Source organism: Bradyrhizobium sp. SZCCHNR1051 (assembly GCF_032489615.1).
Classification (GTDB): domain Bacteria; phylum Pseudomonadota; class Alphaproteobacteria; order Rhizobiales; family Xanthobacteraceae; genus Bradyrhizobium.
In genome coordinates this window covers 1-230,686 of sequence record NZ_JAUEYJ010000011.1, presented here as the reverse complement: position 1 = coordinate 230,686, position 230,686 = coordinate 1, and the positions used below count along the sequence as shown (strand labels likewise).

The 230,686-nt window shown below is 63.7% G+C and carries 197 protein-coding genes, 1 tRNA gene and 10 pseudogenes (1 of these 208 cut by a window edge); 118 read left to right on the top strand and 90 right to left on the bottom strand.

Annotated features, from left to right (window positions below; genetic code table 11):
* From QW868_RS15890 to QW868_RS15805, 18 genes are all read left to right on the top strand, one after another.
* A protein-coding gene (locus QW868_RS15890; RefSeq protein WP_315756977.1) for an efflux RND transporter periplasmic adaptor subunit crosses the window boundary here: on the top strand, positions 1-597 show its 3' portion. 510 nt of this gene lie to the left of the window's left edge; only the last 597 of its 1,107 coding nucleotides appear in the window; the start codon falls outside the window, past its left edge; the stop codon is at positions 595-597.
* Positions 598-866: 269 nt separating this feature from the next.
* Positions 867-4,007, top strand: a complete 3,141-nt coding sequence (locus QW868_RS15885) for an efflux RND transporter permease subunit (protein ID WP_316230900.1) — start codon at positions 867-869, stop codon at positions 4,005-4,007.
* 24 nt (positions 4,008-4,031) lie between these two features.
* Positions 4,032-4,640, top strand: a complete 609-nt coding sequence (locus QW868_RS15880; RefSeq protein WP_315785723.1) for a TetR/AcrR family transcriptional regulator — start codon at positions 4,032-4,034, stop codon at positions 4,638-4,640.
* Positions 4,641-4,763: 123 nt separating this feature from the next.
* Positions 4,764-5,387 carry a flavin reductase family protein gene (locus QW868_RS15875; RefSeq protein WP_316230899.1) on the top strand — a complete coding sequence of 208 codons (624 nt, stop codon included), beginning with the start codon at positions 4,764-4,766 and terminating at the stop codon, positions 5,385-5,387.
* Positions 5,388-5,438: 51 nt separating this feature from the next.
* Positions 5,439-5,867 carry an acyl-CoA thioesterase gene (locus QW868_RS15870; protein WP_315756980.1) on the top strand — a complete coding sequence of 143 codons (429 nt, stop codon included), beginning with the start codon at positions 5,439-5,441 and terminating at the stop codon, positions 5,865-5,867.
* 369 nt (positions 5,868-6,236) lie between these two features.
* Complete coding sequence (locus QW868_RS15865; RefSeq protein WP_315738400.1) at positions 6,237-6,479, top strand: hypothetical protein; 243 nt, start codon at positions 6,237-6,239, stop codon at positions 6,477-6,479.
* Between the two features lie 160 nt (positions 6,480-6,639).
* On the top strand, positions 6,640-6,831 hold the full coding sequence (locus QW868_RS15860) for a hypothetical protein (RefSeq protein WP_315738399.1): 192 nt from the start codon (positions 6,640-6,642) through the stop codon (positions 6,829-6,831).
* Between the two features lie 158 nt (positions 6,832-6,989).
* Positions 6,990-7,823: a DeoR/GlpR family DNA-binding transcription regulator gene (locus QW868_RS15855; RefSeq protein WP_315773407.1), complete on the top strand. Its 834-nt coding sequence runs from the start codon at positions 6,990-6,992 to the stop codon at positions 7,821-7,823.
* 153 nt (positions 7,824-7,976) lie between these two features.
* A complete protein-coding gene (gene glpD / locus QW868_RS15850; RefSeq protein WP_316230898.1) occupies positions 7,977-9,530 on the top strand; it encodes a glycerol-3-phosphate dehydrogenase in 1,554 nt (517 codons plus the stop codon).
* Positions 9,527-10,609: an ABC transporter ATP-binding protein gene (locus QW868_RS15845; protein ID WP_315738396.1), complete on the top strand. Its 1,083-nt coding sequence runs from the start codon at positions 9,527-9,529 to the stop codon at positions 10,607-10,609. The genes glpD and QW868_RS15845 overlap by 4 nt, the downstream gene beginning before the upstream one ends.
* 12 nt (positions 10,610-10,621) lie before the next feature.
* Positions 10,622-11,704, top strand: a complete 1,083-nt coding sequence (locus QW868_RS15840; protein ID WP_316230897.1) for an ABC transporter ATP-binding protein — start codon at positions 10,622-10,624, stop codon at positions 11,702-11,704.
* Between the two features lie 3 nt (positions 11,705-11,707).
* A complete protein-coding gene (locus QW868_RS15835; RefSeq protein WP_316230896.1) occupies positions 11,708-12,610 on the top strand; it encodes a sugar ABC transporter permease in 903 nt (300 codons plus the stop codon).
* Complete coding sequence (locus QW868_RS15830; RefSeq protein ID WP_315796815.1) at positions 12,610-13,416, top strand: carbohydrate ABC transporter permease; 807 nt, start codon at positions 12,610-12,612, stop codon at positions 13,414-13,416. The genes QW868_RS15835 and QW868_RS15830 overlap by 1 nt, the downstream gene beginning before the upstream one ends.
* Positions 13,417-13,603: 187 nt before the next feature.
* A complete protein-coding gene (locus QW868_RS15825; protein ID WP_315738392.1) occupies positions 13,604-13,933 on the top strand; it encodes a DUF2160 domain-containing protein in 330 nt (109 codons plus the stop codon).
* Positions 13,934-14,052: 119 nt separating this feature from the next.
* Entirely contained in the window at positions 14,053-15,795 is a 1,743-nt protein-coding gene (locus QW868_RS15820; protein WP_316230912.1) for an ABC transporter substrate-binding protein, read from the top strand.
* Between the two features lie 335 nt (positions 15,796-16,130).
* A complete protein-coding gene (gene exbB, locus QW868_RS15815; protein WP_315773416.1) occupies positions 16,131-16,907 on the top strand; it encodes a tonB-system energizer ExbB in 777 nt (258 codons plus the stop codon).
* A 3-nt stretch (positions 16,908-16,910) separates the two neighbouring features.
* Positions 16,911-17,336, top strand: a complete 426-nt coding sequence (exbD, locus tag QW868_RS15810; RefSeq protein ID WP_315738390.1) for a TonB system transport protein ExbD — start codon at positions 16,911-16,913, stop codon at positions 17,334-17,336.
* A complete protein-coding gene (locus QW868_RS15805; protein WP_316230895.1) occupies positions 17,333-18,274 on the top strand; it encodes a TonB family protein in 942 nt (313 codons plus the stop codon). Before exbD ends, QW868_RS15805 begins: the two co-directional genes overlap by 4 nt.
* Positions 18,275-18,317: 43 nt before the next feature.
* Here QW868_RS15805 and QW868_RS15800 read toward each other — a convergent pair whose 3' ends face one another.
* Together QW868_RS15800 and QW868_RS15795 are read right to left on the bottom strand one after the other, a co-directional pair.
* Positions 18,318-18,659 carry a hypothetical protein gene (locus tag QW868_RS15800; protein WP_315717331.1) on the bottom strand — a complete coding sequence of 114 codons (342 nt, stop codon included), beginning with the start codon at positions 18,657-18,659 and terminating at the stop codon, positions 18,318-18,320.
* A gap of 48 nt (positions 18,660-18,707) precedes the next feature.
* The gene (locus QW868_RS15795; protein WP_315776116.1) at positions 18,708-19,550 is read right to left on the bottom strand and encodes a hypothetical protein; all 843 of its coding nucleotides are present in this window, start codon (positions 19,548-19,550) and stop codon (positions 18,708-18,710) included.
* 956 nt (positions 19,551-20,506) lie between these two features.
* Between QW868_RS15795 and QW868_RS15790 the strand changes: the two genes are divergently transcribed.
* Positions 20,507-20,863: an EF-hand domain-containing protein gene (locus QW868_RS15790; protein ID WP_316230911.1), complete on the top strand. Its 357-nt coding sequence runs from the start codon at positions 20,507-20,509 to the stop codon at positions 20,861-20,863.
* Between the two features lie 127 nt (positions 20,864-20,990).
* Here the strand turns inward: QW868_RS15790 and QW868_RS15785 are convergent, their stop codons facing one another.
* Complete coding sequence (locus QW868_RS15785) at positions 20,991-21,626, bottom strand: response regulator transcription factor (RefSeq protein ID WP_316230894.1); 636 nt, start codon at positions 21,624-21,626, stop codon at positions 20,991-20,993.
* Between the two features lie 311 nt (positions 21,627-21,937).
* Here QW868_RS15785 and QW868_RS15780 point away from each other — a divergent pair, with 311 nt between their 5' ends.
* Complete coding sequence (locus QW868_RS15780; RefSeq protein ID WP_316230893.1) at positions 21,938-24,331, top strand: TonB-dependent receptor; 2,394 nt, start codon at positions 21,938-21,940, stop codon at positions 24,329-24,331.
* A gap of 393 nt (positions 24,332-24,724) precedes the next feature.
* Here QW868_RS15780 and QW868_RS15775 read toward each other — a convergent pair whose 3' ends face one another.
* Positions 24,725-24,877, bottom strand: coding sequence for a hypothetical protein (locus QW868_RS15775; protein WP_315773427.1), 153 nt, complete (start codon positions 24,875-24,877; stop codon positions 24,725-24,727).
* A gap of 1 nt (position 24,878) precedes the next feature.
* On the opposite strand from QW868_RS15775, the gene QW868_RS15770 reads away from it, so the two are divergent.
* Together QW868_RS15770 and QW868_RS15765 are read left to right on the top strand one after the other, a co-directional pair.
* On the top strand, positions 24,879-27,809 hold the full coding sequence (locus tag QW868_RS15770) for an autotransporter domain-containing protein (protein WP_316230892.1): 2,931 nt from the start codon (positions 24,879-24,881) through the stop codon (positions 27,807-27,809).
* 491 nt (positions 27,810-28,300) lie between these two features.
* The gene (locus QW868_RS15765) at positions 28,301-28,717 is read left to right on the top strand and encodes a hypothetical protein (RefSeq protein ID WP_316230910.1); all 417 of its coding nucleotides are present in this window, start codon (positions 28,301-28,303) and stop codon (positions 28,715-28,717) included.
* Between the two features lie 174 nt (positions 28,718-28,891).
* Here the strand turns inward: QW868_RS15765 and QW868_RS15760 are convergent, their stop codons facing one another.
* From QW868_RS15760 to pgm, 4 genes are all read right to left on the bottom strand, one after another.
* Complete coding sequence (locus QW868_RS15760) at positions 28,892-29,989, bottom strand: alkene reductase (RefSeq protein WP_315811801.1); 1,098 nt, start codon at positions 29,987-29,989, stop codon at positions 28,892-28,894.
* A 159-nt stretch (positions 29,990-30,148) separates the two neighbouring features.
* Positions 30,149-30,652, bottom strand: coding sequence for a DUF1993 domain-containing protein (locus QW868_RS15755; protein WP_315717326.1), 504 nt, complete (start codon positions 30,650-30,652; stop codon positions 30,149-30,151).
* A gap of 437 nt (positions 30,653-31,089) precedes the next feature.
* Positions 31,090-32,325: a lytic murein transglycosylase gene (locus QW868_RS15750; protein WP_316230909.1), complete on the bottom strand. Its 1,236-nt coding sequence runs from the start codon at positions 32,323-32,325 to the stop codon at positions 31,090-31,092.
* A 232-nt stretch (positions 32,326-32,557) separates the two neighbouring features.
* On the bottom strand, positions 32,558-34,198 hold the full coding sequence (gene pgm, locus QW868_RS15745) for a phosphoglucomutase (alpha-D-glucose-1,6-bisphosphate-dependent) (RefSeq protein ID WP_315796820.1): 1,641 nt from the start codon (positions 34,196-34,198) through the stop codon (positions 32,558-32,560).
* 367 nt (positions 34,199-34,565) lie between these two features.
* Between pgm and QW868_RS15740 the strand changes: the two genes are divergently transcribed.
* Positions 34,566-35,396 (top strand): hypothetical protein, encoded by an 831-nt coding sequence (locus QW868_RS15740; protein WP_316230891.1) that lies wholly within the window; start codon positions 34,566-34,568, stop codon positions 35,394-35,396.
* Between the two features lie 26 nt (positions 35,397-35,422).
* On the opposite strand, the gene QW868_RS15735 is transcribed toward QW868_RS15740, so the two are convergent.
* The 3 genes from QW868_RS15735 to QW868_RS15725 form a co-directional block, all read right to left on the bottom strand.
* Complete coding sequence (locus QW868_RS15735) at positions 35,423-35,962, bottom strand: hypothetical protein (protein WP_316230890.1); 540 nt, start codon at positions 35,960-35,962, stop codon at positions 35,423-35,425.
* 13 nt (positions 35,963-35,975) lie between these two features.
* Complete coding sequence (locus QW868_RS15730; RefSeq protein WP_315796823.1) at positions 35,976-37,151, bottom strand: zinc-dependent alcohol dehydrogenase; 1,176 nt, start codon at positions 37,149-37,151, stop codon at positions 35,976-35,978.
* Between the two features lie 103 nt (positions 37,152-37,254).
* A complete protein-coding gene (locus QW868_RS15725) occupies positions 37,255-37,650 on the bottom strand; it encodes a hypothetical protein (RefSeq protein WP_315796824.1) in 396 nt (131 codons plus the stop codon).
* Positions 37,651-37,997: 347 nt separating this feature from the next.
* On the opposite strand from QW868_RS15725, the gene QW868_RS15720 reads away from it, so the two are divergent.
* Positions 37,998-39,296, top strand: coding sequence for a TadE/TadG family type IV pilus assembly protein (locus QW868_RS15720; RefSeq protein ID WP_315738376.1), 1,299 nt, complete (start codon positions 37,998-38,000; stop codon positions 39,294-39,296).
* Between the two features lie 18 nt (positions 39,297-39,314).
* Here QW868_RS15720 and mdoH read toward each other — a convergent pair whose 3' ends face one another.
* The 3 genes from mdoH to QW868_RS15705 form a co-directional block, all read right to left on the bottom strand.
* The gene (gene mdoH, locus QW868_RS15715) at positions 39,315-41,444 is read right to left on the bottom strand and encodes a glucans biosynthesis glucosyltransferase MdoH (RefSeq protein ID WP_316230889.1); all 2,130 of its coding nucleotides are present in this window, start codon (positions 41,442-41,444) and stop codon (positions 39,315-39,317) included.
* A complete protein-coding gene (locus QW868_RS15710) occupies positions 41,432-42,928 on the bottom strand; it encodes a glucan biosynthesis protein G (protein ID WP_316230888.1) in 1,497 nt (498 codons plus the stop codon). The genes mdoH and QW868_RS15710 overlap by 13 nt, the downstream gene beginning before the upstream one ends.
* Positions 42,929-43,118: 190 nt before the next feature.
* Entirely contained in the window at positions 43,119-43,745 is a 627-nt protein-coding gene (locus tag QW868_RS15705) for a LysR family transcriptional regulator (RefSeq protein ID WP_315796827.1), read from the bottom strand.
* 153 nt (positions 43,746-43,898) lie between these two features.
* On the opposite strand from QW868_RS15705, the gene QW868_RS15700 reads away from it, so the two are divergent.
* Positions 43,899-44,585, top strand: coding sequence for an L-2-amino-thiazoline-4-carboxylic acid hydrolase (locus QW868_RS15700; RefSeq protein WP_316230887.1), 687 nt, complete (start codon positions 43,899-43,901; stop codon positions 44,583-44,585).
* A 281-nt stretch (positions 44,586-44,866) separates the two neighbouring features.
* On the opposite strand, the gene QW868_RS15695 is transcribed toward QW868_RS15700, so the two are convergent.
* A complete protein-coding gene (locus QW868_RS15695; protein ID WP_315738371.1) occupies positions 44,867-46,312 on the bottom strand; it encodes a short-chain fatty acyl-CoA regulator family protein in 1,446 nt (481 codons plus the stop codon).
* A 194-nt stretch (positions 46,313-46,506) separates the two neighbouring features.
* Between QW868_RS15695 and QW868_RS15690 the strand changes: the two genes are divergently transcribed.
* Positions 46,507-46,713, top strand: coding sequence for a hypothetical protein (locus QW868_RS15690; protein ID WP_315717315.1), 207 nt, complete (start codon positions 46,507-46,509; stop codon positions 46,711-46,713).
* Between the two features lie 238 nt (positions 46,714-46,951).
* Positions 46,952-47,500 carry a hypothetical protein gene (locus QW868_RS15685; protein ID WP_316230886.1) on the top strand — a complete coding sequence of 183 codons (549 nt, stop codon included), beginning with the start codon at positions 46,952-46,954 and terminating at the stop codon, positions 47,498-47,500.
* A 15-nt stretch (positions 47,501-47,515) separates the two neighbouring features.
* On the opposite strand, the gene QW868_RS15680 is transcribed toward QW868_RS15685, so the two are convergent.
* Positions 47,516-48,400 carry a metallophosphoesterase gene (locus QW868_RS15680; RefSeq protein WP_316230885.1) on the bottom strand — a complete coding sequence of 295 codons (885 nt, stop codon included), beginning with the start codon at positions 48,398-48,400 and terminating at the stop codon, positions 47,516-47,518.
* A 127-nt stretch (positions 48,401-48,527) separates the two neighbouring features.
* Here QW868_RS15680 and QW868_RS15675 point away from each other — a divergent pair, with 127 nt between their 5' ends.
* The 3 genes from QW868_RS15675 to QW868_RS15665 all read left to right on the top strand — a co-directional run bounded on the left by QW868_RS15675 (position 48,528) and on the right by QW868_RS15665 (position 51,281).
* The gene (locus QW868_RS15675) at positions 48,528-49,049 is read left to right on the top strand and encodes an NUDIX domain-containing protein (RefSeq protein WP_316230884.1); all 522 of its coding nucleotides are present in this window, start codon (positions 48,528-48,530) and stop codon (positions 49,047-49,049) included.
* 48 nt (positions 49,050-49,097) lie between these two features.
* Positions 49,098-50,030 carry a glycosyltransferase family 2 protein gene (locus tag QW868_RS15670; RefSeq protein ID WP_315738367.1) on the top strand — a complete coding sequence of 311 codons (933 nt, stop codon included), beginning with the start codon at positions 49,098-49,100 and terminating at the stop codon, positions 50,028-50,030.
* 78 nt (positions 50,031-50,108) lie between these two features.
* Positions 50,109-51,281, top strand: a complete 1,173-nt coding sequence (locus QW868_RS15665; RefSeq protein WP_315738366.1) for a M20 aminoacylase family protein — start codon at positions 50,109-50,111, stop codon at positions 51,279-51,281.
* Between the two features lie 16 nt (positions 51,282-51,297).
* Here the strand turns inward: QW868_RS15665 and QW868_RS15660 are convergent, their stop codons facing one another.
* The 4 genes from QW868_RS15660 to QW868_RS15645 form a co-directional block, all read right to left on the bottom strand.
* Entirely contained in the window at positions 51,298-52,359 is a 1,062-nt protein-coding gene (locus tag QW868_RS15660) for an AraC family transcriptional regulator (protein WP_315776133.1), read from the bottom strand.
* Between the two features lie 149 nt (positions 52,360-52,508).
* Complete coding sequence (gene eat, locus QW868_RS15655) at positions 52,509-53,915, bottom strand: ethanolamine permease (protein WP_315773435.1); 1,407 nt, start codon at positions 53,913-53,915, stop codon at positions 52,509-52,511.
* Positions 53,908-54,690, bottom strand: coding sequence for an ethanolamine ammonia-lyase subunit EutC (gene eutC / locus QW868_RS15650; protein WP_316230883.1), 783 nt, complete (start codon positions 54,688-54,690; stop codon positions 53,908-53,910). The genes eat and eutC overlap by 8 nt, the downstream gene beginning before the upstream one ends.
* Positions 54,687-56,087 carry an ethanolamine ammonia-lyase subunit EutB gene (locus QW868_RS15645; RefSeq protein ID WP_316230882.1) on the bottom strand — a complete coding sequence of 467 codons (1,401 nt, stop codon included), beginning with the start codon at positions 56,085-56,087 and terminating at the stop codon, positions 54,687-54,689. Before QW868_RS15645 ends, eutC begins: the two co-directional genes overlap by 4 nt.
* Positions 56,088-56,335: 248 nt before the next feature.
* Between QW868_RS15645 and QW868_RS15640 the strand changes: the two genes are divergently transcribed.
* On the top strand, positions 56,336-56,848 hold the full coding sequence (locus tag QW868_RS15640; protein WP_315757014.1) for an N-acetyltransferase: 513 nt from the start codon (positions 56,336-56,338) through the stop codon (positions 56,846-56,848).
* A 137-nt stretch (positions 56,849-56,985) separates the two neighbouring features.
* Here the strand turns inward: QW868_RS15640 and QW868_RS15635 are convergent, their stop codons facing one another.
* The 6 genes from QW868_RS15635 to QW868_RS15610 form a co-directional block, all read right to left on the bottom strand.
* Positions 56,986-59,307, bottom strand: coding sequence for a TonB-dependent receptor (locus QW868_RS15635; RefSeq protein WP_315785732.1), 2,322 nt, complete (start codon positions 59,305-59,307; stop codon positions 56,986-56,988).
* 162 nt (positions 59,308-59,469) lie between these two features.
* Positions 59,470-59,841: a DUF2946 family protein gene (locus QW868_RS15630; RefSeq protein WP_316230881.1), complete on the bottom strand. Its 372-nt coding sequence runs from the start codon at positions 59,839-59,841 to the stop codon at positions 59,470-59,472.
* Positions 59,842-60,031: 190 nt separating this feature from the next.
* Positions 60,032-62,095, bottom strand: coding sequence for a hypothetical protein (locus tag QW868_RS15625; RefSeq protein WP_315738360.1), 2,064 nt, complete (start codon positions 62,093-62,095; stop codon positions 60,032-60,034).
* Between the two features lie 142 nt (positions 62,096-62,237).
* On the bottom strand, positions 62,238-65,060 hold the full coding sequence (locus QW868_RS15620; protein WP_315776136.1) for a DUF4159 domain-containing protein: 2,823 nt from the start codon (positions 65,058-65,060) through the stop codon (positions 62,238-62,240).
* Positions 65,057-66,013, bottom strand: a complete 957-nt coding sequence (locus QW868_RS15615; protein WP_315776137.1) for a DUF58 domain-containing protein — start codon at positions 66,011-66,013, stop codon at positions 65,057-65,059. Before QW868_RS15615 ends, QW868_RS15620 begins: the two co-directional genes overlap by 4 nt.
* Positions 66,013-67,011, bottom strand: a complete 999-nt coding sequence (locus QW868_RS15610; RefSeq protein WP_315738357.1) for a MoxR family ATPase — start codon at positions 67,009-67,011, stop codon at positions 66,013-66,015. The genes QW868_RS15615 and QW868_RS15610 overlap by 1 nt, the downstream gene beginning before the upstream one ends.
* 264 nt (positions 67,012-67,275) lie before the next feature.
* On the opposite strand from QW868_RS15610, the gene QW868_RS15605 reads away from it, so the two are divergent.
* Genes QW868_RS15605 through QW868_RS15585 form a run of 5 tightly spaced genes read left to right on the top strand, consistent with a single transcriptional unit; the run spans position 67,276 to position 70,826 of the window.
* Complete coding sequence (locus tag QW868_RS15605) at positions 67,276-67,878, top strand: DUF1285 domain-containing protein (protein WP_315785698.1); 603 nt, start codon at positions 67,276-67,278, stop codon at positions 67,876-67,878.
* A gap of 8 nt (positions 67,879-67,886) precedes the next feature.
* Positions 67,887-68,546 (top strand): CoA pyrophosphatase, encoded by a 660-nt coding sequence (locus QW868_RS15600; RefSeq protein ID WP_409997670.1) that lies wholly within the window; start codon positions 67,887-67,889, stop codon positions 68,544-68,546.
* A complete protein-coding gene (locus tag QW868_RS15595) occupies positions 68,543-68,806 on the top strand; it encodes a DUF6111 family protein (RefSeq protein ID WP_315776140.1) in 264 nt (87 codons plus the stop codon). The genes QW868_RS15600 and QW868_RS15595 overlap by 4 nt, the downstream gene beginning before the upstream one ends.
* Positions 68,803-70,053, top strand: a complete 1,251-nt coding sequence (locus QW868_RS15590; RefSeq protein ID WP_316176852.1) for a CCA tRNA nucleotidyltransferase — start codon at positions 68,803-68,805, stop codon at positions 70,051-70,053. The genes QW868_RS15595 and QW868_RS15590 overlap by 4 nt, the downstream gene beginning before the upstream one ends.
* Positions 70,050-70,826, top strand: coding sequence for a TSUP family transporter (locus QW868_RS15585; RefSeq protein WP_315757023.1), 777 nt, complete (start codon positions 70,050-70,052; stop codon positions 70,824-70,826). The genes QW868_RS15590 and QW868_RS15585 overlap by 4 nt, the downstream gene beginning before the upstream one ends.
* A gap of 38 nt (positions 70,827-70,864) precedes the next feature.
* On the opposite strand, the gene QW868_RS15580 is transcribed toward QW868_RS15585, so the two are convergent.
* On the bottom strand, positions 70,865-71,764 hold the full coding sequence (locus tag QW868_RS15580; RefSeq protein ID WP_315738715.1) for a LysR family transcriptional regulator: 900 nt from the start codon (positions 71,762-71,764) through the stop codon (positions 70,865-70,867).
* Between the two features lie 103 nt (positions 71,765-71,867).
* On the opposite strand from QW868_RS15580, the gene QW868_RS15575 reads away from it, so the two are divergent.
* The 4 genes from QW868_RS15575 to QW868_RS15560 are packed head-to-tail and all read left to right on the top strand — an operon-like array spanning position 71,868 to position 75,600.
* Positions 71,868-72,947: a 4-oxalomesaconate tautomerase gene (locus QW868_RS15575; protein ID WP_315811818.1), complete on the top strand. Its 1,080-nt coding sequence runs from the start codon at positions 71,868-71,870 to the stop codon at positions 72,945-72,947.
* 52 nt (positions 72,948-72,999) lie between these two features.
* Entirely contained in the window at positions 73,000-73,998 is a 999-nt protein-coding gene (locus tag QW868_RS15570) for an ABC transporter substrate-binding protein (RefSeq protein ID WP_316230880.1), read from the top strand.
* A gap of 14 nt (positions 73,999-74,012) precedes the next feature.
* The gene (locus tag QW868_RS15565) at positions 74,013-74,843 is read left to right on the top strand and encodes an ABC transporter ATP-binding protein (protein ID WP_316230879.1); all 831 of its coding nucleotides are present in this window, start codon (positions 74,013-74,015) and stop codon (positions 74,841-74,843) included.
* Entirely contained in the window at positions 74,827-75,600 is a 774-nt protein-coding gene (locus QW868_RS15560) for an ABC transporter permease (protein WP_316230878.1), read from the top strand. The genes QW868_RS15565 and QW868_RS15560 overlap by 17 nt, the downstream gene beginning before the upstream one ends.
* Before the next feature lie 60 nt (positions 75,601-75,660).
* Here the strand turns inward: QW868_RS15560 and QW868_RS15555 are convergent, their stop codons facing one another.
* The 5 genes from QW868_RS15555 to QW868_RS15535 all read right to left on the bottom strand — a co-directional run bounded on the left by QW868_RS15555 (position 75,661) and on the right by QW868_RS15535 (position 78,897).
* Positions 75,661-76,386, bottom strand: coding sequence for an HAD family hydrolase (locus QW868_RS15555; RefSeq protein ID WP_316160523.1), 726 nt, complete (start codon positions 76,384-76,386; stop codon positions 75,661-75,663).
* A 32-nt stretch (positions 76,387-76,418) separates the two neighbouring features.
* Positions 76,419-77,306, bottom strand: coding sequence for an oxygen-dependent coproporphyrinogen oxidase (hemF, locus tag QW868_RS15550; protein WP_316230877.1), 888 nt, complete (start codon positions 77,304-77,306; stop codon positions 76,419-76,421).
* 93 nt (positions 77,307-77,399) lie between these two features.
* A complete protein-coding gene (locus QW868_RS15545) occupies positions 77,400-77,768 on the bottom strand; it encodes a 6-carboxytetrahydropterin synthase (protein ID WP_316230908.1) in 369 nt (122 codons plus the stop codon).
* A 17-nt stretch (positions 77,769-77,785) separates the two neighbouring features.
* Positions 77,786-78,415, bottom strand: coding sequence for a 7-carboxy-7-deazaguanine synthase (gene queE / locus QW868_RS15540; protein WP_315796844.1), 630 nt, complete (start codon positions 78,413-78,415; stop codon positions 77,786-77,788).
* Positions 78,412-78,897 carry a tRNA (cytidine(34)-2'-O)-methyltransferase gene (locus tag QW868_RS15535; RefSeq protein ID WP_316230876.1) on the bottom strand — a complete coding sequence of 162 codons (486 nt, stop codon included), beginning with the start codon at positions 78,895-78,897 and terminating at the stop codon, positions 78,412-78,414. The genes queE and QW868_RS15535 overlap by 4 nt, the downstream gene beginning before the upstream one ends.
* Before the next feature lie 279 nt (positions 78,898-79,176).
* Here QW868_RS15535 and petA point away from each other — a divergent pair, with 279 nt between their 5' ends.
* From petA to QW868_RS15515, 4 genes are all read left to right on the top strand, one after another.
* Entirely contained in the window at positions 79,177-79,707 is a 531-nt protein-coding gene (gene petA, locus QW868_RS15530) for a ubiquinol-cytochrome c reductase iron-sulfur subunit (RefSeq protein ID WP_315738712.1), read from the top strand.
* A 60-nt stretch (positions 79,708-79,767) separates the two neighbouring features.
* The gene (locus QW868_RS15525) at positions 79,768-81,840 is read left to right on the top strand and encodes a cytochrome c1 (protein WP_316230875.1); all 2,073 of its coding nucleotides are present in this window, start codon (positions 79,768-79,770) and stop codon (positions 81,838-81,840) included.
* Between the two features lie 185 nt (positions 81,841-82,025).
* Positions 82,026-82,325, top strand: a complete 300-nt coding sequence (locus tag QW868_RS33585; protein WP_409999176.1) for a YnfA family protein — start codon at positions 82,026-82,028, stop codon at positions 82,323-82,325.
* Positions 82,326-82,368: 43 nt separating this feature from the next.
* Positions 82,369-83,043 carry a dienelactone hydrolase family protein gene (locus QW868_RS15515; RefSeq protein WP_315717281.1) on the top strand — a complete coding sequence of 225 codons (675 nt, stop codon included), beginning with the start codon at positions 82,369-82,371 and terminating at the stop codon, positions 83,041-83,043.
* A gap of 44 nt (positions 83,044-83,087) precedes the next feature.
* On the opposite strand, the gene QW868_RS15510 is transcribed toward QW868_RS15515, so the two are convergent.
* Positions 83,088-83,306, bottom strand: coding sequence for a hypothetical protein (locus QW868_RS15510; protein WP_315738343.1), 219 nt, complete (start codon positions 83,304-83,306; stop codon positions 83,088-83,090).
* A gap of 376 nt (positions 83,307-83,682) precedes the next feature.
* On the opposite strand from QW868_RS15510, the gene QW868_RS15505 reads away from it, so the two are divergent.
* Both QW868_RS15505 and QW868_RS15500 read left to right on the top strand, forming a co-directional pair.
* Complete coding sequence (locus QW868_RS15505; RefSeq protein ID WP_316230874.1) at positions 83,683-84,735, top strand: hypothetical protein; 1,053 nt, start codon at positions 83,683-83,685, stop codon at positions 84,733-84,735.
* Between the two features lie 48 nt (positions 84,736-84,783).
* On the top strand, positions 84,784-85,599 hold the full coding sequence (locus tag QW868_RS15500) for a DUF3658 domain-containing protein (RefSeq protein WP_316230873.1): 816 nt from the start codon (positions 84,784-84,786) through the stop codon (positions 85,597-85,599).
* Positions 85,600-85,817: 218 nt separating this feature from the next.
* On the opposite strand, the gene QW868_RS15495 is transcribed toward QW868_RS15500, so the two are convergent.
* Positions 85,818-87,164, bottom strand: coding sequence for an IS4 family transposase (locus QW868_RS15495; protein WP_315798036.1), 1,347 nt, complete (start codon positions 87,162-87,164; stop codon positions 85,818-85,820).
* Positions 87,165-87,560: 396 nt separating this feature from the next.
* On the opposite strand from QW868_RS15495, the gene QW868_RS15490 reads away from it, so the two are divergent.
* Positions 87,561-89,723, top strand: a complete 2,163-nt coding sequence (locus QW868_RS15490; RefSeq protein ID WP_316230872.1) for an anthranilate synthase component I — start codon at positions 87,561-87,563, stop codon at positions 89,721-89,723.
* A 156-nt stretch (positions 89,724-89,879) separates the two neighbouring features.
* Positions 89,880-90,419, top strand: coding sequence for an adenine phosphoribosyltransferase (locus QW868_RS15485; RefSeq protein WP_315738337.1), 540 nt, complete (start codon positions 89,880-89,882; stop codon positions 90,417-90,419).
* 16 nt (positions 90,420-90,435) lie between these two features.
* Here QW868_RS15485 and QW868_RS15480 read toward each other — a convergent pair whose 3' ends face one another.
* The 9 genes from QW868_RS15480 to QW868_RS15440 form a co-directional block, all read right to left on the bottom strand.
* A complete protein-coding gene (locus tag QW868_RS15480) occupies positions 90,436-91,104 on the bottom strand; it encodes a hypothetical protein (protein WP_315738336.1) in 669 nt (222 codons plus the stop codon).
* 56 nt (positions 91,105-91,160) lie between these two features.
* Entirely contained in the window at positions 91,161-91,922 is a 762-nt protein-coding gene (locus QW868_RS15475; RefSeq protein WP_009025709.1) for a hypothetical protein, read from the bottom strand.
* Between the two features lie 263 nt (positions 91,923-92,185).
* A complete protein-coding gene (locus QW868_RS15470) occupies positions 92,186-93,382 on the bottom strand; it encodes a M48 family metallopeptidase (protein WP_316176840.1) in 1,197 nt (398 codons plus the stop codon).
* Between the two features lie 33 nt (positions 93,383-93,415).
* A complete protein-coding gene (locus QW868_RS15465) occupies positions 93,416-93,973 on the bottom strand; it encodes a LemA family protein (protein WP_315717271.1) in 558 nt (185 codons plus the stop codon).
* 189 nt (positions 93,974-94,162) lie between these two features.
* Entirely contained in the window at positions 94,163-94,591 is a 429-nt protein-coding gene (locus tag QW868_RS15460; protein ID WP_316230871.1) for a hypothetical protein, read from the bottom strand.
* A 145-nt stretch (positions 94,592-94,736) separates the two neighbouring features.
* Positions 94,737-95,723 carry a small ribosomal subunit Rsm22 family protein gene (locus tag QW868_RS15455; RefSeq protein ID WP_315786785.1) on the bottom strand — a complete coding sequence of 329 codons (987 nt, stop codon included), beginning with the start codon at positions 95,721-95,723 and terminating at the stop codon, positions 94,737-94,739.
* A 63-nt stretch (positions 95,724-95,786) separates the two neighbouring features.
* A complete protein-coding gene (locus tag QW868_RS15450; RefSeq protein WP_316230870.1) occupies positions 95,787-99,251 on the bottom strand; it encodes a chromosome segregation SMC family protein in 3,465 nt (1,154 codons plus the stop codon).
* Positions 99,252-99,494: 243 nt separating this feature from the next.
* Positions 99,495-100,151: a DsbA family protein gene (locus tag QW868_RS15445; protein ID WP_315738330.1), complete on the bottom strand. Its 657-nt coding sequence runs from the start codon at positions 100,149-100,151 to the stop codon at positions 99,495-99,497.
* Positions 100,152-100,269: 118 nt separating this feature from the next.
* Complete coding sequence (locus QW868_RS15440; protein WP_315776155.1) at positions 100,270-100,749, bottom strand: DUF721 domain-containing protein; 480 nt, start codon at positions 100,747-100,749, stop codon at positions 100,270-100,272.
* Between the two features lie 125 nt (positions 100,750-100,874).
* Here QW868_RS15440 and mutY point away from each other — a divergent pair, with 125 nt between their 5' ends.
* From mutY to QW868_RS15425, 3 genes and pseudogenes are all read left to right on the top strand, one after another.
* Positions 100,875-101,978: an A/G-specific adenine glycosylase gene (mutY, locus tag QW868_RS15435; RefSeq protein WP_316230869.1), complete on the top strand. Its 1,104-nt coding sequence runs from the start codon at positions 100,875-100,877 to the stop codon at positions 101,976-101,978.
* Positions 101,979-102,112: 134 nt separating this feature from the next.
* On the top strand, positions 102,113-103,357 hold the full coding sequence (locus QW868_RS15430) for a HEPN domain-containing protein (protein WP_316230868.1): 1,245 nt from the start codon (positions 102,113-102,115) through the stop codon (positions 103,355-103,357).
* 140 nt (positions 103,358-103,497) lie between these two features.
* Positions 103,498-103,860 (top strand): annotated as a pseudogene (locus QW868_RS15425) (NUDIX domain-containing protein); the annotation flags it as partial.
* 146 nt (positions 103,861-104,006) lie between these two features.
* Here the strand turns inward: QW868_RS15425 and QW868_RS15420 are convergent.
* Genes QW868_RS15420 through QW868_RS15410 form a run of 3 tightly spaced genes read right to left on the bottom strand, consistent with a single transcriptional unit; the run spans position 104,007 to position 105,438 of the window.
* Complete coding sequence (locus QW868_RS15420; RefSeq protein WP_316230867.1) at positions 104,007-104,558, bottom strand: hypothetical protein; 552 nt, start codon at positions 104,556-104,558, stop codon at positions 104,007-104,009.
* 27 nt (positions 104,559-104,585) lie between these two features.
* Entirely contained in the window at positions 104,586-105,233 is a 648-nt protein-coding gene (locus tag QW868_RS15415; RefSeq protein ID WP_316230866.1) for a reverse transcriptase domain-containing protein, read from the bottom strand.
* A gap of 46 nt (positions 105,234-105,279) precedes the next feature.
* Entirely contained in the window at positions 105,280-105,438 is a 159-nt protein-coding gene (locus QW868_RS15410; protein ID WP_316230865.1) for a hypothetical protein, read from the bottom strand.
* A gap of 1,115 nt (positions 105,439-106,553) precedes the next feature.
* Between QW868_RS15410 and QW868_RS15405 the strand changes: the two genes are divergently transcribed.
* The 4 genes from QW868_RS15405 to QW868_RS15390 all read left to right on the top strand — a co-directional run bounded on the left by QW868_RS15405 (position 106,554) and on the right by QW868_RS15390 (position 111,911).
* Positions 106,554-107,174: a glutathione S-transferase family protein gene (locus tag QW868_RS15405; protein WP_316230907.1), complete on the top strand. Its 621-nt coding sequence runs from the start codon at positions 106,554-106,556 to the stop codon at positions 107,172-107,174.
* Positions 107,175-107,336: 162 nt separating this feature from the next.
* Entirely contained in the window at positions 107,337-107,930 is a 594-nt protein-coding gene (locus QW868_RS15400) for a biliverdin-producing heme oxygenase (protein WP_316230864.1), read from the top strand.
* On the top strand, positions 107,927-110,461 hold the full coding sequence (locus tag QW868_RS15395; protein WP_316230863.1) for an HWE histidine kinase domain-containing protein: 2,535 nt from the start codon (positions 107,927-107,929) through the stop codon (positions 110,459-110,461). The genes QW868_RS15400 and QW868_RS15395 overlap by 4 nt, the downstream gene beginning before the upstream one ends.
* Positions 110,462-110,894: 433 nt before the next feature.
* A complete protein-coding gene (locus QW868_RS15390) occupies positions 110,895-111,911 on the top strand; it encodes a hypothetical protein (RefSeq protein WP_316230862.1) in 1,017 nt (338 codons plus the stop codon).
* A gap of 3 nt (positions 111,912-111,914) precedes the next feature.
* Here QW868_RS15390 and QW868_RS15385 read toward each other — a convergent pair whose 3' ends face one another.
* On the bottom strand, positions 111,915-113,048 hold the full coding sequence (locus QW868_RS15385) for a site-specific DNA-methyltransferase (RefSeq protein ID WP_315717257.1): 1,134 nt from the start codon (positions 113,046-113,048) through the stop codon (positions 111,915-111,917).
* A 384-nt stretch (positions 113,049-113,432) separates the two neighbouring features.
* On the opposite strand from QW868_RS15385, the gene QW868_RS15380 reads away from it, so the two are divergent.
* Both QW868_RS15380 and moaB read left to right on the top strand, forming a co-directional pair.
* Entirely contained in the window at positions 113,433-114,353 is a 921-nt protein-coding gene (locus QW868_RS15380; protein ID WP_316230861.1) for a neutral zinc metallopeptidase, read from the top strand.
* A 9-nt stretch (positions 114,354-114,362) separates the two neighbouring features.
* On the top strand, positions 114,363-114,926 hold the full coding sequence (gene moaB, locus QW868_RS15375; RefSeq protein WP_316230860.1) for a molybdenum cofactor biosynthesis protein B: 564 nt from the start codon (positions 114,363-114,365) through the stop codon (positions 114,924-114,926).
* A gap of 40 nt (positions 114,927-114,966) precedes the next feature.
* Here the strand turns inward: moaB and QW868_RS15370 are convergent, their stop codons facing one another.
* From QW868_RS15370 to QW868_RS15355, 4 genes are all read right to left on the bottom strand, one after another.
* On the bottom strand, positions 114,967-115,380 hold the full coding sequence (locus tag QW868_RS15370; protein ID WP_315757052.1) for a hypothetical protein: 414 nt from the start codon (positions 115,378-115,380) through the stop codon (positions 114,967-114,969).
* 136 nt (positions 115,381-115,516) lie between these two features.
* On the bottom strand, positions 115,517-116,446 hold the full coding sequence (locus tag QW868_RS15365) for a helix-turn-helix domain-containing GNAT family N-acetyltransferase (protein WP_316230859.1): 930 nt from the start codon (positions 116,444-116,446) through the stop codon (positions 115,517-115,519).
* A gap of 64 nt (positions 116,447-116,510) precedes the next feature.
* Positions 116,511-117,083 carry a glycosyl transferase gene (locus QW868_RS15360; protein ID WP_315739950.1) on the bottom strand — a complete coding sequence of 191 codons (573 nt, stop codon included), beginning with the start codon at positions 117,081-117,083 and terminating at the stop codon, positions 116,511-116,513.
* Between the two features lie 176 nt (positions 117,084-117,259).
* Positions 117,260-119,677 carry a phosphoketolase family protein gene (locus tag QW868_RS15355; protein WP_316230858.1) on the bottom strand — a complete coding sequence of 806 codons (2,418 nt, stop codon included), beginning with the start codon at positions 119,675-119,677 and terminating at the stop codon, positions 117,260-117,262.
* A gap of 190 nt (positions 119,678-119,867) precedes the next feature.
* Between QW868_RS15355 and QW868_RS15350 the strand changes: the two genes are divergently transcribed.
* The 4 genes from QW868_RS15350 to QW868_RS15335 all read left to right on the top strand — a co-directional run bounded on the left by QW868_RS15350 (position 119,868) and on the right by QW868_RS15335 (position 124,174).
* On the top strand, positions 119,868-121,046 hold the full coding sequence (locus tag QW868_RS15350; RefSeq protein ID WP_316230857.1) for a PA0069 family radical SAM protein: 1,179 nt from the start codon (positions 119,868-119,870) through the stop codon (positions 121,044-121,046).
* Positions 121,047-121,076: 30 nt separating this feature from the next.
* Positions 121,077-121,526, top strand: a complete 450-nt coding sequence (locus tag QW868_RS15345; protein WP_315796861.1) for a VOC family protein — start codon at positions 121,077-121,079, stop codon at positions 121,524-121,526.
* A 75-nt stretch (positions 121,527-121,601) separates the two neighbouring features.
* Positions 121,602-122,456, top strand: coding sequence for a ribonuclease HII (locus QW868_RS15340; RefSeq protein ID WP_315757058.1), 855 nt, complete (start codon positions 121,602-121,604; stop codon positions 122,454-122,456).
* Between the two features lie 209 nt (positions 122,457-122,665).
* A complete protein-coding gene (locus QW868_RS15335; RefSeq protein WP_316230856.1) occupies positions 122,666-124,174 on the top strand; it encodes a glycosyltransferase family 39 protein in 1,509 nt (502 codons plus the stop codon).
* A gap of 123 nt (positions 124,175-124,297) precedes the next feature.
* On the opposite strand, the gene QW868_RS15330 is transcribed toward QW868_RS15335, so the two are convergent.
* Positions 124,298-125,119, bottom strand: coding sequence for a uracil-DNA glycosylase (locus QW868_RS15330; RefSeq protein ID WP_315782146.1), 822 nt, complete (start codon positions 125,117-125,119; stop codon positions 124,298-124,300).
* A 303-nt stretch (positions 125,120-125,422) separates the two neighbouring features.
* On the opposite strand from QW868_RS15330, the gene QW868_RS15325 reads away from it, so the two are divergent.
* The 3 genes from QW868_RS15325 (at position 125,423) to QW868_RS15315 (ending at position 130,191) form a co-directional block, all read left to right on the top strand.
* Positions 125,423-127,081 carry an electron transfer flavoprotein-ubiquinone oxidoreductase gene (locus tag QW868_RS15325; protein ID WP_316230855.1) on the top strand — a complete coding sequence of 553 codons (1,659 nt, stop codon included), beginning with the start codon at positions 125,423-125,425 and terminating at the stop codon, positions 127,079-127,081.
* Between the two features lie 241 nt (positions 127,082-127,322).
* Positions 127,323-129,119, top strand: a complete 1,797-nt coding sequence (locus QW868_RS15320; RefSeq protein ID WP_316230854.1) for a tetratricopeptide repeat protein — start codon at positions 127,323-127,325, stop codon at positions 129,117-129,119.
* A 169-nt stretch (positions 129,120-129,288) separates the two neighbouring features.
* A complete protein-coding gene (locus QW868_RS15315) occupies positions 129,289-130,191 on the top strand; it encodes a 4-(cytidine 5'-diphospho)-2-C-methyl-D-erythritol kinase (protein WP_316230853.1) in 903 nt (300 codons plus the stop codon).
* A gap of 305 nt (positions 130,192-130,496) precedes the next feature.
* Here QW868_RS15315 and QW868_RS15310 read toward each other — a convergent pair whose 3' ends face one another.
* On the bottom strand, positions 130,497-131,507 hold the full coding sequence (locus QW868_RS15310; RefSeq protein ID WP_315739959.1) for a polyprenyl synthetase family protein: 1,011 nt from the start codon (positions 131,505-131,507) through the stop codon (positions 130,497-130,499).
* 135 nt (positions 131,508-131,642) lie between these two features.
* On the opposite strand from QW868_RS15310, the gene QW868_RS15305 reads away from it, so the two are divergent.
* From QW868_RS15305 to glyS, 6 genes are all read left to right on the top strand, one after another.
* A complete protein-coding gene (locus tag QW868_RS15305; RefSeq protein ID WP_315739960.1) occupies positions 131,643-131,870 on the top strand; it encodes a DUF2007 domain-containing protein in 228 nt (75 codons plus the stop codon).
* Positions 131,863-132,627 (top strand): tRNA1(Val) (adenine(37)-N6)-methyltransferase, encoded by a 765-nt coding sequence (locus QW868_RS15300; protein WP_316230852.1) that lies wholly within the window; start codon positions 131,863-131,865, stop codon positions 132,625-132,627. The genes QW868_RS15305 and QW868_RS15300 overlap by 8 nt, the downstream gene beginning before the upstream one ends.
* A gap of 242 nt (positions 132,628-132,869) precedes the next feature.
* Positions 132,870-133,772, top strand: a complete 903-nt coding sequence (locus QW868_RS15295) for a S49 family peptidase (protein WP_315813705.1) — start codon at positions 132,870-132,872, stop codon at positions 133,770-133,772.
* A 107-nt stretch (positions 133,773-133,879) separates the two neighbouring features.
* Positions 133,880-134,071 carry a hypothetical protein gene (locus QW868_RS15290; RefSeq protein WP_315739963.1) on the top strand — a complete coding sequence of 64 codons (192 nt, stop codon included), beginning with the start codon at positions 133,880-133,882 and terminating at the stop codon, positions 134,069-134,071.
* 134 nt (positions 134,072-134,205) lie between these two features.
* Positions 134,206-135,144 (top strand): glycine--tRNA ligase subunit alpha, encoded by a 939-nt coding sequence (locus tag QW868_RS15285; RefSeq protein ID WP_315782159.1) that lies wholly within the window; start codon positions 134,206-134,208, stop codon positions 135,142-135,144.
* A 353-nt stretch (positions 135,145-135,497) separates the two neighbouring features.
* Positions 135,498-137,786: a glycine--tRNA ligase subunit beta gene (glyS, locus tag QW868_RS15280; protein ID WP_316230851.1), complete on the top strand. Its 2,289-nt coding sequence runs from the start codon at positions 135,498-135,500 to the stop codon at positions 137,784-137,786.
* 259 nt (positions 137,787-138,045) lie between these two features.
* On the opposite strand, the gene QW868_RS15275 is transcribed toward glyS, so the two are convergent.
* Positions 138,046-138,399 (bottom strand): DUF1236 domain-containing protein, encoded by a 354-nt coding sequence (locus QW868_RS15275; RefSeq protein WP_316230850.1) that lies wholly within the window; start codon positions 138,397-138,399, stop codon positions 138,046-138,048.
* A gap of 250 nt (positions 138,400-138,649) precedes the next feature.
* Here QW868_RS15275 and QW868_RS15270 point away from each other — a divergent pair, with 250 nt between their 5' ends.
* The 3 genes from QW868_RS15270 to QW868_RS15260 all read left to right on the top strand — a co-directional run bounded on the left by QW868_RS15270 (position 138,650) and on the right by QW868_RS15260 (position 143,788).
* Positions 138,650-138,805: a DUF3096 domain-containing protein gene (locus QW868_RS15270; RefSeq protein ID WP_012042558.1), complete on the top strand. Its 156-nt coding sequence runs from the start codon at positions 138,650-138,652 to the stop codon at positions 138,803-138,805.
* Positions 138,806-138,912: 107 nt separating this feature from the next.
* Positions 138,913-141,876, top strand: coding sequence for a pyruvate, phosphate dikinase (gene ppdK, locus QW868_RS15265; protein WP_316230849.1), 2,964 nt, complete (start codon positions 138,913-138,915; stop codon positions 141,874-141,876).
* Between the two features lie 439 nt (positions 141,877-142,315).
* Positions 142,316-143,788, top strand: coding sequence for a cell wall hydrolase (locus QW868_RS15260; protein ID WP_316230848.1), 1,473 nt, complete (start codon positions 142,316-142,318; stop codon positions 143,786-143,788).
* A 4-nt stretch (positions 143,789-143,792) separates the two neighbouring features.
* On the opposite strand, the gene QW868_RS15255 is transcribed toward QW868_RS15260, so the two are convergent.
* From QW868_RS15255 to QW868_RS15240, 3 genes are all read right to left on the bottom strand, one after another.
* Positions 143,793-146,138, bottom strand: a complete 2,346-nt coding sequence (locus QW868_RS15255; protein ID WP_315757114.1) for an ABC transporter substrate-binding protein — start codon at positions 146,136-146,138, stop codon at positions 143,793-143,795.
* A 152-nt stretch (positions 146,139-146,290) separates the two neighbouring features.
* The gene (locus tag QW868_RS15250) at positions 146,291-147,184 is read right to left on the bottom strand and encodes a hypothetical protein (RefSeq protein WP_315739970.1); all 894 of its coding nucleotides are present in this window, start codon (positions 147,182-147,184) and stop codon (positions 146,291-146,293) included.
* 850 nt (positions 147,185-148,034) lie between these two features.
* Positions 148,035-149,633, bottom strand: a complete 1,599-nt coding sequence (locus QW868_RS15240; RefSeq protein WP_315739971.1) for an L-aspartate oxidase — start codon at positions 149,631-149,633, stop codon at positions 148,035-148,037.
* 357 nt (positions 149,634-149,990) lie between these two features.
* On the opposite strand from QW868_RS15240, the gene QW868_RS15235 reads away from it, so the two are divergent.
* From QW868_RS15235 to QW868_RS15215, 5 genes are all read left to right on the top strand, one after another.
* Positions 149,991-151,238 carry an MFS transporter gene (locus QW868_RS15235; RefSeq protein ID WP_315757070.1) on the top strand — a complete coding sequence of 416 codons (1,248 nt, stop codon included), beginning with the start codon at positions 149,991-149,993 and terminating at the stop codon, positions 151,236-151,238.
* A 64-nt stretch (positions 151,239-151,302) separates the two neighbouring features.
* Positions 151,303-152,289, top strand: a complete 987-nt coding sequence (locus QW868_RS15230; RefSeq protein WP_315813699.1) for an MDR family oxidoreductase — start codon at positions 151,303-151,305, stop codon at positions 152,287-152,289.
* Between the two features lie 114 nt (positions 152,290-152,403).
* The gene (locus QW868_RS15225) at positions 152,404-153,072 is read left to right on the top strand and encodes a hypothetical protein (RefSeq protein ID WP_316176818.1); all 669 of its coding nucleotides are present in this window, start codon (positions 152,404-152,406) and stop codon (positions 153,070-153,072) included.
* A gap of 176 nt (positions 153,073-153,248) precedes the next feature.
* Positions 153,249-153,482, top strand: a complete 234-nt coding sequence (locus tag QW868_RS15220; RefSeq protein ID WP_315739975.1) for a DUF6894 family protein — start codon at positions 153,249-153,251, stop codon at positions 153,480-153,482.
* Between the two features lie 458 nt (positions 153,483-153,940).
* Complete coding sequence (locus QW868_RS15215; RefSeq protein WP_315813698.1) at positions 153,941-155,629, top strand: methyl-accepting chemotaxis protein; 1,689 nt, start codon at positions 153,941-153,943, stop codon at positions 155,627-155,629.
* Positions 155,630-155,641: 12 nt separating this feature from the next.
* Here QW868_RS15215 and QW868_RS15210 read toward each other — a convergent pair whose 3' ends face one another.
* The 7 genes from QW868_RS15210 to QW868_RS15180 all read right to left on the bottom strand — a co-directional run bounded on the left by QW868_RS15210 (position 155,642) and on the right by QW868_RS15180 (position 161,727).
* A complete protein-coding gene (locus QW868_RS15210; RefSeq protein ID WP_316230847.1) occupies positions 155,642-158,326 on the bottom strand; it encodes a DUF2339 domain-containing protein in 2,685 nt (894 codons plus the stop codon).
* 193 nt (positions 158,327-158,519) lie between these two features.
* The gene (locus QW868_RS15205) at positions 158,520-159,026 is read right to left on the bottom strand and encodes a tyrosine phosphatase family protein (protein ID WP_315739978.1); all 507 of its coding nucleotides are present in this window, start codon (positions 159,024-159,026) and stop codon (positions 158,520-158,522) included.
* 101 nt (positions 159,027-159,127) lie between these two features.
* Complete coding sequence (locus tag QW868_RS15200; RefSeq protein WP_315739979.1) at positions 159,128-159,352, bottom strand: hypothetical protein; 225 nt, start codon at positions 159,350-159,352, stop codon at positions 159,128-159,130.
* Complete coding sequence (locus QW868_RS15195) at positions 159,349-159,588, bottom strand: hypothetical protein (protein ID WP_315717219.1); 240 nt, start codon at positions 159,586-159,588, stop codon at positions 159,349-159,351. The genes QW868_RS15200 and QW868_RS15195 overlap by 4 nt, the downstream gene beginning before the upstream one ends.
* Before the next feature lies 1 nt (position 159,589).
* Positions 159,590-160,207 (bottom strand): HD family hydrolase, encoded by a 618-nt coding sequence (locus tag QW868_RS15190; RefSeq protein WP_315757075.1) that lies wholly within the window; start codon positions 160,205-160,207, stop codon positions 159,590-159,592.
* Positions 160,204-160,833 (bottom strand): DNA-3-methyladenine glycosylase I, encoded by a 630-nt coding sequence (locus QW868_RS15185; protein ID WP_315773940.1) that lies wholly within the window; start codon positions 160,831-160,833, stop codon positions 160,204-160,206. The genes QW868_RS15190 and QW868_RS15185 overlap by 4 nt, the downstream gene beginning before the upstream one ends.
* Positions 160,834-160,842: 9 nt before the next feature.
* On the bottom strand, positions 160,843-161,727 hold the full coding sequence (locus tag QW868_RS15180) for a folate-binding protein (RefSeq protein ID WP_316230846.1): 885 nt from the start codon (positions 161,725-161,727) through the stop codon (positions 160,843-160,845).
* A gap of 198 nt (positions 161,728-161,925) precedes the next feature.
* Between QW868_RS15180 and QW868_RS15175 the strand changes: the two genes are divergently transcribed.
* Positions 161,926-163,260 (top strand): dihydroorotase, encoded by a 1,335-nt coding sequence (locus QW868_RS15175; protein ID WP_316230906.1) that lies wholly within the window; start codon positions 161,926-161,928, stop codon positions 163,258-163,260.
* A gap of 132 nt (positions 163,261-163,392) precedes the next feature.
* On the opposite strand, the gene QW868_RS15170 is transcribed toward QW868_RS15175, so the two are convergent.
* A complete protein-coding gene (locus tag QW868_RS15170) occupies positions 163,393-163,911 on the bottom strand; it encodes a protein phosphatase CheZ (protein ID WP_316167499.1) in 519 nt (172 codons plus the stop codon).
* A gap of 737 nt (positions 163,912-164,648) precedes the next feature.
* On the opposite strand from QW868_RS15170, the gene QW868_RS15165 reads away from it, so the two are divergent.
* From QW868_RS15165 to QW868_RS15145, 5 genes are all read left to right on the top strand, one after another.
* Positions 164,649-165,092 carry a CBS domain-containing protein gene (locus tag QW868_RS15165; protein WP_315776186.1) on the top strand — a complete coding sequence of 148 codons (444 nt, stop codon included), beginning with the start codon at positions 164,649-164,651 and terminating at the stop codon, positions 165,090-165,092.
* A gap of 121 nt (positions 165,093-165,213) precedes the next feature.
* Positions 165,214-165,993 carry a class I SAM-dependent methyltransferase gene (locus tag QW868_RS15160; protein WP_315782181.1) on the top strand — a complete coding sequence of 260 codons (780 nt, stop codon included), beginning with the start codon at positions 165,214-165,216 and terminating at the stop codon, positions 165,991-165,993.
* A gap of 871 nt (positions 165,994-166,864) precedes the next feature.
* The gene (locus QW868_RS15155; protein WP_315782183.1) at positions 166,865-167,326 is read left to right on the top strand and encodes a hypothetical protein; all 462 of its coding nucleotides are present in this window, start codon (positions 166,865-166,867) and stop codon (positions 167,324-167,326) included.
* Between the two features lie 259 nt (positions 167,327-167,585).
* Entirely contained in the window at positions 167,586-167,909 is a 324-nt protein-coding gene (locus QW868_RS15150; protein ID WP_315782185.1) for a hypothetical protein, read from the top strand.
* 192 nt (positions 167,910-168,101) lie between these two features.
* On the top strand, positions 168,102-168,401 hold the full coding sequence (locus tag QW868_RS15145; RefSeq protein ID WP_315776188.1) for a hypothetical protein: 300 nt from the start codon (positions 168,102-168,104) through the stop codon (positions 168,399-168,401).
* 855 nt (positions 168,402-169,256) lie between these two features.
* Here the strand turns inward: QW868_RS15145 and QW868_RS15140 are convergent.
* The 4 genes from QW868_RS15140 to QW868_RS15125 form a co-directional block, all read right to left on the bottom strand.
* Complete coding sequence (locus QW868_RS15140) at positions 169,257-169,523, bottom strand: hypothetical protein (protein WP_315717207.1); 267 nt, start codon at positions 169,521-169,523, stop codon at positions 169,257-169,259.
* Between the two features lie 168 nt (positions 169,524-169,691).
* Positions 169,692-170,090 carry a TIGR02301 family protein gene (locus QW868_RS15135; RefSeq protein ID WP_315717206.1) on the bottom strand — a complete coding sequence of 133 codons (399 nt, stop codon included), beginning with the start codon at positions 170,088-170,090 and terminating at the stop codon, positions 169,692-169,694.
* Between the two features lie 31 nt (positions 170,091-170,121).
* Positions 170,122-170,541 carry an NUDIX hydrolase gene (locus QW868_RS15130; protein ID WP_316230845.1) on the bottom strand — a complete coding sequence of 140 codons (420 nt, stop codon included), beginning with the start codon at positions 170,539-170,541 and terminating at the stop codon, positions 170,122-170,124.
* Positions 170,542-170,605: 64 nt separating this feature from the next.
* Complete coding sequence (locus tag QW868_RS15125) at positions 170,606-171,127, bottom strand: hypothetical protein (protein ID WP_315717204.1); 522 nt, start codon at positions 171,125-171,127, stop codon at positions 170,606-170,608.
* Between the two features lie 86 nt (positions 171,128-171,213).
* Here QW868_RS15125 and QW868_RS15120 point away from each other — a divergent pair, with 86 nt between their 5' ends.
* Positions 171,214-171,984 carry an SOS response-associated peptidase gene (locus QW868_RS15120; RefSeq protein ID WP_315739988.1) on the top strand — a complete coding sequence of 257 codons (771 nt, stop codon included), beginning with the start codon at positions 171,214-171,216 and terminating at the stop codon, positions 171,982-171,984.
* Between the two features lie 161 nt (positions 171,985-172,145).
* Here QW868_RS15120 and QW868_RS15115 read toward each other — a convergent pair whose 3' ends face one another.
* From QW868_RS15115 to QW868_RS15100, 4 genes are read right to left on the bottom strand one after another with little or no spacing between them, the layout of a single operon-like run.
* Positions 172,146-172,727 (bottom strand): NUDIX domain-containing protein, encoded by a 582-nt coding sequence (locus tag QW868_RS15115; RefSeq protein ID WP_316230844.1) that lies wholly within the window; start codon positions 172,725-172,727, stop codon positions 172,146-172,148.
* A gap of 9 nt (positions 172,728-172,736) precedes the next feature.
* The gene (locus tag QW868_RS15110) at positions 172,737-173,192 is read right to left on the bottom strand and encodes a GNAT family acetyltransferase (RefSeq protein WP_316230843.1); all 456 of its coding nucleotides are present in this window, start codon (positions 173,190-173,192) and stop codon (positions 172,737-172,739) included.
* A 15-nt stretch (positions 173,193-173,207) separates the two neighbouring features.
* Positions 173,208-174,635, bottom strand: coding sequence for an FAD-binding oxidoreductase (locus tag QW868_RS15105; RefSeq protein ID WP_316230842.1), 1,428 nt, complete (start codon positions 174,633-174,635; stop codon positions 173,208-173,210).
* Between the two features lie 18 nt (positions 174,636-174,653).
* A complete protein-coding gene (locus tag QW868_RS15100; RefSeq protein WP_316230841.1) occupies positions 174,654-175,652 on the bottom strand; it encodes an L-threonylcarbamoyladenylate synthase in 999 nt (332 codons plus the stop codon).
* Between the two features lie 229 nt (positions 175,653-175,881).
* Between QW868_RS15100 and QW868_RS15095 the strand changes: the two genes are divergently transcribed.
* A tRNA-Pro gene (locus QW868_RS15095) sits at positions 175,882-175,958 on the top strand.
* Positions 175,959-176,091: 133 nt separating this feature from the next.
* On the opposite strand, the gene QW868_RS15090 is transcribed toward QW868_RS15095, so the two are convergent.
* Complete coding sequence (locus tag QW868_RS15090; RefSeq protein ID WP_315792663.1) at positions 176,092-177,345, bottom strand: hypothetical protein; 1,254 nt, start codon at positions 177,343-177,345, stop codon at positions 176,092-176,094.
* Positions 177,346-179,065: 1,720 nt separating this feature from the next.
* On the opposite strand from QW868_RS15090, the gene kdsA reads away from it, so the two are divergent.
* The 3 genes and pseudogenes from kdsA to tnpC (QW868_RS15065) all read left to right on the top strand — a co-directional run.
* On the top strand, positions 179,066-179,911 hold the full coding sequence (kdsA, locus tag QW868_RS15085; protein WP_315792661.1) for a 3-deoxy-8-phosphooctulonate synthase: 846 nt from the start codon (positions 179,066-179,068) through the stop codon (positions 179,909-179,911).
* An 881-nt stretch (positions 179,912-180,792) separates the two neighbouring features.
* Positions 180,793-181,500 carry an IS66 family insertion sequence element accessory protein TnpB gene (tnpB, locus tag QW868_RS33580; protein ID WP_409998463.1) on the top strand — a complete coding sequence of 236 codons (708 nt, stop codon included), beginning with the start codon at positions 180,793-180,795 and terminating at the stop codon, positions 181,498-181,500.
* A gap of 59 nt (positions 181,501-181,559) precedes the next feature.
* Positions 181,560-182,707 (top strand): annotated as a pseudogene (gene tnpC, locus QW868_RS15065) (IS66 family transposase); the annotation flags it as partial.
* 199 nt (positions 182,708-182,906) lie between these two features.
* On the opposite strand, the gene QW868_RS15060 reads toward tnpC (QW868_RS15065), so the two are convergent.
* The 3 genes from QW868_RS15060 to QW868_RS15050 form a co-directional block, all read right to left on the bottom strand.
* Positions 182,907-184,382 carry a UbiA family prenyltransferase gene (locus QW868_RS15060; RefSeq protein ID WP_315792660.1) on the bottom strand — a complete coding sequence of 492 codons (1,476 nt, stop codon included), beginning with the start codon at positions 184,380-184,382 and terminating at the stop codon, positions 182,907-182,909.
* A gap of 614 nt (positions 184,383-184,996) precedes the next feature.
* Entirely contained in the window at positions 184,997-185,779 is a 783-nt protein-coding gene (locus QW868_RS15055) for a glycosyltransferase (protein WP_315792658.1), read from the bottom strand.
* Positions 185,780-185,990: 211 nt separating this feature from the next.
* Positions 185,991-187,448 (bottom strand): B12-binding domain-containing radical SAM protein, encoded by a 1,458-nt coding sequence (locus tag QW868_RS15050; RefSeq protein WP_315792656.1) that lies wholly within the window; start codon positions 187,446-187,448, stop codon positions 185,991-185,993.
* Positions 187,449-188,027: 579 nt separating this feature from the next.
* Here QW868_RS15050 and QW868_RS15045 point away from each other — a divergent pair.
* Positions 188,028-189,214, top strand: a protein-coding gene (locus QW868_RS15045; RefSeq protein ID WP_409998462.1) for an IS3 family transposase whose coding sequence is annotated in 2 segments (ribosomal slippage) — positions 188,028-188,280 and positions 188,280-189,214 — 1,188 coding nt in all. Because the reading frame shifts where the segments join, the coding sequence is not laid out codon by codon here.
* A 36-nt stretch (positions 189,215-189,250) separates the two neighbouring features.
* Here the strand turns inward: QW868_RS15045 and QW868_RS15040 are convergent.
* From QW868_RS15040 to QW868_RS15030, 3 genes and pseudogenes are all read right to left on the bottom strand, one after another.
* Positions 189,251-189,409 (bottom strand): annotated as a pseudogene (locus tag QW868_RS15040) (transposase); the annotation flags it as partial.
* Positions 189,410-189,683: 274 nt separating this feature from the next.
* On the bottom strand, positions 189,684-190,316 hold the full coding sequence (locus QW868_RS15035; RefSeq protein ID WP_315792652.1) for a hypothetical protein: 633 nt from the start codon (positions 190,314-190,316) through the stop codon (positions 189,684-189,686).
* Between the two features lie 381 nt (positions 190,317-190,697).
* Positions 190,698-191,483 (bottom strand): annotated as a pseudogene (locus QW868_RS15030) (transposase).
* Positions 191,484-191,910: 427 nt separating this feature from the next.
* Here QW868_RS15030 and QW868_RS15025 point away from each other — a divergent pair.
* The 9 genes from QW868_RS15025 (at position 191,911) to QW868_RS14985 (ending at position 204,742) form a co-directional block, all read left to right on the top strand.
* Positions 191,911-192,342 carry a hypothetical protein gene (locus tag QW868_RS15025; RefSeq protein WP_315792650.1) on the top strand — a complete coding sequence of 144 codons (432 nt, stop codon included), beginning with the start codon at positions 191,911-191,913 and terminating at the stop codon, positions 192,340-192,342.
* Between the two features lie 328 nt (positions 192,343-192,670).
* Positions 192,671-193,258 (top strand): NUDIX domain-containing protein, encoded by a 588-nt coding sequence (locus QW868_RS15020; protein ID WP_315792649.1) that lies wholly within the window; start codon positions 192,671-192,673, stop codon positions 193,256-193,258.
* 1,081 nt (positions 193,259-194,339) lie between these two features.
* On the top strand, positions 194,340-196,058 hold the full coding sequence (locus QW868_RS15015) for a carbamoyltransferase N-terminal domain-containing protein (RefSeq protein WP_315792648.1): 1,719 nt from the start codon (positions 194,340-194,342) through the stop codon (positions 196,056-196,058).
* Positions 196,059-196,119: 61 nt separating this feature from the next.
* Positions 196,120-196,944, top strand: a complete 825-nt coding sequence (locus tag QW868_RS15010) for a transketolase (RefSeq protein WP_315792647.1) — start codon at positions 196,120-196,122, stop codon at positions 196,942-196,944.
* Positions 196,945-197,871, top strand: coding sequence for a transketolase family protein (locus QW868_RS15005; protein WP_315792646.1), 927 nt, complete (start codon positions 196,945-196,947; stop codon positions 197,869-197,871).
* 215 nt (positions 197,872-198,086) lie between these two features.
* A complete protein-coding gene (locus QW868_RS15000; protein WP_315792644.1) occupies positions 198,087-198,482 on the top strand; it encodes a heme-binding protein in 396 nt (131 codons plus the stop codon).
* 1,465 nt (positions 198,483-199,947) lie between these two features.
* On the top strand, positions 199,948-200,778 hold the full coding sequence (locus QW868_RS14995) for an aldo/keto reductase (protein WP_315792642.1): 831 nt from the start codon (positions 199,948-199,950) through the stop codon (positions 200,776-200,778).
* Positions 200,779-201,905: 1,127 nt separating this feature from the next.
* Complete coding sequence (locus QW868_RS14990) at positions 201,906-202,970, top strand: nucleoside-diphosphate kinase (protein WP_315792639.1); 1,065 nt, start codon at positions 201,906-201,908, stop codon at positions 202,968-202,970.
* A gap of 585 nt (positions 202,971-203,555) precedes the next feature.
* Positions 203,556-204,742, top strand: a protein-coding gene (locus tag QW868_RS14985) for an IS3 family transposase (RefSeq protein WP_409998446.1) whose coding sequence is annotated in 2 segments (ribosomal slippage) — positions 203,556-203,808 and positions 203,808-204,742 — 1,188 coding nt in all. Because the reading frame shifts where the segments join, the coding sequence is not laid out codon by codon here.
* A gap of 233 nt (positions 204,743-204,975) precedes the next feature.
* Here the strand turns inward: QW868_RS14985 and tnpB (QW868_RS33575) are convergent.
* Positions 204,976-205,110, bottom strand: coding sequence for an IS66 family insertion sequence element accessory protein TnpB (tnpB, locus tag QW868_RS33575; RefSeq protein ID WP_409998465.1), 135 nt, complete (start codon positions 205,108-205,110; stop codon positions 204,976-204,978).
* 383 nt (positions 205,111-205,493) lie between these two features.
* Complete coding sequence (locus QW868_RS14980) at positions 205,494-206,624, bottom strand: FAD-dependent oxidoreductase (RefSeq protein ID WP_315792728.1); 1,131 nt, start codon at positions 206,622-206,624, stop codon at positions 205,494-205,496.
* Between the two features lie 297 nt (positions 206,625-206,921).
* On the opposite strand from QW868_RS14980, the gene QW868_RS14975 reads away from it, so the two are divergent.
* Positions 206,922-207,281 (top strand): hypothetical protein, encoded by a 360-nt coding sequence (locus tag QW868_RS14975; RefSeq protein WP_315792726.1) that lies wholly within the window; start codon positions 206,922-206,924, stop codon positions 207,279-207,281.
* Between the two features lie 706 nt (positions 207,282-207,987).
* Here the strand turns inward: QW868_RS14975 and QW868_RS33570 are convergent.
* Positions 207,988-208,053, bottom strand: a pseudogene (locus tag QW868_RS33570) (biotin/lipoyl-binding protein); the annotation flags it as partial.
* Between the two features lie 518 nt (positions 208,054-208,571).
* Here QW868_RS33570 and QW868_RS14970 point away from each other — a divergent pair.
* The 11 genes and pseudogenes from QW868_RS14970 to QW868_RS33565 form a co-directional block, all read left to right on the top strand.
* Positions 208,572-209,396, top strand: coding sequence for a DUF3102 domain-containing protein (locus QW868_RS14970; protein WP_315792724.1), 825 nt, complete (start codon positions 208,572-208,574; stop codon positions 209,394-209,396).
* A gap of 424 nt (positions 209,397-209,820) precedes the next feature.
* Positions 209,821-210,078, top strand: coding sequence for a hypothetical protein (locus tag QW868_RS14965; RefSeq protein WP_315792736.1), 258 nt, complete (start codon positions 209,821-209,823; stop codon positions 210,076-210,078).
* The gene (locus QW868_RS14960) at positions 209,970-210,551 is read left to right on the top strand and encodes a strawberry notch-like NTP hydrolase domain-containing protein (RefSeq protein ID WP_315792722.1); all 582 of its coding nucleotides are present in this window, start codon (positions 209,970-209,972) and stop codon (positions 210,549-210,551) included. Before QW868_RS14965 ends, QW868_RS14960 begins: the two co-directional genes overlap by 109 nt.
* A 163-nt stretch (positions 210,552-210,714) precedes the next feature.
* Complete coding sequence (locus tag QW868_RS14955; RefSeq protein WP_316230840.1) at positions 210,715-210,954, top strand: hypothetical protein; 240 nt, start codon at positions 210,715-210,717, stop codon at positions 210,952-210,954.
* 528 nt (positions 210,955-211,482) lie between these two features.
* Positions 211,483-212,838 (top strand): phosphoenolpyruvate mutase, encoded by a 1,356-nt coding sequence (aepX, locus tag QW868_RS14950; protein WP_315792718.1) that lies wholly within the window; start codon positions 211,483-211,485, stop codon positions 212,836-212,838.
* Complete coding sequence (gene aepY / locus QW868_RS14945) at positions 212,829-213,959, top strand: phosphonopyruvate decarboxylase (RefSeq protein ID WP_315792716.1); 1,131 nt, start codon at positions 212,829-212,831, stop codon at positions 213,957-213,959. Before aepX ends, aepY begins: the two co-directional genes overlap by 10 nt.
* The gene (locus QW868_RS14940) at positions 213,956-215,056 is read left to right on the top strand and encodes an iron-containing alcohol dehydrogenase (protein WP_315792715.1); all 1,101 of its coding nucleotides are present in this window, start codon (positions 213,956-213,958) and stop codon (positions 215,054-215,056) included. Before aepY ends, QW868_RS14940 begins: the two co-directional genes overlap by 4 nt.
* Positions 215,057-215,128: 72 nt before the next feature.
* The gene (locus QW868_RS14935) at positions 215,129-216,667 is read left to right on the top strand and encodes a nucleotidyltransferase family protein (RefSeq protein WP_315792713.1); all 1,539 of its coding nucleotides are present in this window, start codon (positions 215,129-215,131) and stop codon (positions 216,665-216,667) included.
* Complete coding sequence (locus QW868_RS14930; protein WP_315792711.1) at positions 216,664-217,815, top strand: MFS transporter; 1,152 nt, start codon at positions 216,664-216,666, stop codon at positions 217,813-217,815. The genes QW868_RS14935 and QW868_RS14930 overlap by 4 nt, the downstream gene beginning before the upstream one ends.
* A 60-nt stretch (positions 217,816-217,875) precedes the next feature.
* On the top strand, positions 217,876-218,019 hold the full coding sequence (locus QW868_RS14925) for a hypothetical protein (protein WP_315792709.1): 144 nt from the start codon (positions 217,876-217,878) through the stop codon (positions 218,017-218,019).
* A gap of 149 nt (positions 218,020-218,168) precedes the next feature.
* Positions 218,169-218,300 (top strand): annotated as a pseudogene (locus tag QW868_RS33565) (IS110 family transposase); the annotation flags it as partial.
* A gap of 319 nt (positions 218,301-218,619) precedes the next feature.
* Here the strand turns inward: QW868_RS33565 and tnpB (QW868_RS14915) are convergent.
* Entirely contained in the window at positions 218,620-218,946 is a 327-nt protein-coding gene (tnpB, locus tag QW868_RS14915; protein ID WP_409998464.1) for an IS66 family insertion sequence element accessory protein TnpB, read from the bottom strand.
* A 24-nt stretch (positions 218,947-218,970) separates the two neighbouring features.
* Positions 218,971-219,216, bottom strand: a complete 246-nt coding sequence (locus tag QW868_RS14910; protein WP_315792732.1) for a hypothetical protein — start codon at positions 219,214-219,216, stop codon at positions 218,971-218,973.
* Between the two features lie 20 nt (positions 219,217-219,236).
* Here QW868_RS14910 and QW868_RS14905 point away from each other — a divergent pair.
* Positions 219,237-219,476 (top strand): annotated as a pseudogene (locus QW868_RS14905) (transposase domain-containing protein); the annotation flags it as partial.
* A gap of 460 nt (positions 219,477-219,936) precedes the next feature.
* Here the strand turns inward: QW868_RS14905 and tnpC (QW868_RS14900) are convergent.
* The 4 genes and pseudogenes from tnpC (QW868_RS14900) to QW868_RS14885 form a co-directional block, all read right to left on the bottom strand.
* Positions 219,937-221,418, bottom strand: a pseudogene (gene tnpC, locus QW868_RS14900) (IS66 family transposase).
* A gap of 69 nt (positions 221,419-221,487) precedes the next feature.
* Positions 221,488-221,841, bottom strand: coding sequence for an IS66 family insertion sequence element accessory protein TnpB (tnpB, locus tag QW868_RS14895; RefSeq protein WP_315792707.1), 354 nt, complete (start codon positions 221,839-221,841; stop codon positions 221,488-221,490).
* Positions 221,838-222,680 carry an IS66 family insertion sequence element accessory protein TnpA gene (tnpA, locus tag QW868_RS14890; protein WP_410051299.1) on the bottom strand — a complete coding sequence of 281 codons (843 nt, stop codon included), beginning with the start codon at positions 222,678-222,680 and terminating at the stop codon, positions 221,838-221,840. Before tnpA ends, tnpB (QW868_RS14895) begins: the two co-directional genes overlap by 4 nt.
* Positions 222,574-223,092, bottom strand: a complete 519-nt coding sequence (locus QW868_RS14885; protein WP_316230838.1) for a hypothetical protein — start codon at positions 223,090-223,092, stop codon at positions 222,574-222,576. The genes tnpA and QW868_RS14885 overlap by 107 nt, the downstream gene beginning before the upstream one ends.
* Before the next feature lie 87 nt (positions 223,093-223,179).
* Between QW868_RS14885 and QW868_RS14880 the strand changes: the two genes are divergently transcribed.
* The 4 genes and pseudogenes from QW868_RS14880 to QW868_RS14865 all read left to right on the top strand — a co-directional run bounded on the left by QW868_RS14880 (position 223,180) and on the right by QW868_RS14865 (position 228,833).
* Positions 223,180-225,240 carry a DUF3363 domain-containing protein gene (locus tag QW868_RS14880; protein ID WP_316219435.1) on the top strand — a complete coding sequence of 687 codons (2,061 nt, stop codon included), beginning with the start codon at positions 223,180-223,182 and terminating at the stop codon, positions 225,238-225,240.
* 303 nt (positions 225,241-225,543) lie between these two features.
* Positions 225,544-226,685, top strand: a pseudogene (locus tag QW868_RS14875) (IS3 family transposase).
* 90 nt (positions 226,686-226,775) lie between these two features.
* Positions 226,776-228,029 (top strand): annotated as a pseudogene (locus QW868_RS14870) (AAA family ATPase); the annotation flags it as partial.
* A gap of 111 nt (positions 228,030-228,140) precedes the next feature.
* Complete coding sequence (locus QW868_RS14865; RefSeq protein ID WP_315792730.1) at positions 228,141-228,833, top strand: TOPRIM nucleotidyl transferase/hydrolase domain-containing protein; 693 nt, start codon at positions 228,141-228,143, stop codon at positions 228,831-228,833.
* 197 nt (positions 228,834-229,030) lie between these two features.
* On the opposite strand, the gene QW868_RS14860 is transcribed toward QW868_RS14865, so the two are convergent.
* Positions 229,031-229,261, bottom strand: a complete 231-nt coding sequence (locus QW868_RS14860; protein ID WP_315792701.1) for a hypothetical protein — start codon at positions 229,259-229,261, stop codon at positions 229,031-229,033.
* Between the two features lie 119 nt (positions 229,262-229,380).
* Here QW868_RS14860 and QW868_RS14855 point away from each other — a divergent pair, with 119 nt between their 5' ends.
* Together QW868_RS14855 and QW868_RS14850 are read left to right on the top strand one after the other, a co-directional pair.
* Positions 229,381-229,593 (top strand): hypothetical protein, encoded by a 213-nt coding sequence (locus tag QW868_RS14855; protein ID WP_315792699.1) that lies wholly within the window; start codon positions 229,381-229,383, stop codon positions 229,591-229,593.
* Positions 229,594-229,967: 374 nt separating this feature from the next.
* The coding region (locus QW868_RS14850; RefSeq protein ID WP_316230837.1) for a hypothetical protein at positions 229,968-230,686 on the top strand (719 nt) is incomplete at its 3' end.

The following is a 230,686-nucleotide window of genomic DNA, read 5'->3' as shown; positions in this document are numbered from 1 at the left end:
CGCAACTCGTTGTCCTATGCGACGCTGGTTGCCGACGCGCGCGGCGTCGTCACCGCGAGCATGATCGAGCCAGGCGTGGTCGTTGCCGCCGGCCAGGCCGCGATCCGTGTCGCGCGCTTTGCCGAGAAGGAGGCCGTGGTCGCGATCCCGGAAACCCTGCTCGAGCGCGCCAAGACCGGCAGCGCCTACGTCACATTGTGGTCGGAGGCAAACAAGCAATATGCGGCGAAGCTGCGCGAGATCGCGCCCACCGCCGATTCCGCGACGCGCACCTATCTCGCCAAGTTCTCGCTGCCGGACGCCGGCGACGCCGTCTCGCTCGGCATGACTGCGACGTTGACGCTCGCCGATCCCGCCACCACGCGCGTCGCGCGGCTGCCGCTGTCGGCGCTGTTCAGCGATGGCCGCGATCCGTCGCTCTACGTCGTCAACGACAAGGGCGAGGTGGCGCTGAAGCCGGTGAAGGTGAAGGCCTATGACAGCAAGGACGTGCTCGTCACGTCAGGCGTCGACGAAGGCGACAAGGTCGTGGCGCTCGGCGTGCAGAAGATCGATCCCAGCCAGAGGGTGCGCGTCGTGTCGGCGCTGACGTTCTAGCTCTGCCGTCGTTCCGGGGCGCACGTAGTGCGAACCCGGAACCTCGAGATTCCGGGTTCGATGCTTCGCATCGCCCCGGAATGACGAACGTAACGGTCGTCATCGCGAGGAGTGAAGCGACGGCGCAATCCAGACTGTTTTCTGCAGGCGGATTCTGGATTGCTTCCGCCGTCGCCCTTTGGGCTATGGCGGACAGGTCGCTTCGCTCGCGGTGACGGTGACTAACAGCAACGGCTCGGACCAGTGATATCGAATCTCGGAGAGCACCCATGAAGCGGTTCAACCTGTCGGCCTGGGCGGTCAATCATCCGCCGCTGGTGCTGTTCCTGATCGTCGCGCTCGGCGTCGCCGGCTTCTTCTCCTATCAGAAGCTCGGCCGCGCCGAAGATCCGTTCTTCACCGTCAAGGTCGTCAACGTCTCGGTGATGTGGCCCGGCGCCACGGCGACTGAGATGCAGAGCCAGGTCGCCGACCCCATCGAGAAGAAGCTGCAGGAGCTGCCTTACTTCGAGAAGGTGCAGACCTATTCGAAGCCGGCCTTCACCGCGATGCAGGTGACCTTCCGCGATTCGACCCCGCCGGCCCAGGTGCCGCACCTGTTCTATCTGATCCGCAAGAAGCTCGACGACGTGCAGTCGTCGCTGCCGTCGGGCATCATCGGTCCGTTCGTCAATGACGAGTTCTCCGACGTCGATTCCATCCTGTTCATGATGACCGGCGACGGCGCCGACTATGCGCAGCTGAAGAAGACCGCCGAAGGCCTGCGCCAGCGCCTGCTGAAGGTCGCCGGCGTCACCAAGGTCAATCTCTACGGCACCCAGGACGAGCGCATCTATGTCGAGTTCAGCCATGCCAAGCTCGCCACCCTCGGCATCACGCCGCAGGCGCTGTTCGATTCGCTTGCCAAGCAGAACAATGTGACTCCGGCCGGCACGGTCGAAACTTCGTCGCAGCGCGTGCCGCTGCGTGTCACCGGCGCGCTCGACGGCGCCAAGGCGGTCGCGGAGACGCCGGTCGAAAGCAACGGACGCGTGTTCCGGCTCGGCGATATCGCCACCGTCAGCCACGGCTTCGTCGATCCGCCGAGCTTCAAGGTGCGGCAGGAGGGCAAGCCCGCGCTCGGCATCGGCGTCGTCACCGCCAAGGAGGCCAATATCCTGGAGCTCGGCAAGGACGTCCACGCCGCCGCCGACGACTTCATGAAGGCCGTGCCGCAGGGCATCGAGATCGAGCAGATCGCCGACCAGCCCAAGGTGGTCGAGCACGCCGTCAGCGAGTTCGTGCACTCGTTCGTCGAAGCGCTGGTGATCGTGCTGTTCGTGTCGTTCCTGGCGCTCGGCTGGCGCACCGGCATCGTCGTGGCACTGTCGGTGCCGCTGGTGCTCGGGCTCGTCTTCATCGTCATGAACATCATGGGGCTCAACCTGCATCGCATCTCGCTCGGAGCCCTCATCATCGCGCTCGGCCTCCTGGTGGACGATGCCATCATCGCGGTCGAGATGATGGTGGTGAAGATGGAGCAGGGCTGGGACCGGATGCGCGCTGCGTCCTTTGCCTGGGAATCCACCGCGTTCCCGATGCTGACCGGAACCCTGGTCACGGCCGCCGGCTTCCTGCCGATCGGCTTCGCCAATTCGGCCGTCGGCGAATATGCCGGCAGCATCTTCTGGATCGTCGCCATCGCGCTGGTCGCGTCCTGGTTCGTCGCCGTGATCTTCACGCCCTATATCGGTGTCAAGCTGCTGCCCGACATGAAGGCCCATCACGGCCATGACGAGCACGCGGTCTACGACACGCGCATGTATCGCGGCCTGCGCGCCATCGTGCGCTGGTGCGTCACGCATCGCATCACCACCGTCGCCGCGACGGTCGGCGTCTTCGCGGCATCGATCGTGGCCTTCGGCCATGTCCAGCAGCAGTTCTTTCCGCTGTCGGAGCGGCCCGAGCTGTTCTTGCAGCTGCGGCTGCCGGAGGGCACCGCCTTCAGCGTCACCGAGAAGGCGGCACGCAAGGCCGAAGCGCTCTTGAAGGACGACAAGGACATCGAGACCTACACCGCCTATGTCGGGCAGGGCTCGCCGCGCTTCTGGCTCGGTCTCAACCCGCAACTGCCGAACGAAGCCTTCGCCGAGATCGTGATCGTCGCCAAGGACGTCGCCGCGCGCGAGCGCATCAAGGCCAAGATCGAGACCGCGGCTGCGAATGGCGAGCTGAACGAAGCGCGCGTCCGGGTCGATCGCTTCAATTTCGGTCCGCCGGTCGGCTTCCCCGTCCAGTTCCGCATCATCGGCCCCGATGCGGCCAAGGTGCGCGAGATCGCCTACCAGGTGCGCGACGTCATGCGCCAGAACCCGAACGTCAGGGATCCGCAGCTCGACTGGAACGAGCAGTCGCCCTACCTCAAGCTGGTCGTCGACCAGGATCGTGCCCGCGCACTTGGCCTGACCCCGCAGGACGTGTCGCAATCGCTGGCGATGCTGATCTCCGGCGTGCAGGTCACGACCATCCGCGACGGCATCGAGAAGGTCGGCGTCGTCGCGCGTGCGGCGCCGTCCGAGCGGCTGGATCTCGCCCATGTCGGCGATCTCACCATCACCTCGAAGAACGGCATCGCGGTGCCGCTGCAGCAGATCGCCAGGATCGAGTATTCCCACGAGGAGCCGATCCTGTGGCGGCGCAACCGCGACATGGCGATCACCGTGCGCGCCGACGTGGCGGACGGGGTCCAGGCGCCCGATGTCACCAACCAGATCTCGCCGAAGCTACAGGATATCCGTAACCACCTCGAGCCCGCCTACCGGATCGAGGCCGGCGGCGCGTTCGAGGAATCCGCCAAGGGCAATGCCTCGATCTTCGTGCTGTTTCCGCTGATGGTCATCGTGATGCTGACCCTGCTGATGATCCAGCTGCAGAGCTTCTCGCGGCTGATCCTGGTGTTCCTGACCGCGCCGCTCGGCATTGTCGGTGCCTCACTCGGGCTCAATGTCGCCAACGCGCCGTTCGGCTTCGTGGCGCTGCTTGGCCTGATTGCGCTTGCCGGCATGATCATGCGCAACGCGGTGATCCTGGTCGATCAGATCGAGACCGACGTCGCCCATGGTCTGACCCGCAAGGACGCGATCATCGAGGCCACGGTGCGCCGCGCCCGGCCCGTGGTGCTCACCGCGCTGGCCGCGATCCTCGCCATGATCCCGCTGTCGCGCTCGGCGTTCTGGGGCCCGATGGCGATCACCATCATGGGCGGGTTGTTCGTTGCAACCTTTCTCACGCTGCTGTACTTGCCAGGATTGTATGCCCTATGGTTCCGCAAGAGCCTGGACGAGCGCGGAGCGAAGGACGCGGATCATTCCGCAACGCAGCACGTTGACGTGCCGAGGCCCGCGCTTCCTTTGGCCGAGGCCGCCGAATGAAGGACCAACAAGATCGCAGGCATGATGACCCTGGTTTCCGACCATATCGAATCCGATACGCACGAACGCATTCTCGTCGTTGCTGAGCGTCTGTTTCGACAGATCGGCTACCAGAAGACGACCGTCGCCGACATCGCCAAGGAGCTCCGCATGAGCCCGGCGAATGTCTACCGGTTCTTCGATTCCAAGAAGGCGATCCACCGGGGTGTCGCCCGCACGCTGATGGCGCAGGTCGAGGCGGCTGCCATCGCGATCGCGGAGCGGGCAGGGCCTGCGGCGCCGCGGCTGGGCGAACTGCTCGGCACCATTCATCGCATGAACACCGAGCGCTATGTCGGCGACAACAAGTTGCACGAGATGGTCGCGGTGGCGATGGAGGAGAGCTGGGACGTCTGCGAGGCGCACATGCTGCTGATCACCGAGATCATCGGCCGCGTGATCGGGCAGGGCGCGGCCTCCGGCGAATTCGCCGTCACCGATCTGCCGCTGGCTGCAAAATGTGCGACGACCGCGATGATGCGCTTCTTCCATCCGCAGATGATCGCGCAATGCGCGACCAAGCCGGGCCCGACGGTCGACGAGATGATCGATTTCGTGCTGGCAGGGCTTGGTTCCAGGGGCGCTGCAAGCTAAGTTCGCCGTCATTCGAGCGAAGCGACCTGTCCGCCATAGCCCAAAGGGCGACGGCGGAAGCAATCCAGGGCGGCGTGTGCGGCTCTCGCTTGCGCTCCGCGCAATGACGGAAGGGACGGCCGCGTGACTGAACGGGATCTGCATTTCTACGAACCGAAGAACGGCCACGGCCTGCGCCACGATCCCTTCAATGCCATCGTCGCGCCCCGTCCGATCGGCTGGATCTCGTCGCGCGATCCGGACGGTCACGTCAATCTCGCCCCCTACAGCTTCTTCAACGCCTTTAACTACACGCCGCCGATCATCGGCTTCTCCTCGACGCAGTGGAAGGACTCGGTCGCCAACATCCAGGACACCGGCGAGTTCGTCTGGAATCTGGTGACGCGCGACCTGGCGACGCAGATGAATGCGACCGCCGCGCATGTCGCGCGCGAGGTCGACGAGTTCAAGCTCGCGGGCGTCACGCCGGTGCCGTGCAAATTCGTCAACGTGCCGCGGGTCGGCGAAAGCCCCGTGGCGTTCGAATGCAAAGTGACGCAGATCATTCAGCTGCAGGGCGCCGATGGCGCCAGGGCGCAGGCCTGGCTGACGCTCGGCGAGGTGGTCGGCGTGCATATCGACAAGACGCTGATCAAGGACGGGGTCTATCAGACTGCGCTGGCGCATCCGATCGTCCGCGCCGGCCGTCGCGGCGACTATTTCGAGATCATGCAGGAGGCGATGTTCGAAATGGCGAGGCCCGACTGATGGTCTTGCTCGACGCCTCTTGAACGCTCCCGCAATTGGAGACCATCCGACGTGACCGAAGCGACCGTCCATGCCGCGCTGTCCGCGCCGACCGAGCCCCGCGGCGATCTCTGCATCCGCACCCTGGCGATGCCGGCCGATACCAATGCCAATGGCGACATCTTCGGCGGCTGGCTGCTCAGCCAGATGGATGTCGGCGGCGGCGTGTACGCCGCCAAGGTCGCGAAGTCGCGCACGGTGACGGTCGCGATCGAGGCGATGAACTTTCGCAAGGCGGTCTATGTCGGCGATCTCGTTTCGGTCTATGCGCATCTCGTCCGCGTCGGCCGCACCTCGATGACGGTGCGTCTCGAAGCCTGGGTGCTGCGCCGGAAGGAGGAGCAGCCGATCCTCGTCACCGACGGCAACTTCACCTACGTCTCGATCGACGACGACGGCCGGCCGCAGCCGATCCGGCGCGACGGGGCGACCACGGCCTGATCGCAATCTTGGTCTGCCGCCAAAATAACACCAGTTAATGCCCGGCATATGCCACTCGCTTGGCATAGGAACCGTGATCCGGCGGCGCGCGCTCATTCGAGCTCGCGTTTGCGGCGTCTGTGCCGATCAATCTCGCGCGATGTAGGCCTTGTCCACAGGGCAGGCGTGTTTACGATATTTGCAAGTTCTGGTTGCTTGGAGGCGCGATGCCGCGTCTCTGCCTCATTGCGCGCTTCGAGTGGCGCATCGGACGGGCATCGAGGTTGGTAGTCCGCTTCCGATCAACAAGGCCAAAAGGGCCAGCCGGAAAAAAATGCCGGCACAGGGAAATGGCGGGGCGCGGTGCGCGAACAGGGTGGGAGGAAGTCCATGTCGGACGTCGACGAGAAACTGATCTTGCAGGTCCTGAAGAAGCTGCAGCAGCGGCTTCTCCACGCCGAGCGCAGGATTTGTGTCTACGAGAATCAGCTCAGTGCGTTTCGTGAAGATCAAGTCGAGGTGTTGAAGGATCTGCGCACCATCTATCAGTTGCTCGGTCAGCATCACGATCGCATCGGCGGGGCCGATGCGTCGCTGCGCAGGCCGACGCTCGTCCCGAATGATCCACGCTGATTCGGCCGTGTCGTGACGGCGAAGGCGCGTGCAGCGCAGCCAACATAACATCCACACAATTTCCTGTTGGCATGCAGATCGGATAGCCGGCGGCTCCAGGACCGGAACGTTCGTCATAGAGCTCCGTTATACGCCCCGGAATGAACGACGGGATTTCGCAATGTCCGACACCTATATCATCGAGGTCAGCTCCCAGGCGGCGGGGATCGTCGTCCGCGATCGTGGCGGCTTCCGCTTCTTCGCGGCGTCCCACCGCTTCAATGCCCTCGAGGGCCAGGTGTTTCGCAATGCCCGCGAAGCCGAACGCGCCGCGCTTCGGCTCGTGACCGGCGAGCTGAGCGCAGCCGCCTGAGCGAGCTTGGCGCACGCGGCCGCCGGCGCACGTCAGCCGGACCGTGCCGCGCCGGACGTGCTCCGAGCCGGCGATTGCTGCGATGCGCCCAATGCTTCGCCGATTGACGCTTGACTCGATCAGCATCACCATGGTGCAGCTTGTCCTGAAAGCTTGCCATGGCCGTCCTTTCCCAACGCCAGACCGACATCCTTAACATCGCCCGCGCCTCCGGCCGCGTCATGGTGGAGGATCTCGCGCGCCGCTTCGAAGTCTCGGCCCAGACCATCCGCAAGGACCTCAATGATCTGTGCGAGCAGCGCGCGCTGACGCGCATCCATGGCGGCGCCATCATCGCCTCCGGCGTCGAGAATCTCGCCTACGAGGCGCGGCGCTTCGTCGCTGCCGACGAGAAGAAGGCGATCGGCGCGGTCGCCGCCGCGCGGATTCCGAACGGCTCCTCGCTCTTCATCAACATCGGCACCACGACGGAGGAGGTGGCGAGCGCCCTGTCGTCGCACCAGGACCTGCTCGTCATCACCAACAATCTCAACGTCGCGATGCTGCTCTATCCGCATCCGCGCATCGAGGTGATCGTGGCCGGCGGCACCGTGCGACGCTCGGATGGCGGCGTGATCGGATCGACGGCGACGCAGCTGATCGGCCAGTTCAAGGTCGACTACGCGATCATCGGCGCATCCGCGATCGACGAGGAGGGCGCGCTGCTCGACTTCGACTATCGCGAGGTGCAGGTCGCCCAGGCCATCATCGCCAATGCCCGCAGCGTGATGCTGGTCGCCGATTCCACCAAGCTTCATCGCAGCGCGCCGGTGCGCATCGCCCATCTCAGCCAGATCCAGACCTTCGTCACCGACCGGCCACTGCCGGACGGACTGGCCAGCCTCTGCCATAGCCGCGGCATCGAGGTGGTCTCGGCGATGCCCGCCGCCGACGCCGACGACGCCGCGGAGGCAACCGAAACGGCGGGGTCCGCCGTGCTCCGCCGCGCCTGACTTTCCGCCACTCTCGCAGGCTCCTTGATCCCGGTTTGGGCAGGTTTTGCCCAATCGCGGCCCAACATGCGAATTTCGATTTGCTTTCACTTTCGTTTGTGTTTAACTCGAAACCGAAAGTGAAATCGCCACAGTCAAGGCGATTGCCGGGGGATGCGTCTGTTGGAGCGGATCTACGACCTCGCCATTATCGGAGGCGGCGTGAACGGTTGCGGCATCGCGCGCGATGCGGCCGGACGCGGAAATTCCGTTTTCCTTTGTGAAATGAATGATCTGGCGAGCGGAACCTCGTCCTGGTCCACCAAGCTCGTGCATGGCGGCCTGCGCTATCTCGAATATTACGAGTTCCGGCTGGTCCGCGAGGCGCTGATCGAGCGCGAAATCCTGTGGCAGATCGCGCCCCACATCATCCGCCCGTTGCGTTTCGTGCTGCCGCATCATTCGGGCCTGCGCCCGGCCTGGCTGCTGCGCCTCGGCCTGTTCCTCTATGATCATCTCGGCGGCCGCAAGCTGCTGCCGCCGACGCGGTCGGTGAACCTGCGCAGCGACGAGGTCGGCCGCCCCTTGATCCCCGGGCGCTACAGCCAGGGCTTCGAATATTCCGACTGCTTCGTCGACGATGCGCGTCTGGTCGTGCTGACCGCGCGCGATGCCGTCGACCGCGGCGCCGTCATCCGCACCCGCACGCGCGCGATCGAAATCCGGCAGGATGGCAGCCATTGGCTGGTCACCACCGAGAACACGCAGACCGCCGAGCGCGAGACCATCAAGGCGCGCGCGCTGGTCAATGCCGCCGGTCCCTGGGTCGAGCAGGTGCTGGCGACCGGCGCCGGCGTCAATGCGAAAGCGAAAGTGCGGCTGGTGCAGGGGTCGCACATCGTGGTGCGCAAGCTCTATGACCACGACCGCGCCTACATCTTCCAGAACGCCGACGGCCGCATCATCTTCGCCATTCCCTATCAGCAGGATTTCACGCTGATCGGCACCACCGATCGCGACTATCAGGGCGATCCGGCCAAGGTGAAGGCGACCGACGAGGAGATCGCCTATCTCTGCGCCGCGCTCGGGGAATATCTCGCCAAGCCGGTGACGCCGGCCGACGTGGTGTGGAGCTATTCCGGCGTGCGTCCGCTCTATGACGATGGCGCCAGCGAGGCCAAGGCGGCGACCCGCGACTACGTGTTCGAGCTCGATACGCCCGGCGGCTTGCCGCTGCTGTCGATCTATGGCGGCAAGATCACCACCTACCGGCGCCTGTCGGAAGAGGCGCTGGAGCGTCTCGCGCCCTATGTGAAAGGTGGCAAGGCGGAGGAGGGGTGGACCGGCAAGGCGCCGCTGCCCGGCGGCGACATGAAGGTTTCGGCCGTTGCGCCGTTGATTGCGGATCTCCGCAAGATCTATCCGTTCCTGTCGGATGCACATGCGAAGCGGATCGCCCATGCCTATGGCACGCGGGCTGCGGCCATGCTCGCCGGTGCGACATCTTTGGCCGATCTCGGCCAGGATTTCGGTGGCACCTTGACGGAGCGTGAAGTCAGGTACCTGATGACGAACGAGTGGGCGTTGACGGCCGAGGACATCGTGTGGCGTCGATCGAAGCTGGGGTTGCGGATGTCGGCGGCTGAGATCGCCGCGCTCGATGCGTGGATCACAGCCAATCGCGAGCGCTCCGCCGTGCCGGCGCGTGAGGCGGGAGGGCGCGCATGAGCGTCACGCTCGATCACGTCTCCCGAATCGTCGACGGCGTGACCACCATTCGCGACGTCTCGCTGACGTTGCAGCGCGGCACGCTGAGCGTGCTGCTCGGGCCAACGCTGTCCGGCAAGACCTCGATCATGCGACTGCTCGCCGGCCTCGACCGGCCGACCACGGGGCGGGTGCTGGTCGACGGCAAGGACGTCACCGGCGCCGACGTGCGGCAGCGCTCGGTCGCGATGGTCTATCAGCAGTTCATCAACTATCCCTCGCTCTCGGTCTATGAGAACATCGCCTCGCCGCTGCGCGTGCAAGGCAAGTCGCGCCAGGAGATCGAGAAGCGCGTGGCGGAAGCCGCCCGGCTGCTGCGGCTCGAGCCCTATCTGAAGCGCACGCCGCTGCAGCTCTCCGGCGGCCAGCAGCAGCGCACGGCGATTGCGCGCGCACTGGTGAAGGGGGCGGACCTCGTGCTGCTGGACGAGCCGCTCGCCAATCTCGACTACAAGCTGCGCGAGGAACTGCGGACCGAGCTGCCGCGCATCTTCGAGGCCTCGGGCGCGATCTTCGTCTACGCCACCACCGAGCCGTCGGAGGCGCTGCTGCTCGGTGGCCGCACCATCTGCATGTGGGAAGGGCAGGCGCTACAGGCCGGCGATACCGCGGCCGTGTATCGCCGACCCGACACCTTACGTGTCGGCCAGGTATTCTCGGATCCGCCGATGAACACGGTCGAGATCCAGAAGCGCGGCGAGAGCGTGGAGTATGCCGGCGGGGTCAAGGCGCCGGCGGTCGGCCTCTATGCTGATCTGCCCGATGGCGCCTACCGCGTCGGCTTCCGCCCGCATCAACTCGGGCTTGGCAAAGGCGACGGCAGCCACGGCCGCCATGCCTTTCCTGCGACCGTCTCGGTCACCGAGATCACGGGATCGGAGAGCTTCGTGCATCTGACGCGCGACGGCATGAACTGGGTCTCCGTGCTGCACGGCGTCCATGAATACGAGCCCGGCGAGATCCTCGACGCGGTGCTCGATCCGTCCAATGTGTTCGTGTTCGACGCCGGCGACCGCCTGGTCGCCGCGCCGGCGATCTGAGGGAGATGCCGCATGGCCCGCATTGACCTCGTCGATCTCGCCCACGCCTACAACGGCAACAGCGGCGATATCGAGAGCTACGCGCTGAAGCCGGTGACGATGACCTGGCGCCAGGGCGGCGCCTATGCGCTGCTCGGCCCGTCCGGCTGCGGAAAGACCACGCTGCTCAACCTGATCTCCGGCATCCTGACGCCCTCGCACGGCAAGATCCTGTTCGACGGCAAGGACATCACCAAAGCCTCGACCCGCGAACGCAACATCGCGCAGGTGTTCCAGTTTCCGGTCATCTACGACACGATGACGGTGGGCGAAAATCTTGCGTTTCCTCTGAAGAACCGCGGCGTGCCAAGGGCCGAGATCGACAAGCGCGTTGCAGAGATCGCGCGTCTGCTCGATCTCACACCGTACCTCAACCGCAAGGCCACGCGCTTGACCGCCGACGCCAAGCAGAAGATCTCGCTCGGCCGCGGCCTGGTGCGCTCCGACGTCGCCGCCGTCTTGTTCGACGAGCCGCTGACCGTGATCGATCCCGAGCTGAAATGGCAGCTGCGCTCCAAGCTGAAGGCGCTGCATCGCGAACTCGACCTGACGATGATCTACGTCACCCACGATCAGACCGAGGCGCTGACCTTCGCCGACACCGTCGTCGTGATGCATGACGGCCGCGTCGTGCAGAGCGGCACGCCGGCCGAGCTGTTCGACAAGCCCGCGCATACGTTCGTGGGCTATTTCATCGGCTCGCCCGGCATGAACATCCTCTCGGCCGAGGTGAAGGGACGTGAAGCCCGCATCGACGGTCACACCCTGACGCTGGCGCGCAGCTACGACGCGTTGCCGGCCGGAGCCAAGATCGAGATCGGCGTCCGTCCGGAATTCGTCGATGTCGCTCAGCCCGGACCCGACCTGCTCGATGCCAATATCGAGCGCGTCGACGATCTCGGCCGCATCCGCTTCGCGCGCGTTCGTGTCGGCGACGTCAAGTTCGCCGCGCGACTGCCGGCCGGCTTCTCGCCGCAGGGCTCGGCGATCGGGCTGAAGTTCAATCCAGCCTATGTCCATGTCTATGCCGACAGCCGTCTCGTCGAGGGAGCCTGAGTGATGGACAAGACCATCAACAACAAGGCCTGGTTCCTGGTGCTGCCGGTGTTCCTGCTGGTGGCGTTCTCCGCCATCCTGCCGCTGATGACGGTCGTGAACTATTCGATGCAGGACACGTTCGGCAACAACCAGTTCTTCTGGAACGGTGTCGGCTGGTTCAAGGAGCTGCTCGATCCCTCGACCGATCTCGGCGGCCGCTTCCTCGCCTCGCTCGGGCGCAACCTGATCTTCTCGCTCGCAATTCTGGCCATCGAGGTGCCGCTCGGCATCGTCGTGGCGCTGTCGATGCCGCGGGGCGGATGGACCGTGGCCTTCTGCCTCGTCGTGCTGGCGCTGCCGCTCTTGATTCCGTGGAATGTGGTCGGCACCATCTGGCAGATTTTCGGCCGGCCCGACATCGGCCTGCTTGGCTATGCGTTGACGAGCATAGGCATCGACTACAATTACGTGTCCAACGATCTCGATGCCTGGGCCACCGTCATCGTGATGGACGTGTGGCACTGGACCAGCCTGGTGGCGCTGCTGTGCTATGCCGGCCTGAAGTCGATCCCCGACGCCTATTCTCAGGCTGCGCAGATCGACGGCGCCTCGCGCTGGGCGGTGTTTACCGCAATCCAGCTGCCAAAGATGCATCGCGTGCTGCTGATCGCCGTGCTGCTGCGCTTCATGGACAGCTTCATGATCTACACCGAGCCGTTCGTCGTCACCGGCGGCGGACCGGGCAATTCGACGACCTTCATCTCGATCGAGCTCGTCAAGATCGCGCTCGGCCAGTTCGACCTCGGCAAAGCGGCGGCGCTATCGCTGGTCTACAATCTGATCATCCTGATCGTGTGTTGGGTGTTCTACACCATCATGACCAATGCCGGCGCCGAGCGCCGGCCGGTGAAAGGGGGCGCGTGATGAACACCATTCCGGGCCGTCGCATCATCATCTCGCTGTTCCTGGTCTTCCTGCTGTTGCCGATCTACTGGCTCGTCAACATGAGTTTCAAGACCAACAACGAGATCGTCACAACGATGACGCTCTGGCCGCATCAGCCGACGCTGGCCAACTACATGCGCATCTTCACCGACGAGAGCTGGTATTCCGGCTACATCAACTCGCTGAAATACGTGATCCTCAACACGGTGATCTCGATCCTCGTGGCGCTGCCGGCGGCCTATGCGTTCTCGCGCTACCGCTTCCTCGGCGACAAGCACCTGTTCTTCTGGCTGCTGTCGAACCGCATGGCGCCGGCCGCGGTCTACGCGCTGCCGTTCTTCAATCTGTACTCGGCGATCGGCCTGTTCGATACGCCGTGGGCGGTCGCGCTGGCGCATTGCATCTTCAACGTTCCGCTCGCGGTCTGGATCCTCGAGGGCTTCGTGTCCTCGGTCCCGCGTGAGATCGACGAGACCGCGTTCCTCGACGGCTATTCGTTCCCGCGCTTCTTCGTGAAGATCCTGGTGCCGCTGATCGCGAGCGGCATCGGCGTCGCCGCCTTCTTCTGCTTCATGTTCTCCTGGGTCGAGCTGCTGCTCGCGCGCACGCTGACCTCGGTCTATGCCAAGCCGATCTCGGCGGTGATGACCCGGACCGTGTCGGCGTCCGGCATGGATTGGGGCCTGCTCGCGGCTGCCGGCGTGCTGACCATCATCCCGGGCGCGCTCGTCATCTGGTTCGTCCGCAACTACATCGCGCGCGGCTTCGCGCTGGGGCGGGTGTGATGATGCAGACGATCCGCGACGGCCTCCGTTCCGCCTCCCCCGCTTGCGGGGGAGGCCGTATCGCATCGCCAGATGCGATACGGGTGGGGGTATCTCTTCTCTTGGGCAGTCGGACTCGCGGCGCCCCCACCCCAACCCTCCCCCGCAAGCGGGGGAGGGGGTCCATTATCGCCTGGAGCTGATAGCCATGGACAGCATCGCATGGATGGCCTGGACTGCGCCGACGGCGATCTTCTTCGCCGCGCTGGCCTGCACCCTCGGCGTCATGACGCTACTCGCCGCGCGCTATCCCGAGGCCGAGCGCGTCGGCGTGCTGCGCATTCCGACCACGCGCGGCGACCGTCTGTTCATCTCGCTGATCTCGGCCGCCGTCATTCACCTCGTCTGGATCGGGCTTGTCGGCACCGACACGATCGCGACCCTGCCGGTCGGCGAGGACAGTTTTGAGGTTTCGAGCCTGTGGCTCGCGACCGCAATTTCGCTTGCATCCGCCGTTGCGATCTTTCGCACCGTCTGAGGCAGGCGAGGAAGGGCAGATCCGGGGGCAACCCGGACCTGGATACGTCGCTCAAGGAGGAAAGCATGCGACACTTGAAACCTAGGAAGCATCACCTGACCAAGGCAAGCTATCTCGCGATGACCAGCGCTGCCGCGCTGTTCGCCGCGACCATGACGCTGTCCGTGCCGGCGCTTGCCGACGACGCCACGATCCAGAAGTGGATCGACAGCGAATTCCAGCCCTCGACGCTCTCGAAAGAAGATCAGCTGAAGGAGCTGCAGTGGCTGGCCAAGGCCGCCGAGCCCTTCAAGGGCATGGAGATCAACGTCGTCTCCGAGACCATCACCACGCATGAGTACGAAGCCAAGACGCTCGCCAAGGCGTTCAGCGAGATCACCGGCATCAAGCTCAAGCACGACATCATCCAGGAAGGTGACGTCGTCGAGAAGCTGCAGACCCAGATGCAGTCCGGCAAGAACGTCTATGACGGCTGGATCAACGACTCCGACCTGATCGGCACCCACTTCCGCTACGGCCAGACCATCGCGCTGTCGGACTACATGAAGGGCGAGGGCAAGGACGTCACCGACCCCTATCTCGACGTCAACGACTTCATCGGCAAGTCGTTCACGACCGCTCCGGACGGCAAGCTCTATCAGCTGCCCGACCAGCAGTTCGCCAACCTGTATTGGTTCCGCTACGACTGGTTCACCAATCCGGACTACAAGGCCAAGTTCAAGGCCAAGTATGGCTACGACCTCGGCGTGCCCGTGAACTGGTCGGCCTATGAGGACATCGCCGAGTTCTTCACCAACGACATCAAGGAGATCAACGGCGTCAAGGTCTATGGCCACATGGACTATGGCAAGAAGGATCCCTCGCTCGGCTGGCGCTTCACCGACGCCTGGCTGTCGATGGCCGGCAACGGCGACAAGGGCATCCCGAACGGCCTGCCGGTCGACGAATGGGGCATCCGCATGGAAGGCTGCCGTCCGGTCGGCTCCTCGGTCGAGCGCGGTGGCGACACCAACGGTCCGGCGGCGGTCTACTCGATCACCAAATATCTCGACTGGATGAAGAAGTACGCGCCGCCGCAGGCGCAGGGCATGACCTTCTCCGAGGCTGGCCCGGTGCCCGCGCAGGGCAACGTCGCCCAGCAGATCTTCTGGTACACCGCCTTCACCGCCGACATGGTGAAGCCGGGTCTGCCGGTCGTGAACGCTGACGGCACGCCGAAGTGGCGCATGGCTCCGTCGCCGCACGGCGCCTACTGGAAGGAAGGCATGAAGCTAGGCTATCAGGACGCGGGCTCGCTCACGCTGCTGAAGTCGACCCCGCCGGATCGCCGCAAGGCCGCCTGGCTGTACCTGCAGTTCATCGTCTCCAAGACGGTCAGCTTGAAGAAGAGCCATGTCGGTCTCACCTTCATCCGTGAATCCGACATCTGGGACAAGTCGTTCACCGAGCGTGCGCCGAAGCTCGGCGGCCTCGTCGAGTTCTACCGCTCGCCCGCACGCGTGCAGTGGACCCCGACCGGCAACAACGTGCCCGACTATCCGAAGCTGGCGCAACTGTGGTGGCAGAACATCGGCGATGCGTCGTCCGGTGCGAAGACGCCGCAGGCCGCGATGGATGCGCTCGCAGCCGCCCAGGACTCCGTCCTCGAGCGTCTCGAGAAGTCCAAGGTCCAGGGCGAGTGCGGTCCGAAGCTGAACAAGAAGGAATCGGCCGAGTTCTGGTTCAACAAGTCGGCCAAGGACGGTAACATCGCTCCGCAGCGCAAGCTCGCGAACGAGAAGCCGAAGGGCGAGACGATCGACTACGACACCCTGATCAAGTCGTGGCCGGCCACCCCGCCGAAGCGCGCTGAGGCGAAGTGAGCGCACGCTCTAAAGTCGTCGTCCGGCTCGACCGGGCAATCCCATCACGAAGGCCGGGAGCAATCCCGGCCTTTTCTTTTGGCCCAGAGGTGAGGGGCTTCCCGTTCCATTCGGGAATTATTCCAGGATCGCATGGGACAACTTCCACGCAGCAAGTGCCTTGAAGCCGGTGGGGACAGGCGGCACTCTTTGACGATCGGGATTGTCGCGATCTTCGCCGTGACTTTGCCCCAACGACACGAAACAACAAGGCCTCGACACGATCCGGCATGGCCCCATGCGATCCACGCCGGGATCGTGATCACCAACCACGGGGCCACCGAGGGAGTACGGCCATGGATCAGGCGCACATCGCCAATATCGCGAGCACGCTGCCGGAGGCGTTGTCGCCCTGGACCATGTTCATGCAGGCCGACATCGTCGTGAAGGCGGTGATGATCGGGCTGGCGCTGGCTTCAGTTGCAACCTGGACCGTTCTGGTGGTGAAGACGATCCAACTCCGCGCGGCACTGCGCACCTCGCGCAGCGCGCTCGGCATCGCGATGGCCGCGCGCGCGCTGTCGGATGCGACGGGGCGCATTTCCGCCGACGACGGTGTGGTCGGCCGGCTGCTGGCCGTCGCCGATGACGAAATCGACAAGTCGCGTGGCCTTCCCGCCGACGGCATCAAGGAGCGCGTCTCCTGGCAGTTCGAGCGGATCGAGGCGGCGGCGGTGGCGCGCATCGGCCGCGGCATCGGCATTCTCGCCACGGTCGGCGCGGTCGGGCCGTTCGTCGGCCTGTTCGGCACGGTCTGGGGCATCATGAACAGCTTCATCGGCATCTCGCATGCGCATACGACCAACCTCGCGGTGGTGGCGCCGGGCATTGCGGAAGCGCTGCTCGCAACCGCCTTCGGCCTCGCCGCCGCGATTCCCGCGGTCGTGATCTACAACCTGTTCGCGCGCGCCACCGGCGGCTATCGCGCCGTCATCGCCGATGCGTCGGTGGCGGTGATGCGCCTGCTCAGCCGCGATCTCGATCGTCAGCACGCCGGGCCCGCCGAAACGCGGCGCAGCGCCATCCGCGCCGTCGAGGCGCCGATGCTGTCGATCGCCAATCCGGCGGAGTGAGTCATGGCCGTCAAGCTTGCCCGGCGCCCCGACGAGTTCGAGGAGACGCACGACATCAACGTGACGCCGTTCATCGACGTCATGCTGGTGCTCCTGATCATCTTCATGGTCGCCGCGCCGCTCGCCACGGTCGACGTCCCGGTCAACCTGCCGGCGATCTCGGCCGAGCCGCAGCCGCGCGCGGAGACGCCGGTCTTCGTCACCTTCAAGGCCGACCGCTCGCTCGCCGTTGGCGACCAGAGCGTGGCGCAGGCCGACATCGCCGCCTCGCTCGATGCCGCCACCAAGTCCGATCACGAGCAGCGCGTGCTGCTGCGCGCCGATCAGACGCTGCCCTATGGCGAGGTGATGGCGCTGATGAACACGCTGCGCCGTGCCGGCTACACCAAGGTGGCGCTCGTCGCCCTGGAAGACCGGGGCGCGCAGTGAGCGTCCTCACGCTCGATCCGTTCGAATACGAGCAGCGCCGGGAGCGGACGCTGTGGACCATCGCCGCGCTGGTGGTGGGCGGGCTGCATGTCGGGCTCGCCGTCGGCTATCTGCTGCTGCGTCCCGCGCCGCAGGGACGTGCCCAGGCGCCGGCCTTCGACGTCGTGTTCACCCCGGCGGTGGTGAGCGAGCCGGCGCCGACGGCGCAGGATGCGCCGGCGTCCGAGCCGCCGCCGGTGGAGCCGCCGAAGGACGAGCCGGTGAAGGACGACCCGGTCGCGCGCGAGGCCGTCGCTGAGCCTGTCCCGCCGGCTCCCTCCGAGCCGGAGCCGCAGGTCATGGCGCAGCCGGAGCCGGTGCCGGATGTCATTCCCTCGCCGGAGCCCGCGCCACAGGTCGCGCTCGCGCCCGAGCCGCCGCGTGCAGACGATGTTATTTTGCCGCCGCCGCCACCACCGAAACCGATCGAGGCGATACCGCCGGAGCCGAAGCCCGTTCCCGAGCGTGTCGAGCGCAAGCCAGTGGAGAAGAAGGAGACGAAGGAGAGGGCCGAGAGGAAGCCCGCACCGCCGAAGCCGGCTGCGGCGCCGGCGGCCCGGCCTTCACGTGTCGCGTCGGCGCCCAATCCCGGCGAGGACAGCGTCGGGGCGCGCGAGGGCCAGGCCAGTTGGAACGCCGAGGTGGTGGCGCAGATCCGCCGCGCCGCAGCCTATCCCTCCGACGGCAATGGCGCGAGCGGCACCGTCATGCTGAACGTCGTGATCGATCGCAACGGACGGCTGCTGTCGCGACGGCTCGCTGGAAGCTCGGGCTCGCCGGCGCTGGACCGCGCGGCGATGGGCATCATCGAACGCGCCGCGCCGTTCCCGCGCTTTCCGCCGGCGATGGCTCAGGCGCAGGTCTCGCGCACGGTCCCCCTCCATCTGAGGCCGCGCTGAACGCGGCGCCATCCAGGGCGATATCGGTGCCGCCGCGTGCCGCCTATTTGCTGCACTCGGTCAGATCCGTATCGCGCACGACGAACTGCGCGCCTTCCTTGAGTTCGATGTTCTTGGCGACGCAGGTGCGGCCGCCCTTTTCGGACAGCTTGATGTCGTAGCGGCCGGACTTCACGCCGACCAGCGTCATGCGCTCATTGTGGTCGACCTCGCCCTCGTCGTCGTTCTTGCACTGGTCGGCGCCCCAGGTTTTGGTGCCGGCGGCCGCCAGGTACATTTTCACGATGGTCTGGCCGGTGCGGTTGAGGAAGCGCGGGCCGTCCTCGGCGGACGCGGCGGAGCCGGCAAGCATGAGAAGCGCGCAGGCGGTGACGAGGCGACGCATGACGAGTGTCCTTTTCTTATGATTGGTCATGGGATGAAGGCGCGCGGATCAGAAATCCTTGCCGATGCTGGTCTTGACGGCAAGGCCGCGCGAGGCGTTGGTCAGGCCGTAGCCGACGCCGAAGCTGAGCTCGAAGCCCTTGAAGCGGGTGTCGGCGACTGCGTAGAGCGTCTGCATCTGCTGATTCCAGGGCAGGATGTAGCCGAACGGTCCGAGATTGGAGAAGTGTTCGATACCGATGGTCCAGCGATCGCTGAGGCGCTTGACGAAGCGCACCGAGGGCTCGAAGGCCGAGCCGGCGCCGTCGATGCCGAAGGTCATGTTGGCGTTGAAGATGAGCTGATAGTCGTTGGGCAGGTTGACGCCGATGATCGGCGTGAACATCTGCGCCACCCGCGGCGTGGCCTCCTGCACGAAGCGCGGCGCGCCGGGCTGGCCGGCTCCGGCCTTGTTGGCGACCCACAGGTCTGGCGTCAGGCCGCCCTGCGGCGCCAGGATGGTGCGTGACACCAGGCCGAGGAAGACGGTGCGCTCAAGCCGGTCGCCCTGGATGAAGGTCTGGCGAATGGTGACGCCGCCGGACTGAAATGAATAGCCGGGCACGCCATTGTCCATCACATTGCCAAGCGCCATCGGCACATTGGTGCGGGCAAAGGCGTAAGGCGAGGTCAACGCGATCTCGTACCATTCGGTCGGCGAGTAGCCGATCTCGGTCTCGCCGGTGACCGCACGCTGCGGCACGCGGCGTCCGCCGTTCTGTTGCGGATTGAAGGTTGTCAGATAGCCGAAGCGCTGTTCGACCTGGAAATGTCCGGGCGAGGCGGGGTCATTGCCCTGGATCTCCTCGGCCGCTGCACCGAACGGCGCGAGAACGAGAGCACCGGCAGCCATGTACAATCGCGATCGTCTTCTTGCACTCCTGGCGATGCCGTTCGGCTGCATGTCCCCGCGCTCCCTTCAACTGATGAGCTAACGAGTCGGCGGGGCGAAAACATGCGGGCCTGTCGGCTGAAAGATGACGCGATCGGGAAACGATCAGTCGTTGAATGCCGCAATTGCTCCGGCCCTTCCTGTCTCGATGAGGAATAGGGATGTTTTGCCAAGTCGAACGGGACATTTTGACCGGGACAATATGGCGGCCATTTCGCGAGTGAATCTCAGGGCGGCGATGAATGTGGCGTGTTGCAAACACATTGAAGTCATAGAGCGAGGAAAACATGTGCTGCAGCATGCATTGCTGATCGCCGGATCAGCCAGAGAATGGACACGCCCGTGCTTCACACACCCGGTCATCGTCGCCGCTTGTCCGCTCAGCCGATGCGGCTCGGACTGGTGCTCACACTCCTTCTGTCCACGCTGCTGCCGGATGGACGCGCCTTCGCGGAGGAGTCGCTGCGGGACCAGTTGGAAGCGTGGTGGAATCAAACCCAGGCCGGCAAGAGAGGTCAGGTTGGGCAAGTCCGACAGGCGTCATCGGGGAGCGGTGCCAGAACCGCAAGGCATGTCGCCAAGCGCGGACGCCACGTCGCCAATGCCCGGGCCGAGGCAGGAGGAGGTGTCTTCGACCACGATAGCGGTCCGCGTCGCGACCGTCCGGGGAGATATTTCCTGCACGGACCGAGGTTCTAGTCCCGACGCTCTTGCGGGAATTTCCCGGGCGTCGCGTTCTTGCACTTGCGAAATGACAAGGCCTCCCATAGGTCAAAGTGATGTGTGGCGCGTTGCCGGTGAACCGCCGACGCTCGCATAGGTTGTTTTCGTGCCCTTCATCGCCGCCCCCCGGACGGCGGAGACAAAGGATCAATTCGATGAATTGGAAACTGATGATGACGGCCGCTGCCGTCGGCATGGCCGCGATCGTCGGCACGTCGACGATCGCTGTCAGTGCACCGGCCCCTTCCAAGCTGCTGACCTCGATCGACCCCGACAAGGACGGCACCGCCGACATGAACGAGGTCCGCACGGCCGCCGGCGCGCTGTTCGATCGTCTCGATCGCGACCACGACGGCACGCTCGACGCCAAGGAGCTGCGCGGCCGCGTTTCGGCCAAGGATCTCAAGGCCGCTGATCCCGACAATGACGGCACGCTGACCAAGGACGAGTATCTCGCGCTGGTGGAAGGCCGCTTCAAGGCGGCCGATCCTGACCATGACGGCACGCTCGATTCCAAGGAGCTGAAGTCGGTGGCCAAGCTGCTGAAGTGAGACGTCGGTCCGCACTGGACCGACGCGACACAGATATGAGCTCGAGGGCCTGTGATGGGAGACCGTCGCAGGCCCTCGCCTTTCAGGCGGATGCTCGTGGCGGGCCGGCAGGGACGGCGATTGGCCCTCACATGCTTGGGCGGGACATTTCCACTGCGAGACGAACCAGGTCGGGCAGGCTGCGCGCCCCGAGCTTCTGTCGCAGCCGGTAGGTCAGGTTGATGACGGTCTTGTAGCTGATGCCGAGCTGGTCGGCGATCGCCTGATAGGATTTCGCCTGAGCCAGCAGCGCAAGTGCCTGGCGCTCGCGCGGGGTCAATGCCGCGGCCGCCATGCCGTCCGGATCGGCGCGGAGCAGGGCGATGCGGGTGGCGAGCTGCGGGTCAAGATAGGTGCCGCCGGTTCGAACCTGTTCCAATGCCTTTGGCAGCTCGTGCGGCGGGGCGTCCTTTAGCAAATAGCCGTTGGCGCCGGCGTCGATCGCGGAGCGGACGATACGCGGATCGGCGTGCATGCTGAAGACCAGGATTCGGGCGCGGGGATCGTGCGACCGCATGCGTTCGATCAGACTGATTCCGCCGAGTTCCCGTCCCTGTAGACGCAGATCGACGATCGCGACGTCCGGCCGGTCGCGGATATAGGCTTGGTACCCGCTCTCGGCATCGTGTGCCTCGGACAGCGAGCGGATCCCGGCTTCGTTCAGCAGCCAGCGGCAGGCCGTGATCACGACCGGGTGGTCATCGACGAGCAGAACGCGATACATCCGATGAAGGTCTTGCCCTTATGGCGCCGACGGCGCCGATGCTTCCTCTACCATGTGAGTTCCCTTGCAAACCAGGATCGGGTGCAACAGTGCGGCCGAGGCTGGGAGATAGCTCGGCGAATTGATCGCCACTTTCCGGATCCGGGAAGATTGTCCCTAGGTCCCGAAGAATATTGCCCGTTGCGACGAACTGGAGGGCTGTTTACGAATGTTAACGTTCGTAAACGGGTAAATCGGCCAGTTCTGGTGCGGGTGGGGCTCAGGGGCATGAGCAGACGCCAGAGCCGGTCGACAAGAAACTGGGGGACGTCTTGACCAGACTGTCGGCGCTGAAGAGCGCGCTTCTCGCGACGTGTGCGTTACTGCCTACGGCTGCGTTCGCGCAGCAAACCCTGCAGACCATCGAGGTGGTCGGCGTCTCGCCCGTTCAGGGCAGCGAGATCGCGAAGGACAAGATTCCTTCCAATGTCGAAACCATCGGGGCGCGGGAGCTCGACCACAGCCGCGCGCCGACGCTGCTCGACAGCATCCTGCAATCGGTGCCCGGGGTCTCGCTCAGCGACCAGACCGGGAACGCGTTCCAGCGCGACTTGAATTATCGCGGTCAGACTGCCTCGCCCGTGCTCGGGACGCCGCAGGGCATCGCCGTCTACCAGAACGGCACCCGCATCAATGAGGCCTTCGGCGACGTCGTGAACTGGGACCTGATCCCGGAAATGGCGATTGCGCGCATGACGCTGATGCCGAACAACCCGCTGTTCGGCCTCAACGCCACCGGCGGGGCCATGTCGATCGAGATGAAGAACGGCTTCACCTATCAAGGCGGCGAAGCCCAGCTGTTCGGCGGCTCGTTCGGCCGGATCCAGTCGGGTGCGCAATACGGCTGGAACAACGGCACCTACTCGGCCTACATCGCGGCGGAGGGCGCCTATGACCGCGGCTGGCGCGACTATTCGTCGGCGTCGCAGGTCCGGCGCATGTATGCCGATTTCGGCGCGCGCGGCGACAATACCGAATTCCATCTCTCCTTCACCGGCGCCGACAACAAGCTCGGCTCGGTGGCCGCGACGCCGATCGAGATGTTGAACCAGCGCTGGTCCAGCGTCTATACTTGGCCGCAATCGCTGCATCTGCAGATGCAGATGGTGCAGGCGAGCCTCAAATGGGCGCCGACGGATACGCTCTCGGTCCAGGCCAACGGCTACTATCGCAATTACAAGTCGTCGCGCGTCGACGGCAACGGCACCGAGGTTGCCGCCTGCGATCCGGCGGGCGCGTTTCCCGGAGAGTTCTGCCTCAGCGATGCCGCCGGCACCGAGTTCCAGATGAACCGCAACGGTCCGACCGCCAACACGCTGGCGGGCGATGCGGCGCTGGGCCAGATCGACCGCAACACCGTCAAGACCGACAGCTATGGCGGCTCGCTGCAGGCTACCTCGACCACTCAGCTGTTCGGCCATGACAATCATTTCGTCGTCGGCGCCAGTGTCGATCACGGCAACACCAACTTTGCGGCGACATCGGAGCTTGGCACCGTCGACAACAACCTGTTCGTCACCGGCCTGGGCGTCTTCGTCGATCAGCCCAATGCCGGTCTCGCGCCGGTCAACCTGAACGCCAAGAACACCTATCTCGGCTTCTATGCGACCAACACGTTCGACATCACCTCCCAATTGTCACTCACGGCGGGCGGGCGCTTCAACTGGGCCCAGATCGACCTGCGCGACCAGACCGGGTTCGCGCCGCTCCTGAACAGCAACAACAACTTCCAGCGCTTCAATCCGGTGGTCGGCCTGACCTACAAGATTACGCCCAACATGACCGCCTATGCCGGCTATTCCGAAGCCAACCGCGCGCCGACCCCGCTCGAGCTCGGCTGCTCCGATCCGGCCAATCCCTGCCTGATCGACAACTTCCTGATCGCCGATCCGCCGCTGAAGCAGGTGGTGTCACGCACCATCGAAGGTGGTCTGCGTGGCGAGATCTCCGGTGGCCGCTCGGCCTACGCCGCCGATCTGCCGGCCTATCGCAAGGCGCCGGTCAAGGCGGTCGCCGTCGACGACGGCTGGCGGCTGCGCTGGGGCCTCAGCCTGTTCCGCACCGAGAACTCCGACGACATCATCAACGTCGTCGATCCGGCGAATCCCGTGCGCGGCTATTTCAAGAACGCCGGCACGACTCTGCGCCAGGGCGTCGAGGCCAAGCTCGACCTGACCTGGAACCGGTGGACCGCCTACGCCAACTACACCTTCATCGACGCCACCTTCCGCAGCGCCTTCGACGTCAACGATCCATTCCTGGGGGCCGCTGTGGGCGTCGTGTCCGGCAACCACATTCCCGGCATTCCGGCGCATCGCCTGAAGCTCGGCGCCGAATATGCCGTGACCGACGCCTGGAAGGTGGGCGCTAGCGTCAACTATGTCGGCAGCCAGTACCTGCTTCACGACGAGACCAACGTCTATCCGAAGGTCCCGGCCTATTGGGTCGTGAACGTCAACACGTCCTATCAGGTGACCAAGAACGTCGAGGTGTTCGGCCTGATCCAGAACCTGTTCAATCAGCGCTATTATTCGGCAGGAACCGTGTTCGATCCGGCCGGCTTCAACACCGCCGGCGGCGGAACGGCGTTCGCGTTGAACGATCCGCGCAGCATGGTTCCGGGAATGCCGCTCGCGGCCTATGCCGGCATCCGGGCGAAGTTCTGAGCCTCAGGAGCGGACGACCAGCCACCATAGGCGCATCCGCGCCGCGCCACGGCAGCCCCCCACCGTGGCAAGAAGGCCGGGAGAAATCCCGGCCTTTTCATTTGTTGATCGGAGCCTGCAGGTGTCGGAACCGGGAGCGCGAGTCCATCTCTGCGCTGTCCTCCGCGGTGGAGCGGTCCGCCGTCCTTGTCGTCAAAATTTCAGATCTAGCGGAAGAGTGGTGTTTCAAATGAAGCGGATGATGATAATTAGTCCGGGCGCTATGGGACTAATTCAGTTGTTAGTTTGACAATGTCCCGGGCGCTCCTAGAAACTTTCGCCTTGCTGGCTCCTGCCCACGTTTCGATACAATCGGTCATCAACAAGAAGCCGTGTATTGCGTACCGTGGGGCGTCAGGTGAAGTCAAAGAACAGAAAGCGCAGCGAGGCGGCTGCCGCAAGTTTTGTGTTGTTGTCGACGTGGATGGTTGCTGGCGAGGCAAGGGCCGAATGTACGACGCCAGGCGTCACCGTCACCTGCAGCGGGACCATCAGCACGGCAATCACCGTGTACGACGCCGCTGCGGCGACGGCGACGCCCTCGAGCGGCAGCAATTCCTATACGCCGGCGAACCCGGCCTTTCCGGTGACCGGCTACAATCCCAATCCGCCGACGACGATTATCACGCTGGATTCGACGGCCGTTCGCAATCTCACCACCAACACCCAGGCCGGTCTGGCCGATCGCGGCATGATCGCGGCCAATTTCTCCAATGCCGAGGATCCGGCCGTCAACAACGTCGTCATCAACAACGCCGGCTGGCTCAGCCTCACCACCAGCCAGCTCAGCGCCGGCCGGCTTCACGTCATCGTCGCCGACAGCCAGGTCAACAGGTTCACCGTCAACAACACCGGGACGCTCGCCGCGACCCAGAATTTCTACGGCGCGTTCGATCCCGCCAAGCTGAGCGTTTCCGTCGGTGCGACCGCGACGGGCCGCTACAACGGCACCAACCTCGCCATCATCTCGGCGCTGTATTCCGACGACAACACCAACGGCTTCGTGGTGAACAACCGCGCCGGCGGCACGATCTCGGCGACCGGCAACTATGCCGCCGCCTATTACGGCCGCGCCGACACCACGATCACCAACTCCGGCACCATCGCCAACACCAGCTGGACGGCGGCGAGCCGCTTCTATGATGGGCACTGGGCCATCGGCGCCTTCGCCGGCGCCGAGTTCGATACGATCCCCGGCAGCAATCCGGATTCGCCGCTCTACAAGTTCGACGCCGGCGGCAATGTGACGGTGACCGAAACCAAGGCGCTGACGCTGACCAACACTGCCGGCGGCGTGATCAAAGGCGATATCCTGGCGCTCGACACCAATCCGCTGACCACGGCCGCGGGGCTTGCGGCGGGATCGACCTTCCCGCTGACCGGCAGCGGCTCGAACTCGGGCCCGCGCGACAGCGTCATCAGCAATGCCGGCCTGATCCAGGGCAACCTCTATCTGGGCTCGGGCGAGCACGACATCGCCAACAGCGGCACGATCTTGGGATCGATCTCGGTCGACCAGAGCGCCTCGCGCGGCTCGTTTGCGAAGGCGACCGCAGGCACCGTCGCGGGCACCTATAGCAGCTCCGGCTCGGGCACGGACGTCAACGGCAATGCCTGTCCGACGGCGGGCGCGAACACGACCGATCCGCTTTGCGCCGCCAGCACCACCCAGGCGGCGACGTTTTTCGGCGCGCGCACCTTCAATCTGGTCAACACCGGCGCGCTCGGCGGCGACATCATTATCAACGACCAGGATGGTGCGACCAATACCATCCTGCTGAAGGGCACCGGCTTCAGCGGCAACGTCGTCGCGCAGAACGGCCTCGGCAGCAATTCGCTGACGCTCGACGGCGTGACCAGCCTCGCCAGCATCGTCAATTTCGGCATGCTCGACCTGATGAAGTCGCAGGTCACCATGAGCGGCGGGGCCGGCGTGCAGCTCGTCGATGGCGCGGTGTTGCGCACGACGATCTTCGGGCCGGGCGGCACCGCGGCAGCGCCGTCGACGAAGATCGGCAACATCACCGGCGCGGTGACCTTCGCCGGCGCGGGGACGGTTGCGCCGACGCTTCAGGGCATCGTGCGCAATGGCGACTTCTACCGTGTCGCGACGGCGGTGTCGGCGACGCCGCTCGACGTCGATTTCTCCAGCGCGCTGGTCGGCTTCACTGCCGATACCTCGACGGGGGCTCTGCTGCTGAACGCGTCCGTGCGGTCGCCCGCGACCGTCGCCGGCATCTCGCCCAGCAGCCTTGCCGCGCTCGACGGCCTGCTTGGCTACAACGGCAGCAATGCGCGGCTGCAGGCGCTCGGCGGCGCGGTGCAGAGCCTCAGCACCGACCGGGAGGTGCGCGGCGCCGGCGATCAGTTGCGTCCGCTCGTCAACGGCGCCCAGGTCCAGGTGCCGCTCGGCACCGCATCGCTGTTCCAGAACCAGATCGACAACCGGCTGACGGCGGCGGCCGCGTCGCCCAATTCGCGTGTCGCCTCGGCGTTCGCCGACGACGCCGATCCGCTCGCCTCGATGCTGATGGCCTACCATCCGACCAAGGCTCGTCCGACGGTGAAGGCGCCGCTGGCGTCGGCCATCGCGCCCGAGCCGGAGCGCACCGTCTGGGGCAGCCTGATCGGCACCAATGCCTCGCAGCGTGACGTGGCGGGTGTTGCCGGCTACAGCGGCAACACCGGGGGCCTCGTCGCCGGCATCGATCAGCGGATCGACAATGCGTTCCGCGTCGGTGCTGCGTTTGGCTACGCCACCAGCAGCATCGACGATCGGACCGCCGCCGGCGATGCGGTCGGCATGCAGCACTATCAGGGCACGGTGTACGCCGCCTATGTTCAGCCGTCCTGGTACGTCAACGGCTCCGCAGGCATCGCGCTGGTCGACTACACCACCACGCGCCGCGTCAACTTCGCGGGCTTTACCGACACCGTCTCGGGCAGCCACAAGGGCTGGCTTACGCTGGTGCGTGGCGAGTTCGGTGTCCCGGTGAAGCTCGGCGAGGCCGTGCTGACGCCGTTCGCCGGCGTGACCTACGGCCGTCTCGATCAGCAGGCCTATATCGAGATCAGCACCGCAGGTGCCGCGCTCGCGATCGCCAGGCAGACCACCAACTCGGTGCGTTCGAACCTCGGCTTCCGTTCGACCGTTCCGCTGCTGGTGACATCGACCTACGGCTTCGGCCTGGAGACGCTGGCGGCGTGGCGGCACGAGTTCGGCAACACCGCGCAGAACGTGACCGCAAGCTTTGCCGGCGGCAGCGCGACCTTCCTCGCCGCCGGACCGTCGCCCGAGCGCAACCTGGCCGAGCTGGGCGCCGCGCTCAAGCTGGTGGCGTTCGGCGAGCGTCAGTCGATCTCGCTGGGTTACAACGCCGTGGTGGGTAGCCAGTATCTCGAGCAGTCGGCGCTGCTGAAGGTGCGCGCGGAGTTCTGAAGCGGCTGCCTCGGGCAGGACCTGCGAAGCACGACGTAGAAGGCCGGGAGCAATCCCGGCCTTGTCGTTGCTTGACCAAAGGCGTGACGTGTCTCCGCTGCCGTAGGGTGGGCAAAGGCGCGCGTGCGACACTGCATGCCACGAGCTCAACTCCACCGCGCGCCGTGCCCACCATTCCTTCCGCTTGCGCGGATGCACGGTGGGCACGCGACCGCCCTGCGGGCGGCTGCTTTGCCCACCCTACGCAGCCGGTATGAATCGTCGATGAGTCTGCTCACGATGGATTTTGGGCAATTATCCCGCTGACCTCGTGAACGAGATCGCTGCGCGCTTCTGGAATTTGCGAAGCATCGCGATTAGTTGCTGCCGGCCTCCTCCAACTACGAACTTCCGCCACAGAACCCGACCAGCTATTGCGCATCGTATCGAGCAGCGAGGTGGTGCACGTGAGCCGTAGATATTCAAGCCTTGTATCGATCATCACGTCATCGATGGATGCCGTTCACCGGCCCCACGTGCCTCCTTGGGTACGAGCGACAATCTCTGTCGTGCTTCTCGCCGGCAGTCTGGGGGCGCATTCTCTGCTGCTTGGCGATGCGGCGGCGCGCGATCTCGATGGGCGTTACGCCAATTCTCCGCTCAAAGGCTGGTTCGAGAGTTTGCGTTCGGGCAAGGGGCTGTGCTGCTCGGATGCGGATGGCACCGCGCTCTCGGACACGGATTGGGACACGAAGGATGGCCGCTACCGTGTTCGCATTGAAGGCCAATGGTGGGTCGTTCCGGAAGAGGCCGTGGTGACCGAGCCCAATCGCGCCGGCCGGACGATGGTATGGCCCGTGTATTATCGCGAGCTGAATACGGGCCTGCGCATCGATGTGCGGTGCTTCCTGCCGGGCAGCATGATATAGGTGGGGATGTGCCGGATCGCAGAAGCGCAGGGTGGGCAAAGGCGCGAAGCGAGATGTCGCGACAGGCGCGGCCTCTCGTGCGCCGTGCCCACCACTCCCTCCGCTCTCGCGGAGGCATGGTGGGCACGCGGCCGCCCTGCGGGCGGCTGCTTTGCCCACCCTACGTGATGGCGACTACTCCGCCGCTTGCGCCGCTTTCAGCGTTGGATAATCGGTGTAGCCCTTCTCGCCGCCACCATAGAGCGTGGCGCGGTCGAGCTCGTTGAGCGGGGCGCCGGTCTTGAGGCGCTCGACCAGGTCGGGGTTGGCGATGAAGGGGCGGCCGAAGGCGATCAGGTCGGCGGCGCCGGCGTCGAGCTGCTTGTTGGCGAGCGCGAGGTCGTAGCCGTTGTTGGCGATATAGGTGCCCTTGAAGCGCTTGCGCAGCGACGCGTAGTCGAACGGCGCGACGTCGCGCGGACCGCCGGTCGCACCCTCGATGACGTGGATGTAGACGAGCTTCAGCGCAGCGAGCTGGTCGACGATGTAGTCGAACAGCGCCTGCGGATTGGAATCGGAGATGTCGTTCGCGGGCGTCACCGGCGACAGCCGGATGCCGGTCTTGTCGGCGCCGATCGCCTCCGAGACGGCCTTGGCGACCTCGAGCATCAGCTTTGCGCGGTTCTCGATCGACCCGCCATAGGCGTCGGTGCGCTTGTTGGCGCCGTCCTTGGCAAACTGGTCGAGCAGATAGCCGTTGGCGCCGTGGATCTCGACGCCGTCGAAGCCGGCCTCGATCGCATTGAGCGCGGCCTGCTTGAACGCCGCGACGATGCCGGGAATCTCACTGAGCTCGAGCGCGCGCGGCGTCGAGACGTCGGTGAAGGTGCCGCCGACGAAGGTCTTGGTCTTGGCAGGAATCGCCGAGGGCGCGACCGGGGCGCCGCCGTTCGGTTGCAGCGAGACATGGGAGATGCGGCCGACGTGCCAGAGCTGGACGAAGATGCGGCCGCCCTTTGCGTGCACCGCGTCGGTCACCTTGCGCCAGCCGGCGATCTGCTCCTTGGAATAGATGCCGGGCGTGTCCTGGTAGCCCTGGCCCTGCTGCGAGACCTGGCTGGCCTCGGAGATCAGCAGGCCGGCGGAGGCGCGCTGGCTGTAATATTCGGCCGTCAGCGGGCCCGGCGCGAGGCCGTCCACGGCGCGGTTGCGGGTCAGCGGCGCCATCACGACGCGATTGGCCAGGGTGATCGGACCGAGCTTATGCGGCTCGAACAATTTGGATGCACTCATCGGGTCTTTCCAGGAGAGAGGAGGGGGTTGTGGTCAATTGTGCATTGCCGCGAACAGCGCAATGCCAGGAGGTATCCGTCCGACGCAAACGAGCTGCGCGATCGGGGCCGCCGCAACAAGCCGTTCGTTGGGTAGCCTGCTGCAGAAAACAAAAGGGGGTCAGGCAACCCCGAGGAAGTCCCGCTTGCCGATTTCGACGCCGTTGTGGCGGAGGATGCCGTGCGCGATCGCGGCGTGGAAATAGAAGTTCGGAAACGAGACGCGGTTAACGAAGTCCTGCCCCTTCAGGGTCAGCGTGGTGTTGGGCCCGCTTGGAAAGGTCACGTCGCGGCTATCGGCCCCTTCGAACTGCGCCGGCTGGAACGTCTTCAGGTAATCGATGGTTCTGGCAAGCCGCTGGCGAAGCTCGGCGAACGTCGTCTCGGTGTCGGGTGTGCTCGGGACCTCGCTGTGGGAAAGCCGGGCGCAGCCTTTGGCGGCGAAGTCGCAGGCGAGCTGGATCTGTTTGGAGAGCGGCAGCATGTCCGGATACAGGCGAGCGCCGAGCAGGACCTCGGGGGCGATCTTTTTGGCTTCGCAATGGGCCTCGGCCTTGCTGAGCAGGCCGGACAGGCTGCCGAGGATCTGGAGGTAGGCCGGCACGGTCGAATCGTAAAAGGACATGATGCTCTCTTTTGGCAGGAGACGTCGCGACGAAAGCGCGCGCCCTCGGAGATGGGGCGGCGTCCAAGAGAATGCAACTGCATCTTTCTGATTTTGCGGTCGCCGTGCATTCCAGTCGTTCACGCTGAGGTCACGGCGATTGTAGACGCGTCCCCTAGAGGATTTCGCCAAGCCGTGGACGAAATGCCGGATCGAGGTCGTGGAGAACGACGAGCCTGGGTGGCCGAACATGGTCAGGATGAAGATCGGCGCTACAAGCCAAATTGGGCTTCAATTGTCCGTCTGCTCGCGCTTTTGTCCTGAGCGATCGTCTGGCGGTCCAATTCCAAGGTGATAAATTGGAATAGCCAAGAGCGGACGACACGGTCGCATGAAGTCGGACAATAGGTCATCAGCAATTGAGAGACGAGGAGCGTCGCGCGATGATGTCGGCTCACCTACCGTGTCGCTGTCGCTGAAGCCGGCGCCGCCTGCGCCCGCGGTGTGCCGCGCATGCCTACGAGCAGTTCCGCCGTTGGCCAGGAATCGGCCGGCAGCCCGAGCCGCAACTGCATCGTTTTGACCGCGATACGGCTCTGCTGGCCGAGCACGCCGTCGACCTTGCCGACGTCGAAACCGGCCTTCACCAGGAGCTGCTGCAGCTCCTTGATCTCGTTGAACGGCAGTTGCGCGACCGGGCCGCTGGCTTTGCGCATCGGCGCCGCGCCGGCGATGCGGGTGGCGAGATAGGCCGCGGTGGTCGAATAGATCAGCGAGTTGTTCCATTCGGTATAGGCCGCGAAATTGGCGTAGGCCAGGAACGCCGGGCCGTTGCGGCCCATCGGCAGCAGCACGGAGGCTTCGAGCGGATCGTTCGGCAGCGACCGGCCGTCGGCATAGGTCACGCCGAGGCCGGCCCATTTGCTGCGTGGCGCCTTGACGGTGAGATCGGCCTGCTCCCAGGGGAAGGTCTGGGGCACGCGGATCTCCTCCAGCCAGGGTTCGCCGCGGCGCCATTTCAGCCCGGTCGCGATGTAGTTGGCGGTCGAACCGATCACGTCGGGCGCACTGCGCAGGAGGTCGCGGCGGCCGTCGCCATCGTAATCGACCGCATAGGTGACGTAGTGGGTCGGCAGGAACTGAGTCTGGCCGAGTTCGCCGGCCCAGGAGCCGATCATCTCGGACGGCGTGAGGTCGCCGCGGTCGATGATCTTCAACGCGGCGACGGTCTCGTTCTGGAAGCGCTCGCTGCGGCGGCAGTCGTAGGCCAGCGACACCAGCGAGGGCAGCACCGGCAGGTTGCCCATGTTGGCGCCGAAATCGCTCTCCAGGCCCCAGAACGCGGCGATGACCGCCGGCGGCACGCCATACTCCTTCTCGGCGCGCGCGAACGCCGCCGCATGCATCCGGATGTGCTGCTGGCCGTTCTGCATCCGGTAGCTTGCTGCCATGCGGCCGGCGAACTCGGTGAACAGCTGGCCGAACACCCGCTGGCCGCGGTCGCGGTTGACGATGCCCTGGTTGTAGGTGAGGTATGGCGAGGCGGCCGCGATCGCGCTCTGCGACACGCCGTCGGCCATGGCACGCTGCTTCAGCTCGGCGAGAAACCGGTCGAAGCTCTGGCCGCTATGGCAGGCTGCGGCGCGCAAGGAAGGCGCCGGCCTCGGACGCGGCGCGGCCGCTTCCGGCGCCATTTGCGCCGCGGCGCTGACAACCAGCATGAACGAGGTTGCGAGCGCGCTGAAGATGACGCGCAAGGCAGTCGAAGAGCTTCGCATCCGGTCTCACCGATGGCTGTCAGGTCGTTGTCCAGCCATCGATATCCGATGCGGGGGGCGGGAGGGAAGGGGGCAGGGGCGAATAGCGAATGGCGAATGGGGAACGGCAAGAACCCTATTCGCTACTCCCTATTCGCTACTCGCCCTTTCATCCCACCTTCGCCAGCGCCGCCTGCGCCTCGCTCTGGATCCGCTTGAGATGCTCGGCGTCGCGAAAGCTCTCGGCATAGAGCTTGTTGACGTCCTCGGTGCCGGAGGGGCGCGCCGCGAACCAGCCGTAGTCGGTCTCGACCTTGATGCCGCCGAACGACTGGCCGTTGCCCGGAGCCTTCGTATGCACCATGCGGACGGGATCGCCGGCGAGCTCCTTCAGGTTCAGCATTTCCGGCGTCAGGGCCTTCAGCGCCGCCTTTGCCGACGGGCTCGCCGGTACGTCGATGCGCTCATAGACTGGCGCGCCGAGCTCTGCCGTCAGCTCCTTGTAGAGTTCGCTCGGGTCGCGGCCGCGCTTGGCCATGATCTCGGCCGCGAGCAGTCCGAGGATCAGGCCGTCCTTGTCGGTGGTCCACACCGTGCCGTCGCGCTTCAGGAACGACGCGCCTGCGCTCTCCTCGCCGGCGAAGCCGAAGCTGCCGGAGCCGAGGCCCTCGACGAACCATTTGAAGCCGACGGGGGTTTCGACGAGCTTGCGGCCGAGCTTGCGCGCGACGCGGTCGATCATCGAGCTCGATACGATGGTCTTGCCGATCGCGGCGTCGCTTCGCCAATCGGGCCGGTGCGCGAACAGATAGGAGATGGCCGTCGCCAGATAGTGGTTGGGATTCATCAGCCCGCCCGAACGCGTGACGATGCCATGGCGGTCGGCGTCGGTGTCGTTGGCAAACGCGACATCGAAGCGCTCGCGCATGCCGATCAGGCTCGCCATCGCGTAGGGCGATGAGCAGTCCATCCGGATCTTGCCGTCCCAGTCCGCGGTCATGAAGCGGAAGGTGGGATCGACGAGCTCGTTCACGATGGTGGCATTGAGGCCGTAGCGCTCGATGATCGGCGCCCAATAGGCGATCGCCGCGCCGCCGAGCGGATCGATGCCGATCTTGATGCCGGCCGCCTTGACGGCGTCGAGATCGACGGTGTTGGCGAGATCGGCGACGTAGGGCGTGATGTAGTCGTAAGCGTGCACCGAGGCGCGCTGCTTGGCATGACTGTAGCTGATGCGCGACACGCCATCGAGGTCGTTGGCGAGATAGACGTTGGCCTGCCGCTCGATCTCGGCGGTCGCGTCGGTGTCGGCGGGACCGCCATGCGGCGGATTGTATTTGTAGCCGCCATCCTCCGGCGGATTGTGCGACGGCGTGATGACGACGCCGTCGGCGAGATGCGCCGTGCGGCCCTTGTTGTAGGAGATGATGGCGTGCGAGATCACCGGTGTCGGCGTGTAGCCACCGTCCTTGTCGACCATCACCTCGACGCCATTGGCGCCGAACACTTCGAGCGCGCTGGCGAGCGCCGGCTCGGCCAGCGCGTGGGTGTCGATGCCGACGAAGAGGGGGCCGTCGAGGCCCTGCTGGCGCCGGTAGTCGCAGAGCGCCTGGCTGGTGGCGAGAATGTGGTTCTCGTTGAAGCCGGTCTTCAACGACGAGCCGCGATGGCCCGACGTGCCGAACGCGACGCGCTGGGTCGGCTGGTGCGGGTCGGGCTTCAGCGCATAATAGGCCGTGATCAGCCGCGGAATGTTGGCGAGCGCGGCATTGGCGATCGGCTTGCCGGCTGCGGGGTCTGTCTTGGCCATGGAGCATCCTTCGCAAGTTCGAGAAACATCTGCGGCGGCGCTTCGTTCCGCCGCGGCGGGCGCAGGGAACGCGGGGCGTCGCGACGAACCTGCCGCAACATGGCGGCGTGCGGTGATCCGATCAACGGAATTCGTGCACGCCCCCCGCGGCGGCGTGAAGCCTATTTGATATCCGCTGAGGGAATGCCCGGTTCTCGCGGTCGAGGCCGGCCAATGCCGCCGCCTTGTGCGCGCGACATTAACCACGCCTCACTGAGTCCGCGTGCCGGGACCGGCGCTTAAGCCTGAGTTTAACGGATGGCCCTTGAAATAGCAGGCCAAAGCAGAGGCGCGTCCCGTGCGCAGGAGAGTCGTCAGGAGCGGAAAAGTGAGAGCGCTTTGTCTCGGCGCGTTGGCCGTCGTTTCAACCTTGGCCCTGGCCGGCTGCAGCCACCAGGTGACGCCGCAGGTGGCCTCGCCTTGCGTCGATCTGAGCGGAAGGCCCTGCGTGGACGGTCCCGTCGCCGACGAGCCGCCGCAATCATTGGAGCCTGCCAAGACGATCCGTAAGCCTGCAGCCGCGGTCGCGCGCCGCGCGGCCCTGCAGCGCAAGCACGCCCACGCCGCAAAGCGCCGGGTCAAGCCGCAAATCGTCACCGCCAAGACGACTGAAAAGCCGATTGAAAAGGCGATTGATAAACCGATCGAAAAGCCGCTCGCGGCGCCGGCGCAAACGCCGCGGCCCGATCCGGTCGCGCCAGCTGACGGCGCGCCCGCGCCGGTGATCAAGACCCCCTCCGCCACGACGGACACGCCGAATCCGGCCAAGGTCCAGAGCGACGTCATGGTGGCTGCGGTGACGGTGGCGGCCGAGCTGGCCGAGCGGATGACCGCGCTGCGTGTCCCCGAGGGGCCCGCCGACAGTCATCTCGTCGCGGTGCTGCTGGCGCGTCCTACCGTGCGCGGAGTGGGCGATCTCAGCGGCAAGGTGATCGCGATCGACGAGCGCTATGCCAAGTCCAACGCGAAGATCACCGCGGCCATGAATGCGGCCGGTGCGACGGAGGTGCTGCTGCTGGAAGGACAGGCCACCGCGATCACCCGGCTGAACAATGGCGAGGTGAGCGCAGCCGTGGTGGCCCTGGTCTCGCCGGAGGCCGCGGAGGCGTTTCCGAAGATCGCGGGCTTTCGCCGGTTCTCTGTCGTCCTGAAGCCGTAGCTTCAGGACGTTGTTCCACAGACCGGCTAGGTCGCGGCGGTGCTGCGCGCCGGCCGCGGCAACGCCGCGCCTTTTGCGGCGGCGATGCCCCTGGGGAAGCCGCTGCGGTCGCTGTAGAGGCGCTTGCGGCCGCGTCGCGGATCGTGCTGGCTCTTGACGTCCTGGGCGCACATGTAGTCCAGCGCGGTGATGCCGCCGACCATGACCAGCGCCGCCAGCACGCTGCCCACGCGCGGATTGCTCGGCCTGAGCTCACCGGCCAGCGTCATCATGTCGAGCCCATCGCCGGCGACGCGGCTCAGCAGGCCGGCCCGCTTCTCCACCGACAGCGTGAGCACGCCGGCGAACAGCTCGCGCACGCCACAGGCGCGCACCAGTCCCTCGCGACCCTCCATGCCGAGCGCATGGGTGACGCGGTGCGGCGCCAGCAGCTCCAGCGTGCCGAGCGCAATGCTGAACCAGCCGAGCTTGCGGGCCAGACGATCGGCCGGCGTCAGCGAGCTCGGGCCAGTCGAGATGATCTTGGGGTCGCCTTTCGACCTCACGAGATTCGAGACATGAAACATGCGATGCGATCCCTTATGGCTTCAGCACGACCTTGACGCAGCTGTCCTGCTTGTCACGGAAGGCGCGATACATCTCGGGCCCCTGTGCAAGCGGAACGGTGTGGGTGATGACGAAGGATGGGTCGATCTGGCCATCCTCGATGCGCTGCACGAGGTCGTCGGTCCAGCGGTTGACGTGGGTCTGGCCGGTGCGGATCGTCAGGCCCTTGTTCATCAGCGCGCCCATCGGCACCATGTCGGACAGTCCGCTATAGACTCCGGGGATCGAGACGATGCCGCCGGGACGGCAGACATAGATGATCTCGCGCAGCACGTGCGGCCGGTCGTTCTCGAGCATGAACATCTGCTTGGCGCGATCGATCACGCTATCGGGCTGTGCGAGGGTGACATGGCTCTCGAAGCCGACGCAATCGATGCACTTCTCCGGGCCCTTGTTGTCAGTCAGCTCGTTCAGCCGTCCGACCACGCTCTCCTTGTCGAAATTGATGGGGATGGCGCCGCCGGCCTCGGCCATCGCCAGCCGCTCCGGAATGCGGTCGATCGCAATCACCTTGGAGGCGCCGAGCAGGATGGCGCTGCGGATCGCCATCTGTCCCACCGGGCCGCAACCCCACACAGCGACCGTATCGTCCGGCTCGATGTCGCATTGCGCGGCCGCCTGCCATCCGGTGGGGAAAATGTCGCTGAGAAACAGCGCCTGCTCGTCCGTCATGCTGTCCGGAACCTTGATATGCGTGGCGTCGGCGAACGGCACGCGCAGATACTCGGCCTGGCCGCCCGGATAGCCGCCGGTGAGATGCGTGTAGCCGAACAGGCCTGCGGTGGTGTGTCCGAACACCTTCTCGGCAAGATGCTTGTTGCGGTTGGTGGTCTCACAGACCGAGAAATTGCCGCGTCGGCACTGCTCGCATTCGCCGCAGATGATGGTGAAGGGCACGACGATGCGGTCGCCCTTCTTGAGCTTGCCGTTGACGCCGGAACCGACCTCGACGACCTCGCCCATGGTCTCGTGGCCCATGATGTCGCCGGGCATCATCGCCGGGATGTAGTTGTGGAACAGATGCAGGTCGGAGCCGCAGATCGCGCAGCTCGTCACCTTGATGATGGCATCCCTGTCATGCTCGATCTCGGGATCGCTCACCGTGTCGCAGCGAATGTCCTCTTTGCCATGCCAAACCAGCGCCTTCATACAGTCCTCCGGGCAGAATGTTGCGGAGGCAAGTCGAAGGGCGCGGCGATGGTTGCTATCGAGGGCGGAATTTTCGGAAGTGGCGGGGCGTCCGGAGCCCGGCTCAGGCCTTCTTGGCGGCCTTCTTCGCCGTGGCCCTCGCAGGAGCCTTCCTGGCCGCCTTGCCAGCTTGCGGCTTGGCTGCCGCGGCGTCGGCCTTTTTCTCCGGAGGCTTGGACTCCGCCTTCCTGGGCAGCTCCGCGGCGGCGGCCTGGCGCATCGCGCGGGCGTAGCTGTCGGCGACGTTGTCGGCGGAGATCAGGAGCCGTCGGGCGGCGGCATTGGCCTGCTCGACCGCCTCGCGAGCGAGCAGCTTGAAGCGCTCCTTGGCGTCCTTGTCCTTCGCCTTGACGGCCATGCCGTTGAAGCGGTCCTTGCGCTTCTTCGCCGCCGCCAGAATGGCCTTGTTCTGCTGCTTGGCCAGTTGCCGGATCACGGCATCAAGATCGGCATCCGCCATCGTCGTCCCCAACTCCCCCAGAGAATCAGCGCGCCCCGGCGCTGCAAACCGCGCGGACTATGCAATCGGCGCAGCCGCTTTGCAATCGGGGTACCAGAGGAGGGGTGCCGCGCAGATCAGGGGGCGGCGGGCGGATGAGACCCGTCCGGCATTCCGTGTTGGGCCCGCCAAAAACACTGTCCGCATGGCAGTCATGTCACTCTGAGTGGTGCATCGACACCGCCGGAAGGCCGCTTACGACAATCGGAAACGCAACGTAACCAATTCTCGGCAATTCCATCAATTCCAATGCAACGCTTGATCCGCAACATTCCCGGCAACATCACCGTGTTCGTTGGAGTGTGGCCGTGCTGGCCGGAAATAGATACCTCAGGCTATTGTCGCGTTTCCGTCGCGACCAGAGCGGCAACATCGCGATCATCTTCGCGCTTGCTTTGCTCCCGATCCTCGCCTTCGTCGGCTCGGCGATCGACTATTCGATGGCCGTGCGCGCCAAGGCGAAGCTGTCGGCTTCGATCGACGCCGCGATGCTGGCTGCGACCGGCTACACCGCCATGCGCGGCGCCGCGTCGGACGCCAAGACGGCGGCGACCAACATGTTCAACGGCCAGATGGCGGCGCACAATCTGGCGGCGGACTCGCTGAACATCGATATCAGCGATAGCGTCACCGCGCGGACCGTGACCGGCAGCGCCACCGTGGTGGTCAAGACGGCCTTCATGCACATGTTCGGCTACCCGACCATGACGGTCTCGGCCTCGTCGTCGGCTTCGGCCTCGTTCCCGACCTATATGGACTTTTACGTCCTGCTCGACAACTCGCCATCGCAGGGCCTCGGCGCAACCACGGCCGACATGACGACGCTGCAGAATGCGACGTCCGACAAGTGCGCCTTCGCCTGCCACGACACCTATACGTCGAGCTCGAAGAAGACGCTGCAGACCAACAGCTATTATTCCATCGCCAAGAAGAAGGGCGTGACGATGCGCATCGACGTCGTCCGGAGCGCGACGCAGTCGCTCACGGACACGGCGACCGCCAGCCAGGTCGTCAGCAACCAGTACCGCATGGCGGTCTACAGCCTGGGCAGCGACTGCGGCTCGCTCGGCCTCACGACCATCGCCAGCCTGTCCTCGAGCATGTCCTCGGTGAAATCGTCGGTCGGTTCGCTCGACCTGATGACGATCCCCTACAGCGGCTACAACAACGACATGTGCAGCGATTTCGACGGTGCGATGTCCGCGATGAACGGCGTCATCCCGACCCAGGGCGATGGCTCGTCGACCAAGCCGCAGAAATGGCTGTTCTTCGTCTCCGACGGCGTCGCCGACTATTCCTATCCGACCACCTGCAGCAAGACAGTTCTCTCGGGCGGCCGCTGCCAGGAACCGCTGAACACGACGACCTGTGATGCGTTGAAGGCTCGTGGCATCAAGATCGCCGTGCTCTACACCACCTATCTCGCGATCACCAACAACAGCTGGTACACGACCTATATCGCGCCATGGCGGGATTCGATCAGCGGCATCATGAAATCGTGCGCCAGCCCAGGTTACTACTACGAGGTCGATTCGAGTGGCAGCATCGGCGCAGCGCTTACCGCGCTGTTCCAGCAGGCGATCGCATCGGCGCATCTGACCAAATAGGGCAGGTCGTCCAGGCGCTCATGCGGGAAGTGCGACGAGCTGCTCCAGCGTCGCGCCATCCCTGAGGACGGCCAGGATCTCACGGCGCGACAGGAAGCGGATCGCCTGCGTGAACGAGCCGGCCCCTGCGATCCGCGCCTTGGCGGTGGCGAGGTCGACGTCGATGTCGCCCGGCTCGCGCCGCTGTGGCGCGGGCAGGGCATCGACATGCTGTCGCCGCAGCTCGGCATTCCGCTGCAGCGCGACCAGCGCGGCCTCGCGGCGGGGCTCGGGTTCATCGGCAAGCTCCCGCGCCCGGATCAGCACGCGCGGTGGCGTCCGGTCCTCGGGCGTCACGAACAGGGCGGTGCCGGTGCTGCGGCCGCCCGTCAGAAGTCCGATCGGAATAGACAGCACGAGGCCGGCAATGACCGGCGACATCCAGGCGAGCAGAGGCAGCGACACCGCATAGGCGCTGGCAGCCATTGCGAGGCCGCACAGGGTGGGCAGCGCGAACTTTCGATAGATCTCCTGCCGGCTCACGCCGCCGTCGCTGCGGCGCTGTACCTGCCAGCCGGCATCACGCCCCATCAGGATCTCGATCACGGCGACCGACTGGAAGATCATCATCGAAGGCGCGATCAGGGCCGCGAGCAGCGTTTCCGCCAGCACGGCGACACAGAGGCGCAACCCGCCGCCAAAGCCTCGGCGGCGCGTCGGCGTGAACAACGTGACGAGGCAGGCGAGCAGCTTCGGCAGCATCAGCAGGCCGAGCGTCGCCGCGAAGACCTGGGCGGCGAGCACCGGGTCCTGGGCCGGCCAGGTCGGAAACAGCGCAAAGCCCTTCGGGAAGTATTCCGGCCGGACGAAATTGGCCTGCAGCGAAATCAGGATGCCGAGCACGAGGAAGGCGAACCACAGCGGCGCGGTGATGTAGGCGCCGATGCCGATCAGCAGGTGCAGCCGCGATACCCAATGCAGGCCGCGCGCCGGCAGCACCGCCAGATGCTGCAGATTGCCCTGGCACCAGCGGCGGTCGCGCGCGGCATGGTCGATCAGCGATGGCGGGACTTCCTCGAAGCTGCCGTCGAGGTCGACCGTCATGTAGATGCCCCAGCCGGCGCGGCGCATCAGCGCGGCTTCTATGAAGTCGTGGCTGAGAATATGCCCGCCGAACGGCTTGCGGCCGCGCAACTCCGGCAGGGCCGCGTCCTGCGCGAACGCCGCGACGCGAATGATGGCGTTGTGGCCCCAATAGTTGCCTTCGGCGCCGTACCACCAGGCGTTGCCGGCCGCGATGACCGGCCCGTAGAGTCGGCCGGCGAACTGCTGAAGGCGAGCGAAGAGACTGGTGCCGTTGACGATCACGGGCAGGGTCTGGATCAGCGCCGCTTCCGGGGCGTGCTCCATCGCATGCGCCAGCCGCACCACGGTCGGGCCGCTCATCAGGCTGTCGGCGTCGAGGATGATCATGTGATCATGAGCCGCGCCGAAGCGCCGCACCCATTCGGCGATGTTGCCCGCCTTGCGGGCGACATTGTCGGCGCGGTGCCGGTAGAACACGCGATCGGTGCCGCAGGCCTCGCGCAGCGCCAGAAACGCGGCCTCCTCGCCGATCCAGATGTCGGGATCAGTGGTGTCGCTCAGCAGAAACCAGTCGAAGTGCTCGGCCTGACCGGTCTCGGCGACGGATTCGATCATGGCCCGCAGCCGCACCATCACCGCATGCGGATCCTCGTTGTAGGTCGGCAGCAGCATCGCCGTGCGGCTTGCGAGATCGGGCAGAGGGCCGTCGATGTCGATCGCGATCGTATCGCGCCGCCGCCCCAGCAAGGCATAGAAGCCGGCCAGCGCGCACACGAAGGCGAAGGCGATCCACGCAAGCAGGATCGAGAACAGCACCAGCACCATGCCTTCCAGCACGGTCACCCCGCCGACCTCGATCACTTCGTACATCTTGTAGCAGCCGGCCAACGTCAACGCGGCCGTGCCGGCGAAGATCAGCGCGCGCCGCAACGCGATGCGTGGCCCGCTCGTGATCGCCTGTTGCGCCGCCGGAACGTGATGCAGCGGCGACGGCTCCATCGCGAGCGGCGCTTCTGCGGGAAGGAAGCCGTTGATCGCCGCGCGATGAGGCGCGCTCATCTGCCTTGAGGTTACGGCGTCCATCGATAGATCCAGCTCTCGGAGACGAGCTTGTCATTGGCGGTCAGCTCGGCGCGCAGCTCGACTGGTGCGCCATTCACGGCACATTGGAAGCTCAGCCGCCATCCGCCCGTCTCGGGGTTGGGCTGCGTGACGATGTTGGTCACCTCCGCTTTGTCGGCGCTGACCACGCCTTTGACCTGGCCCGGATCGAGTTCCTTCAAGGCGTCTCCCTCGAGCTCGAGCACGAACAGCCGTCCTTCGCCGTGAACGCCGACGCCGGTGCGAGTGACGCGCGCGAGCGCATGCGGCTTCGGCGCATCCTGGCCCCAATGCAGGCGGTAGGTCATGTTGTGCTCGCCCTTGGCGGCGAGCGGCGCCTTCGGTCGCCAGAATGCGGCGATGTTGTCGTGGATCTCCTGCTTGGTCGGAATCTCGAACAGCACCACCGCGCCTTCACCCCAGTCACCGATCGGCTCGATCCACAGGCTCGGCCGCCGTTCGAAATGCGATTCCAGATCCTGGTAGGCGACGTATTTTCGCTCCCGCTGCATCAAGCCGAAGCCGCGCGGGTTGAGATCGTTGAACACGCTGACCTGCAGGTCTCGCGGATTGCTCAGGGGGCGCCACAACTGCTCGCCCTTGCCGTTGAACATCGCCAGTCCGTCGGAATCGTGCACGGCGGGGCGGAAGTCGTCGACGTCGTTGCGGTCGTTGGGTCCGAAGAAGAACATGCTGGTCATCGGCGCGAGCCCGGCGTGAGCGATCTCGACGCGCGGATACAGCGAGGCCTCGACGTCGAACACGGTCGTCTCGCCGGGACGGATGGTGAACCGGTAGGAGCCGGTGGCGCTCTTGCTGTCGAGCAGCGCGTGCACCACCATCGCGGTGGCGCCGCCCGTCGGCTTCTCCAGCCAGAACGCCTTGAACACCGGAAATTCCTCGCCCTTGGCCTCGCCGGTGTCGATCGACAGCCCCCGCGCGGAGAGCCCGTAGATCTCGCCCTTGGCGACCGCGCGAAAATAGCTCGCGCCAAGAAACACACAGACCTCGTCGTAGTAGTCCGGCCGGTTCATCGGCGCGTGGATGCGGAAGCCGGCAAAGCCGAGATCGGCGGCCGGGAACGCCGCGACCTGCCGACCGAATGCAAAGTCCTCGGGACGATAGGCCACGGGCTTGGCCTGCCCGTCGGCAATCTCGTAGATGTCGACCCGGTCCTTGTAGATGGAGCCGCGGTGGAAGAACTGCGCCTGGAACGGCAGGTTATCGCCGCGCCACAGCGCATGGTCCGGCAGGAAGCGGATCGAGCGATAGGCGTCGTAGTCGAGCTTGGCCAGCGCGTCCGGCAGCTTGTCGTCCGGCTCGGCGAATGGCTTAGCCGCGAGATTGCGCGCGAGGTCGCGGACAGTGGCTGCACTGAACGGCTGCGCCGCTGCCGACGCACTCCGCGCCAGCGATGCGGCGACCGGGATCGCAGCCGCAGATTGAATGAACTGACGACGATTCAACTTATTCTCGCTTTGCTGCATGGAACTGCGGAGCAACATTTCTGAAGGCGTCGGGTTCCATCGGGAAGCGCGACCTTTCAGCCCGAACAATCGATCGTCGTGTCCGAACGGCACATGAACGACGATCATGACGCCGCTGACCGGTCGTTGCTCGCACGGCTCTATATTGGCAAAGGCGAGGGGGGAGGCTTCAACGTCGGACGAGTCCGATCCGACCTGGTCGACGGTCGATCGGCAAGGCGTCAGCCGATCTGGAACGCAACCATACGCGCAGGCCCGTCACTTCCGGACACTCCGCCGTCCCTTCAGGTGCGATGAGCCAGTCTCCCAAGCCGCTGCTCCCTTCGATCCTGTCGCAGCGATAGCCGGGATGGTTGCTAAGGCCACGGCCGATCAACACGTCGACCTTCCCTTCGACCAACTCATGCAAGCCGGCCGGCTGCACGACCCGCAATCCGATGTCGGGATGTGTGCCGCGGAAATGCTCCAGCGCGAGGCGACGCAAATCGAAGCCGTCGTGGACGCCCAGTTGCAGCAGCACCGCGCATCGGGGTTTGAGCTGCAAGGTCGCATCTGCGATGCGGCGAAAGCCGTCGGAGATCCCGACCAGATAGGACTTTCCCTCCGCCGTCAGGACGAGTTGCTTGTGCAGCCGCTCGAACAGACGCACCCCGAGGCGCAGTTCGAGGGCCTTCACGTGCTGCCCGATAGCGGCGGGCGTCACATGCAGCTCATGCGCAGCCAGCTTGAAGCTGAGATGTCGCGCCGCAGCTTCGAAGGCTCGGAGCGCGTTCAGGGGAGGGAGGCTGTAGGTCATCGTCAGGCACTCTGGCACGGCAGGTCCGTAGGCCTGCAATAGATTTTCTTTCGCTGAGCCGCAGAAACTCTGCTTTGAGGCGCGCGGATGGTCGCGGGTAGGGTTGCTTGCTCAACGTGCTGGCCGGACAGGTCCGGCAACGAAGGAGGTTCGATGTCCGATATCCATCTCTTCTACCAGACGCACATCGGCGCCATGCAGGACGCCATGCGCCAGCGCCTCGACCTTGCCGGTCCCTTCCTGAGCCAGCGGGCTGAGCTGTCTGACATCGATGCAATCAGGACCGACGTCATGAAGGAGTTCGACGTCGTGCTCAACCAGCTTCCATATGTCGGAGGCACCGCAAGCCGCATGACCGCGTTCTTCATGCAGCTCATCGGCTTCATGGCCATGAGCCGTGTGCTCCGGCGACACGGCTTGCCATCCGCCGTGATCGGCGACATCGAACGAGAGGTCCACAAGGCGCAGCTGCTCACGGAGCCTGAAGCGCAGCGCCTCGAAGCGGGCCGCCGATTCATGTCGCCCGAGAACCGGAGCTTCTTGCGTCAACAGGCGGCGTTGAGTACATCGGAAAGCCATCGGCGCGAATTTCCTGACGACTTCGTCTACGACGTCGTCGAGCCCGGCCCGAGTGACACCTTCGAATTCGGCATCGACTACAAGGCTTGCGGCTTCTGCAAATTCGCCGCTCGTCATGGTGACAAGGACATCCTGCCGAACATCTGCGGGCTGGACGTCGACGCCTATGCGACGCGCGGCGTCCGGCTCGAGCGGACGCAGACGCTGGCCGGTGGCGCAAGCCACTGCAACTTCCGCTTCTCGCGGCTGGCCTCGGATTAGGTCGGATCATTCTTTGGCAACGCGAGGTTCTTCCAAACGAAAGCTCTCTTAGCGATTGCAGTTCGTAGGGTGGGCAAAGGCGCGCATGCGGCGCTGTCTGCATCGGGCGCTGCTCTCTGCGCGCCGTGACCAATGATGTGGATAGATGGGGCTAAAAACGCGGTGTCAGTCCGGGGCGCGCGAAGCGCGAGCCCGGAATCAGGGCCGCAGGCGGTGTCGTTGGATGGATTCCTGGTTTGCGCTTCGCGCGCCCCGGAATGACGGAGGAGAGAGCCGTGGTCTCAAAGCTCCCTCGCATTGCTGAACGCGAACGAGCTGACGCGCCGCGTGGTCTCGTCCAAGATCAGCGTGCGCGTGATCGGCGGCTCGGCGCGCTGGGCGCAGTTCTCCCGCTCGCACAGCCGGCAGTTGACCCCGATCGGCGTGCCCTCGGTCTTCTCCAGATCGATGCCGGCGGCATAGACCAAGCGCGACGCATGCCTGATCTCGCAGCCGAGGCCGATGGCGAAGCGTGGCTGCGGCAGCGGATGCGGCGCGACCGGGCGGCGGACCATCTGGGCGATCGAGAAATAGCGCGAACCGTCCGGCAGCTCGATGATCTGCTTCAGAAGGCGGTCGGGCGTGTCGAAGGTCGAATGCACGTTCCACAGCGGGCAGGTGCCGCCGAACTTGGAGAACGGGAAGGTGCCCGACGAGAAGCGCTTGGAGACGTTGCCGGCATTGTCGACGCGCAGCATGAAGAACGGAATGCCGCGGGCGTTCGGGCGCGACAGGGTGGTGAGGCGGTGGCAGACCTGCTCGAAGCCGGTGTTGAAGCGCTGCGCCAGCACGTTGATGTCGTAGTTGAGCGCTTCGGCCGCGGCGAGAAACGGGGCGTAGGGCATCATCACGGCGGCGGCGAAGTAGCTCGCCAGCGTCATGCGGTACAGCCGCCGCGAGGTGTCGTCGAGCGCGCCGGCGCGGCCGATGATGAGCTCGAACTGCGGCAGGCATTCGGCCATGCCGAGCTGCACCGCGAGCTGGAAGGTGCGTCCGGGGCCGTCGACCAGTTCGGAGATCAGCAGCTGGCGGCGATGGCGGTCGTAGCGGCGCAAGGTCTCGCGCATCACGTCGACCGGCATCACCCGCGTCTGCACCGAATGCTTTTCGCGCAGCCGCGCCGCGAGCGCCGCATAGAGCCCCTCGGCCGGCACGTCGAGCGCGTCGCGCAGGCTTTCGGCCTGCTGCTCGAGCTCGGCGAAATAGTTGCGGTTGGCTTCGATCAGGTCGCGCACGCGCTCGATCGGGTTGGCCTCGAAACGGGCGCCCTCGTTGCGGTCGGCCATCTGCGCCGCCACCAGGGTCTCGCCGCGGCGCGCCTCGGTGTAGGCCGCGTACAGCCGCTGCAGCGCGTGGGTGACGCCGGGGCAGAGCTCGGCGAGATCGCGCAGCTCCTGCTTGGGCAGCTCGATCTGGCGGAACAGCGGATCGGAGAAGATCTCGTTGAGCTCGGCGAAGAAGCGGTCCTCGTCGGCGCTGGCGAGGTCGCGCAGGTCGAGGTCGTAGGTTTCGGCCAGCCGCAGCAGGATCTGGGCAGAGACCGGGCGCTGGTTGCGCTCGATCAGGTTGACATAGCTCGGCGAGATCCCGAGGCCCTCGGCGAGCTGGGTCTGCGACAGCCCCAATTGCTGGCGGATGCGCCGGAAGCGCGGGCCGACGAACAGCTTTTTTCCGGATTCGCCGGGCATCGCGATCCCCCTTCGGGCCGGCCGGCCCGCTTTTGTGACAAAATTTACAAAATGACATTTATGACAAGTGATGATGTTACATGACATCACCATTCGAAAACAAGGGCTCTATACGAAACAGCCGGACTCGCGTTTATCTCTGTCACGCAATTCGCAATGCACTGTCAAAATTGTGACGGTTGAAGGAGAGTCTCATGAGCAGCAATTTCTGGGTGATCGGCGGCGAGTTCGGCTCGATGAATTTCCACAAGCTGGTGGAAGGCTCGGCCCAGGTGAAGGGTCCGTTCAAGTCGCGCAAGGAAGCCGAGGATTGCTGGCGCGAGGTGTCCGAGGAGAACCGCCACAAGGCTGGCGTGCGGTTCTCGATCGTCGAGGAACCGCAGCGCGCTCCGGCCGCCTGACGCGGCCGCGCAAAGGAATGCATTGCCGGGTATTTCAATAAGCTCAAGGAAGAGCCCAAGGACGGGGCGGTCTCAGCCGGATCACATCGGCGGGGGGCCGCCCACGTCCTTTTCGTGGTTACGACGGCGTGCTTATAACCCATTGAAGATGAAAGGGGATTGCAGAATACTGGGTTACTGCTAGGTTTACACGGTGGGAACCTGGCGAAACCAGGGCCGAACCGTGAAAGCGTGAGCGATGTCCGAGGCCGCCGATAGCAGCACAGACTCCCGCCCCGTGCGCCTGCGCGAAGCGCTGCGCCAGGCCCGGATCGAGGCCGCGGACCGAACGGGCGTGGTGGTCGACCTGCGCGACGCCGAGGTGGCTCGGCTGGAGATCCTCAACGACGCGCTCGACCCCCTGTTCGCGGAGATCCCGAGCCAGCTCGATCTGTTCGACCGTGGCATCAGCCAGGGCGAGACGCCGCGGCTGTGGATCGACGTCGTCGCCCATGTCGTGATGGGGCGTGACAAGCGGCAGTATCGCTTCGTGCAGGACACCCGCAACGGCCGCATCGTGCTCGTCGAGTCGCACGACATCGGTGCGATCGTGAAAGCCGTCACCGACTACGTCGCCCGCCGCATGGTCGAGCGCGAGCGTGCCTTCAGCGTCGCCCGGGCTCAGGCGAGGGAGACCAGCGAGGCGCCGCGGCGGCGCGGCGGGTTCTGGCCGTTCGTGCTCGGCTTCGTGCTCGGCGCGCTGTCGCTGTTCGGGGTCGCGTTCTATGCGAGCCTGCAGCAGATCTGAGGACTTGGCCGCGACTCAAAGCAGGCGGATCTCGCGGATTTCGCGCACGCGCAGCGCCTCGTTGACCGCGCGCACGGTCATGTCGCAGCGCCAGTGATTGCCGTCGCTGCTGATGGCAAACATGTTGTAGGCCGCGGCTGGATAGTGGCCATGCGCGATCGAGGAGGCCGAGGGCACGCCGACGACCGGGATCTTGCGCTCCGGGCCATCGATCCAGATGGTCGAATGCACGTGGTCATGGCCGTGCAGGATCAGCTCGACGCCATGGCGCGCGAGCAGCGCGATCAGCTTCTTGGCGTCGGTCAGCCGCTTCATCCGGTGGGCCGAGCGCAGCGGATGATGCACCAGCAGCACGCGGAACAGCTGCTCGTGCGCCAGCGATTCGAGCAGCAGCTCAAGCGCGGCGAGTTGCGCGCTGCCGATCCGTCCCGTCGCCATGAACGGCGCCGAGGGCACGGCCGAGGACAGGCTGATCAGCGCCAGCGGCCCGCGCCGGCGCAGCGACGGAAACGTTGCCGGTCCCGCGGCATCGCCGCCGAAATAGTCGGCAAAGCTCTCGGCGAAGCGCAGCCGGGTCGAGCGCACATAGGCGTCGTGATTGCCCGGGATCGCGGTGACCTTGTCCGGCGGACCCACCGTCCTGAGCCAGGCCTGGGCGAGCGGGAATTCCGATTCCAGGGCGAAATTGACCAGATCGCCGGTGACGGCGATCTGGTCCGGCATCTGCGTGTGCAGGTCGGAGATGAGCAGATCGAGGATGTCGCTGCGATGGTATTTGTAGCGATTGCGCGTCCAGTTGAGATAGCCGAGCGCGCGCTTGCCGGCGAGCTCCGACAGGCGCGGCTTGTGCCGTGGCGCGAGATGCGGGTCGGACAGATGGGCGAGCGTGAAGGCGGCCATTATGCCCCTCGGTGCCGATGGCGGATGCAAGCGCGCCCAGATGTCATCTCGTGCTATCCCTCGTGGTGCCCGGCTCTCATGACAAGCCCTGCCAGCGAGCGCAAGAACAACCAGGACGACGACAGCGATGACGACACATCTGAGCCGGCTGCGGATCCGGTTCGAGCCCGTGCTCCGCCGCGGCTTCCATCTCTATTGGCGCTTCGCCCGCGGCATGACGCTCGGCGTCCGCGGCGTGGTGCTGGATGCCGAGAACCGCGTGTTCCTGGTCCGGCATGGCTATGTCTCGGGTTGGCACCTGCCGGGCGGCGGCGTCGAGGTCGGCGAGACGTTCATCGAGGCGCTGACGCGGGAGCTGTTCGAGGAGGGCCGGATCGCGCTCGAAGGCGAGCCGGAGCTGCACGGCATCTTCCTCAACAGCCACGTCTCGTCGCGCGACCACGTCGCCGTCTTCGTTATCAAAAGGTTCACGCAGGACCGGCCGCCGGAGCCGAACCTCGAGATCGTGGAGACCGGATTCTTCGCATTTGATGCGCTGCCGGAGGGAACGACGCTCGGCACGCTGTCCCGCCTGCGCGAGGTGCTAGACGGCGTTAAGGTCATTCCCACCTGGCGGCCGGAACAGCACGTTGCCGCCGGATCATTATGAATTTCTGCACCGAATGAGGGCAGTCTCCCGGCCGTGGGAGAGGGGTCGATGATATCACCTTCGATGCGGATCGCCGTGCTGGTGCCCTGCTACAATGAGGAGGCCGCGGTCGCCACCGTGGTCCGCGATTTCAAGCAGGCGCTGCCGACGGCCACGGTCTATGTCTACGACAACAATTCCAAGGACCGCACCATCGAGGTCGCGCGCGCGGCCGGCGCCGAGGTGCGCTCTGAGCGGCGGCAGGGCAAGGGCCACGTCGTCCGGCGCATGTTCGCCGATGTCGATGCTGACATCTACGTCCTGGTCGATGGCGACGCGACCTATGACGCGCCGAGTGCGCCCGGCATGATCGCGCGTCTCGTCAGCGAGCGGCTCGACATGGTGGTGGGCCTGCGCGTCGACCAGGAGCAGGCCGCCTATCGCATGGGTCATCGCACCGGCAACTGGATGCTGACGAGCTTCCTCGCCGAGGTGTTCGGCCAGGCCTTCAAGGACATCCTGTCCGGCTACCGCGTATTCTCGCGCCGTTTCGTCAAATCCTTCCCCGTGCTCTCCGACGGTTTCGAGATCGAGACCGAGCTCACCGTGCATGCGCTGGAGCTGGCGCTGCCGGTGGCCGAGGTCGCGACGCCATACTACGCGCGGCCCGAAGGGTCCGTCTCCAAGCTCAACACCTGGCGCGACGGCTTCCGCATCCTCGGCACGATCCTGAAGCTTTATCGCTCGGAGAAGCCGCTGCGCTTCTTCAGCGCGATCGGCATTTTCCTCGCGCTGGTCTCGATCGGCTTCGCGATTCCCATCTTCGTCACCTATATCGAGACCGGGCTGGTGCCGCGGCTGCCGACCGCCGTGCTGTCGATGGGCCTGATGATCATGGCGCTGCTGTCGGCCTCGTCGGGCCTCGTGCTCGACACCGTCACCCGCGGTCGCCGCGAGATGAAGCTGCTGGCCTATCTGTCACACGCGCCGATCGAGGGCTGATGCAGGCGAAAGCTTGTGTCCGTCCGCCGTTCCGGTCATGGTTCGGGCGCCAACGTCCTGAACGAGAACACCGCCTCCATGCCCATCCTCAACAGCATCGCCGCGCTCGCCGACGACATGGCCGCCTGGCGCCATGATTTCCACGAACATCCGGAATTGATGTACGAGGTGCATCGCACCGCCGGCATCGTCGCCGAGCGCTTGCGCGAATTCGGTTGTGACGAGGTGGTGACGGGCATCGGGCGCACCGGCGTGGTCGGTGTCATCCGCGGCCGTCGGACGAGTTCAGGTCGCACCGTCGGCCTGCGCGCCGACATGGATGCGCTGCCGATCGAGGAAGCCTCGGGGGTGCCCTATGCGTCGAAGACGCCGGGCCTGATGCATGCCTGCGGCCATGACGGCCATACCGCGATGCTGCTGGGTGCCGCCAAGCATCTCGCCGACACGCGCAATTTCGACGGCACCGCGATCGTGATCTTCCAGCCCGCCGAGGAGGGCGGCGCCGGCGGCAAGGCGATGGTCGACGATGGATTGATGACCCGCTGGGGCATCCAGGAGGTCTACGGTCTGCACAATGCGCCGGGCGTGCCCGAAGGCGTCTTCGCGCTGCGGCCGGGCCCGATGCTGGCGTCATCGGACCAGCTCGAGATCACCGTCCGCGGCAAGGGCGGTCATGCCGGCGCCGGGGTTCACAAGGCGGTCGACAGCGTGCTGATCGCTGCGCACATCATCACGGCGCTGCAGTCGATCGTGTCGCGCAACGTCGATCCGATCAAGTCAGCGGTGATCTCGATCTGCGTCGTCGAGGCCGGCAAGGCGATGAACGTCATTCCGGAGACCGTCGAATTGAAGGGGACCGTGCGCACGCTCGATCCCGAGGTGCAGGACCTGGTGGAGCGCCGAATTGCCGAGGTCGCCGACGGCATCGCCCGCACCTATGGCGGTGAGGCGACGACGAAATACACGCGGCTCTACCCGATCACGATGAACCATGCGCGCGAGACCGGCGTCGCAGCTGATGTCGCCCGCGACGTTGTCGGCGCGGAGCGGGTGGTCGACAATGCGCCGCCGCTGATGGGGGCCGAGGATTTCGCCTTCATGCTGCAGGCCCGTCCCGGCGCCTTCGTCTTCCTCGGCATGGGCGACGGCAAGGATTGCCACCACCCGGCCTATCGCTTCAACGACAACATTCTCGGCCATGGCGCCTCCTATTGGGTGCGGCTGGTCGAGAAGACGATGCCGGCTGATTGATGCCGGCGGCGTGGCGCTAGCTGCGAGCCGTCGCTTGCAATGACCGTTGGCGCCACTGCCGCGGGCTGCAGCCGCTCCAGCGCGCGAAGGCACGGGAGAACGCGGACGCCTCGGAATAGCCGAGCAGGAAGGCGACGTCGCCGAGCGGCAGATGCGCTTGGCGCAGATAGTGGCGGGCGAGGTCGAGCCGGGTCGCCTCGACGAGGTCGGAGAAGGTGGCGCCGAACTCGGCAAGCCGGCGCTGCAACGTCCACGGCGTGGTCGACAGCGCGTCGGCGACCTCCTCGAGATGCAGCGCGCCGGCTGACAGCCGCCGCCTGATCTCGCCGCGGACCAGATCGAGGAACGCCGGCGTGCCGCACGAGCCGGCGACACTGGCAAGATCGGTCGTGAGCCGCTGCAGGCGTGACAGATCGGCCCCTGGCATGGCGCGGTCCAGGCCGCGGTCGCGAAACACCAGCGCATTGGTGCCTTGCGACCATCCGACGTCGGCATCGAAGGCTGCCTCATGATCGCGCCAGGCGGCCGGCCGGGCATGCTCGAACAGCACCATGTCAGGCGCCCAGCCCGATGGCAGGCACGCGCGGAAGACGTTCGCGAACATGCCCATGGTCAATTCGGCATCCTGCCGGCGATCGACGATCGAGCCGTCGAGGATGCGATATTCGAGGTGGAGAAAGCCGTCCTTGCGGGCGAGGCGGGTCTCGGTGGCCTGCTGATGCCAGGGAAACCACAGCGCGAGATGCTCGATCGCCGAACCGAGCGTCGGCGCGGACAGCGCGATCTCGCCGATCAGGCCGAGCATCTGCGGCTGGTAGCGCTGGCCGAACCACAGTCCGAAATTGTCGTTGCCGGTCTCCTGCGCGGCGTCTTCCATCATCGCGACATAGTCGGCGAGGTCGAGCGCGCGGCGGGTCTGGCCGAGGCATTCGGCATCGATGCCCACCCGTTCGAATACCGCTTCCGGACGGCCTCCCGTCAGGGCGATGAAATCAGCGACACCGGTCGCAGCAGCGGCCAGAATGTTCCGGCTGCGGTCGCGCGGATGCTCGCGTTCGGCTGCAAGAGGCTGTGCCATGAAATCCTCGCCTTTGAGGACGTACGCCGTCGGTTGACACCTCGTAGTTATGCAAGTCACGTGCCTGCCGAAGCGGGCTATCGATAAAGCCCTCCGCGCAGGGACGCGGAGGGCTTGCCTCGATCCTGGATCTCGCCGGCCCTGGCGGATCAGTCGGCCATGGCGCGGGCCTCGGTCAAAGCGATGTCGAGCAGATCGTCATTCGCCGCGTTGCCGCGCTTGCCGGCCGTCAGACGATAGAGCAGCAGACCGGCGGCGAACAGCACCACGAAGGCTGCGAACACCTGCAGGTTGAACCAAATCATCGTGAGCAGCGAGAGCGTCGCACACACCAGCGCCACGGCCGGGAGCACCGGATAGAGCGGCGCCTTGAACGGCCTGATAAGATTGGGCTCGGTGGCGCGCAGGCGGAAGAGAGCGGCCATGCTCATGATGTACATCACGAGCGCGCCGAACACGCTCATGGTGACGATGTTCGCCGTCAGCGTCTGTCCGGCGAACTGGATGAGCTCGTCGGAGTAGATCGCGGCGATGCCGATCACGCCGCCGGCCAAGATCGCCCAATGCGGCGTGCGGCAGGTCGGATGCAGTGCGGCGAGCTTGGCCGGCAGAAAGCCGGCGCGCGACAGCGCGAAGATCTGCCGCGAGTAGCCCATGATGATGCCGTGGAACGAGGCGATCAGTCCGAACAGGCCGATCCACACCAGCATGTGCAGCCAGCCGGAGTTTTCGCCGACCACGATCTTCATCGCCTGCGGCAAGGGATCGTTGATGTTGGCGAGCTTCGCCCAGTCGCCGACGCCGCCGGCCATGATCATGGTGCCGAAGGCGAGCACGACGAGCGTCAGGATGCCGGCAATGTAGGCGCGAGGAACGGTCCTCGTCGGATTCCTGGTCTCCTCCGCGGCCATGGCGGCACCTTCGATCGCCAGGAAGAACCAGATCGCGAAGGGGATCGCTGCGACGATGCCGCCGATGCTCGCCAGCGAGAACGAATTCTCACCGGCCCAGCCATTGGCGGTGAAATTGGCGAAGGAAAAGCCGGGCGACACGACGCCCATGAACACCAGGAGCTCGCCAATCGCCAGGACCGTGACGAACAGCTCGAACGTCGCTGCGATCGATACGCCCGCGATGTTGAGGGCCATGAACACCACATAGGCGCCGAGCGCGGCGGTCTTGGGTGACAGCGCCGGAAACTGGACGTTAAGATAGGCGCCGATGGCGAGCGCGATGGCAGGCGGTGCGAACACGAATTCGATCAGTGTCGCAAAGCCGGCGACGAAGCCGCCGAGCGGGCCGAAGGCACGGTAGGAATAGGCGAACGGACCACCGGCATGCGGGATCGCGGTGGTGAGTTCGGTGAAGGAAAAGATGAAGGTCGTATACATCACCGCGATGAAGATCGTGGTGACGAGGAAGCCGAGCGTGCCGGCCTTGTCCCAACCATAGCTCCAGCCGAAATATTCGCCGGAGATGACGAGCCCGACCGCGATGCCCCAGAGATGGAGTCCGGTCAGGCTCTTCGAAAGCGTCGGTTTGGTCTCGTCACTCATGTCCAGTCGCTCCTGTCTGTTTGTGATGGGTGATTTGTGATGACGGTGTGGTCGTCTCGATCGCGGCGTCCGGCGCCGCCTCCTTGAGGCCGATGCCGGTGACGCCGATCCGCAGCGCCTCGCGCACCAGCCAGGCCAGCTTGTCGGCGGCGCGCTCGGCCGACAGCCCATGGTGGTGAATGTTGGAGATGCAGTTGCGCGCGCTGTCGCGCAGGCCAGGGGCTGGGTGCAGTGTCAGATACACACCCAGGGAATCCGCGGCCGACAGACCCGGACGCTCGCCGATCAGGACCGCCACCAGCCGGGCGCGCATCGCGGCGCCGACAGCGTCACCCAGCGCCACGCGCGCCTGCGAAGCCAGCACGATCGGGCCGATGGACAGGCCCGTCAGACGCGCCGCGGTGGCGATCACGACAGCGGCGGCATGGCTTTCGACCGCATCCGCCGACAGCCCGTCGGCAATGATGAAGACGAGATCGTACGGACCGGATGTTAGCCTGGCGGCATCCTCCGCGGCCAGGCGACGCCCGAGGTCGGGCCGGCGCAGATAGCTGGCGCGGTCCGGCGCTGCGCTCGCGACCTTGATCACCTCGCGCGGCGCGAGCGCGTCGGCGATGCCGTCGAAATTGACCTTGCCCCATACGGCATCGCGCGCGAGCGCATGCGCCATCTGGAATGCGAGCTTGGCCTGCGTCGGCAGCCCGTCGCCGGAGCGGCCGAGGGCGACGCGGGCGCGCGTCATCCCGCGCAGCAGGTCGAACGCATCGTCCCTCATGCCCGCGCTCCCTGGCCGATCAGCCGGACTACGGAAGGCGCGCTGCCCGGCAATGGCGGCATGCGGCCGCTTTGGTCGAGCAGGCCCATCCGCGCCAGCCAGGCCTCGAACTCCGGCGCCGGGCGGCGGCCGAGCAGATGCCGCAGCCGCATCACGTCGTGATGCGACAGGCTCTGATAGTTCAGCATGATGTCGTCGGCGCCGGGCACGGCGATCAGGAAGTTGACGTTGGCCACTGCCAGCAGCAGCGCCAGATCGTCCATGTCGTCCTGATCGGCCTCGGCATGGTTGGTGTAGCAGACATCGCAGCCCATGGGCACGCCGAGCAGCTTGGCGCAGAAATGATCCTCCAGCCCGGCGCGGATGATCTCCTTCGCGTCGTAGAGGTATTCGGGACCGATGAAGCCGACCACGGTGTTGACCAGCAGCGGCGAGAAGGCGCGCGCCACCGCGTAGGCGCGGGCCTCGACCGTCTGCTGATCGAGGCCGTGATGAGCGTCGGCCGACAGCGCCGCGCCCTGGCCGGTCTCGAAATACATGACGTTGTTGCCGATCGTGCCGCGCTTCAGCGACAAGGCCGCGTCCTGCGCCTCGGCCAGCAGCGCCAGGGTCACGCCGAAGCCGGCATTGGCAGCCTCGGTGCCGGCGATCGACTGGAAGACGAGATCGAGCGGCGCGCCTTTCTCGATCGCCTGGATCGAGGTCGTGACGTGGCTCAGCACGCAGGACTGCGTCGGCACCTCGAATTTGAGCCTGAGATCATCGAGCATCGTGAGCAGGCGGATGCAGGCCTCGACATTGTCGGTCGCGGGATTGATGCCGATCACCGCATCGCCCATGCCGAACAGCAGGCCATCGAGCGTGCCTGCGGCGATCGCCCGGGGATCGTCGGTCGGATCGTTCGGCTGCAGCCGCGACGACAGCCGCCCCTCCAGGCCGATCGTGGAGCGGAAGCGGGTCACGACCCGGCATTTGGCGGCGACAGCGACGAGATCGCCATTGCCGCAGAGCTTGGAGACCGCGGCCACCATCTCCGGCGTCAGGCCCGGCGCGAGGGCGGCCAGCCGGTCAGCGTCCGCCTCCCAGGACATCAGCCATTCGCGCAACTCGCCGACGGTCAGCGACGCGACGGGCGCGAATGCGGCGGCATCGTGGCTGTCGAGGATGAGGCGCGTGACCTCGTCGCTCTCATAGGGAATTAGCGGCTCGTCGAGGAAACGCCGCAGCGGCACGTCGGCGAGCGCCATCCGCGCCGCCACCCGTCGCGCGGCGCTGTCGGCTGCGAGGCCAGCCAGCTCATCGCCGGACCGGCGCGGCGAGGCGCAGGCCAACAGCGTCTTGAGATCATCGAACACATGAGTTTCGCCGCGATGGCGCGACCGGAACGCACCCGTCATCTTCGACCTGCCGCTCGTGCTGCGTCAGAGCGGTCCCAGCGGCCGCGACGGCGACCACAACGCTCATGACCTGAGGCAGGTTAAGCGAGGGCGGCTCCGGAAACTTGACATCTTAGCACAATCTTCGGTCACGCCACGCGAATGCTCAGAAAATTGGCATTGGCGACCCCGGGGCGGGCGAATGCTGTCAACACGTGGACGGCCTGCCATGGACCGCGCCGCTCCAGAATGCTATCTCGCCACCCCACATGAGTGACCTGTCCATTACGATCTCCGCCGAGAAGCCGGGCGACGCGCAGGCGATCGAGCGGCTGCATGAGCGCACCTTCGGCCCCGGCCGCTTCGTGCTGAGTGCCTATCGACTGCGCGAGCATGTCGATCATCTGCTCGCGCTGTCGTTCACCGCCCATATCGGCACTTTGCTGGTCGGCTCGGTGCGGCAGCTCCCGATCTGCGTCGGCGACACCAAGGCGCTGATGCTCGGGCCGCTGACGGTCGAGCCGCCGTTCCGCAAGCACGGCATCGGCCGCATGCTGATGGAGCGCTCGATCGCGGACGCGCGGGCGCAGGGCCATCGCTTGATCCTGCTGGTCGGCGACGCCGCCTACTACAGCCGTGTCGGGTTCAAGCCGGTGCCGAAAGGCCGGGCGATCATGCCGGGCCCGGTCGACTACAACCGGCTGCTGGTGAACGAGCTCGTCGACGGCGCGTTCGAGGACGTCGAGGGCGCGATCCGTCCTGACTGGGACTACGCTAGGTAGGTCGTCATTGCGAGCGAAGCGGCGAAGCGAAGCAATCCAGAGCCCCAAGAGAAGTCTGGATTGCTTCGTCGCTTCGCTCCTCGCAATGACGAAGGGGGCTCAGATTGCTTTCCTCCGCGCCCCGACCGAATTCGCAATCAGAACTTGAGATTGGCAAAGATCCGCACGCCGATGCCGGGCAGCAGCACCTCGTCCTTGGTGTAGGAGACCGAGTTGCGGATCTTCTCGTTGAGCAGATTGTTGCCGACGAGGCCGACCAGCATCTCGCGCGCGCCGAACATGTTCGGGTTGAGCTTGGTCCGGTAGCTGACCTCTGCCTTGAGCAGGTTGTAGCCGGGCGTCGGAGTCTCCGCGATCGGCGCGATGTCGTTCTGCGCGAAAGCGTGCAGCAGATTGATGCGGGTCAGCCAGTTGGCATCGCGCCAGAACAGGCCGCCGCCGACGCGCATCGGCGGGATCCGCGGCACGTTGACGCCACCCGGGAAGGTGGCTCGCACGACGTCGAACTGGTTCTCGATGCCCCAGATGCCGGTGCCGAGCTGGGCGACATCGTACTGGCTCTGGAACTCGAAGCCGCGGAACAGCGCGTTGCGCTGCGAATAGACCGCTTGGTTCAGCGCGGTGCCCGTGGTGCCGCAGGACGCGAAATCGTCGTCGCACATCACGCCGGTCAGCCGGCGATAAATGAAGTTGCTGAACTGCGTGTAGTAGGCCGTGGCCTCGAAGCGGAACGGGCCGGTCGCCTTGCGCAGCCCGGCCTCGACGGTTTTGGCCGTCTCGATGGTCAGGTTCGGATTGCCGATGTCGAAGGTTGCGGTCGCATCATGGCCGCCGCGCGAGAACAGCTCGGCTGGCTTCGGCGCGCGCTCGACATATTGCGCGGTCACGCTCGCCACCAGATCGCCCGGCAGGTTCTGCAACAGGCCGACGCTCGCGCTCTTCGGCGTGTACGACGGATTGCGGGCGATGTTGGCTTGCGGCGTGCCGTCCGGCAGATAGTCGACCGGAAAGTTCGGTGTGGAGCCGTTCAGCGCGACGTGCTCGATCCGGCCGGCGACCTGCGCCTTGGTCGAGGGCGAGAAGGCGAACTCATTGAAGACATAGCCGGCGACGCGATTGTTGGTGTTGGGGCCGAACAGGCCGTTGAACACCGAGCCGGGGTTGTCGGGGCTCGGCGCATTCAGCTCCTGGTGCCCGGCCTGCACGCCATAGGCGGTCGTCAGCGTGGCGAAGCGCAGATTGACGGGCATCATCTGCATCTCGACGCGCGCTTCCTGCTCGCGATTGGTGAAGGTCTGGCGCACGCCATCGGTGGTCGGGTCGGTGACGGCTGCAAGGCCGAGCTCATTGTGCCGATAGTCTGTCGCGCCGGCCCAGAATCGGATCGCATCGATCGCCGCGGAGTCCGGGCGATACTCGCCCTTGGCGGTGATCTTGGTCTGGTGTGCGTCGATCCGGGTCCGGCTGTCGGCGCCGTCGATGCCGGGGATGTGGTAGAGCGCATCGGTCTGCTGGATCGCCGCGCCGATGAAGCCGCCGGTGAAGAAGTAGCTGCCGCCGATCGAGGCGCCATCGTTCTGCACGGCGGAGTTCGGCTGCCGGCCGTTCACCGGGCGGGTCTGGTCGAACAGATAGGGGTAGCCCGGAATCGAATAGTCGCCGGTCTTGCGGCCGTAGGCATCGGCATGAAGTGCGAAGTTGCCGCCGCCAGCATCGAGCAGCACGCCGCCCTCGACGCCGCGGTCGACCGAGCTGAACGAGGTGCGCGTTTCCGCGGTGACGCAAGGCGCGCTGCCCGCGGCCGGCGCGCTCGCCGGCAGGCCATAGGTCTGGAACGGCGCGGTCGAACAGGTCGGCAGGGCCTGCGGAATGCGGTTGTTGGTGGCGCTGACGACGCCGCCGATCGAGGTGGAGCCGTAGCGCAGCGCCGCGGGGCCGCGGACGACCTCGATCTGGTCGCTGGTGAGCGGATCGATCGGCACGAAATGATCTTCGCCGAGGTCGGACGCACCGCCGCCGCCGATGCCGTTCTCGACGATACCGACGCGGTTGACGTCGAGGCCGCGGATGATCGGCCGGCTCGAGGCGCCCGGCGCGAAGCTCGATCCGGTAATGCCGGGTTTCGAATTGAGAAGGTCGCCGAGCGTGGCGGCGCCGGAGCGGCGAAGCTCCTCGTTCGGCACCACGGTGACGGTTGCGAACTGGTCGGTGACGACAGGCAGCACGCCCTGTTGCGGCGGCGGTGGCGCTGATTGTGCTTCTCGCGCTGGCGTCGGCGCACGGGGCCCGCGCGCGACGCGCGCGGTAGGATTGGGCCGCGGCACCACCGGCTTCCGTGCCCGTATCGGGCTTGGCGCTGTCACGTTGACCTCGGGCAACTCGGCCGCCGGCTTCGGATCGTCAGCGCGCGCGGGCGCACCCAAAACGCACAACATGGCTGCGGCGCTGCAGCCCGACATCAAGGCTCTCGACAACATCCTTCAATTCCTGATCCTGATCAGGCGTCCCACGTCTTTCGTTGCTGGCGGGATGCACCTGCCGTCGGCTTGCGACGGACCCATTCCTGCACGCTGCCGCCGTGCGCGTGAGCGCAACCGTGGCGGCGTTTCGAGCGGTTCGGATCAGGCGATGGGAGGAGCGCGCGGCTGGAAGGCGGTGTCGACGACGACAGCCGCGACAGTGGCGGTGATCGCATCGGGCAGACGAAATGCGACCGCTTCAGGAGGCGTCAGAACGGGCGTCGGTGACAGCAGGATCGATTGCGCCATCGCCATGACGGCGCAGATGGCGCAGCCATCAGCAGAGGGCTGCTGGTCGGGGTCCTGGCTTGCGGGAGAGGAGCCGGTAGGGGCCTGTGCGGTCGTGATACGACTGCCGTCCAGGCTCTGCGTGGAGAGCCAATGAACATGGCCGAACGCGAGCGCGAATTGCAGCACCAGCGCCAACAGCGCGAGCCGCGAGACATCTTTGATGTTCGCGCGAAACCAGCTCATCGCCAGCTCTGGCTCATGTGATCTGGCTCATGTGAATAGGCCACCCCGTTCGGCTGAGAGGCTCAGCCTTTGTTACAATGTAACATCGCAGGGGGGCTTCACAGCTGTCAATCAGTGTACTGCGACGGCGGATGAAATCCCCGTCGCTGTGCCCTTCGCGCCACGTCGCGCGGGCTCGTATCCTTCGAGGCTAACGACCCTCGCGCACCCAGGTTGCGGCGAGTGCGCCGAGCAGCAGCAGCAGGCCGATCACGCCGGCGAACATCGGCAGCACGCCGACGCCCTTGACCACGCTGGCGTCGCGCATCCGCACGCCCATCCAGCCGTCGCCGCTGAACAAGGTCGATGACCTCACCGGGACGATGCGCGGCAAGTCGATGCCGGATCCGTCGGCGATGCGGCGGGCGTCGCCGCCGGTCGCCTGTGCCAGCGGCTTCAGGGTTTCGGTGGTCGAGGTGACCTCGGAGAATTCCTTCGGATTGGTCGGGCCGACATTGATCAGCGCCTTCAGCGTGCCGTCGGTCGCCTGCCACAGGCCGAGCTCGTTGGCGGGCAGGGTCGCGCGCCATTCGCCGGGATCGCCCTGGCTCAGAGTGAGCTCGCGCGTGGTGCCGGACGGCGAGGTCACGGTCACCGGCGGGACGGTGTCGCCCATCGTCTGGCGGATGACGGCGAGATCCTTGCCTTGAATCTGCAGCCGCAGCGCTTCCTCGTCGAGATCAGGCTGCTGCATCAGCCAGTGCGACATCCGCCTGAGCAGATCGAGATGCGGTCCGCCGCCTTCGTAGCCGCGTGCCCACAGCCAGATGTGGTCGGACAGCAGCAGAGCGACGCGGCCGGCGCCGAAGCGCGACAGCAGCAGGAGCGGCTTGCCGTCGGCGCCGGTCATGACCGGCGGACTGACCGCATTGCGCGTCTCGACCGTGCGGAAGAAGCGGCTCCAGCGCGGCGGCTCGGAGCCCGAGCCCTCGAGGCCGCGCGTAACCGGATGGCGTTTGCCGGCGTCAGATAGATGCGCATAGAAGGGCTTCTCGGTGACGCCGACCGGCTCGGCGGGCAGCACCGAATCGAGCGGTGTGCGCCAGATGCTGGTGTTGGAGGCGTAGTCCGGCCCGGCCGAGACCAGCACCGCGCCGCCATTGCGCACGTAGCGCGCGATGTTGTCGAAATAGGCGATCGGCAACACGCCCTGCCGGGCGTAGCGGTCGAAGATGATCAATTGGAATTCGTTGATCTTCTGCTGGAACAGCTCGCGGGTCGGAAACGCGATCAGCGACAATTCGTTGATCGGGGTGCCGTCCTGCTTCTCCGGCGGCCGCAGGATGGTGAAGTGGACGAGATCGATGCTGGCGTCCGACTTCAGCAGGTTGCGCCAGGTGCGCTCGCCGGAATGCGGCTCGCCCGACACCAGCAGCACGCGCAGCTTGTCGCGCACGCCGTCGATCGAGACCACGGCGCGGTTGTTGACGAGGGTCAGCTCGTTGTCGAGCGGCGAGGCCTCGATCTCGACGATGTTCTGGCCTTCGTGCTTGATGTCGACGTCGACATTGGCGGCCTGGCCGCTGGTCAAGGTGCGTTCGCTGATGACCTCGCCGTCGCGCCGGATCACGACCTTGGCGCTGGCGCCGCTGACGCCCTGGTCGTCGAGCCGGAAGCTGATCGTCTGCGGCTGGCCGACGATGCCGAAGCGAGGGGCGGCGGTGATCGCGACGCGGCGGTCGCGCTCGGCCTTCTGGCCCGTGATCAGGGCCTGCAGCGGAGCCTGGAAGCCGAGCGCGGCAACGTTGCCGGGAATGTCGTGGACGCGTCCATCCGTGATCAGGAAGGCGCCCGCGACCCGATCGACCGGGACGTCCGACAGCGCCGAGGTCAGCGCGCTGAACAGATGCGTGCCGTCGGTCTCGCCATCGGCCTGACCGGCATCGACCACGCGGACCTCGAGGCCCTTGATCTTCTTCAAGCTGTCGACCAGCGACTCCTGGGCCGCTTGGGTCTGCTTGTTGCGGTCACCGAAATTCTGGCTCGGGCTCTTGTCGACCACGACGGCGGCGACCGAGCTTAGCGGCTCGCGGTCCTCGCGCGTGAACTGCGGATTGGCCAGCGCGAGCGCGATCAAGGCGAGCGCGGTGACGCGGATCCAGGCCGAGCGCGAGCGGCCGAGCAACAGGAGCGCGGCGATGACGACGATCGCGCCGATCGCGAGCCACAGCACGACTGTCGGGACCAGAGGCGTGAACGCGATGCCGTAATTCATGAGGCAAACTCGCTGGCTTCGTCATGGCCGGGCTTGTCCCGGCCATCCACGTCATTCCCTCGGAAAACAGGGGCGTGGATGCCCGGCTCAAGGCCGGGCGTGACGACGGAGGTTTTGGCGCGGCTGCGCGTGGCTATTGTCATCACTGCCCAAGCCGTTCGATCAGCGCCGGCGCGTGCACCTGGTCGGCCTTGTAGTTGCCGGTCAGCGTGTACATCACGATGTTGACGCCGGCGCGGAAGGCGAATTCGCGCTGTCGCGGCTCGCCGGGAACCATCGGCAGCATGGCCTGGCCGTCGGGGCGGATGGCCCAGGCGCCGGCGAGGTCGTTGGAGGTGATGATGATCGGTGAGACGCCGTCGCCGCCGCGCGCCGGACGCGAGGCGCTGTCCTCGTCCTCGTCTTTCGGCAGCGCCTCGACCCAGGTCTGGCCTGCGGTGAAGCGACCGGGGAAGTCGCGCAGCAGGTAGAACGTCTTGGTCAGCACGTGCTCGCGCGGCACCGGCTCGAGCTCGGGGACGTCGAGCGACGACAGAATCTCGCGCAGCGACTGCATGCCCGGGGTCTGCTGCGCGCCGTTGTCGCCGGGCGGCGCCTCGACCGCATCCCGGGTGTCGAAGATGACCGTGCCGCCCTGCTTCATGTAGGCGTCGATCTTGTTGATCGCGTCCTGCGGCGGCTTCGGCGTGCCCGGCACGATCGGCCAGTAGATCAGCGGGAAGAAGGCGAGCTCGTCATGCGCAGGATCGATGCCGACGGGGTCGCCGGCTTCGAGCGCCGTGCGCTGCGCCAGGAACAAGGTCAGTCCGGTCAGGCCGGCCTTGACGATGGAATCGACGTCGGCATTGCCGGTCACGACATAGGCAAGCCGCGTCTGCGACACCGCGCGCATGGCGAAATCGTCGCTGGCGGCGTCGGCGCGCGCGGCCGTCGGCATCGCGACCGCGAGCAGGGCGCCGGTTGCAAGCACCGCAAGCGCGATGGACGCGGGCGCTGCACGCCGCCACCGCGCGAGCGAGGCCAGCACGCCGCCGAGCAGGGCGACGATGACCGCGTCGATCAGGAACAGCAGCAGTGCGGTCGACAGCAGGATGCCCCGGAGATCGCGCGGCTCGGCGGTGGTGTAGCTGGCACGCTTGGCGCGCAGCGTCGACGTGTCGAGCTGCAGAATGCGATCGGCGGGGCTGAGCGTGTTCACTGCGGTGGGTCCCTCGGCTGGGCCATAGAATCCGGGTGGATGATCCAGCGAAGCCCGGTCGTTGAAATCCGCCGGCAGCGGCTTGGCGGTCGAAGGCGGCGGTCCGAAGGCGCCGAAGCCGTCGAGGATGTGCAGCGGCGCCAGCGTGGCCTTGGCGGTCTCACCCGCGGGACCAGGGCCCGGCGTCGAGGTGTAGCCGGACATGTCGACGATGCGGCGGAGCATCTCCACCATGGCGCCGGACATCGGCAGATCGGACCAGCGCATGTCGGCGCTGACGTGGAACAGCGCGATCAGGCCCTTGCCGCGATGCTCGCCGGTGACGAGCGGCGTGCCGTCCTCCAGCGAGGCCCAGCTCTTGGTCGCCAGCACGGCGTCGGGCTCGGCGAGGACCTGGCGATTGACCGTCACGTCCTTCGGGACGGTGATGCCGGCGAACGGGCCGTCGGCGGCGAACGCGGCCAGGTGTTGCGGCTTCTCCCAGGTCAGGCTGCCGCCCAGGGTGCGGCCGCCGCGGCGCAGCTTGACCGGCACGAGATCGTCGTCGCCCTGCGCCAGGCGCGGGCCGGCGAAGCGCACCAGCACGCCGCCATTCTCGATCCAGCCGTTGAGACGGTCGCGCAGCTCCGGCGACAGCGTGCCGACGTCGGCCATCACGATCATCGGCACCTTCTGGTCGAGGAACTGCGTGATGACCTGCTGCGGAGCGCCGCGATCACCGAGGCGGAGATCGGCGAACGGCGCCAGCGCGCGCGTCAGATAGAAGGTCGGCGCGAGCAGCGGTTGCGCGGTGTCGCTGGTGGCGCCGGAGACGATGCCGACCGCACGCCGCCGCCAGCGCTTGTCGAGCAGTTGCACGGCGCCTGCGGAGCGCTCGCCGGCGATCTCGAGCCGGGTGATGTCATTGCGCAGCTCGACCGGAAGATCGAAGCTCGCCTCGGCGTCGTGCGCACCGGCGGCGAAGCCGAACTGCGCTTCGCCGAGCGGCGAGCCCTTGGCGTCGAGCGCGCGCACAATGCCGCCCGGAACCGAGAGATCGGCGCGCAGCACCTTCACGGTCATCTTGGCCGCGGCGTTCTCGGCGCCCGCAAGCGCCAGCGGCGACAGGGTGCCGCCTTCGAACACCGTCAGGCTGCGATCGCCGATGGTCTTGGCAAGGCCGGTGACAAACTCGCTGCCGCGGCCGGGATCGACGCCGTCGGAGAACCACATGATCTCGGCATCGCCCGTCGCTTTCAGGAAGCGATCGAGCTGCGGCAGCGCATCGGCGCGCTCGGTCGTGTAGGCCTTGGGCGCGATCTGGCGCAGCGCGACGCGCGCCGCGCCGGCTGGCATCAAGGTGAGGTCGCGTGCGGGCTCCGACAGCGGCATCAGCGCGACGCCGCGGCGGTCGGCATCGGCATTGGCGATGATCTCGTCGGCGGCCCTGATACGCGTGTCCCAGCTCGCCGCCGCGCTCCAGCTGTCGTCGAGCAAAAGCACAAGCGGCGCCTTGCTGCCGACGGCCTCGGTGCGCGGATTCCAGATCGGACCGGCCGCGGCGAAGATCACCAGCGCCGCCGCGATCAGCCGCAGCAGGGTCAGCCACCAGGGCGAGCGCGACGGCGTCTCTTCCTTGGGCGTGATGTCGAACAACAGCCGGGTCGGCGGAAACTCGATGCGGCGCGGCCGCGGCGGCATCACCCGCAGCAGCCACCACAGCACCGGCAGGCTGATGAGCCCGGTCAGCAGCAAGGGTTCGGCGAACGACAGCGGCAGGCCCATCATGCGCCGAGCCCTCCGGGGCCAGCGCCCACTTTGACGCCGCCGCGCGCGCTACCTTTGGCCGTGGTCATACCGGCATGCAGGAACAGCAGCAGCTCGGCGGCCGAGCGGCTGGTGGTGTGGGTTGTGAACAGCCAGTCGAGCTTGCCGGTCTCGGCGCGGATCTGGTCGCGGTGCAGCGCCACGCGGGCGACGTAGTCCTGCGCCCAGCTCTCGGCGCGGCCGGCCGTGATGACCTCGCCGCCCTCCGGCTCGACGAACTCGACGCGGCCGGAATAGGGGAAGGTCTCCTCGGCGGGATCGACCACCTGGACCATCGTGCCGTGCGCACCCGACGCGGACAGGCCGGCGAGCATGGTGCTGATCTCGGAGATCGGTGACCAGAAATCCGACAGCACGACGATCTCGGCGAGCGCGGACGGCACGAAGGAGGGCGGCAGGCTCGGCCTGATCGTCTCATCATGCAGCATCGCCTGCGCGATGCGGTCGATCACGTTGCGGCTCCCGGTCGGATTGATCAGGCCGGGAATGCCGACGCGTTCGCCGCCGGCCACCAGCAACTCGGCCAGGGCGAAGGTCACGATCAGGGCGCGCTCGAGCTTGCTGTCGCGGGCGCCCTTCGACGCGAACGCCATCGACGGCGAGCGGTCCGGCCAGATCCACACGGTGTGCGCGGCCTCCCATTCCTGCTCACGGACGTAGAGATGATCGTCGCGCGCGGAGCGGCGCCAGTCGACGCGCTGCGACGGCTCACCGGAGACGAAGCGGCGGTACTGCCAGAAGCTTTCGCCGGAGCCGGCGCGGCGACGGCCATGCAGACCATGGATCACGTTGGCGGCGATCTGGCGCGCTTCCAGTACCAGCCGCGGCAGCGACGATGCCAACGTCCGGCTTTCGCCATCGGCACGCCGGATTGCGAGAATCTCCTTGTCGGCGTGCCCTGTCGCTGCGGCCATCAGCCAATCCGGCTCTTCAGTTGCCGGATCACGTCCGGAATGGTGCGTCCCTCGGCGCGGGCCGGGAAGGTGAGCGCCATGCGGTGCTTGAGCACGGGCTCGGCGAGATCGAGCACGTCGTCGATCGAGGGAGCGAGGCGGCCGTCGAGCAAGGCGCGGGCGCGCACCGCGAGCATCAATGATTGACTGGCGCGCGGACCCGGGCCCCAGGCGATCAGCTTGCCGGCGTCGCCGGCCTCCGGGCCGGGGCGGGCGGACCGCACCAGCGACAGGATCGCCTCGACCACGGAATCGCCGACCGGCAGCCGGCGCACCAGCCGCTGCGCAGCGATCAGCGCGTCTGCGGTCATCGCGGCCTTGGCGCCGCTCTCTTCGGCACCGGTGGTCTCGAACAGGATGCGGCGCTCGGCGTCGCGATCCGGATAGTCGACGTCGATCTCCATCAGGAACCGGTCGAGCTGGGCTTCGGGAAGCGGATAGGTTCCTTCCTGCTCCAGCGGATTCTGGGTCGCGAGCACATGGAAGGGCTTCGGTAGGTCATGACGGGCGCCTGCAACCGTGATGTGCTGCTCCTGCATGGCTTGCAGCAATGCCGACTGCGTGCGCGGGCTGGCGCGGTTGATCTCATCCGCCATCAGCAGTTGCGCGAACACCGGGCCGGCGATGAAGCGGAACGAGCGCTTGCCGCCGGCGCTCTCGTCGAGCACCTCGGCGCCGAGAATGTCCGACGGCATCAGGTCCGGCGTGAACTGGATGCGCTTGGCATCGAGGCCGAGCGTCACGCCCAAGGTCTCGACCAGCTTGGTCTTGGCGAGGCCGGGGACGCCGATCAGCAGCGCGTGGCCACCGGACAGGATGGTCACCAGCGTGTTTTCCACCACGCGGTCCTGGCCGAAGATGACGCTGGAGATCGCATCCTTTGCCGCTCGGATCTGGCCGGAGACCTGTTCGGCCGACCGGACGATCGCATCCTCGAGCTTCTCGGCACTCTCAGCCATTCCCATCGCTCCTTCTGCCCCGCATCTTGAACTTTCGGACGGACGTTCCGCTCCAGTTTGCCGGGACACGGATGCCAACCTATGCGAAGGCGCTGTATTCGTTGAGTTAAACTATCCCCATATTATCGGCATTACGGGGTATTGACGGCATCACGTTATGGCGACCTTACATGACCTGCAGGGCCGCCAGGAACTTTTGCACAGACGACGGCGATGGAATCTTGCACCAATCGTGCCAAGGTGGACGCAAACTCAAGGCAAACCATGGCGAAGCAAGGGCAGACCACCGACAACGGACTCGATCGGCTGACGTCGGCGGCAACGCAGGCTGGCACATCCGCAAAGGGACTGCCGCCGGTGCATTTGTGGAATCCGCCATTCTGCGGCGATCTCGACATGCGAATCGCCGGTGATGGTAGCTGGTACTACATGGGCACGCCAATCGGGCGGCCTGCGCTGGTCCGGCTGTTCTCGACGATCCTCAAGCGCGAGGGTGATCGCTATTTCCTGGTCACGCCGGTGGAGAAGGTCGGCATCCGCGTCGATGATGCCCCCTTCACGGCCGTAGAAATGCGGACGGAGAGCGATGCGCGCGGACCGCTGCTGCATTTCCGCACCAATGTCGACGACTGGGTCGCGTGCGATGCCGAGCACCGGCTGCGCTTCGAGCCTGGCGAGAGCGGCGGCCTGACGCCCTATCTGCATGTGCGAGCCGATCTCTGGGCCAAGGTGACGCGGGCGCTGTACTACGAGCTTGTTGACATGGGTGAGGAGCGGATGATCGATGGGCGTGTCATGTTCGGCGTGGGGTCGGGCGGCGCGTTCTTCCCCATGGCCGATGCAGAACAGGTGAGGGCGGCGCTTTGAACCAGCCCATGGTGAGGAACGGGACCGCTGGGCTCAGTTCAGCCGATTTCTTCGCGCGGGGCCGCGCGCGGTTGCGCTTCGACGTTCCGCAGGCCCTGCTCGATCCGGATGTCATTCCGGCCAGCGGAGATTCCGGCACCGACCGCATGCTCGAGATCATCTCCCGCGAGCAGCCCATCCGTCCCGCGGCGGTGCTGATCCCGGTGGTCGACCATCCCGAACCGACGGTCCTTTTGACCCAGCGCTCGCCGAACCTCTCGAGCCATGCCGGGCAGATCGCCTTTCCCGGCGGCAAGATCGACGTCACCGATGCCTCGCCGCTCGATGCCGCCCTGCGCGAGGCCGAAGAGGAGGTCGGGCTCGACCGCAGCTTCGTCGACCCGATCGGCTATCTCGACGTCTACGGCACCGCCTTCGGCTTCCGCATCCTGCCCACGGTGGCGCGGGTGCGGCCCGGATTCACGCTCAAGATCAACGAGGGCGAGGTCGACGACGCCTTCGAGGTGCCGCTGGCCTTCCTGATGGACCCCGCCAATCATCAGCTGCATTCCAAGGAGTTTCGCGGCATGGAGCGCTTGTATTACGCGATGCCGTTCGCCGAGCGCTACATATGGGGCGCTACAGCGGGCATCCTTCGGGTCTTGTACGAGCGGGTCTGTCAGCCATGATCCGTGGCGTGTTGACGGAAATCGGAATTTTCCTCATTCCTTTTGCGGTTTATGTGTTGTTCTTGCTCGCGACCAAATCGGGGCTGTTGGTGCCTGTCAACTGGCCCTTTCATCTGATCACAAAATTGACGGTGGCGGCGCTGGTGTTGGTGATTGCAAGTCTGGTCCTGCTCGCCGAGTTCTCCGGCGCGCCGCCGCGTTCGACCTATATCCCCGCTCATGTCGAGAACGGCAGGCTCGTTCCAGGGGTCGAGAAATGATCGGCGCGCGGGTGCTGCATGCGCCCTGGCTCTCGTCCGGTCCCGCCGCGCGCGTGCTCGCGCTGCTCAATTGCGACGGCGAGGAGGCGCGGGTGGTCGGCGGCGCCGTGCGCAATGCGCTGCTCGGCATCGCCATCGGCGACATCGACATCGCGACCACGGCGCTGCCGGCGGAGGTGCTCCGGCGCGCCAAGGCGGCGTCGATCAAGAGCGTGCCGACCGGCATCGACCATGGCACCGTGACCCTCGTGCTCGAGGGGCATCCATTCGAGGTCACGACCCTGCGCGAGGACACCGAGACCTTCGGCCGCAAGGCCAAGGTCGAGTTCGGCCGTGACTGGGTCGGCGACGCGCACCGGCGCGACTTCACCATCAATGCGCTGTCCGTCGGGCCGGACGGCGTGGTGCATGATCACGTCGGTGGTCTCGCCGACATCGCCCAACGCCGCGTGCGCTTCATCGGCGATCCCGCCCAGCGCATCGCCGAGGATTATCTGCGCATCCTGCGCTTCTTCCGCATCCATTCGGCATTCGGCCACGGCGTCCCCGACCGCGAGGGCTATCTGGCCTGCATCGCCGGCCGCGCCGGCCTCGCCGCATTGTCCGCCGAGCGGGTGCGCATGGAGATGCTGAAACTGCTCGTCACCGACGGCGCGGTCGGCGCGGTCACGGCGATGGCGGATGGCGGGTTGCTGACGGCGATCCTCGGCGGCGTCGCCTATCTCGGTCCGTTCGCCGCGATGACCGGCATCGAGCGCGAGCTGGAGCTTTCGCCGAGCGCGGTCCGCCGTCTCGCGGCGCTCGCGGTCGCCGTGACCGAGGATGCGCGCCGTCTCGGCGTCAGACTGAAGCTCTCCAATGCCGAGACCAAGGCGCTGGACGGCATGGGCCATCGCTGGTGGCGGTTCGCTTCCGCCGACGAGGCGCGAGTCCGGCGTCTGCTGTATCGTCTCGGCGAGACCGTCTATCGCGACCGTCTGATGCTCGGCTGGGCGCGGGCGCGCGATCGCGACGACCGGCGCTGGCGCGAGCGTGCGCTGTTGCCGCAGCGCTTCACGCCGCCGAAATTGCCGTTGAAGGCGGCCGATTTCATCGCGCGCGGGGTTGCGGAGGGACCGCTTCTCGGTCATGTGCTCACCCTCGCAGAGGATGCCTGGTTAGCTGCGGACTTTCCGCTCGACGAGGCATCGCTGAACGCGATCGCCGATCAGGCGGCGGCGCGTGTCAACCGCGACGGACGTTCATGAATTTTCTGGCAGGCTTTGCCGACATCTCGCTCCTGCAACTCCTGCTCGTCGCTTCCGTCGCTCTCTTTGCTTCCATCATCGGTGGTCTTGCCGGCTACGGCACCGGCGCTCTCATGCCGCTCGTGCTGGTGCCGATGGTCGGCGCCGAACCCGTCGTGCCGATCATCGCGATCTCGGCGATCCTCACCAACCTCAGCCGCGTCGTCGCCTACATCAGCCACGCCGACCGTACGCGCGCCGTGATCGTCATCGCGGCAGCCGCGCTCACGACGGCGCTCGGCGCCTACGGCTACACGCGACTGACCAATGCCGGCGCGGCGTTCGTGATCGGCACCATGCTGATCATGAGCGTCCCGCTGCGGCGGATCCTGCGCAAGCGCGAGGTCAGGATCGGCAATGGCGGGCTTGCCGCCGGAGCAGTCGGTTATGGCGTGCTGGTCGGCGGCACCTCCGGCTCCGGCGTGATCCTGCTGTCGCTGCTGATGGCGGCGGGCCTGGAAGGCGCCGCGGTCATCGCCACCGACGCGATGATCTCGGTGGCGACGGGCGTCATCAAGATCTCGGTGTTTGGTTTGGCCGGCGTGGTCACGGCGCAGGTGCTGGCCTTCGCGCTCCTGATCGGCGCGGTCGCGGTGCCGGGCGCGTTCCTCGCCAAGGCCTTCGTCGCCCGCATGCCGGTGCACATCCACGCCGCCATCCTCGACGCCGCCGTGATCACCGGCGGCGGCGTGATGATCGCGTCGGCGCTGCGGCACCTGCTGCCGGCGGGATAGCCCTTCGGCGTCAGGCTACCTGCTGTGCTGCTCGGCCTCTACGTCCGCCCCCAGCGGCCGATCAGCATCTTCAGGAAACGCTCCGCCGCAGGCGACATCGTGCCGGTTCTGCGGCGCACGACGCCGATGGTGCGTGAGATCTCGGGATTGAGGATAGGGCGCGTGACGAGGAAGGGATGATCGCTCTGCGGTGTCGCCATCTTCGGAAGAACCGAGATGCCAAGCCCGGCCTCGACGAGTCCAAGCGACGTGGAGAGATGCGTCACCTCATAGAACCAGCGCAGCTTGATCGCTGATTTGGCGAGCGCGGCATCGAGCAGGGTCCGGTTGCCGCTGGACCGGTGGACGGTGATCAGAGGGTAGGGCTCGAGATCGCCCCAGCCGACCGTCGCCATCGCGGCGAGCGGGTGATCCTTGCGCGCGGCGAGCACGAAGGGATCCTCGACCAGACGATCGAAGATCAGCTCGGGGTCCGATGCTCCCATCAGGTTGATGCCGAACTCGACCTCGCCACGCTCGACGGCCTGCAGCCCATCGGTGGCAGGCAGGTCGAGAATGCGAAAGCGGATGTTGGGATATTGATCGTTGAACTCGCGGATGACCGACGGCAGGAAGTAGAACGCCGCGGTCGGCAGGCAGGCGATGGTGACGAGGCCTCCGCGATTGAGGCCGCTGTCGCGCACAGCAAACAGCGAGCCGTCGAACTCCTCGATCATACGCCGCACGAGCGGCACCAGCTCGGCGCCGAGCGCCGTCAGCGCGACGTGACGCGTCGTGCGCTCCAGGAGCGGCGCGCCGATCGCACCCTCCAGCTTCTGGATGCGCCGGCTCAATGCCGGCTGCGAGAGGTTCAGGGCCTCGGCGGCCCGATGAAAGCTCTCCAGATCCGAGACGCTCAGGAAGGCCCGGAGGTCTAGGATCTCACAATTGATGTTAATCATGCATCAATACCGCAATTCTTTGCATTTCAAAGATCGATCTCAGCTCAGTATACGCAACAGTAAGGCAGATTGATACGAAATTGACATAACTGAGGCCGGCATGAACGATCTGATCTCGATACCGTGCGTCCTGATGCGAGGCGGAACGTCGAAGGGGCCCTTTTTCCTGGCGTCGGACCTGCCGAGCGATCCGGCCCGGCGAGATGAGATTCTGCTCTCGGTCATGGGCTCCGGTCATCCGCTGCAGATCGACGGCATCGGCGGCGGCAATCCGGTCACGAGCAAGGTCGCCATCGTCGGGCCGGCCAGCGTGCCCGGCGCCGACGTGGATTATCTGTTCGCGCAGGTGCGGATCGATCAGCAACTGGTCGATACCTCGCCCAATTGCGGCAACATGCTTGCCGCGGTCGGACCTTTTGCCATCGAGGCGGGGCTGGTGCCGGCGAAAGGTCCGGCGACGCTGGTCCGCATCCACAACGTCAATACGCGCCAGTTGATCGAGGCCGAGGTGCCGACCCCCAACGGCAAAGTGTCATATCTCGGCGACGCGTCGATCGACGGCGTCCCAGGGCGAGCGGCGCCGATTGCGCTCACCTTTCTCGATGCGGCCAACCGGATGGACGAGATGTTTCCGACCGGCGAGGCCAATGAGACGATCGACGATCTCGACGTCACGCTGATCGACTGCGCGATGCCAATGATGATCGTGCGTGCGGAGGATCTCGGCGTGACCGGCTATGAGAGCGCCGCCGCGTTGAGTGCGAACACGGCGCTGCTGGAGCGGCTCGAGCGGCTGCGCGTGGCGGCCGGCGGGCGCATGGGACTCGGCGACGTTCGCGACCGTGTCATTCCCAAGCCGGTGCTGCTCGCCCCCGCGGTGCATGGCGGCCACGTGTCGGCCCGCTATTTCATGCCGCACGATTGCCACCCGTCGCTTGCCACCACCGGCGCCGTCGGCATCGCCACCTCGCTGATCGTGGCGGACACGGTGAGCGCGCGTCTCGCTGGGCTGCAGGTCGCGCCTGCGGTGATCGGCATCGAGCACCCGATGGGCCATATCGACGTCAAGCTGCAGGAGCGCGATGGCCGGATCGTGGCTGGGATTTTGCGGACCGCCCGCAGGCTGTTCGAAGGCTGCGTGTTCGCAAAGCCCGCGACACGGATGGTACACGCCGCCTGAGCGCACGCGCCGTCCGGACTCAATCGACATCGATAACAAGGGAGGAAGTCACATGCGTCGTCTCATGCTCGCCATCACTGCGGCTGTCGCAATCTGCGGCTCGGCCGCCGCCGAGCCCGTGCGCATCAGCGTCGGCTCGTACAATCTGAACAACCTGCCGTTTCCGGTCGCGGTGGGCCTTGGCCTGTTCCAGAAGGAAGGGCTCGACATCACCGTGGAGAATTTCGCCTCCGGCGGCTCCAAGACGCTGCAGGCGCTGGTCGCCGGATCGACCGATGTCGCCGTCGGCTTCTACGACCACACCATCCAGATGCAGTCGCAGAACAAGTCGGTCGTCGGCTTCGTGCTGCTGTCGCGCAATTCCGGTCTGGTGCTGGCCGGTGGCAAGGCTGCGACGTTCGACCCGGCCAGGCCGGAGACCATCAAGGGCGCCAAGATCGGCATCACCGCCCCCGGCTCATCCTCGGACTTCTTCGTCCGCTATTATCTCAAGCAGAACAAGATTCCCGCCGAGAGCGTGTATCTGATCGGCGTCGGATCAGGGGCCGCTGCCGTGGCCGCGCTGGAGCAGGGCAAGATCGATCTGCTGGTGAACTACGATCCGGCCGCGACCTATGTCGAGCAGAAGGGGATCGGCAAGATTCTGATCGATGCGCGAAGCGACGAGGGCGCCAAGCAGGTCTATGGCGGCATCTATCCGACCTCCGTGCTCTACGCGACCCAGCAGTACATCGCCAAGAACCCGGGCACGGTCCAGAAGATCACCAACGCCACGGTCAAGGCGCTGCGCTGGATCGCCACGCACAATGCCGAGGAGATCGTCGCAGTGCTGCCGAACGATTTCATCTCCGGCGAGAAGGAGACCTATACGAAAGCGGTCGAGAAGGCCAAGGCGATCTTCTCCAGGGATGGTCAGTTCGACGAGACCGACGTGCAGACGCCGCTGCTCGTCCTCAAGAGCTTCAACGACAAGGTGGATGCGACGTCGATCGACCTCGCCAAGACCTACACCAACGCCTTCGCCGTGAAGGCGCAGAGCGTCTCGAACTGATCGGGAGGGAAACAATGGCACTCGCCGTCGTCAAGGACCTGGACCCGATGGTCCAGTCCCGCAGCGCCAGGAACATGGTGGAGATCAATCAGGTCACCATGTCCTTCGGCAACTACACCGCCGTCAGGGACGTGAACCTCACGGTCGCCGATGGCGAGTTTCTCGCCATTGCCGGTCCGACCGGCTGCGGCAAGAGCACCATCCTCAACGCCATCGCGGGCCTCTTGAAGCCGAGCGCCGGCAGCATCGCCATCGATGGCCAGCCGGTGCGCGGCGTCCAGGGCAACATCGGCTATCTGTTCCAGCAGGATGCCTTGCTGCCGTGGAAGACCGCGATCGAGAATGTCGAGCTCGGCCCGCTGTTCCGCGGCGTGTCGGCCCGTGAGCGCCATGAGCGCGCAATGGCCTGGCTCGTCAAGGTCGGGCTGAAGGGCTTCGAGCACCGCTATCCGCACCAGCTCTCCGGCGGCCAGCGCAAGCGCGTGCAGATGGCTCAGGCGCTCATCCATGGGCCGAAGGTCATCCTGATGGACGAGCCGTTCTCGGCGCTCGACATCCACACCCGCCATCTGATGCAGAACGAGCTGCTGCGGCTGTGGCAGGAGGAGAAGCGCGCGGTGGTCATGATCACCCACGATCTCGAGGAGGCCATCGCGCTGGGGGATCGCGTCGTCGTTCTGGCCTCGGGACCGGGCTCGCGGGTCATCGACAGCTTCCCGGTCGACCTGGAGCGGCCGCGCGACGTGGCCGAGATCAAGCTCGATCCGCGCTTCACCGATCTCTATCGCAACATCTGGGCCTCGCTGCGCGGGGAAGTGGAGAAAAGCTATGCCCGCCATGACTGAACGCCTCATCCAGCTCGCGCTGCTGATCGTCATCGTCGGCGGCTGGCAGGTAGGCGTCACCTACGGCGTCATCGATCCGTTCTTCTTCCCGGCGCCGCTGGCGGTGCTCAAGCAGGTGTTTGCCTGGCTGTCGGCGCAGAGCTTCTACGCGCATGTCTCGACGACGCTGACCGAGACGATCCTCGGCTACATCATCGGCACCGGACTCGGCGTCACCGCCGGCGTCTGGCTCGGCCTCAACCAATCCGCGGCGCGCATCCTCGATCCCTTCATCAAGGCGCTCAACGCCGTGCCGCGCGTGGTGCTGGCGCCGATCTTCGTGCTATGGCTCGGCCTTGGCCTGTGGTCGAAGGTGGCGCTTGCCGTGACCCTGGTGTTCTTCGTCACTTTCTTCAACGCGCTGCAGGGCGTGCGCGAGGTCAACCCGGTGGTGCTGGCGAATGCCCGCATCCTCGGCGCCCGGCGCTCGGAGCTGCTGCGTCACGTCTACTTCCCGGCGGCTGCGAGCTGGATCCTGTCGTCGCTGCGCACCTCGGTCGGCTTTGCGGTGGTCGGCGCCATCATCGGCGAATATCTCGGCTCGTCCGCCGGGCTCGGCCATCTGATCGCGCAGGCCGAAGGCAATTTCGATGCGGTCGGCGTGTTCGCCGGCATCTTCATCCTGGCGATCTTCGTGCTGTGCATCGACGCGCTGCTCGACCTCGTGGAGAGCCGCCTGATCAAATGGCGCCCCAACGTCGCCGAGCGTCCGGCCTGATCCGGATACGACAGAGCGCCGGTCCTGACGGGCCGGCGCTCTGGCATCGATCACCAGGCTTCAGGCCGGCACGAGCTCGGTCAGCGAGCGGATGATGCGGTCGGGCTTGACATCGGTGCCTTCCGGCAGGCCGTCGCCATGGACGTCGATCCAGATCGAATAGATGCCGAGCCGCTGTGGCGCCACGATCTCCCATTCGAGATTGTCGCCGATCATCCAGGTGTCTTCGGGGCCGACGCCGAGCCGCTCCATCGCGTGCCAATAGGCGCGCTCCTCGGGTTTGCCGAAGCCGTGCTCGCCCTCGATCTGGATGTGGTCGAAGCGGTGCGCCAGCGCGAAGCGCTCGATCTTGGCGCGCTGCTGGCCGGCCTCGCCGTTGGTCACGAGCGCCAGCCGGACGCCGCGCGCCTTGAATGCGTCGATCGCCTCATGCGCGCCGGGAAAGATGAACATCTGCTCGTCGCGATAGGCGGTGAAGCGGTCGGCGATGCGGATCGCAAGCTCGGTCGGCAGCGCCGGGCCTGCGGCGGTCAACGCCGCGAAGCCGCCCTTGACCACCTCCTGGCGGGCCTGGATCAGCTTCATCCGCCATTCGGCGCCGGCGATCGACCAGAAGCTGCGCGCCGAGGAGAGGATCGCGGCCGCCACCTCCTGCGAGGTATGCGGCGCCAGCTCGTCGGCGAATTCGGTGGCGACGATGTTCCACGCGATCTCGGGCCGGCCATAGGCCGAAAGGATGGTGTCGTCCATGTCGATCAGCATGGCGCGGGGCAGGGGAGCGGTCATCTCCTGGGTACGCGGCGGCGGGGCTGAAGGTTTCAGGGCCATTTCACTTCGGGCGGCATCGAGGACAGGATCGAGTCGACATTGCCGCCGGTTTTCAGCCCAAATGTGGTGCCACGGTCATAAAGCAGGTTGAATTCGACATAGCGGCCGCGCCGGATCAACTGCTCCTCGCGGTCCGCGTCGGTCCAAGGCGCGCTGAAATTACGGCGGACCAGCTCCGGATAGACCTTCAGGAAGGCGCGGCCAACATCCTGGGTGAAGGCGAGATCGGCCTCCCAGTCGCCGGAATCGTGATGGTCGTAGAAGATGCCGCCGATGCCGCGCGGCTCCTTGCGATGGGGAAGGTAGAAGTACTCGTCGCACCAGCGCTTGTACTTGTCGTACGACGCGACCGCCGCATGCGCATCGCAGGCGCTCTTCATCGCGGCGTGGAAGGCGAGCGTATCCGGGTCTTCCTGAGTGCGGCGGCGGTCGAGCACCGGCGTCAGGTCGGCGCCGCCGCCGAACCAGGCCTTGGTGGTCACGACGAAGCGCGTGTTCATGTGCACCGCCGGCACGTGCGGCGACCACAGATGCGCGATCAGCGAGATGCCCGAGGCCCAGAACCGCGGATCCTCGGCGGCGCCCGGGATCTGGCTGCGGAATTCGGGCGCGAACTCGCCATGCACGGTGGAGCAGTGCACGCCGACCTTCTCGAACAGCCGGCCGTGCATCATGCTCATGACGCCGCCGCCGCCCGGGCCGCCGGCATGATCGGTGCGCTCCCATGGCGTGCGCACGAAGCGGCTGGCCTGACGTGGATAGAGGGCGGCTGGCGCCTCGTCCTCGAGCCGCTCGAACGCCGCGCAGATCTGGTCGCGCAGGCTCTCGAACCAGGCGCGGGTGCGGGCCTTGCGATCCTTGATGGCGGCAGTGGTCATGGCAGTTTTCCCCGGGGCGCGTTTCTTTCACCCTCCCCTGGAGGGGAGGGTGGGACCGCTCATGTCGCTACACCTGGCTACTACCATAAGCGATCAGCCCTGCGGGCCAAAATAGGTGCAGGTCTCGCGGCAGCTGTCGCGGTGGACGCTGACCTTGGTGACATGGCCGATGGAGCGGACGTGCTCATAGATGAAGCGCGACAGGTTCTCGAGCGTCGGCAGCCCGATCGCCTCGATCTTGTTCAGGAACTTGTGGTCGAGCATGGCCTGGATCTCGCTCAAGCGCTGCGTCAGCACGCCGAAATCCACCACCATGCCGGTCTCGGGATTGGTCGCATCGCCGCGCACCGTCACCTCGGCGCGGAAGGAATGGCCGTGGATTTCCTGGCTGGCTTCGCCGAGCGTCGTAATCGGCAGCGTATGCGCGGCCTCGAAGGTGAACGACTTGGTCAATTCCCACATCGTGTCAGTCACAATCCCTATCTGATGCCGATCATCTTGTGCGTCTGCAGGCTGAGCCGCCATTGCGGATGATGCTGGCAGTATTGAATCGCGCGCGCCGTGTTCGCGGCCGCGTCGGGCCCGTCCATCGGCTGCAGCGAGAAACGCTCGAAGGCGAGGCCTTCGAACCGCTCCGGCCCGGCGCCGTCCTGCGGATAGACCAGCTTCAGCTCATGGCCCTGCCGCAGCTTCAGCTCGGCGCCCGCTTTCGGGCTGACGCAGATCCAGTCGATGCCGTCGGGCGGAATGAGCGTGCCGTTGGTCTCGATCCCGACCGCGAAGCCGCGGGCGTGGAGCGCCGTGATCAGGTCGGCATCGACCTGCAGCAGCGGCTCGCCGCCGGTGAGGATCGTATAGCGGTCGGCGGCACCGCCTGTCCATTGCCCGGCAATCGCCTCGGCGAGATCGGCGCTGTCATAGCGGCCCCCGAGCGTGCCGTCGGTGCCGACGAAATCGGTGTCACAGAACCGGCACGTCGCGGTTGCGCGGTCGGCCTCGCGTCCGCTCCACAGGTTGCAGCCGGCGAAGCGGCAGAACACCGCGGCGCGCCCCGCCTGGGCGCCTTCGCCCTGCAGGGTCATGAAGATTTCCTTCACCGCGTAGCTCACCCTTCGGCTCCTTGTGCAGATTGCATTTGGACGAATTGTCCGGTCTGGCGCAGCGCCTCGCCGGCGGCCATCGCCGCCGCCATCGCCACGTTCAGCGAGCGCAGCCCGGGCTGCAGCGGAATCCGCAGCCGCGCATCGGTGACCTCCGCCACGGCCTCCGGCACGCCGGCGCTCTCGCGCCCGAGCAGCAGGATGTCGTCCGCGCCGTAGCTGAAGTCGAGATAGCAGGTCGCGGCCTTGGTCGTCAGCAGCAGCAGGCGATGGCCCGCCGCCGCCCGCCAGGCCTCGAACGCGTGCCATGAATCGTGACGCCGCCAATTCAACTGGTCCAGATAGTCCATGCCGGCGCGGCGGAACTGCCGGTCCGACACCGGAAAGCCGGCTGGCTCGATGATGTGGGCCGCGAGCCCGAGGCAGGCGCACAGCCGCAGGATCGTTCCGGTGTTCTGCGGAATGTCGGGTTGATAGAGCGCGATCTGCATGCGAATTGGTCTTAAGACTGAGGCGGAAAGTCCGCTTCCTGCGCGGGAATTGGTGCATGGCGTGCTGCAGGGCCGATAGCGGGCTTGCGCTCGTATCGCAAGGGTGCCAATAGAACGATTCTGGACGGCTTGTTCCCCAGGGGCGGTGGAGCGAGCCGTTTTCTGCCGCCGCGGGGGACGCGGGCGCCGGCAGGATCTCCCGGTCACGTGATCTCCAACGCCGAGATCCAAGACGTCGAGCGGGGCGGTTCCACCGGCTGCAACGAAGAAAGGGTTGGAATCGTGACAGCGTCTACTGCGGATCATCCGACACGCCGGGATTTTCTTTTCGTCGCCACGGGCGCGACCGCAGCGGTCGGTGGTGTGGCCGCCCTGTGGCCCTTCATCTCCCAGATGAATCCCGATGCCTCGACCATCGCGGCCGGCGCGCCGATCGAGGTCGACCTCTCTCCGGTCGCCGAAGGTCAGGACATCAAGGTGTTCTGGCGCGGCAAGCCGATCTACATCTCCCACCGCACCAAGAAGCAGGTCGAGGAGGTCCGTAAGGTTCCCGTGTCGAGCCTGATCGATCCGGCGACCGACCAGTCGCGCACCAAGGACGGCCACGAGCAGTGGCTGGTCGTGATCGGCATCTGCACCCATCTCGGCTGCATCCCGATCGCCCATGAAGGCAACTACGACGGCTTCTTCTGCCCGTGCCACGGCTCCCAGTACGATGCTTCCGGCCGCGTGCGCCAGGGGCCGGCGCCGCTCAACCTTCCCGTCCCGCCCTATCAGTTCGTTTCCGACACCAAGATCCAGATCGGCTGAGCGGACGTTCGTCTTCAGCTCACGCTCGATCGTGCAAGATAATTTCTTCAGGAACGCATCATGAGTGGACCTTCTGACTACCAGCCGAGCCACCCCGCCTTGAAGTGGCTCGAGCAAAGACTTCCGATCATCGGCCTGGTCCACTCGTCCTTCGTTGCCTATCCGACGCCGCGGAACCTGAACTATTGGTGGACGTTCGGCGCCATCCTCTCGATGATGCTGGGTGTCCAGATCGTCACCGGCGTCATCCTGGCGATGCACTACACGCCGCATGCCGACCTGGCCTTCAAGTCGGTCGAGCTGATCGTGCGCGACGTGAACTACGGCTGGCTGCTGCGCAACATGCATGCCTGCGGCGCGTCGATGTTCTTCCTCGCCGTCTACATCCACATGTTCCGCGGCCTCTATTACGGGTCATACAAGGCGCCGCGCGAGGTGCTCTGGATCCTCGGCGTCATCATCTATCTCTTGATGATGGCGACGGGCTTCATGGGCTACGTGCTGCCGTGGGGTCAGATGAGCTTCTGGGGCGCCACCGTCATCACCAATTTGTTCTCGGCCGTGCCGTATTTCGGCGAGAGCATCGTGACGCTGCTGTGGGGCGGCTATTCGGTCGGCAACCCGACCCTGAACCGCTTTTTCGCGCTTCACTATCTGCTGCCGTTCCTGATCGCCGGCGTGGTCGTGCTGCACGTCTGGGCGCTGCACGTCGCCGGCCAGAACAACCCGGCCGGCGTCGAGCCGAAGACCGAGAAGGACATGGTGCCGTTCACGCCCTACGCCACCATCAAGGACTTCTTCGGCGCCACCTGCTTCCTGATCTTCTATTCCTGGTTCATCTTCTACATGCCGAACTATCTCGGCGAGGCCGACAACTACATCCCGGCCAACCCGGCGGTGACGCCGGCGCACATCGTGCCCGAATGGTACTACCTGCCGTTCTACGCCATCCTGCGCTCGATCCCGAACAAGCTCGCCGGCGTCGTGGCGATGTTCGCGGCGATCATCGTGCTGGTGTTCCTGCCCTGGCTCGACTCGGCCAAGACCCGCTCCAACAAGTACCGTCCGCTCGGCAAGCAGTTCTTCTGGATCTTCGTCGTCGTCTGCATCGGCCTGGGCTATCTCGGCGCGCAGCCGCCGGAGGGCGTTTATGTCGTGCTCGGCCGCATCCTGACGGTGCTGTATTTCGCCTACTTCCTGATCGTGCTGCCGCTGCTCGCGCGCATCGAGCGGCCGCGCCCGCTGCCGAACTCGATCGCTGACGACGTGCTGGCCAAGTCCGGCCGCAAGGCGGCGCCGATGGTCTCGACCGTGATCGCGCTGGTCGCCGCGGTGTCGCTGCTCGCCGGCAGCATGGGCGACGCCCGTGCCAGCGAAGGCCAGGAGAACCCGCCGTCGGCGAGCTGGTCGTTCGCCGGTCCGTTCGGTACCTTCGATCGCGGCGCCGTGCAGCGCGGCCTCAAGGTCTACAAGGAAGTCTGCTCGAACTGCCATTCGCTGCAATACGTGGCGTTCCGCAACCTCGCCGAGCCCGGTGGACCCGGCTACTCGGCGGTGCAGGCCGCCGCCTTCGCGGCCGAGTACAAGATCAAGGACGGTCCCAACGACGCCGGCGACATGTTCGAGCGTCCGGGCCGGCCGGCCGACTACTTCCCGTCGCCGTTCCCGAACGAACAGGCCGCACGGGCCGCCAATGGCGGTGCGGCCCCGCCGGACCTGTCGCTGATGGCCAAGGCGCGCTCATACAAGCGCGGCTTCCCCTGGTTCCTGATCGACTTCTTCACCCAGTTCCAGGAGCAGGGCCCGAACTACATCAACGCGCTGCTGCAGGGCTATGAAGAAACCCCGCCGCACGGCGTCACCATCCCGGAGGGCTCGTACTACAACAAGTACTTCCCCGGGCATGCGATCAAGATGCCGCCGCCGCTGTCCGACGGCCAGGTGACGTTCGACGACGGCTCGCCGGCCACCGTGAAGCAGTATGCCCACGACGTCGCGACCTTCCTGATGTGGACCGCCGAGCCGCACATGGAAGCGCGCAAGCGCCTCGGCTACCAGGTGTTCATCTTCCTGATCATCTTCGCCGGCCTGATGTACTTCACCAAGAAGCGGGTCTGGGCCGCCGCGCATTGAGCGGTGTGCGGACCATCACGGCATGAGATTGAAAAAGCCCCTTCGGGGGCTTTTTTGCTTTTGGCCGGTCTGGCCGTCGCGCCATTGGCGAGGCACGGCAGAGGAGGGGACGCATGACTTCATCGTTGGCCTTCGCAGGCGCCGCCGTGCTCGAAATCGGCGGCTGCTTCGCGTTCTGGGCCTAGCTGCGGCTCGGCCAGTCGCCGCTATGGCTGCTGCCGGGGCTGGCCGCGCTTGCCGGCTTTGCCTATCTGCTGACCCTGGCCGACAGCCCGCTCGCCGGCCGCGCCTATGCCGCCTATGGCGGCATCGATATCACCGCGGCGCTGCTGTGGGGCTGGCTGGTCGAGGGCCATCGCCCGGATATCCGGGATCGTCGCGGCGCCGGTTGTGGTCCCGGATGTCGCTGCGCTCATCCGGGCTACGGGAGTCACGTTGAAACGAACCCGATTGCTCCCGTCGCGCCGGACACGGATTTGCGGTAAACCGCGCTCCTGAGCATCCCAATCAGAAAATGCGGAGGAACACATGGGCACACTCATCAGCTTCAAGCGCCCCGACGGCCAGGAGGCCAAGGGCTATCTCGCCAAGGCCGCGCAGGCCGATGCGCCGGGCGTCGTCGTCATCCAGGAATGGTGGGGCCTGCAGGACCAGATCAAGGGGATGTGCGATCGTTTCGCGCTCGCCGGCTTCAACGCGCTGGCGCCCGATCTCTACAAGGGCACGGTGGTGCCCTATCACGACACGGATGCGGCGGGCCGGGAGATGAACTCGCTCGACTTCATGGACGCGACCACGCAGACCGTGCGCGGGGCCGCGCAATATCTGGCGCGCAACGGCGCCAAGGTCGGCCTCACCGGCTTCTGCCTCGGTGGCGCGGTGACGATCATCGGCGCGACCAAGATCGACGAGCTCGCCGCCGGCGTCGTGTTCTATGGCATTCCGCCGGAGCAGGCGGCGAAGCCGGCCGACGTCAAGATCCCGCTGCAGGCCCACTTTGCCAACAAGGATGACTGGTGCACGCCGGCGCTGGTGGACGGCTTCGAGAAGGCGATGAAGGCCGCCGGCAAGTCGCTCGAGCTCTATCGCTACGATGCCGAGCATGCCTTCGTGAACGAGCAGCGCATGACCGTGCACGATCGCAGAGCCGCCGAGCTCGCCTGGGGCCGAGCCACGGCGTTCTTCCACAAGCACCTCGGCTGAGCCGAGAGGGCCGGCGTGTCGGTCCTCAACCGTGCCGCGCGGACTCAAACCGCGCGGGCGGTCTTGGTCTCGGCCGACGGCTGTTCGGCCTCATCGAGAGCCGAAGCGTCGTTTGCAGGATCCAAGGGATCGGCGCTGGTCACCGCGTCGGCGGGGCGTCGCCGACGCTTCGTCCGCTTCGCCTGCGCTTCGAGGAAGCAATCGAGCAGCGTCGGCTGCTTCGGGAGCGCATGCGACACTGAAGGCTGTTTGCCGCGGGCCATGTTAACCAAGGTAATTCAATATGGTTAACCAATCATTGCCACACTATTGCAGCTAGACAACAGTGTTGCCCTCGCGCACAGCCAAGTTATGTAACTTTTTTGGGGGTTGCGACAATCATTGGTCGATAAGTGAAGCATTCTGCACGCGCGCAACATGAGGTTGTGGAGGGGGCTCACAGCCGCCGGCTGCAGCTTTTCGCCGCTTGCCGCCGTACGCTTCCGCGAATCACCGGGATTTTGTGGGGATCTGAGCATTGATCATGTTCGCAGCGCGTCGCTTCGTTCGATGGTCGAATTCGCCGTGTCTCGCCGTCGGTTGCGTCGCCGAAACAATCTGAGGTAGCATTCTCCGGTCCCTCTGCTGATGGAGAAAGCCGTGCGTGTGGCCTTTGCGCTGGCTGGGCTGGGCGGCTTGAACGCCCATGGCGCCGGCTTCCTCGACACCGCCCGCGCCTGGGGCGTCACGCCGGATCTCGTCACCGCGACGTCCGGCCAGATCCTGGTGCTGTCGGCGTGGCTTCAGGGTCTCGATCTGCGCAACGAGCTGATGTCCTCCGACCGCCTCAGAGATCCGGCGTCGCAGCTGCGCACAGTGCTGTTCGGCTATCCCGGCGTGTTTCGTCCCGCCTATGCCGAGGCGCTGGCGCGATTCGTCTCCTGGCCGGATTGGCGCGACGGCCCGTTCAACGCCCTCGCGGACCGGCTGTGGCCGGCGCAGCAATATGTCCCGGTGCGCAGCGAGGCTGACTTCGCGCACGCGGCGGAGACGCTCAATGCCACGCCGATCGGCGTCGTGTTCAACACCTATGATCCTGAGGCGGGCACGGGCTATCTCTATGGCAACGAGGCGGCGCGGGCGCTGCTGCCGGCGGAGAAGTCGGTTCCCAACGCCCATGCCGTCAAGGCGCGGCAATCGGCGGCCAAGCGCGATCTGCGCTACGCCTCCGAGGTGCTGGCCGAGCGCGCCATCCGCCCGATCACGCCAGAGGCGGTCAAGGCTGCGCTGTGGCTGTCGCTCTACGGCTTCACCAAGCTGCCGCAGGGACAGATGGACGGCGCCTATCACCGCGCCAGCATCATCTCCGAGCTGCACGGCTTCGACCGCATCTTCGCCGTCCGCCCGCTCGCCCAGGGGTGGCAGGGCCAGGCGCCCGCCAACTGGTTCGAGGTGCAGGACTGGACCACTGAGATGTGGTTCTCGGTCGGCTACAAGGCCGAGGTCGACGCGCTCAAGCGCATCAACGATCTGATCGCGGGCGGCGTGATCACCGATCCGAAATACAAGACCGTGGAGCTGGTGGAGATCCAGCCGGAGACGCCGACCGGCTATTTCAACTACTTCGTCGAGCGCGGCGAGGTGTATGAGAATGCCGTGGTGGCGACGGAGATGAAGTTCGCTGAGCTCGGGCTGGTGAAGCCGGGGACGTGAGGCGGCATCGTGCGTCAGCCGACGAGGAATAGGGGTGCAGGCCAGTCGATGTCCGGCTCGATCCTTCATGTCGTCTTCAACATGTCCGCGGCGGCCACGTTGCGGGCTGCGCTCCAGCAAGCTGGTCGCGATGAGCGCGTCATTGGTCTTGCCGACAGCCTGAGCTTCGGCCCGATCGCTCCGCCCGATCCGGCGCTGCGAACCGCCTGGGTGGACCAGGAATTGGAAGTCTCCGGTTGGGACGAAGTCGGCGGCCAAGCGATAGCGTTCTGGGATGAGGCGCTCTCACACCACTCCCGGCGGATCGCCTGGCTCACGCGGCGGTCGACCCAGGAATATGCCGGCTTCCTCGAACTCCTGTGGCGGCTTGGCGATGAGCCGATCGAGATCGTCGATTTCACCGACGCTGTCGTGAGGGCAGGGGACAATGGCGCACCCAACCCGCACCAGGTGTTCAGCCTGGGCGAGCTGAAGTCCTCCATCATTAGCGATAATCAACTCTGGAGTTTTCGGCAGGATCTGACATCGGACATACGCGATGCCTGTCGCGGCCAATGGGCACGCCTCAGGGCGGAGAATGCGCCTTTCCGGATTCTCCGCGATGGCGAGCTCGTCTCAGCCCCGATCACGCACTTCGATCCCCTGCTGCTGTCCTGCGCCACCGCAGAATGGAAGAAGACTGCGAGGATCATCGGGGAGGCGCTCTGCGAGACCTGTACCGACGGGATGCAGACAGGGGATCTGCAGTTGTTCGCACGTGTCCGCGCGCTCGTCGCAGCAGCCCGCTTGGAGTATCGTGGCGATTTGCTTCATATGCATCGCAGCGAGTTGCGGCTGCCGGCTGGCGCGACAGCGACAGCCTGAAGGACATCCGCACGGTGGGACAGCCTGCCCTGACGCTGCATGCCGGTCCATCCGCGTGCCCCGCTGCCCACCCTCCCCTGGAGGGGGAGGGTCGCTCGCACGCGAAGCGTGCGAGCGGGGTGGGGTGAAGCCACGGGCGACGGTCCATGCGGAGAGATCACCCCACCCCGCCTCACGTTTCGCTTCGCTCTCCGTGAGACGACCCTCCCCCTCCAGGGCTACGGGATTCCCGGTTTTATGCTTTGGGTTGCAAGTAGATAGCCTTCAAGCATTGCAGCGAGACGATCCCAGCCGTCTCGCATTGTCTTTGGCCCTGGTGGTTTACCGTAGCAATTCCAGCCGCCGAGGCGTGCCGCGATCCATGCGACGAACGCGAGGGAATCGGGAGGATGTGGGTTCTGCTGCCGCGCGGTCTTGCCTTCGAGCGTTTTTGATAGGTGCCCCAGAGCTGGTCTGAAGGCCGGGTCGATCACGTCGCTCATGGGACGGGGACTGCCGTCTCTGGCGTCGACAAGCTGGATGGTCCGGATAGCGCCAGCAAGCCCGATCGCCGCGAGATTGAACATGCGATCGGCATCGATGACCTGACTGTCGTCGAGAGCCAAGCCATCGCTCTTGAGAGCACGGAAGACCTGTTCGATGCGCCAGCGCAATCGATAGAGTTGCACGATCTGTTCGGCATCTGCCGCGCTGGCAACGGAATGGGTCGTGAGCAGATGCCACAACAACGGTGTTTTGCCGGCGGGCGCATCGATCTCACGCGCCTGAATCAAAGTCATTTCGGTGGCATCGCAGGCCTCTGATCGTTTCAGGCTCTGTGGCCGGGCAAGAGACACGCTTCCGGCGCGAAGCTCGACGGTCGCCCCGCGCCCTTTATCGCCGGGGCCGCGCGGCGCCACCTTGACGAGGCTTGTTTTCAGCACCTTCGTCTCGGCAAGCGCTGCAAACAGCATTTTGCCATCGGACAGGCAGCGATCTTGCGCAGCACGCACGATCAGATCGAGCCCTTCCGGCTTACGCGTAAACAACGGGTAGATGTCGCTTTCGCGATCGGCGACCATCGTGACGCTGGCCGCCTCCGATAAGACGCCGGCAGCCGCCTGACAGCCATACAGCCAGCGTATCGACTCCTTATCCTCGATCGCTCGCTTGCGGCGAGCCGGAACTCGTCCGGCTGAGCGCGTCCAGATTTCCGCGTCGACAAGTCCCAACACCGCCTCGCTCTCGACGTCGAGGGCAATCACGGGATGGATGAAGAAGCCGGGTGTTTTTCCGTCCCCGCCAGGACCGAAGCCGCGCCGCTTCTTGTCACGGCCGGAGAAATTGATCTCGCTCGTGTCCTGGATCGCCAGAATACGCCGTCCCACGCATTGAGCCGCAGTCCGAGCCGCCAGCGTCTCGACGATCCGATCGACCGAGACGTGGTGCGAGGACAGAAATCGGTGAATGGCCTTCTCGCCGGCTCGCGTCTCCCCCAACTTCCGCAAGACCAGCGTGCCTGCTGTCGCCACCCGTTCGATCAGCCAGTCAGCCCGCTCCGCAACTCGAATATCGCCAAATGACATTCAAAGCTCTCCACCGAACCGGTCGAAAACTTTGAATCACATCCAGAAATCGCTTGGAATCGCTTTCGGGCATCCCGTAGCCCTCCAGGGGAGGGTGGCAGTCGGGCCGGCACTTCGCGCGGTGCTCGAAAGCCGAGGGTTCTGAGCGGGAATGATAAGCATGCCACCTCCGCCAACCCCGACTGTGGCCCCGCCGCCCTTGACCCCGGCCGTCCCGCGTGGTCAGTTCCGCGCCATGAGCACCGTTGTCCGCCCAGCCCGTCTCTGGTGGCGCACCTTGTAAAAGGTGGCCGGTGCGATTTGTCTGACATCCAATCGCTTAGGGGCCGCCACGCAGCGGCGGCTTCCGGTTGGTCCTGTGTGGCGTTTCCTCGGTAAATTCCGTAAGAGGACCCCATGAACAGGACCGTTTTCGCCCTTCCGGCCCGCAGCGACTACCGCACCCATGGCGGGCTCGCGATCACGCGCGCCGTCGAGCAGTTCTCCGGCAATGCCAGCCGGCTCGACGATCTGATCGACCTGCTCGACCGCCGCCGCGGCGTGGTGCTGTCCTCGGGCACGACCGTGCCCGGCCGCTACGAGAGCTTCGATCTCGGCTTTGCCGATCCGCCGCTGGTGCTGGAGACCAAGGGCACCACCTTCACCCTGCAGGCGCTGAATCGTCGCGGCGAGGTGCTGATCGCGTTCCTCAAGGACACGCTGCGCGAGCCCTGCGTGGTCATCACCGAGGCCTCGCCTGCGCGGCTCGCCGGGCACATCGTCCGCGGGCCTGCCCCGGTCGAGGAGGACCAGCGCACCCGCCGCGCCAGCGTGATGTCGCTGGTGCGGGCGATGATCGCTGTGCTGTCGGCCAATGACGATCCGCTGCTCGGCCTGTTCGGCGCCTTCGCCTATGACCTCGTGTTCCAGATCGAGGACCTCTTGCAGAAGCGGCCGCGCGAGAAGGACCAGCGCGACATCGTGCTCTACGTGCCGGATCGCCTGCTGGCCTATGACCGCGCCACCGGCCGCGGCGTGGTGCTGTCGTATGATTTTTCCTGGAATGGCCAGTCGACATCAGGCCTGCCGCGCGACACCGACGCCAGCGTCTATCTCAAGGAGCCGCGCCAGGGTTTTGCCGATCACGCGCCCGGCGAGTACCAGGCGACGGTCGAGAAGGCCCGCGCGGCGTTTGCCCGCGGCGACCTGTTCGAGGCGGTGCCCGGCCAACTGTTTGCCGAGCCCTGTGAGCGCTCGCCGGCGGAAGTGTTCCAGCGGCTCTGCCGGATCAATCCGTCGCCCTATGGGGCGCTGATGAATCTCGGCGACGGCGAGTTTCTGGTGTCGGCGTCACCCGAGATGTTCGTCCGCTCCGATGGCCGCCGCGTCGAGACCTGTCCGATCTCCGGCACCATCGCCCGCGGTCGCGACGCCATCGGTGATGCCGAGCAGATCCGCCAGCTCCTGAACTCGGAGAAGGACGAGTTCGAGCTCAACATGTGCACCGACGTCGACCGCAACGACAAGGCGCGCATCTGCGTCCCCGGCACCATCAAGGTGCTCGCGCGCCGGCAGATCGAGACCTACTCCAAGCTGTTCCACACCGTCGATCACGTCGAGGGCATGCTGCGGCCGGGCTTCGACGCGCTCGACGCATTCCTGACGCACGCCTGGGCGGTCACCGTGACCGGTGCGCCGAAGCTGTGGGCGATGCAGTTCGTCGAGGACAATGAGCGCTCGCCGCGGCGCTGGTATGCCGGCGCCATCGGCGCGGTGAATTTCGACGGCTCGATCAACACCGGCCTCACCATCCGCACCATCCGCATGAAGGACGGGCTCGCCGAGGTCCGCGTCGGCGCGACCTGCCTGTTCGATTCCGACCCCGCGGCCGAGGATCGCGAGTGCCAGGTCAAGGCGGCGGCCCTCTTCCAGGCGCTGCGCGGCGATCCGCCGAAGCCGCTGTCCTCGACCGCGCCGGACGCCACCGGCTCCGGCAAGAACGTGCTCTTGATCGACCACGACGATTCGTTCGTGCACATGCTGGCGGACTATTTCCGCCAGGTCGGCGCCAACGTCACCGTGGTGCGTTACGTCCATGCCTTGAAGATGCTGGCCGAGCGCAGCTGGGATCTCATCGTGCTGTCGCCCGGACCGGGCCGCCCCGAGGACTTCAAGATCTCGACGACGATCGATGCGGCGCTCGCGAAGAAGCTGCCGATCTTCGGCGTGTGCCTCGGCGTGCAGGCGATGGGCGAATATTTTGGCGGTCAGCTCGGCCAGCTCGCCCAACCGGCGCATGGCAGGCCGTCGCGGGTCCAGGTGCGCGGCGGACGCCTGATGCAGGGGTTGCCGAACGAGATCGTCATCGGCCGCTACCATTCGCTGTTCGTCGAGCGCGACAGCATGCCGGAGGTCCTGACCGTCACCGCAGCGACCGAGGATGGCGTGGCGATGGCGATCGAGCACAAGACGCTGCCGGTCGGCGGCGTGCAGTTCCACCCGGAGTCGCTGATGTCGCTCGGCGATGCCGTGGGTTTGAGGATCGTGGAGAATGCGTTCCGGCTCAATCAGCCGGGGTGAAAGGTGGTTGCCGTCATCGCGAGGAGCGTGAGCGACGAAGCGATTCAGAGTTGTTTTCGCGATCCTGAATTGCTTCCGCCTTCGCCCGAGTGGGCTTCGGCGGACACGTCGCTTCGCTCGCAATGACGGCACATAAACAGAGTGGATGAGAGCACGATGACGTTCGATCTGGACATCAAGAACACGGTCCGCACCATTCCGGACTATCCGAAGCCGGGCATCCTGTTCCGGGATATCACGACGCTGCTGGCGGACGCGCGCGCGTTCCGTCGCGCGGTGGACGAGCTGGTGCATCCCTGGGCCGGCTCCAAGATCGACAAGGTCGCCGGCATCGAGGCGCGCGGCTTCATCCTCGGTGGCGCGGTGGCGCATCAGCTCTCGGCCGGCTTCGTGCCGATCCGCAAGAAGGGCAAGCTGCCGCACAAGACGGTCAGCATGTCCTATGCGCTGGAATACGGCACCGACGAGATGGAGATGCATGTCGACGCGGTCGAGCCCGGCGAGCGCGTGATCCTGGTCGACGACCTCATCGCCACCGGCGGCACGGCCGAGGGGGCGGTGAAGCTGCTCCGCCAGATCGGCGCCACGGTGGTGGCGGCCTGCTTCATCATCGACCTGCCGGATCTCGGCGGCGCCGCCAAGCTGCGCGCGCTCGACGTGCCCGTGCGCACGCTGATCTCCTTCGAGGGGCACTGAGGAACGCGCGGCGGCGTCAGGACCGCTGCATCAGGAGCTCGTTCTCGATCTCGCGCAGCGCATAGTAGTTGCGCCGGATCCATTGATAGAGCTCGGTGGACGGGTCCTTCTCCTGGCGCAGATAGCCGGTAAAGGAGAACGAGAAGCGCTCGATATAGGTCCTCAGGAACGCGGGCAGGGCGGCAATGCGCAGATGCTTGCCGCGGCTGTAGAGGTCGGGGAGCTCCTCGCGCAGGACGTGGTCGTTTTCGACCACGATCAGCTGAGGTCGCGGGATCTGTCGCCGCAGGGCGTCGTAGGCGCGCATCGACACCCGGTCGCCCTCGGCGCAGTACAGAACGATCGGGACCACGTTCCGCCGTGAGGCCTCCTTCAAAAAGCCGATCTCCTCGGACATCTTGAAAAACTCGTCGAACGAGTAGTAGCCGAGGTCGATCACCTTGGCGATGCCGTCGTTGAGGATGACGCGATCCATCAATTGGATCTTGCCGTAGGTGTCCTCGATCGTCGCGGTCTCCGTGATCTGCGGCAGGAAGTCGAGCAGCGACGGCTCGCGCAAGGTGACGTCGAAGGCGAGCACCTGGCCGTTCTTGAGCAGCAGGAACTCGCTCAGCACCCGCGCAAGCAGCGTCTTCCCGGACTGCGGCCGGGGCGAGCAGACGATGTAGACGGGCGTTGCGGGCATCAGACCTATATCAGGTCAAATGCGGTTGCGATAAAGTCCCATCCTTCACGGGGCTGCTATTTTTCCCCGGCCGGCCGCGGCGCCGCCGCCTTGGTCGAACCGACGATGTCGGTCAGCTTGATGCGGTCGTACTCGCTCCAGACATTGGCGAGCCAATGCCGGACATAGCCGCGCAGCACGAAGGAGTAGTTGGCGGCCTCGTCGCGCGGACCCTTGTTGGCGACGAACTTCAGGAACGGCACCGAGGCGACCTCGACCTGCTCGAACGCCATCTCGTTGAGCTTGGGGATGGTCAGCTCGGTCGCATCCTTGATGCGGTGGAAGTAGGAATTGTAGGTCGACTGGTCCCACTCGAAGAAGCTGGTGTTGTTGATGAAGTTCTTCACCAGGAAGTACTTCGCGCCGATCATGTAGCTTGCCGTCTCCGCGATCTCGTCCAGCGAGGCGATCGACGAGCCCAGGATGTGGAACACCGCGAAGGTGATCTGGCCGGAGCGGGCGGCGTCGAGGAAGCCGATGTCGCGCAGCGCCGCGAGCGTCGGCGACATCAGGCCGGCGCGGACGTCGATCACGGTCACCGAGGGCGCCACCGCGCTCAAGGTGTCGAAGATCTTCATCTGGTCCGGCGTCGAATTCATGTCGACGATCTCGGTGATCTCGGGGTGGAAGCGCTTCAGGGTGCCGCGCGGATGCTCGGTGTCGAACGCCCGGGTCGGGACGTTGTTGGCGCTGAAATAATCGAGCAACGTCCGTGACACCGTGGTCTTGCCGACCCCGCCCTTGTCCGCACCCACCACAACCACTGCCGGTTTCGCCATGGAAAGTCCTTCAGCCCTGAGGCCGGCCAGGGGGCCGGCGCTTTGCATTCTGCTTTGGGCGCGAACATGGCAGAAACGCTGGAGAATTCAAATTCATTGCAGCACGGGACCGGGGAAATTTGCGCCTTCGCTGCAACAGATCGGCGCAATCGGACCCGTTCCAGCCGAAACGTCCGGTTCGCGCCGAAGCACTTGAGAGCGAATGCCGGGACGATTGCGCGCTGCGCGCGATCGGGGCTCGAACAGCGCCGCAGCGGCTGGTCCTAATGCCGGCCCCATGGGCCTGCAGCAGGTGTTGTCCAGGGGCCTTCCGGGGCGGCTTGCCCGCTGCCGGGCGACTTACCCCCTCCATCGGCATCGCCCCACGGGCCGGCCGGGGGCAGCGGCGGTGGCGCAGTGCCGTCGGCTGGCTCGTCACCGGTATCGGTATCTCTCCCGTCGGACGGCAGCGCCAGCGGGCCCGGATCATGGCCGCCGGCGAACTTGATCAGCGCCTGGACGCGGGAGTCGACCGAGGGATGGGTGGCGAACAAATCGGCAAAGCCCTCGCGCGGATTGTCGACGCACAATTCCATCACCGCCGAGGTGGCGCCGGGCAGTTCGCCCCGCCCTTCGATCTTGCGCAGGGCGCTGATCATGGCGTCCGGATTCTTGGTCAGCTCGACCGACCCGGCATCGGCAAGGTATTCGCGGGTGCGCGACAGCGCCAGCTTGACCACCTGGGACAGCAGCCAGGCCACCACGATCAGCACCACCGCGATGATCACGACGATGATGGCCCCGCCGCCGGAGCCCTTGCGGTCGGAGTCGGACGAGGAGGAGGACGACGACGATCGGCCCCAGCCGCCGCCCCAGCTCATGTTGGTGAACAAGCGGAAGAACAATTCACCGAAGAAGCCGACCACCCCGGCGATGATCACGGCCACGACCATCAGCTGCACGTCGCCGTTGCGGATATGGGTGAGCTCGTGGCCGAGCACCGCCTCGATCTCCTGGTCATCGAGTGCGTTCAGAAGACCGCTCGTGACGGTGACGGCGTATTGCCGCGGATTCAGGCCGGTGGCGAAGGCGTTCAGCGCCGGGCTGTCCATGACCTTCAGCTGCGGCATGGTGATGCCGCGCGAGATGCAGAGATTCTCGAGCAGATTGTAGAGCCGCGGCTGTTCCTGGCGGGTCACGGCCGTCCCGCCGGTCACGGCGTCGATCATCTTCTGATGGAAAAAATAGGCGATGACGATCCAGGCCGCGGCGCCGATCGTGGCCCAGGGCAACGCCTTGATCAGGTCGCGCGTAGCGGCCTGCATGTAATAGGCGACGCTGCCATTGCCGTTGATCATGACCTCGGCGATCAGCGCGCCGGCGAACACCAGCACGTAGATCAACAGGAACAGGCCGCCGAGCAGCAGCACCGAACGGGTCTTGTTCGATGCGATGTGGGTGTAGAGACCATAGGCGGCCATGGCGTCGGGCCCTTCAGCGCGGAGGGCGCGGGATCAGAACTTGACGCTGGGCGCGGCCTCGACCTCGGTCCGGCTGGCGCCGAGATCGAAGAATTCCTTGCGGGTGAAGCCGAAGGTGCCGGCGAACAGCGCCGCCGGCATCTGCTGGATGCCGGTATTGTATTCCTGCACCGCGTTGTTGAAGAAGCGGCGGCTGGCGGCGATCTTGTTCTCGATGTCGGAGAGCTCGCCGGCGAGCTGCTGGAAGTTGGCGTTGGCCTTGAGGTCCGGATAGGCCTCGGACAGTGCGATCAGGCGGCCGAGCGCGCCGGAGAGCTGGCCTTCGGCGGCCGAGACCTGAGCCGGGCCCTGCGCCGACATCGCCGCATTGCGGGCCTTGATGACCTCGTCGAGGGTGCCGCGCTCATGCGCGGCGTAGCCCTTCACGGTCTCGACCAGGTTCGGAATCAGGTCGTGGCGCAGCTTGAGCTGGACGTCGATGTCGGCAAAGGCCTGGCCGACCCGCTGGCTGAGGGCGACCAGCCGGTTGTAGGCGCCAAGGGCGAACAGTACGAGGATGACGATGATGCCGAGGACGATCCAGCCGGACATGACGGGCTCCGAGGGAGAGGGCAGGAGGACGAGGCGGCCGCCACGCGACGGCGCCGCCGGTCCGCAGGTGGACCGGCGTGCATTGGTCGCACTAGGGGGGATGCCCGTTCAAGTCGCTTGAGGCTGACTGGTCCGTTCGATGGGCGCCCAGGCGACCGAATGGGCGCCGGAGGCAGTGATGCGCAGGGCTCAATAGGGACGGGCGACCCGCCATTGCTGCGTGGGATCGTTGCCCTTGATATCGCCCGGGGCGCTGTCGAGCTGCGAGGTGTAGAGCGGCCGGTAGCGGTAGGCCCACATCTTCTTGCCGTCGCTGCGGGTGATGACGGTGAAGTCGCCGCTGGCGGTCGCGTTGTCGGGTGCGATCAGCGGCGGCCGCTTCTCGGCACAGGCACCGTCGCAGGTCGATTTGTTCCCGGTGTTGTCGCGCTCGGTGTAGTACAGCGTCATCCCCTTGGGATCGACCAGGACGGGGCCGTTCTTGCCGACGATGGCCTTGGCCGGCGGGCCTTCCTGCTTCGGCGGGGGCGGTGCCGAGGATCCACCACCGTGGCTGTTTGCCAGGGCCGTTCCTGCCGAAGCCAGCAGTGCGGCGGTGATCATCATCGTCCTGTACATCGAAACGCGTTCCCTTGTGAGCAGCGCCTTCAGCGCCTGTTGCAGCTCACCGTAGCAAGCGCGGATTTCTCGCCGGTTTCGCGAAATCGCGAAAATGAGAGACGAATACGACCCACCGTTAACCATGGGGCGCCGGCCGAGGTATCTACGAACCTGGCGGCTCCACGCCGTCACCCCAGTCCCAGCGCCGCGCGGCGGCAAAGGCGGGCTTGTCGCGGCGGGGGATGCTGACGACCCTGGCGGCACCATCCGCCTGGCACAGCTTCGCGGTTGCCCCGACCTTGGTGACCGCCGGCGGCGCCAGCACGCGTGCGGCGGGCCGATGCGTCGCGGGCTTGCGGGTGAGGGCAATGAAGCTGAACTTCTCGTCCTCGAACGGAACGTCCGCGCCCTTGAGCTCGCGATGCGCCCGCGAGCGCGCCAGCCGCTGGGCGAAATGGCACCAATCCGGTGCGATCAGTGGACACGCCGCGGCGTGCGGGCAGGGGGCGGCGATGTGGGCTCCGGACGCGATCAGGCGGTCGCGCGCCGCGATGATGCGCTGATAGCCGGCGGGCGTGCCGGGTTCGACGATCAGGAGCGTATCGCCGGTCCTCGTCCACAGCGCATCAATGATGCCCGGGCGTTCGGCGTCGCTCAGTTCGCCGATCATGTAGCTGGCGATGACGAGATCGGCGCCCGTGCTGCGCTCGAGCAGCGCTCGCGCCGAGCCCAGCGCGTAGTCGAGGTCGCGGATGCGTGTCGCGTCGCCAGCGAGCGCCAGCGCGAGCGTGCGCAAGGCGGGATTGGAATCGATGGCGGCGAAAGACGCCAGCGACGGGAATGCGTCCGCCGCAGCGAAGCTTGCGGTGCCCGGACCGGCGCCGACATCGAGCAGCGAGGCCGGGGCGAAGTCCGGGCTCGCCTGCATCACGGCATTCAGGCTGGCCACCACCGCTGCATACGTCGCCGGCATCCGCACGACGGCATAGGCGATCGCGTCGGCTTCGCTCGTGATCGTCCCCGAATTGCCGCCGCTGCGATAGGAATCCGAGATGCGGGCCGCGCGGGCGGCGGCCTCCTGCCGCGACTGCCCGTGCAGCCTGGCTTCGAGGGATGCCTTCAGCGCTGCGGGCAGATCAGGAGAGATCATCGGTCCTCTCCGCGCGTCAGTCCGGGCGCCGCGCTTGCGGCGATCCGGAATGACGGAGCAAGATCACGCCACCTGCTGGTCGAGGATCTTCACGGCCTCGTCGAGTGCGACCGACACCAGCTGCGACACGCCGCGCTCGGCCATGGTGACGCCGAACAGCCGGTTCATGCGCGCCATGGTGATCGGGTTGTGCGTGATGATGATGAAGCGGGTCTCGGTCGAGCCCTTCATCTCATGCAGCAGGTTGCAGAAGCGTTCGACGTTGTGGTCGTCGAGCGGCGCGTCGACCTCGTCCAGCACGCAGATCGGCGAGGGGTTGGTGAGGAACACCGCGAAGATCAGCGCCATCGCCGTCAGCGCCTGCTCGCCGCCCGACAGCAGCGACAGCGTTTGCGGCTTCTTGCCCGGCGGCTTGGCGATGATCTCGAGGCCGGCCTCGAGCGGATCGTCGCTCTCGATCAGATGCAGCGCGGCCTCGCCGCCGCCGAACAGCTCGGTGAACAGACGCTTGAAGTGGTCGTTGACGGTCTCGAACGAGGCCTGCAGCCGCTCGCGCGCCTCCTTGTTGAGGCTCTGGATGCCCTGGCGCAGCCGCTTGATGGCCTCGACCAGGTCGTCGCGCTCGGTGGTCAGCGCGGTGTGCGAGCCCTCGACCTCGGTGAGCTCCTCCTCGGCGCGCAGATTGACGGCGCCGAGCCGCTCGCGGTCGCGCCGCAGCTTCTCCAGGGTCTCTTCGATCTCGTGCAGCGGCGGCAGTTGCGTGTCCGGGCCGATCTCGGCCATGGCCGCGACCGCCTGCGGCTCGCATTCGAGCATGTCGTGGATCTCGCGCTCGACGTCGCCGACGCGGCGCTTGGCGCTTTCGAGTCGCTCCTCGGCGCGGGCCGCGGCCTCGCGCGACTTCGACAGCGCTTCCAGCGACGCCTTGGCGGCACGGTCGGTGTCGCCCATCGCGGTCTCGGCCTCGGCCAGCGCGTCGGCGGCGACCTGGCGCTCGCCTTCGGCGATGGCGAGCTCGTCGATCAGCGCGCTGCGCTTCTCGGCAAAGATCTCCGGCGCGTTTTCGAGCTCGGCGCGTTCGTCCTTCACCTCGGCGATGCGGGCCTCGATGGTGGCGATCTGCGAGCCGGCGCCGCGGATGCGGTTGAACCAGTCGTTGCGCTCGCTGATGATCGCCTGCACGCGGCGGTCGGCGAGCTCGGCCTCGCGGGCGAGCGCTTGCGCCTCGGCGCGGACCTGCGCAGCGGCCCGCCGCTTGGTTTCGATGTCGGCCCGCACGGCTGCGAGCCGGCCGTCGGCTTCGGTGGTCGCCGGCAGCTCCTCGATCGCCTCCAGCGCATTCTGGTGCAGCTCGGCGATCTCGGCGCGGTCATGGGCGAGGCGGGTCGAGGCTTCGACCAGCGCCGATTTGCGCGCCGAATGGCGGTTGATCTCGCGCTCGGCATTGGCGTGGCGCTCACGCGCGGAGTTCACCTCGCGCTGGGCGGCGCGCCAGGCTTCGCGCGCGGCGCTCTCGGCGGCGGTCGCGGCCCTCACCTCGGCCTCGGCGCTCTCGAGCGCCTGGCGCTTGTTCGTCGCATCGATGCGCGCCTGCTCCAGCTCGGCCTCGATGTCGATCAGGCGGGCGCGCTCGGCCAGACGCCGCGCCGCGCCGGTCGGCGCATGGGCCGCGGCGATGAAGCCATCCCAGCGCCAGACGTCGCCTTCCGACGACACCAGCCGCTGGCCGGTCTTGAGCTGCGACACCAGCTGGGCGCCGCGATCACGCGACACCACGCCGATCTGCGCCAGACGGCGCGACAGCTCCGGCGGTGCCTGGACATAGGCCGCGAGCGGCTCGACGCCATCCGGCAGCGCGGGGTCGATGACCTCGGCGCCGGCCACGGTCCAATGCATCGGCGCGGACGCGTCGACCGGCGCATCAAGGTCGTCGCCGAGCACGGCGCCGAGCGCCTTCTCATAGCCCTTGGCGACCGTGACGCCATCGATGATCGGCGGCCACAGATTCTTGGTCTCGCTGTTGACCATCTTGGAGATGGTGCGGGCCTCGGTCTCGAGCCGCTGCGCGCGCTTCTCGGCCTCGGCGAGCGGGGCGCGCGAGGCTTCGAGCTTCTGCCGTGCATTGGCCTGCGCCGACTCGTTGGTCTGCACCGCGGCCTCGGCCTGCGCCTCAGCCTCCTCGGCCGCTTCGAGCGAGGCGGCGAGCGTGTCGAGATCGCCGAGATGGGCGGTCTCCTGCGCCAGCCGCTCCTCGTCGGCGCGGACATTGGCGATGTCCTGGTCGAGGCGGGCGAGCCGGTCCCGGTGGCTGCGGACGTTGGCTTCGAGCTGGTTGCGGCGGGCGGTGAGGTCCGCAAGCTGCGTCGTCAGCTCGGTGAACTGGCGCTCGGTCTCGGCAAGCAGCGCCTCGGCCTCGGCGACGCGCTCGTCGACGCCACTGCGCATCTCGACGCGCGCCTTGATCTCTTCCTTCAGCTCCGCGTCTTCGGTTTCCAGCCGCTGCAGCGCGACCTGGGCATCCTGGTTCTGCTGCTGCTCGCGGGCGACGTCGGCGGTGAGCTGCATCAGGCGGCGATCGAGCTCGCCTGCGCGCTCCTTGGCGCGCAGCTCCTCGCGGTCGAGCAGGTCGCGGGCGTTCTTCAGCCGCTGCATCGTCGCCGCGGCGCGGGCCTCGGCTTCGCGCAGCGCCGGCAGATGCGAGGCGCGGATGGCCTGGATGCGGGCCGACTCGGCCTGCTCGCGGGTCCGCTCGGCCATCTCGCGCACGGCGACGTCATGCACATGGGCGGCGTCGTTGAGATCGGCATGCGCGCCCATCCAGCGCATATGATAGAGCGTGGCTTCCGCCTTGCGCACCTTGGCCGCGACCTCGCGGTAGCGGATCGCCTGCCGCGCCTGCTTGCGCAGGCCTTCCATCTGGCCGGAGAGCTGGCCGATGACGTCCTCGACGCGCAGCAGATTGGTCTCGGCCGCCTTCAATCGCAGCTCGGCCTCGTGGCGGCGCGCGTGCAGGCCGGCGACGCCGGCGGCGTCTTCGAGCACGCGGCGGCGCTGCTCAGGTTTCGCTTGAATGATTTCGCCGATCTTGCCCTGGTGGACCAGCGCCGGCGAACGCGCGCCGGTGGCGGCGTCGGCGAACAGGATCTGCACGTCGCGGGCGCGCACGTCGCGGCCGTTGATGCGATAGACCGAGCCGGCCTCGCGCTCGATGCGACGCGAGATCTCGAGAATGTCGCGATCGTTCACGGCGGCTGGCGCGGTGCGATCGCTGTTGTCGATCGTCATCACCACTTCGGCGTGGTTGCGCGACGGACGCGTGTTCGAGCCGGAGAAGATCACCGCGTCCATGTCGGCGGCGCGCAGCGATTTGTGCGAGGTCTCGCCCATCGCCCAGCGCAGCGCTTCGACCAGATTCGACTTGCCGCAGCCATTCGGACCGACGACGCCGGTGAGGCCGGGTTCGATCACGAAGTCAGTCGGTTCGACGAACGTCTTGAAACCGTGAAGACGAAGACGGGTGAGTTTCATGCACAGATTCTCTGTTGGCGGGAGACGAATCTCCCAGCCCCGACAATACCATGGAAGGCAATGTCAATGTGGACTGAGTCGCCCTGGCGCCCCATTCTGAGGGCGGGACAATGGCGAGGGCCGGTCCCCAGGGCAACCCGCCGGCCCTGCTTTTCCAAGGCTTTCTCGTGGCGAACGGCCCACGCCACAGAAGCGGCCCCATTGAGGGGCCGCGCTGTGTCTCTGAGGACTCAGTGATTCGAATCAGCTCTTCAGAAGCGGGTTGATCTTCTTCTGAAACTCCTCGATCGAAGTCTCGCCCTTGATCTTCTCGCCGTTGATGAAGAAGGTCGGCGTCGAATCGACTTTCAGAATGTCGCTCGCGTATTTCTGGTCGGCGGCGATCTTGTCGAGCAGCGCCTGGTCCTTCAGGCAGGCCTCGACCTGCTGCTGGCTGAGGCCGGCCTGCTTGCCGATCCGCGTCAGCGTCTCGGTCGTGTTCTTCACCACCCAGTCGTTCTGCGAGCGGAACAGCATGTCGGTGACCGCAAAATACTTCTGCGCATCGCCATTGGCGATGCAGCGCGTCAGCATCGAGCCGGCGGCGGCTTTGATGTCGAGCGGGAACTCGCGGAAGATGTAGCGCACCTTGCCGGTATCGATGTATTCGGCCTTCAGCTTCGGGAACACGGTCGCGTTGAACGCGGCGCAATGCGGGCAGGTCATCGAGGCATATTCGGTGATGGTGACGGCGGCGTCGGCCGGCCCGATCGCCATGTCCGGCAGCGACACCGGCTTGGCGACATCGGTGGCGCTCTGGGCCATGGCGTCCGAGATCAGCCGCAGCGGGGACAGGCCCGCCAGAGCGGCGAGGCCGGTCAGCGACAAGGCTGCGGTGAAGGCGCGGCGGGTGATGATCAAGGCTCTGCTCCGGAATGGGCGCATCTCGCGCCTGAAACACTCGTAACTCGGCTTTTCGCTAGCTTGAAACCCAGCTTGAGGCAATGCCGGGCCGCAAACCGGGATCAAACGGGAAGCGTCAATTTCGCTTGATGGCGGCGCCCAGGCGGGCCAGGGCGTCGCGCAGGGCGTCGTCCTCGATGGCGGTCAGGGTCTGCGCGACTTTCGCCACCGTGTTCGGATCGGGCGGCACCGGGCGGCGCTTCACCGGGGGGCGCAACAGCGGCCCCTGGCGCAGCGCCAGCTTGCCCACCGCGTGCCAACCGAAGAAGCGATTGACCCGCTCCAGGATCACGTCCGACGAATGCTGGATCTCCAGCGCCATCGGCCCCTCGACGCGCAGGATCAAGGTCGCCGGCTCCTGCGGCTGGCCCTCGACCGGCCGCGGCCATTGCATCTTCAGCGGCTGGGCATGGTCGGCGATGTCGCGGCCGGCGATCTCCGGCCAGCGCGTGACCAGCTCGCGCGCGGCAAACCCCTGCTTGGCATAGGCGGCCGACAGCACGTCGCCCATCATGAGCGACAATGGCTTTGCGGTGAGGCGGCCGGGCTTTGCCATCGATGCAGGCTTCTCATGGTCTGCCGCCCGTCCGAGCCGCCGGGGCTCGAAGAAAGCCGTGGATGCCGCAGACGAGACTGCGGTCCAGCGGGCGACGATGGCTCCTGACGTACTAGATTAAGCCAATGGTGTCATCAGCCCTTCCTTCCAAGCGCAAGAGCCGATCAGAGAATCGCGCCTCCGCCGAGCGTCCCGTGCAACTGCTCGCCTGGTACGACCGCCACCAGCGGCGGCTGCCGTGGCGCGCGCCGGCCGGGCAGCGCTCCGATCCCTATCGCGTCTGGCTGTCCGAGATCATGCTGCAGCAGACCACGGTGAAAGCCGTCGGGCCATATTTCGAGAAGTTCCTGTCGCGTTGGCCTGATGTCACCGCGCTCGGCGGCGCCGAGCTCGACGACGTGCTCAGGATGTGGGCCGGCCTCGGCTATTATTCGCGGGCGCGCAACCTGCATGCCTGCGCCGTCGCCGTGCTGCGCGAGCATGGCGGCGCGTTCCCGGACACCGAGGAGGGGCTGCGCGCGCTGCCCGGCGTCGGTCCGTACACCGCGGCCGCCATCGCCGCGATCGCGTTCGATCGGCTGACCATGCCGGTCGACGGCAACATCGAGCGCGTGGTGTCGCGGCTGTTCGCGGTGGAGGAGGCCTTGCCGCAGGCCAAGCCGCAGATCCAGGCGCTCGCGGCGACCCTGCTCGGGCCGTCCCGCGCCGGCGACAGCGCGCAAGCGCTGATGGATCTCGGCGCCACCATCTGCACGCCGAAGAAGCCGGCCTGCTCGCTGTGTCCCTTGAGCGAGGACTGCGCCGCACGCGAGCGCGGCGACCAGGACACGTTCCCGCGCAAGGCCGCCAAGAAGACCGGCACGCTCCGGCGCGGCGCCGCCTTCGTCGTCACCAGGGGCGACGAGCTGCTGGTGCGCTCCCGCCCCGCAAAGGGCCTGCTCGGCGGCATGACCGAGGTTCCCGGCTCGGAATGGCTCGCCGGCCAGGACGATGCCGACGCGCTCGCCCAGGCGCCCGAGCTGGCCGGCGTAAAGCGCTGGCACCGCAAGCTCGGCGTCGTCACCCACGTCTTCACCCATTTCCCGCTGGAACTCGTGGTCTACACGGCGCGTGTGCCCGCCCGGACGCGCGCGCCGGACGGCATGCGCTGGGTCCCGATCGCCACGCTCGACGGCGAGGCGCTGCCCAACGTGATGCGCAAGGTCGTGGCGCATGGTCTCGGCCAGTGAGGCTGCGCGTTTGAAAGAGCGGACTCGTTTTGAGTTCCTCGCCTTGGCGATTGGCCGTTTCGATCTGCGTCCGCGATGTCCGCTCTCGGGGCAACCGGAAGTGAGCCGTCGGACGGATCGCATGGACGAGATGAGTGGAGGACGAATTGCATCACCAAAGGGACCGCGAAATTCTCGTCGCAGCTATCGAGCGCGCACACGATAATTTCAAGAAAATCCCACCGACTGCCTCGCTCGCGATCTTTAGGCCGAAAGCCATTCTCGACGAGCTGGCTTCAGCCATCGAGCGCTGCGAAGTCTATAAAGCCGTGGCGGGCAAAATTCTGTTCAACGGCTCCTCGGCGCCGGTCATAACGTCATCGCTCTTGGCACCTCGATTTTTTGACAAGCGAAGTAGCTGGGACGGAACGATGTGGGTCGACGATCTGCCGTTTGCAGCCGACTGGCTCATCCAACTCCTGACCACACAAAAGGCGAAAGCGCACCTTCGGGGCGCGATCTGGGGCTTCTCCGTCGAAGAGGAGGTCAAGATATCGGATGAGATGCGGGTGCTACCATTTAACGCGCTGCCAGATACGTTCAACAGGAGCCGGATACTGGACCGGGCCAAAGATCACGCAGGGCCAGACTTATGGCTATCTCCAACGCATTACGGCGCCCCGGGAGCTGCGTTCGAACTGACGATTCCTGACGTGTCGTTCATAAGCGAATACGGCTATTGCTTCGGACAGGTCTACGACCGGCAGATGATCGCTAAGGAATTTTGGAGCTTCATCCAGGCAGCGACTACCGGTCATCCATTGGCGCTGTGCACCTGGGTCGATTACGAGAACCGCGAGCTTGAGTTTTCGGAGGGGGAAAAGTGGCCCGAGTGGATACTTCCCGAGATCATGCCACGCATCCACGCGGCGGTGCCCGTCGACGCCCGGAGGATCAAGCACGACTGGGAAACATACGGCAAGCTTCCTGACGACACGCGGTCGAGCCTCGCGCGCTCCATTGACCGGTTCGTGCTCAGCAAGTGCCGCCATCATTTTATAGACCGCGTGCTCGATCTTGTTCTCGCGTTCGAAATCGCTGTAGGCGGTGGGAGGGGCGATAATGCTCCCGCGAGCTGGAAGGTCGCGGTTCGGTCCAGTCAAATGATCGGCGGCGCTCTCGACGTTCGGCAGGCGCTCCGCGGGAAGCTAAATCATATGTACGGCCTTAGGAGCAGGGCTACACATGGCGGCAGCATGAATTCGAAAGACCTCAGCGATCTTGAAGCGACCGTGAACGAATGCTCACAAATCTACGTCGCGCTGATCCAGAGTTTTCTTGCTTTGGGCACAAAGCCGGACTGGCAGAAATTCGAGCTTGAGCCACGGACGGACCACTGACCATCCTCCCTACTCGCGTTCGAAGCAGCGCATTTCGTGTATCACGCCAGCGCTTTGCCAAACCGACCCGGCGGCCCGCCCACGCGCTTAGCGCATATGTCGAGCCGGTTCGCGACGGCCCCTACCTAGATTGCCGCTGGCGCCGCGGCGCCGCCTTCATCGTCGTCAGAGGTGACGAACTGCTGGTCCGCTCGCGCGCCGCAAAGGGCCTGCTCGGCGGCATGACAGAAGTACCCGGCTCGGAATGGCTTGCCGGGCAAGACGATGCGGCGGCGTTAGCGCAGGCGTCGAAGGTGGCGGGCGTGATCGGTTGGCACCGAAAACTTGGTGTCATCACCCACGTCTTCACACACTTCCCGCTGGAACTCGTGGTCTACACCGCCGAGGCGCCGGCGCGGACGCGCGCACCGGACGGCATGCGCTGGGTGCGGGTCGCAACGCTGGACCGCGAGGCTCTTCCCAACGTCATACGCAAGGTCGTCGTGCACGGTCTTGGAGATTAAAGCTGCGGGTGCGATGGAGGCTGAAAGACCGTTCGCCAGCCGGCTGATGTAGGGTGGGCAAAGGCGCCCCAACAGTATCACCTCACGTTGCGCTTTTGCCTACGATGTGCGCACCATTTCGGCGGATGCACCGCAATTCAGCACTTTCACCCTAAATCCAACTCCCCCTGGACCCTTAGCACGCTCGCGTCGATGTTCGCTTTGAGTTTGTCGGCATCGAGACCGACCTTCCGGACCTCATCCAAAGCGACGTCCTCCAGATCCTTCGCCAACTCGGCGAAGAACTGTTGATCGGCTAATAGGTCCACGAATACGGCGGCGCGGCGTTTGACTGATGCGGCCTCCTTCCCTCGCTCGCGCCAGAAGTCATGCGCGAGGTAATTGCGCCGCCGCAACGCGTCGTCGACTCGTTTTTCGAGTGCGGGGTCGAGTGTGATAAATTCTTTGACGCCGCCCTTGGCCTTGATCAACTGGCCCATTGTTTTGTCGTGCTGTTCGGCAAGGTAGTCATCGAGCATGCGGCCTATGGTGTATGCGTCGTATTTCGGTCCGCCGTTTTGCTTGGCCTCTTCGCGCATGCGCTTAATGAAGTCGGCGGTGAGGATCATGTTGGCCAGGATGCCTTCGACATTGACCCCAAATGAGAATGTCTGCCCGAATTGGGCATAGACATCCTTCATTTCGATCTCTTCGTCCATCGTCGGGAAACCGGCGGCGCTCTCTTCTTAGGGGACATTCTGCGACCGAACGAGATCCCGGTACTGGTCGAAGCCGGCGTCAGAAAGCGCCGTTCTGTCCGGTTGGGCCATGTACTTCGCCACACGCGCCGCCGTCACTTCAGCCGACCCCTTCGTCAGGTCGCAGTTGAAAGCAGTGATGGCCGCCTGTGGTGACACCAACTTCGTAGGGTTTGGAATGAATCGCGCTTTCAGGCAGGTATCGCGGATGTCTTCGTACGCTGCCGTTAGGACGGCCACGTCGTTGTGTGAACCTATGAAGTCATCCAGGTAGACCGAGATACACACGCCGTTGGCCCGCGCTCGCTCAATCGCGTCCGCCACCTCCGACTTCATCAGCACGAGGCTGGCGAGAACTGGTGACTGCACGAAGCCGATTGGCAGAGCGTGTTTTGGCCCTGGGAGCGGATTTTTGACGCAGGACCACATCGAAAAATGGCCAGCGCCGGGATAGCGCCACTCACGCAGCGCGCGCGTCACGCGCATTCGGGCGATGGAGTAGTAGAAGTTCTGGATATCGATTTTGAAGAAGAGCGCGTTGTTCAGGTGCGCGTGCAGAGCCGCGACGTGACCGCCTTTCTTGAAGTGGTACATGTAATCGGGAAAGATGACGCGGCGCCTGAAAAACGCGAGCATTCGTTCGCCACGACGGATGCACTTTTCGTTCGGTCTGAAGAACCACTTACCGCGCGAGTGATACTTGAACTCGTAATTTACGATCATGGCAGTTGGCGACCTTACCCACAATTTCGATCAGAAGCTTGATAACGGTAAGAACCGGGATCAACCATTCCGCGACCTTGCGGGTAAGGGTCGCCACACGTGCCAAAAGTTTGCGCATGCGGCGTCTCCATCGTTCACCGCCAGCTACCCGCGACCCAATAACTTGGAGTCGTCAACCGAGAAGCATCTGATACGTTACATAGCGTCGCGTACCAGTTGTCCGAACCGGAACGTCCCATACCATTACGTACAGAGCGTCCGGGATCGCCAGGTCATCGCCAACGGAGAACTACAACGTATAGATGCGGGTTCCCAGTTTCAAGGGCCTTCTACTAATATGCCTATGTTCTTTTTATTCTATGTGGCTGTCGAGGCGATCGGGGATGTAACTGTGCCTAGGTCTGGGTGCCGAGGTCCGAGCTGGTTCTAAGACCTAGCCCGACAGACCGGATCGCATCAGTGCGCGCAGCCCCAACCTTACCGGCATCCTGATCGTTGTCGGCGATTCGCTCTTGCCGTATTCCGTTTTTCAGAATATTTCTTGACTCCCACCCCAAATCAGGTGTCTTATCGTCCCCGTTCCGTCCCGGCAGGAGGGGCGTACGCGTCGTCACGACACGCGGGGCGGGATGCGGTGGCTGCGACGGCGTCGTCAGGACGAGCGATGTCGACCGGCCTCGTGCAGCGCTGCGGCGGCTTGCCGGCGTGGCGCGGGTGCGAGGTCTTTCGCGGACGTCGAAATCGTGTGGTCCTGACATCCCGACGCTGATGTCAACTCGCGACGAGGCCTCGCTTCGCGTGGGGATGGTGGCCAGAAAGCCCGGCGCACCAGGGAGATCACGTATAAGACGTAAGCCCATCGCGCAGGGAATGCCGGATGACCGGCTGGACCTGTGGTGACTGCCGCCTGCTTATCTTTCTGCAGGCGGGCCATGGGTTGCGGCCAGCACCCGGCATTCCCTGCGCCCTCCTCATTTGCGAGGGTCCTTCCCGGCAACACCTCGGGCGCTGCGCGCCGCGAGAGGGTGAGGTCATGTCCTTCATCGGGATGTCCTTCATCGGGATGTCTGTCGTCGCATCGCCATCGATCGGCCCGGGTCGTGTCCGGATCCGCGCGGGTCGAGCACGCGGCCCGCAGAATGCAGATCGCCCATGACGGCGCACGCGGGCGGCCAGGGGTGGACGGTCTGGTTGGGTGCAGATAGGGTCGGACATCATCTGTCAGGGATCACCATGCTCAAGCTCTATGTCGCGCCGGGCACCTGCGCGCTCGCTTCACACATCGCGCTCGCCGAGACCGGCGCCGACTACGTCGCCGAGAAGCTCAGCTTCAAGACCAACCAGCAGAACAGCCCGGACTATCTCGCGATCAATCCCAAAGGGCGCGTGCCGGCGCTGGTGACGGAGCAGGGGGTTCTGACCGAGACGCCGGCGATGCTCGCCTATGTCGCGCAGCGCTTTCCGGAGGCGCGGCTTGCGCCGCTCGACGACATCTTCGCCTTTGCCGAGGTGCAGTCGTTCAACAGCTATCTCTGCTCGACGGTCCACATCGCCCACGCGCACAAGATGCGGGGCTATCGCTGGGCCACCGAAGAGTCCTCCTTCGCCGACATGAAGAAGAAGGTGCCGGAGACGATGAGCGCCTGCTTCGCGCTGATCGAGCAGAAGATGCTGCGCGGCCCGTGGGTGATGGGCGAGCAGTACACGATCTGCGATCCCTATTTGTTCACGATCGCCCAATGGCTCGAAGGCGACGGCGTCGACATCAACGCCTTCCCGAAGGTCGCCGACCATTTTGGCCGCATGTCCGGGCGGCCGGCCGTCAAGAAGGCGCTGGCCGAGCTGGCGGGCTGACGGCCATCCTCGAGGCCATGGCGTCGGAACAGCCGCCCGCCAGCACGGCGCATCGGGAGAGCGGAAAAAATAGCAGCGCGAAGCCGGAACCCAGCTCCGGCCATCGACGTTGCAGGAGGCCGTGGCGCGCCTGCGACCGATCTCCTTTTCTGGGACCCCTTGATGTTGCCGGCTGCCGTTTCAGATGACCGTTTGCGCGCGACCGGCACCGAGAGCATCCGCGAGAGACTGAAGGCGGCAACGGCCTCGGCGCACCGCGCGCTGGATGAGGGGCTCGTTCATTTCGATCTCACCACCACGGCTCATTACCGCCGGTTCCTGCAGGCCAGCGCAGCCGCGCTGCTGCCGTTGGAGGCGGCGCTCGATCAGGCCGGGGTGGATGATCTGATCGAGGACTGGCCGCAGCGCCGACGATCGCAGGCGATCGCCAGCGATCTCGCGGATTTCGGTGCCGTGCCGGTTCCGATGAACCTTCCCGCCCCCTCGCTCGACCGTGCGGGCGTATTCGGCACGCTCTACGTGCTGGAAGGATCGCGGCTCGGCGCGGCCTATCTGCTGCGCATGGTCGCGGCCTCCGCCGATCCGCGGGTGAGACGCGCGACGCGCTATCTCGGCCATGGCGCGGGGCAGGGCTTGTGGCGCAGCTTCCTGTCACAATTCGCGAAAGAGAGGACGACAGCCGATGATGAAGTCAGGATGATCGTGAGTGCGCGCGCAGCGTTCGCGGTGTTTGCGAAGGCGATGGCAGCAGCATGAACGAGCCGGTCAACCTCACCAATTGCGATCGCGAGCCGATCCATGTTCCCGGGAGCGTCCAGCCGTTTGGCTTCCTGCTGGCGCTGGTGTCGGACTTCACCATCTGCATGGCCTCGGAGAACGCGCCGGACTTTCTCGGCGGCGACATCGGTTGGCTGCTGCAGCAGCCGCTCGACGCCGTGCTCTCGGAAGCCGCCGTGACGGCGATCCGTGCCCGGGTCGACTATCTCAGCGGTCCGGACGCGGTCGAGCGTGTGTTCGGCGTCGATCTTCAGGGCCGGGGCCGGCTGTTCGACCTCGCCATCCATTTTTCCGGTGCGTATCTCGTCGTCGAGGCAGAGCCGAGCCTGATCGAGCCCGGCGTCAATTCCGGCGAATTGGTCCGGCTGATGCTCGGCCGCATCCGCAAGACGACGGGGATGATGGACCTCGCGCAGGAGGCGGCGCGCCAGCTCAGGCTGCTGACCGGATTCGATCGGGTGATGGTGTATCGCTTTCATCCGGACGGCTCGGGCGAAGTGATTGCCGAGGCCGCGGGCTCCGGCCTGGAGCCGTTCCTCGGGCTGCATTATCCGGCCTCGGACATTCCCAGGCAGGCGCGGCAGCTCTATCAGCGCAACTGGCTGCGGATCATCGCCGACATCGACGCCGCGCCGGCGCGGCTGCTGTCGACGCCGTCGCACAATGCCGGCCTGCTCGACCTGTCGATGAGCGTGCTGCGCGCGGTCTCGCCGATCCACATCGAATATCTCCGCAACATGGGCGTCGGCGCGTCGATGTCGGTCTCGATCCTGCGCGAACGCAAGCTCTGGGGCCTGTTCGCTTGTCATCACTATGCGCCGCATCACCTGTCGTTCGAGAAGCGCACTGCGGCCGAGCTGTTCGGCCAGATGTACTCCTGGCTGCTCGAGGCCCGCGAGCGGGAGACCGACGTCGCCTATGAGACGCGCGCGCATCAGATCCAGGAGCGTCTGATCGAGCGTGCGGCTCTGCACGCCCACAGCAAGCGAGCGATCCTCGACTTCGTCGCCGACTATCGGCAGATGATCGAATGCGACGGCATTGCCGTGTGGTCCGATGACGAGATCACGCTCGACGGCGAGACGCCGTCCGAAGAGGAGGTGCAGGACCTGATCGGCTTCATCAACCGGACATCCCCCGGCCGCATCTGCGCCAGCGCCGAGATTGCCAAGGTGTACGCGGCGGGCGAGGCGTTCCGCGATCGCGCCGCCGGCTTCCTCGCCGTTCCGATTTCGCGCACGCCGCGCGACTGCCTGATCTTCTTCCGGCGCGAGGTGCTGCGCTCGGTCAACTGGGCGGGCGATCCCAACAAGACCTACGCCGAAGGCCCGCTCGGGCCGCGCCTCACGCCACGCAAGAGCTTCGAGCTGTGGCAGCAGACGGTGGCCGGCCAGTCGAAGCCATGGTCAGCGGCGGATCTGCGCATCGCCGAGAGCCTGCGCATCACCCTGCTGGAGGTGATCCTGCAACTGTCGGAGCTCGCCGCGCGCGAGCGCCGCGGCGCCCAGGAGCGGCAGGAGCTCATGATCGCCGAGCTCAATCACCGCGTTCGCAACATCCTCAGTCTCGTGCGCGGCCTGGTCGCGCAGAGCAAGGAGACCTCGACCTCGGTCGAGGACTTCGCCGCGGTGCTCGGCGGCCGCATCCAGGCTCTGGCGCGTGCCCACGACCAGATCACCAATCTCAACTGGGCGCCGGTTGCGCTGCGCGCGCTCTTGGAGTCGGAGGCGGGCGCCTATCTCGGCTCGCGGGCCGCGCGGGTGCGGATGGAAGGGCCGGACGTCGCGCTCGACCCCAAGGCGTTCGGGACGCTCGCGCTCGTCGTGCATGAGATGATGACGAACTCGGCGAAATACGGCGCGCTGGCCGACTCCACCGGGCAGGTTCAGGTGGCGTGGCGACTGGATCCCGGCGCAAGCCTCGTCATCGACTGGAAGGAGAGCGGCGGACCTCCGGTGCAGCCGCCGACGCGCCGCGGCTTCGGCACCACCATCATCGAGCGGTCGGTGCCATTCGATCTCAAGGGCGACGCCGAGATTCGCTTTGATCTGCTCGGCGTTCAGGCCCGCTTCATGATTCCCGCCAATTTCGTCCAGCTGGTTCCGGTGCCGACCGGCGCGGTCCCACGTCCCGAGCAGAAGCAGGAGCCGACGCCGCGTCTCTCAGGCGCCGCGCTGATCGTCGAGGACAATTTGATCATCGCGATGGGCGCCGAAGTGATTCTGCTCGAGCTCGGTGCGCGGCAAGTCGACACGGCGGCTTCGGTCGGTCAGGCGCTGAAGGCGATCGAGCGCGCGGTGCCGGGCTTCGCGCTGCTCGACATCAACCTCGGCGCGGAGAGCAGCCTGCCGGTCGGGCACCGGCTGAAGGAGCTCGGCGTGCCCTTCATGTTCGCCACCGGCTATGGCGAGCGCGCGCCGATTCCGCCCGAGCTGTCAGACGCGCCGATCATTCAGAAGCCGTACACGCGCGAGCTGGTCGAGAAGGCGTTGACGAAGATGATGAAGTGAGCGGGGCGCGGCGTGTGGTCGATGTGCGCGTCATGTTCGCAACGGCCATGGCGAGCGTACGTCGATGAAGCGGCGAGTTTGTCCGACGCCGTCGTACACGCGTGGGACCGTCGAGAGTCATTGACTTAGATCAAGTGAGGCGCACGCGCATCAATCTCTGGACTACGCCTTGCGGTGATTGGCATTCAGGATTTCAGTCTTGGGTTTTCTCACATCCGCGTGTTGTCTCGAATGGCGCAGCACGCGTGTCGTCGTCGTATCAACGCGAATTCCCACTGTTGCTGCGACAAAACAGCCCAAAAATATTAGAACGCATCCAAAGGACACCGCTGTTCTAACATTGTTTCGACAAATGGAACCTCCGCAGCCTTATTCCGAACGAAGTCATCGCCGAAACGGCGCAGCGGGGGCGCGTTGAATCGTCGGAGGTGTGATGACGAATCGAACGACGAGTTTGTTGCCGCGCGTTGCTGTCGCCGTGCTGGCGGGAGCGGCTGCGGCGACAATCGAGTTTACACCGGCATCGGCTGCTGACGAATGCCTTGCAAAGCCTGCGGGAACGCCGGCGGGGAAGCACTGGTTCTATCGCATCGATCGCGCGACGAAGAAGCAGTGCTGGTATCTGCGCGACGACGATCGCGAGGCGAAGGGCGCGTCGCTCGTCACGCGCAAGCTCGCCTCGCAGAAGGAACGTGCTCAGCTCTCGTCGACCGCGGCCAATGCACGTGCCGAGATCCAATCGTCGTCCAAGGACGCCGCCGATGAGGTGAAGGTCGTGTCCTCGACACCGACCGCCGCGCCGTCTGTGCCGGCGACGTCTGCGTTTCCGTCGGTTGCCGCATTTCCGGCCGCGCCAGCGCCCGTCGCGTCAGCGCCGGCGGCGCCCGACCCGGTCGGTGCGGCCGTGAACGAATCTGCTGTTGCGACGCGTTGGCCCGACCAGTCCGGCACGCGGCCGGCAGCGGCGGAGCCCGCCGCGCCCCGCGCGTCCTCCTACACGCTCGCGGCCGCCAGTGACACGAGCGCCGCGGAAGCGGCCGCTCCCGCGACGCCGGCGCTGGCCGCTGCGGATGCCTCGCCGGCCGTGATGATCGGCATGTCCGGGGATGATGCGTCCAGGACGCGGATGTTTGCTTTCCTCGGCGCAGTCGCGATTGCGGGCTTCTCGATTAGCGTGCTGTTTGCGCGCGCCCGGGGCAGGCGGCAGCTTCGCATCGAGCCGGTGGCCGCCCGGCGCGTCACGCGTTGGCCGGCGGAGCCCGAGCTCGATCGCATGCACCTGCCGCCGGTGGACAGCTACTATCCGGCCCTGGCGGGACGCAGGGGTAAATCGTCGCAGCCCACCGCACAGGTCTCGGTCGTGCCGCGCGACGACGTTCGCTACCACGAGCAGTACGAGGTCGAAGACCTGCTGGCGCGCTATTCCGGACAGGAGCGCCGGAATTCGTGAGCGTCAGGCGGCGGACATCTCGGAGCGGATCTCGGCGCGCAACTCGTCGATCAGCCTGAGGCCGCCCTTGGTCTCGACGTGCCAGAAGGTCCAGCCGTTACAGGCCGGCAGACCTTGCGCCACCGCGCCGATGCGGTGGATCGAACCGACCTTGTCACCCAGCATGATGGCCCCATCGGCGCGCACCAGCGCGCCGTGGCGGCGCTTGGAGTCGACGAGCTTGGTGCCGGGCGCGATCATGCCGCGCTCGATCAGCTCCGAGAAGGCGACGCGAGGCGCTTCGCGCGCCGTCATGAACGGTGCGAGCGTTGCCTCCGGCAGCGGCTCGACCGCGGCGATGCGCCGCTCTGCCGCCTTCGCATAGACCTTGTCGCGCTCGAAGCCGATGTAGCGGCGGCCGAGGCGTTTTGCCACGGCTCCGGTCGTGCCGGTGCCGTTGAACGGATCGATCACCAGATCGCCGGGTTTCGAGGATGACAGCAGCACCCGCGCCAGCAGGCCTTCCGGCTTCTGCGTCGGATGGATTTTCTTGCCATCGCCGTCCTTCAGCCGTTCCTCGCCCGTGCACAGCGGAATCAGCCAGTCCGAGCGCGCCTGGACGTCCTCGTTGGCGGCCTTCAGCACTTCGTAGTTGAACGTGTAGCCCTTCGCCTTCTCGTCCCGCGCGGCCCAGATCATGGTCTCGTGCGCGTTGGTGAAGCGGCGGCCGCGGAAGTTCGGCATCGGGTTGGACTTGCGCCAGACGATGTCGTTGAGGATCCAGAAGCCGAGATCCTGCATGATCGCGCCGACGCGGAAGATGTTGTGATAGGAGCCGATCACCCAGATCGTTGCGCTCGGCTTCATCAGGCGGCGCGCGGCGAGCAGCCAGGCGCGCGTGAAGTCGTCATAGGCGGAGAACGAGGAGAACTTGTCCCAATCGTCGTCGACCGCATCGACCTGCGATTCGTCGGGACGCTTGAGCTCGCCCTTGAGCTGCAGATTGTAGGGAGGATCTGCAAACACCAGGTCGACCGATGCGCCTGGCAGTTTCGACATCTCGGCGACGCAGTCGCCGACGATGATTCGTTGCTCTTCGAGGGTCTGAAATTTAGTGCGGGGCGCCCTTGCAGACGCCCCGCGACGCGACTCTACCATGACTCAAGAACTCTGACTCAGGCGACGCTGTCGGCGACGCGGGACCTAACAACCGACTGCCCACACATTGACCCGGCAAAGTAAAAATGGACTTAACCCGGAAAATTATTCGCATCGATGCGCACGCTTTCATCACGCGCACCAGCGACGAATTCCGTTCGTCGATGCACGATGGTCTCTGCGCAAGACGCCGATTGCGATGGGTTTTTCGCGCCGGTCGCGCGCGAGCGCAGCCGATCGAGGTTCGGCGCGGGCCGGCTTTTTTGGCGGCGCTAGGCAAAATTTGCCGGCCGGGTTATTGATTAACACAGTGGAAATTTTACCTGTTTGCCGCGTTAGGCATTTCGCGCAGAGCCGCGCAAGAATCGTGAGGAAAGGCCGCCCATGCGTTACGATGATTTCCGTCGCAGCGACGACATCGACGACCGTCGCGACGAAGGCGGCGGGATGGGCGGTGGTATGGGTCTGCCGATCGGCGGCGGCGGGCTGGGCATCGGCACCATCATCGTGCTCGGCCTGATCGGCTATGCCTTCGGCATCGATCCGCGCATCCTGATCGGCGGCGCCGAGATGCTGAGCCATGGCGGCGCGCCGACCCAGCAGGCGGACCGGCGCTCGCCGGGCCGGACGGGCGCACCCAAGGACGAGATGGGCGACATGATCTCCGGCGTGCTCGGCGAGATCGACGACCGCTGGAGCGAGATCTTCCAGGCCAGCGGCCAGAATTATACCGGGCCCAAGATCGTGCTGTTTCGCAACAGCACCAATGGCGGCCGCTGCGGCATGGCGCAGTCTGCGATGGGACCGTTCTACTGTCCGCCGGACCGGCAGATCTTCCTCGACACCAACTTCTTCCGCGAGGTTGAGACGCGCTTCCGGGGCTGCTCGGGCAGCGCCTGCAAGTTCACCGCGGCCTACATCATTGCGCACGAGGCCGGGCACCACATCCAGAACCTGCTCGGCATCCTGCCGCGCGTGACGCGGATGCAGCAGCAGTCGGACAACAAGGCCGAAGCCAACGCGCTGCAGGTCAAGGTCGAGCTGCAGGCCGACTGCCTGTCCGGGGTCTGGGTCAATCGCGAGGCCAAGAAGCGTCCGGGCTTCCTCGAGGAGGGCGACATCGACGCCGCGCTGACGACGGCCTCGGCGATCGGCGACGACACCTTGCAGCGGAAGGCGACCGGACGCGTGGTGCCGGATTCGTTCACCCATGGCTCCGCCGCGCAGCGCAAGCGCTGGTTCATGATCGGCTACCGGCAGGGCACGGTGCAGGCCTGCAATACGTTCAGCGCCAGTTCGCTGTAGGGAGACGCGATGATGGCGATCGACGAGCGCAAGAGCTTCATTCCCCTCAACATCGCCGTGCTGACGGTGTCCGACACGCGTTCGCTTGCCGACGACAAGTCCGGCGCCACCCTGAGTGACCGCCTGACCGCTGCCGGCCATAGGCTCGCGGCGCGCGAGATCGTCACCGACGACGTCGAGAAGATTCGCGCGGTCGTGAAGTCGTGGATTGCCGATCCCGGCGTCGACGTCGTCATCACCACCGGCGGCACCGGCTTCACCGGCCGCGACGTCACGCCGGAAGCGATCGAGCCGCTGTTCGAGAAGCGCATGGACGGCTTCTCGATTGCTTTCCACATGCTGAGCCACGCCAAGATCGGGACGTCGACGATCCAGAGCCGGGCCACGGCCGGCGTCGCCGGCGCGACCTACATCTTCTGCCTGCCGGGATCACCGGGCGCCTGCCGCGACGGCTGGGACGGCATCCTCGCCGCCCAGCTCGACTACCGCACGCGGCCCTGCAACTTCGTCGAGATCATGCCGCGGCTCGACGAGCATCTGCGCCGGCCCAAGGCGCAGGGCGCGACGGCGTAGGACCACGGCACGACGACGCGCCGCGCGTCCATCGCACGTCTCACTTCGTTGGTACGATCTCGAAAGCGCCGCCGCCTTCGATTGCCGCGCCAATGAGGCCGCCCATCATGCTGGCGGCGAAATTCTGTCCGCGCGGTCCCACGACCATTCGATAGGTCTTGCCGGGCACGGCGGTGAAACGAATGTTCGACGAGCCCGGCGAGGACCATGTCGATACGGTGATCGTCGTGGCGCCCGGCGCAATCGGGCCGCTGTAGCTCTCGCCGCGGCCAAGGCTCGCCACCTTGGCGCCGTTGATCTCGATCGCCGCGGGCGCCGCCAAATAGAGGAAATCGGCCGTGCGCGTAATCGCGACCGTTGCGCGTCCTTTGGGCGCGGCGTGAGCCGCCGTCCCAGCCGCGACCCCCAACAAGCCTGCCAGCGCGGCAAGCGCCGCAAGCTTCGATCGCACCATCGATTCCATCACTACTGATACCCGCCCCGTTTGGCGGGATACTACCGACGCGCGGGAACTTCGCAATCGGCATGCGCAACGTGTTGTGGGGGTGATCTCGGCCTACCGGCGGTTGCTGCAACCCGGGCGGCGCGGGCTACAGCTCGAGCCGCCATGTCTCGCCCGTCAGCGGGACGCCGAACATGGCGTGCGGCTCCTCGGCGATCTTGCGAAACCCGGCGCGGGCATAGATGTCGCGCGCGGCGGTGAGAATGCTTTGCGTCCACAACTCGATCGTCCTGTAGTTCTTCTCGCGGGCGAAGCGGATGCATTGTTCGGTCAGGGCCCGGCCGACGCCGAGACCGCGGGCCTTCTTCTCGACCAGCAGCAGCCGCAGCTTGGCGGCCTCGTCGCTGCCCTTGACCAGGAAGATCGAGCCGACCGGCTCACCCGCAAGCTCGGCAATCCAGCAGTGCTCGCGCGCCGGGTCGTAGCTCCTGATGAACTGCGCGCCGATCTCGGCGACCAACGCCTCGAACGAGACGTCCCAGCCATATTCCTCGGCGTAGACGGCGCCGTGCCGTGAAACCACCCAGCCGATGTCACCCGGGCGATGGCTGCGCAGCAGCACCGGGGAGCGGCCCGGCTGCTGCGGCTCCAGGGCGGTCTCGATCGTCGTCATTGCACCGACCAGCCGGTCGCGCACGGATGGCGCCAGCGGCGCCAGCATGGCCGCGATCTCCTTCTGCGAACTGCGGTCGAGCCTGGCATAGGCCTGTCGTCCCTTGGCGGTGAGCCCGAGCTGCTGCTGCCTGCGATCGGTCGGCAATGGCGTACGGGTGATCAGGCCCTGCTCGTCGAAGCTCTGGACGATGCGGCTGAGATAGCCGGCATCGAGGCCGAGCGAGAGACCGATCTCCTTGGCCGAGATGGCGTCGTACTGCGCCAGCTCATAGAGCACACGCGCTTCGGCCAGCGAGAACGGACTGTCGAGCAGATGCTGGTCCAGCGCGCCGAGCTTCCTCGTGTAGAAGCGGTTGAACGCGCGAACGGTGGCGACCTGGCCGTCGGATGGGGCAGGAATCATGTGGCACCTCCAATACTTGCCATTGTCAATCAATTGATTGACTTTGGCAAGTATCGTCCCGATGCTAGACCATGACAATCCGGCTGCGCAGCATGGTCCGCGAGGAGCGGCCGAGCTGACGCAACAGGCGCGTCTCGGCACGCTTTCGATCGGGCTGGTAGCCGCCGACCTGCCGGTAATGATCGCGGGCGATCAGCAGGCCCTGGTCGCCGAGCGGTCCGACCAGGGCCCGAGCGACCGATCGCATCCGCTCGCGCAGACTGATCGCAGCGTAAGGAGACCTGGCGTAACGGAAAACGCCGGCGCGGGGCTGGCCGGCGGCGGCGACGCTCTGGACGAACTGCCTGGTTTCGTCGATCCAGCCGGGATCGAGCATCGCGCCAGCGGGCAGAAACATCAGCCAGGGCGCCCGCGCGTTCGCGGCCCCTGCCGCGAGCGCTGCGGCCTGGGAGCCCTCGAACTTCATGAAGTGGCAGCCGGCGACGTCCGCGACACGCTCGATCACGCTGGAATCGGGCGAGCGATCGACCAGCAGCACCTCGGTGACGACACCGGCCGCGGCGCCTGGCACCAGCGCGGACAGGGTGGCCACGGCGGTCTGCTCGACACCCTCGGTCGGGATGATCACGCTCAGCATGAACCTGGCATCGTTATCTGTCGCGCCTCCAGCATGACTGTTATCATCTTGTCATAGCCAAATCAGCCCGCTGCGCTGCGGAATTTTGCAGCACGTAGCGGGTCGCGCACGTTCGGGCAACGCCGAACGGTTGCTATTTCAAGGTGCCGCGTTGCTGGAGCTCGCGCTTGGCTGGTTCAGTCGCCCGCCTGTGTCGGCGTGGTGCCGCCGGCGCTGTTCGGCCAGACCCAGTTGCGGATCGTCGGCATGTCCTCGCCATGCGCCCGGATGTAGCGGGTATGCTCGATCAGCGCATCGCGAAATTTCTGCTTCACGTGGGCCGCCGACACGCTGAGGCCCGGCACGCGCTCGATCGCCTCGATGGCGAGGTGGAAACGGTCGAGCTCGTTGAGCACGACCATGTCGAACGGCGTCGTCGTGGTGCCTTCCTCGATGAAGCCGCGCACATGCATGCCGGCATGGTTGGTGCGGCTGTAGGTGAGGCGATGGATCAGATACGGATAGCCGTGATAGGCGAAGATCACCGGCTTGTTGGCGGTGAACAGGCTGTCGAAGTCGCGGTCGCTGAGGCCATGCGGATGGTCCTGCTTCGGCTGCAGGGTCATGAGATCGACGACGTTGACGACGCGGATCTTCAGGTCGGGCAATTCCTTGCGCAGGAGGTCGACGGCTGCGAGCGTCTCCAGGGTCGGGACGTCTCCGGCGCAGGCCATCACCACGTCGGGCTCTTCGTCGGCGGGCTCGGTGCCGGCCCAAGACCAGATGCCGATGCCGGCGTCGCAATGCGTGGCGGCGTCCTGCATCGACAGCCATTGCGGCGCGGGCTGCTTGCCGGCGACGATGACGTTGATGCGGTCGTAGGTGCGCAGGCAATGGTCGGCGATCCACAACAGCGTGTTGGCGTCCGGTGGGAAGTAGATGCGGACGATATCCGCCTTCTTGTTGGCGACGAGGTCGACGAAGCCGGGATCCTGATGGCTGAAGCCGTTATGGTCCTGCCGCCAGACATGCGAGGTCAAGAGATAGTTCAGCGACGCGATCGGGCGCCGCCACGGCAGCTCGCGTGACACCTTCAGCCATTTGGCATGCTGGTTGAACATCGAATCGATGATGTGGATGAAGGCCTCGTAGCAGGAGAACAGGCCATGGCGGCCGGTGAGCAGATAGCCTTCGAGCCAGCCCTGGCAGAGATGCTCGCTCAGCACCTCCATGACGCGGCCGTCATGCGCCAGATGGATGTCATAGGGCTCGATGCCCTCCATCCACACGCGCTCGGTGACCTCGAACACCGCATCGAGCCGGTTCGACGCCGTTTCGTCGGGACCCATGATGCGGAAGTTTCGGGTCTTCGCATTCAGCGTGATCACGTCGCGCAGGAACTTGCCGAGCTCGCGCGTCGCTTCAGCGATGGTCTGGCCTGGTGAGGACACCTCGATCGCGAAAGCTTGATAGTCCGGCAGCTTGAGCTCGCGCTTGAGCAGACCGCCATTGGCATGCGGATTGGCGCCCATGCGTCGCTGCCCTTTCGGCGCCAGCGCCTGCAATTCCGGCCTGAGACGGCCATGGGCGTCGAACAGCGTCTCCGGCTCGTAGCTCTTCAGCCAGGCTTCGAGCAGCGCGAGATGCTCCGGCTTGCTGCGGGGGTTGGCAATCGGCACCTGATGGGCGCGCCAGAAGCCTTCGACCTTGAGGCCGTCGACCTCCTTCGGCCCGGTCCAGCCCTTCGGGCTGCGCAACACGATCATCGGCCAGCGCGGCCGTTGGATCGTTGCATCCGGCTGACGCGCATTCTGCTGGATGGAGCGGATGCTCGCGAGCGCAACATCGAGCGCGTCCGCCATCTGCCGATGCATCGCCTTCGGCTCCGCGCCTTCGACGAACAGCGGCTCGTATCCGTAACCTTCAAACAGGCATTTGATCTCGGCATCGCCCATGCGGCCGAGCACGGTGGGATTGGCGATCTTGTAGCCGTTGAGATGCAGGATCGGCAGCACCGCGCCGTCATGGGCCGGGTTCAGGAACTTGTTCGAATGCCAGGACGCGGCGAGAGGGCCGGTCTCGGCCTCGCCGTCGCCGACCACGCAAGCCACGATCAAATCGGGATTGTCGAACGCCGCACCATAGGCGTGGACCAGCGCGTAGCCGAGTTCACCGCCTTCATGGATCGAGCCCGGCGTTTCAGGCGCGGCATGGCTCGGGATGCCGCCGGGGAAGGAGAACTGCCGGAACAGTTTGCGCAGGCCATCGGCATCGCGCGTGATCTCCGGATAGATCTCGCTGTAGGTGCCTTCGAGATAGGTGTTGGCGACCATGCCCGGACCGCCATGGCCGGGGCCGCAGATGTAGATGACGCTGAGATCCTGCGCCTCGATGGCGCGGTTGAGATGGGCATAGATGAAGTTCAGGCCGGGCGTCGTCCCCCAGTGGCCGAGCAGGCGCGGCTTGATGTGCTCCGGTTTCAGCGGCTCGTGCAGCAGCGGATTGTCCAGCAGATAGATCTGCCCCACCGAGAGATAATTCGCCGCCCGCCAGTAGCGATCGAGCAGGTCAAGATCGTCGGCCGGGGTGGTCTGTTGGGGAGAAGTGATCTGCATGGGACCTCGCTTGCCTTCCGCTTCGCGCCTGCGGGATACTGTATGAGAGTAACGCCGCACCGTCCTGTTCCAGCGCACCTGCAGGATAGAACGGGAATGTGATGGCTGGCCTTGCGCCCGTGCAGAGCATGCGTGCGCTTTTGTTCTATTTTGTTCTTGTAATGTTCTGTTTGCGTGCTATGTCTTGGCCATGAGCCGAGCATCTTCACATGCCCTCAAGCGCCCGCCGGTCCCGGTGCCCTCCGAGCCGACGGGCGCGCCTTCGTCAGGTCCTGGGAAGGACTTTCCCGAACTTGCGGTCGCCATCGAACGGGGCCGGCGCCGCGGCCGGGGTGCCCAATCCAACGCGAGCGGCCGCTACGAGGCGGAGGCCCGCGTTGTCTTCGATGATGGCTGGCAGAGCCTCGAGGAGCTGCCGCCGTTCAAGACGACGGTCGCGACCGACACCTCGCGCAAGGTCATCACCCGCAACGACTCGCCGGACATCGGTTTCGATCGCTCGATCAATCCGTATCGGGGCTGCGAGCACGGCTGTGTCTACTGCTTCGCGCGGCCGACCCATGCGTTTCTCGGGCTGTCGCCTGGTCTCGACTTCGAATCCAAGCTGTTCGTGAAGCCGGATGCGCCCGCGCTTCTGGAGAAGGAGCTGGCGGCCAGCGGCTACGAGCCGCGGATGATCGCGATCGGCACCAACACCGATCCCTATCAGCCGATCGAGCGCGAGCGGAAGATCATGCGCGGCATCCTCGAGGTGCTGGAAAAGGTTGGCCATCCCGTCGGGATCGTCACGAAGTCGGCGCTGGTGATGCGTGATGCCGACATCCTGGCGCGGATGGCCAAGAAGAACCTGGCGAAGGTCGCGATCTCCGTGACCACGCTGGATCCGAAGCTGGCGCGCACGATGGAGCCGCGGGCCTCGACGCCGTCGAAGCGGCTGGAGGCGCTGCAGGCGCTGTCCAAGGCCGGCATTCCGACCACGGTGATGGTGGCGCCGGTGATCCCGGCGCTCAACGACAGCGAGATCGAGCGCATTCTCGATGCCGCTGCCCATGCCGGCGTCAAGGAAGCGGCCTATGTGCTGCTGCGGCTGCCGCTGGAGGTGCGCGACCTGTTCCGGGAATGGCTACTCGAGCATTATCCCGACCGCTACCGCCACGTCTTCACCCTGATCCGCGACATGCGCGGCGGCCGCGATTACGACTCGCAATGGGGCACGCGAATGAAGGGGACAGGCCCGATGGCCTGGATGATCGGCCGCCGCTTCGAGATCGCCTGCGAGAAGCTCGGGCTGAACAAGCGTCGGACCAAGCTGACGACCGATCATTTCGTGCGGCCGAAGGGCGGCGGCCAGCAGCTCAGCCTGTTCTGAAGCGTGCGGAGAGTAAGTGGAGAGTAGGTGATGAGCGCACAAGCGAGCGTTCCGCGGTTCACCGTCATCACACTCGGTGTGTCCGAGATGCGGCGGAGCATCGCCTTCTATACATTGCTCGGCTTCGTCCGAAAATTCCGCGCGACCGGCGAGGCCGTGGCATTCTTCGAGACCGGCGGGACGGTGCTGGCGCTGTACCCGTGGGGCGCGCTCGCCGATGACGCGGGCGTGCCAGACGCACCGCGCCCCCAGGCGTTCCGAGGCGTGACGCTGGCATGGAACTGCCGCTCGGAGGCTGAGGTCGATGCGGCGCTCGCGTCGGCGGTGGAGAAAGGCGCGATGCTGTTGAAACCGGCGCAACGGACCGACTATGGCGGTTACAGCGGCTATTTCTCCGATCCGGACGGTCATGTCTGGGAAGTGGTGGTCGCGCCGGGGATTGATGTCGGCGAGGATGATCGAGTGCATCTGCCGGCGTAGTCGGTCGCCGGCGGGGGGCGAATAGCGGGGAATTGAGGCCCGTTCGGGTTGCGCTGCCGCTAGCCGTTTCGCACCATGGCGGCCATGATTCGCGATCAGTCAAAGAAGCCGGGCAGGGCGAAAGCAGCGAGCCGTGCCGTGGCGAAGAGCGCCCCTGCAAAGGCCGCGACCAAGCCTGCTGCCCCGGGTGCTGCCGGCAAGTCGGGCGCCAAGCTCGGCAAGGGCGTCATCGCGGTGGCGCCGCCGAGCTTCCGGCGTGAGCGCGCGCTGTTGAAGCAGGGCGTCTGGCCGGTCGCGGGCTGCGACGAGGCGGGACGGGGGCCGCTGGCCGGTCCGGTGGTCGCTGCAGCCGTGATTCTCGATCCTGCGCGCATCCCCAGGGGTCTCGATGATTCCAAGCGCCTGAGCGCGGAGCAGCGCGAGGCGCTGTTCGACAAGATCTGCAAGACGTCGGCGTTTGCGGTGGCCGTCGCATCGCCGGCGCGAATCGATCGCGACAACATCCTGCGTGCCTCGCTCTGGGCGCTGTCGCGCGCCGTGAGGGCGCTGCCCGAGGCGCCGAAGCACGTCTTCGTCGACGGCCGCGACCGCATCGACGTCGATTGCGGCTGCGAGGCGGTGATTGGCGGCGATGGTCTGGTGATGTCGATTGCGGCCGCCTCGATCGTCGCCAAGGTCACGCGCGACCGGCTGATGTGCGCGCTGGCGCAGGATTGCCCGGGTTACGGCTTCGAGCAGCACAAGGGCTATGCTGTGCCGGAGCATCTCGCCGCGTTGGACCGGCTCGGCCCCTCGGTGCATCATCGCAGCCTGTTCGCGCCTGTCGTCGCCGCCCGGCGCAAGCATCAGCCGTGGACCGATGTGCCGGAGCCGGATCTGTTCGCGGAGGTGACCGTGGTGACATCCACCGAAATCTCGCTCGAGGTCTGATGCAGGTTGCCTCGCGGGCGCCGCGGTCTTAATAGTTTTGGTCAGCCAGCCAGCACGAAGTGTCACCCCTCGCAGCAGGGGCGGTGTTGTGCGCCCCGATCGTGCGGTATCGATTGCGGGCGTCGGACAGCGAGGCTGCTGCGGATGAGCGACGGTCCTGCCGGCCTCCTCGACGTCCTCAGCGATTCAGCCAAGCGATCCAGCCGTTCATGCGTTTCACGTCACTGGTTGTCGAACTGATCCGCGCAAGGCCGCGGCTGGTCGTCGTCATCGTGGTGCTGTGCCAGGCCCTGATGTGGCTCGGCGTGGCCATGCTGTTCTATCGCAGTCCACCCGGCCAGCTTGCCACCACCATCGCGTTCGGACGCGAGTACCAGGTCGGCACCGATCTCGGCCCGCCACTGTCGTTCTGGCTGTCGGACATCGCCTATCGCCTCGCCGGCAACCACCTGTTCGGCGTCTACGTGCTGGCCGTGCTGTGCTCGGCCCTGGGTCTGTGGGTGATGTATCTCCTGGCGGGGGCGATCGTCGGCGGCCAGCAGGCGGTGCTCGCCGTGCTGCTGACCATGACCATCACCGCGTTCGGTGCACCCACGCTGGAATTCGGTCCGGAGGTGCTGGCGCGTCCGCTCTGGGCGCTGCTGCTGCTCCATAGCTGGCGGATTCTCGGCGAGGGCCGGCGCAACGCCTGGTTTGCCTGGTCGATCGAGGCCGGCCTGCTGCTGCTGACCACCTCGGCCGCGGCGGGCCTCCTGCTGCTGATCGCCGGCTTCGTGGTCTCCACCGCGCAGGGCCGCCGGGTGCTGCGCTCGTTCGATCCGCTGTTCGCGCTGCTGGTGGTGCTGGCGCTGGCGCTGCCCTACCTCATCTTCGTACTGCGCGCCGACAGCGTCGGACTGCCGGCGCTGCCCGTTCTCGCCGAGCTCTCGGTGCGCGCCTGGCATTGGCTCGCCTTGGCTAGCGGGGCGCTGCTGGCGATCTCGGCCATGGTGCTGCTGTTGCTGCTCGACGCCAGCTGGATCAGCCGCAGCGAGACCGACGCCCCGATCATCTACCGCCGTTCGGTCCCGCCGCTCGCCCGCGACTTCGTCTATTGCTTCGCGATCGCACCGACCCTGGCGGGCAGCCTGATCTCCGGCCTGTTCGGTCTGCCCACGGTGTTCGGCGGCGTCGCCGTCACCTTGACGATGGTCGGCCTCGCGCTGGTGGTCGCGTCCGGCGATCTGATCTATCTGCGCCGCCAGCGGCTGTTGCGCACGGTGTGGGCGGCTGCGGTCGCTGCACCCGCGGTTTTCGTTGCCGGCAGCGCCGTGATTCAGCCCGTGATCGGCGAGGGCGAGGTCGCGACGTCGATGCCGGCCCGCGACATCGCCCGCTTCTTCGTCGAGAGTTTTGAGCGCCGTACCAACCAGCGGCTGCAGGCGGTCGCCGGCGATCCGCAACTCGCTAGCCTGGTCGCGCTCGGTCGCCGCCGCGCGCATCTGTTCCTCGATGCCACCCCGCAGCGGACGCCCTGGGTCACGCCGGCGAAATTCGCGGAGAGCGGCGGGGTCGTGGTGTGGCGCGCCTCCGACACGGTCGGCACCCCACCGCCTGACATCGCCCAGCGCTTTCCCGGGCTGGTGCCGGAGGTGCCGCGCAGCTTCGACTGGCTGATCAACGGCCGCCAGCCGGTGCTGCGCACCGGCTGGGCCATCGTACGGCCGAGGGGGCCTTAGCGCTTTCCATGCGAGCCGTCATTGCGAGGAGCGAAAGCGACGAAGCAATCCAGGGCTGCGCGCGTGACTCTGGATTGCTTCGCTGCGCCGCTGCGCTCGCAATGACGGAAGCGAATTGGGTCCTCAGACCGCTATCACCGTCGCGATTGCGCGCAGATCCTGCCAGGACAGCCGCTTGTAGGACGGCGAGCGCAACAGATAGGCCGGATGGAAGGTCGCGATCGCGCGGATCGTCCGCTTGCCGGTGTCGTAGTCGCGCCATTTGCCGCGCACGCGCATGATGCCCTCGGTCGTACCGAGCAGCGACTGGGTCGAGGGATTGCCGAGCGTCACCAGCACATCGGGATCGACCAGCTCGATCTGGCGGCGAATGAATGGCAGGCAGATCTGCGTCTCCTGCGGCGTTGGCGTACGGTTGCCGGGCGGGCGCCAGGGAATGACGTTGGCGATGTAGACCTTGCTGCGGTCGAGCCCGATCGCGCCGATCATGCGGTCGAGCAGCTTGCCGGAGCGGCCGACGAATGGCAGGCCCTCGATGTCCTCGTCGCGGCCGGGCGCCTCGCCGACCAGCATGATGCGCGCCTGCGGATTGCCGTCGGCGAACACCAGCCGCGACGCCGTCTGCTTCAGCGCGCAGCCGTCGAAAGTCTCCAGGAGCTCGCGCAGCGCCTCCAGCGTCGGCGCCGTCCGCGCCGCCTCGCGGGCCGAGGCGACGGCCGCTTCCGGCGGAGGCGGCGGTTCTCCGCGCGGCGGAATGATCGCCGGCGCGGCCGGCCGGCCGGGCTGCGCCGGCGCCTGACGGGCGACGGGAGTCGCGGCGGGGAACGAAACCGCCTCGGGCTCGACCAGCCGGTTGATCGGCTCGTCGGCCAAGGCGCAATCGACCCCGGCCTCCAGATAGAAGGCGAGCAGTTGCCGGACGTCGGGGAGGGGCTCGGGGGTCATCATGATCGATCGCCGCGGCAGTGTACGCTGCCTCGGCGCATGGCGGAATGCATTTCGGTGGTTGTCCTGCCCCGAAAAATCGGAAACAAGAGTTTGGAATAACCCAAAAAGGGACGGAACGCCCTAGTGTTCCGGCGCCAGCCGTCGCTCCCCCTCCGGACCAGTCTTCAGCGAACGGTCAACGCCTTCAGGAACCCTAGTTAAGTCATTGTTGCCATTGCAGCTCCGGGTTTGACCTTTGCACGCGCCAGGGGGCGGCAGAGGTCGGGTCCCCTGCACCGGCCGGGCCTGAGATCGAGAGAGATGAGCACCGAAGAATTACCTCCGCGCGAATCCATGGAGTTCGACGTCGTCATCGTCGGCGCCGGCCCCTCGGGCCTGTCCGCCGCGATCCGGCTGAAGCAGCTCAATGCCGACCTCAACATCGTCGTGGTCGAGAAGGGCTCCGAGGTCGGCGCGCATATTCTGTCCGGTGCGGTGATCGATCCGGCGGCGCTCGACAAGCTCATCCCCGACTGGCGCTCGGACGACGATTGCCCGCTGAAGACCCAGGTCGAGGTCGACAAGTTCTTCTGGATGACCGAGAGCAGCGCGATCTCGCTGCCGGGCTTCGCGATGCCGCCGCTGATGGACAACCATCACTGCTACATCGGTTCGCTCGGCAATGTCTGCCGTTGGCTGTCGCGCAAGGCCGAGGCGCTCGGCGTCGAGATCTATCCGGGCTTCGCGGCCACCGAGGTGCTCTATGACGAGCAGGGCGCGGTGCGCGGCATCGCCACCGGCGACATGGGCATCGGCAAGGACGGCAAGCCGAAATCCTCGTTTACGCGCGGCATGGAGCTGCTCGGCAAGTACACGCTGTTCGCGGAAGGCGCGCGCGGCAGCCTGTCCAAGCAGCTGATCGCGAAATTCGCATTGGACGCCAAGAGCGAGCCGGCGAAATTCGGCATCGGCCTCAAGGAGGTCTGGCAGATCGATCCCGCCAAGCACCAGAAGGGGCTGATCCAGCATTCCTTCGGCTGGCCGCTCGACATGAAGACCGGCGGCGGCTCGTTCCTGTATCACTACGACGACAATCTCGTCGCAGTCGGTTTCGTCGTCCACCTGAACTACGACGATCCCTATCTGTCGCCGTTCGAGGAATTCCAGCGCTTCAAGACGCACCCGTCGATCCGCGGCGTGTTCGAAGGCGGCAAGCGCTTGGCCTACGGCGCACGCGCCATCACCGAAGGCGGCTATCAGTCGGTGCCGCGGCTGTCGTTCGCCGGCGGCGCGCTGATCGGCTGCGCCGCGGGCTTCGTCAACGTGCCGCGCATCAAGGGCGTGCACAACGCGATGGGCAGCGCGATGCTCGCGGCCGAGCACGTCAATGCCGCGCTCGCATCCGGCCGCGCCAATGACGAGCTGGTCAGTTACGAGAACGCCTGGCGCGGCTCGCCAGTCGGCGAGGATCTGTTCAAGGTCCGCAACGTCAAGCCGCTATGGTCGAAGTTCGGCACGGTGCTCGGCGTCGCGCTCGGCGGCTTCGACATGTGGTGCAACACGCTCGGTTTCTCGTTGTTCGGCACCCAGTTGCACGTCAAGCCCGATCGCGCGACGCTTGATCCGGCCAAGGCGCATCAGCCGAAGCCTGCGATGAAGCCGGACGGCAAGCTGACCTTCGACCGGTTGTCTTCGGTGTTCCTGTCCAACACCAATCACGAGGAAGACCAGCCGGTGCATCTGAAGGTCGCCGACATGGCGCTGCAGAAGAGCTCCGAGCACGACGTCTATGCCGGGCCATCCAACCGCTATTGCCCTGCGGGCGTCTACGAATGGGTCGAGGAGGGCGCCACCCCGCGCTTTGTGATCAACGCGCAGAACTGCGTCCACTGCAAGACCTGCGACGTCAAGGATCCCAACGGCAACATCACCTGGGTTCCTCCGGAAGGAGGCGGTGGGCCGAACTACGAGGCGATGTAGCCTCGCATAACGCACGATCGCGTGAGTCGGCTGCTCCGGGGAGGGCAGCCGGCCACGATACGGCCATACTGGCGCGGTTTGACGCAGGTCACCTTCGCCAAAGGGGCTCCCGGCTGACCCGAATATCCTGCAAATCCTTGCGGTTGGCCGCCAAACGCGGCATTGTCGGCGCCTTGAAGAGCTGCCGATCGGGGTCGTGTCCGTACCGATCCGTCATTTCCAACAACCAGAGCGCACCGTGATGTTGTCAATTCGCAATCGCTGGACCGCAATTGCCGTTTCTGCCTTGCTGCTCCCCGGTGCCGTCCTGGCCCAGACGCCGGATCATCCTGCGGATAACGCCGCGAAGTTTCCGACCAGCGTCGATCTGAAGTCGCTCACCACCTCGGGCAGCTATCTGGCGGCCCGCCACGCCAGCGTCGAGCGCGACGCGGCCTCGGCGGCGGCGTTCTACCGCTCGGCGCTACGTAGCGACCCGAAGAACAACGAGCTGCTCGACCGCGCCTTCATCTCCTCGGTCGCCGATGGCGACATCGACGAGGCCGTGAAGCTGGCCGAGCGCGTGCTCACGATCGACAAGGCGAACCGCATCGCGCGCCTCGTTGTCGGCGTGCAGGACATCAAGCAGAAGAAATACACAGCCGCCCAGACCAACATCAACCAGTCGGTGCGCGGGCCGATCACCGATCTCGTCGCCACCTTGCTGTCGGCGTGGGCCGCGGCCGGTGCGGGCGATTCGAAGACCGCCGTCGCCAATATCGACAAGCTGACTGGTCCCGAATGGTATCCGCTGTTCAAGGACCTCCATGCCGGCATGATCCTGGAGCTGGCCGGCAAGGAGAAGGACGCCGGCACGCGGTTCGAGCGCGCCTACAAGCTCGACGATTCGATGCTGCGCATCACCGAGGCCTATGCGCATTGGCTGTCGCGCAACAAGGATGCGGCCGCCGCGACCGCGATCTATGAAGCCTTCGACAAGAAGCTCGCGCGCCATCCGCTGGTGCAGGAGGGCCTGCGCGAGACCAAGGCCGGCAAGAAGCTGCCGTCGCTGGCCGATTCGGCGCAGGCCGGCGCCGCCGAGGCGCTGTACGGCATCGGCGCCACTTTGAGCCGCCGCGGCGGCGAGGATCTGGCGCTGGTCTATCTGCAGCTCGCGCTGCATCTGCAGCCGAATCATCCGCTGGCGCTGCTGTCGCTCGCCGATCTCTACGAGACCGTGAAGAAGCCGCAGATGGCGATCAAGGTCTATGAGCGGGTGCCGGCGAGCTCGCCGTTGAAGCGCAATGCGCAGATCCAGCTCGCCACCGATCTCGACAGCGCCGACCGCAGCGACGAGGCGATCAAGATCCTCAAGGACGTCATTGCGCAGGATCCGAAGGATCTCGAGGCGATCATGGCGCTCGGCAACATCGAGCGCGGCCGCAAGAAGTTCGCCGATTGCGCCAAGACCTATTCGCTCGGCGTCGATTCGCTGCCGGTGAACAATGAAAAGGCCAACAGCGTCTATTACTACTACCGCGGCATCTGCCTGGAGCGCTCCAAGCAGTGGCCGAAGGCTGAGGCCGATATGCGCAAGGCCCTCGAGCTGCAGCCCGACCAGCCGCATGTGCTGAACTATCTCGGCTATTCCTGGATCGACCAGGGCATCAATCTCGACGAAGGCATGAAGATGATCAAGCGTGCCGTCGAGCAGCGGCCGGACGATGGCTACATCGTCGACTCGCTCGGCTGGGCCTATTACCGCATCGGCAATTTCGAGGAGGCGGTCAAGAATCTCGAGCGCGCGATCGACCTCAAGCCCGAGGATCCGACCATCAACGACCATCTCGGCGACGCCTATTGGCGCATCGGCCGCAAGCTGGAAGCCAAATTCCAGTGGGCCCATGCCCGCGACCTGAAGCCCGAGGCCGAGGAGCTGCCGAAGATCGAGGCCAAGATCCAGAACGGCCTGACTGATGATCCGGCGCCCGCTGCGGCCAGCAACGACACCAAGGATACGCCGTCCGACGCCAAGAAGGACGACGGCAAGGGCGGCTAGTTCGTCCTGATCACGATGTGAGAGCCATCACGGGCTCCTCGGCTTGCCGGGGAGCCCGGATGATTTTGATGAAGGGTGTGGCGGTTGCCGGCCACGTTCGCTTCGGCCTCGGACCGCGGCGAGTTGGCATCTGAGCTCCACCACCGAACATGCTGGGAGCATTGCGCCGATGTTGGCGTCCACGGTCACCGACGCGCTGCAGGAGCAGGGGCGCGCCAAGGTCAATCTGACCCTGCGGGTCGTCGGCCGCCGGGTCGACGGCTATCATGATCTCGAAAGCGTCGTCGCCTTTGCGGATTGCGCGGACCAGCTCGCGCTGGTGCCGGGGGCGGAGCTGACGCTGACCACGACCGGACCTCTGGCAGAGGCCTGTGGCGAGACCACGGACAATCTGGTGCTGAAGGCGGCGCGGCTGCTGGCGGAGGCCGTTCCCGGCCTGAAGCTCGGCGCGTTCACGCTGGAGAAGGTGCTGCCGGTCGCCGCCGGCATCGGCGGCGGCTCGGCCGATGCCGCAGCGGCGCTGCGGTTGCTGGCGAAGCTGAACGGCCTGTCGCTGGACGACCCGCGCCTCACTGCGGTTGCCTTGAAGACTGGCGCCGACGTGCCGGTTTGCGTGCCCTCGCGCGCCTGCACCATGACCGGTGTCGGCGAGAACCTGCAGCCGCTTGCGCTTCCCGTCCTGTCCTGCGTGATGATCAATCCGCGGGTGCCGGTCGCGACCAAGGACGTATTCCAGGCCCTCGGCCTCAAGCCGGGCGACCTGCTGGTCGGCGTGACCGATGTCCTCACGGCACCGTCCTGGCCGCAGGCCGGCGCGTCGGTCGGAGACTGGGTCGCTGCACTCGATCAGGTGAAGAACGATCTGGAGCCGCCCGCCCTGAAGGTGCAGTCGATCATCGGCACGGTGCTCGACGCGCTGCGCGCGAGTTCAGGCGTGCTGCTGGCGCGCATGTCCGGCTCCGGCGCGACATGCTTTGCGATCTATGGCAGCGAGGCGGATGCAAAGTCGGCCGGCGCTGCGATCGCAGCCGCGCACCCTGAATGGTGGGTGCATGCGGGGACGCTGAGCTAGTTTGCTGGCTCGGCCCTCATTGCGAGCGAAGCATCGAGACTCTTTGCTGCGGCCCTGGATCGCGTCGTCGCTACGCTCCTCGCGATGCCGGCGCGCTGATGATTCGTAGGGTGGGCAAAGGCGCAGCCTGGCTGCAGCCCGGCACAAGGTCGTGGTGGCGCCGTGCCCGCCGTCTCACCGCGGGGCACGACGCCCGATGGTGGGCACGGCGCCATTGCAGCGTGATTGTCGCATCAGCTGGGCAGGGCGCCTTTGCCCACCCTACAGAACTTGCTTGGGTGACGGTCTCTCGGCAGACGGACGAACTAATGCGACCGCGCCAGGCAGAACGCCACCACCTGCTCCAGCGCCGCCTTCATCGGTGACGCCGGGAACAGCGCCAGCGCGTCGACGGCCATGGCGCCGTAGTGATGCGCGCGGCTGATCGTGTCCTCCAGGGCACGGTGCTTGTTCATCAGCCCGATCGCATGGTCGAGATCGTGATCGCTGATCTCGCCGCGCTCCAGCGCCTTGATCCAGAAGGCACGCTCGCTGTCGCTGCCGCGGCGGAACGCCAGCACCACCGGCAGCGTGATCTTGCCCTCGCGGAAATCGTCGCCGACATTCTTGCCGAGCTTGGCGGCCTTGCCGCCATAGTCGAGCACGTCGTCGACGAGCTGGAAGGCGATGCCGAGATTCATGCCGAAAGACCGGGATGCGGCCTGCTCGGCCTTGGGACGGTCGGCGAGCACCGGGCCGACCTCACAGGCGGCAGCGAACAGTTCCGCCGTCTTGCCGCGGATCACGGCGAGATATTCGTCCTCGGTGGTTGCGGTGTTCTTGGCGGCGGCAAGCTGCATCACCTCGCCTTCGGCAATCGTGGCTGCGGCGGCCGAGAGAATGTCGAGCGCGCGTAGCGAGCCGACCTCGACCATCATGCGGAACGCCTGGCCGAGCAGGAAGTCGCCGACCAGCACGCTGGCCTCGTTGCCCCACAGCATGCGCGCCGACAATTTGCCGCGGCGCATTTCGCTCTCGTCAACCACGTCGTCATGGAGCAGCGTCGCCGTATGCATGAACTCGACGGCCGCGGCGAGCTTGACGTGACCATCGCCGGTGTAGTCGGTGAGATGAGCCATCGCCAGCGTCAGCATCGGCCGCAGCCGCTTGCCGCCGGAGGAGATCAGGTGGTTTGCGACCTCCGGGATCATCGTGACGTCCGAGCCGGTGCGCGACAAAATCGTAGCGTTGACCCGTTCCATGTCGGCTGCGACCAGCGCGACCAGCCCATCGATGGAGGCTCCCGATGGACTCTCGAAAGGTACGATAACCGCCACTCTGGTCTCCGATTTTGCTATGCTCGAAACGACAATAGAAACTGCGGCCGCAGGCGGCAAGGGCAGACACGGAACCTTGACCCGAGCCTTCTTGCCCAACCCTTCTTGACCCAAGCCCGCATGGAGACATAACGATTGAAGGAATTGGTTCGGACCAATGATATCGTGCTGGTTTCGGCGATAGGGGCGCTGCTCGACGGCGCCGACATCCATCACCTCGTGCTCGATCAGAACATGAGCGTCATCGAAGGCTCGCTCGGCATCCTGCCGCGCAGGATCCTCGTGCATGAGGACGACAATCTCCAGGCCCGGCGGCTTCTCACCGATGCCGGTCTGGCGCATGAACTGCGCCCTGATGAGTGACGCTGTCGACATTTCCGAGGACGCCGTGCTCGGCGGCCAATTGCGGCTGCGGCAGCCCACGACGGGCCATCGCGCCGGCCACGATGCAATCCTGCTGGCGGCGGCGACGGCCGCGCGTTCGGGCGATCGCGTGGCCGATCTCGGTGCCGGCGTGGGGACGGCCGGGCTGGCCTTGGCCCGGCGCGTCGGCGGTCTCAGCTTGACGCTGGTCGAGCGCGAGCCGGATCTGGCGTGCCTCGCGCGCGACAACGCACGCGCCAATGCCTTGCCGGCGGAGGTCGTGGTGCTGGACGTCGCCGCGGCTGCGGCCGCTTTCACTGCCGCAGGGCTCGGGCCCGACAGTGTCGACGTCGTGCTGATGAATCCGCCATTCCACGATGCCGCGCGCCACCGCGCCTCGCCCGACGCCGCGCGCGCGACCGCGCACATGGCAATGGCGACGACGTTGGAGATCTGGACGCATGCCGCGCGGCGGATGCTGAAATCCGGTGGCGTGCTGACCTTGATCTGGCGGGCCGATGGTTTGAGCGAGGTTGTCGCGGCGCTGGCGCGCGGCTTCGGCAGTCTTGCCGTTCAACCGGTTCACGGCCAAGCGGGCAAGCCGGCGATCCGCATCCTGGTCAGGGCCGTTAAGGGAGGGCGGGCGCCGACCCAGATTCTCGCCGGAGTGGTGCTGAATGAGGCGGCAGGCGTGCCGAATGACGAGGCCGTGCGTGTGCTGTCGGGGCAGGGGGCGCTGGCTTTGGGCACCCCCTGAACGGTTGATCGAGGTCGGACGTTATTGCGTCTGAGCTTCTGACTGGCGTTCGGTTACCGTCGTGAAACGGATCGCAGTCAACAGAGTACCGATCAGCAGCATCAACAGGTAGACCTTCATGTATTCCTCCGCCGCACTCTGCACCTTGGCTCGCCGTGCGATTGCCCAGGAGATTGCAAGGCTCGTTCCAGCCCTTTGAATGGCAGCGGCGCGATAAAAAGTGGTTAATCCGAGGTAACAGGATGGTGGACAACTTGACACAACCCAGCGATGCAGCCGGGCTCTTCGATCGCCTGAAGGCGCTGCTTCCGGCGCGGCTGCGCGGCGTACCGGTGGTGCCGGTCGTCCGCCTGTCCGGCGTGATCGGCGCAGTGACGCCGCTGCGGCCGGGGCTGACGCTTGCGGGCGTCGCCAAGGTGCTGGAGCGCGCCTTCTCCATGCGCAACGCCAAGGCCGTGGCGCTGGTGATCAATTCGCCCGGCGGCTCGCCGGTGCAGTCGCGCCAGATCTACTTGCGCATTCGCCAGCTCGCGGCGGAGAAGAAGCTGCCGGTGCTCGTGTTCGTTGAGGACGTCGCGGCCTCCGGCGGCTACATGATCGCCTGCGCCGGCGATGAGATCTTTTGCGATCCCTCCTCGATCCTCGGCTCGATCGGCGTGGTCGGCGGCTCGTTCGGGCTGCAGGACCTGATCAAGAAGATCGGAATCGAGCGCCGGCTGTATACGGCCGGCGAGCACAAGGCGATGCTCGATCCGTTCCTGCCGGAGAATCCCGACGACGTGGCGCGGCTGAAGAAGATCCAGCGCGAGATCCACGCGCTGTTCATCTCGCTGGTCAAGGAAAGCCGCGCGACCCGGCTGAAGGGCGCCGACGATGTGTTGTTCACCGGCGAGTACTGGGCCGGCGACAGCGCCGTCACGCTGGGGCTGGCGGACGCCATCGGCGACCTGCGCGCGGTGCTGCGCACCCGCTTCGGCGACAAGGTCGCAACGCCTGTCGTGGCGCCGGCGGCCGGCCTGTTGTCGGGTCTGCTCGGCCGCCGCGCCGCGGGCGCCGGCAGCCTGGGATTCGGCTGGACGGGGCTGGCCGAGGAGCTGATCTCGGCGGCCGAAACCCGGGCGATCTGGGCCCGTTTCGGGTTCTAGAGCTGGAGGCCGCGCCATTTCGCCCCTCGCAATCCTGATTGCGGGGGGAACCGGGATCGGCGACAATGGGAATCGGGGTGGCTCTGTTCATGAACGAGGATCGACCAATGCCGCCGTTCGTTGCTTTCGCGGGTATGCTGGGCGGGCTTGCCGTGGTTCGCTGGGCCTACAAGGCCGCTCAGAAGATCAACCGGGAGCTCGAAGAGGCGCGACTGTCGCGCGTCGCCGAGGCCGCGCAGACAGCCGAGATCAAGACTCTGCGCCGCGATCCCGTCACGGGCGCCTACCGGCCGGGCTGACGCGAGCCGCTGATCTTCGAACGACGGCACGTCGCCGCCGTTCGGAGACGGAGACCCTATTGCCTTGATTCCTGATGTCCCCGCCGATACGGTCCGCGCGCTTTTCCGACGCCTGCGAAAGACCGATACCGACGATGGACTCGCTACCTCTGCACATGCGCCCCGAACGTTCGTTCCAGGGCTTCATCCTGGCCCTGCAGCGGTTCTGGGCCGAGCAGGGCTGCGTGATCCTGCAGCCCTACGACATGGAGATGGGGGCAGGCACCTTCCATCCGGCGACGACCCTGCGCGCGCTTGGGCCGAAGTCGTGGAATGCCGCCTATGTGCAGCCGTCGCGGCGGCCGAAGGACGGCCGCTACGGCGAGAATCCAAACCGGATGCAGCACTACTACCAGTTCCAGGTGATCATGAAGCCGTCGCCGCCGAACCTTCAGGAGCTGTACCTGAAGTCGCTCGGCGCCATCGGCATCGATGCCGCCGTGCACGACATCCGCTTCGTCGAGGACGACTGGGAGAGCCCGACGCTCGGCGCCTGGGGTCTCGGCTGGGAGTGCTGGTGCGACGGCATGGAGGTGTCGCAGTTTACCTATTTCCAGCAGGTCGCGGGCTTCGAATGCGCGCCGGTCGCGGGCGAGCTCACCTATGGCCTCGAGCGCCTGGCGATGTACGTGCAGGGCGTCGACCGCGTCTACGACCTCAACTTCAACGGCCGCGACGGCGACGCCAAGGTGACCTATGGCGACGTCTTCCTGCAGGCCGAGCGGGAATATTCCCGGCACAATTTCGAGCATGCCGACACCGACATGCTGTTCGAGCAGTTCAAGATGGCCGAGGGCGCCTGCCGCAAATATCTCGATGCCGGCTGGCGCGAGGGCAATCGTCGGGAGCACCTGATGGCGCTGCCGGCCTACGACCAGTGCATCAAGGCGAGCCACGTGTTCAACCTGCTCGATGCGCGCGGCGTGATCTCCGTCACCGAGCGCCAGAGCTACATCCTGCGCGTCCGCGAGCTCGCCAAAGCCTGCGGCGAAGCCTGGCTGCATACGGAGGCGGGCGGGGCGGGGGCTGGTTAGAGCTTCGCGGCTCGGACGCTTCATCATTCCTGGAGCGGGAGGGGCGCTCGGGAAAATAATTCCTCATTCGCATCGAGATTTGTCTTGCAGCTCAACCTCGCAACACACGCGGTGCCTCTGCTCCCCTCCCCCTTGCGGGGAGGGGGCGGGGGTGGGGGTCCCCAGGCGAGATGCCTGATGGGTCTCCACGGCCTTGTACGTGGTCGCACATGGTCGTTTGCCGACAATGATGATCTCGGCTGTGCCAACGATGCTCCCCACGACCTTCAGCGCGCGCTGACCCCCACCCCCAACCCCTCCCCGCAAGGGGGAGGGGAGTGCAGCACCGCCAGCCCTGCGAACGAGTTCTAAATATGCCCGACCTCCTTCTCGAACTGTTCTCCGAAGAAATTCCTGCGCGCATGCAGGCCAAGGCGGCCGAGGATCTGCGCCGCATGGTCACCGACAAGCTGGTCGCCGAGGGTCTCGTCTATGAGGGCGCCAAGGCGTTCGCGACGCCGCGGCGGCTGGCGCTGACCGTGCACGGCATCCCGGCGCGGCAGGCGGACCTGAAGGAGGAGCGCAAGGGCCCGCGCGTCGGCGGCGCCGATGCCGCGATCCAAGGCTTCCTCAAGGCGACCGGCCTGTCCTCGATCGAGGAGGCCACGATCCAGCGCGATCCGAAGAAGGGCGATTTCTACGTCGCGCTGATCGAGAAGCCCGGCCGCGCCACGCTCGACGTGCTCGCCGAGATGCTGCCGGTGATCATCAGAACGTTCCCCTGGCCGAAATCGATGCGCTGGGGCAAGCGCTCGGAGCGACCGGGCGCGTTGAACTGGGTGCGGCCGCTGCACGCGATCACCGCCACGTTCGGCCTGGAGACCGAGGAGCCGGACGTCATCGGCTTCGCCGTCGACGGCATCGAGGCGGGACAGACCACCTACGGCCATCGCTTCATGGCGCCCGCGCCAATCTCGGTGCGGCGCTTCGAGGACTATGAGGCCAAGCTGCTCGACGCCAAGGTCGTGCTCGATCCTGACCGCCGCAAGGACACCATCGTTACCGACGCCAAGCAGCTCGCTTTTGCGCAAGGCTATGAGCTGGTCGAGGACCCCGTGCTGCTCGACGAGGTCGCGGGCCTGGTCGAATGGCCGGTCGTGCTGATGGGCTCGTTCGATCCGGAGTACCTCAAGGTCCCCGGCGAGGTGATCCGCGCCACCATCCGCAACAACCAGAAATGCTTCGTGGTGCGCGACCCCAAGACCGGCGGGCTGGCGCCAAAGTTCATCCTGACCGCGAACATCGAGGCCACCGACGGCGGCAAGACGATCATTGCCGGCAACGAGCGCGTCATCCGCGCCCGGCTGTCGGACGCGAAGTTCTTCTATGAGACGGATCTGAAGACGAGGCTCGAGGACCGGCTGCCGAAGTTCGAGCAGATCGTGTTCCACGAGAAGCTCGGCACCCAGGCAGAGCGCATTGCGCGGATAGAGAATGTGGCGGCGGTGCTTGCCAAGTTGGTGCGCGCCGACGTCGAAAAGACGAAACGGGCCGCAAGGCTTGCAAAAGCCGATCTCTTGACAGAAGTCGTTGGCGAGTTCCCAGAAGTACAGGGTCTGATGGGCAAGTACTATGCGCTCGCTCAAGGTGAGGACCCGTCCGTCGCCGCCGCTTGCGAGGAGCACTACAAGCCGCAGGGGCCTGCCGATCGTGTGCCGACTGATCCTGTTTCGGTTGCGGTGGCGCTCGCGGACAAGCTCGACACGCTGGTTGGATTCTGGGCGATTGACGAGAAGCCGACGGGATCGAAAGACCCGTATGCTCTGCGCCGCGCGGCGCTGGGCGTGATCAGGCTGATTTTGGAAAACGAACTTAGATTTCCGTTTGGAATCGTTCTGAGACTGTTGAATACGATGGCTTCGCTGAGCCAGTCTATCGAAGGGAGAACTGCCGACATCGAACGAGTAATGAGTGTGGCAGAGCAAGTCGGCTTGCTAGAGGCTGTCGAGCCCGGACTGGATAATGTCCTGGAGAAGCGCATTCAATCTCTTCGCCATTGGGATCCGTATCTTCAAGAAGCCCAAGGTGGAGATGAGAAGAAGGCCGAGCTGATACGCAAGGAAGTAGACGAGCGATCGTCTAATCTCCTCTCCTTCTTCGCCGACCGTCTCAAGGTCCAGCTCCGCGAGCAGGGCGCGCGGCATGATCTCGTCGACGCCGTGTTCGCGCTCGGCGGTCAGGATGACCTGCTGATGGTCGTCCGCCGCGTCGAGGCGCTCGGAAAATTCCTCGACACCGACGACGGCAAGAACCTGCTCGCCGGCACCAAGCGTGCGTCCAACATCCTTTCGATCGAGGAGAAGAAGGACAAGCGCAAGTTCGACGGCACGCCGGATGCTGCACTCTACAAGCTCGATGAGGAGAAGGCGCTGGCGAAGGCGATCGGCGAGGTCGCGGCGGACGCCGGCGCTGCCGTCGCCAAGGAGGACTTTGCCGCCGCGATGCACGCGATGGCGAAGCTGCGGCCGGCGGTCGATGCGTTCTTCGACAAGGTGAAGGTCAACGATGACGACGCCAAGATCCGCGAGAACCGGCTGAAGCTCTTGAACGAGATCCGCAGCGCGACGCGTGCGGTGGCCGACTTCTCAAAAATCGAGGGCTGATCGCCCTATCGCAACGTAGGGTGGGCAAAGGCGCTGCCGTGCTATCCCCACGTCCCGCGATCGCAATGGCGCCGTGCCCACCGTCTCGCAGCGGAGTTGCTGCCGAATGGTGGGCACGCTGCCGCCTTCGGCGGCCGCTTTGCCCATCCTACAAGTTACGCGCCAATAAAAATTAGCCCTACCCGGCGGGGGGAACCGGGCAGGGCCTTTTACATCTGGCCGCTTGCGGGGGCGTTGGCGACCAAATGCAGCTCTATAACTATTCAACGACCTGAATGATCCGCCGCGATCGCGGTTCGACCAAGACAGTTTCGCCGTTGACCACGGTGTAGCGATAACGTGTCGCACCGAAGCGCTGCGGAACGTCGTAATATGTAACACCGGACTCTGGCAGCAGGGTGCCAACAACGACGCGATCGGGGATCACATAGTTGGGAACACGCTCGCGCACGACATATTCGCGAAACTCCGGCCGTCGCTCGACCGTGATCACTGGAGCGTCCTCCTCGACCACGACGCTGCGCCCGACGCCCGTCGTGTAGGATTGCGCCTGTGCGGCCGCCGGAATCACGAGTGCGGCCACGAGGGCAGCAAGGGTGAGATGGGTTCGCATGGGACGGGACTCCTGAGCTGTTGATCGCTGAGAGAGACCGGCGCGTGCCGGCACCTGCTTCCCAATGCCGGCAACAGGTCATCGTTCCGCGCAGGGCGACGTGGAACCGGCGGCATTTTTGCGGCAGATTCAGCGGTGGGGGAACCGGAACTCGTGCCGTGCGTCTCCTATTCCGCCACGATGGGCCAGGATAAAGTCCGGCCAAATCGAATCGCCCCAGCCTCGTCCTTCAATCATTCAGAGTTCACCGATGACCCTGACCGTTGCCCATATCTCGCCGATCATGTCCGTGATCGCCGGCGTCCTGATCCTGATCATGCCGCGCCTGCTGAACCTGATCGTCGCGATCTTCCTCATCCTGAATGGCCTGATCGGCATGGGCCTGCTGAAGTGGCTGCACTTCTAGTCCCCAGGTTCTAGTCCCAAGGTCGGGAACCCCCGAGCTTGCGCCGCGGCGCCCAAAGTGGTGTAAGGCGCGCGATTTCTCCTCCCATTTGCGGATCGAAGCACCTCATGGCCAAAGCGGTAGCGAAGTCTAAGAAAGTTACAGCGAAATCAAAGCCTTCCAAGCCGGGCAAGGCCAAGACCGCAGCACTCGCTCCACCGCGCAAGGCGCTCAAGACGGCGTCGAAGCCCGTCGCCAAGGCTCCGGCCAAGGTCGCGGCCAGGTCTGCACCGAAAGCGCCAGTGAAAACCGCTCCGAAGAAGCCGGCCAAGACGGCTGCCAAGCCGGTCGCCAAGGCTGTGAAGGCGTCGGCTGCGAAGGCCCCGGCCAAGAGCGCGGTCACCGCGATCAAGCCGAACAAGTGGGTCTACACCTTCGGTGACGGTAAGGCCGAAGGCAAAGCCGGCCTGCGCGACCTGCTCGGCGGCAAGGGCGCCAATCTGGCCGAGATGGCCAATCTCGGCCTGCCGGTGCCTCCGGGCTTCACCATTCCGACCTCAGTCTGCACCTACTTCTACGCCAACGACAAGACCTATCCGAAGGAGCTGCAGTCGCAGGTCGACAAGGCGCTCGACTACATCGGCAAATTGACCGGCAAGAAGTTCGGCGATCCGGAGAACCCGCTGCTCGTTTCGGTGCGCTCCGGCGCCCGCGCCTCGATGCCGGGCATGATGGACACCGTGCTCAATCTCGGTCTCAACGACCAGACGGTGGAAGCGCTGGCCTCGCTGTCCGGCGACCGCCGCTTCGCCTTCGACAGCTATCGCCGCTTCATCACGATGTATTCGGATGTCGTGCTCGGCTTCGAGCACCATCATTTCGAGGACATCCTCGACAGCTTCAAGGACACCCAGGGCTATCAGCTCGACACCGACCTGAGCTCCGAGGACTGGGAGATGCTGGTCGGCAAATACAAGGACGCGGTCGCGCACGAGACCGGCAAGGACTTCCCGCAGGACCCGCACGACCAGTTGTGGGGCGCGATCGGCGCCGTCTTCTCATCCTGGATGAACACGCGCGCGGTGACCTATCGCAAGCTGCACGACATTCCGGAATCCTGGGGCACCGCCGTCAACGTCCAGGCCATGGTGTTCGGCAACATGGGCGACACCTCGGCCACCGGCGTCGCCTTCACGCGCAATCCCTCGACCGGCGAGAGCAAGCTCTACGGCGAGTTCCTGATCAACGCGCAGGGCGAGGACGTCGTCGCCGGCATCCGCACCCCGCAGGACATCACCGAGGACGCGCGTCGGGAGTCCGGCTCGGACCGGCCGTCGATGGAAGTCGCGATGCCCGACGCCTTCCACGAGCTGACCCGCATCTACACGCTGCTCGAGAAGCACTACCGTGACATGCAGGACATGGAGTTCACGGTCGAGCGCGGCAAGCTGTGGATGCTGCAGACCCGCAGCGGCAAGCGCACCGCCAAGGCGGCGCTGCGCATCGCGGTCGAGCTCGCAAATGAGGGCCTGATCTCGCAGAGTGACGCCGTGCTCCGCGTCGATCCGGCCTCGCTCGATCAGCTCCTGCATCCGACCATCGATCCCTCCGCCAAGCGCGACGTGGTCGCCACCGGCCTGCCGGCCTCGCCGGGCGCTGCATCCGGCGAGATCGTGTTCTCCTCGGACGAGGCCACCAAGCTGCAGGCCGACGGTCGCAAGGTGATCCTGGTCCGCATCGAGACCTCGCCGGAGGACATCCACGGCATGCACGCCGCCGAGGGCATCCTCACCACCCGCGGCGGCATGACCTCGCACGCCGCCGTCGTCGCGCGCGGCATGGGCAAGCCCTGCGTGTCCGGCTGCGGCACCATCCGCGTCGACTACGGCCGCGGCACGATGAGCATCGGCTCCCGCACCTTCAAGACCGGCGACGTCATCACCATCGACGGCTCCGTTGGCCAGGTGCTGGCCGGCCGCATGCCGATGATCGAGCCGGAGTTGTCCGGCGAGTTCGGCACCCTGATGGGCTGGGCGGATGCCGTGCGTGAGACCGGCGTGCGCGTCAATGCCGATACGCCGGAGGATGCGCGCACCGCGATCAAGTTCGGCGCCGAGGGCATCGGCCTGTGCCGCACCGAGCACATGTTCTTCGAGGAGACGCGCATCCGCACGGTGCGCGAGATGATTCTCTCCGAGGATGAGCAGGAGCGTCGCGCCGCGCTCGCCAAGCTGCTGCCGATGCAGCGCGCAGACTTCGTCGAGCTGTTCGAGATCATGAAGGGCCTGCCGGTCACGATCCGCCTGCTCGATCCGCCGCTGCACGAGTTCCTGCCGCACACCCAGGCCGAGGTCGAGGAAGTCGCCCGCGCGATGAACACCGATCCGCGGCGCCTGGCCGACCGCGCCCGCGAGCTGTCGGAGTTCAACCCGATGCTCGGCTTCCGCGGCTGTCGTCTCGCCATCGCCTATCCGGAGATCGCCGAGATGCAGGCGCGCGCGATCTTCGAGGCGGCGGTCGAGGCCGAGAAGCGCACCGGCGAGGCCGTCGGCCTCGAGGTCATGGTGCCGCTGATCGCCACCAAGGCGGAGTTCGACCTGGTCAAGGCGCGCATCGACGCGATGGCGCAGGCCGTGATCCGCGAGACCGGCGCCAAGCTGGAGTACCAGGTCGGCACCATGATCGAGCTACCGCGCGCAGCGCTGATGGCCGGCCAGATCGCGGAGGCCGCCGAGTTCTTCTCGTTCGGCACCAACGACCTGACGCAGACGACCTACGGTATCAGCCGCGACGACGCCGGCAGCTTCCTCGGCGCCTACGTCGCCAAGGGCATCCTCGAGATCGATCCGTTCATCTCGATCGACCGCGAGGGCGTCGGCGAGCTGGTCAAGATCGGCGTCGAGCGCGGCCGCGCCACGCGACCCAACCTCAAGGTCGGCATCTGCGGCGAGCATGGCGGCGATCCGGCCTCGGTCGCGTTCTGCCACAAGGTCGGCATGAACTACGTGTCGTGCTCGCCCTACCGCGTGCCGATCGCGCGCCTCGCCGCTGCGCAATCCGCGCTCGGCAAGGAGATCGCGAGCCAGGCCTGATCCTGCTGCGATCGATCTAATCCTGATGAAGGCCGGCACATGTTGCCGGCCTTTTTCATTGGTGAGGGTTCGTCGCGATGGGGCGCGCACGTGACGCAAGGTGCACTTCTTCTCCACCACCGCCGTCATTCCGGGGACGCTCCGGAATGACGAGTGGAGAGAGCGAACGTCGCAGTTCCGATGGAACACTCCGCCTCATGATGTGCAGATGATTTTCATTCACCGCATCTGTTGACTGAATGTTCACCGTTCTCGTCGGTGCGCTGTTTACCACACATATCGATCGCTCGGCGCTCTGCAACTTCCCCGCTTGCCTGTTTCACAATTGCAACGCGGATTAACTCCTCGGCAACCTAAACCCGATACGAAGAGAGAAGATCGAATTGCACGGAAGCACTGTTGTTCGGTCGATCCAGTAAGCGTTGCGTTGAGCGTATCGATGTTAGTTCTGCGTCCCGATCCGAAGGGCGCGCGATTTGCGTCCTTCGGACTCGGTCTCTGCGTCTTCGCTCTGATGCCGACAGAGACCGGGTATCAAGACATCGCTTCTCTGCTCGCCCGCCAGCCGGGCGTCGCCGAACGCTGGCAGAAGCGTGTGTTCTCGGCTGCGGCCTCCATTCAGCTCGCCACCTATAGTTTCGGTCGTCCGATCGGAACCTCGGCGCCGCAGGCGGTGAGCATCCGCCTCGCAAGCCTCGATGGGCGCGATCTCGACATCACCGGATCGACGCCGCGCAATCCGGCGCTGCAGGTTCCGCCACGCTATCAGGCCTCCGACTTCCCCAAGGTCGATCGCACGCTGAAGGGCGATCGTCTCGTCGTGCGCCCCCCGACGCCGTCGGCGCAGCCGACCGAATCGGCCGCGCCCGTCGAGCCTGCGCCCTCCGAGCCCGCACCCACGCCATCGACGCAACCGGATTCGAATTCCTCGGTGTTCGGCGCCAAGACGACGGAAGCGCCGGCGCAGGCGCCACTCCCGCAGCGTTCTGCACTCGATCCCGAATTGCAGGAGGCGCTGAGCGCGCCGCCGCTCGTGCAGTACGACGCGGCGAAGTCCGAGATCCAGCCATCGGGCGAGCTGAAGCCTGCAGCCGACCAAATTCTGGCAGATGGCGCCGTCAGCTATGACGGCCTCAACATCAAGACGTCCAATCTCTATTTCGGCACGTCGTCGTTGGGCGTTGCCGCCGGAACCATGGAGACATGGCTGCCGGGCGAGGCGCCGCTGATCGTGATGCCGGATCCGGACCTCAAGCCGATGGCGGTGCTGTCACATCCGGCCGACGATGCCGCCAAGGCCGGCGAGAGCATCGCGCCGAAAGGCGAGGTCAACACCGACAATCAGCGCGACAGGACTCCGGCCGAACGGTTGAGCCTCACGGACGAGAAGGCGCGCTTCAAGTCCGAGAAGTGCCTTGCCGAAGCGATCTATTTCGAATCCCGCGGCGAGGCGGTGCGCGGCCAGATGGCCGTGGCGCAGGTCGTGCTGAACCGGGCGTTCTCCGGCTATTATCCGACGACGGTGTGCGGCGTCGTCTACCAGAACAAATACCGCCACTTCGCCTGCCAGTTCACCTTCGCCTGCGACAACAATCCGGATGTGATCCGCGAGCCCGAGATGTGGGATCGCGCCAAGAAGATCGCGAAGGCCATGCTGGACGGGCTGATCTGGCTGCCGGAGGTGGGCAAGTCGACCCACTATCATGCCTATTGGGTGCGGCCGTCCTGGGTCGCCGAGATGAAGCGCATGTACAAGTTCGGCGTTCACACCTTCTACCGGCCGAAGAAATGGGGCGACGGCAGCGACGCGCCGAGCTGGGGCACGCCGCAGCAGACCGCGGCCATTTCGGCCGAGCTCACCGAGGCCGCCAAGAGCGAGGCCGAGAGCAATCCGAACTGGATGCGGCGCTAATCATCTAGCGACGCGTCGCATTCCACTCGAGAAAGCGGCGATACAACTCGGTCTGGCGCGCCTGGTCCGGCGGCGTTGCGGCCGCCGGCTTTGCCGTGACAGGAATGCGCGGGGACGGTGCGGCGGCCGCGACCGGCTTCGACGGTTTAACGGTGGCCGTAGTGGCCGCCGGAATCCGTGTCGTCCCATCGAGCCATTCCTGCGCGGCCCGGAACCTGGTCCAGCCGGCGACCGGCGCGCGCGGCGCCATCTCCTGCCATTTCGGATGGAAGGGAGGCCGCTGCAGCTGCGACATGCGCGAGAACAGCGACTCGACCAGCAGCGACAGCCGGCGATCGCGGTCGCTTCCCGGCTGCCAATTATACGACGCCAGGATTGCCTCTGCTGCGATCGTTTCCACCGACTCGGAATTGGAGATCAGGTTGGGGTAGTCGTCCGCGGTGAGCTTGGATGGAAGGTAATCCTCGCGCAAGGTCTTGTCGTAGCCGACCGGGACGAGATGCAGATTGGCATCCGTGATCTGGCTGAGCCAGGGCACCGGCTTGCCGTCGACCGCAATCATCGCGTCGATCTCCCCCTTGCGCAACATTTCGAGCGCGATGCGTGGCTCGATATAGAGCAGATGCGGCTTGATCTCGAGCCGCTCGAACACGTTGATCGCGGTCACGAAGGTGCTGCCGTCCGGCAGGTCGACCGCAACGGTCTTGCCGTCGAGCTCCCGCATGGTGCGGATCGATCGCGGTGCCAGAACATGCATTTCCTCGTTGAACATCTTGGTGACGTAGACGAGCTGATTGCGGATGTTGCTCGCGAAGTCCTTGCGTTCGAGATAGGACAGCGTGTCCTTGCGCACGATTCCCACGTCGACGCCCTTGAGCATGAGGATGTCGGCCACCGCCTGAACCGAGCCGCTGCCGAGGACCGGCATGACCCGCAGGTTGATGCCGTCATTGAGGACCGAGGCGACGTCGGCGCCCATCTGGGAATAGGTGCTGCCATACGAGCCCGTCATCAGGCTCACCGTATTGGCGTTGAGCTGGCTCGCGAGGTCCCGCTTGGCCGACGCATAGCGGAAGATCGCCTTGAAGGAATCGCTGACCGCCCCCGGGTCGATTCCGCTGCGCACCGGCCCGAACCGTTCCCAATGGCCATCGACGAAACGCTTCATCTGCATCTGCTCGATCGGCGCGTGGTCGCTGGCGCTGGTATTGGCGACGATCCCGGGAATCAACATGGGAATTGGCGTCCCCTTCAAGGAACGCGCCTGCCTCATGATGTTGTCGCGGGAGAAGTCGTCGCCGCAATTGCGCAGGACCGCAACCATCAGGTTGGCAAGCGCGTAGCCCACGATTCCCAAGCTGTTGTTCTTGCTGATTGCAGGCGCGTAGCGATCCATGAACGCGGACCACTCGGCGAAGCCGGGATCGCCGCCCTGCACACCGCCCTCGTACAGGATGGTGGCGGAAAGCAGTCCTTCCGCGTTCTGCAGGCCTGCAGGCTGCAGCACGGTGGCAACCGAATCCGAAACCGTGGGGATGATGTGCTCGGGTCTCCAGCCGAGCTCGGCGAGGCGGCGGATCGCGAGCACCGTGAATTTCGGGGTGCTGACGTCGACCAGGATGTTGGCTCCGGCGGTCTTCAGCTTCGCGATCTGCTGATTGATGTCGGCATCGGTGACCGCGTAAGCCGCTTCCGCGACGATCGGCAGCTTGCCGCCGAGCCCGTCCTTCAAACCCTTCAGATAGTCCTTGCCGAACTCGTCGTCTTGATAAAGCACACCGATGCGCGTGCCACCGGCATGTTGCTCGAGCAGATATTGCGCGTGAATATGAGCTTCAATCTGGTAGCTGGGTTGCGCTCCCATGGTCCAAGGATAGTCGCGAGGCTGATCCCAGATCGAGGCGCCGGAGCCGACGAACAATTGCGGTATCTTGTTCGCGTTGAGATAAGGCCGCACCGCCGCGCTGGTCGCTGTTCCAACGCTCGCAAAGATGACGTCGACCTTGTCTTCCTCCACCAGCCGTCGTGTCAGCTCCACCGTCTTCTGCGGATTATAGCCGTCGTCATAGGAGATGTAGGTGATCTTGCGGCCCCTGATCCCGCCCTCGTCATTCACCTTCTGGAAATAGGCGGAGATGACCTTGCTCACGCTGCCGTAGGCGGCCGCCGGCCCGCTGTAGGGCGTCGTATTGCCGATCCGGATCTCGCCCTCGGCAGCACGCGCCAGGCCTGGCACGGCGGCAAGCACGAGGAGCAACGCCACGGTCGGAGAACCCGGCGCGCCAAGCAGCCGAGGACCACGGGGCGCCGACGACAAGGCCGGTTGCAACAGACGATCAAACATTCCCATCATGGACCTCATCACGCAACACAACACTTTGCGGGGACGCGCGTCGCCCGCACGACACCATCGACCAGGATCCGGCGGTCCGCGCCCCGCCGCAATTCCTGCGCAGCGACCGGCGTGAGACCGCGCTGGATCACCCGGTTTCGAAGCTCGGGTCACTCGAGCCGCCGTCGAGCCTCGAGTGACCCGAGTTCGGCGGCTCTCGCGTACCAGGCGCGGGCCTTGGCCGGATCGGGCGCGACGCCAACGGCTTTCAGGTTGGACAAGATCGCGGGGTCATAGGTGCCGGCCAGCGTCAGTGATGCTTCGGCGTCCGCTTCCGCGACATGCGCCAGGATCAGGCGGGCACTCGCAACGTCGCCCGCGCCGATGAGATCGCGTCCGCGCTTCAGCATTTCGCTGATCTCGTTCTTGGTCAGCGCAGACGCGGCCGCCGGTGCAGGGCTCCTGGTCGCGATGGTCCGAGATGCTTTCGGCGGAATTGACTGCGGGGTCTCGCCTCCGCCCGGAGCCGGCTTGACGATCGGGACCGACGCCACGATCGAATCGGCCCGTCCGATCGTGTGCGCCGCGGCGTCCAGCGATGCTTGGCCGTCATCGGATTTCGATTTCCCCGCTGTCCCGAAGTTTCGGGGAGACGATGAAGCGGTCGCTTCAGACTTCGTAACTGTTTCAATGTTCGGAGCCTGCATGATGCGCACCGCAAAGAACGCGAGGCACGCAAGCGCGGCCACTGCGGCACCGAACCGGAAAACAGAATCGAATTCGAGCCGTTCGGGCGGAGGTGGAGGCATCACGACGGGATCGAGTGAAGGGATCTGCCAGGATCGGTCCGCTTCTGCTGGCGCCATTGGCATCGGCGCATCGTCAACCGCTGAAGCGGTTTGCCACCACGGCCGGGAGAGATCGGTGGCCGCATCCTCATCAGGCGCAGACGTCGCATGCGCGAGGCTGTTGGACAAAGCGGCAGGCTTTGCCGGGCGCCAACGTTCGCTCTGCGCATCACCCACGGTGATCCGCGATCCGCTACTCCGCAATAAGGAACTCATCCTCAACTACTCCTGCGGACACGCGCCATCGCGTCGCCCCGCAACACTCCCTGGACCGTTTGGCGCCTTTCTGCTCGGCGACTCGGCTTCCAAACCGGCGGCGAGACCGATGACCGAATCTATGGCCATGCCAAGCGGTGAATCGGCGATCTGGCAGCCGTGAATTCCCATTTCCTCGTCAGCAGGACGGACAAAACGCGCGCTACTACTTGAGCACCGCTAAATTTCGACCATCTCTTTTTCTTATTTGTACAGGTTCTGCGGTTCTTTTGCCGAAATCATGGCGAACCTGTCCAGCCATTTAGTTGGTGCTGGTAAATGCCGTCGGCGCCGGGGCGCACGAGATAGTGCGGCGGCGTCTGGCCGAGAACGATCTGAAGCCATGGCGCAGGAGCATGTGGCGTATCCCCACAGATCGATGCGAATTAGTTGCGCGCGTAGAGGATGTGCTCGATCCGTGCGGCGATTCGCATCAGCGTCAGCCGGTGATCTGCTTCGACGAAAGGCCTCGTCCAACTCATTGGCGAGGGCCGCTCAGATCGTGCGCGTGATGACTACGAGCACCAGCGCAACGGTACGGCCGATTTGTTCGTCCAGCGCCCGCGGATCAATGGATGCACGCGGCCGACACGGCACGCACTAATTACATCGTGCCTGCTCCCAAATACCGGCGAGGCAGCAAATAACAACGAGTCGTAATATCTTTATTGGGCGACGATGGCTGCTTCGTCATGAGCACCGTCATTCCGGGACAAGGCCGCAGGCCCTGAACCCGGAATGACGGTGATCACGAATGACGGTGAAAACGCGACTGCCGAGCTCCGTCGTGACGCAGTCGGATCAGCTCTTGCTACGCGCTCAACGGCCGCGACTGCCGCGCCGTCGGCCGTGCCGCGAGCTCGTCGGCGATCTCGCGGGCAGCGGCCAATGTGGTCATCGTCCGCTGCGCGAAACTCGGATTCTCCGCGGGGCAGTCGGCGCGGCAATGCGCACCGCGGCTCTCGCGCCGGCTCCAGGCCGCGGTGGCGATCAGCAGCGCGGCGCTCGCCATGTTGCGCAGCCTCGGGCTGCCGGCGTCGCGCTCCATCCTGGCAATCGCGGCGATGGCCTCCGCCAGCCGCTCCTCGTCGCGGATGACGCCGAGCTGCGCCGTCATCGTCTCGCGCAGCGAGCTCGCCGCAGCGCCGGCACAGGGGCCGGCCGGATCGGCGAACGCAATGTCCTGTAGCGTGGAGGGCGCGGTGAACGTCCGGCCGGAGATATCCTCGGCGATCCGCTGGGCGAACACCAGCGCGGCGAGCAGCGCGTTGCCGGCGATGTGGTTGGCGCCGTCCGTTGCCGTCGCGGCGACTTCACCCGCCGCCCAAAGCCCCTCGATCGAGCTGCGGCCCTGCGCGTCGACCGCGATCCCGCCCATGTGGAAATGCGCCGCCGGCGCCACCGGAATCGGCTGCCGGGTGGGATCGAGCCCCGCGGCGGTACAGGCCCGGTGCAGCATCGGATAGCGTTCGGCGACGTCGTCATCGAGCACGTCGCGTGCGTCGAGAAAGGCGCCGCGTCCGGCGATGATCTCGGCCATCACGCCGCGCGCCACCGTGTCGCGCGGGGCAAGATCGACCAGCGGATGGCGCGGCAGCATGAAGCGCTGGCCGCGCCGGTTGACCAGGATGGCGCCGGCGCCGCGCAGGCTCTCGCTCACAACCGGCGCCGGATCGTGACCGGTCATCATCGCGGTCGGATGAAACTGAACGAACTCCGGATCGGCAATGACCGCGCCGGCGCGCGCAGCGATGGCGAGGCCGATGCCGGTGGCGTGCGGCGGATTGGTGGTCGTGGCGAACAGACGGCCGATGCCGCCGGTGGCCAGCACGATTGCCGGCGCCGCGATCAGCACCGGCGCGGCCGCATCGTCGTCGGTCGGCCGCAGTTGCAGGCCACGCACCGCGCCGTCTTCCGTCAGCAGCGCGTCGGCGACATGGCCCTCGATGATGCGGATCGAGGGCGTTGCGCGCACGGCTTGAGACAGCGCGGTGATGATCGCCTGTCCGGTGAAGTCTCCGCGAACGCTGAGAATCCGTCGCGCGGTGTGCGCAGCCGCACGAGACGTCGCCAGCCTGCCGCTGTGATCACGATCGAAAGCCACGCCGAGGCGGACCAGGTCCTCGATTGCAGCCGAAGCGTCGCGCGCGAGCGCCAGCGCAGCCGTCGCGTCGACCAGGCCGCCACCGGCAGCGATCATGTCGGCGGCATGGCTATCGGGGCTGTCGCCGGATGAAACCGCTGCCGCGATGTCGGCCTGCATCGTCGCGCCGAACGAGGCCTCACCCAATGCGGTCGCGGAGATCAGCGTGACCGGCTGCGGTGCGAGCTTCAGCGCGCAGAACAGTCCGGCAACTCCGGCACCAACGATCACGACGCGGCCGGATGTCTCGATCTGATCGTGGTCCATGTGATGTCCAAATTCCACATTCCGTGCGCATGTGTACCGCGGTACCTGTTAGTTCTTCTTCAGAGACTTCCTTCGCTGTTTATCGGTGTTTGGCGACAAATAGCGGCTGTTCTGAAGGTCACTCTCGCACAGGATGAAACGTCGTTTGCGACTCGCGCACCAGGACGTTTCGCGCCGGGACAAGGACGTATGAGCGAGTTCCGCTGCGGGAACTCGCTTCGGATGACATGGACTCATGGGTGGCCGCCGCATCGAAATTTTTCATGGTTGGGTTCCGCTTTTGAGCTTGGGAGTTAAATGCAAATGCATTAATCGGAAGGGTGCGGCGGACAGTGACCGCAGCAGGGGAGGACACGGATGTCGGTACAGGCAGGCGATCTCGGCACGGCCTCCCGCAGCCAGAGCTGGCGGACGCCGGTCGTCATCATCGTGTGCGGCTGCGCGATTGCGCTGCTGAGCTTCGGTCCGCGCTCCAGCCTCGGCTTCTTCGTGCAGCCGATGAGCCGTGAATTCGCCTGGGGACGCGACGTGTTCGCGCTTGCGGTAGCGGTGCAGAACCTGTTGTGGGGGCTCGGTCAGCCGCTCGCCGGCGCGATCGCCGATCGTTTCGGCGTGATGCGCGTGATCTGTGTCGGCGCGCTGCTCTATGCCGGCGGCCTGCTGATGATGCGCTATTCCAGCTCGCCTCTGTCGCTGAACATCGGCGCCGGCGTGCTGGTCGGCTTCGGCCTGTCGGGCTGCTCGTTCAATCTCATCCTGTCGGCGTTCAGCAAGCTGTTGCCGCCGGAGCGCCGTGGTGTCGCGCTCGGCGCCGGCACGGCGGCCGGCTCGCTCGGCCAGTTCCTGTTCGCTCCCTTCGGCGTCGCGCTGATCGACCAGTTCGGCTGGCAGAGCGCGCTGATGGTGTTCGCGACGCTGATGCTGTTCATCGTGCCGCTGTCGCTCGCCGTGGCGACGCCGCCGGCGGCCGAGGCCAAGCCGTCGGAGGCCGAGCAGCAGTCGTTCACGACCGCGCTGATGGAGGCGTTCGGCCACCGCTCCTACGTGCTGCTGGTGCTCGGCTTCTTCACCTGCGGCTTCCAGCTCGCCTTCATCACCGTGCACCTGCCGGCGTTCCTGGTCGATCGTGGCCTGTCGGCGCAGGTTGGCGGCTGGGTGATCGCGGCGATCGGCCTGTTCAACATCATCGGCTCGCTCAGTGTCGGCTGGCTGCAGAGCCGGCTGCCGAAGCGCTACATCCTGTCCTTCATCTATTTCACCCGTGCGCTGGCGACGCTCGCCTTCATCTCGTTCCCGGTCACGGCGGCCTCCGCGATCGCCTTCGGCGCGGTCTCCGGGCTCGCCTGGCTCTCCACGGTGCCGCCGACCTCGTCGCTGGTCGCGATCATGTTCGGCACCCGCTGGCTCGCCACGCTCTACGGCTTCGCCTTCGTCAGCCACCAGGTCGGCGGCTTCCTCGGCGTCTGGCTCGGTGGCATCGTGTTCGAGCGCTACGGCTCCTATACGCCGATCTGGTGGCTCTCGATCCTGTTCGGCGTGCTGTCGGCGCTGATCAACCTGCCGATCGTCGAGAAGCCGGTCGCGCGTGCCGTTCCCGCGACCTGAGTTGCGCGGCCGACCCGATCGGCTAAACATGGCGTGAGACAAAGAAAGCGCAGGGAGTGCCGCTGTGGGAACGTTCAAGGCGATCCGGATCGACAAGGCGGACAAGGGAACGACCGCGACGCTGACGCAGTTCGATGAAGCCGAGCTGATGGACGGTGACGTCACGGTCAAGGTCGAGTGGTCGGCGCTGAACTACAAGGACGGGCTGGCGCTGACCGGCAAGGCGCCGGTGGTCCGGCGCTTCCCGATGATCGCGGGGATCGATTTTGCCGGCACGGTCGAGCAGTCCAGCCATCCCGCCTGGAAGCCGGGCGATGCCGTGATCTGTACCGGCTGGGGCATGGGCGAGACCCATCTCGGCGCCTATGCCGAGAAGGCGCGGGTCAAGGGCGATTGGCTCGTCGGCCTGCCACAGGGCCTGTCGGCCCGGGATGCCATGGCCATCGGCACCGCCGGCTTCACGGCGATGCTGGCCGTGCTGGCCCTGGAGAAGCACGGGCTGACGCCGGCCAGCGGGGCAGTGGTGGTGACGGGCGCGGCCGGCGGCGTCGGCTCGGTGGCGACGGCGGTGCTCGCCAAGCTCGGCTACCACGTGATCGCCTCGACCGGCCGCCTGGCCGAAGCCGACTATCTCAAGTCGCTCGGTGCCGCCGAAATCATCGACCGCAACGAGCTGTCCGGGCCGGCCAAGCCGCTGGCGAAGGAGCGCTGGGCGGGCGGCATCGACAGCGTCGGCTCGCATACGCTCGCCAACCTGCTGGCGATGACCCAATATGGCGGTGCCATCGCCGCCTGTGGTCTCGCTGCCGGCATGGATTTGCCATCGTCGGTGGCGCCATTCATTTTGCGCGGCGTATCCCTCCTCGGCATCGATTCGGTGATGTGCCCGCTGCCGGCGCGCAAGGCGGCCTGGCAGCGCCTCGCCACTGATTTGGATCGCGCAAAACTAGCTGAAATCACTCACGAAATTTCCTTGGACCAAGTGGCGTCGCTGGGGCTGCAGATTCTCGCGGGCCAGGTCCGCGGCCGTACGGTGGTAAGAATATCCTGAGGATGTTCAGACTTTTCAAACCATGCTGCTCCATTGTTGCCATGGTTGGTATGGTAAGCATGGGGTAAAGATACCGCCTTACCCGCTGCGTTGGGTTAAGTGGGAGTTTGATGCATGCTCGCGCGTATATTGCTGGGGACCGTGACCGCCGGTGCCGTGATTGCTCCTGCGGTTGCGGGTTCGATGACAGCCGACGAGGCCCGCAAATTCGTCGCCGGAAAGGTGTTCGCCTTCACCTGCGTCGACGGCACCCGTGGCGCGGGCCGCATCCTCGACGACATGGGCGCGGCGGGCGCGGTGCAGTTCTCCGGCTCTGGCCCGGTGCGTCATATCCGCCTGCCCGGCAACACCCTGCAGATTCGCGGCCAGAACGTTTGCGCTGCCATCAAGGGCATGCCGTTCGAGCCGTGCTTCAACCTCGACAAGAAGGACGACCGCAGCTTCCGCGGCTCGGTCTCCGGGCTCGGCGCCTTCGCCTATTGCGACTTCCAGCATCAGGGCGGAGCCACCATGCTGATGGCGCGCGCCGTGGCGCGGCCGCGCGCCGCGCGCGCTGCTGTTCCCGCTGCCGACGGCTTGCACACCGAAGTGGCGGCGCGGGTCGAGACCCCGCGGGTGGAGCGCAGCAAGGTAGAACCCCTGAAGGCGGATCCTGCGAAGGCCGCCAAGGCGGAAAGCGCGAAGCCCGAAACCGCCAAGGCCGAAAACGCGAAGACCGAAATTACCAGATCCGATAACGCGAAGTCGGATGCGGCGCCGGAGCTGCGTCGCTCGACCGATTAGTTGTTAGTTCACCGACTATTGAAAAACCAGTCCCCTATTAACATAGAGCAATATTTTAAGCTGACCGCACGTTAGTGGTCATTGCGCCGTAGTCGTACGGAATCTTAAATTCATGCCTCGGTAGTGACTCGTGTGCAGTTTGCAACCAGGGGGGTGGCCCACGAGAAAGGGTCGTTATGTCGCTTTATTTCTTCCGAATCAGCCAGGGCCGCTATTCTGGCGCTGCTGATCAGCCTTATGAATTCGCCAACCGGGAAACCGCCTGGAACGAGCTGACGGCTGTCTGCTCCGACCTGATCGGTGGCATCTCGAAGTCGTTGCAGCAGGGGGCCGAGTGGCAGATGGAGCTGCTCGACGAAGCCAAGCAGCCAGTGTTCCGGATCCGCCTGATGTCCGAAGCGGTCGGCTGAGTTCCAACTGTCCGGGTGATTGCGCCGCTGGCCATCGGATTCGAGGTCCGGTGCGCCGTGGCGCCAATCCGCTGAGGGCGTGTTCTCCGTCCGTCACACTTCTCGCGCTCAGACGGCGTTTGTGATGTTGCCGAACGCAGTTCGTGGTTTTGCTTCCACACGATCCGTCAACGGTATCGGGAGATCCGGTGCCTCGGGCGCCGGTTCAGGAGCACCGCGCCGTCCCTGAGGGCCATCATTTTACGCGCATTGTCAGTAATCTTACGGTTCCAGCATTAACCTCCGATAAGCCTGTTTCGCGCCCAATGAGGTCGTCAGAGACGACATGCGGGTTCGGAATTTTCGGAGCCCTCTGATCCTCTGACCTCGACCGCGCAGCGCAGCGCAGACCTGGATGTTCGGGCCGTCTCTGGCGCTGGCAGAACGCGGCCGAACCACGCAGTCAGCTGGGGTCCTCCGTGTCAACAATGTCCATTCGTACGAAGATCATTTCGGTCATCGCCTTCATGCTCTTCACCATGTGCGGGCTCGGCGTGCTCGCCGTCACCAGCATGCAGTCGATCAACGTCAACACGGTCGACATCGCCACCAACTGGTTGCCAAGCGTGCGCGCGATCGGCGAGCTGCGCGCCGACATCAACCTGCTGCGCATCGCCTTGCGCGCGCATGTGATGTCGGAGACGGCCGAGGCCAAGCAGGCCGCGGAGAAGCGCGTCAACGGAATCCTTGAGACGATCAACAAGGACCGCAAGACCTACGAGCCGATGATCACCTCGGCCGAGGAACGCGCGATCTACAACAACTGGGTGCAGTCCTGGGAGAAGTACGTCGTCGCCGTCAAGCAGGTGATGGACGAATCCAACAAGAGCGTCGGAAAGATCCCGCACGAAGCCACCGAAATGCTGGAAAAATCGGCCGCGGCGATCGCGCGCGACGCCGACAAGTATTTCATCCAGGACATCGAGTTCAACAACAAGGGCGCCGACAACGCGACGCGGCAGGCCGCCGAGAGCTTCACGCGTGCGATCTGGCTGGTGGTGTCGATCATTGCCGCGGCCGTCATTGGCGGCATCGCCATCGGTTTCTATCTCGTGCAGAACGTCTCGTCGGGCATTGCGTCGATCATCAAGCCGATGCAGGAGCTCGCCAAGGGCGATCTCGGCGCGGAGGTGACGCATCGCGGCGAGCCGACCGAGATCGGCGCCATGGCCGATACGCTGCAGGTGTTCAAGGAAGCGCTGATCGCCAAGAAGGAGGCCGACGAGCTCGCGGCCCACGATGCCGAGGTCAAGATCGAACGCGGCCGGCGCGTCGACAACATCACCCGCCAGTTCGAGGCGACGATCGGCGAGATCGTGCAGACGGTGTCGTCGGCCTCGACCGAGCTCGAGCATTCCGCCGGCGCGCTGTCATCCACCGCGACGCGCTCGCAGGAGATCTCGACCGCGGTTGCGGCTGCTTCGGAGGAGGCTTCGACCAACGTGCAGTCGGTCGCGTCCGCGACGGAGGAGCTATCGTCGTCGATCACCGAGATCAGCCGCCAGGTGCAGGAATCGGCCCGCATGGCCACCGAGGCCGTCGACCAGGCGCGCATGACCAACGATCGCGTGAGCGAGCTGAGCAAGGCCGCGGCGCGGATCGGCGACGTCGTCGAACTGATCAACACGATCGCCGGCCAGACCAATCTGCTGGCGCTGAATGCGACCATCGAGGCGGCGCGCGCCGGCGAGGCCGGCCGCGGCTTCGCGGTCGTCGCCTCCGAGGTGAAGGCGCTGGCCGAGCAGACCGCCAAGGCGACCGACGAGATCGGCCAGCAGGTGTCGGGCATCCAGGCGGCGACGCAGGAATCGGTCGGCGCCATCCGGGCGATCTCCACGACCATCGAGCGGCTGTCGGAAATCTCGTCGGCGATCGCGGCTGCCGTGGAAGAGCAGGGGGCCGCCACGCAGGAGATTTCGCGCAACGTGCAGCAGGCATCGGAGGGCACGCAGCAGGTTTCTGTGAACGTCGTCGACGTGCAGCGCGGCGCGACGGAAACCGGAACGGCCTCCACGCATGTGCTGGCCGCGGCGCAATCGCTGGCCTCGGACAGCGACCGGCTGAAGCGTGAGGTGGCGTCGTTCCTGGAGTCGGTGCGCGCGGCCTAATCCGACATGGCGCTATGCCGCCGGCTGAGCCGGCGGCGCCTGCTGCTGCCGTCGGAACAGCACCTTCTGGTACAGCCAGCCGATCGCGACCAGCACCAGCCCGAGCCCGATGAACGACAGCGCGCGCCACACGCCGGTCAGCGCCGACATGTCGATCAGGAAGGCCTTCAGGATCGTCAGCGCGATCACGATGGCGGACGCCAGACGGGCGCGTTGCGACTGCACGATGATTCCGATCCCGAGCAGCACCACGCCGAAGGCGAGCCAGGCGATCGAATAGGTGTACTGCTCGGCCGCGCTGGTCGGCCCTGCCGTCAGATCGGGGCCGTGATAGATCCGGCGGATCTCGAGGCTGACATAGGACAGCGCCAGGATCAGTGCGCCCGCGGCCAGCGTATTGCCATAGGCCGGCGGACGGCGGCCTGCGACCGCGTAGGACAACAGCAGCATCAGCACCGCCGGGAACGCATAGGCCAGGATCAGGATGTTGAGCAGGCCGCCCTTGATCGCGACATCCGAGATCATCGGATTCTCGAGCAGCAGCAGCCCGAGCACGGTGGCACCGCCGGCAAAGCCGGTCAGGATCACGGCGCTGATGTTGTGCACGATGCTGCCGCTGCGCTCCCGGAGCCGCTCCAGCCCGATCGCCAGCGCCAGGGCCACGCAGACGTCGAGTCCCACTTCGGCGAGCGATGGCACCGCCAGCATGTCGCCGTCATTGACGGCGTGGCGGATCTCCAGGAAGGCGAGCAGGGTCGTGAACAGGATGGCGGCGGCCTCCACCGCGCGCAGCGGCGCGTCGTCGCCATGGCGGCGCATCAGATAGCTCGCGCCCCAGAACGACGCCGCCGGCACGCCATAGCCCCACAGCAGCCAGTTGACGATCGGCGTGGTGCCGACATCGGCGCCGACGATGCGCGGATCGTAGCCGATGCGCAGCACGACGAGCCCGGCAAAGACGGCCGCCAGCGTGCGCAGGAACGGGATCGGCCGGCTCTCGAAGATCCAGGCGGTGCCGAGCGACATCAGCGCCAGCGCGATCGTCAGCCAGCCCTTCTCCAGCGCGAAGGTCAGCGCCAGCGCCAGCGCGGCCAGCGTGCCGGTCGCGAACAATGCGATCGAGGCGCTGAGGCCCGGGCGCTCCTCGCGCCGGGTCAGCGCCTCGGTGGCGACGGCAAACGCGGCGGCGAGCACGACGGCGACGATCGCGAACGGAATCGAGCGGTCGAGATGGGCGATGCGCGCATAGAGCGCGACAAGAAGCGCCAGCGGCGTGAACACGCCGGCCGCCGACCACACCACCGGCACGACCGCGTTGTGCGAGCGGCCCTGCGCCAGGAAGCCGGCGCCGCCGAAGCCCAGCGCGAAGATCGCCGCCGTCACCAGATGCGACGTGACCGATGCGCCGAGCGGGTTCGGCCCCATCCCGGGCAACGCGCCGCCCGGCAGCACCAGCAGGTCCGGATTGTCGCGCAGCGCCCATTCGGCGAACACGAGGAACACGGTCGCAGCGGCGGCGGCCACCGCGCCGACGGCGCTCGGCGCGCGCCAGGCGACCGCGAGCGTCGCCGCGACCAGCACCGTGAAGCCGATCAGCGCCAGGCCGTCATGGAAGCTCGCCAGCACGACCAGCATGGCGCCGAGCAGATAAACCGCCAGGCCGACGGATGAGATCGGCTCGACCTCGTCGTTCTCGGCGGCGGGTCCGAACATGAAGCCGCAGACCACGATCAGCGCGGCCAGCGCGAAACCAACAGCAACGTGGAAGACATGCGGCGCCACCGTCTCGACGCCCGCGTCGAGTCCGGGCAAGGTCCACAGGAACGACAGCCCGATCGTGGTCATCGCGAGCCAGCGCCACAGCCGCACGCGGGCCAGCGCAAAGGCGGCGGCGGTGACGATGGCGAGGTAGATGTAGAGCGCCCAGTAGTTCGGCTCGCCGGTCGACACCAGCACCGGCGTCGTGAATGCGGCGACGAGGCCGAGCCCGGCCAGCGCCGGGCCGTGCAGCAGCGCCGCCGCCAGCGTGCCCAGCGCGACGATGCCGAGCAGCACGAAGGCGATCGCGGGCGGCAGGAACTCATAGAGCGCGTAGGCCGCGTAGATCGTGGCGAAGGCGACCGCCGTGCCGGCCGCGGTCAGGATCGCCGGAATGTTGGCGATCGGCAGCGCTGCGATCTGCGAGATGCTCTCCTTGCGCCGGGTCCATTCGCCGGCCGCGAGCAGCGCGGCGGCGAACAGCGCGCCGAGCGCGACGCGCACCTCGGGGCCGACGAGGCCGGCCTCGATCGAATAGCGCACCATGAAGAAGCCGCCGAGCGCCAAGGTCAGCCCGCCGATCCACACCACCCAGCGGGTGCCGATGCGCTCCTCGAAGCCGGCCGCAGGCTGCGGCACGGGTGGCGGGGACGCGAGCGGCGGCGGCTGTTCGGCCGCGTCGTCGCTCGCCATCGCCGCGGGCTGGAGAGCAGGCTCGGTCAGCTCCGGCAATGGCGGCGGCATTGGCGGGGCTTCAGCGGGCTCCTGAAGCGGGCTTAGCGGCGGCGCGACCACCGGCGCAGCCGCGATCGGGCGTGCCGCCTCGAGCTTGGCCAGCCGGGCCTGGACCTCGGCCAGGCGATCGGAAATCCGGCGCGCGAAGGCGAGCGCCGCGAACGCGACCAGCAGCGCGATCCAATCCAGGGGCCAATCGAACATCACGCGGGGAATCCTCAATCGATGGCGCCGATGGGCGTCAGGGGTGGAACGCGCCGGCCTGCGGGTGGACCGCTGGCGCAGCGAATCGGCCGACGGCCCACGGCGGGTCACCCGATGGCCGTCGTTCCCTCTGTGTCAAACCGCGGAACAAAAGTTCAAGGCGCGCCGGTACGCGGCTCCGCCGCGTCGCAACTCAGTCCAGATCGATCCGGAACGGCGCGCTGTCGACCATCATGGCGCCGGGCCCGATCGCGTCCAGCGCGCGCACCATGCGCCCCTGGCGGCCCAGTGCCCTGTCGGCCAGGCTGACGATCAGCCGGTTCGGCGAGGCGATCGGCGAGGCCTGGCGGATCGCCCAGGCGATATCGAGCTCGTCGCGATTGGGGTTGAGCGCGCAGGCCGTGGCGAAGGCGCTCGCGGTGGAGCGGCTGATGCCGGCATAGCAGTGGATCACCAGCGGCGCCGCACGATCCCAGCCGCGCACGAACTCCAGCACCTGGGCGACGTGATCCTCGCTCGGCGCCATGAAGCCCGGAAGCTGCTCGGTGATGTCGTCGACCGAGACCCGCAGATGGTTTTCGGGGCGGATCGTCTCCGGCCGCTTCACCTGCTCGACATTGGCCATGATGGTCAGCACGTGGCTGGCGCCGGTCAGGCGCACGGTCTCGGGCAGGGCGGCGAGTGAGCAGACGTGGATCATGGCGAGCCTTTGGAGGCCCGATTATACGAATGGGGGCACAAGGGCAAAAGCGGGTTTTGGATGTCTGCTGTCGGGCTGGCGCATATATGCGCCGACAGCCCTCAGCGCGTGTTCTTGAGCTGCCGCAGCTCCTGGCGAACCAGATGGGCCTTGCCTTCGATCTCCGCGTTCAGTCGCTCGAGATGGTCGAGGAGCCGCTCACGGTTCTGGGGGGCGATCTCGACCGGTTTCTCGGACCAGGGCCGGCGCACGAACAGGGCCACAATGGCGACGGCCAAGGCGGTCAGAAGCGGAAAGCTCAGGGCAACGAGCTGGTGCAGGGTCATCGAAGACCTCCCAGGATCCACTGACCCAGCAAATGTATGAGCACTCCGGTGATAATGCAAACGACGCCCGACCCGTAGATCAAGCCCGCGGGGGTGCTGGGCGGCAGCACCCCATAGACGAACTGGGCAAGCGGCACGAACGTCCCGGCGGTGACGATGGCCGTCGCCAGCGTGTTGACCCAGTTGGCCGCCAGCTTCAGCCGTTCATTGCGGCGTTCGTCCGGCGTCAGCGGCATCTCAGCACGACCCCAGCACCGCGTGGAAACGGGTCAGGAACTGCTTTTCGGCCTTGGCCGCGCTCCAGGGCGTCAGATAGTCCGTCACGGTGGCGTCCGGCAGGCCGGGGTCGCGACCGAACAGCTTCTTCGCCTCGCTTTCCGAGAAGCCGGCGAGGCGGGTCGCCTCCAGAAAAGCGGCGCCGCGGTCGGCCGCCTTGATCTGGCGCTCGATCTCAGGAGCAATCTCCGCCGGCAGCCCGAAGCGGATGTGGATCGCCCCGAGCAGCCGCTTCTCGACGCTCTTGTAGCCGTCGCCGAGCACCGCCTTGAACGGCGAGATCATGTCGCCGATGACGTATTCCGGCGCATCGTGCAGCAGCGCGGCGAGCCGCAGCCGGGCATCGATGTTCGGCTTGCGCGCGCGCATCACCGTCTCGACCAGCAGCGTGTGCTGCGCGACCGAGAAGATGTGCGCACCGGTGGTCTGGCCATTCCAGCGCGCGACACGCGCGAGCCCGTGGGCGATGTCGGCGATCTCGACATCGAGCGGCGAGGGATCGATGAGGTTGAGCCGCCGGCCGGACAGCATGCGCTGCCAGACGCGGTCGTGCCCGCTCGGGGCCTTGTCAGTCGTCATTTGGGAGGCTTGAGGCGTGGGGTGCGGCGCTTGCCGCTGCAGGTCTCGTGGCAGAAGCAGGTGACGAGATGGTCGTTGACCATCCCGGTCGCCTGCATGAAGGCGTAGACGATCGTGGGACCGACGAACTTGAAGCCGCGCGAGGCCAGCTCCTTGGAAATCTTGATCGACAGCGGTGTCGAGGCCGGCACGCTCGCGGTGGTCTTGAACTGATTGACCTTGGGCGCCCCGTCCATGAAGTTCCACAGCAGCTTCGAGAAGCCGGGGCCCTTGTCCTGGATATCGAGCCAGGATTTCGCGCTGAGAATCGTCCCTTCGATCTTGGCGCGGTTGCGCACGATGCCGGCATCGTTCATCAGCGCGTGGATCTTCTTGTCGGTGTAACCAGCGATCTTCTCCGGCTGGAAATCGTCGAAGGCACGGCGGAAATTGTCACGCTTGCGCAGGATCGTGATCCACGACAGCCCGGCCTGGAAGCCGTCGAGGATCAGCTTCTCGAACAGCGCGCGGTCGTCATATTCCGGCACGCCCCACTCGGTGTCGTGATAGGCGACATAGAGCGGATCGCTGCCCGGCCAGGGGCAGCGCGTCAGGCCATCGGGATGGACGACAGCAGCACGACCCATGAGACCGGCTCAGGCGACCGTCTGTTTCGGCGCGCCCTGCAGCGCGTCGGGATCAGCGATGCGCAGAACGAGGCCGCCGGCGGTGAGCGGCGTTCCCGCCTCCAACGCCTCGGCGGCGCGGTCGATGCGCAGCAGCGCCATGCCCTTCTGCGCGGCGGCCGAGCCCATGGTGCCGACCGACTTGTCGCCGGCCAGAATCGGCGTGCCCGGCTCGGGACTCGGCCCGTCGAGCAGCACCTTCGCCGCGCGCGTGCGCGTCGTGCCGCGATGATGCATGCGGCTCACGACCTCCTGGCCGACATAGCAGCCCTTGCCGACGTCGACGCCGTGCAGCCGGTCCATGTTGGTCTCGTGCGGGAAGGCGTCGCCGTACATGAAGTCGAGCCCGCCGCGCGGCACGCTGCAGTCGATACGATGCGCCTCATAGGCGTCGGAATCGACGATCTCGGCGCCGAGCCGTGCGGCGATCTCCGCGAGCGCCTCCTGCGGCGCAATGACGCGCGCGCCGAGGCGCTCATGACGCGGATCGACGAAGCTCGGCTCCGGCGTGGCGCCGATGGCGCCATCCCAGACCGCGATCACGCCGAGCTCTCCGGAGCGATTGCTGACCGCGACCTTGGCCCTGAGCTTGTAGAGGTTGAGCTTGTCGGTGAGCGCCTGCGCCAGCGCGCGCGGACAGTCGAGCAGGAAGCGCTCGCCGGCGTCCGTCGCCGGCACCTGCGCCACCAGGAAATCAACGATGATCTTGCCTTGCGGCGTCAGCAGCGCGCCGAACCGGGCCTCGCCGGGCGCGAGCTTGGTGACGTCGGTGGTGAAGAGACCGTTGAGGAACTTGCGTGCATCGTCGCCGCTGACCTGGACCACGCCCCGGTCGTCGAGAAACGTCGCCTTCATCCGAAAAACCTCTTGCGACAGGCCGCACTGAAACGTAAGCCGCCCAGGCATAAACCACAAGGCTGAAACGCCGCCGCGCGGTGGCTTCATTCTAAAGATCGAGACTCGCGTGCCACCGGAGGCCAGCAAATGGGCAGGCGCGCAGCATGATCGATCTGTCTTGGGGCGGTCAGGAGAATGAAATCCTATGAGGGCTTCATGAGCGCGCGCTTCGACGTCATTCTGAAATCCGGCACCGTGGTCAATCAGGACGGCGAGGGCGTCCGCGACATCGGCATTTCGGGCGGACGCATCGTCGAGATCGGCGATCTCGGCACAGCCTCGGCCGCCGAGATCATCGACTGCAAGGGCCTGCACGTGCTGCCCGGCGTGATCGACACCCAGGTGCATTTCCGCGAGCCTGGTCTCACTCACAAGGAGGACCTCGAAACCGGCTCGCGCAGCGCCGTGATGGGCGGCGTCACTGCCGTGTTCGAGATGCCCAACACCAATCCGCTGACGGTGACCGAGGAGGCGTTCACCGCCAAGGTCGCTGCCGGCCGCCATCGCATGCATTGCGACTTCGCCTTCTTCATCGGCGGCACCCGCGAGAATGTCGAGCAGCTCCCGGTGCTGGAGCGCGCCGAGGGCTGCGCCGGCGTGAAGGTGTTCGTCGGCTCGTCCACCGGCTCGCTGCTGGTCGAGGACGACGACAGCCTGCGCCGCATCTTCCAGGTGATCCGCCGCCGTGCCGCGTTCCACGCCGAGGACGAGTACCGCCTCAACGAGCGCAAGGACCTGCGCGTCGAGAACGATCCGCGCTCACACCCGGTATGGCGCGACGAGGAGGCGGCGTTGCGCGCCACGCAACGTCTCGTCACCCTCGCGCACGAGACCGGCAAGCGCATCCACGTGCTGCACATCTCCACCAAGGAGGAGATCGTGTATCTGCGCGACCACAAGGACGTCGCCACCGTCGAGGCGACGCCGCATCATCTCACCTTGGCGGCGCCGGAGTGCTACGAGCGGCTCGGCACCTACGCGCAGATGAATCCGCCGGTGCGATCAGTCGATCATCGCGACGTCATCTGGTGGGGCGTCCACCAGGGCATCGTCGACATCTTAGGCTCCGACCACGCGCCGCACACCGCGGAGGAGAAGTCCAAGACCTATCCGGCCTCACCCTCCGGCATGACCGGCGTGCAGACGCTGGTGCCGATCATGCTCGACCACGTCAATGCCGGCCGGCTGTCGCTGCAACGTTTCGTCGACCTCACCAGCGCCGGCCCCGCCCGCATCTACAACATCGCCCGCAAGGGCCGCATCGCCGCCGGCTACGACGCCGACCTCACCATCGTGGACCTCAAGCGCAGCGAGACCATCACCAACGAATGGGTCGCCTCGAAAGCCGGCTGGACGCCCTATGATGGCCTGCGCGTCACCGGCTGGCCGGTCGGCACGTTCGTCCGCGGCCAGCGCGTGATGTGGCAGGGCGAGCTGCTGACGCCAGCGACCGGCGAGCCGGTGCGGTTCATGGAGACGCTGCGGCCGTAACGGCGCTGCGCGTTGGTTTGCTCCGTCATTGCGAGCGCAGCGACGCAATCCAGAGTCCTTGCGCGGCCCTGGATTGCTTCGTCGCCCTGCTCCTCGCAATGACGCGGAGCGGGCATCACGCCTGGCCGTCGTTCACGCGAACAGCTTGTCGATGTCGTCCTGGGAAATCGCCACGCCCGGCCGCTTCGGGCCCTCCATCAAGTCCGGGGCGCTTGGGGCAGCAAGCTCGGTGGCCAGCCGCGCCAGCTCCTCTTTTCCCCAGATGCGGACGAGCTTGTTGATGTGGTCCTCCATGAACTGCAGCGACTTGACCACGCGCGTGATCCGCTGCCCTGTGAGGTCCTGAAACGCGCACGCCTCGAACACCTTGTTCGTGCTGTCGACGATCTCGTCGCAGACCGCTGCGGCAGTCGGGTCTTTGACTTTCTGCAACTTCGCGACGCTGGCGCCGATCGCCTCCATGCTTTCGAGGATCGCGTTCCCGGCCGTCTCCGTATTCTCGACGATCGCGTCGAGGGTGTCGGTCATCGTCGCGAAACTGCCCTTGCCGTCGCCTTGAAGAGCGGCGAGTTCACGCCGCATGCTGCTGATCTGGCCGAACATCTCGACCAGGTACGTCTTCAGCAATCTCTCTTCTTCCGGCGCAATCATCAGAAATCCCCGACTTTTCCTTAACGTTTCCTTGCCAATTCTTCACGCGGCAGTTGCAAACCCCGGCCTGCTCTTCTGTGAAGGCATTTCGGATTTCGCTTCGGCGGTGACCGGCTCGCGACGCGGCTATCGAGATTTCACGTCAGCTCGAAACGGTACTGTGGTCAGGTAGGTGAAGATCAGCGACCTATTTTTGCCCGTTTTCGTTAAGGGCGCATGTTCATTCACGTCAAAGCCTTCAAATTGCTTCGTGAAGAGTTTCCGAGCCGACGTGGCTGCCGGGGGAGGCCATTGGGCAGAGCTCGGTCTGCTGTCGGTTTCCGCGACGCGGGGACAGCGCTTGGAGCCTGGATGAGCGCGCGGGCGTCACGACAGGAGGCAGGCGGCGTCGGCCGGCCAAAATGAATGCGAATGTCCGCTGCCAGGGACGACGCGGACGTGGGGGAGGAATTCCAGTACGCCGCCTCTTGACCCAGAGCTCTCTACCTGACCGCCATCAGTCGATCGACTTGCGTTTTGCCGAGCAACATTCTTGCCGGCACCCGATGGTTCCGCTCTCGGGGACGACCTGACGTCTGCAATCCCAGGAATCGCTAGGCCGCCTGTGACCCCGACCATCGTTCGGTCCACGGCCAGGCGCACCGCATCGGCGAGGCGCTGACGAAGCCGGATATTTCGACTATCCTGCCATCCGGACCATCAAGGCGGGGCAGGACGGGGTCCAGGAGGGGACATCGATGAGCACAGTAAGAAGCGCGCTGGCCCAGAAGAATGGCGCCCTGATCCATGTTCGTTCCGACGACATGGTCGTCGAAGCCTTGCGCCAGATGCGCGACAACCGGGTCCGGTCGGTGCTCGTCATCGACGACGGCGCGCTGGTCGGCATCGTGACCCAGGGGGACTGCGCCATCAAGGTGCTGCTGCCCGGGCTCGACGCCAAGCAGACGCCGGTGGGCCAGGTGATGACGGGCAACCCGGTGACGGTCAAGCCGGACCACCGGCTGGACAGTTGCATGGCGATGATGGCTCAACGTGGCTTTCGCCATCTGCCGGTGCTGGACGCGGGCAAGGTCGTGGGCGTGATCTCGGTCGGAGACGTCGTCAAGAACATCATCCGGGACTTGGAGCACAACGTGGACGACCTGATGGGCTACATCATGAAGGACGGCCCCGGGGGCTGACGGACGAACGTGGTGCCGTCGCTCTCCGCCGATATCTGCTTTTGACCCGAAGCGGAAGTGGGCTGTTGGACGGCAGACGCCGCTCAGGTTATGTTACCTAGCCGCCAAAAGGGGGCAAACGATGGAGCAGCGTTTCACATTCGATCAGGTCGCGAACGTATACAGGGCCTCACGACCCGACTACCCTGAGGCTCTGATTGACGATGTCATGTCATTTGCAAACCTAGAGCCAACCGATGCCGTTCTTGAAATTGGCTGTGGAACGGGTCAAGCAACAAAAAGCTTTGCGCAGCGGGGTTTGCAGATCGTCGCCATTGATCCCGGATCGGAAATGATCCGCTACGCGCGCGAGACTTTGGCGAGTTTTGCCAACGTGAAACTAGCCGAGGCTACTTTCGAGGCGTGGCCAGCTGGAAATTCAGTGTTCGCTCTAATCTTTGCGGCACAGGCGTGGCACTGGGTATCCCCGGAAGTGCGGTTCGTAAAAGCCGCCCAATTGCTTTCGACGAACGGAACACTAGCGGTGTTTGGGCACGCTCCCGTCGGACTACCCTCACACTTAGTGGGACGGTTTAAGAAAATCTGGCTACGCCACACGGGCTCGTGGGGGCCGCCGCCCGAAGCTTGGTACCTACCGAATGGCCCCTTTAAGGACTGGTTTGACCGGTCCCGGTTGTTCGGGCCCGTAGAGCACAAGTGCTATCCGTGGAAATGGCAGCACACGACATCCAGCTACACGGACTTACTCAGCACGCGGTCGGACGTTCGGTTACTCGGGGCAGAGACGCGTGAAGACTTGCTCGACGAAATTGCAGAAGTAATCGACGACGAAGGAGGCAGCCTCGACATCGAATATGAAACGCATCTCTACATTGCTCATCGTATTGATGGCGACAAATAGCCGTTCGCGTTAGCCCATTTGTCGCGTTCACTTCCGGTTCTGGCCCATCTCGGACCTTCCGATCGGCCCCGGCTGACGTCGGCTGCTGGGGCTCAACCGAAAGTAGGCGTTCGCGGGAGCGGAGGGCTGCTTGTGACCCGAAGCGGACCTGGGATCGTCGCGAACGCTTACAGCTACATCTTACTACGAATAAATTCCAGGGCGGTTCCCACAACTGAAAAACCCGAGAGAACAAGGAACCGGCAGAACTTCCTCTACCGAGAAAGGCGAAACAGATCCCGGCAACAAGTATTGCCAAAACCATCACACCTCTTCCTGCCCACCAGATGCCAAATTTCTCTGTTGACCATGTATCGGCAGCTAACGAAAAGCCTGGTTGCAAACGCCGCATTCGTCTGTCGGCGAGCACGATTCGGAGTGCCGTAGCGACGGCCGCCACGAACGCGAACAAGATTTTAGCTGTTACATTGTCGTCGAACATCGCACAGTCAGCCAAAATCGTTTATCCGCCAGTCGCCCTTACTTACTGCGCGGCGTGTAAAACAGCGTCTACAGAAATAAGAAAGCTTGAGAGATTGCAGCGCATCGTTTGGAACTGGCCCATGGCTGCCGACTCGCAGCACTGCGGAAAGCCGGCAATTATCTGGGATACACCGACCATAGCGCCAACCCCTTCCGGAAGGATCGCATATGGCCCGGCAAAAAAGCCGTCAGGTCCATGCCATGTCGGTTGTTCGAGGTTGTGCAAGAAAGATTTGCTCGTGATGAGAATTTCAGTCTTTGACCCAAAGCGGAATTTGCGCAGGCTCCACTGCCAAGACTGTTAATCAGCTGCCCGCTAGTCTTTGCGGTTGAGAATTTGGGCTATCCTATGCGGAAGTTCGTCAAAATCGCGATTGTCGTTTGCCTGTCTGTGGCGGCGGTTCCTGCCGTACTATTCGCGTGGATTTGGTACAAGACTGCTCAAGTTGACAGTTTCTACCAAGAACGTCCCCTATTGCGCGCTATGCGCGCCGCCGTGCAAAAGACGGGCGGTGGAGACTCCGTACCGGCTCGCGAAGCGCTTTTTCAGATGATGCCGCTGGGAGCAAATAAAGAGGCAGCCATCGCTGTGCTCAGCAAAGAAGGACTTGGCTGTCAGGCTGTTACTGACGCTTGGATGCGTCAGCGCTTGTCGAATAGCCCGGACGTTAGTCGGACGAGCAAGGAATGGGTGGACTGTCAGTTGGAAACACAAAGTGTCATTGGCTACGTCCACTGGGTCGTGGACTTGGAATTTGAGGCCGAGCACCTGAGCGATGCACGCGTAACGATCCTGTACTTGTCCCTCTAATGGCTAGATGCATGAGTAAGAACTTCCGCAATTGGCCCATCTCGGACCTTTCGATCGTCGCGTGTGATGTCCGCTCGGGGGCCTCAACCGGAAGTAATCCACGGCGGGACCGAAAGGCGGCTTTTGACCCGTTACGGACATGCTGCTCAGGCCACCGCAAATCGATGCGATTCGAACCGGGCGCTTAATCACGCGGTAGTGGTCGCTCGTTCATATTTTGCAGACTGCAGCCTCTCTGTAAAAAGATTGGCACAGCGAAATGAGTCACTCAGCCATTGATGCCGACGTTCGTGTCTGGGCGGAAAAGCATTCCCTGGGCATCAACTACGGTTGGGCAGGTCGCGAACTATGGGGCACGTACCTTTCGAGCGCTGCAGGCGATTGCTTCCAAGTTTGGGTTGAACCAACTCCGAACGGGCGGATAGGCGTTCATGCCAATTGGATTGATGGACCGAACGAATTAGATCCTGAACCGGCCCGAGAATGGGTGGTCGAGGAGAGTGACTTACAGAATGCGCTTGAACAGGCGTACGAGCAGGTTATCGACTGGATGGCTCCATCTGATCGCGCCAGCCATGTCTGACATTGGCCCATAACGGATCTGGTCGCCGGCTCGCGTGAAGGTCTGCTTCTGATGCTCAACCGGAAGCAGGGGCCTGGGAACAGCGCTCCGACACGGCTGTATCTTGTTGTCTTCTTAGGGTTGAGGAAACCGGTTCGCGCTATTCGCCTGTGACCTTCAAGACGGTACGGCTGGCCCCAAGGATAATGTCTGGTGTACTTCATCGCCTTTATGATCGTGGTCGTCTTGACTGCCGTGGTGTCGCTTCGCCGATCCATGACTCTATCACGGAACGCTCGGGGGGCTGGCCCGGCCCAGCGGCTGGCAGCGCGGCGGCGGGCGCTTTGGCCTGTATTCTGCGCGGCAATTTTTGAGTTTGGGTTGATTGGACTTAGTCATGTTCAAGACAACCAGGACCTTGGTCCCTCCGTGACGATCCATCTCATGGCGCTTACGGCCGCTTTTATCGGCGGCTGGTTTCTTGGCGTCATCGGCGGAATGGATTGGGACTGAAGCGCCGCAATCAACGCAAGGACAACAAAGCCCGTCGGGCGAATCAGTCGCGCGATCTTGTTTGCAACGCCGTCGTTCGGGCTCGCCGCAACTACACGAAACGCCTGTGCCGAAACGGCAATTTTGCGCATTGTCTCAACGTGATCGCGCCCGCAGCACCTTCCGGGCGAAAGATTTCACTTTCGTTTTTCCAGAATACGTGTCTATCCTCCACCCATCCCGCCTCAACGAGAGGGGCGTACGCGCGGTCGTCACGAGACGCGAGGCGGGCAGGCGGTGGACGTGTCGGGTTGCAGCGTGGCTTTGGCTGCGCGGACGGACAACCTTCGATGCGGACGTGAAGTCGCGTGGTCCTGGCCTCCCGATGCCGAGGTCAAGCCTGAGCGTGATGCGAGAGCATCGGCGCAGGCGATGGGGGCAATCAAGCCGGTCCCCAGGGAGAGCGCGAAAGAAGCGTTAAAGCCATCGCGCAGGGAAGGCTGGGCCCATCCGGCTGCACCTGTGGTTCCTGCCCCGTGCACTTTTGTTCGCACGGGGGCCATGGGCGTCAGCCGACGCCCAGCCTTCCCTGCGCCCTCGATTGAATGAGGGCCGAACGTCGGTCATCGCTCGGACGCATCGCGCCGCGAGGACGATGAGGCGTGTCTCGATGCTGTTTGAGATGTGGAGACGGATCTCGGCCCCGATGGGCGCTCTTCGTTTTGGCTCCGTCATTGCGCTCGCAATGACGCGGAGTTTGTCGACGTAGTTGTCGTAGCCTGGATAAGCGCAGCGATATCCGGGTTCAACGAGGCTGCGGATGAGACCCCGGATGTCGCTGCGCTCATCCGGGCTACGCGCGAGGAGCGTGAGAACCTACTGCGTCGCGCGCGACAGCGAGAACTCGCCGTTGCGGACGCGCTCCGGCAGGCCTTCGACGAAGGTCGCCACCGCGTCCTCGCCATAGGTGGTGACGAGTTCGGCCAGCGCCGCGAACAGGCTGGCCTGCGCCAGGCAGTCGCCGTCGACGCCGTCATGGCGCGCTTCCGCCCAGGCTTCGTTGAGGTAGCTGAGCGCGGCCTGCTTCTGCTCGTGATCGGGCAGGACGGCGGGGAGGGCGCTGAAAGTGACGGGAAAGCTCATTGAATTCAGTCTGGCGGGGCCGCGAGGCGCGTTGAATTCCGAACGCGGACGCGCCGGACCAGTGAGGTTTACCACGCAGGCGGCGGACGCCTAGGCCAGTTCTTTAGGAAAGGTTAACAAGGTTAACGCAAACGTGGATAACGCCCGCGCGCCGTCAACCATGGGCCGTCAGTTGGCGTAGCGCGCCGTGAGGTCGCGCGAGATCTTCGAGCCCTCGTCGATGTAGCGGCGGATCGCCACCATCGCCGCCGGCGTGCAGGTCCGGTAGGTCTGCTGAAAGCCGTTATAGCCGCGGTTGAAGCCGGCGATCATCCGGGCGCGGCGTTCGCCCGACGGCGTCTCGGCATCGATCAGGGCCTGCATCTGGTTGCGCCATTTGGCGCCTTCATTGCTGCCGCAGATGCCGCGGAGGTAATGCAGGGTTCCGAGGATCTCGGCCAGCCGCTGCAGATCGCCATCGAACGGCGCGGCTGCATCCTGCGCGCGCGCGGGCACAATGGCGCAGGCGGCAACGAGCATGAGGACGGCCAGGAGGCGCTTGGGGATCATGGGGAACACCGACGTCATATGCCTTTGCCGGACGGCGGACGCAAGGCGCCTACACCAGGGTCCGTGCGGCGGCGATGATCTCCGGCAGTCCGTCAGTCAGCGCGAGGCCCTCGAGCGCATCGGGGAGGCGCCACTGAAAGTCGTCCAGTTCCGGGTTGAGCCGGGGCTCTCCGGCCTGCCAGCGGGCCGCAAAGGGAAGGATCACATAGTGGCCGCCGCCGCCCTGGGCCGGCAGGACCTCGCGCCATCCGGCCAGCCCGACAATTGCGATCGAGAGTGCGGTTTCCTCCATCACCTCGCGCGCGACGGCCTCGTGCAGGGTCTCGCCGAGCTCCACCCGGCCGCCGGGCAGCGTGTAGACGCCCTTGGCGGGGGAACGCGCCCGGCGCACCAGCAGGAGCTTGCCGTCGCGGAAGATGGCGGCGCTGACGGCGAGTTGGGGGTGGCGGGGCGGCGTCGGGGCGGTCATGCAATGGCTCCAGGCGTGGTCTGCACCATAGCGTGAAGACGACCGGGCCGGCAGCCCGTGCTGCTCAGAAGCTTGCCATGATGGCGTCGACGGCGTCGACCTCGTCGACCGGGTCAGGGTCGACCTCGATGTCGCCATTGATGATGCCGCCGGCCTGCGTCACCAGCGGCTTGACCCACGCCGCGGCCTGCTCGGCGAGCTTGGCCTTGGTGGCGTCCTGCTTGGCAGCGCGCATCGCGCTGCCAACCGCGAGCAGGATGTCGGTCATGGTCTTCGTGAGATGATCGAACTTGTCGCGAATCGCAGGGTCGGCCTGCTCATAGGCCTCGATGACGAGATCGCGGGCCTTGAAATTGGTGTGCGTGAAATGTTCTGGATAGGTCAGCGGCGACCACGCCAGAAAATCCTCGGCGCATTCCGGAATATCGGGAATCATTTCGAGCAGCATCACGGCTTCGTTGAAATGATTCAGATAGTCGGTGGCGAGCCCGGTGCGCGGATTGATGTTGGCGGCGCGCAGCATCGCGGCCCGCGCCGGGTCAATGGCGCTGCCCGCCGGTCGTTGGGTCGTGCGATCGGTAGGCACGGAATGGGTCGCCGCTGCGGTCATCCGCTGCAGTGTTGGCAACCTAAGTTAAAAGGTGCTGAACACACGACGATTTGAGTGAGATTATGTGTGGACGCTTCGTGATCACTTCACCACCCGCGGCTCTCAGGCAGATTTTCGGCTACGAGGAACAGCCGAACTTTCCGCCGCGGCACAATATTGCTCCGACGCAGCCGATTCCCGTAGTTCTTCTGGACCAGGACATCAGGCATTTTCGGCTCATGCGCTGGGGATTCATTCCTGCCTGGGTCAAGGATCCCCGTAATTTCACGCTGCTGATCAATGCGCGTTCGGAGTCCGTACGCGAGAAGCCGGCGTTCAAGAATGCGATCCGGCGGCGCCGCGTGCTAGTGCCCGCTGATGGATATTACGAGTGGCAGGTGATCGATGGTCGCAAGCGGCCGTTCTTCATCCACCGCAGTGACGGCGCGCTGCTCGGCTTCGCGGCCCTCGCCGAGACCTGGTGCGGGCCGAACGGCGAGGAGGTCGATACGGTGGCGATCGTCACCGCAGCTGCGAGCCGCGATCTCGCCACGCTGCATCATCGTGTTCCCGTGACGATCAGGCCGGATGATTTCGCGCTGTGGCTCGACTGCCGTTCCGATGATCCTGACGAGGCCATGCGGCTGCTGATCCCGCCTCGCGAGGGCGAGTTCGCGTGGTACGAGGTCTCCACGCGCGTCAATGCGGTGGCCAACGACGATGAGCAGCTGTTGCTGCCGATGACCGCGGAGATGCGCGCCGCCGAGGACGCGCAGCGCAAGCCGGCGAAGAAGGTTGCATCTCGTAAAGTTTCGCCTGCGGCTGCGGATGACGGGCAGGGGAGTTTGTTCTGAGGCGGGATATATCGACAGAGAAGATCGTCATCCCCGCGAAAGCGGGGATCCAGTACGCCGTGGCCTCTCGCGCCGAAACGGCTGCCGATGGAATACTGGGTCCCCCCGCCTTCGCGGAGGACGACAGAGAAGCAAGACCCGCGACCGAGCGTTGGCCGCGCTCAGCCAAAGATCCTCAGCGCGGCGTGCTGCAGCAGCATGATGGTCTTGGCGTCCTGGATGCGGCCGTCGGCGATCATCGCCAGCGCGTCGTCGATCGAGACTTCCAGCACCTCGATCTCCTCGCCCTCATGCGCGAGCCCGCCGCCGGCGCCGACGCGCATGTGAGGCTCGTATTCGGCGACGAAGAAATGGATCTTCTCGGTGACGACGCCCGGGCTCATGAACGCCTCGAACACGAACTTGACGTCGTGCAGCCGGAACCCGGTCTCCTCCTCGGCTTCGAGCCGGATGCGCTCCTCCGGCGAGGCATCGTCGAGCAGGCCGGCCGCGGCCTCGATCAGCAGATCGTCATGGCCGTTGACGAACGCGGGATAGCGGAACTGCTTGACCAGGATGACGCTGCGCTGGGCGAGGTTGTAGGGCAGGATCGCCGCCGCATTGCCGCGCTCGAACACGTCGCGGCTCTGCATCTGCCACGTGCCGTCGTCGCGCCGCCACTCGAACTTCGTCGAGGTCAGCGTCCCGTAATGGTCGGACAGCACGCGCGTCTCGTGCACGCGGATGCGGTCGGAGATGCTCATGCTGAACCTCTATTTCATGCCGGGCGTGGGCGCGCGGCCGTCGAGCCATTTCGAGAACACGACGCTGTCCTGCACGGCATAGTCGAGCGTCTGGTAGAACGCCTGCACCGCGGTGTTGTCGCCGCGCACCATCAGCATCAGCTTGGCGACGCCGCGTGCGCGCAGCCAGTCCTCGGCCGCGGCCATGATGGCGCGGCCATGGTTGTGGCCGCGATGCTCGGGATCGACGCTGACGTAGTAGACCCAGCCGCGATGGCCGTCATGGCCGACCATGACGGAGGCTGCGATCGCGCCGCCGCTGCGGCCGACCAGGACGGTCGCATTGTCGCCGCGGCGGGCGAGCGCGATGTCGGCGGCCGGATCGTTCCACGGCCGCGTCAGGCCGCAGCGCTGCCACAGCGCGATGATGGCTGGCACGTCGGCATCGGTGATGTCGGAAATCGCGAGAGCAGGGGCACTGTCCATGGGAGCGTCGAAAGCCTAGAGCACCTTGCCGGGATTCATGATCCCGAGCGGATCGAATTGCGCCTTGATCGCGCGCATCAGCGAAATCGCGGTCGGGTCCTTCACGTCAGGCAGCTCGTCGCGCTTGAGCACGCCGATGCCGTGCTCGGCCGAGATCGAGCCGCCCATGCGCAGCACGATCTCGAACACGACCGCGTTGACCTCGTGCCAGCGCGCGAGATAGTCGGCGGTGTTGGCGCCGATCGGCTGGCTGACATTGTAGTGGATGTTGCCGTCGCCGAGATGACCGAACGGCACCGGCCGCGCGCCGGGCATCAGCTTCACCACGGCGGCGTTGGCCTCGGCAATGAAGGCGGGCACCGCGGCGACCGGCACCGAGATGTCGTGCTTGATCGAGCCGCCCTCCGGCTTCTGCGCCGCCGAGATGTCCTCGCGCAGCTTCCAGAACGCCATGCGCTGGGCGAGGCTGCCGGCGATCGCGGCGTCGTCGACGATGCCGTCCTCGAGACCCTTTTCCAGGATCGTCTCCAGCGTGGCGCGGGCATCGTCGCGCGACGACGACAATTCCATCAGCACGAACCAGGGATGGGCGCCCGACAGCGGCGCGCGGTTGCCGGCGGCGTGGCGGATCGAGAAGTCGAGCGCGATCGCGGCAATCAGCTCGAAGCTCGTCAGGTTGCCGGCGGCCTCGCTTTGCGCGATCGCCAAGAGCTTCAACGCGTCATCCGGCGACTTCAGCCCGACGAACGCGGTCTCGATCGCGCGTGGCTTCGGGAACAGCTTCAGGCTCGCCGCGGTGATGATGCCGAGCGTGCCCTCGGCGCCGATGAACAGATTGCGCAGATCGTAGCCGGTGTTGTCCTTCTTCAATTTCGACAGCGCATTGAGCACGCGCCCGTCGGCCAGCACCACCTCGACCCCCAACGCCATCTCGCGCGCCACGCCATAGGCCAGCGCGGCGGTGCCGCCGGCGTTGGTCGAGAGATTGCCGCCGATGGTGCAACTGCCCTCGGCGCCGAGCGACAGCGGAAACAGCCGGTCGACCTCGGCGGCCTTCTGCTGCGCGACCTGCAGCACGACACCGGCCTCGGCGATCATGGTGTTGGAGGCGGTGTCGACCTCGCGGATCTTGTCCATGCGCTTCAGCGACACCACCACCTCGCCATTGTGCGGCGTCTGGCCGCCGACGAGACCGGTGTTGCCGCCCTGCGGCACCAGCGCGATGCGGTGCTGACTGGCAAGCTTGCAGATTGCCGCGACCTCGGCGGTCGAGCCCGGGCGCAGCACCAGCGGCGAGCGGCCGTGGAACAGGTTGCGCTCCTCGGTGACGTAGGGGGCGACGTCGGTCTCCGCCGTCAGCGCCTGGCGCTCGCCGACGATGGCGGCGAATTGCGCGATCAAATCGGGCGGCAGCGGCGGCAGGGCAGGCTGGCTGATGTTCATGGTCAGTCGCTTCCAGTGTTATCTCGGCGCGGCGGCGCGGCGCAGCCGGTCGTTGATGGCCTCGCCCAGTCCGTCGTTCGGGATCGGCATCACCGCGATGCTGCGCGCACCCCTGGCATCGAGGCTGCGAAGATAGCCGAAAAGATGCATCGCCGCCTCCGCTGGATCGCCCAAGGGCGAGAGGTTCAGGATCGCGGCGGCTTGGTCGGCCCCGGGCAAGGTCACCGGACCGAAGGCGAGCAGCGCCTCGCCGGCCGCGACCTCGCTGGCGTCGAGGCGGACGGCGGCGCGCGGCGCATAGTGGGAGGCCAGCATGCCCGGCGCCAGCGGCGGCTCGGACGTATCGGTCTCCGCGGCGGACCGCGCCAGCGCACGGCCGAGCACCGCCTCGATCGCCTCGCTGGGAACCCCGCCCGGGCGCAGCAAGGTCGGCTCGTCGAAGCAGCCGACGATGGTCGATTCGACACCGACCTCGACCGGCCCGCCGTCCAGGATCAGGTCGATTCGTCCCGAGAGATCTGCCGCGACATGAGCCGCGGTGGTCGGCGACACGTGGCCGGAGATGTTGGCGGAGGGCGCCACCACGGCGCCGGCGAACGCCGCGAGCAGCGCTCGCGCGATCGGATGCGAGGGAATGCGGATCGCGACCGTGTCGAGACCGGCCGTCGCGAGATCTGCGACCGTGCAGCCCGCGGCCTGCGGCACCACCAAAGTCAGCGGCCCCGGCCAGAACGCGGCGGCCAGACGCTCGGCGGTGGCATCGAAGCGGCCGATGCGCTGCGCCGCCGCGATATCGGCGACATGGGCGATCAACGGATTGAAGGCGGGCCGGCCCTTGGCCTGATAGAGGCGGGCGATGGCCGCGGCGTTGGCCGCATCGGCGCCGAGGCCGTAGACGGTCTCGGTCGGGAACGCGACCAGTCCGCCGCGGGCGAACGTCGCCGCGGCTTGCGCGATTCCAGCCGCGTCGGCGGGCAGGATCCTGGTCTCGATCGCTTGCATGTCTGGGGCGGGCATCGATGGTACGGGACGGCAGTGGCTTCCGCGCTCGGCTATAGCGGGCGCGGACGTCCGAATGAAGCGCGCAAATCGCCTGTCGCATTGCGCTCGCGCCATGGCCGCCGGACAAAGCCCCACGGCCTCAAGCGGTTAACCCCTCTGCCGACGATCAGCGATTTCGATGCGATTTCCTGGCTTGTGTCCTTGCGAAGACGGAAACCCAACGCTATAAGCCGGCTTCCCAAGTCGGAGCGTGGCTCAGCCCGGTAGAGCACTGCGTTCGGGACGCAGGGGTCGCAGGTTCGAATCCTGCCGCTCCGACCATTATTTCAAACGTTTAGCTTTTATCTCCCGAGAAGCGCAACGAAATGCGCAATGAAAAGGGGTAAACGGAAGGTGAACCATTGCGGCGCCGCCCTGGCGCGCCCTGGCGCAATATCGGCTCCTCATGAAGCATCTACCGCCTTCCTCCAAACGCCTCAGCGGCCTCGCCCTGGAAATCCGGATGATGGTGGCCATAAGTTTGCTCTAACTGCTCAACGGTCATACCGAGCCATCCGGCGGCCTGCCAATGGTCGGTGCCCTGCTGCATTAGCCACGTCGCAGCGGTGTGCCGGAGGGAGTGCCGTACGACATCATCACCAAGTCCTGCGTCTTCCAGAATGCCCTCCCAAGCCGAACGGATCTTGCCGGCGAGCGGCTGGCCATCGTGCATACGGTTGACGACGAAGCGAATTTCCTCGCCAGGGCCTAGTAAGCCGGTTGCGCGCAGCTCTGCAGATCGTCGCCCGTCGATCTTACGCCAACGGACAAGATGCGGCCGCAGCCGGTTAGCGATCTTGGCCGGCGGCCGGCGTTTCTTTGTTCTGCGCTCCTCAGCACCGCGCCCTTGATAGACCATCGCATCGAGGTTCATCCACGGATGCGTCGTCGTCGGGACCCATTGCGTCCGCCGGATAGTCTCCTCGCGCCGGGCGCTATAGAGCCCAACCAGGATGAAGCGGGCCGCCGGCCGACGCCGGTTAATGATCCAACCCGCGCGCCGCAGCAGAAGGCCATCCGGCGTGCGCTTCCAGCGCTCGCGCTGCGTGTCCCAGACATAGCCAAGCGCTGCGCTCAGCAATCGCGCGGCCTCGTTGCGCGTGAGCCAACGCTGCCGGCCCTCCACCTTTTCGGGCAGCGTGACCTTGGGCAGTACGTCGAGCGTATGTTCGCCGTGATAGCGACGAACAGCTGCGCGGAGATCTTCGAGGCGTCGCCTCGCCGTCTGGTCCGAGACCGTGCTTGCACGAGGAGGGATGCCGGCACGCCGGTTGTTCTCGTTCGGCGTTCCGCTCGACCAGTCGACGAAGTCGCGGCAGAGCTGGCCTTTGATGTCTGCTACAGTCTTGGCACCGAAAAACGTGTTGAGGTCGAGCAAACGGATCAATAGTAGGTCGTGCTGCGCCCAAGCACGGGAATCGTCCGTCTTGGGACGCTTGGCCATTTCGTAATCGGTAAGAACGTCGGCTATCGCGAGGAGACGAGGGTCCGTGGCCCCAAGGGTGGTCGTATGCTTTTGCCCGATGTGTTTTTCGAGCGCTTTCGCTGCGCCATCAGTGTCATTGCGGCCGCAGCCTGTGCGGATTTGCCTTCCCTTGTCGAGGACGATCCAACTGTCATCGTCTTCGCGATACCAGAGGCGGGGTGGCTTAGCTTTGCGGCCAGGCATGACGGTTTCACCAGCCTTCGAATTGCACTAGGCGTGGTCAAATCTTTACCTGCCACTTTGGCGATTTCAAGAGTCCCAGCAGCGGCTGCCCTACGCAGCGACGACAATGTCAGAGGGCCATACGGAAAGAAAACAGCTACTGCTTCGACAAGTGTCATCACCTCGTCCTCGTTCCATTGAGCCGGATCGGGACGCGCTCTCACTCGCGCTAACCTGTCGTTGCTGCGCTTTGCCATATCGGCTGCAATCTGTAGATAGTGGCCCAAGGGCGTAACCGAGAGGCAATGTGTATGCCAGCCTCCATTAGCTTGGAGAGAAGAAAATCCTTTCGTACAGTGTTCGGCCGTCGTGGAGTACAAATGGCATAGTTTAGTATGTGGGCCGAGCGTGAAGACGATGTTGCCGCGACCGGTCACACCGCTCCAGCGGCTGAATCCAACGCTGGATCATCTACTCCATCTCCGTAGCGAGCTGGCCTTTCATGTCCGTCGGTAACCTGCACACGCTTGTCGCTCGGACATGTGCAAGATCATTTTGCCCGACCATACACCTGCTCCGTTTAGGAGCGTCTCCGTAGTCGGACTGGGGGCCGTGATGCACCGGTAGCCGTTAGCAAGTCTCGCTCACGCGACTGGTTCGATGGACGTTCCGTTGCCGAAGCCGCAACCCCGCAAATGGCATGCAGACCGCAAAAGCGGAAAACAATAGCTGCTAGGCAGCAGACGGTTTACAAACAACGCGAGCTGGATGTGTTCAGCTTGGCGGCCTTGACTGGCGACGCGGGGCCGGTGTGTACTGGACGTACGCGAAAGCGCTGATTTCAAATAACCGGATGCTGGCAGGAGCAAAGTCTGCTCTCTCCGGCGGTACCGAGCGCTGGAGCGGCCAGTACGCCAGCACCTTGCTGGATACTGCCGCAATGGTGGACTCGATCTCTTCCGCCTTGGCGCGCGCGAAGCCTGGCCTCAGCTCTAGCGGTGTGATCGCGCCGGCAATCAGCTCGTGTACCAGTTGCCAAAGGCAAACGGATCAAGCTGGAGCGGCTCGCCCTCCACGCGGATGGAGCGCCCCCCCAGAGCGTAGCGCGAGACGTGGCCGACCGCTTCCCGCAGCTGAGGGTCGTGATCGTGACAGTCCACACGCCGGATCGCGGCTGGCAGCGTTCCATTGTTTTGCCTCTCGCACGACATCAAATGGTCCAAGCCTTACATCGCCTGATGATCCTCATCTTCGGACGGGGTTCTTCATCGCGCTTCGCGTCGAGTTTGTCGCGCCGCATGAGAAGGCTGGTGATCGTCGTTGTCAAAGACTTATGGAGATGCGCATGACGTTGGAGCTCTAGTTTCAGTTGTAAATTGTTGGATTCTACCTAGGCGGCCTGGCACGCGAACGGTCTGTTGTCCCATACATTGGCCCCATAACAGAGCGGTGCTGACCGCGCGAGCGGTTCAGTCTCTGGGGCTGAAAGCCTAAAACCACTTCCTCCGCAGCCTACGGCGGATGGTTACGTTCCTACCTGCATGCTTCCGCGGCTATGATCCTCCAAATCACCCGCTCGATTTCCTGAATGCACACAATAAAAGCTACCGCCACGTTCGGTTGCAAACTGAATACGATCCAGGATACACTTGTTGCGATCCTTTGAAGAGACGCGATGGCGAGAAATGCCTGAGCATATCATCCAACGGGGGGCAGCTGCATACGCCGCTTAGGACACGCCATGGCCGTAACTCATATTGATCGTTTGAATCTCTCGCTTGGCGACGGCCAGCCGCTCGTGGTGATCGCTGGCGTAAATGTGTTGGAAAGCCTCGAGGTTGCAATCAAGGTTGGGTGCCACTTACGGGAGGTTACCACTAAGTTAGGCTTGCCGTTTGTGTTCAAGGCTAGCTTCGATAAGGCCAATCGCTCCTCAGTCGGCAGCTATCGCGGGCCCGGTCTGACGGAGGGCTTGGCAATGCTTTCCGGAATCAAACAGATGCTGAACGTACCAATTGCTACCGATATCCACGAGGTCGACCAAGCCGAACCTGTCGCTGATGTCGCTGACATAGTGCAAATTCCTGCCTTCTTGTGCCGCCAGACCGATCTGGTCGTCGCCGCTGCTCGCGCAACATATGCCGCTGGGGGGGCACTGCATGTGAAGAAGGCCCAGTTTCTTGCTCCGTGGGACTGTAAGAACATAATTACCAAGGCGCGTCAGGTTGCGCCTAACCTGAGCATTATTTTATGCGAGCGTGGCAGCTCGTTTGGCTACAACAATCTTGTCGTCGATATGCTAAGCATTCGAGAGATGCAGAGTCTTGGTGTGCCTGTGACAATTGACGCAACCCATGCCGTCCAGCTCCCCGGCGCGGACTCGCGCACTAACGGTGCCTCGACAGGCGGCCGCCGCGCCGGCGTGCCGATTATCGCTAAGGCCGCGGTCGCGGCTGGTGCCGACGGGGTATTCCTCGAGTTCCATCCTGAGCCGGATAACGCGTTGTGCGATGGCCCGAGCTGCCTGCCGCTCGATTCGGCGGCCGGCTTGCTTTCGACCCTCAAGCTATTACACCAGATCGTGTAGGGATAGGTTGCAATCTTCAGCTCGTCCAATCAGCCGACAGATCAAATACGAGTGACGAGCCGGACAATATGGGCGAGCACGTCAACCTCGGAATCCTCTATAACGAGGTCCGCGAGGGAGATTTGTAAGCCTTCTGTGACTCCGCCCTGCGTCCGTTAGGCAGCTCGGGAAGGCTAAGACTAATCCTAGCATTGAAGTTGCTCTTTCCGAAGATCTCCGAATCCGATGGCGACTATGATTCAACGATCCTGGGCGATGCCGGCGGTCTCGATTGAATAGACGCTTTTTATGGTGGCTGCGGCGCTTGGGGGAGATCAAGAGGCGGGTACGTCCGTTGTTCAAGCGTGATCGTGTTGCAACGAGTGCAGGACAGTTTCTGGGAGGTCTTCTGGGCGCCGAGGAGAGCAAGAGCGGCTGGACCGCGGAGGCGGCCGGCGATCCTGTCCCATGATGGCAACAGGCGATCTTGGACCGCCGGGCTCGGTTTACCGATTCCCGTCATCGACGAGACTGGCTTCTTCAAGTAGGGCAAGCCGTCGTGCGGCGCGGCAATAGGCTAGGTCAGCAAACCGCCAGATAGGCATCTTCGCGACCTACATTTCGCGCCATGGCTATGCGCTCACGATAGCGCGTTGCTTCTTCCAAAAGGACGGATCGACGATCCGGATCTTCCGGCCGCCAAATACGTGTCCGCCGACACCGGCTTTGCAACCAAACCCAGGCTTGCGATCTTGCGACGAGAATGATTGCGGGCGCGAGGTCGTTGACCTCTGGGTGCGCATCCGGTGAGGGACGCCTTGCGCCGTAAGCCCCCGGCGACGGCCGCCTTGCGCGGAGGTGACGCTTGTTGAAGCGATAGGACTAGTCCTGCAGCTAGTCCTATGGCCAAAGCGGAAGTGGAAGTGATCACGTCGGAGCGGCGACGGCGGCATTGGTCGCGGGTGGACAAGGAGCGCGTCGTCACTGCGGCGTTGCAGCCGGGCGCGACGATCTTGGGAGTGGCGCGGGCGTTCGGGGTGCATTCCAGTCAGGTGTTCCGTTGGCGCCAGCAGCTGTGTGGCAAGGAGGCGTCGCCGCCAGGCTTTGCCGCAGTGACGATCGTTGCCGATCCGCACGCGGCGGCAGCCTGCACGCAAGGGCTGATCGAGGTCGAGATCGGGGGGGAGGAAGATCTGGATCAGCGGCTCGGCGGATGCCGCGATGGTGACGGCGGTGATCGCGGCGCTTCGGGCCTCGCGATGACGATCCCGATCCCCTCTGGCACCCAGGTCTGGCTGGCGACCGGCCATACCGACATGCGCAAGGGCTTCGACGGTCTGGCGCTGTTGGTCCAGGAGACCTTGAAGCGCGATCCGCATGGCGGCCATCTATTCGTGTCCCGCGGCCGCAGCGGCAGCCTGATCAAGGTGCTGTGGCACGACGGCCAGGGGATGTGCCTGTTCGCCAAGCGGCTGGAGCGCGGCCGCTTCATCTGGCCACAGGCTGTGGACGGAGCGGTGACGATCACGTCAGCGCAGCTCGGCTACCTGCTCGAAGGCATCGACTGGCGGCATCCGCAGCGGACGTGGCGGCCGGAGACTGTTGGTTGAGCGCTTGAACGTGACGGCGCTGATGCGTGCCGGCCGGAGCTGTGATTCCATCTCCTGTGATGATCAAAGCCGATTCGCTCCCCGATGACGTCGCGACGCTGAAGGCGCTGGTGCTCGCCGGCCAGGCCGCGCTCTCCGAAGCGACGGCAGCCCAGCTCGCGGCAGAAGCCAAGGCGCGCAATCTCGAAGCCGAGGTCCGCGCCCGCTCGCTGCTGATCGAGCAGATGAAGTTCACGATCGCCAAGCTCAAGCACGAGCAGTATGGGCCCTCGTCGGAGCGCGCATCGGTGCTCGAGCAGCTCGAGCTCGAACTCGCCGATCTCGAGGAGGATGCCGCCGAGGCCGAGGCGGCTGCGCAGATGACAGCCGAGCGGGCCAAGGCGGAGAATATCGACGTGCGGCCGTTCGAGCGCCAGCGCCCGGCACGGCGGCCGCTGCCCGAGCACTTGCCGCGCGAGCGCATCGTGCATCCGGCGCCGGCCAATTGCCCGTGCTGCGGCGGCGAGAGGTTGCGCAAGATCGGCGAGGACGTGACCGAGACGCTGGAGCTCGTGCCACGGCAGTGGAAGGTGATCCAGCATGTGCGCGAGAAGTTCTCGTGCCGCGCCTGCGAGGCGATCACGCAGCCGCCGGCGCCGTTCCATCCGATCTCACGCGGACGCGCGGGCCGCGCCTGCTGGCGCACATCCTGTTCGCCAAATACGGGCTGCATCTGCCGCTCAACCGGCAGAGCACGACCTATGGGCATGAGGGCGTGGCGCTTGATGTCTCCACGGTGGCCGATTGGGTCGGCGCGGCGGCTGCAACCTTGATGCCGCTGGTCGAGGCGACCAAGGCGCACGTACTTGCAGGCGAGCGTCTCCACGCCGATGACACCACGGTGCCGGTTCTGGCCAAGGGCAAGACGCGCACGGGGCGCATTTGGACCTATGTGCGCGACGATCGTCCCTCTGCCGGGCACGCGCCGCCGGCAGCCTTGTTCTTCTACTCGCCCGACCGCGCCGGTGCGCATCCCGAGACGCATCTTGCCGGCTATGCCGGACCGATGCAGGCGGATGCCTATGCCGGCTTCAACCGCCTCTACGAGGCCTCGCGCAAGCCGGGCCCGATCATCGAGGTCGGCTGCTGGGCGCATACACGGCGCAAGTTCTTTGAGATCGCGCCGCTGAAGAAAATGCCAATCGCAATCGAAGCGATCGCGAAGATTGCGATCTAAAGCAGGACGAGATTAAGTTCGATATCCTGAGTTATTGCGGTAATTAGCACATTCTTCTGCGGAGAAGGCGTCGAGGGCAACAGCAATTGCAGCGTAAACCGTGTCGAGGGCTCGCGCTGAGGCCTTGCGTAGGAAGGTGCTTGAGCTTCGCAAAGACCGATTTAATGCGGCACCTTCTTAGTGTCGTCAATCATTCCCAGTAGATTAAGAGAAACGACAGAAGAGCCAAACACTTGCTCGGCCAGTCAGTCACGACGAAGAGAACCGGATCTCCCGCTTCTCCGCGGCGCGCTATGATCCACAACCGAGCGATCCAATAGAGCAGAAGCGGGCACAGTAACCACAAATGATGAGGGTTGTCGTAGATCAACCGGACCTGATTGCTGTCGATGTAAAGAGCCAGGACAAGAACAGCGGAGACACCACTGGCGGTTCCTATGCTGCCCATTACCTCCGCATCGCCCAATCGATAGCCGCGGCCGGGAACTCGAGCGGGTGCGTCTTTTCCTGCAGGGAAAGTCATCAGTTCAGAGTATCGCTTGGCTAGCGCGAGAGACGCGAAAATGAACAGCGAAAAAGTCAGAAGCCAGTTTGAGACAACTACGCCGGTTGCTATGCCGCCGGCCAAGATCCGAAGCATGTACAAAGACGAAAGGACCACGACGTCGATTATGATCTTGTTCTTTAGCACCATCGTATAGGCGAAGTTCGCGACTACATATGCTAGCAGTGCCAAAACGAGATCGGCAGGTAAGAAGAGCCATGACTGCAGAAATGCATAAGAAAGAAGCCCTGCTGTTAAACTGAGCCCGTGTGATATTGGCAACTTGCCAGAGGCGAACGGGCGGTGCCGCTTCTGGGGATGAAGGCGGTCGGAGTCGATGTCGAAAAGATCATTGAAGAGGTAGATTGCAGATGCGCAAGTGCTGAACGAGCCAAACGCTAACATGCACCCGATCAGGTCGCCGACATTATTGAGCCGATGGCTGACGATGATAGGAACAAAGACTAGCAGGTTTTTAGCCCATTGATGTGGCCGGATAGCTTGAACAATAGCACCGAAGTGCAATCCTACCGTCGGGGAGATCCGACCAGGCACAACCATAGTCGAGACGGCAACCGGACCGGGCCCAAATCGCTGCACGACGAATTCATCATCGGCATGTATACAAACGTCGATTTCGGAAAATACGTTACCAAGATAGCAAAATTCATCGAGGCCTCGGGCTTGGCAGTAGCGGAGGATTGCCGCTCTCTTGGCTGCGCCGCTCAGGTCGAGGTCCGTGTCGCTCGCGAGCACATCATCGAAGAAGCCAAGGTGAGCGGCGATTGCGCGGGCGTATATCAGATTGCACTCGGTGGCCAGAATAAGCCGGTATCCTTTTGCTCGCTTCTGGCGCAGAAATTCGACGACATGAGCGTGATAAGGCAGGTGGTTTGCGTCAAGCCGGGAGATGTTTGCAAGCCGGTACTTTAGATACGCACGCCCGCGAAGCCGCCAAATCAATACAAGGATCAACACCAGCGGATTTCGTTTGAACGCGCGCAAGATGGATTCGGCGAGCAAGTCTCCGGCGAACAGAGTACCCTTCCCGTCGACAAACAACACGAGGGGAGCCGGTGACAGCTCCGTTCTGGCATTGAGTTGCATCTGGAGTTCGCTCACGATTCGCTCGCCACGCACTCAATCTCGGAAACTGACGTCGAGGACCAGAAACTTCACACACAAGTCGAGGAAATAGGGCAAGTCCACGACGTACTGGATAGCCTGTGACAGAACGTCCAACAAAGGCCCGCGATCGCAGACGAGGATAGGGCTTTCATGTTTGCGGAGCTTGATCGTCGGAAAGGTGATCTAGTCGACGACCGCTTCGCACACGTACATGGTAGGATCGAGCTTTGCGTAGTATAGGCAACGATCGCTATACCTGGGCTCGCAAAGTCCAGCATCGCCTCGTTAGCGAGGTAGCGAGGCTCGCAAACCTCCGCATCGAAAACCGTCTCACTTAAACGCTTCGCAACGCTGGTGGTCATTGCAGTCTTTCCGGAGCCATCAATGCCTGAAAACATGATGATCATCGGATGACCTCGAAACTGCCAACCGGTTCGACCGTCTTCCTCTCCGTGTCTCGACGTGGAAGAAGTGTCTGATGCGTGGCCCACCAATCTGCATGGAGTTGTCCGAACCGCGTCAACTTTTGAGAAACGAGACGCGTCGTTGTGCTATCTCGACGAAGCGGCGTGACGACTCTGATGCAACTGAAGATGGTCATTGGTCTCTCAGGCCTCTCTCGGCCGATAGCGTCTGATGCGTAAAACCTCTCGGACGAACTTTGGGATCCAGCGCCACCGAAACGTAGACTTTGTTCCAAAAAAAATCATAGGAAACTCGACAACTGACCAGCCGTTGGCCAATGAAAGAAACGTCATACCAACCTGAAACTCTGGTCCGTTCTCGCATCTCGCGATGGCTCCATTTACAAGCCCCCAGAACGGAATATCGCTCAACGCTTGGCGCGGCCAGACCTTGAAGGCGTGCGTGGGATACGTCCCGGTGCTGCCGAGCAAAACCCAAGAGACCCATCTAGCTCCGATCGTGACAAGGCGGCGGTAGATTGGAAAATTCTGTGTCTGCGACCCCCTGATGAAGTACGACCCTCGAAAGATCAATCTTTCAGCCGGCGAAGCTTGGCGTGCGGACTCCAGCATCTTCCACGCGTCAGCGGGGCGTTGCGTGCCGACATCCGCGACGATGACGTAGCGATACCCGGCGTTCAAGGCCGCTTGCAGGCCCAGGCAGGTGTTGAATGCGAGGCCATGCCGCTCTTCTGCCCGAATGAGCGTGATGGTCTCGCCTCCGCTTGCCTGCTGTTTCGAGAAATCATTGATGATAGTGATTGTATTGTCGTGGCTCATTCCATCGAGCAGGAGTATGTCCCAATCGAACTTAGACCACCGCTCCAGAAAGGAAAGAATGGCGTCCTGCTCGTTCAAGACCGGCACGAAGACAACTGCATCCTGTCTTTTAGCGATGCCATATTCTAGGACAGTCTCCTCTGTCATCTAATCCTCACAACTAATATTGCGATCTTTGATCGACGAGTTCCCCGGCATGATGGGCTACCATCCGCTGGAGCCTAATACCGTGAAGCAAGATGCTCTCGTTCTGCCCCGTTCGGCTAGACAATTGTTCCGAGAAAGCAACGAGGTAATCAGGACAGAAGTCAGGGGTCGCGATCAGTTGTTGACCTTTGATTGCCGGTCTAAAAATCCTCTAGCGTGTATGAAGCGGCTGTGGTGCGGGCCTGTCGGTAGATGTGCTTATTCGCTCGAGTATTTCGTTTTCTGCCATTTTGAAGAACAGTATGCCCATGAAGGCATCGAAGCTCTTTTTGACATCGCTCCACGACCGGAGGTACAGGAGTTGCCGGATGACGCGGGATGGCCGAAAGTAAAATTCTCGATATGCACGTCTGACCCAGCGGCTTGCGTTTGGCACGCAGGGCCGAATTGGTCGATCGCGCTTGCCGAGAACAAAGTCCTTCCAGTAGCCGCGATCAATCAGCCCGGCGGCGATTGCGGCCTCCATAAGTGGGGTGCCGGGCAACGGCGTTGCTTTGGTGAACATCACGTATCTTGGGTTGAGCTCCTTGGCGAGATCGATAGTTGCCCGCATGGTCGCGTCAGTTTCGCCCACATATCCGATGATAAAGTAGGCGAAGGTGTCGATGCCGGCATTGTGAGTCCAGCGGAAGATATTTCTTACCTGATCGACGGTGATGCTCTTTTCAACGACCTGCATCATATTGGGGTCGCCTTGCTCGACGCCGTAGCGGAGCATGCGGCAACCGGCGGAATACATCAATTTGAGCAATTCTGGGGTAACGAGATTTACACGTTGCGGCACCTCCCATTGAATTTTGACGTTGCGGGAGATGATTTCCGCGCAGAGTTCCCGTATGTATTTTCCTGGCATGAGATCGTCGTAGAACAATATTTCCCGAACGCCGTAGTTCTCCTTGAGGAACACGATCTCATCGACGATATTCTTCGCGCTTCGGCGCCGGTAGCTCGCATCCGAAGGTGTCTTATAGCAGAAGCCGCACTTATAGGGACATCCGCGCGAGCCCATAATGGTCGATACGGGGCTAAGTCCAATAATTGACGTATACTTTTCCATCGGCAGGAGATCGAAAGCAGGAAACGGCAATGCGTCGAGGTCCTGTATGACGACGGGAGATCCGGAAACGATTTCGCCGTTTGCTTGCTTGTAAGCCAAGCCGGGGATATCCTCCACTGACCTGCCAGACTGCAAAGCATCGCACAGACGAACCATCGCCTCCTCACCCTCACCCACCACGCCGTAATCGATGTAGTCGTAGGTGAGGGTTTCTCGGGCGAAGAGCGCCATATGCACGCCGCCCATTACGACGACGCAGCCGGCACGTTTCCCGAGTTGAGCAGCTTCCTGCGCGCCTCGGAACGTTGGCGTCATCGCGGTGACGCCAACCACTTCAGTGCGGAAGTCCATAATCCGCTGGTAAACCTGCTCAGCGCTGAGCATATCGACGATGGAGTCGATGATCTGAACCGCGTGCCCCGCAGCCCGCAATGCAGAGCCAATGTAGGTCAAACCGAGCGGTGGTAGCGCGCCTTGACGAGCATTAAGGCTGGCGGGAAGTCGTGTGTTAACGTTGCCCAAGTCGTGATGCCGAATCAGTGTAACTCGCATCTGCGCCTCCAATTTAGTAAGATGCCATCGCGTGTTGCGCGGGTTCGCTCGTGACTTGCGTTTCCCGAGTCTTCCGTTCGGCGGAGTTGATACAATTGGGCATGTGTGTCGTGCCTTGAGTAAAAAGCCCTCCTTAAATCTGCGTACAGTTTAAGGTAGAGTAGCACCTGTCGTACTATTGTAGTTGGGAAGCGGACGTGTCAACCAGAATTTGAAGTAAGTGCTCGCTGCTCAGATCTGTCAGCGACCCAACGGATCGCAATTTCCAGCGGGAGCGCGTCTATTGCTGAATCAGGTGCGCGACAACGCGAAGCCTACGATAAGGGACAAGCCGATTATAGCAAGGCTTGTATGCAGCGGATCCTAATAACGATGCTCAGCAACACGCCCAAGAGCCGTGCGCGAGAAATGGTTTGTCTACCAGAATAGCGACTACGAGAGCAAAGGCTGTCTCAATCCGGGTCCGACACATATGTAGGTTCGTCACGAACTGATTTGAAATGTTTTGGCGCAGATTGACCTGCCCCTAAGAAATTCCTCCGGATCGAGTTAGAGTCCGCCCTGACGAAGGACGGACAGATGAAGCGAAAGCGGTTTACGGAAGAGCAGATCATAGCGGTGCTGAAGGAGCACGAGGCTGGGGCGAAGACGTCCGATGTGGCCCGCAAGCACGGGATATCGGAGGCGACGTTCTACAATTGGAAGGCGAAATTCGGGGGCATGGACGTGTCCGAGGCCAAGCGCCTCAAGGCCCTTGAGGATGAGAATGCCAAGCTGAAGAAGCTCTTGGCCGAGCAGATGCTGGACGCAGCAGCGCTGCGGGAGTTGCTTTCAAAAAAATGGTAGGGCCCGCTGCCAAGCGCGCCGCAGTGGCGCATCTGCAGACCCTGATGGGACTGTCGGAGCGGCGGGCCTGCTCGATTGTAAGTGCGGATCGGACGATGGTTCGTTACCGATCGCGTCGGCCGCCTGACGCCGAGCTTCGGGTCCGCTTGCGCGAACTGGCCAATGAGCGCCGGCGGTTCGGCTACCGGCGGCTGTTTGTCCTGCTGCGGCGGGAAGGCGAGCCGTCCGGCATCAACCGCATCCACCGGCTCTATCGAGAGGAAGGGCTTGCCGTGCGCAAGCGTCGCGCCCGCCGCAAGGCGTGTGGGGTCCGCGTGCCGATCCTGGTGGAAGCCAGGCCGAACGCACGCTGGTCTCTGGACTTCGTGTCGGACCAGTTCGCCAATGGACGACGCTTCCGCATCCTCAACATCGTCGATGACGTGACCAAGGAGTGCCTGGGCGCGATCGCCGACACCTCGATCTCGGGCCGGCGGGTGGCACGGGAGCTGACCTCGATCGTCACCCGGCGCGGCAAGCCGGGTTCGATCGTCTCGGACAACGGCACCGAGTTCACCTGCAACGCGATGCTGGCCTGGCGCAAGGACAACGCCATCCACTGGCACTTCATTGCGCCGGGCAAGCCGATCCAGAACGCGTTCGTCGAGAGCTTCAACGGCCGGATGCGCGACGAGTTCTTGAACGAAACCCTGTTCTTCGGTCTTGACGACGCCAGGCGCAAGCTTGCTGCCTGGGTCACCGACTACAACGGCGAGCGGCCGCACTCCTCGCTCAAATACCAGACGCCGGCGGCCTACGCCGCCATCCTCACCGCAACGGGCGATCGGCTGCGCAACCCCGACCAGCTCCGCCGATCGCCCGTTGCTCCACCCGCGCCAGTCGGCGTACAACGCAACAGGACTCTAACTGCGGCTGGATGAAACTTCGGTGGCAGGTCACTTCTCCTCGCCCATCCGTCCCATCCGCTGGCGCGAACGCGTCAGCGAGGAGCGGTCGAACACCGGCCGGTACTGTAAGAACATCTCGCCGCAGAAGAACTGGCAACAGTGGTTCTCCACCCAGCGCTCGCACAGGAACTCGTTGGAGAAGTCGTAGGTGTGTTTGAGGAGCGCCAGTCACTTCTGCCGCGCTCGTGTGGGACTCATTCGGCTCCTGGCTGCAAACCATCCGTCCCGGAACCCCGCTATCGGAAATCGTCGCTTCTCTCGCGCAATTCTTATCCGACCGGCAGGACACCGACGACATCGGGCTATTTCGCTTGGCTTGCTGATGACAATAAAGCGTCTTTGAAATCTACGGTGTAGTTGAAATTTATTGGTCAATCAGAATGCCATCGGCATCTGTCTAACAACACAGCTCAAGGATATTTCGGTTACTGCCCACCTCAACTCAATTCGATGAATTAGCTTCGGTAAGGGAACCGAGCTCTCCCGCTGCCTTCAGCACTATATTACATACATCTACCGGTGACAGCGAGGATGTGTCCACTATCAACCACTGTTCATTTTTTGGTAGTATCGACATTGAGAATTCATCAAACTCTTGATGAAGTACTGGATCCGATGAAAGGAGAGCGTTTCTCGTTCCTTTAGGTGGTCGAGAGGCGGCCCTGGCTCGCTTGGCATCTATACACGAATGTAGATATATTTGGGTACTAAATTGATAGTGCCGTTGTTCTATTCTCCTGGAGTACTCGACAAACTTCTCGCCATGGAAAAAGCGATTTCGAGCAACTTGGGAAATCCAATTTCGCTCCTGTATAGCAAAGTTATCTAGTTCGCGCGGGTTGATATCATCAAGTAAATATGCCGCCGTAAGCATCCAGTCACTTTCTTCTAAAGATCGCCCCTCCGAAGGCGCGGACAAAAATTGGATGATGGGTTCTTTCGATAAAAAGCACTTCCTATGGAAAGCGTTGAGCCCGAACCGGGCGAGACAACCAAGCAAGTTGTTGGCGAGTGTCGTCTTCCCTACAAAATCGGTTCCTTCGATTACTATGCCATTTAGCACCGGGCGTTCCATTCAGAATAACCTCCACAGGCAAGTGATGTCGTTCCTCATTCAGCCTGAAGCTCAGCGTTTCAACTATCTATGAGGCCGACTTTATACACCCGACCGGCGTCACGTCGGACCGGTGAGGTACGTGGCATAATGCTCAAGACGTTGAGTGAATGTCGAAGCCTGAATACACGATATTTGCAGAAGTAACTAAATATCAGTTGGGCGAGTGGCGTCAACTATTAAAGCCACGAGGCTGGGTCAAGATACAGGTCGGGGTGGGTTCGTCGCTCCGGCGAGGAGCTCGAGGGGGTGGATTGCGGCAGGACCCTATGCGAAGGCGCTAAGTGGTGGAGGGGCGCGCCAGCATGGCCTCTCGCGACAGAATCTGTTCACTTGGCACGGTCAGCGTGCTGAGCGTGCCAGTGGATGAAGCGCCGCTCTTCGTCCCGGTTGTATTGGGGCAGTGTCTTGGCGGATGGGGGCAATATCCAAGAACGCGAGGGCCTTTCGGTTGAGGCTCTCCCAATGTTTGGCAGGCGTCGACAGCGATTGAGCCAAGCGATCGAACGTTGGACGAGCCATCGCTTTGGCAAGACGGCGAAACCGTTTGTAGTATCAGCACGCTTGACCTTTCCCGCATCGAGTTGCCGAAGGATTGTGGGCACGGTGGCTTGAAAGATTGGCCCCTGGTAGGGGCCATAAACGTAGAGCTTCTGCAAAAAGGGATATAGGCCAAAATGCGTGGCCATCACCAACGCTCGCCGTCGCTATCCTTGATGTCCGCCGAATGCACGAGGGCGTGTAGCAGCAAGCCCGGGTATCGACTAGGAAGGGGCGCTTCTCGCCTTCGATCTCATTTCCCGCATCGTAGCCATGCGGGTCGATCCGCGCTCCCTTTTTCCGCGCCCTTGACGCCTCGTCCATAGTGGGGGCGCCGGGGCGTGCTTCTCGGTTGGCCAAATTTCGGCGTTATTGAGCGTACCGTCCCAATCTTACAAGCCAAATTCCGAGCATGGTGCTGCGCGGCGATAGATGCTTCGGGACTGCTCGCCATTGGCACAAACGCTGCTCAGTGCATCAAGCCATTAGCTCCTCTCGCACGATCCTCCGCTTGCTCACTTGTCTGGTGCAATCAGCGGAGTCTACCAATGCCCATTGCTCGTCCGTCAAGTCACTCGGATCGTGCATCCGGCTGCGGTCGTAGTGACCAATGTTCTCTTTCGCCAAAGTCGAAGCTCCTCTCCAAGTCGTCCCTTTGAATCACAACTCACTTCGATGGTTCAATACGTGTTCGGAGATACACTAAGGCATAGACTTCAGACATAATCATTGTAACTGCTTTGCGAAATTGGCAAAATGGGTCGGCGGACAAATGCGCGACTGTCGCGCATTTTCGACTGTTGCAGGTGTCGCTGAACCTACATTCCGCCCGAGGATTGGGTGTGTGAGCCGGCTTGAATGTCTTGGAAAATCTCGAAGTGGCCCTAGACGTCGGGCGTCACCTGAAAGCTGTCACTGCCGATTTGGAATTGGCGTCCATGAAGGCGAGCATCGACGAGGCAAACCGCGCATCGGTCAGCAGCTATCGGGGGCCCGGCCTGGGGAGGGTCTGGCCATGGCGAGGTCAAAAGCATGCGTAATGTATCCGTCGTCAATGATATCCACGAGATCGACCAAGCCGAAACCCTGGCTGCCATCGTGGATTTGGTTGCGGAGTCCTGCCTTCCTGCGTCGTCAGCCGGACTTGGTGATCCGGGCCGCCAGTGCCACTGGCGGTGTTCTGCATGGCACGAAAGCTCAGTTCCTGGCTCCATGGGATTGTAAGAACATCATCGTCAAGGCGCATGAGGTCGTACCCGAACTTGGTATCATTCTAGGCAGGCGCGGCAGTTGGTTTGGCCCTAACGATCTTGTGGTCGACGTGCTAAGCATCGGTGAGATGCAGCAGCACAGCGTTCCGTTGACCATTGATATTGCTCATGCGGTGCGGGCCCACGCACTAACGGCGGCTCGATTGGCGGCCAGCGCGAAGGCGCGCCAGTTATAGCCAAGGTTGGCAGCGGGCGGACAGTGTGTTCCTGGAGTTTCATTGCGAGCCCGACAGAACGCTTTGCAATCGGCTTAGCTGCCTCCGATCGAAGCGGTGACGAGTTTGCTTTCGACCTTTCAAGGCGGTGCATCGGGCCGTGAGGGCGTAGAACGAGGCCCAAAATTGTTTCGGTCGGAACCTCGAGCACGTTGAGGGGCAGAGTGGGCAGGACGTTATCGTCGAGTTGTCCGTGCGTAGGGCCGACAAATCAATATGCCGATTGTTACTAGCTTGTTGGTCAGAGTTTGGTGGTGCAAGGTATATCGAACAAAGAAGCGGATCGCTAATGAGTGACATTTCGAGCCGTGTCCGTATCGAGGAGGCGGAGACTATCTGCCAACGGAAATATCTGCTGCAGTCGGTCACGCTTTCGTGGCGACGAGGCAACGGCGCGTGGGAGGCGCAAAAGCGAGAGGTGTACGATAAGGGCAATGGCGCGGCCATTCTACTCTACAACCTCAAACGCCGATCTGTCATTCTGATTCGGCAGTTCCGCCTACCCACGTTCCTGAACGGGTATCGCGAGCTTCTGGTCGAAGTGCCTGCCGGCGGGCTCGACGGCGCGGAGCCGCAGGAACGTATCCGTGATGAGGTTGCCGAAGAGACCGGCTATGTTGTGGGTGGTGTGAAGCAGGTTTTCGAGGCGTTCATGAGTCCCGGGGTATTCACCGAGAAGTTGCACTTCTTTGTCGCAGAGTATGATTCCGCATCCCGGCCGGGGATCGGTGGTGGATTGGCGGAGGAGGGTGAGGATATCGAAGTGCTTGAGATCTCCTTTGCGCAGGCCTTTGCTATGATCGCGTCCGGAAATATCGTGGATGCCAAGACTATCATGCTGTTGCAGCATGCGAAGATAAACATCTTTGCCGACTGACAGCGATAGCTTGGAGATGGCGCCTATTGCTAAGTGCCGCGACGCAAGTCGCTGGATTGGCCGGACATGCCTGGTCGCCCGAGTTCCTCGAAGTGAGGAGATACTCTCTTGAGCTTGACGCGGTCGTCAGTGTTTCGAATTGCCAGTTGCATTGGCGTGGGTTCGTCGTGTCTGCCACGCGCGGGCGTCGCGGCCAATGAAATTCGGTTGGCGAATGCGGCAGTTTAGACGTTGGGACCGGAAAGGGTTCGTTGAGCTAGGCTAGCTTGTGGGTGTTGAGATTGTTCCGAACCAGGACGACCTCCGCCGAGTTAGCAAAATGCACGTCCGACAAACACCTGAGCGTATAAGCATAATCGATGGTGTGGCGCTCGGTCACTTTTCTTCCAGGGCCGTGAACAGCTAGAAAAAAATCTAGCGAGTCTGCTGCGTTCTCATCTGCGTTGAGGCCGAAGTCAGACAGGCGAGCAGGCGCCACGGGGGCGTGAGACCTCTGATAGACCTACAGCACGTCTTACATGCGAGCGACAAGAGCCGCGCCGGCCCCGGCGGAATCACTCATTGCTGTTTGACGGTCTGAAGTGCGGTTTCAAATGCTTCTTTGTCCCGCCCGGCCCTGTTGTCGTGGGCAGGCTCGAAAAAAGTGTAGTTAGACCACCTTTTCCTCAGTCCAACGCGGGCTTCAGGGCACGACCGCATCCTGGGCCGGAGAGACTTCAGTGCGATCAGCTTTGCTCCGGCTGCAACGCCAACCGTGGTCTGCATGGACATGTCCGCCAAGAGAATGCGAGTTTTCTTGATTCGCTCCGAAAATGCTCACCGGTGCTGATCGACTATCGGATTTTGCGCGTTCGTAGGCTCGATTGAAAGAACTACGTAGTGCTTGACAGCGGTGTCTGTGGTTCACGGCGGGGGATCACTTGCAGCGCGGACTTGTCAGGCCAATCATTTTTCGCGTCCACTATCTAAACAGCGATGTGTCGACGTTGCAGCCGCCGTCACTGTGGTACCAGGCGTAGATTCAGTTGGGGAGTTGGGGTATGGTTAGCCTCGATGGCAGCATTGTCTTGATGGATGCAAAATGAAGATTTGCGGAATAAAGGTCACGCACGACGCCGGTGTTGCATTGATCGACGATGGAGTACTCATATTCAGCGTCGAGTTGGAAAAGGTAAGAAATCGAGAAAGGTACAGTAGGTTAGATGACCTCTCGCAAGTCTTCGACATATTGCGCCAATTCGATGTAGACCCAAGGTCTGTTGACAAATACGTGATAGACGGCTGGCATAGACCAGACCGCGTCAAACCCTTCTTTGGCGTCGAAGTAAGACTTCCAACCGGGCCGTACCGACGCGGTTACCTGTCGGACGATTTGCTCCACGAATACAATTATCTCACCGTTGATTTTCCATATGTTAGTTATTCTCACTATGCGGGCCACGTTATGGGTGGGTATTGCTCGAGTCCATTTGCGAAGGCCGGAGAGGACTGCACCGTACTTGTCTGGGACGGCGCAATGCTTCCATTTCTCTATCAAGTAAGCGGCAGAGATGGTTCGGTCATCAATTTGGGTTGCCCGTTCTATCTTTTGGGAGACGCTTACTATTCGATCGTGCAGAGGTTTAAGCCGTTTGACGCTCCGATAGACTTTCCCGCGAGACTTGGCTTGGCGGGCAAGATTATGGCCTACACCGCTTATGGAAAGGTCGACGAGGAAATCATTAGTATTCTCGACAATCTATACAAAGTCATCACTGAAAAAGCGATCTCCTCGCGAGAGCATCATGGTGATATAGACCTAACGGAGAACTTTGGATTGGAGATTATGAGCCAATTTAACGACGCCATCTATTCGAGTGAGTTCAACTCGCATCCCGATTTTATTGCGTCTTGGCACGCGTTCCTCCAAAAGCTTTTGATATCTTCTCTATCTTATCATCTGCAACGGCAGAACATAAAGGCGAATAATTTTTGCTTTGTCGGCGGGTGCGCGCTGAATATCAAATGGAATAGCGCGCTTCGTAAGAGCGGGCTTTTCCATTCTATGTGGATACCACCATTTCCAAATGATGCCGGCGGCGCGATCGGCACCGCTTGTTGCGCGATGGTTAAACATGACAGGCGTGTGGCGCTCGACTGGTGCACGTATTCGGGGCCGATTGTCATGGAAAGCGCTTCGCCCACGAACTGGTCCACGTCATCTTGTGATGTTCGAGATCTTGCGAGGTTACTGCATGAGACCGGCGATCCATGCGTAATTCTGCATGGCAGAGCAGAGCTGGGGCCAAGAGCTCTGGGGAACCGTAGTATCGTTGCTCCTTGCACTTCGACGGAAATGAGGTCACGGCTAAACGATATTAAACAAAGAGAGTGGTATCGACCGATAGCGCCGGTATGTCTGCAGCATCGGGCGCAAGAAATATTTGATCCGGGGACGCCGGACGAGTTCATGCTTTATGATCACGTAGTCAGACCGGAGTGGGCATCTCGGATACCAGCAGTTACCCATTTCGATGGCACTGCGCGCGTGCAAACTGTGAGCGCAGAAAGTAACCCATTTCTATTTGAACTTTTGACCGAATACGAAATGGCGAGTGGAATTCCTGTGCTGTGCAACACGAGCGCAAACTATAATGGAAGAGGCTTCTTTCCTGATGTGGCGAGCGCCGCAGGCTGGGGGAAGGTCTCACAGATTTGGTCGGCCGGAAAACTTTATACATGCTTAGATACGAAAGGTTCCACATCTGGAGAGGATAAAGAGGGATCGGAGAAGATCATGGTCAAAGCAATGTCAGATTAAAATATTTGGAGCCGGATTGGTTATATAGGGTTGCGGGCTGAACTGAATGTCGGAGAATGCGTTGCGTTATACACTCGATACCGAGGCTCTCGCGATTCGGATTCGCAAGCATGTAGTAAGGATGGCCGCCGAGAGTGGTAGTGCGCATGTGGGTTCGGCCCTGTCAATCGCCGACATCTTAGCGGTGCTGTATGGCAAGGAGTTGCACTTCGACCCGGAAGACCCGATATTGCCGACGCGGGATAGAGTGATCCTGTCTAAGGGGCATGCAGGCACTTGCATGTACGCCGTCCTAGCCGAGAGCGGGTTCTTTCCGGTTGCGTTGTTGAAGGAGCACTTCAAGAACGGCTCAGTGTTCTCCGGGCACGTGTCGCACAAGGGAGTGCCTGGGGTGGAGCTCTCCACCGGATCGCTCGGCCATGGCTTAGGCGTCGGAACCGGTATGGCCATGGAACTGCGCAGGCAGGGCGGAGTACAGCGCGTCTTCGTAATCTTGAGCGATGGTGAATGCGATGAGGGCTCCAACTGGGAAGCTATACTCTTTTCCGGTCATCATAAGCTGTCAAACCTTACCGCTATAATCGACTATAATAAACTACAAGGTCTAACCACTGTGGCAAAGACGCTGGGTTTGGAGCCCTTCACCGACAAATGGCGGTCGTTCGGCTGGCGAGTGACCGAGGTTGATGGCCACAATCATGCCGAGCTGAGCGATGCGGTGGCCTCGAGTGGCTTCACCCCCGAACCGCTCGTTATTATCGCCCATACCACCAAGGGTAAGGGCGTCTCTTTCATGGAGAATATGGTGGAATGGCACTACAGATCTCCAAAGCCGGAGGAGTTGGCCATAGCTATGCGCGAACTTGAGTTCGCAGCGGGCGTCTAAATGCACGACAGCTTTGTGAAGGCACTCGAGAATCTTGCTGAGAGCGATCCACGGATCATCTTAATCACCGGCGATTTGGGGTTCCGTGTGCTGAACTCGTATAGCCAGCGGTTCCCTGATCAGTTCGTCAATGCTGGTGTGGCTGAGCAGAATATGACCGCAATGGCCTGTGGGATGGCCCTGTCAGGTGCGCGGGTGTTTACCTATTCCATAGGCAATTTCCCGACCCTACGCTGCATGGAGCAGCTTCGTAACGATGTCTGCTATCATCGGGCCGACGTCGTTGTGGTAGCTGTGGGCGGCGGCTTTTCGTACGGCAAGTTGGGGATGTCACATTTCGCCACAGAAGATTTGGCGATGATGCGGACTCTGCCGGAGATGACCGTTGTGGCGCCCTCTGACCCATGGCAGGCCGATGTGTTGACTCGGCAGATGCAGGCCCGAGGCGGCCCTGGCTATCTGCGGCTCGAGAAGGGCGGCGCTGGTCTCGCGAGCGCGCCGGAAGCGGTCAAGCTCGGCGAGGCTCGGGTGGTTCGAGGGGGGGGCGACGTTGCGATCTTTGCTATAGGTCCCATCCTCGGCTCGGCTGTTAAGGCGGCCGACCTCCTGGCACAGGAGGGCATCTCTACGCAGGTGGTGGAAATCCATACATTAAAGCCGTTCGATCAAGACACTATCGCTCGGGTCAGCCGAGAGGTTTCGGCCATAATCACCTTAGAAGAGCACAGCGTCATCGGCGGTCTGGGCGGTGCCGTGGCCGAGGCTTGCCTGGAAGCCGGCTCGCCGCCGAGGTTATTCCTGAGAATCGGTATAGCAGATAAATTTTCGGGAGTCGTCGGCGACCAAAACTATTTGCGCAGGCTCCACGGGCTTGATGCTGAGAGCGTCAAAGAAACGGTAGTGAAGCTCCTTCGGACGAAGCCTTGAGCATATTCTTGCAAGCCCAGGCCAGTCGCCGACCAACGTAAGCGTGTCACGGTGTTCCGGTGACAAATGATGATGCGCAAGCGCGCACTGCCACGAAAGCCATGCAGCGCTCTAGTTGTTCTAATTTGGATAAGCTAGCGCGCACTTAGGCCTCGCAGCGATTGGCGCGCGCATCAGCATCCTAGTGAGGTTTTTGAATGGAGAGGAGCAAACTTGTGACCCTGACCCTCGCAGATGCCAATCGCGTGATCGCCGGAGCCATTGAGAAGGCGAACCAGATCGGCGCCAAGATGAATATTGCCGTGTGCGACGCTGGCGGTCGGTTAGTCGCCTTTCAGCGCATGGATGGTGCCGTATGGGCGGGCTCGTTTGGCAGCCAAGGCAAGGCCATGGCCTCTGCCGCGTTTGGACGCCCAAGTGGCGATCTGACTCCAAATGCCGACCATCCCACCTTGCGCGGCATCTCCGCTGCCGAGGGCAACCACATGTTTTATGGCCAAGGCGCAGTGCCGATCTTCCGCCAAAGTGTCCTGATCGGTGCCTGTGGTGTTGGCGGTGGAAGCGCACAAGAAGACGAGGATTGTGCCCGCGCTGGGGTTGAAAGGCTATGAGCACTGCTGAATTTTGACATGGCGCGATCCTGAGCAAAGCGCTCCGGGTGCTTGAGAACTTGAGTGCTCCGCGCCCGGCGCGTTTGCCCAGAACGACGACAAGACTACCGATCTCAAGCCCCGCAGACGCTTGTCATAAGTGGGAGGCAAAGAGCAGGCAAGTCAAACGTTTCTGCGATCCGTGAAACTTCCCGCCTTCCTGATTGTCCGCTCGCGGTCAAGGATTCGACGCGGAAAACTTCAACCAATTTTGGGTTCCGAGGATCACATCGCTGACGAATGGCTGAGTCTGACATGTTGTTCACTAGAAAACGTCTCGAAGAAAATTACCATATTGGTATGGTGCCCTTGACGCTATTGAGCGCGTATCTGTGGGGTGGAAGGACCTGAAAAGAGGGATTTAGCCATATGACCGCGTGGTGGCCGGCGACTGAATTGTCGCCAGAGAGTTGGGATTCGAAGAACTTAGGGTAGTAACGCTGTCGCGAACCGAGCTTGCGAGTCGTGCCCAGCTTGCGCGGATTCTGCTCGGCTATCGCAAAAGTTCGTCATCTTTCGCGGCGCGCCAGGCGCTCCTGCTGTACCCTCAGACGGTGCCGCGCTGCGTCTAGCGCCCTGTGGTCGAATGTTCGATGGCGACGCGGACCATCGCCCTCGCCCCGGCCGAGAGCCCACAATAGCGCGGGAAGTAGAGGCGTGGTTGACGGCGCTGTTGTGACCGACGGCGAAGGCAACTGGGTCATTTGCATGAACTGTGGAAGACACGGTTGCTCGTCCAACATATTCGGAGCACGGTCCCGCCAAAGGGCCCTGTTGCCCGGCGAAACTGGTGCAAAGCTGTTGCGCAAGATCTTTGATGCCAAAAAAATCTAAAGAAGCGTAATACTGAGTTAGCTAGGAGCGGCGCTGCAGTCGGGAGTTGTCGAGCTTATCAAACTACTCGATAGCTTTATGCGGCACACGTGGCGAACTAACTAAAATGATAATCATTCTACGCGCGCCGTCGAAGTAAACAAAGCTGGCTTGCCGAGCAACACGGGGTCCGCTTCTATTTCACCCTCATGCCCAAGCATGGCTCGTGAGCCAACCTCGTCGAGTCCTCGTCTTCTAGCTGACCCGTTCCAGGATGTGCCATATCCATGTGTCTTCCAAAAAGGAGCTCAGGGGCGAATCGTGGCCGCAATCGATCTTCCGCTCTCACCGTGCAAATCTTACCAACTCGACGAAGCCGCTTGACATGGGTCCAACTTCAAATATCGCTCGTCTAGCGCCGTTTGCTAGACGACGTCCAACGGCATTGGTGGTTTACTTGATTCAGCACTGTCTCGTCAGAGGTGGAGGTCAATACTCTGCGGAGTAATTCACGATGAGGAGTGGGATTGTCGTCCTATTTGACAGCGTCCGTGTTTGCTGCGCCAGCTTGGGGTATACTGCGGCGCAAGAAATTATCTGATCAGGAGGCACTATGCACACCGTAAAGGCGAACGGAGCGACGATACCCGCCATCGGCCTGGGGACGTGGAAACTCAAGGGGACGGAGGGAAGCGAACTGGTTGCGCATGCGCTAGTCGACGGCTATCGGCATATCGATACTGCGAGTGCGTGCGAGAATGAAGAGGCGGTCGGTGCTGGTCTTAGGGCCTCGGGCGTCCCGCGTGAACAGGTGTTCATAACGACCAAGGTCTGGTGGACCGATATCGCGGCGGTCGATCTCGAACGCTCGGCTGAGGCAAGCTTGCGCCGGCTTGGGCTGGATCAGGTTGACCTTCTACTGCTTCACTGGCCGAATCCTGGTATTCCACTGAAAGAGTCGATTGCAGCGCTGAATCAAGCGAAGGTGCGCGGCCTGACGCGGCACATCGGCGTTTCGAACTTCACGACGGACCTACTGCGACAGGCGGTCTCGCTCTCCGAGGCGCCGCTAACCTGCAACCAAGTCGAATACCACCCCTATATCGATCAGAGGAAGGTTCTAGCCGCCAATCGCGCTTTCGGCGTGGCGACTGTCTCCTATTGTCCGCTCTATCGCGGCAGAGGATTGCTCGAGGTGCCGGCGATAGTAGCGGCAGCAAAACGCCATTCCAAGACTCCGGGTCAGATCGTGCTGCGCTGGCATGTGCAGCAGAAGGGAGTTGTCCCCATCCCACGCACCAGCCGAAAGGAGCGCCTCGCCGAGAACGCCGCCATCTTTGATTTTACACTTTCCGGGGAAGAGATGGCACAAATATCAGCGTTGAGCCGAGGCCAGAGCCGTATCTGCAACCCCGATTTCTCTCCTCAATGGGACGAACCCTAAAATTCGATCAGCGACATTCAGGGAGACCCTAGAAGACCGAATACATACGTAGAATTGAAGCAATCGCCCACTTCAGGTGAGATTAGGCCACCTCGGGTCCTGATGCTCCAGGACACGACGGGGTTCAGTTCAATTTCGACAAGCCCGAATCAATAGAATCAGCAAAGACCAGTTTGACCTGGAAGTGTCGGCTTAAGAATCCTCATCCGGGACAGAGGATGAGTTTCAATAAAGGCATCGAATTGTTCGGAAAAAAAGATCGTGTTTGTTTTGAAGCAGGCTGCGGGCGCACGCGGTTGCGAGGCTCGCAGCATGGCGATTTGAGGACACCTACAAAAAGGCTTATAATGACATACGCATCGTCGAGTAGCGAAGCAAACGTTGGACGGTTGGACTCGATCTCAAGGCGTCCGTCTTCGACTAAGCGACATATCCGTCTCTATGGTGGGGCGCGTAGGCGAGCCCCTACGCGAGCTTGCTACCATTCGACACCCTGGTGAGATTGAGCTCAAACGACATCTACAAGGCCGCGGCGACCGATCTTGATCGCGCAGGCGAGCGCCTCGGTCGCAATCGGCGCGTTGCCGCCAACGCAAACATCTTAGAATTGTCGCCGAGGCGCTGGCATCGCGCATCGAAATCTTCAACAGCATTTACAGCGTGCAGGTCACGAGCAGACTTGAGGCTGCAGGCATCGCGATTTTGATGGACGGACGCGGGCGTTTCAGGGACAATATCATAATCAAATGACGTTGCCGTTCGATCAAGAAGGAGGAAGTGCATCTGAAAGCCTATGCCGAGAAGTGCGATGCGCGAGAAGGCATTAGATTATGAATGAGCCTTTACAATTACTTTCGCCTCCGTCAGGCGATGAATCACTCACTCCCGAGGGGAACATGGAGTGACGGCAACGAGGTGGCGAGGACATTGGCTATACCGCTTTGTTTGGACAATGCGAACGCGTGCACAACCTGCCTGCATGCGCAAAAGCAATAGAAGCGAGCTGCTCGACTTTAAAGCCAAACAGGATCGCACCTTAACTTTGGCGATCCATAATCTGAGATCTGAGGTCTACTTTCGGCGACAGGTCCTAGCTGCAAACCTAGCTGAAAAATAAAGGTCGAGTAATGGACTACTTAGTTGAAGAGAGCGACTTCACCAACTCCCGTGCGCACTTAAGTATCTTAGACTGGCTTCGACAGTTTCCAGATGACGATCATCGTCTCCTAAAGGATACTATCTTCACAATAATATTGCCAGACGCAATAAAGGGGGGAAAGTTGCTTGAAATATCAAGGCGATGTATAGACGAAGGGTACATCCCGATCCTAACGAAAGTAATAATGAAATCTCCCGAGCGGAAATTTGAAGAGTTATACAAATTCAACATCGCCAATAATATTGGCGAATATTGTGCCGAGATCGACCGCGGTGGAATGTGGTGGCTGAACCGTAGAGCCTATAGCACGTGCCCAGTAGTTGCGATGGTTCTTAGGAAGGTCTCTAGAATCTTAGTTACGCCACATACGGACTTTCGCAAACTGAAAGGGGTGGCCTCGCCATATGCAGCGCAGCCTGGGCAGCTTCGTCACGATTTCGAAGCCGTTAATCGGTCATTGAGCCTTATGCACTCCTCTGATGAGCCGTTGTCGACCGTACGAGAACTGAGGATATTCGCCGGAGACGCGGCTTTTGGCGATCTCGTCGTTAGGGCGCGCCAAGCACAAACTCAGTCAGGATTGCAGTCGCTTTGCCGGGAATGCATGTTTGAATTGCAGAGATCTGAGGCTGCTCTCAGAATATTTCGAGAGCAAACGGACTTTCTGAAAATTCTGAACGGAATAAAGCTTAGAGTTCTCGCGGACTCTGGTGGACATAAACTTAGGGGCAGCTCACTCCTCCAGAGAGAGATGGAGATTGTAAATACTGAAGAAGCGCTAGCCCAACGAACTAGGAACTTCATTAAGCTGGCTCGGAAGTCAACCGCATCGCTTTCTGGTCTTGCCGGCACCGACGCGCTTTCTAGATGCTTTGCACTGTTGAGCGAGCCTGAAGCGTTCTCGGCTGACGTAGCGCGTGACATAACGCATTTATTGCAGGCGATTGAAATCCCGTTCACTGAATGGGAGGAAATAGTTCTCTTAACGAGCATGCATCATTGGAAGGAAACGGGCATGCTTTTTTCCTCTTGAGCTGCGACCGTTCTCGCTCGATACCGCTCGGCACATGTGAATTGTAACGTTCGTTTGCCGAGCTCAACTCGCAGTTAAATTTTGATTGAATAATCGTGGCTAATACGAGGCGGGGTGGCGGCTGCCAATGTGTGACGAAAGTGCTGCATCACCGACACTACTATCTATTAACGGGTAACGAGTGGCTCAGGAGCTCAGGAGTTCTGGAGGACGAGAACGCCAAGCTGCCGCCTCAGACGAATTCGCCCGATGATTCCGAGGTGATCTCGCCCACGATTTCGATTTCCGGGGGTGGAGCGTCCTGGCTGTTAGATTTCCGGCATCGCGTGCCGCGGCTGTTCATCGATCTCGCTCTGGCGTAAGGCGATAGCCGCCCATTCACCGGAAGGACGGTAGATCAGGAGAGGTTGGCATGGTCGTAGATCCAGCTGCCCTCGACCAAACTCGTTAGCAGGCTGCGATCGAGGCCGCGGTGTGCGATGATCGATGTCCTCGATGCAGGCTTGCTAGCCCGGCTTGAAGTGACCTGCCCCTAAGAAATTCCTCCGGATCGAGTTAGAGTCCGCCCTGACGAAGGACGGACAGATGAAGCGAAGGCGGTTTACGGAAGAGCAGATCATAGCGGTGCTGAAGGAGCACGAGGCTGGAGCGAAGACGGCGGACCTGGCCCGCAAGCACGGGATCTCGGAAGCGACGTTCTACAATTGGAAGGCCAAGTTCGGTGGCATGGAGGTCTCGGAGGCGAAGCGGCTCAAGGCTCTTGAGGACGAGAACGCGAAGCTGAAGAAGCTCCTGGCTGAGCAGATGCTCGACGCAGCCGCGCTGCGGGAGTTGCTTTCAAAAAAATGGTAGGGCCCGCTGCCAAGCGCGCCGCAGTGGCGCATCTGCAGACCCTGATGGGACTGTCGGAGCGGCGGGCCTGCTCGATCGTAAGTGCGGATCGGACGATGGTCCGCTACCGGTCTCGCCGGCCACCTGACACCGAGCTTCGGGCTCGCTTGCGTGAGCTGGCTAGTGAGCGTCGGCGGTTCGGCTACCGTCGGCTGTTCGTCCTGCTGCGGCGGGAGGGCGAGCCGTCTGGCATCAACCGCATCCACCGGCTCTATCGGGAGGAAGGGCTCGCCGTGCGCAAGCGTCGCGCCCGCCGCAAGGCGTGTGGGGTCCGCGTGCCGATCCTGGTGGAAGCCCGGCCGAACGCACGCTGGTCTCTCGACTTCGTGTCGGACCAGTTCGCCAATGGACGGCGCTTCCGCATCCTCAACATCGTCGATGACGTCACCAAGGAGTGCCTGGGCGCAATCGCCGACACTTCGATCTCGGGCCGGCGGGTGGCACGGGAGCTGACCTCGATCGTCACCCGGCGCGGCAAGCCGGGTTCGATCGTCTCGGACAACGGCACCGAGTTCACCTGCAACGCGATGCTGGCCTGGCGCAAGGACAACGCCATCCACTGGCACTTCATTGCGCCGGGCAAGCCGATCCAGAACGCGTTCGTCGAGAGCTTCAACGGCCGGATGCGCGACGAGTTCTTGAACGAGACGCTGTTCTTCGGTCTCGACGACGCCAGGCAGAAGCTCGCTACCTGGGTCACCGACTACAACGGCGAGCGGCCCCACTCCTCGCTCAAATACCAGACGCCGGCGGCCTATGCCGCCATCCTCACCGCAACGGGCGATCGGCTGCGCAACCCCGACCAGCTCCGCCGATCGCCCGTTGCTCCACCCCCGCCAATCGGCGTACAACCCAACAGGACTCTAACTGCGGCTGGATGAAACTTCGGTGGCAGGTCAGCAGCTTCTCGTTCTTGGCATCGAGCGCTAGCACAATCTCGGTCAGAGGGTTCGGAGAGCTTTGGGGTGAAGCGCCACAATGGACCGCTATCCCGTCCCCGGCACGCTCCAGCACAATTCTTCGTCTCCCCCCCAACGACGCTCGGCGGCTAGACAAGCTTGGGAAATACGTGTTCAATCCAGCGCGTCGAGCAGCATGGCGACTTGCGTAGCACTTAGAAATCGTGCCGCAGCCAATCCCACGCCAGAAGCTTTACTCGGTCCGCTTGTCCGCTGCGAAACACGAAGACGTCTCCGCAATGCGGCTTCGGGTGCAGCGGTCCGCTCACCAGCGCCGACAGCGTGTGCACCGGTTGCGAAAGTTTAGCGGCCGTGGCGCCAGCAGCACCTTGAGACCGGGCCGCAACGCAATCAACGCATGCCCCGAGGCGCCGATCGCACCGTCGAAAGCGTCGTCAGTTGTACGCCTGGCTCGATCCGGATGCGTGCGCCGCCCACCTCGATCTCGACCGCCCCCGCTAGGCTTTCCTGGGGGCATCTGCGGCAACACGCTATACGCGGACGCCAACGATCCGGCTCGCTTGCCGTCGCGGGACCGTCCTGGGATGCGAGCCGAACCGGCATGAGGCCTGGCGTCTAAAAGGCCGCGGCCATCGCGAACTTGTGCCGCCATACCGTGAGCAATCCACCTACGACGCGACTGCGCCGGGCGACCTCCGACACCTTGGCCCCTTCAGTTCTGAGAACGGAAAACATCCATTGGACGCAAAGCAATAGATTTGTCATCAATTCGGGCATGTATCAAGCGAACCAGGGCGTCTGCCAAATATGGTGTCTCTGTCATCTTTCCGGGTACAATGAAAAGATGTCCCCGACGCGGCTCTTGAATATCAACGCCCAACGATCTTGGCTGATCACATTCATAATTCAGATCTGATTTTATGCAGGCGACTACGCGTGAATTACTATCGACCCATTTCGGGAATAGGCGCCCGAGCGCAGCTCGCAGTTCGGAGGCGGCCATTTCATCAACGTCAAAATTTGCAGTATCCGACAAAGTAGCATCATTCGTGTGATTTACAATACTAATATCATCGTGATGAATTATGGCCGCCTCAGCCGGGTCGATATGGAATAGACTCCTAGAAGATAGTCGCTTTGTCAGAAGCATATGACTTTTCCAGCGACGGAGAGGAAGCTTGATACCAAAAAACTGAGCAAAAATATCCTTTGTGGAATGACCGGTTGCATAAATGAAAATGTCGGCAGTTACTGTTAGTCGAATGTTATCATTGCGAATCTCTATATCCGCTCTATCATCAGAGATAGATCTTATTTCTGTGCCCAAAAGGATGCGCACACCGCAAGCATTGGCTTCGTTGAGCAATCTTCGATAAAAAAGACGAGTGTCGATACTGACATCTTTCGTTTCGAAGACGTGGCTGATTCCACTGAAACAAGCTTCAGTATGATGCTTTTGTGCGTCTGCAACAGAAGTTGCCTTGGCGGTTACTCCTGCTTCTACCCACCTTGCCGTTAGCTCTTCAGCTCGGCTTTCGTCACGAAGCAGGGCATGAGAGGCCGGCTGATTATCGAGTATTACTTCCGGAAAAAACCGACAAATTTGCTCGTATCCATAGATGCAGTGCTTTGCAACGGAAATCGCGGCACCGCGATCAACAATTGATCCCGCATGATATGCGCCACTATGTAACCAGCCGACATTACGGGTAGACGATCCTGACGCAAGTAGATGGTCCTTTTCAATTAGCAAAACTTTTAGCCCGATCCTTCCAAGTTTCATAGCAGCCATCAGCCCGGCTACTCCACTTCCAAAAATCAATACATCGTATGCTTCTCGCATCTGTTTATTCCTAACGGGGCGCCGCCTCAAACTCACGAGGCATGTCGACGGCTGCCAAGGCGGTACGCTTAAGTTGTCGTTCCGTGAGCGCTGGACATAATCGGTCTACAGATATTTTAGCCGTGACCAGGGGGTATTGTCGATGCCGGGATTCAGTGGCCAACGCAGAAGCTGCGGTTGGCACGCAAAGCAGGTGAGCCCGGTCGAGCCGGCAAGGAAATGACCTTGATCATGAGAGCTTAAAGCTCGGCAGGCCCCAGAATCCGTGGATGACCGAATTGAATATAGCACTATCGGTTGCGCTATCACATCGAATTGGAGATCGAGGCCATCGAACGCCTTGATTTGCTCGGCTGCATGGCTACAACGACTGTTGCTCTGCTCCCAGACAATGCCGCGGACCTTGGTGTTTTTGCGATGGCTGCAGGCCGTCCGACGATCGGCGAAGACATCATCCAGACGCTCGACGTGGCGCCGCCGCAGGTGTTCGTCACTCAGCACGCGCCCGAGAAGTTCTCCCTGTCGGTCCCGCGAGACCATTGCGCGTCCGCTGGCGCCATTCCACGCCATCGTGCTCGGCTTTGCCGGAGCCGACCTTTCTTGCAATTATCCTGGTCGACAAAGACGCCAACCATCAGCCGCTCAAAGGGAGGGTGAGTAGTTCGCGCGCGAGGGCGTCGAGCTGTGGGTGTCAACCGTGGCCGAGCAGTCCGCGCCCGCGCGGCCATCCTGCTGTCGCTCGATAAACTGATCAATGGCACCGGCGCGGAGGCTTTGCTGCACACTGCCCCTTCGAAGTCTTTAGGATCGGACTTAGATCTTGGTCAAGCCACCAGTCTGCTGATCGTCAGTGCTGATCCGTGCGGAGGCAGCGGTCAGTTAGGTGTTTCCTCGGAATTCAGGATCGTCGCGAAGCTCCGGAATGACCTTCAGTTGCTCGGCGCAGCGAAAAGGTGTCAGCCAGATTGAACGAGATCATCGTGGCGCGAAACAAGCCGTGATGGGATATCAGGAGCGGAGCCTGCCACCGCTCAATCCGCGCAAACTTCGATAGACGGTGACGATGATCGTCGGCAGAACGCAACGCTCGAAATTGCCCTGTCTGACTTGGCGGATCCTAAGCCGCGTGCTGGTTGATGCGCGTACATTCGTGAGGTCGAGCTGCTTGCGTGTATATTCGACCTGAGCGTCGTGGTTCCCTGATCTGAGCCCTGTATCGGTCGACCAGCGCATGTTGCCGGTCCACGATCTGCCGGGACGCCCCGGCTGCCTTTTGGATCAGCATGTCGCGGCGGTCAATGTCGGTCTGCGCGCCATCAAGCAGCGCTTGATAATTCTGCTGGGTCGCCATCTCTTGACTGAGCTAGGCCTGGAACCGACGCGGGTCGATCACGGCGAGAATGTCGCCCCGTTTGACGTCCTGCCCGTGTTGGGGAGTATATGGAGGGCCTCCCCAAAGACACCACTCTGCATGTTGATAGTGTTGTAGACCTGGATCGTGCCGATTCTGGTCAGATAGATCGCGATGTCACGCCTGTGCGGCGCGGTGACATTCATCGCGAAAGGAGGCCTGCCTGCACCGTAGCGGTCGCGTTCCCGCGGGCGTCCTCATACGCGACTGCAACTCAGCGCACGAGTTGATCTACAGAGCGGAAATATTGAACGGTGATTGCGTTCGACACGAATGACAACGTGCCGGGGAGAAACGTTCCTGCGCAAGCATGCGAGCCGATCACACGATCATTTGAGAAAGCCGAACAGCCCGAATTTGACCCGTCGGTGCAGGACAGGCTTAGATGTAGAAGCGACTACGGATGATGCGAAAGACGAAAGGCTGGGCTAGTACAAAATCAACCTAACGTTGACATAGACCGAAAGTGTGCGACACTTGTGTCTTCTGCAACGAGACCTCTCTGGATTCAAAGTTTGCAGAACGTGGGATGCGGAATGTCTAGAAATGCTGCTGATATATCTGTTGGTAGTAAGTCCCTCATCGTTTCCGATTCCAGATTCGAATATGGAGATCTGCCTCCTTCGGTTGAAAAATTCCTGCGTGGGCAAGCTGACCGTATCCGACGCCAGTGCGCCAGTTCGATAATCCAGATTGGTAAGGCGTTGCTCGAAGCCAAGCGCCATCTCTCGCATGGCGCTTTCTTGCGTTGGGTCGAGGGTGAGGTTGGTATCCCCTGCCGTACCGCACAAGCTTACATGCGCGCGGCGCTTTGGACGGCGGGCAAAAGCGCAACCGTTGCGCTTTTGCCCGCGTCTGCGATTTACGTGCTTTCATCTAATGGTGTGCCTGACCAGTTCGTCGCTGACGTGCTGGATCGCATCGAAGCCGGGGAACAGATCGGCGCCGCGGCCATTCGCCATGCGTTGAGAGAGTTCCTCAATAGCAAAAGCGAGAAGGGCGCTACCACGAAAGAGGTCGTCCAGCGAGGACACAATGATACCCCGATTCGGGATAAGATAAACGGCTCCCCCATCGCTGAGCTGGCAGAATTACTCGCGTATAAGTTGTCGAAACCGGATTTCGTCAGGATATGCGAAATCTTGACGAGTGAGAGTGTCCTAGGTGATCCCGACTTGGCTGTGAAGCTCAAGCAAGAGTTTCGGACGGTCGGAGAAGCTTCCCTCCGCGGCGGCCGCGGCCGCGCGTGCGAAATCCATCCTCAAAACCGCGCGACTGCTGCTGGCAGTGCTCGACCGCAGCCGGCGCGTCGTGACGAAACTGCTACGTCACGTCACGGAACAGTCGTTCAGCGCCAATGACACCGACGGCGTCTCGGATTGGAAAGCGCCTATGAGGCCTACGAGGCAGCAAGCGTGCTGTTCCTGAGCCAGTATGGCAGGCCATCTTTCGTGTTAGGGGGCCATTCTCCTCTCGTTATGCTGTAAACATGAAGGAAAATCGCAGCGCTATTTCCGACCCAAACGGGGCGGATTCTGGATAGCCAAGGCGCTGAAGCAGTGCTCGACGTCGATCCCGCTCGCCTTCGCCACGGCCGCAGCTGCACGGATCACACTTTCGGACCGCGTATTGGAGGCTTTCGCAGGCATCGGTGTCCGCGATCTTCGCTGCAATTGGCCGTGGATGACGCCTGCTGAACGAACTGGCCGAGAGCCGAGCGCGCGATCTGCTGTGCCTGAATGTGGCGGTCGCGCATTCCGGCGGCAAGATCGAACGATCATCTTGATGAACCCGCCATTCTCGGTCGTGTCCAATTTGGACCGGAGTGTGGCGAATACGACGCTGCGCCACATCAGGTCAGTGCTGGCACGGCTCGGTGTAGGCGGGCGTCTCGTGGTGATCAAGGGCTTGAGTTTCTCGCCGGACGATCCGTCGTGGACGGACGCGTTCATCGGCTCCGGGAAAGAGCCGGGTGGAGACGTTCGCGCGTCGGCCAGATCGTCGATCGGTGTGGGCGTGATTTCGACGGGATCGTCATCTTGAGAAGAGCAATGCGATGCAGAATGCCTCAGGCGGTAGGAGCGAACGCAGTTAGCAGGTGCGATCGCAGCATCGGCCGCGGGCGACTGCTCCAGGATGCGCTGCCCGACGCCCGGATCGTCAACGTTCCAGCGACTGGCGGGATTACAGTGCAGAATTTGGCCTACAACCAGCGCGCCTCGGCTTTTGGGCGACGCCGACCCGCCATTCGCGACGGCGTCGAGTTCATTGAGGCGATCGAAGACGGCGGTGTCGCGGCCGTGGAGGTGATGACGCACGACCGCCAGGCGCTTGGGCTCTATATGGGGCGCCTATTGTCTTACTTAAGCGAGGACGAATACGAGTTGTTTGAGCATCAACTTGCGTCTGAACAGATTTGCATTGTTGATGCCTGCGCCGAGGCGTTCGCGGTGATTCACAGCAACTTCGTGGCCGCGATACGGGGGGCAACACTACGGGAGAGATCGGTATACTGAACGGCCAGGCTAGATCACTCGCTCGCTCGGCGTTCGAACCGCCGAGCAGCGCTTTTTCGGCCGCCTCCTGACATCGATAAAAGCGCCGTCTCTGATCCGTTCGATCGTGCAGGATCTCAAGGTAGGACTTACCGCCTAGATCTTCTCGATCGGTGAGGCCTTGGTGGAACAGCGCAGTGCTGAGAAGCCGAGCAAGGAATGGAATGATGTGCAGGTTGACATCACCCGCTGCGTGCAAGTGCTGGTGTTCCTTGCGCGCTCGTTCCCGATGCAGCTCTGCGAGCTATTCACGGACCCCGAGGCTAATCTGTTGTCGCGTCCAATTATGCGGGACGGGCGGCCCGTCGAGAGCCGGGAAGCCGTGGCGCGGCATGATGAGATGATCGAGAGCTGGCTTCGCTGACGCCCGTGCTGGTGCGCTGACCCGATCGTTCTGCGCGTCGGCACGGATAGGGTGGCCAGGATCCTGGGGTGCTTGCGGCGCATGTTACAAATCAAGGATCGGATTGTGGTCGAGACCCGCGTCGTTTGAGCTATCTCGTCGAAGCCGCCGCCTTCATGGATGATCTCAAGCGCATTCCGTTGTTATCGGATGCCGGCAGCACCGGGTGCAGCTATCATACCAACTGTTCGCGCCGTGCGGGCGAAGCTGCATCGGCGGAGCGTGACGTCGTGACATGGATTGTTGCTAGCGCGATCTGCCTCTGGCCAGTGGCTCCGGGGGGGCGTGCAACAGCGCGCGTACGAATAGAGCGGTTGTCGATCGTCTGTGGCGTGCAAGGATCTAGGCTATGCATGGAGCGAGTACGCAAAGTCATTGAGTAAGTCCTCTCGAGGCGTTGGTCAAACTAACAGGAGAGAAGCGAGGTATGAACTTGCCATCGCTTTAAGTCGCGACTACAAAGACAAGAACGTCCCGGAGGTTGCTGAAATGTCGGACGAGTATCGGAAAGATGTCGGATCGGCTGGACAATCAGCGGAAGCCCATGTGGTCTACGTTGGGATGGCGGCGGATTTGATCCACGAAGGGCATCTAAACGTGTTGAAGGCCGCGTCGCGGCTCGGTCGAGTAATAGTTGGCGTCCTTACTGATGAAGCAGTCGCAAGTTACAAACGCGTTCCTCACCTTCCGTTCGAACAGCGTATGGAGATCGTCCGGAACTTGCGGCTTGTCGATGAGGCCGTGCCTCAGGCGACTCTTGACTATACCGATAATCTCCGGCGCCTGAGGCCGAGTTTCGTGGTTCATGGTGACGATTGGGCATCCGGTGTCCAGGTGGTGACGCGCGGTCGCGTTATCGAAGTGTTGCGGGAATGGGGAGGGCAGCTAGTCGAGGTGCCATATACCAACGGAATTTCATCGACCCGCCTGATCGAGTCGATCAGCAAGGATGGCGCGGCTCCAGTCGACCGTCAGCGTCGCCTGCGGCGCCTGATCGGCGCGTCCTCGCTGGTGCGTGTTTTGGAGTGCCACAGCGGCGTATCGGCGAGAATAGTCGAGGACACGACTGTATTCGACGGATCTCGCACTCTGGGGTTTGACGCCATGTGGATGAGTAGTCTGACTGATGCGACGAATCGGAGGAAGCCCGATACCGACGTGGTCGATACGTCGACGCGGCTCGCCACGCTTTCGGAGATCGTGGAGGCGACGACCAAGCCGATCCTCTATGATGCCAATAGCGGTGGAAATCTGGATCAGTTCCCGTTTCTCGTGCGCAGTCTCGAGCGCCTAGGTGTTTCTGCGGTGACCATCGAGGACAAGGTTGGTCTAAAGCGAAACTCTCTCAGCGAGGCGGGCGGTCATCAGCAGCAGGACGACATCGAAGGGTTCGCCCGGAAGATCTCGGTTGGCAAGTCGGCTCAGGCGGGGTTGAACTTTATGATTATCGCCCGAATCGAAAGTCTGATTACAAAAGAGGGAATGAGCGCTGCCCTTGCAAGAGCCGGAGCATACGTTGATGCCGGTGCGGACGCAATACTGATCCATAGCAACCAGAAGACAGCGGATGAGGTGTTCTCATTTGCCGAGAGCTATCACAGACGGGGGCATGCCGCGCCGCTCGTCGTCGTCCCGTCGACGTACGGTAGCGTAAGGGAGGAAGAGCTAATCGACCATGGAATTTCGGTCGTCATTTATGCGAATCATCTCCTACGTGCGGCGGTGCCGGCCATGCGACAAGCGGCGATGACCCTGCTCATGAATCGGTGCGCCGATGCAGATAGCGCGAATCTCCTGTCGCTCGATGCCGTATTGTCTTTGGCCGGGGCGCCAAAATGGCCGTAAGTGGCATGCAAATACTGGCGGCTTTCGAGGGGGCCGGCGTAACTCATTTCTTTGGCGTTCCCGACTCTGTTCTGAAGCCATTCTGCCATGCACTCACCGAGGTTGTTGGCGACGAGAGACACCACGTCGCGGCGAACGAAGGCGGAGCGGTCGCCGCTGCTGCAGGACATTTTCTGGCAACTGGTCGCGTTCCTGTCGTCTACATGCAAAACTCCGGCTTGGGCAACGCGGTCAATCCTCTGTTATCGCTCGTAAACTCGGAAGTTTTTGCGATTCCACTTGTGGTGGTCATCGGCTGGCGCGGGATGCCCGGCTGCAAGGATGAGCTGCAACACGGTCCGACCGGTAGGGCAACTAAGCGGATCCTTCAGGCATGCGGAATTCCATCTCTCACTTTATCAGGAGACAGCGAGACTATCACGGCCGCGTGCAGCCAGGTGATCAAGGAGGCGCGTGCAACAAAGGAGCCGAGAGCATTATTGGTCCCGCCCGGGTGCCTGGATGATGACCAGTCGAATCGAGCGGAGGGTATTGCAGCATTATACGCGTTGACGCGCGATGCAGCGTTGCGCGTCATCATGGCGGCTCAACGACCGGGCGATATCACCATCTCTGGCACTGGTTATCTCTCGCGCGCCGTTCATAGCTTGCGGCGGGATAACAAGAAGGGTCCGTTTTTTCCGCTCATTGGCGGTATGGGTCATACCGTGGCGCTTTCCGTCGGCATATGCGATAGCCGACCGAATCGCTCCGTCTGGTGCATCGAGGGAGACGGCGGCGCCCTGATGCATCTGGGCAGCGTAGCCATTGCCGGCGCTCGAAAGCCGAGCGGTCTCATATACGTCGTACTAAATAACGGATGCCATGCCTCAGTCGGCGGGACGCCTACGGTTGCCCGCATGGTAGATCTCTCGACAATGGCGCGCGCCGCCGGCTTCGTGACTGCCAGACAGGTCGGATCGGCTGGCGGCTTGCATGCTGCGCTCGATGGCATTGCGGACAATGCTGGCCCGCATTTTCTCGATGTCTGGATTGCTTCAGAAGGCGATCCCGTACATCCGCGACCACCTGAATCGCCCTGCAGTCTCCTGCGGGAATTCGAGCAGGGTATGGGGCAGTGACCTTGCCACTCGTCGTCCCCTTGAAGGATCTCTCCGTCAGCTTGCATGAACTTGGGGGCCGCCGTCCTCTTGTTATCTGCAGCCGCTCTGCTGGTCGACTTTCGGTCGTTGAGTCGGCACTGCAGGGGCTGCAGTCCGTTGGGCATGTCCCCTTCCATGGTGCCAACCCGACACTGAGCCAGGTAGAGGCTGCTCTTTCTGACGCCGCGGAGAGACGCCCGGATTGTGTCGTTGCGGTTGGCGGCGGCAGCGCCATCGACTTCGCGAAAGCTATTGCGCTATTTCTCCCCCAACCCGATTTGTGTCGCAGCCTACTGGACGGAAGCGTGCAGCCTCGGTTTTCGGCGCTGCCGCTGATCGCCGTTCCCACGACGGCTGGATCCGGGAGCGAGGCGACACATTTCGCGTCGATCTATCACGGCGAAAAAAAGCGTTCGTTGGCTCATCCGAGCTTGCGGCCGGCTCTCGCCTGCCTGGAGCCAGCAGTCCTGGCAAGTCTGGCGGGCCGGCAACTCGCCGAAAGCGCGCTGGATGCTCTCTGCCACGGGATCGAGGCCTGCTGGTCGCGCAACGCGACCTCCGTGAGCCGGGCATTGGCTCTCAAGTCAATTTCACTTCTATGGCCGATAGTGAGTAGCAGGCCTGCACTTACATCCAGCAATAGTCGAGCAGCGCTCTTGAAGGGAGCTCATCTCGCAGGGCAGGCCATCAACATCAGCAAAACCACGGCAGCTCATGCCTATTCCTATTGGCTCACCACGACGTTCGGAATTGCTCACGGGCATGCGGTCGGCCTCATGATGGGAATTATCCTGCATCATGTCGATGAAGAGGCGGAGAATGACCGTCGTCTCCGGTACGCTATTGAAGCGATCTGCCGTGCGGCCGGGACGAGCGGTCTCAGCGACCTGCGGTGCGGAATAAGAAGAATTTTGCGAGACGCCGGACTCGCGCATTCGATTGCCGGCTGCGGGCCCGAATTTCCTTCCGCGGCCGACATATGGCGGCGTGGTGACCCAGATCGGCTGAGCAACCATCCAACACCGATATCTGAGGTAGCTTTCGTGCGAGCCGCAGTGAAATCGAACGAGACGTGAAAGGTTTGAAGAATGAGGGAAGGTGCGTATTGCTCTGGAGATGCAGACCTATGTGAACTTAGCAGGGCTTTCGTGCTCGACTACGGACTTGCCGGTGGCAGCGGGAGATCGCTCAAGGCGCTTTTGGACGCCGCTCCGGAGCGCCTAGTTCCTTTTCTGACGCAACACAAGCTTCTACCGATAGTCATGCGTGCCGCTGGCGGAGAGATATCTGCTGCCGTTGCGGAGACCGCCGCAGGTGTTCTGCGCCAACATGATCACAATTCGCGCGCGTTGCTCGCAGAAGCGCAGGCCTTGGCCGAATTGCTCTCGGATCGTCATATCCGGTTTGCGCTTCTGAAGGGGCATGGCCTGTCTGTGATGGCCTATGGAGATGCGCATGTGCGCTCTATAGGCGATATCGACATGATTGTTCATCCGAAGGATCTTGACGTTGTTCACGAACTAATTATGTCCCGCGGTTATACGCAGGAGCTGCTTTACGCGGGGGAGACGTTGGTGAGTCGAGAGCGTCCGCCATGCCCCGTTGCCAAACTCACGGACCGACTGCTCGGCAATTATCATCGCATTGATGGCGAGATCGACTATTGCATTGAAATTCATTACCGAGTGGATGGATTGGTGGACGAGGCGACTGATGTTTTCCTCGACCACGCAGCAGAACGGCCAGAAATTCCCGGCAAAATAAAGCTCCCCTCTGATGAGCTTCAATTTTTGTTCTTTTGCGTTGATAAAAAGAAAGATTTTATCGGCGGTTTGCTCGTTTCTCCGCGAGATATCCTAGATCTTCTAATGATTATCGGTCGAGTGCGGCAGCCGACGTTTTGGGACCGCGTCGCCGCTTTACAAAGGCAACTGGGCGCCTCCGCAGCTGTCCGGTCCGTCCTTGGTCTTCTCATGCGACTTGCTGACAAGTCGGCCGATCCGGCACATCCCGTATGGCGTCTCGTAACATCACAAGATGTAGAAGCGTTACCCGACATAGGATGGCCTCTCATCTTCGAAACCCAGGCCGGACCGGTTTGGACGGCGTTCCAGCGGGCCGAAACTCAACGAGTTTGTGATCCCACCTTGAAGATCGTAGAAGAACCTTGGCAACCGATGTTCGCTGAGACACCTGTCAGTGCCCATGTCGCGCTCCGCGCGTCAGAAGATGGGGTTCGCTTCTGCTTGCATATCGATGCCGCAAACCACGTATTGTGCGCTCGCGGGAGCCTTACAGTCCGTTTGTTTGAATGTCGTTTCTCTGCGCCCCCGCCTGGCCGCGGCTGCGAGATAGTTTGGCACGCAGAGAGCATTTTCATGCGTACTTTTGGCCTGGATCCGCTCTCACCGCCCGAGCCACCTGTCTCGGTCTCGTGTCGACAGGGACGCACACCGGAGGGTGATTTGGATATCGAGATCTTCGTTCCGACGCGACTGCTGGACGCTATCGTGGGGCCTGGCGAGGTCTGGGCAGCGGACTTGGTGCTCTGTGCGGCCGCGTACAGTGCGCCCGACGGATCCGGCCGCTTTACGAAGAAGCAGGTTGCGGTTCTACCTCGTCGGCGAGTTCCCCAGACGCCAGATATCGTGACATCGTCCGCTGTTGGCGACGGAGTCGTCAGATGATCCGTTGGTCGCGGCTGCCGCGCGTGGGATTGCCTGCTCGATCAGCCATCATTTCGGGGCTGGTTACCGGCCTGTGCATGCCAGGTGACGCTGTTCTTTATGCTGTTTTGCCGGTTTATTACGACAAGCTTGGTGTATCTGCGATCACCGTCGGCATGGCGCTGGCGGCTAATAGGCTCATCCGCATGATTGCATATATGCCGATCGGAGCGCTGGTTCGCAAACTAGGTGCGCGGAATAGTCTAGCCGTCGCTGTTCTTTTGACAGTCGTAGCCACGATAGGCTACGGCGCGACAGGAAACGATTGGGCTTTTGTTCTTATGCGCATACTTTGGGGACTGGCATACGGGATGCTCATGCTTGCTGGGACTCTCGTTATAGCGGAGAGCGACACCAAACGTGGGACTCGGTTCGGCATAAAGATCGGAGTCGGACCGATCATTCCCACGCTTGCGCTCTTCTCAAGCGGGTGGCTTATAGATCGATTTGGTTTAGAGGGTACGTTTTATTTGTTCGGCGTATGGGCGGCAATCGGCTTTGGTTTGCTTCCACTTCTACGTCCAACTCGTGCCGTAGTATCCGAACGTCACGCACTTTTGCCGCGATTAAACGGAACGACGGCGACGTTCTTGTGTATTGGATTTTCGACGACGGCTTTCGTTGTAGCCTTGCCAATTGCTCTCGAGCAGGCGCTTGGAGCGAAAGAGGCCGTTGCATGGGCAGGGGTTACCCTCGGCTTGCGCCAGTTCGCGTTTATCTTGATTCCTCCCTTGGCAGGGCCGTTGATAGATCGAGTGGGCCCGAAGCCTGTGATCGTCGGGGTTGCTGTCAGCGTTGTAGTTGGACTTTTAGCTCTCGTCGAGAATTGGTATGTACTAGGGAGTACTCTCATTATCGTCGGTTTTGCCGCGTTTGGCCCAAGTGGATCGGTGCTCGCCACTCGAAACGACTCTTTGAACGATCTCTCTGCAAGCCACGCGTTGCTCGATCTTGGGACCGGCGTCGCACCGCTGTTCATCAGTCTGCTTCCGTTTATAGGTCTCGATATCTTCCTGCTCGCTGCTGCAGGCATTGCCGCCGTTCCTATCGCTCTTCAGGTGCCGCTAGCCGACATCTGGCGCCGCATGATTATGCCTGAGCCTATTTAGCCGATTGACGACGAGCTGCTGACCCTCGAAAGGGATTCAGCGATGCCTGCATATAATTAAGTGCCCGTTATCGGTGCGGCGCTTTCGGTCAAATCCATCCCCGCGCATTTCGACTGGTTGCTGAAACAGCAACGTGATCTCGAGATCCAAGTGTTCTTCCTGACCGTTTTTGCTCGACGAAAAATGGAAGGTAACGGCAGGTGAAATCAAGTCGCGTTCGACGGTTAGAGTGGCCGCCTCCGGATCCATAGTTCATCCCGAGGTTTTAGGATCGGACCGCTACGATTCGCTACTCCGCAACGAAACTAGCGAGCGGCCGCTCGCGGGCCTCGAAGTCACATGCTATCTCGGTGTGCTATGGGCGACGGCTGCTGCTGACGCATCGCCGCAATCTCAAGCACAAATTTCTCGATCTTGGGAACGCGATCCGGCACTCGTTGCGGGCGGTCGGCATCCGGCTCAACCGCGTCGGCCGCGGCGGGTTCCGGTGTGACCTGCGGTTGTGCTTCCTCGACGCGGCCAATGTCGCTGTCGAGATCCTCCAGACCGAGTGCAAGCTGGTCGGGGATCGGTGCGCTCGGAGCTGCGGTCGAACCGCATTCGCTGCAGCTGTTTGATGATGGACTTGAGACGCTCGATCTCGATGTCGCGATGGTCGATCGCAGCAGCAATGTCGCGCACCAGGCGCTGCAGAAGCTCAGGATCGGAGGGGTGATTGGTGAGATCGAGCTGCATGTCCGGTGGTACTCGAACACGCTGATTCGCAGAAGAATCGCAACTGAGTTCAGCACTACATTTTGCAGATCACCCTGCCATTGCAGGCTTCCACACACGCTCTGGCGCGCGCCAATCGATGCCTTCGATCAGCATCGCGAGCTGCGCCGGTGTGAGCGTAATCGAGCCGTCATAGCCTGCCATCACCGGCCACACGAAGCCGCACTGATCGATGCGTTTCGTGAACAGGCACAGCCCGTTCCCGTCCCAGAACAGGATCTTCAGGATCGATGCCGTTTTGCCGCGGAGGGCAAACAGATGGCCGGAGAACGGATCCTTCTTCAACGTGTCCTGCACCAGCATCGCGAGCCCGTCCATGCCTTTCCGCATGTCGGTGTAGCCAAGCGCCAGGTGCACCTTCCTGCTTGCAAGGAACGAACATCATTGTGCGGCCTCATCACTGTCGATCTGCGCTCGCACGGCGTCCGGATCGCTGCCGGCGGGAGCAAAGACACGCAGTCCATTACCAAGGTCGATGGCCATCATGCCCTCCGGTGGACGCACGAGATCGCGCAGGGCGCGTGCGGCGAACATGTCGTCAGCCAGCACAACACGGGCGAGCTTGGAGCGCTTCTTTTGCGCGATGCCGAACTGCGCCCGCCAGCGGAACAGCAGCCCGGTGACAATCCCATGCTTGCGCGTGACGGCAGAGACCTTGGCGCCTGGTAGCTCCGTTTCCCCGGAACTGGACCTTCGCCGGCTCCGACGAAGGCGGTCGCCGCGCCGCCGCCATCTACACGCTGATCCAGACCGCCAAGCTCAACAACGTCGACCCGCAAGCCTGGCTTGCCGACGTCCTTGCCAGGCTGCCCGATCATCCGGCCAGCAAGCTCGCCGATCTGCTGCCCTGGAGCTGGCAAGCCGCCAAAACATCGGCAGCCGCCTGATCGAGCCGGTCAGCGCTCAAGCCAAGAAGCCCTCAGCCTGTGGTCTTCACCGGATGCGTACGCCTTTTCTCGCTCTTCCCGGGCGCGCTCGTGGCGCAATTCCGTCTCATATTTCTCGAGGTTAAGCGCAGTCTCGTTGCCAGCCAGGCGCTTCAGCCATCGCCGCAGAGTTTTCTCGGTCAGCCGTTGTTGCTGGCAGTATTTGCGGATCCGAGACCGCTGCGACACCATGCTTCGATGTGCAGCGACCACCATTCGCGGCGCGCTTTGTTCTCGAAATGTTTGGACCCCACCGCAGATTCTCCACAGCAGCAGAGAACCCGAAATGGAGCGACAATGTCCTACCGAAAAGACGTGCAAGGTTCGGACGCTTACGACAACAGACGAGGGGGAAGGTGTGCAGAGACCGGACGGTTACCTGCCGACCTGCCGACGTAAGCGTCCGGCCGTTGCACATGCCTCAGGTCTTGACATGATTAGTCAGCTTCCAGCTCCACGGCAGCAATTCATCGAGGCGGTTGACGGGGTATCCGTCGATCATCCGCTGCAGGACGTCCCGCAGATAGCCGTAGGGCTCGACCTCATTCAGCTTGCAGGTCGTGATCAGCGAGCTGATGACCGCCCAACGATGTCCGCCACCATCGCTGCCGGCGAACAGGTGGTTCTTGCGGCCAAGCGTGACAGGACGGATCGCGCGTTCGACCGGATTGGTATCGAGCTCGACGCGGCCATCGTTCAGGAAGCGCGTCAGTCCGTGCCAACGCGAGAGCGCGTAGCGGATCGCTTCAGCGAGCGTGCTGCGGCCAGAGACCAGGCGGAGCGGGGCATCGAGCCAGACGTTCAGCGCGTCGACGATCGGCTTGGAGAACGTCCTGCGCTCGGCAAGACGGTAGTCAGGCGATTGGCCGCGGATGCGCGCCTCGATGGCATAGAGTTCACCGATCCGGCGCAGGGCTTCTGTCGCCACGGGAGACGCCGTGGCTTCGGCCACATCGTAGAACTTGCGTCGCGAGTGGCTCCAACAAGCTGCGAGCGTGATGCCCTCTTTGTCGGCCAGCTGCTCGAAGCCAGCGTATCCGTCGACATGCAGGATGCCCTTGAAGGCAGCAAGATGTGCGACCGGTCGCTCGGCCTTGCGGTCGGGTGCGAACAGGTAGATGGCGGCCGGAGGTTCGGGTCCGCTCCATGGTCGCTGTTCGCGTGCGCAGACCCAAAGCCGCCCCGCCTTGGTTCGTCCGCGGCCAGGATCAAGCACGGGGATCGGCGTGTCATCGGCAAAGAGATGGTTGGAGGCGAACACGTTCTTGCACAGCCGTTCGTGCAAGGCCTCGAGCCACCAGCATGCGCCGCCAGTCGAAGATTTGCGACTGCCGATAGAGCGGCAAGTGATCGCAGTACTTGCTGATCAACACGTGCGCGAGCCGCGCGGGTGTCGCCAGCCGCCAGCGATCAACCGCTCCGGCGCGCCGGCTTGCACGACCTTGTTGCAGGCTCGGCAGGCGTATTTCGGACGGGTAGTGCGCACGCGCGAAGCTGCGCCGGGACCCCAATCCAGCATCTCGCTGACGCTCTCGCCGATCAGATGAAGAGCATCGCCACAGCAGCTGCAGAGTCTGCTGTCGACGTCGAGGAGAACCTCTTCTCTCTGCAGGTGATCTGGCACCGTGCGACGTCGCGGTGGCGCTTTGGTTTCCGAAGCGAGCCTCGGTTGCGCTTCCTCGACGCGGCCGATGTCGCTGTCAAAGTCCTCAAGACCGAGCGCAAGCTGGTCGGGATCGATGCGCTCGGAGCTGCGGCCGAACTGCATTCGCTGCAGCTGTTTGATGATGGACTTGAGACGCTCGATCTCGGTGTCGCGATGGTCGATCGCAGCAGCAATGTCGCGCACCAGGCGCTGCAGAAGCTCAGGATCGGAGGGGTGATTGGTGAGATTGAGCTGCATGTCCGATGGTACTCGAACACGCTGATTCGTAGAAGAATCGCAACTCAGTTCAGCACCGTTTTTCGCAGATCATCCTGCAATTGCAGGCTTCCATACGCGTTCTGGCGCGCGCCAGTCGATGCCTTCGATCAGCATCGCGAGCTGCGCCGGCGTGAGCGTGATCGAGCCATCATAGCCCGCCATCACCGGCCACACGAAGCCGCCCTGGTCGATGCGTTTGGTGAACAGGCACAGCCCGTTGCCGTCCCAGAACAGGACCTTCAGGATCGATGCCTTCTTGCCGCGGAAGGCAAACAGATGACCGGAGAACGGATCTTTCTTCAGCGTGTCCTGGACCAGCATTGCAAGGCCGTCCACGCCCTTGCGCATGTCGGTGTATCCGAGCGCCAGGTGCACCTTCACGCCTGCAGGAACGAACATCATTGCGCTGCATCTCCGCTTTCGATCTGCGCCCGCACCGCATCCGGATCGCTGCCGGCGGGAGCGAAGACACGCCGTCCATCATGGAGGTCGACGGCCATCATGCCCTCCGGTGGACGCACGAGATCGCGCAGGGCGCGTGCGGCGGGCATGTCGTCGGGCAGCACAACACGGGCGAGCTTGGAGCACTTCTTTTGCGCGATGCCGAACTGCGCGCGCCAGCGGAACAGCAGCCCGGTGACAATCCCATGCTTGCGCGCGACGACGGAGACTTTGGCGCCTGGTAGCTCGGTTTCCCTGGCAATTGCGAGCTTCTCCTCGTCGCTGAAGAAGCGCCCGGCCGGTGCCTTGGGCGCGGCCGGATCGCCGATTTCGGCGGCTGTCAAGCGGCGTTCGGGCTGCGAGTTCCTAGCACTAGTGCTAACGGCGGGATGGGCGGAGGGATGAAGATGGGCGCGCCAGTCGATCGTGACCTCGCCGGTGGCCAGTCGGTCGCGCCATTTGCGCAGCGAATGTGGCGACAGCTGCATCGCCGCAGCGTAGGCGCGGAGCTCCATTCCGCTCCAGTTCAGCGCCTCGACATGCATCGCCCAGAACGCCTGCGAGGCCCGATTGCGCACATCCGAAGTGACCGTGAACCTGCGCTGCTTCTGCTTTCGAAGCGCCTTTTCCCGCTCTTCCCGGGCGCGCTCGCGGCGCAATTCCGTCTGATATTTCTCGAGCTTAAGCGCAGTCTCATTGCCGGCCAGCCGCTTCAGCCATCGCCGCAATGTGTTCTCGGTCAGACGTTGTTGCTGGCAGTATTTGCGGATCCCGAGACCGCTCCGACGCCATGCTTCGATGTGCAGCGACCACCATTCGCGGCGCGCTCTGTTCTCGAAATGTTTGCATCCCACCGGAGATTCTCCACAGCGGCAGAGAACCCGAAATGAAACGACAACACACGAGGGGGAAGATGTGCAGAGACCGGACGCTTACCTGCCGACGGTCGACTGCAAGATAAAGCGAACTGGCGTTCGCTGGCTCCGTCGGGTCGCAAAGGCTTGTCTGCACATTGGTTTTTGCACCTTGCGGCGCCGTCTGAACGACACGCTGCAAGTTGGCGAGGCGTCCATTCTCGGAAATTTCCTCGTTAGTTTCAATTCTCCAGGCGATGGCTCCCGCAATGTGCGTCGAGGGGGAGCCCCGCTGTTTCTTCGCCAGCATGCGCGCGAGTGCGATTTGATGCGATCGATACGCGTAGCGCTTGCGCATGCTCGTTTCGATGGCAATCGTCTCTCTATGGCGAGAGACGAGAGCGAGAATTTTAGGGTCAGGCCTGGACGGTCACGCAGCGCTGGAGTGCGTATCAATCCGCGCACCCAGCCGTTTCTGAAGCAGGTCCAGATCGCGGTTCGTAAGGCGGGTGGCGATCCTCGCCGTATTGGTCCTGGCGCGGCATCCGGGGGAGGGTGGGAGGGAGGAAGGACAGGCCGGTTCAATGCGCGCGGCCGGGGCGCGAAGGTCGTTGCATCGTTTTCGAGAGAAGGCGGGAGCGGCGGCTGGCAACGAGATTCCGCGGGCCGCTTCCGTGCGCGTCGTGTGGTGGTCAAGGCGAGGGTGGTCCGGCTCAATCCGCAAGGGAAAGGTGTCCGGGGGCCCAAGACGCGCGCAGCCATGAGCCGAGCCGTGGACGCCCATCTCCGTTACCTCGAGCGGGATGGGGTGACGCGGGACGGTGAAAAGGGCAAGGCCTATTCCGCCTTCGAGAACGAGGCCGACGGCAAGGCCTTCGTGGAGCGCGGCCGGGACGATCGCCATCAGTTTCGCTTCATCGTCGCGCCGGAGGATTCCGCCGAAATGGGTGACCTTCGCAGCTTCACCCGCGAGCTCATGCGTCAGATGGAACAGGATCTCGCCACGCGGCTCGACTGGATCGCGGTCGACCATCACAACACCGGCCATCCCCACACCCACGTCATCGTCCGCGGTGTCCTCGATGACGGCAGGATCCTCAACATCGCCGGGGACTACATCGCCCACGGCATCCGCCATCGCGCCGGCGAGCTCGTCACGCGGGAGCTTGGTCACCAGAGTGAAATCGAACTCCAAGCCAAGCTGCAAAACGAAGTCGAGGCAGAGCGGCTGACCCGGCTCGACAAGATGCTGCTGAGCGAGCAGCGGGAGCAGGGAGTGATCGACCTTCGAGCAGGAGAAGGAGCGACCTGGCTCGTGCACGAACATCGCAACCTTATGATCGGCCGGGTCAAGCACCTGGAACGCTATGGTCTCGCCACTGAAGCCGAGCCGGGACGATGGACCATCTCGGATCGCGCCGAGCAAACCCTGACGGCACTTGGCGAGCGCAATGAGGTCATCAAGTCCATCCACCGCGCGCTCACCGCCAACGGCCTCGCCGAGGAGCGCGGCGTTGGCCAATACGCCCTTCATGGCGAGGGAGCCGGGGAGAAGGTGGTGGGCCGGGTCTTGGCCAAGGGCTTGGCCGGGGACGAGATGGGCGAGCGGGTCCACCTGGTGGTCGACGGCATCGATGGCCGGGTCCATCACATCGAGTTCAAGGATGCCAGCAGGATCGAAGAGGTGAGCCGAGACATGATTGTCGAAGCCGCCCCAGTCGTTTCCGGTCCAAGGGTGGCGGATCGCAACATCGCCGCCAATGCGGTGGAACACGACGGAGTCTACCGGCCGGACCGGCACCTGGAACGCATCCGCGACAGCTTTGAGCGCCAGGGCAAGGACCCCGAGGCTTATGTGCGCTCCCATGTCCGCCGCCTGGAAGCCCTGCGCCGGGCCGGCCATGTCGAACGGATCGATGCCGATCATTGGAAGGTCCCCAAGGACATCGTCGAACGTGGACAGGCGTATGATCTCAGTCAGGGCGGCGATGGGCTCAGGGTTCGGACCCTCTCGACCCTCAATCTCGAGAAACAGATCGGCAGTCATGGCGCGAGCTGGCTCGACCGGGAACTGATCGCCCGCGAGCGGATGGCGATTGCTGACAGCGGATTTGGCCGCGAGGTCAACAACGCCCTCAGTCGTCGCGCCCAGCGGCTGGTAGAGATGGGCCATGCAACAGCAAAGGATCGCAACATCCACATCCCCGTCGGCACTGTGGCAACCTTGCAGCGACAGGAGGTCGAGCGTGTCGGCCATCAGATGGCAAGAGAGCGCGGCCTGACCTACATGCCAGCAAATGCCGGCGAGTATGTCAGTGGGCGCCTCGCTGGCGTCACGAGCCTCGTCAGCGGACGCTTCGCCATGATCGAAAACGGACTTGGCTTCCAGTTGGTGCCTTGGCAGCCTCTCTTCGAGAAGCGCATCGGGCAGCATATCAGCGGTCTTCAGCGGGACGATGGTGGCATCGAGTGGACGTTGGGAAGGAACAGGGGGTTAAGCCTCTAATCCCGGAGTTTCGTCGGCAAACGATTCCTGCGTCCTGCTGAAAGTCACGCGTATCCATTGACGCAATGACTCGGCCGTGATTCGATTCGCGACACTGGCCGCTACAGGCCAGGCAAGCGGCCCGCACAGGTGCTGAAGACACCTGCACGAGCCTAACCCTCAACATGGAGCAAGCCATGTCTCAGGCTGATTCTGCCTATACCACGAGTCGTTCGATCTTTCCCGGCGGCCCAGCCGATCGGCGCCGGCAGTTCGTCAGCGGCGGCGCCGCCATCCTGGCCGGGGTCATCACTCCCTCACGGGATGAAAGCGTTCGTGTTTCGACCGCGCCGGAACCACTCACCGGCCTTCAAGGCGAAGGTGGCGCTGGCCGCCATCAAGGGCGATCGGACGATCGCCCAGCTGGCCGAGCATTTCGACGTTCATCCCAATCAGATCACAGCGTGGAAATCGCAGCTTGAGGGCAGCGCTTCCGAGGTTTTCGGATCGGGAGGCGGAGCGCCGGTCATCCCCGCGATCGATGTGAAGGCGCTCCATGCCAAGATCGGGGAGCTGACGCTGGAGAACGATTTTTTAGAAGGCGCGCTCACCAAGGCGGGATTGCTGAGCGCAAAGCGATGATCGACCGTGAGCACGATCTGTCGATCACCAAGCAGGCAGAGGTTTTGAAGATCAGCCGGGGAAGCGTCTATTATCTGCCCCGCCCGGTATCGCCCGCCGATCTCGAGATCATGCAGCAAATCGATCGGCTGCACCTGGAATACCCCTTCGCCGGCTCGCGTATGTTGCGAGGCCTGCTGGCCTTGCGGGGGTGCAAGGTCGGCCGCCGGCACGTGAAGACGCTGATGCGGCGGATGGGGATAGAGGCGCTCTATCGCCGGCCGCGCACGACGAAGCCTGAACCCGGCCACAAGATCTATCCGTATCTGCTGCGCGACCTGGAGATCACGCGACCGAACCAGGTCTGGGCCATGGACATCACCTATATCCCTATGGCCCACGGCTTCGTCTATCTCGCCGCTGTACTCGATTGGGCGACGCGTCGTGTTCTGTCCTGGCGATTGTCGATTACGATGGAGGCGTCCTTCTGCGTCGAGACATAGGAGGATGCTCTCGCGCGCCACGGCAAGCCGGACATCTTCAACACCGACCAGGGCTCGCAGTTCACTGGCGCGTCCTTCACCGGCGTGCTCGCCGACAACGGCATCGCCATCAGCATGGATGGCAAAGGAGCATGGCGGGACAACGTGTTCGTTGAGAGACTGTGGAAGAGCGTCAAATACGAGGAGGTGTATTTGCGAGCCTACGAAACCGTCGGTGAGGCAAGAAGCTCGATCGGTCGGTATCTCGACTTCTACAATGGCCGCCGTCCACATTCGAGTCTTGACGACCGCACCCCGGATCAAGCCTACTTCGATCTCCCACCGCTCCGCGCGGCGGCCTAACCCCGGCAGAGGCTCCACTTATCGACGCGGAAAATCTGTTCAGACAACCGGGACCACCTCACTTTTCGAAACAGATTTGCGGCCAACTATATGATTCTAAAACGCGTTCGTGTGCGGAATTTCCGTAGTATCAGAGACATTACGCTCGAACTTGGATCGCAAACAGCGATTGTCGGCGGGAACGGAGCCGGCAAGTCGACTGTGCTTCGAGCTATAGAAAAATTCTACAGCCCATCATCGACTGTTGAACTGGACGATTTCTTTGGTCGTCAAGTGAATGAGCCCATTGAGATCGAGTTGACCTTCACTGCATTTAACGAGGTGGAGAAAGATATATTTCGGGAGCGGATTCACAACGATGAAATGACAGTTGTTCGTATTTTCGAGGCGAGCGGCGGAAAGGGGAATGGACGCTACTTTGGCGTAACCGCGCAACACCCGGACTTTGCCGCTATACGAGCAGCGAGCAGTGCGACTCAGCAACGAGCCGAATACAAGGCAGTTCGTGAGAAAGGAGGTTCGTTTGCTAGTTTGCCGAGTATAAGCAAGGCAGAGCAAATTTGGCCGGCTCTCGAAGAATATGAAGAAAGTCACATCGCAGAGTGCGAACTTCTAAGAGACGATGGTCAGTTCTTTGGATTTACGAACGTAGCCAAGGGTGCCCTTCAGAAGGCAACGAGCTTCGTATTCATTCCAGCGGTCCGCGACGCGTCTGCTGATGCGCTCGATGCCCGAGGTGCTGTGATTGCGAAACTTTTGGAACTGGTGGTGAAGAGTGCCATTCAGAGGCGGAAGGAAATCCAGGAATTCCAAGGTAAAATAACGGCCGAATATAAGGAACTAACGGACCCGGGGAGACTCCACGAATTGGGGCACCTTTCCGATGAGCTTACTGACACCCTCCAGGTCTTCTATCCTGAGGCTGCGGTGAATTTGAATTGGCGGCCAGCACAGGACTTCATCATCCCCTTGCCTTCGGCCGAAGTCTTATTGGATGACGACGGTTTTGAAGGTCCCGTTGATAAAAAGGGGCACGGCCTCCAACGGGCATTCATTCTCACGCTACTTCAGCACCTAGCTAAAGCGACGTCGGCTGAGGCGGAAACGGCATCTGCGACCGCGCCAGTAAGCGAAGCCGGCGAATAACCACAGAGCGCAGAGGCGCCTGCAGAGCAGTCCCCTGGTTCTTATACTCTGCCGGGCCTTATCCTCGCAATTGAGGAGCCAGAACTGTATCAGCATCCAACCAAGCAGCGTCACTTCGCGAAAGTGCTAACGCAGCTTAGCTCCGGTAAGTTATTGGGAGTTGCAAGGCAGACACAGATTCTCTTCGCGACTCACTCGTCACTCTTCGTTTCGATGGATCGATTTGAGGAAGTTTGTCTCGCGCGCCGTAGCCCTATTGCAGGTAGTGCTCAAAAGGAGTGCATTCTGACCTCCTCCCAGCTTTCGACAGTGGCTTCGCGCCTCGAAGTTGCTTACGGCAAGGCTCCTGGAACATTCACGGCCGCAAGCCTGAAGGCCCGTCTGCATATTATTAACTCCGAAATTGCTGAAGGGTTTTTTGCTGGCGCTGTCGTTCTTGTCGAGGGGGTAAGTGACCGCGCGGCGATCATAGCTGCCGCCGCCCTTGAAGGTATCGATTTAGAGGCGCTCGGGATTGCCATTTTGCCTGTCGACGGAAAGACGAATCTCGATAGGCCGTTGGCAATCTTCAAGGAGCTGAAAATTCCGACGTTCGCAGTATGGGATTGCGACAAGGGCGATCACCAGGACCAAAATAGAGCCCTGCAGATACTTAGCGGTGTAGACGCTGGCTCTGTCTTTAGCCCGGCTACCGTTGTTGCGGACTCATATGCCTGCTTTGAGAATGTGCTTGAGGATGTACTGAAAGCGGAAATGGGAAATCAAACCTATCAAGAAGAACTCGGTGCAGTGAAGTTGCGGTACGGTCTCGTGAAAAATGAGGATGCAATCAAAGTGCCGGCAATAATGATAGAGGTGCTGACGACTGCTGCGAAAAAAGGAGCCAAGTCCGCTATTTTGGCTGGCATAGTCAGCCGAGTTGTATCGTTGCGTACTAAGTCAAGGTCTGAGACGGGTGCAAAGGTGGATGAAAGCCATGTTGATGCTTTTCTAGATGCATAGTGCCTAACGGCGCAAACCATTCCGTATGAGGTCCCTCCCCCGCGCTTAAAGACACCGCGACATCGGTGAGGTCGCCGGGACGGAGAGCGCAAGACCACCCGGTGGGTGCACGTACACCCGTTAATTTTACTTTTGCATTTGGGTGCTGGCAAAACTTCGGAGTTGATTTTGAAATCTCTCTCTGCGCTGGTGATGGGTTAGATCTTTAGGCGATGCCTTCTGCCAAGATCGGACTTTACCGACATGACCATTCGTTGCTCGTGAGGCGGAAGGCGTAAGTCCAAGGTGGAAAGGATTGTCCAGCCGCCTTCCTCTGCGCTGGGTTCGCAGCTTGGCGCAACTACAAAGCCTTCCGGGTCCAAACCTTCCTCTTCAAGCTTTGCGCGGACCTTAAGGAGCAACTGGGTGCGGTTGAGGTATTCGAGCATGGCGCTCTCCGAGGGGGGGCCCGCCAGCATCTGATCGCAGGCCACGGGCCGGCAAGGGCCTGGACTCTTCGTTCTCTGTATGTTCTATTGCTGCAATCCAGAAATGGGAGGATTAGAGCATGGCGGATTTGAGCTCCGTCCGTGCGGAGACCGAGCACGCGCGCAAGGTCGTTGCTCGTCTGCGCCGGGATATCGCTGCGCTTCAGGCCAATCGCTCCACGGCCCTGACTGAGGCGGATTTGCAATTGGTCCTCAACAGGGTCGATGTGCTGATCGGCGAGCGCACAGGCTGCAGACCATGGAGGCGCGAGCGCAGCGGCCTCGCGTCCTAGGTGGTCGCTCATGGTAGAGCCTCCGCTAAACCGCCATTCCGACACTCACGGATTATCGGCCAGCTCGGTAACTACCTTCGAGGTGACCTACCTTACTGCGGCATGGCGTGCCTGAGGAAAAGCCGCCGAGATGCGGAAAAATGACTCCACGTCCGGTCCGTTTGCTGCTCTGAATCCAGATTGCGTAGCGCTGATTCGCAATTCTCCCAATCAGGCAAGGCCTATCGCAGCGCGGGCTAGCTGCCCGAGTCACGCTCGTTTTCGGACGAGCCTGACTTTTTGCCATAGATAGCTCTAGCTCAAATCGCAGTTCAGGCCGTAATGGCAAGCGGACGGTAGAAAAATCACAAGCCTTGTCGCCCTAGGATAGCAAAATGCGAGAGATTATCTGCCCTCATTGTTCAAAGGCGTTCAAGATTGATGAGGCAGGCTATGCTGATATTCTCAAGCAAGTGCGTGACAGCGAGTTCGAGCAGCAATTGCACGAGCGCCTTGAACTGGCCGAGCAAGACAAACTGAATGCTGTTCAGCTTGCCAAGACCAAGATTGCTGCCGACAAAGATGTTGTTATTCAGGAGCTCAAGGCCAAGCTCGATGCAGGCGAGTTAGAGCGCAAGCTTGCAGTAAACGAAGCATTGAAAGAGGTGGAGAAGGAGCGCGACGAGCTCGCCAGTAAACTGGAGGAGACAAAAAATGCTGTTCAGCTTGCCGAGATCAAGATCGCTGCCGACAAAGACGTCATTATTCAGGAGCTCAAGGCCAAACTCGATGCAGGCGAGGTGGAGCGCAAGCTTGCAGTAACTGAAGCGTTGAAAGACGTGGAGAAGGAGCGGGACGAGCTAGCCAGCAAGCTGGAAGAAACAAAGAATGCTGTTCAGCTTGCCGAGATCAAGATTGCTGCCGACAAAGACGTCGTTATTCAGGAGCTCAAAGCCAAACTCGATGCAGGCGAGGTGGAGCGCAAGCTTGCAGTAACTGAAGCGTTGAAAGACGTGGAGAAGGAGCGCGACGAGCTCGCCAGCAAGCTGGAAGAAACAAAGAATGCTGTTCAGCTTGCCGAGATCAAGATTGCTGCCGACAAAGACGTCGTTAT

What these genes read in the sequence shown, in the direction of transcription:
- QW868_RS15885 (WP_316230900.1), top strand. Translation starts at nt 867, where the DNA reads ATGAAGCGGTTCAACCTGTCGGCCTGGGCGGTCAATCATCCGCCGCTG.
- QW868_RS15880 (WP_315785723.1), top strand. Translation starts at nt 4,032, where the DNA reads ATGACCCTGGTTTCCGACCATATCGAATCCGATACGCACGAACGCATT.
- QW868_RS15865 (WP_315738400.1), top strand. Translation starts at nt 6,237, where the DNA reads ATGTCGGACGTCGACGAGAAACTGATCTTGCAGGTCCTGAAGAAGCTG.
- QW868_RS15860 (WP_315738399.1), top strand. Translation starts at nt 6,640, where the DNA reads ATGTCCGACACCTATATCATCGAGGTCAGCTCCCAGGCGGCGGGGATC.
- QW868_RS15855 (WP_315773407.1), top strand. Translation starts at nt 6,990, where the DNA reads ATGGCCGTCCTTTCCCAACGCCAGACCGACATCCTTAACATCGCCCGC.
- glpD (WP_316230898.1), top strand. Translation starts at nt 7,977, where the DNA reads ATGCGTCTGTTGGAGCGGATCTACGACCTCGCCATTATCGGAGGCGGC.
- QW868_RS15845 (WP_315738396.1), top strand. Translation starts at nt 9,527, where the DNA reads ATGAGCGTCACGCTCGATCACGTCTCCCGAATCGTCGACGGCGTGACC.
- QW868_RS15840 (WP_316230897.1), top strand. Translation starts at nt 10,622, where the DNA reads ATGGCCCGCATTGACCTCGTCGATCTCGCCCACGCCTACAACGGCAAC.
- QW868_RS15835 (WP_316230896.1), top strand. Translation starts at nt 11,708, where the DNA reads ATGGACAAGACCATCAACAACAAGGCCTGGTTCCTGGTGCTGCCGGTG.
- QW868_RS15830 (WP_315796815.1), top strand. Translation starts at nt 12,610, where the DNA reads ATGAACACCATTCCGGGCCGTCGCATCATCATCTCGCTGTTCCTGGTC.
- QW868_RS15825 (WP_315738392.1), top strand. Translation starts at nt 13,604, where the DNA reads ATGGACAGCATCGCATGGATGGCCTGGACTGCGCCGACGGCGATCTTC.
- QW868_RS15820 (WP_316230912.1), top strand. Translation starts at nt 14,053, where the DNA reads ATGACCAGCGCTGCCGCGCTGTTCGCCGCGACCATGACGCTGTCCGTG.
- exbB (WP_315773416.1), top strand. Translation starts at nt 16,131, where the DNA reads ATGGATCAGGCGCACATCGCCAATATCGCGAGCACGCTGCCGGAGGCG.
- exbD (WP_315738390.1), top strand. Translation starts at nt 16,911, where the DNA reads ATGGCCGTCAAGCTTGCCCGGCGCCCCGACGAGTTCGAGGAGACGCAC.
- QW868_RS15800 (WP_315717331.1), bottom strand. Translation starts at nt 18,659, where the DNA reads ATGCGTCGCCTCGTCACCGCCTGCGCGCTTCTCATGCTTGCCGGCTCC.
- QW868_RS15795 (WP_315776116.1), bottom strand. Translation starts at nt 19,550, where the DNA reads ATGGCTGCCGGTGCTCTCGTTCTCGCGCCGTTCGGTGCAGCGGCCGAG.
- QW868_RS15790 (WP_316230911.1), top strand. Translation starts at nt 20,507, where the DNA reads ATGGCCGCGATCGTCGGCACGTCGACGATCGCTGTCAGTGCACCGGCC.
- QW868_RS15785 (WP_316230894.1), bottom strand. Translation starts at nt 21,626, where the DNA reads ATGTATCGCGTTCTGCTCGTCGATGACCACCCGGTCGTGATCACGGCC.
- QW868_RS15765 (WP_316230910.1), top strand. Translation starts at nt 28,301, where the DNA reads ATGGATGCCGTTCACCGGCCCCACGTGCCTCCTTGGGTACGAGCGACA.
- QW868_RS15760 (WP_315811801.1), bottom strand. Translation starts at nt 29,989, where the DNA reads ATGAGTGCATCCAAATTGTTCGAGCCGCATAAGCTCGGTCCGATCACC.
- QW868_RS15755 (WP_315717326.1), bottom strand. Translation starts at nt 30,652, where the DNA reads ATGTCCTTTTACGATTCGACCGTGCCGGCCTACCTCCAGATCCTCGGC.
- QW868_RS15750 (WP_316230909.1), bottom strand. Translation starts at nt 32,325, where the DNA reads ATGGCGCCGGAAGCGGCCGCGCCGCGTCCGAGGCCGGCGCCTTCCTTG.
- pgm (WP_315796820.1), bottom strand. Translation starts at nt 34,198, where the DNA reads ATGGCCAAGACAGACCCCGCAGCCGGCAAGCCGATCGCCAATGCCGCG.
- QW868_RS15735 (WP_316230890.1), bottom strand. Translation starts at nt 35,962, where the DNA reads ATGTTTCATGTCTCGAATCTCGTGAGGTCGAAAGGCGACCCCAAGATC.
- QW868_RS15730 (WP_315796823.1), bottom strand. Translation starts at nt 37,151, where the DNA reads ATGAAGGCGCTGGTTTGGCATGGCAAAGAGGACATTCGCTGCGACACG.
- QW868_RS15725 (WP_315796824.1), bottom strand. Translation starts at nt 37,650, where the DNA reads ATGGCGGATGCCGATCTTGATGCCGTGATCCGGCAACTGGCCAAGCAG.
- mdoH (WP_316230889.1), bottom strand. Translation starts at nt 41,444, where the DNA reads ATGGACGCCGTAACCTCAAGGCAGATGAGCGCGCCTCATCGCGCGGCG.
- QW868_RS15705 (WP_315796827.1), bottom strand. Translation starts at nt 43,745, where the DNA reads ATGACCTACAGCCTCCCTCCCCTGAACGCGCTCCGAGCCTTCGAAGCT.
- QW868_RS15700 (WP_316230887.1), top strand. Translation starts at nt 43,899, where the DNA reads ATGTCCGATATCCATCTCTTCTACCAGACGCACATCGGCGCCATGCAG.
- QW868_RS15695 (WP_315738371.1), bottom strand. Translation starts at nt 46,312, where the DNA reads ATGCCCGGCGAATCCGGAAAAAAGCTGTTCGTCGGCCCGCGCTTCCGG.
- QW868_RS15690 (WP_315717315.1), top strand. Translation starts at nt 46,507, where the DNA reads ATGAGCAGCAATTTCTGGGTGATCGGCGGCGAGTTCGGCTCGATGAAT.
- QW868_RS15685 (WP_316230886.1), top strand. Translation starts at nt 46,952, where the DNA reads ATGTCCGAGGCCGCCGATAGCAGCACAGACTCCCGCCCCGTGCGCCTG.
- QW868_RS15680 (WP_316230885.1), bottom strand. Translation starts at nt 48,400, where the DNA reads ATGGCCGCCTTCACGCTCGCCCATCTGTCCGACCCGCATCTCGCGCCA.
- QW868_RS15675 (WP_316230884.1), top strand. Translation starts at nt 48,528, where the DNA reads ATGACGACACATCTGAGCCGGCTGCGGATCCGGTTCGAGCCCGTGCTC.
- QW868_RS15670 (WP_315738367.1), top strand. Translation starts at nt 49,098, where the DNA reads ATGATATCACCTTCGATGCGGATCGCCGTGCTGGTGCCCTGCTACAAT.
- QW868_RS15665 (WP_315738366.1), top strand. Translation starts at nt 50,109, where the DNA reads ATGCCCATCCTCAACAGCATCGCCGCGCTCGCCGACGACATGGCCGCC.
- QW868_RS15660 (WP_315776133.1), bottom strand. Translation starts at nt 52,359, where the DNA reads ATGGCACAGCCTCTTGCAGCCGAACGCGAGCATCCGCGCGACCGCAGC.
- eat (WP_315773435.1), bottom strand. Translation starts at nt 53,915, where the DNA reads ATGAGTGACGAGACCAAACCGACGCTTTCGAAGAGCCTGACCGGACTC.
- eutC (WP_316230883.1), bottom strand. Translation starts at nt 54,690, where the DNA reads ATGAGGGACGATGCGTTCGACCTGCTGCGCGGGATGACGCGCGCCCGC.
- QW868_RS15645 (WP_316230882.1), bottom strand. Translation starts at nt 56,087, where the DNA reads ATGACGGGTGCGTTCCGGTCGCGCCATCGCGGCGAAACTCATGTGTTC.
- QW868_RS15640 (WP_315757014.1), top strand. Translation starts at nt 56,336, where the DNA reads ATGAGTGACCTGTCCATTACGATCTCCGCCGAGAAGCCGGGCGACGCG.
- QW868_RS15635 (WP_315785732.1), bottom strand. Translation starts at nt 59,307, where the DNA reads ATGTCGGGCTGCAGCGCCGCAGCCATGTTGTGCGTTTTGGGTGCGCCC.
- QW868_RS15630 (WP_316230881.1), bottom strand. Translation starts at nt 59,841, where the DNA reads ATGAGCTGGTTTCGCGCGAACATCAAAGATGTCTCGCGGCTCGCGCTG.
- QW868_RS15625 (WP_315738360.1), bottom strand. Translation starts at nt 62,095, where the DNA reads ATGAATTACGGCATCGCGTTCACGCCTCTGGTCCCGACAGTCGTGCTG.
- QW868_RS15620 (WP_315776136.1), bottom strand. Translation starts at nt 65,060, where the DNA reads ATGATGGGCCTGCCGCTGTCGTTCGCCGAACCCTTGCTGCTGACCGGG.
- QW868_RS15615 (WP_315776137.1), bottom strand. Translation starts at nt 66,013, where the DNA reads ATGGCCGCAGCGACAGGGCACGCCGACAAGGAGATTCTCGCAATCCGG.
- QW868_RS15610 (WP_315738357.1), bottom strand. Translation starts at nt 67,011, where the DNA reads ATGGCTGAGAGTGCCGAGAAGCTCGAGGATGCGATCGTCCGGTCGGCC.
- QW868_RS15605 (WP_315785698.1), top strand. Translation starts at nt 67,276, where the DNA reads ATGGCGAAGCAAGGGCAGACCACCGACAACGGACTCGATCGGCTGACG.
- QW868_RS15600 (WP_409997670.1), top strand. Translation starts at nt 67,887, where the DNA reads ATGGTGAGGAACGGGACCGCTGGGCTCAGTTCAGCCGATTTCTTCGCG.
- QW868_RS15595 (WP_315776140.1), top strand. Translation starts at nt 68,543, where the DNA reads ATGATCCGTGGCGTGTTGACGGAAATCGGAATTTTCCTCATTCCTTTT.
- QW868_RS15590 (WP_316176852.1), top strand. Translation starts at nt 68,803, where the DNA reads ATGATCGGCGCGCGGGTGCTGCATGCGCCCTGGCTCTCGTCCGGTCCC.
- QW868_RS15585 (WP_315757023.1), top strand. Translation starts at nt 70,050, where the DNA reads ATGAATTTTCTGGCAGGCTTTGCCGACATCTCGCTCCTGCAACTCCTG.
- QW868_RS15575 (WP_315811818.1), top strand. Translation starts at nt 71,868, where the DNA reads ATGAACGATCTGATCTCGATACCGTGCGTCCTGATGCGAGGCGGAACG.
- QW868_RS15570 (WP_316230880.1), top strand. Translation starts at nt 73,000, where the DNA reads ATGCGTCGTCTCATGCTCGCCATCACTGCGGCTGTCGCAATCTGCGGC.
- QW868_RS15565 (WP_316230879.1), top strand. Translation starts at nt 74,013, where the DNA reads ATGGCACTCGCCGTCGTCAAGGACCTGGACCCGATGGTCCAGTCCCGC.
- QW868_RS15560 (WP_316230878.1), top strand. Translation starts at nt 74,827, where the DNA reads ATGCCCGCCATGACTGAACGCCTCATCCAGCTCGCGCTGCTGATCGTC.
- QW868_RS15555 (WP_316160523.1), bottom strand. Translation starts at nt 76,386, where the DNA reads ATGACCGCTCCCCTGCCCCGCGCCATGCTGATCGACATGGACGACACC.
- hemF (WP_316230877.1), bottom strand. Translation starts at nt 77,306, where the DNA reads ATGACCACTGCCGCCATCAAGGATCGCAAGGCCCGCACCCGCGCCTGG.
- QW868_RS15545 (WP_316230908.1), bottom strand. Translation starts at nt 77,768, where the DNA reads ATGTGGGAATTGACCAAGTCGTTCACCTTCGAGGCCGCGCATACGCTG.
- QW868_RS15535 (WP_316230876.1), bottom strand. Translation starts at nt 78,897, where the DNA reads ATGCAGATCGCGCTCTATCAACCCGACATTCCGCAGAACACCGGAACG.
- QW868_RS15525 (WP_316230875.1), top strand. Translation starts at nt 79,768, where the DNA reads ATGAGTGGACCTTCTGACTACCAGCCGAGCCACCCCGCCTTGAAGTGG.
- QW868_RS15515 (WP_315717281.1), top strand. Translation starts at nt 82,369, where the DNA reads ATGGGCACACTCATCAGCTTCAAGCGCCCCGACGGCCAGGAGGCCAAG.
- QW868_RS15510 (WP_315738343.1), bottom strand. Translation starts at nt 83,306, where the DNA reads ATGGCCCGCGGCAAACAGCCTTCAGTGTCGCATGCGCTCCCGAAGCAG.
- QW868_RS15500 (WP_316230873.1), top strand. Translation starts at nt 84,784, where the DNA reads ATGTCCGGCTCGATCCTTCATGTCGTCTTCAACATGTCCGCGGCGGCC.
- QW868_RS15495 (WP_315798036.1), bottom strand. Translation starts at nt 87,164, where the DNA reads ATGTCATTTGGCGATATTCGAGTTGCGGAGCGGGCTGACTGGCTGATC.
- QW868_RS15490 (WP_316230872.1), top strand. Translation starts at nt 87,561, where the DNA reads ATGAACAGGACCGTTTTCGCCCTTCCGGCCCGCAGCGACTACCGCACC.
- QW868_RS15485 (WP_315738337.1), top strand. Translation starts at nt 89,880, where the DNA reads ATGACGTTCGATCTGGACATCAAGAACACGGTCCGCACCATTCCGGAC.
- QW868_RS15480 (WP_315738336.1), bottom strand. Translation starts at nt 91,104, where the DNA reads ATGCCCGCAACGCCCGTCTACATCGTCTGCTCGCCCCGGCCGCAGTCC.
- QW868_RS15475 (WP_009025709.1), bottom strand. Translation starts at nt 91,922, where the DNA reads ATGGCGAAACCGGCAGTGGTTGTGGTGGGTGCGGACAAGGGCGGGGTC.
- QW868_RS15470 (WP_316176840.1), bottom strand. Translation starts at nt 93,382, where the DNA reads ATGGCCGCCTATGGTCTCTACACCCACATCGCATCGAACAAGACCCGT.
- QW868_RS15465 (WP_315717271.1), bottom strand. Translation starts at nt 93,973, where the DNA reads ATGTCCGGCTGGATCGTCCTCGGCATCATCGTCATCCTCGTACTGTTC.
- QW868_RS15460 (WP_316230871.1), bottom strand. Translation starts at nt 94,591, where the DNA reads ATGTACAGGACGATGATGATCACCGCCGCACTGCTGGCTTCGGCAGGA.
- QW868_RS15455 (WP_315786785.1), bottom strand. Translation starts at nt 95,723, where the DNA reads ATGATCTCTCCTGATCTGCCCGCAGCGCTGAAGGCATCCCTCGAAGCC.
- QW868_RS15450 (WP_316230870.1), bottom strand. Translation starts at nt 99,251, where the DNA reads ATGAAACTCACCCGTCTTCGTCTTCACGGTTTCAAGACGTTCGTCGAA.
- QW868_RS15440 (WP_315776155.1), bottom strand. Translation starts at nt 100,749, where the DNA reads ATGGCAAAGCCCGGCCGCCTCACCGCAAAGCCATTGTCGCTCATGATG.
- mutY (WP_316230869.1), top strand. Translation starts at nt 100,875, where the DNA reads ATGGTGTCATCAGCCCTTCCTTCCAAGCGCAAGAGCCGATCAGAGAAT.
- QW868_RS15420 (WP_316230867.1), bottom strand. Translation starts at nt 104,558, where the DNA reads ATGGACGAAGAGATCGAAATGAAGGATGTCTATGCCCAATTCGGGCAG.
- QW868_RS15415 (WP_316230866.1), bottom strand. Translation starts at nt 105,233, where the DNA reads ATGCTCGCGTTTTTCAGGCGCCGCGTCATCTTTCCCGATTACATGTAC.
- QW868_RS15410 (WP_316230865.1), bottom strand. Translation starts at nt 105,438, where the DNA reads ATGCGCAAACTTTTGGCACGTGTGGCGACCCTTACCCGCAAGGTCGCG.
- QW868_RS15405 (WP_316230907.1), top strand. Translation starts at nt 106,554, where the DNA reads ATGCTCAAGCTCTATGTCGCGCCGGGCACCTGCGCGCTCGCTTCACAC.
- QW868_RS15400 (WP_316230864.1), top strand. Translation starts at nt 107,337, where the DNA reads ATGTTGCCGGCTGCCGTTTCAGATGACCGTTTGCGCGCGACCGGCACC.
- QW868_RS15395 (WP_316230863.1), top strand. Translation starts at nt 107,927, where the DNA reads ATGAACGAGCCGGTCAACCTCACCAATTGCGATCGCGAGCCGATCCAT.
- QW868_RS15390 (WP_316230862.1), top strand. Translation starts at nt 110,895, where the DNA reads ATGACGAATCGAACGACGAGTTTGTTGCCGCGCGTTGCTGTCGCCGTG.
- QW868_RS15385 (WP_315717257.1), bottom strand. Translation starts at nt 113,048, where the DNA reads ATGGTAGAGTCGCGTCGCGGGGCGTCTGCAAGGGCGCCCCGCACTAAA.
- QW868_RS15380 (WP_316230861.1), top strand. Translation starts at nt 113,433, where the DNA reads ATGCGTTACGATGATTTCCGTCGCAGCGACGACATCGACGACCGTCGC.
- moaB (WP_316230860.1), top strand. Translation starts at nt 114,363, where the DNA reads ATGATGGCGATCGACGAGCGCAAGAGCTTCATTCCCCTCAACATCGCC.
- QW868_RS15370 (WP_315757052.1), bottom strand. Translation starts at nt 115,380, where the DNA reads ATGGTGCGATCGAAGCTTGCGGCGCTTGCCGCGCTGGCAGGCTTGTTG.
- QW868_RS15365 (WP_316230859.1), bottom strand. Translation starts at nt 116,446, where the DNA reads ATGATTCCTGCCCCATCCGACGGCCAGGTCGCCACCGTTCGCGCGTTC.
- QW868_RS15360 (WP_315739950.1), bottom strand. Translation starts at nt 117,083, where the DNA reads ATGCTGAGCGTGATCATCCCGACCGAGGGTGTCGAGCAGACCGCCGTG.
- QW868_RS15355 (WP_316230858.1), bottom strand. Translation starts at nt 119,677, where the DNA reads ATGCAGATCACTTCTCCCCAACAGACCACCCCGGCCGACGATCTTGAC.
- QW868_RS15350 (WP_316230857.1), top strand. Translation starts at nt 119,868, where the DNA reads ATGAGCCGAGCATCTTCACATGCCCTCAAGCGCCCGCCGGTCCCGGTG.
- QW868_RS15345 (WP_315796861.1), top strand. Translation starts at nt 121,077, where the DNA reads ATGAGCGCACAAGCGAGCGTTCCGCGGTTCACCGTCATCACACTCGGT.
- QW868_RS15340 (WP_315757058.1), top strand. Translation starts at nt 121,602, where the DNA reads ATGGCGGCCATGATTCGCGATCAGTCAAAGAAGCCGGGCAGGGCGAAA.
- QW868_RS15335 (WP_316230856.1), top strand. Translation starts at nt 122,666, where the DNA reads ATGCGTTTCACGTCACTGGTTGTCGAACTGATCCGCGCAAGGCCGCGG.
- QW868_RS15330 (WP_315782146.1), bottom strand. Translation starts at nt 125,119, where the DNA reads ATGACCCCCGAGCCCCTCCCCGACGTCCGGCAACTGCTCGCCTTCTAT.
- QW868_RS15325 (WP_316230855.1), top strand. Translation starts at nt 125,423, where the DNA reads ATGAGCACCGAAGAATTACCTCCGCGCGAATCCATGGAGTTCGACGTC.
- QW868_RS15320 (WP_316230854.1), top strand. Translation starts at nt 127,323, where the DNA reads ATGTTGTCAATTCGCAATCGCTGGACCGCAATTGCCGTTTCTGCCTTG.
- QW868_RS15315 (WP_316230853.1), top strand. Translation starts at nt 129,289, where the DNA reads ATGTTGGCGTCCACGGTCACCGACGCGCTGCAGGAGCAGGGGCGCGCC.
- QW868_RS15300 (WP_316230852.1), top strand. Translation starts at nt 131,863, where the DNA reads ATGAGTGACGCTGTCGACATTTCCGAGGACGCCGTGCTCGGCGGCCAA.
- QW868_RS15295 (WP_315813705.1), top strand. Translation starts at nt 132,870, where the DNA reads ATGGTGGACAACTTGACACAACCCAGCGATGCAGCCGGGCTCTTCGAT.
- QW868_RS15290 (WP_315739963.1), top strand. Translation starts at nt 133,880, where the DNA reads ATGCCGCCGTTCGTTGCTTTCGCGGGTATGCTGGGCGGGCTTGCCGTG.
- QW868_RS15285 (WP_315782159.1), top strand. Translation starts at nt 134,206, where the DNA reads ATGGACTCGCTACCTCTGCACATGCGCCCCGAACGTTCGTTCCAGGGC.
- glyS (WP_316230851.1), top strand. Translation starts at nt 135,498, where the DNA reads ATGCCCGACCTCCTTCTCGAACTGTTCTCCGAAGAAATTCCTGCGCGC.
- QW868_RS15275 (WP_316230850.1), bottom strand. Translation starts at nt 138,399, where the DNA reads ATGCGAACCCATCTCACCCTTGCTGCCCTCGTGGCCGCACTCGTGATT.
- QW868_RS15270 (WP_012042558.1), top strand. Translation starts at nt 138,650, where the DNA reads ATGACCCTGACCGTTGCCCATATCTCGCCGATCATGTCCGTGATCGCC.
- ppdK (WP_316230849.1), top strand. Translation starts at nt 138,913, where the DNA reads ATGGCCAAAGCGGTAGCGAAGTCTAAGAAAGTTACAGCGAAATCAAAG.
- QW868_RS15260 (WP_316230848.1), top strand. Translation starts at nt 142,316, where the DNA reads ATGTTAGTTCTGCGTCCCGATCCGAAGGGCGCGCGATTTGCGTCCTTC.
- QW868_RS15255 (WP_315757114.1), bottom strand. Translation starts at nt 146,138, where the DNA reads ATGGGAATGTTTGATCGTCTGTTGCAACCGGCCTTGTCGTCGGCGCCC.
- QW868_RS15250 (WP_315739970.1), bottom strand. Translation starts at nt 147,184, where the DNA reads ATGAGTTCCTTATTGCGGAGTAGCGGATCGCGGATCACCGTGGGTGAT.
- QW868_RS15240 (WP_315739971.1), bottom strand. Translation starts at nt 149,633, where the DNA reads ATGGACCACGATCAGATCGAGACATCCGGCCGCGTCGTGATCGTTGGT.
- QW868_RS15235 (WP_315757070.1), top strand. Translation starts at nt 149,991, where the DNA reads ATGTCGGTACAGGCAGGCGATCTCGGCACGGCCTCCCGCAGCCAGAGC.
- QW868_RS15225 (WP_316176818.1), top strand. Translation starts at nt 152,404, where the DNA reads ATGCTCGCGCGTATATTGCTGGGGACCGTGACCGCCGGTGCCGTGATT.
- QW868_RS15220 (WP_315739975.1), top strand. Translation starts at nt 153,249, where the DNA reads ATGTCGCTTTATTTCTTCCGAATCAGCCAGGGCCGCTATTCTGGCGCT.
- QW868_RS15210 (WP_316230847.1), bottom strand. Translation starts at nt 158,326, where the DNA reads ATGTTCGATTGGCCCCTGGATTGGATCGCGCTGCTGGTCGCGTTCGCG.
- QW868_RS15205 (WP_315739978.1), bottom strand. Translation starts at nt 159,026, where the DNA reads ATGATCCACGTCTGCTCACTCGCCGCCCTGCCCGAGACCGTGCGCCTG.
- QW868_RS15200 (WP_315739979.1), bottom strand. Translation starts at nt 159,352, where the DNA reads ATGACCCTGCACCAGCTCGTTGCCCTGAGCTTTCCGCTTCTGACCGCC.
- QW868_RS15195 (WP_315717219.1), bottom strand. Translation starts at nt 159,588, where the DNA reads ATGCCGCTGACGCCGGACGAACGCCGCAATGAACGGCTGAAGCTGGCG.
- QW868_RS15190 (WP_315757075.1), bottom strand. Translation starts at nt 160,207, where the DNA reads ATGACGACTGACAAGGCCCCGAGCGGGCACGACCGCGTCTGGCAGCGC.
- QW868_RS15185 (WP_315773940.1), bottom strand. Translation starts at nt 160,833, where the DNA reads ATGGGTCGTGCTGCTGTCGTCCATCCCGATGGCCTGACGCGCTGCCCC.
- QW868_RS15180 (WP_316230846.1), bottom strand. Translation starts at nt 161,727, where the DNA reads ATGAAGGCGACGTTTCTCGACGACCGGGGCGTGGTCCAGGTCAGCGGC.
- QW868_RS15175 (WP_316230906.1), top strand. Translation starts at nt 161,926, where the DNA reads ATGAGCGCGCGCTTCGACGTCATTCTGAAATCCGGCACCGTGGTCAAT.
- QW868_RS15170 (WP_316167499.1), bottom strand. Translation starts at nt 163,911, where the DNA reads ATGATTGCGCCGGAAGAAGAGAGATTGCTGAAGACGTACCTGGTCGAG.
- QW868_RS15165 (WP_315776186.1), top strand. Translation starts at nt 164,649, where the DNA reads ATGAGCACAGTAAGAAGCGCGCTGGCCCAGAAGAATGGCGCCCTGATC.
- QW868_RS15160 (WP_315782181.1), top strand. Translation starts at nt 165,214, where the DNA reads ATGGAGCAGCGTTTCACATTCGATCAGGTCGCGAACGTATACAGGGCC.
- QW868_RS15155 (WP_315782183.1), top strand. Translation starts at nt 166,865, where the DNA reads ATGCGGAAGTTCGTCAAAATCGCGATTGTCGTTTGCCTGTCTGTGGCG.
- QW868_RS15150 (WP_315782185.1), top strand. Translation starts at nt 167,586, where the DNA reads ATGAGTCACTCAGCCATTGATGCCGACGTTCGTGTCTGGGCGGAAAAG.
- QW868_RS15140 (WP_315717207.1), bottom strand. Translation starts at nt 169,523, where the DNA reads ATGAGCTTTCCCGTCACTTTCAGCGCCCTCCCCGCCGTCCTGCCCGAT.
- QW868_RS15135 (WP_315717206.1), bottom strand. Translation starts at nt 170,090, where the DNA reads ATGACGTCGGTGTTCCCCATGATCCCCAAGCGCCTCCTGGCCGTCCTC.
- QW868_RS15130 (WP_316230845.1), bottom strand. Translation starts at nt 170,541, where the DNA reads ATGACCGCCCCGACGCCGCCCCGCCACCCCCAACTCGCCGTCAGCGCC.
- QW868_RS15120 (WP_315739988.1), top strand. Translation starts at nt 171,214, where the DNA reads ATGTGTGGACGCTTCGTGATCACTTCACCACCCGCGGCTCTCAGGCAG.
- QW868_RS15115 (WP_316230844.1), bottom strand. Translation starts at nt 172,727, where the DNA reads ATGAGCATCTCCGACCGCATCCGCGTGCACGAGACGCGCGTGCTGTCC.
- QW868_RS15110 (WP_316230843.1), bottom strand. Translation starts at nt 173,192, where the DNA reads ATGGACAGTGCCCCTGCTCTCGCGATTTCCGACATCACCGATGCCGAC.
- QW868_RS15105 (WP_316230842.1), bottom strand. Translation starts at nt 174,635, where the DNA reads ATGAACATCAGCCAGCCTGCCCTGCCGCCGCTGCCGCCCGATTTGATC.
- QW868_RS15100 (WP_316230841.1), bottom strand. Translation starts at nt 175,652, where the DNA reads ATGCCCGCCCCAGACATGCAAGCGATCGAGACCAGGATCCTGCCCGCC.
- QW868_RS15090 (WP_315792663.1), bottom strand. Translation starts at nt 177,345, where the DNA reads ATGCCTGGCCGCAAAGCTAAGCCACCCCGCCTCTGGTATCGCGAAGAC.
- kdsA (WP_315792661.1), top strand. Translation starts at nt 179,066, where the DNA reads ATGGCCGTAACTCATATTGATCGTTTGAATCTCTCGCTTGGCGACGGC.
- tnpB (WP_409998463.1), top strand. Translation starts at nt 180,793, where the DNA reads ATGGCCAAAGCGGAAGTGGAAGTGATCACGTCGGAGCGGCGACGGCGG.
- QW868_RS15055 (WP_315792658.1), bottom strand. Translation starts at nt 185,779, where the DNA reads ATGACAGAGGAGACTGTCCTAGAATATGGCATCGCTAAAAGACAGGAT.
- QW868_RS15050 (WP_315792656.1), bottom strand. Translation starts at nt 187,448, where the DNA reads ATGCGAGTTACACTGATTCGGCATCACGACTTGGGCAACGTTAACACA.
- QW868_RS15035 (WP_315792652.1), bottom strand. Translation starts at nt 190,316, where the DNA reads ATGGAACGCCCGGTGCTAAATGGCATAGTAATCGAAGGAACCGATTTT.
- QW868_RS15025 (WP_315792650.1), top strand. Translation starts at nt 191,911, where the DNA reads ATGGCGAGGTCAAAAGCATGCGTAATGTATCCGTCGTCAATGATATCC.
- QW868_RS15020 (WP_315792649.1), top strand. Translation starts at nt 192,671, where the DNA reads ATGAGTGACATTTCGAGCCGTGTCCGTATCGAGGAGGCGGAGACTATC.
- QW868_RS15015 (WP_315792648.1), top strand. Translation starts at nt 194,340, where the DNA reads ATGAAGATTTGCGGAATAAAGGTCACGCACGACGCCGGTGTTGCATTG.
- QW868_RS15005 (WP_315792646.1), top strand. Translation starts at nt 196,945, where the DNA reads ATGCACGACAGCTTTGTGAAGGCACTCGAGAATCTTGCTGAGAGCGAT.
- QW868_RS14995 (WP_315792642.1), top strand. Translation starts at nt 199,948, where the DNA reads ATGCACACCGTAAAGGCGAACGGAGCGACGATACCCGCCATCGGCCTG.
- QW868_RS14990 (WP_315792639.1), top strand. Translation starts at nt 201,906, where the DNA reads ATGGACTACTTAGTTGAAGAGAGCGACTTCACCAACTCCCGTGCGCAC.
- QW868_RS14980 (WP_315792728.1), bottom strand. Translation starts at nt 206,624, where the DNA reads ATGCGAGAAGCATACGATGTATTGATTTTTGGAAGTGGAGTAGCCGGG.
- QW868_RS14970 (WP_315792724.1), top strand. Translation starts at nt 208,572, where the DNA reads ATGTCTAGAAATGCTGCTGATATATCTGTTGGTAGTAAGTCCCTCATC.
- QW868_RS14965 (WP_315792736.1), top strand. Translation starts at nt 209,821, where the DNA reads ATGAACCCGCCATTCTCGGTCGTGTCCAATTTGGACCGGAGTGTGGCG.
- aepX (WP_315792718.1), top strand. Translation starts at nt 211,483, where the DNA reads ATGTCGGACGAGTATCGGAAAGATGTCGGATCGGCTGGACAATCAGCG.
- aepY (WP_315792716.1), top strand. Translation starts at nt 212,829, where the DNA reads ATGGCCGTAAGTGGCATGCAAATACTGGCGGCTTTCGAGGGGGCCGGC.
- QW868_RS14930 (WP_315792711.1), top strand. Translation starts at nt 216,664, where the DNA reads ATGATCCGTTGGTCGCGGCTGCCGCGCGTGGGATTGCCTGCTCGATCA.
- tnpB (WP_315792707.1), bottom strand. Translation starts at nt 221,841, where the DNA reads ATGATGTTCGTTCCTGCAGGCGTGAAGGTGCACCTGGCGCTCGGATAC.
- QW868_RS14885 (WP_316230838.1), bottom strand. Translation starts at nt 223,092, where the DNA reads ATGCGCAAGCGCTACGCGTATCGATCGCATCAAATCGCACTCGCGCGC.
- QW868_RS14860 (WP_315792701.1), bottom strand. Translation starts at nt 229,261, where the DNA reads ATGCTCGAATACCTCAACCGCACCCAGTTGCTCCTTAAGGTCCGCGCA.
- QW868_RS14855 (WP_315792699.1), top strand. Translation starts at nt 229,381, where the DNA reads ATGGCGGATTTGAGCTCCGTCCGTGCGGAGACCGAGCACGCGCGCAAG.